Here is a 226,164-nt window from a genome sequence, read left to right as displayed (position 1 = left end):
GCCGCGAACGCCTAGATGTGCTCAAAAGCGCTGCATCCCCGGCATTTGGCGGATGCGGACGCTGTTCTGTTGCACGCAAGCGCCAGTGTGCTATAGCGCCATCTCGTTGCGAATACTGGCCTAATCGCCTTTGGGGTCCGGCATGGCAGATCTGAAGGACGCCCGCGTCCTCGTTACCGGCAGCGACGGCTTCATCGGTTCGCATGTCGTCGAGGAGCTGGTGAAAGCCGGGGCCCGCGTCAAGGCGGTCGTCTATTACAACTCCTTCAATTCCTGGGGCTGGCTGGATACGGTTCCCGCCGACATCATGACGTCTGTGGAGGTGGTGGCCGGCGATATCCGCGATCCGCATTTCATGATCGCGGCCGCCAGCGGCTGCACCGACGTGCTGCATCTGGCCGCGCTGATCGCGATTCCCTTCTCCTATGTCGCGCCTGACTCCTACGTCGAGACCAATGTGCGCGGCACGGTGAACGTCCTCCAGGCCGCTCGCATGGCTGGCGTCCGCCGCTTCGTGCAGACCTCGACCAGCGAAGTCTACGGCACCGCGCAGAGCGTGCCAATCAAGGAGAACCATCCGCTGGTCGGTCAGTCGCCCTACTCGGCCTCGAAGATCGCATCCGACCAGATGGCGCTGTCGTTCCAGGCCTCGTTCGACATGCCGGTGGTCGTCATCAGGCCGTTCAACACCTATGGCCCGCGGCAATCGGCACGCGCCGTCATCCCGACCATCATCAGCCAGATCGCGACCGGCAAGCGCAGGATCCGGCTCGGCGCGATCAGCCCGACGCGTGATTTCTCCTACGCCACCGACACCGCGCGCGGCCTGATCGCGGGGCTCACGGCGCCAAGCGAGCAGACCGTGGGCCAGACCATCAATCTCGGCAGCGGCTTCGAGATCTCGGTCGGTGCGACCGTCGAGATGATTGCCGACGTGATGGGCGTCGAGATCGACATCGAGACCGACGAGGCGCGCTTGCGTCCGGCCAACAGCGAGGTCGAGCGGCTCTGGGCCGACAATTCCAGGGCGCGCCAGCAACTCGGCTGGGCGCCGGAGTTCGGCGGCCTCGATGGCATGCGCCGCGGCATCGTGAAGACGGTGAACTGGTTCACCAATCCGGCCAATCTCAGCCGCTACAAGGCGGACGTCTACAATGTCTGAGGCAAAGCTGGCCGCCGCCATATCCGAATCCGCCGCCTTCGATCCCAAGGCCTTCGACCCCAAGGCCTTTGATCCAAAGGCCTTCGATCCAAAGGCCGTCGTCGATGCCGTCCGGCGCGCCGCGGGCACGCCTAACGGCGTGCTCGGCCTGCACGAGCCGGTCTTCGCCGGCAACGAGGTTTCCTACCTCGAAGAGTGCATCAAGAGCACCTTCGTCTCCTCAGTCGGCCCGTTCGTCGACCGCTTCGAGCGCATGCTGGAGGAAGTAACGGGCGCCAGGCGCGCCGTCGCCGTCGTCAACGGTACCGCGGCGCTGCACGCCTGCTTCCGCCTCGCCGGCGTCGAGCCCGGCGACGAGGTGATGTCGCCGGCGCTGACCTTCATCGCGACCACGAATGCGATCGCCTATTGCGGAGCGGTGCCGCATTTCGTCGACAGCTCGCTCGTCACGCTCGGCATGGACGCGCGTGCCCTCGCCGCGCGACTCGAGGCGATCGCCGAGCGCACTGCCAAAGGCACGATCAATCGCGAGACCGGACGCCGCATCGCTGCGATCACGCCGATGCACACATTCGGCCATCCCGTGGAGCTCGACGAGATCGCTGCGATCGCCCGCGACTGGGGCATTGCGCTGGTGGAGGACGCCGCGGAATCGCTGGGCTCGACCTACAAGGGTCACGCCGTCGGGTCCCAGGCGCGCCTTGCAGCGCTGAGCTTCAATGGCAACAAGATCGTCACCACCGGCGGCGGCGGCGCCATCCTCACCAATGACGAGGAACTGGGACGCCGCGCCAAGCATCTCACCACCACCGCGAAGCTGCCGCACAAATGGGCCTTCGTGCATGACGAGATCGGCTTCAACTATCGCCTGCCCAATCTGAACGCCGCGCTCGGCTGCGCGCAGCTCGAGCAGCTCGACGGCTTTCTTGCCAGCAAGCGCCGGCTCGCGGCAGCCTATGAGCGTGTCTTCGCGGATGTTCCCGGCGTGCGTTTCTCGCGCGAGCCGGAAAACACCACGAGCAATTACTGGCTGAACGCGATCCTGCTCGACGAGGCCCATGCGGAGCGGCGCGACGACGTGCTCACCGCGCTGAACGACGCCGGCTTCGGCGCGCGTCCGGCCTGGACGTTGATGCACCGGCTGCCGATGTTCGCGCAAAACCCGCGCGGCGATCTCGCGACCGCCGAATCGATCGAGCGCCGCCTGATCAATCTTCCTTCCAGCGCCAGCATCCAGGCCCGCGATGAGTAAACCAAACCGCAAAATCTGTTTCGTCACGGGCAGCCGCGCCGATTTCGGCCTCATCATCTGGCCGATGCGCGCGATCCGCGAAACGCCCGGCTTGACGCTCCAGCTCATCGCCACCGGCATGCACCTGTCGCCCGAGTTCGGCTACACCATCGACAACATCCGCGACGAAGGTTTTGAGGTCGACGAAAGCGTCGAGACGCTGCTTTCGAGCGATTCCGGGGTCGGCGTCTCCAAGTCGGTCGGCCTTGGCGTGATCGGATTTGCCGATGCCTTCGCCCGGCTCAAGCCGGACCTCGTCGTCGTACTCGGCGACCGCTACGAGACCTTTGCGGCGGCGCAGGCCGCCATGTTCATGCGGCTGCCGATGGCGCATCTGTTCGGCGGCGACGTCACCGAAGGCGCGATCGACGAAGCCATCCGTCACGCCATCACCAAGATGTCGCATCTGCATTTTGCCACCAACGCCGATTCGGCGCGGCGGCTGACCCGTCTCGGCGAGGATCCCGCACGCGTCTTCACCGTGGGCTCGCCCGGCATCGACTCGATCAAGCGCCTCAAACTGATGGATCGCGAAACCATCGGCCGCGAGGTCGGGATGAAGCTCGGCCAGCGCAACGTGCTGGTGACGTTCCACCCTGTCACGGTCGAGATGGACCGCTCGGTCGGCGCGCTGGATGAATTGTTCGCAGCGCTCGCCGCGCTCGATCCGGAGTTCAGCCTGTTCTTCACGCTCGCGAATGCCGATGCCGAAGGCCGCGCGCTCAACGAACGGATCAAGGCCTTCGTCGCCGGCAGGCCCAACGCCATCGCGGTCGCCTCGCTCGGACAGCTGCGCTACATCAGCCTGATGAACCAGGCCGACGTCGTCGTCGGCAATTCGTCGAGCGGCATCTATGAAGCGCCCTCGCTCAACGTCCCGACCGTCGACATCGGCGACCGACAGAAGGGACGCGAGCGCGCCGCCTCCGTGTTCCACGCCGCGCCCGATCGCGCGTCGATCTCGAAGGCGATCGCCGACGCGCTCGCGCGCGGACGGCAGCCGACGGTCAGCCCCTATGGCGACGGCGAGACCAGCCGCCGCGTCGCCGACAAGATCGCATCGATTCCGGATTTCAACACGCTGCTGAAGAAGGGCTTCTACGAGGCCGCGACATGACGCGCACGCTCATCATCGCCGAAGCCGGCGTCAATCATTCCGGTAGCCTGGACACCGCCCTCGCCCTCGTCGATGCGGCCGCCGATGCCGGCGCCGACATCGTCAAGTTCCAGACCTTCAACGCCAACTCGCTCGCCGGCAAGAGCGCGCGCAAGGCCGATTACCAGCAGCGCACCACGGATGCCGCCGAGAGCCAGCAGGCGATGCTGAAGCGGCTCGAATTGCCGCATGCGGCGCATCCGCCGCTGATCGCGCGCGCCAAGGAGCGCGGCATCGAGTTTCTGTCGACACCATTCGACCATCAATCGCTGAATTTCCTGCTCACGCTCGGCCTGCCCCGGGTCAAGATCGGCTCGGGCGATCTGACCAATGCGCCGCTGCTGCATGCGGTTGCGCGCGCGGACATACCGCTGATCCTGTCGACCGGCATGGCGACGCTGATCGAGGTCGAGGAGGCGCTGGGCGTGCTCGCGCACGGCTATGGCCGCAGCAATACGCCGCCGAGCGTTGCCGCCTTCCGCGCCGCATGGCGCGAGAGCGAATCCCGCACGCGCTTGGCCGAGCGCGTCAGCCTGCTTCACTGCACGACCGAATATCCCTGCCCGCCCGGCGACGTGAACCTCGCCGCAATGCAGACGATGCGGACCGCCTTCCAGCTCCCGGTCGGCTATTCCGACCACACCGACGGCATCGAGATCTCGCTCGCGGCCGTGGCGATGGGCGCCACCATCATCGAGAAGCATCTCACGCTCGACCGTAACGCCGAAGGGCCGGATCACGCGGCTTCGCTCGAGCCCGCCGATTTCAAGCGCATGGTCACCGCCATCCGCCAAATCGAGCAGGCGCGCGGCGACGGCATCAAGACGCCCAAGAATTCCGAGATCAAGAACATCGACATCGCCCGCAAGAGCATTGTCGCTGCGCGCGCGTTGAAGCCCGGCGACGTGCTGAGCCCTGAGGATCTCACCTGCAAGCGGCCGGGCTCCGGCCGTCCGCCGATCGAATATTGGTCGCTGATCGGCACCACGGTCACCCGTCCCTATGACGAGGAAGACCCATTATGAGGATCGGCTATTTCGGCGACGGCGTCTGGGCGCAACGCGCCTTCGCCCGGCTGATCGACGATCCCCGCTACACCATCGCCTTTGTCGCGGTGCGCTCATCCCGCCCCGATGCGACGCTGATGGCGCTGGCCGAAACGAAAAACATTCCGGTGCTGCGGCCAGCAGCCGTCAACGCGCCCGAGAGCCTTGCCGAGATCGCGACATTTGCGGCCGAGCTTCACGTCTCGATGTCCTACGACCAGATTCTGCGCGAGCAGATCCTGGCACTGCCGCCGCGCGGCACGCTCAATTGCCATGCCGGCGCGCTGCCGTTCTACCGCGGCCGCAATCCCTTGACCTGGGCGCTGATCAACGGCGAGACCGAATTCGGCATCACGGTCCACTGGGTCGATCTCGGCATCGACACCGGCGACATCGTACGGCAGATCAAGGTGCCGATCTCCGCGACCGATACTTATGCAACGCTGCTCAAGACGGCCGAGACACTGTGCGCCGACACGCTGGTCGACGCGATCTCCGACGTCTACCACGGCACCGACAAGCGCATCGTGCAGTCGACGATCGATCCGGTCGGCCTTTACTGCTGCCGGCGCCGGGAGGGCGACGAGGAAATCGACTGGAGCTCCGGCAGCGCCGCGCTGGAGCGCTTCGTCCGTGCGCTGGTGCCGCCCGGCCCGGGCGCGCGCACGATGTGGAAAGATAAATCCTGCGCCGTCCTTGCCGCCGAGCTGATTCCGGGCGCGAGATCCTATATCGGCGCCCCCGGCGAGGTGATCGGCAGAGACAGTGCCGGCATCCTGGTCAAGACCGGCGACACCTTCATCCGGATCACGCGCTGGGCAGCGGTCGGAACCGACGGCGCCCTCGGCGCAGCCCTCGTTCCGGACGCCACGCGCGGCAGCCGGCTCGGCCGAAATCTCCGGGCCGAACTGACAAAGGCCGAGGCGAAACTGGCGGCACTGGAGGCCAAACTGGAGCCCGGCCGCAGGGATTGACGTCCCCCTTCGCAGCCGCGATATAGCTGCTTTCTGATCGGGCGAGCGCCGGTACAGCGCGAACGTCCGCGAGGTCGATCACCATGAAGTCCTGGCAAAAAGCCATCGTTGGAACGGAAGCCACGGTGAGCGAGGCCATTGCCGCCATCGAAAGCGGCAGCATCCAGATCGCGCTGGTCCTCGACGACGGCAAGCTCGCCGGCATCGTCACCGACGGCGATATCCGGCGCGGACTGCTCCGCGGTATCGCGCTGAACGGCCGCGCGATCGACGTGATGAACTCGACCCCGGTGTCGGCTTCCGCCACCCTGCCGCGCGACGAGCGCCTCGGCCTGATGCGGCAGAAGTCGATCAAGCAGCTTCCGCTGCTCGATGCCAACGGCAAGGTGATCGGCGTCGAAACCTTCGACGAGCTGATCGAAGCACCGCAATACGAAAATCCGGTGCTGATCATGGCCGGCGGGCTCGGTGAGCGCCTGGGCGCGCTGACACGCGAGATGCCGAAGCCGATGCTTCACGTCGGCGGCCGCCCGCTGATCGAGACCATCGTGCGCAATTTCGTGCAGCAGGGCTTCCGCAACATCTTCATCTCGGTGAACTACAAGGCCGAGCTGATCCAGAATCATTTCGGCGACGGCACCGCGTTCGGCGCAGCGATTCGCTACATCCACGAAACCGAGCGCCTCGGCACCGCCGGCGCGCTCGGTCTGTTTCCGTCAAGGCCCGATCTGCCGCTCGTCGTGACCAATGGCGACATTCTCACGACCATCAATTACGGCGCGCTGGTCGATTTCCACAATGCATCGCCCGCGGAAGCGACGATGGCCGTGCGCGAGCACAAGGTTCACGTTCCCTACGGCGTCGTCACCGCGTCGGATGGATACCTCCAGGTCATCCGCGAGAAGCCGACCGAGAGCTGGTTCGTGAGCGCCGGTATCTACGTGATCGGTCCCAACGTGTTCGGGCTCGTCGAGCGCGGCGTCAGGGTCGACATGCCGGCGGTGCTGGAGCGCGTCGTGGCGAACGAAGGCCGCGTCGCAGTCTATCCGATCCGGGAGTATTGGCTCGACATCGGCCGGGTCGAAGATTTCGAGCAAGCGCATGCCGAGTTTCACGAGGTCTTCCAGTGAACGCTCGCACCGCTGTGGTCGCAGGCCTGGGGTCGATCGGAACCCGCCATGCCCGCATCCTCGCGGAGCTCGGCGTTGCGGTGACGACCGTCAGCCGCCGCGGCGGCGGTGATCACACCAGCCTTGGCGAAGCGCTGTCGCGCCGTCAGGTCGATTACGTCGTCATCGCGACCGAGACGGCGCAGCACATTGGCGCGTTGCGCGAGCTTGCAGAGGCAGGTTTTCGCGGCACCGTTCTGGTGGAAAAGCCGATGCTCGCAAGGTCCGAGCCGCTGCCGGCCTTTCCGTTTGCGCAGCTGCTCGTCGCCTATAATCTGCGCTTCCATCCCGTGATGGCCGCGCTCGCAGCGCGCCTCGACGGCCGCTCCGCGATCACGGTCTCGGCCTATGTCGGACAGGACATCAGGGATTGGCGGCCCGGCCGCGATCATCGCGCCACCGCTTCCTCGACCATTGCCGCTGGCGGCGGCGTGCTGCGCGACCTCAGCCACGAGCTCGACTATCTGCTCTGGCTGTTCGGCCCATGGCAGCGCGTCGCCGCGCTCGGCGGCGCCTCCGGCGCGCGCGATCTCGAGGTTGACGATCACCTCGCGCTGCTGATGCAGATGGCGCGGGCGCAGGTCGTGCAGGTTCATCTCGACTATCTCGACCGCGCGGGCCTGCGCCGCATCCGCATCAACCTCGCCGACGAGACGATCGAAGCCGACCTCGCCGGCGGCAATCTGATCATCAATGGCGTCGCCACACACTTTGCGAGCGAACGCGACACGAGCTATCGGGCGATGCATCAGGCGGCGCTGAGCGGCGATGGTCCGATCTGCTCGCTCACCGAGGGCCTTGCCGTGGTGGATTTGATCGAGGCCAGCGAACGCGCGCTGAATTCGAAGAGCTGGGTTTTCGCATGAGCCTGATCTGCACCATATGCGCCCGCGGCGGCTCCAAGGGCGTCGTCGGCAAGAACAGCCGCACCCTCCTCGGCCGGCCGCTGCTGGCCTGGACGATCGAGCAGGCCAGGCAGACCGGCCTGTTCACGGCGATCGCGTTCAGCAGCGACTCCGATGCGTTGCTCGAGGAAGCGCTGCGCTCCGGCGCCGACATCGCGGTCAAGCGCCCGGACGAGATGGCGACTGATGCTGCGCCGAAAATCCCCGCGATCCGCCACTGTCTCGAACAGGCGATGCTGCGCACCGGGCACACGCCCGAGATCTTCGTCGATCTCGACGTCACCTCGCCGCTGCGGCTTGCCTCCGACGTCACCGGCGCCGTCGCGCTGCTCCGCGACAGCGGCGCGCCGAACGTCATCACCGGCGCGCCCGCCCGCCGCTCGCCCTATTTCAATCTGGTCGAGGAGCGCAAGGACGGCAGCGTCGGCCTCTCCAAGATCGCCGATCCGCCGATCGTGCGGCGGCAGGACAGCCCGCGCTGCTTCGACATGAACGCCTCGATCTACGTCTGGCGCGTCGCTGCATTCCTCGACAAGCCGGCGGTGTTCTATCCGGACACTCGCCTGTTCGAGATGCCGGAGGAACGTTCGGTCGACATCGATTCCGAGGTCGACTTCGCACTGGTCGAGCTCCTCTTCCGTCAACGTCAGGAGCTCCGGGGGACATCATCATGACGAGCTTCAAGGCGCTGTTCGACCTCAAGGGGCGCACCGCCGTCGTCACCGGCGGCTGCGGCATTCTCGGCCGCCGCTTCGCCGACGGCCTTGCCGAATTCGGCGCCGATGTCGCCATCGTCGACCTCGATCAGGCGACCGCGGATGGCGTCGCGAGCGAGCTCGCCGCGCGCCATTCCGTGCGCGCGAACGGGTTTGGCTGCGACATCACCGATCCTGATGCTGTGCGTGCCACGGCCGAAGCGATCGAGGCCGGGCTCGGCGCCGTGTCGATCCTGCTCAACAATGCCGCCAGCAAGACCCGCGACATCGACGCCTTCTTCGCGCCAGTCGAGACATTCTCGCAGGACACCTGGCGCGAGATCATGTCGGTCAATCTCGACGGCATGTTCACCGTCGCGCAGGTGTTCGGCGGCCGGATGGCCGAGCGCGGCTATGGCAGCATCGTGCAGACCGCCTCGATCTATGGGCTGATGGCGCCCGACCAGCGCATCTATGAGGGCTCCGAATATCTCGGCCGCGCCATCAACACGCCGGCGGTCTACACCGCTTCCAAAGCGGGCGTGATCGGACTGACCAAGCACCTCGCCACCTACTGGGCCGGCCGCGGCGTGCGCGTCAACACGCTGACGCCGGGCGGCGTCGAGAGCGGGCAGAACGACACCTTCAAGCAGCGCTACGGCAATCGCGTTCCGCTCGGGCGGATGGCGCGCGCAGACGAGATGGTTGGCGCCATGCTGTTCCTGGTTTCGGATGCGGCCTCCTACGTCACGGGTCAGAACATCGCGGTCGATGGCGGCTTGAGCGCCTGGTGAGCCGCCCGCGATGCTGAAGCGCCTCCTTCACAACACCGTGGTCTCCGCGATCGTCTTCGGGCTGGTCGCGGTCCTCGGCGTGATCGTGATTCCGGTCATCATCCGGACCTGGGGCGTTGCCGAATTCGGACTGATCGTGCTCACGCGCCTGTTCCTGGCGTCGGGCCTGATCGGCGTCATCGACTTTGGTTTGTCCGAAGTCACGACGCAGGTCGTGGCGCGTGCGCGCGAGCATCGGGACCTCAGGCTCGGCGGCAGCCAGATACTGCTGTTGCTGCTGGTCTCGCTGCTCCTCGGCGGCGTGCTGAGCCTTGCGATATGGTTCACGGCACCCCTGATCGTCGCGCAGTTCAAGGTCGAACCTATTCACGTCACCGGCTTCACCAGCATGCTGCTCGCGACCGCGCTCTGCAATCTGGTGCTGTTCCCCGCTCTGGTCGCAGAAGGCGTCGTCAAGGGATTCGAACGCTACGGCTCGCTGCGGATCTGCGAATTCCTGACCACCGTGCTCTACGTCGCCGCCACGATCTACGCCGCGCATTCCGGCCAGCCTTACGAGAACGTCGCCTACTATTTCCTCGCAAGCAATCTGCTGCGCGCTCTCATCCTGTTCGGCGCCGCGATCGCTGCGCTCAGCCGCACCTCGGTCAAGCTGTCGCTGCCGGCCCGCGCGGTCAGCCGCGAGGTCATGACCCGCTGCCTCCTGGTGATGCAGGGCAAGCTCGTCGGCGGCATCATCGCGCCGATCCAGCCGTTCCTGATCGGCATGTATATCGGTCCGCAAAGCGTCGGTATTTACGACACGCTGGTCCGCATTCCCCGCCTCGCCAAGGTGGTCGCAAGCCTGCTCACCTCCGCGCTGCTGCCGGTCGTGAGCCGGCTAGATCAGCGCAACGACCCGAAGCAGTTCAACCGCTTCGGCGAGACTGGAATCATTCTACTCCCGATCGTGACCATGCCGCCTTTCGTCGCGGCCGCGGTGATGTCGCGCGAGATCATGCAGCTCTGGATCGGCGCGCAGGTCATGTCCTACGCGCATTGGATGGGCATCATGTTCATCGTGACGATGAGCGTCCAGTACCTGATCTTCGGCAACACGCTGTTCATGACACGGACCAAGACGCAGGCACGCCTCAACCTGCTGCTGATGATCCACATCGTGATCTGGGCTGCGGTGACGGCGGTGACGGCGCATCTGTTCGCCGAGCGCGCCTTCATTCTCGGCCAGGTGGTTGGAACCGTCGCAGTCCTGCCTTGGCAGATCTCGACATTCATCCGGGAACTTGGCGCCGACTCGAAGCGGTTCTGGCGCATCCTGTCGGTGCATTGGGCCGTGCTTCTCGTCGCAGCGCTACTGCTCGCCGCAATCCTGCACGTCATGCCCGGGCCCGGCCTCATCACCCTCGCGCTGTTGATGACGGTGTTTTGCGCCGCCACATGGGCGGCACAGTACGTCCTGGTCCTCACCCGGGAACAGCGCAGACAGATCAGCGGCTTGAAGCAATCGCTGTTCGGCCACAAGGGCGTCTCGCCCGCGGCACTTTAGGGTAGAAAAGCCCATGAGTTGGGGCTAAAGAGGCCTTGTTTTCCCGTTGTCGAGCGAGCCCTAATGACGACCATCGATGCCGGTGTCCAGACGCCCAAGAAGCGGAAGCAGAGCCAGTTCCGCCGCCTGCTCTGGCACGTCAATCGGACCGATCTCGGCTGGGTGACCAAGACCGCGATCGCGAGCATGCAGCCGGGCGCGCGCGCCAGGCGCCGCGCCGTTCTCAACAAGCTGCCGACCGCACCGGAATGGAGCGCGGCAAGCCGTCAGCTCGACCAGGACGGCTATGTCGACGTCACCTCGCTGGTCGATCGCTCGCTCGCCCAGGCGGTTCTCGATGTCGGCCAGTCCAAGGTCGCGCGGCTCGATGAGCTCAGCGGCAAGCAGCAGCAGGGCCACAAATCGTTCTGGGTCAGCCTGCTCGACGAGGATCTCGTCAACGGCGCGTTCGCGACCGACCATCCGTTCGTCCGCTACGCCTTGCAACCGGGCATGCTTCGCATCATCGGCGACTACATGCATGACCTGCCGCAATTGTCCGACGTGCTGCTGACCCTGTCGCGGCCGACCGAGAACAAGGCGCTGAGCTATTCGCAGCTCTGGCATCTCGATCACGACGACAAGCGCGTCTGCAAGCTTTTCATCTATCTCACCGACGTGCGCGACACCGCCGACGGTCCGTTCACCTTCATCCCGGCGCCGCCGTCGCGCTCGTTCCGCAACACCCTCAAGAGCCATATGAGCGACGACACGGTGTTTGCGAAGGTGGACCGCTCCGCCGTGAAGGAGCTGGTGGCCCCGCGGCTGACCTCGTTCATCGTCAACACGGCGCGCTGCCTGCACATGGGCAGCCGGATCCTGTCGGACCGCACGCGCCTGCTCTACACCGCGACCTATATCCAGCCGCCGCGCATGTATCCCGAGCCGGCGCCGCGCTTCCGCGCGAGCGGCCCCCTCTCGGACGTCGAGCGGGCGGTGATGCGCCTCTGATCCGCTAGGGGCAGGAAGCCGATCATGCGTGTCGGATTGGTGGTCGACCACCCCAAGCGCGACCTGCCTGGGGCCGTGCTGCTTGCCTATCAGCTCGCCTCGCGCGGGGTCTCGGTGGTGATCGTCCCAATGTATGAGCAGGCGGTAGACGTGCCGAGGCTCGGCCTCGACGCGCTGGTCGTGAACTACGCGCGCGACGCCAATCTCGATCTGATGCGCAGCTTCGCCAAGGCCGGCCTTTCGCTCTACGTGCTCGACACCGAAGGCGGTGTGCTCGCCGACCGTGGCGGCAATTCGCCGCCGGCGATGGCCGCCTATATCCGCAACAGCGGCTATGCCGACATCCTGTCCGGCTATTTCTTCTGGGGCAGCCGCCTGCACGACGCGTTCCGCGATGCGGGCGCCATGAAGCCGGAGCAACTGCATCTCACCGGCTGTCCGCGTTTCGATTTCGCCGCGCCGCGCTGGCGCGCGCTGCTCGATGGCGAGCCGCGCGGCTATCTGCTGGTCAACGCCAACTTTCCGCTGGTCAATTCACGCTTCACCAGCAAGCCGGGCGCCGAACGCGAGGCCATGGTGCGCGCGGGCTGGGACGGCGCCTATATCGATCGCTTCCTCGCCGACCTGAAGCAGGTCTTCGCCGGCTATCTCGAGGCGATCCGCAAGCTCGCGGCGGCGCGCCCCGACCGGGCCATCCTGATCCGGCCGCACCCCTTCGAGAGCGAGCAGGTCTATCGCGACGCGGTTGCCGGTCACGCCAACGTCGTGGTCGACGGCAGCGGCAGCGTGCTCGATCGTATCCGCAACGCCGCGGCCGTCATCCATCTCAACTGCGGCACGGCGGTTGAATCCGTCATGCTCGGCAAGCTGCCGGTTCAGCTCGAATATCTCAACACGCCGGTGACGGCCGGGCACGCCTCGCTGCCGGCCCGCGTGAGCCGCCCGGTCGAGTCCTTCGATGCCCTGCTCGCGGTGCTCGACAATGTCGAGGCGGAGACCAAGTCCTTCGACTTCGCCGGCGTGCATGCAGGCAATGTCGAGGCGTTCTTCCACCGCAATGACGGGCTCGCGGCTGAGCGCGTAGCCGAGGTGCTCGCCGGCCAAAGCGGACGCCGCGGCTATGTGTCGCTTGCCAGCGCGCTGACCGGCGCTCGCGCCAATCCAAGCCTCGGCCAGATCGCAAAGGGCGCCGCCAGCCTGGTGCTGGGATCGGCGGTGACGGAGAGCCTGCGCGCGCGCGTCAATCCGGCGCGCCGCGACAAGCGGATTGCGCTCGGCGCCGTCGCTGGTCTTTTGGGGCGCATCGCGCGGCACGATCAGGCCACTTCGTCCGGCTTCAAAACCGCGCGAGCCCGCTGCGCGAGCACCGGCCTGCCGCTCGCCAGCATCGCAATCGAGAAACTTCCGATACGCGCATGAACGCGCCCCTGGTCCAGCTCGGCGGCGCAGGCGGATCATCGCGGCATCCGCACCCGCTTCCCTCCGACTGGAAATATGCGGTGCTGCTGGTGCTCGCGGTGGTGGCTGCGTATGGGCCGCTCGCCCTGATCAACGACACGCTCTGGGACGATTGGGTCGTCCGTGCGCATGCGCAGGCCGGCACGCTATGGGAGCTGTCGAAGCAGGCCGGCAGCCGCGAGGTGTTTCCGCTGCTCAACTGGTTCGCGACCGCTCCGCCGCGCGCGACCGTCGCGCTGGAGCTGGTGCTGTTCTGCGTCATGGCTCCACTGATCTACACGATCATCCGCCGTGCCACGCAATGGTCGGCGCAGGAGGCGTTCTGGGCGGCGCTGCTGACGGCGCTGGTGCCGCTCAACCAGGCCCGTTTCGTCCTGGTCACGCTGACCTATGCGTGCTCGTCATTCTGCTTCGCACTCGCGCTGGTGCTGCTGCTCAGCGATCTCGAGGCGCCATCGTTCAAACGCCGCGCTCTGTCCGCGCTGCTGATGGCGATGGCCTTCACGACCAATTCGTTCCTCGTACTGGCATGGCTGCCGCCTGTCATCGTGGCGATCGATGCGTGGCGAAGGTCGGACCTCACGCTGTCGCAGCGGTTCGGTGCAATGATCCGTGCCGTGATACGCCGGGCAGAGCTGTTGCTGCTGCCGCCGGTCTATTGGGCCGCGAAGAAGATCCTTGAACCGACCTACGGCATCTATGCCAACTACAACAAGTTCGAGCTCGATCCGGTTTCGGCGCTGATCAAGACCTTCAGGGTCGTGTTCGAGCAGTTCGAGAACTTCGATTATTTGCTGCCCCCGCGCGCCGACCTGCCGCAGCTTTGCATCGAAGCCACGGCGGCCATTCTGCTGCTTGGCGGGCTGGCAATGCTGTGGCGCCTGCCGCTCCGCATGCCCCGTAACGAGGCTGGCGGCTCGCGCTGGTGGATCAAGGGGCTGATGCTCGTCATCGCGGTGGCGCTCGTCATCTCCGCATTGTTTCCCTATGTTCTCGTCGGCAAGCCGCCCCGCTTCAACGGTCTGTGGGAAACGCGCAACCAGACGACGCTGATTCTGGTGAGCGGCTTTGTCATTGTCGCCGCCTTGCGCCTGGTCGTGCCCCGCATCCTCCTGCCGGTTGCGGCAGGCGTGATCTGCGCGGGCTTCCTGGTGCTCGATATGTCGGTCACGCACCGCCTGCTGGCCGATGCGATCGAAGCGCGTGCGATATCCGCGCAGTTCAAACAGCAACCGTCGCCGCCGGGGACGATGATGTTCGTGCGCGAGAACGACCGCGACTATCGCACCATGGGACGGTTCCTGCCGTTCTACGAATTGTCCTATCTGGTCAATTCGCGCGACTTGGGCTTCTCGCGCATGGCCATCTCCAATCGCGAGATTCTAGAACCGTCCACCGGGACCTATCCGGTTGCGGTCACGCCGGCCGTGATCGAAGCCTTGGTCAAACTATGCGAGGCCCACCGGCAGCATCCGCAGTTCGGCTTCGCCGACTTCGTGCCGAACGGCAAGATCGAGACGGTCAACCTCGTTTCGGCACGGCCTCGCCCCGGCGCGCTCGAAATCCTCGGCGATGCCTTTCGGATCGCGGGCGGCCACGCCCCGATCCCGTCGGAACTGGTGCGGATCGAGCGCAGCACAGCTCCGGCCGGGGAATCGTGTCCCGCGCCGTGCTGTCGCGGCTGACGGAGAGCGGAACTTGCGCCTGGCCGGCCCCCTCGCATTTTCCGGAGCGGAATCGGCCCACCGCAAGTGTTGTGGTATGGCCCAAGTTGCGATATTGGCCCGCTTGTTCCGGGGCGCGATCCGCTGCACCGTCTGACGCCGACGCCCGCCACCTCGCAGAAGCATCCCCGCCCCCATGGCCGCCGACAAGACGATCCTGATCACGACGCTCGCGGAATATCAGACCCGGTTCTGGATTCCGGTGGCGCTGCGGCTGCGCGCGGCGGGATACGCCGTCGAGCTGCTTGCCTTCGATGACCGCAGCGCCGAGATGTCCGAGGCCGCGGGCGTGCCAGTCATGAACATGTACCGCGAGGGTCTCAAGGCCGGCGCTGCGCCCGACGACCGGCAGGCTTTCGACGCGCGCATCGCGAGTTACGGCCTTGACGGCAGCAATTTGCTGTTCAGTCACGAGCGGTTCACCTTCGGCATCCGCGACACGGCCGCGCTGCGCCGCCGCTTCATGATCTACACCAACGCCATGGAGGCGCAGCTCGACCGCCTGGAGAGCCAAGGCGAACGTGCCGAGCTGGTACAGGAGCTCGGCGGCTTCCTCTCCGTGATCGCGAGCTTCTATGCCGCGCGCCGCCGCGGCATCCGCAACTGGTTCATCGAACCGTCGTTCTTCCGCGGACGAATGTATTTCACGCCCGACAGTTTTGCCGCGCCGGAGATGATGGCCAAGCCGGCCGACATCGTGTCGTCGGAGGTGACATCCTATCTCGATGCCACGCTGAACCAGCGCGCGATCGTGATCCCGAAGAAGGACGCGCATCACTACTCCGCGGCCTTCAAGAAGGTGGTGAACCTGCGCAACTCGCGCCGCCTCGCCGAAAAGCTGTGGGACCAGTTCGCGCTCGGCAAGCATCAGGAGTTCGGACACAATCTGCGGCACGCCAGGGTGCACGCGATGATGGCCGTCAACGCCGCGCGCCTGCGCAAGCTCTACCGGCCGATCCCCGAGACGCCGTTCGTCTACTATCCCTTCCACGTCCCCGCGGATATGGCGCTCACGCTGCGCGCGCCTGACTATCTCGACCAGGTCGCGACCGTCGACTTCCTGCTGCGGACGATCCCGGATTCGCATCAGCTCGTCGTCAAGGAGCATCCGGCGCAGATCGGCGCGATCTCGGCGGATCGCCTGTTCGAGCTCGCGCGTCGCTTCGATAATCTCGTCCTGTTGCCGCCGCAGACCAACAACTACGCCGTCCTGAACCGGGCCGACGCCGTGATCTCGGTCAACAGCAAGTCGGGCGCCGAGGCCCTGCTGCTCGGCAAGCCGGTCGTGGTGATGGGCGATGCGTTCTATCGCACCTGCCCGCTGGTCTATTCGGCCGACCGGCTCGCCGACGTGCCGCAGCGCCTGCGCGAGGCAATGCGTGCGGGGCCGTTCGATCCCGCCAGAGGCGCGCCCTATTTCGAAGCCGCGTGGCGGCGCTCGTTTCCCGGCGAGCTCTACATCAGCGATCCCAAGCTGCTCGACACGTTCTCGGCCTCCTTGCAGGCCGCGCTCGCCGCGCCCGCGGCCGCTCACTAACGGATCACGCGATGCCTCTCGTCTCCATCATCACGCCGTCCTGGAACGTCGAACGCTTCATCGAGGAAACCATCGATTCGGTGCAGGCGCAGACGTTCGGCGACTGGGAGCTCCTGATCGCCGACGACTGCTCGACGGATCGCACGCCCGCGATCATCGCAGAGATCGGCGAGCGCGACCCCCGCGTCAAGCTGATCAGGCAGGCGAAGAACGGCGGCCCGGCGCTGGCGCGTCAGGCTGCGATCGACCAGGCGCAGGGCCGCTACCTCGCCTTCCTCGACAGCGACGATCTGTGGCTGCCCACCAAGCTCGAACACCAGCTCGCCTTTGCCCGCGAGAAGCGCGCCGCACTGAGCTACACCGCGTTCCGCCGCATCGATGAGGCCAACACCATGTCCGGCCGGCTGATCGAGGTGCCGGCATCGCTGAGCTACGATCAGCTGTTGAAGAACACGTCGATCGCGACGCTGACGGCGCTGGTCGACCGCGAGATTTCGGGGCCGGTCGCGATGACGAACGAGGGCTATGACGATTTCTGCCTGTGGCTGTCGATCCTGCGGCGCGGCCATGTCGCCCACGGCCTCAACGAGGATCTGGCGCGCTATCGCGTCAGGGGCTCCTCCGTCTCCAGCCGCCCGGCGCGCTCCGCCAAATGGGTCTGGAACATCTACCGCAATGTCGAGCAGCTGCCGCTGCTCAAATCGGCCTGGTGCTTCGGCCATTGGAGCGCGCGCGCCTGGCTGAAGCGCCGGGAGTTTTAGAGGCGAGCGCGGCGCGGCCGCCGGCAAGGGCCGGGAATGAACATTGCGACCTCGTTCAGTTGTCATTAGTCTGACCGGGTCGAAGGGGGCTTTGCGTGTACAATCAAGATGTTATGCCATTCGCGGCGCGCCCCCTCGCCGAGCGCAGAGCCAGCCTTGCCTGGACGCTGTGCAGCCTGTTTCCCGCAATCTTTCTGCTCGGCCTGTTTGCGCTGACATGGCTCGGCGCGCCCGAGCACGACGACTTCTGTTTCGCGGATCTGTATGCACGCCATGGCTTCATCGAGACCGTTTCGATCTTCTACCATTCACAGTCGGGCCGGATTCTGCCCCTGTTGCTGACCCAGATCCCACCGGCAATCACGAGCGCGACCGGGATCAACCTGCTGTCGGCCTATTCGCTGACGCTGGCGGTGAGTGCCGGCGTGTTCCTGCTCGGGTCGGCCGTCGCGACGGTTCGCGCATGGCCGCGCGCCGGCGCGCTGCAATTGACCCTCCTGACCCTCGCTTTTGCAAGCGCCGTGGTCGGCGCCGCGCCGAGCCTGCGCGAACTGCTCTACTGGCTGGCGGGCCTGACCTGCTACGTCCCGCCTGCGCTGCTCACCATTCTGATGCTTGGTGAGTGCACGCGGGCGCTCGACACCGAAACAGGATTTTCCTGGCCGCTTACTGCGGGCATGGCTCTCGGCGGACTCCTCGCGGCGTTGTGCAACGAGTTCACCGGCCTCTGGCTTCTGTTGATTCTCGCCGCATCCCTGCTTGCACGTCACGTGTTCAGTCAGCCGCGCCAGATCGCGCATCACGGCCTGATCGCCCTCGCCGTCGCCGTAGGCTTTGTCGTCGTGGTATCGGCCGGCGGCAACAGCGCACGCATGGAGCAGCTCCCGAATGCCGGTCACCTGTTGCCGTCGCTGTTGAACGGCTTCCGGGATTCGCTGATCGGGCTCGGCCGGTTCTTCCGCGAGCCCGCAATTATCGTCTCGCTTCTTGCCGCAGGCGCCGTCGCGCTGGTCGAGCCGGAGACCGCGCCGATATCCCGCCACGGCAAGATGCTGGCGCTCGGCATCATCGCCGCATGCCTTGCCTGCTGCTACTTCGAATATTTCGCGCATCAATATGCGACAGGATTCCGGCTAGTCGAACGCGCACAGAACGAGGCGCTGATTCTGCTGCTGTTCGGACTGATGCTGAGCGTCAGGCTGCTGGTCCGGGCTTACCGCGGGCAGCTGCGCGAGCGGCTTTCGGCAAGCGGACTGCTCGGCCCGGTTGCGCTGCCGACGGGCCTTGCGTTGCTCCTGATCGCCTCGCTCGCTTGCAGCTCGACGGCGTCGCTGCTCCGCGGACAGTGGCAGGATCTTTACCCATACTCCCAGGAAAGCGTCGCCCGGCACGTCCTCCTGACCACGAGCACCACACCGGTGGTCGCCGTGCCCAGGCACAGATGGACGCCGTCCCTGCTGATGACCTCCGACGTGACGGCAAATGCCGACAGATTGCCGAATGACTGCATCGCCAGATACTATCACAAATCCGCCATCCACGTCGCGGACGCGCGATGAACGAGGTGTCGGCCAGATGTCCGACATCGCTGCGCGATGTCCTCGCGAGTTCGACCAGGCGCAACTTCCGAAAGTTCCCGCTGTCGATCAGCTATCCCCGGCACGAAGCTATTGCCTTCATGCTAAGCGTGTGTGATATGGAAATTCGTTTTGAAAGTTGTTAGGGCAGGACATCCACGTGAGACCGACCGAAAGTGCTCTTTGCCGCGTTGTGCACGGAGAAATCGCAAGTCCTCCGTCCGTGCTGCCGAACTTCACTGATTTGTGCCGAAAGCGGTAGTGCGTGACGATTCCGAGAGAGGATGGGCATGGACCAGATAGTGTCCTCGCAGCCATCTGCACCGCCGGACGACGTTGCGGACGATCGGCAAACGCTGCGGACCTGCGCAGATTCGCCGGGATCTGTTCACCGCAAATATACCATCGTTCTCGTGCTTGCGGTTCTGATCGCGTATGGGCCGCTGCTCCTGACGGACCAAAGACTTTGGGACGACTGGACGCTGGTTTTGCTCGCCAGATCCGGCGACCTCTGGGAACTCTTCAAGCAATTGGGACGCCGCGATCAATTCCTGCTGGTGCAGCCGCTGGCGACCTACGGCACGGCGCGTGATTGCACGGCCGTCGTGTTGCTGCTCTCTGCGGCAATCGGGCCAGTGATTTATGCGATTGTTCGACGAGCCACCGCCTGGCCGCCTGTTGATGCCTTCTGGGCCGCGCTGCTCACGGTCCTGGTTCCTTTGAACCAGGCCCGTTTCTTCATATCGACAGCGCCATACGCGTTCTCGAGCCTGTTCTTCGTGCTCGCGCTCTTTCTGTTGTTGCTCGACCTCGACAAGCCCTCCTTCGGCCGGCGCGTGCTGATTCTGCTTCTGCTGTTTCTAGCGTTCTCGACCAATTCGTTTCTAGTGATGGGCTGGATCGCACCCGCGCTCGTTTTGCTTCACGAATGGCGCATGTCGAAGAACAGCACCTCGGTCCGAGACCGGATCAACGCGGCGACACGCTCGATCGCGGCGCGCAGCGAACTTCTGCTCGCGCCTCCGGCTTACTGGCTCGCCAAGAAGACATTTCAGCCGGCATATGGCCTCTTTGCGCAATACAATTCGTTCAAGATGGACCCTGTGACGGCGCTTGGACGCACGGTCACGACCCTGTTCGCGCAGGTCGGCATTGATACCACACTCCTGCTGCCAAACGGGTTCGATGCTGCCACACTCCTGCTGCCAAAGGGGTTCGATCTGTTGGAGATTGCCATTGCAGTGGCACTGATCGTCGCGCTGACGATCGCGATCGTTCGCATCTGGCACGTCCCGCTTGTCGCGAGTAGCGAGCAGCGTGGCGATCGCCCCGGGTTGGAGCGATGGATCGCCGTCATCGCGGCCTTCACCCTGTGCATCTCGGCACTCTTTCCATATGTGATGGTCGGCAACCCTCCGCGCTTCTCTGGATTGTGGGAGACACGCCATCAGACCACGCTGATGCTGGTGAGCGGCTTTACCATCGTTGCGATCTACCGCCTGCTGTTTCCGCGCCGTTTTTTTGCAAGGGCGGCAGTCGTCACCGCGATCGGGTTCCTGGTGCTGGATTTCTCGTTTATGCACCGGATGCTGGCGGATATTCTCGAGACCCGTCAGATTGCCGATCACTTCAGGCGAGAAGTACCGCCCAGCGGCACCATGATGTATGTGGTGGAGAATGACCGGACGTACCGGACGTTCGGTCGCTTCTTCCCGTTCTATGAATTGGCATGGCTCGTCAGAACCGGTCCAGGCAGCGGTCCGGTGTTGCCCCAATCCAATCAAGAGTTCATCAACCCTTCAGCCGGCGACTATGCCCAGGAACTCACTCCGAAAGTCGTCGCCACGCTGGTCGACCGCTGCAAGAAGTTGCGCGGCCATCCGGAGTACGGTTTCGGGGACTTCGTTTCCAACGGCCAGATTGAGACGGTCACCTTGACGGCAATCAGGCCCCGGCCAGGCCCGTTCGAAACGGCCTATCTCACCATTCGGGACCTCGGCCATGCGGAGCCGCGCCCGAGCGAACCGCAGATGGTCCGCGTTGACAGCAAGTCGGCCCCGATCGGGGGAGCCTGCCGATCTCCATGTTGTGGTGACGATTGACCTCGCAGCTGGGCGATCAACCGCAAGACCTAGCTCGCCAGGACCTTAGATGTTAACGAGGTCGTCTGCGCCACGCGTCCGCGCCGGGCTTCGGCCAGGCCAACTTGTGCCTTTCGTGAGACAAACGTGAAGACAATCAGCATCATCACGCCCTGCTACAACGAAGAGCTGAACGTGCGGGATTGCTATCAGGCGATCCGCCAGATCTTCGACAGTGAGCTCAAGGATTATCGGCGCGAGCACATCTTCTGCGACAATGCCTCCGACGACCGCACGATGGAGATCCTGCGCGAGATCGCAGCGCAGGATCCCGCGGTGAAGATCATCGTCAACGCGCGCAATTTCGGACCGCTGCGCAACACCTATAACGGCGTGATGGCGAGCAGCGGCGATGCTGTCCTCCTGTTCATGCCGGCCGATCTCCAGGACCCGCCCGAGCTGCTTCCGCAATTCGTCAGGCTGTGGGAGGCCGGCAACGAGATCGTCTACGGCATCCGCGCCGTCCGGGAAGAGAGCCGTCTGATGCGCGGGCTGCGCGACGCCTACTACCGCGTGCTGACCAGATTCTCCGAGCTCAAGGTGCCTCCGGGCGTCGGCGACTTCCAGCTCGTCGACAGGCGCGTCGTCGAAGCCATGCGCCATGTCCGTGACGCCTATCCGTTCATGCGGATGATGACATTCGAGTGCGGCGGCCGCATGGTCGGCGTGCCCTACACCTGGCGCGAGCGCAAGAAGGGGTTTTCGAAGAACCGCGCCGGCGCGCTGATCGACCAGGGCCTCAATGGGCTGGTATCCTTCACCACCGCTCCGGTCCGCTTCGGCCTGTTCGCGGGCTTCCTGATCTCGGCGCTGAGCATCGGCTATGCCCTCGTCAACTTCGTGATCGGCCTCGTCCTGTACCGGCAGCTCGCCGAGCCCGGCATCATCACCCTGATCGTCGCCATGTTCTTCTTCGGCGGCGTGCAGCTGTTCTTCATGGGCATGATCGGCGAATATGTGCTCGCGATCTACGGGCAGGTGCGCGAGAAGCCGGTGGTGTTCGAGCGCGAGCGCATAAATTTCGATCCGGCGGCGCCGCCCGGAACCTGACGCGCCTCAGCGCTTCGCCAGCGCCTGCTCGATCCGCGCGACGATCGCCCCGGCCGAGAGGCCGGCGGCATCGAGCAGCGCCTCGCGCGATCCTGCGCTCGAGGTCTTGCCGCCCTGCTCGGGAATGCCGATGCCGGTGACCGGCGGCCTTGTCGCATCGCCGGCAAAGGCGCCTGCGACCATGCTGAACAGGCCGCCGCGCAGGATGTGCTCCTCGAGCGTCACGATGAGCGATGCGTCGCGCACCGCGTCGCGGATCGCGGCCTCGTCGAGCGGCTTCAGGCAGGAGACGCCGACGACGCCGACGTCCCCGCCGCGCCCGGCCAGCGCCTCGGCTGCCTCCAGCGCGCGGGAGGCGATCGGGCCGGAGGCGAGGATGACGATGTCCCGTCCTTCCCGCAGAATCCGCGGCTTGCGTAAATCGGTTACCGCAGTGCCGAGATTCGGCTCGCCCTGCCGGCTGAGCCGCAGATAGGACGGTTTGCCGCTGCCTGCGATCAGATGCGTTGCGGCGCGCACCTCCTGGGGATCGCAGGGCACGAACACCTCGATACCGGGCAGCATCGACATGATCCCGGCGTCTTCCAGCGCGTGATGGGTGTAGCCCTGGCTGCCATAGGCATAGCCGGCGCCGACCGCCACGACCTTGACGTCGGCGCCGTGGTAGCAGACGTCGTTGCGGAGCTGCTCGAGGCAGCGCAGCGTCGGGAAGTTGCCGATCGAGTAGATGAAGACGGTCTTGCCCGACAGCGCGATCCCGGCGGCGATGCCCGCCATGTTCTGCTCGGCAACGCCGATGTTGAGATAGCGCTCGGGGAATTTCGCCGCGAACGGCTCCAGCACGGAATAACCGAGATCACCGCAGAGCAGCCAGATGTCGGGGTTTTCGCTTGCCGCCTGCGACAGGCTCTCGATGAACGTCGTCCTCATGCGCCGACCTCCGCCAGCGCCTGCGCCAGCAGTTCATCGGAGGGCGAGCGGTAGTGCCATTCGAGCTTGTTCTCCATGAAACTCACGCCCTTGCCCTTCACGGTGTGGGCGATCACCACGGTCGGCCGGCCCGATGGCGCCGGTACGCCGCCCAGCACGCGCTCGAGCGCAGCGACATCGTGGCCGTCGATCTCCTCGACCTGCCAGCCGAACGCCTTCCATTTCTCGGCGAACGGATCGAGGTTCAGCACCTCGGCGACCGACCCGAAACTCTGAATCTTGTTGAAGTCGACGATGACGCAGAGATTGTCGAGCTTGTGATGGGGCGCGAACAGGATGCCCTCCCAGTTCGAGCCCTCGTCGCATTCGCCGTCGCTGAGCAGGCAGAACACGCGGGCACCGCGACCTGCCGAGCGCGCCGCGAGCGCCATGCCGATCGCGATCGGCAGGCCATGGCCGAGCGAGCCGGTCGAGACCTCGACGCCGGGCACGGCGTGGCTGACGTGCCCGGTGAAGATCGACCCGTCGCGGCAATAGGTGTCGAGCTCGGCCAGCGAGAAGAAACCGCATTCGGCGAGCGTGGCGTACATGATCGCCGTGGCGTGGCCCTTGCTAAGTACGAAGCGATCGCGGTTCGCGGCTTGCGGCTCCGCGGGATCGAGACGCAGGATCCGCGTGTACAGCACCGCCAGGATGTCCGCCATCGAAAGGCAGCCGCCGATATGCGAGGCCTTGGCGGCATGCACCATCCGCAGCGCGTGGGCGCGGATGCGCCGCGCAAACTCCGTCGGCTCAGGAAGATTTGGTCGCGTCATGCCAGTCTACCGTCTCGCGTAGTCCCTGATCCAACGGCACTTCGGGCTTCCAGCCCAACGCGAGCATGCGCGAAACGTCCGCGGCCAGGATCATAACCTGATCGGGCCGGTACGCCAACTCACCGAAGCCGAGGCTTGCGCCGGGATCGACGAGATCGCGCAGCCGGCTCACCGTCTCGCGCAGCGGCGGCGCCTCCGGGCTGCCGACGTTGAAGATGCCGCTCGCAGCGTCGTGCATGAGCGTCAGCCGGAAGGCCGCGGCGGCATCGCGCGCGTGCAAAAATCCCCAGCGCTGCTCGCAAGCCGTCAGCGCCATGTGTTGTCCGGAACGCAGGTTCCGGATCATGCTTGGGATCAGCCAGTAGTCCGCATCCTTGGGACCATAGGTCGAGAAAATCCGCAGCCAGGCCGCGCGCACGCCCCGCTCCTCGCAAAGGCGCATCGCCATCGATCCGGCCGCGAGCTTGGCCATGCCGTAAAGGGTCGTCGGCCGCGGGACGTCGTCCTCGCGAATCGCGCGATCGTAAGGGCCGTATTCGGCCTGCGATCCGGCGCCGACGAAGGCTTTGGCGCCGGCCTCCGTGGCGAGCTCGGCAAGCTCGACCGTGTCGGTCACGTTGGCCGCCTGAAGGGGGCTGTTGCGGTCGCTGCCGGCGACGCCGCGCCAGGCCATGTGCACAACCGCCTGCGGCGCAAAGGCCTTGAGAGGCCCGCGCAGCCGGTCGAGATGCTCCAGAGCGCCCGGAATCACGTGCAGATGGTCATAGACGTCGGCAAGACGCCAGGAAGGGCTGTCCGGCCGCAGCAGGACGGCCACCTCGTGCCCCCGCGCCAGGAGGTCCGCAACGAGATAGGAGCCCAGAAAACCGCTCGCGCCGGTGACAAAAACCCGCATCGGCCCCGGGTAGATCAGCTACCCCGGCCCGTCAATGACCCGCTTCGCGCGCGCTACGGGTGCAGGCCGGTGTTTCCGTGCCGGTCGAGCCCGATCCGAACTTGATTATCCGGCCCATGCAGCTAAACGGGGGCTGGAATCGACGTTCGACGACACGAGGGGTAGACGCATGAGCGACTTCAGGCTGGCCATGGTTTCCGCGGGCTTCGAGCACGGCGGCAACGTCACCCATCGTCACTTCGACGGCCATCCCGACCTGCTGGTCTATCCCTTCGAGTCGCAGCTCGGCAACCGCAACTTCAACGACTTCCTCGCCTCGGTCGAGCGCGTGCAATACCGCTATCCCGAATTCCCGGAAGGGCTGACCGCGACCGAGCTCTACGAGCAGATGATCGACGAGGAGCTGAAGACGTTCCTGCGCAAGCGCAACGGCTCCAAGTTCCGCGATGCCGACTGCGTGCTGGACGAGAAAAAGCGTGTCGCCGAATTCGTCCGGCTGTGCGGCGAGGCGCCGATCCCGCGCCGCAAGGTGATCGAGGCCTTCTTCCGCTCGACCTTCACGGCTTGGGAGAACTACTACACGAGGCCGCGCCCCGGCATGGTGCATGTCGGCTACTCGCCCGCCATTGGCATCGACGCCGACCGCATGGTGCGCGACTTCCCCAATGTCCGCATCCTGCACATCGTGCGCAATCCGTTCTCGGCCTATCGCGACACCAAACGTCGTCCGTTCCCGCAGCCGCTGTCCAAGTACCTGATCACCTGGAACATCTATCACTCGACCGTCGAGATGTTCGCCAAGATGTATCCCGAGAACGTGCGCATCTTCCGCTACGAGGACCTCGTCGATGACAAGCGCAAGTTCATGACCGAGGCGGCCAGCTTCATCGGCGTGCCGTTTGCCGACAGCATGCTCTATCCGAGCTGGAACGGCGTCGAGATCAAGGACTCCATCGCGCCCTGGGGCACCGTGCTCAAGAGCACCAAGGACTACAACCAGGCCGTGATCCAGGAGCTCTCGGACGAGGAGCGCAAGCAGATCGCGCAGGGCACTGCCGCGCTGGCCCGCCATTTCGGCTACGACCAGATCGACTATCTGAGCCCGCTCTATCGTGCTGGGTAAGATCGCGTTCTTCGAAGCCGACGACCGTCCCGACATCGCCGCCGATCGCGCGCGCATCCTGCCCGCGCTACGACAGCAGCTGCCATCATCCGGCCGCAATGCCGTCGTGACGCCGGTCCTCGGCGGCACACTCGGCATCTGCTTCGATGCGGAGATCGCCGGCGAGAAGCGGTTTCTGAAGACGCATCTTCCCGATGCCGCCGCGCGCGCCAGCCTGGCCAGGGAAGCCGATATTCTCGAACGGCTCTACGGCAAGGCGATCGTGCTCGATCGTTTCGAGGTCGCGGTTGCGGACGGAATGAGCCGGCTGTGCCTGTTGATGCCGGCGCTCGCGCCGCTCACAGGCCCGATGCAATCGGCGGATGCCGCCGCGATGGCGCGCGAATGCAGCGAACGGCTCGGCGGCTGGCGGTCGGATGATCTCCCTTCGTTTGAGCACTATCTGGCCTCCGCCAAACGCGCCCTGAACATCCTTTCGGACCGCGGCCTGCTGGATCAAGCAAGTGCAGCCGAAGTGAGCCGTCTGATCAGACTACTCGGAGATCGCTTCGCGGATCTGCCCGCAACGCTCTGCCACGGCGACTTCGGACCGAAGAACATCATGCTCGAGGGCATGGCAGCGCGCGTCATCGACTGGGAGGACGCGTTTCTCGGCATCGCCGGCTACGACTATCTCTACTGGCTGACCTTCATGGAGAACCGGCCGTTTCTGCAAACGGCAGCCTTCGGCCGAACCGGCCTTGCGCCCGAGATCGAGCGCGCGATCCTCGCGCTCGTCGTCCTGCTCAAATCCTATCTGGCGGTCTGCTCGGGCGCGTATCTGAAGCACGCGGTGTCGGCGCAGGCGCGCATCACCGAGATTCTGGAGCTGCGCTGATCACCCGCCCCGCGCAGCGCCGACGACTTGGTCGAGCTGATCGAGCGAGAATGCGCGCAGGTCCCGCCCCTCGCGCAGCGCCTTGTACCAGTCGACGGTCAGGCGAAGGCCCTGCGCCAGACCAAGCCGCGGCGTCCAGCCGAGCTCGCTGCGGGCCTTGGCGCAGTCGAGGCGGAGATAGGCGGCTTCGTGCGGATGCGGACCGGCATCGGCGGTCCAGCGCGCACCGTCGCCCCACAGCTTGATCAGATGCTCGACCACGGTCCCGACCGGGACTTCGCTCGCAGCATCGGGACCGAAATTCCACCCGCCGATGAAGCGCTCCTCGCCCGCCAGCCGCTCGACCAGCGTGAGATAGCCGAGCACCGGATCGAGCGCGTGCTGCCAAGGCCGCACCGAATTGGGGTTACGGATGCGTAAGGGTTCGCCGGCGAGGAAGGCCTGCATCGCATCGGGCACCAGGCGGTCGCGCGCCCAGTCGCCGCCGCCGAACACATTGCCGGCCCGTGCGGTCGCGACGCGCGCCGCGCCCTTCGCTCTAAAGAAGCTGTGGCGATAGGAGTGCGTCACCAACTCGGCGCAGGCCTTGCTGTTGCTGTACGGATCGTCGCCGCCGAGGCGGTCGCCCTCGCGGAAGGCGGTGCCTGCGCCGTCGTTCTCGTAGCATTTGTCGCTGGTGACGTTCAGGATCACCTGCACGCGAGCCAGCTGCCGCGCCGCCTCCAGCACATGCACGGTGCCCATCACGTTGGTCGCAAACGTCTCGACCGGCTCCTCGTAGGACGGCCGCACCAGCGCCTGCGCCGCCATGTGGATGACGATGTCGGGCGCGGCCTCAGCCATTGCGGCGCGTAAGGTGGAGAGGTCGCGGATGTCGGCGATGCGGTGCTTGATGTCGTCGGCGATCCGCGCCGTCACGAACAGCGAGGATGGATGCGTCGGCTCGAGCGCATAGCCGTAGACGCTGGCCCCGAGGCGGTGCAGCAGCAGCGAAGCCCAGGCGCCCTTGAAGCCGGTGTGGCCGGTGAGAAAGACCTTCTTGCCGCGCCAGAATGCCGGATCGATCACCAGATTCTCCACTTGGCGCGGCCATTCGCCCACTCGCCCTCGAGGAAGTTGCGATCGCGCAGCGAGTCCATCGGGTGCCAGAAGCCGGGATGCACATAGGCGCGCAGATCGTCGCCGCGCACGAGCTGCTCCATCGGTTCGCGCTCCCAGATCGTCTTGTCGCCGGCGATCAGCTCGCCGACCGACGGCGACAGCAGGAAGAAGCCGCCATTGATCCAGCCGCCGTCGTCGTTCGGCTTCTCCTCGAAATTGACCACCCGGTCGCCCTCGATCGCGACCGCGCCGAATCGTTTTGCGGGCCGCACCACCGAGACGGTCGCCCGCCGCCCATGCGCCTTGTGGAAGGCGATCTCGGCGGTCAGATCGATGTCGGCGACGCCGTCGCCATAGGTCAGCGCAAACAACGGTTCGTTCGCGACGTAGGGCAGCACCCGCTTCAGCCGGCCGCCGGTCTGGGTATCTTCGCCGGTATCGACCAGCGTGACCCGCCAGGGCTCGGCGGTTTCGCGATGCACCTCCATCCGGTTCTCGGCGAGATGGAAGGTGACGTCGGACATGTGCAGGAAGTAGTTCGCGAAGTACTCCTTGATCATGTAGCCGCGGTAGCCGAGGCAGATCACGAAATCATTGAAGCCGTAATGGCTGTAGATCTTCATGATGTGCCAGAGGATGGGCCGGCCGCCGATCTCGACCATCGGCTTCGGCCGCGTGCTGGTCTCTTCGGCGATTCGGGTGCCCAGACCTCCGGCGAGAATTACAACCTTCATTCACCTGGCTCCAAACGGGGACGTGCGTCCCCTTGCATACCCGACGGCTTCTATACGAACCGGAAACAGCTGGAAAACTGTCCGGACACGTCCCTATTGAGGATTTTCGACAGTAGTATGTTACCAGCAAGTAACCCTATTGGCGTTTCCTCCCGTAGCCGATACCACTCTGCGGCCGCGGGCAAGCACCGGTCGCGCCGTCCAAGACCCACCTGGAACCGATAATGCCGTTTGAAAGCTACAAGAATAGCCGCATCCTCGTGACCGGGGGCGCCGGCTTCATCGGATCGCATATCTGCGAGCGGCTGCTCGAGGCGGGCGCCGAGGTGGTGTCCGCGGACAATTACTTCACCGGCAGCCGGCGCAACATCGCCCATCTGATCGCAAATCCGCTGTTCGAGGCCGTCAGGCATGACGTCACCTTCCCGCTCTACATCGAGGTCGACGCGATTTTCAACCTGGCCTGCCCGGCCTCGCCGATCCACTACCAGCGCGATCCCGTGCAGACCACCAAGACCTCGGTGCACGGCGCCATCAACATGCTGGGCCTTGCCAAGCGGCTGAAGGCCCGCATCTTCCAGGCCTCCACCAGCGAGGTCTATGGCGATCCGCTGATCCATCCGCAGACCGAGGATTATTGGGGCAACGTCAACCCGATCGGCATCCGCTCCTGCTACGACGAGGGCAAGCGCTGCGCCGAGACGCTGTTCTTCGACTATTGGCGCCAGCACGGCCTGCCGATCAAGGTCGCGCGCATCTTCAACACCTACGGCCCGCGCATGCAGCCCAATGACGGGCGCGTGGTATCGTCCTTCATCGTCCAGGCGCTCAAAGGCGAGCCGATCACCGTGTTCGGCGACGGCGGGCAGACACGCTCGTTCTGCTATGTCGACGACCTCGTCGAGGCGATTCTGCGGCTGATGCTCACCGGGGAAGACGTCACCGGCCCGATCAATCTCGGCAACAATTCCGAGTTCACCATCCGCGAGCTCGCGGAAAAGGTCATCAAGCTGACGGGCTCGCGCTCCAGGCTGGAGTTCAAGCCGCTGCCGCAGGACGATCCGCGGCAGCGCCAGCCCGACCTCGCCAAGGCCAAGGCGGTGCTGAACTGGGAGCCGAAGGTCGCGCTCGAGGACGGCCTCAAGGAGACGATCGCCTATTTCAAGCACTCGCTCGAAATCGCCTGATTCCGCTCGCAACTCACGTCATCCGCAAGCGAGCCCATCCGCCATGAGCGCACCGTCCGGCATCATCCAGAACCTGCGGCTGCGGCTGGATTCGAAAGCCGCGCTGACGGTCCTGGTGCTGCTGCACAGCGCCGTCGCGTGCCTGTCGCTGATCAAGGCTGCGGCCTTCGAGCCCTATATCCACTTCAGCGTCGAGCGCCTCTCGATCGCGGTTGCAGTCGCAGTTGCTTTCTCCGTGGTCTCGCTGCTGTTCGCCGCGGCGCGCTTCAGCTTCGGCTATTTTATCGGCTTCTACTTCTACACGATGATCCTGGGCTTTCTGTGGATCGACGTCTTCTCCGAATACAGCTACCCGCGATTGCTCGCCGGACTTTCGGCGGCGTTGTCGCTGGTGCTCTTCCTGCTGCCCGTGCTGTTCGTCCGAGCGCCGTTCCCGCAGCTCGTCACATTGTCGAATGCCCGCTTCGAGCATCTGCTCACGCTGATCCTGGTGGTCTCGATCGGCACCATCGCCGTGGCCGCCACCTACAATTTCCGCCTGGTCTCGATCGCGCACATCTACGACTACCGCGACACGCTCGAATTCCCGGGGGCAGTGCGGTATCTCACGGGCTGGGCTTCCAGCATCCTGCTGCCGTTCGCCTTTGCCTGCTACTGGCTGCTCGGCCAGCGCTGGCGCGCCGTACTGGTGCTGGTCCTGCTGCTGTTCTTCTACCCGATCACGCTGACGAAGTTCGCGTTCTTCACGCCGGCCTGGCTGATCGCGCTGGCCGTGCTGTCGCGCCTGCTGCAGGCGAGAGCCTCGGTGATCACATCGATCTTGGTGCCGATGCTGATCGGTCTCGTCATAATGGCCGTGACGGGCGCCGCCCTCAACAGCACCCTCGGCCGATATTTCGACATCGTGAACATCCGGATGATGGCGACGGCGTCGAGCGCGCTCGACATCTACAACCATTTCTTCGCAAGCCATCCGCTGACCTGGTTCTGCCAGATCTCCGCGCTCAAGCCGCTGATGCATTGCCCCTACGAGGAGCCGCTGGCGGTGGTGATGCAGAACACCTACGGCTTCGGCAACCTCAATGCGTCGCTGTTCGCGACTGAAGGCGTCGCCTCCGTCGGCCTCTATCTGGCGCCCCTGACCGCGCTCGCATCGGGCCTTGTGCTGGCGCTTGGCAACCGCGCGTCGGCCGGGCTTTCGCCTCGCTTTGTCCTGATGTCATCAGGCGTGCTGCCGCATGTTCTGCTCAACGTGCCGCTGTCGGTCGCCATGCTCACCCATGGCATCGCCATCCTGTTCCTGCTCTGGTACGTGACGCCGCGCAGCCTGTTCGAACCGAAGCCGTGACGCCGTGCGCATCCTGATCCTCAACGCCGACTATCCGCGCTTCCTGTCCTGGCTCTACCGGCGGCGGCCCGGGCTCGAGAATGAGCCTTATGCCGCGCAAATGGCGTCGCGGAATGCCAGCCTGTTCGGCGTGGCCGATTTCTACTCGCGCAATTTCGCCGGCCTCTCGCACGTCGCCGCCGACATCCACGTCAACAATCCCTGGATGCGGACGGCCTGGGCACGCGAGCACGGCGTTGCCGTCACGGAGCCGCCGCCATCAGGCGCCCCCGCTGCGCGCGACGCCGTTCCAGGCTGGCTGCAACGCGCGGTCGCGCCGTTCAAGCCGGTGCTGCGGCCGCTCGCGCGCAAGGTCGGGCTCAGCCCGCGGCTCGACGCGGAAGCTGAAAAGATCCTGCTGGCGCAGATCGAGGACTTCAAACCCGATCTCGTCCTCAACCAGGACCTGTTTCACGTCGACACGCGCCTGGCGCGGCGGATCAAGCAAATCGGCCGCCCGATCCTGGTCGGCCAGGTCGGCATCTCGCCCTCGCGCGGCGAGGACTGGTCGGTCTACGACCTCATGATCTCGCAGATGGGCGCTGTGGTGGAGTTTTTCCGTTCGCACGGGGTGCGCGCCGGAGTGGTCCATCTCGCCTTCGAGCCCGGGATCCTCGATGTGCTGCCGCCGCAGCCGTCGCAAAATTTCGACGTGACCTTCGTCGGCGCCGTCTCGGCGGATCACCAGCTCCGCGTCGCACAGCTCGAGGCGGTGGCGCGGCGCTACGATCTCAAACTGTTCGGCAGCGGGCTGCAAAGTCTTCCCGCCTCCTCGCCGCTCCACCGCTGCTATCAGGGCGAGGTGTGGGGCGTGGAGATGTACCAGGCGCTGCGCGCTTCGCGCGTCACGCTCAATTCGCATATCGACATGGCCGGCCGCGAGGCCGGCAATGCCCGCCTGTTCGAAGCGACCGGCGTCGGCGCATTCCTGCTCACCGACTTCAAGGACAATCTGCACACGCTGTTCGCGCCCGACCGCGAGGTTGCTGCGTGGCGCACCATCGAGGACTGCCTTGCCATGATCGATCGGTATCTCGCCGATGATACGGCGCGTCTGTCCATTGCAAGGGCGGGACAGGCCAGGACATTTGCCGCCCACACCTTCCGCCGGCGTGTCGAAGAGATCCTCAGCCACGTCAGCTAAATCCGCACTGGCGGCGCTACGATTGTCAAATTCCGTCCGCCCTTGACGGTCCTTGCCAAAATGGCCAAAGTGCACGGCGGGATAGCTATCTCACTCTAATCACAGCGGTTTTTGTCGAGGCTCAGGATGGAACACGTCGAACATGTTCGATTCGGCGACCAGCTCTACGCGATCATCGTGCGCGCCTCGTTCCGCGAGCCGGGTATCCATTTCTTTTCGACGCCGGAACTGTCGCAGCAACTCGCCTTCATGAGCCATCCGAAGGGCAAGAGCATCGAGCCGCATCGCCACAACAAGGTGACGCGGGAGGTGCACTACACCCAGGAAGTTCTCTTGATTCAGAAGGGCAAGCTCCAGGTCGATTTCTACACCGTCGAGGAAAAATATCTCGAAAGCCGCGTGCTCGGCGCGGGCGACCTGATCCTGTTGTGCAGCGGCGCCCACGGCTTCCAGGTGCTCGAGCCACTCGAGATGTTCGAGGTCAAGCAGGGTCCCTATTCCGGCGAGAACGACAAGACCCGCTTCCCCGAAGCCGCGCCGTCCGAAATCCGGATCAAGGGCCCAGGTCTGTGAGCACGTTGGTGAGCACGCCTGTGAGCGCCCCGTTCATTCCCGTCAACACGCCGCTGCTCGACGGCAACGAGGCCGACTATCTCGCCGAATGCGTTCGCACCGGATGGATCTCGTCGGAAGGACCGTTCATCAAGCGCTTCGAGCAGGCGATGGCCGAGGCAGCGGGGCGGCGCCACGGCATCGCCGTGACCAACGGCTCGGTCGCGCTCGACATCGCCGTTCATGCCCTCGGACTCGAGCAAGGCTCCGAGGTCATCATTCCGACCTTCACCATCATCAGCTGTGCCGCCGCGATCGTGCGCGCCGGCCTCGTGCCCGTCGGGGTCGACTGCGATGCCGCCACCTGGAACATGACCGCCGAGCGCGTGGAAGCCGCGATCACGCCGCGCACGCGCGCGATCATGCTGGTTCACATCTACGGCCTGCCGGTCGATCTCGATCCGATCATGGCGCTGGCGCGCAAGCACGATCTGAAAGTGATTGAGGATGCCGCCGAGATGCACGGCCAGACCTATCGCGGCAAACCCTGCGGCAGCTTCGGCGACCTCTCGACTTTCAGCTTCTATCCCAACAAGCACGTCACGACCGGTGAAGGCGGCATGATCCTCACCGACGACGACGCGCTCGCCGATCGCCTGCAAGGCTATCGCAACCTCTGCTTCCAGCCGCAGCAGCGTTTCGTCCACGAGGAACTCGGCTGGAACGCGCGCATGACCAACCTTCAGGCGGCGCTCGGCGTCGCCCAGGTCGAGCGCCTGCCGCGCATGGTCGAGCTCAAGCGCCGCATCGGCCGGCTCTATGACGAGCATCTCGGCGGCCTCAACAGCATCCGCCGCCCGGTGGCACGGACCAGCTACGCGGACAACATCTACTGGGTCTACGGCGTCGTGCTGAACGACGACGTGGCGTTCGACGCCAAGGAGGCGATGCGCCGCCTGGCTGCGAAGGGCATCGGGACGCGGCCGTTCTTCTGGTGCATGCACGAGCAGCCGGTGCTGCGCCGGATGGGCCTGATGCGCGGCGAAAGCCATCCGAACGCGGAATACATCGCCCGGCGCGGTTTTTACCTGCCGAGCGGCCTTGCCCTGACCGACGACGAGATCGCGCGCTCGGCGCAGGCGCTGCAGGAGATTTTGGCGTGACTGTCTTCGCCGACTACGCGCCCTGGTATGACCTCCTCTATCAGGACAAGGATTACGCGGCGGAGACGGCGTTCGTCGAAGCGCGCCTGCGCGATTGCGGCGTTGCCTCCGGCAAGCTGCTCGATCTCGGCTGCGGCACCGGCCTGCACGCGCTCGCTTTCGCCCGCAACGGGTGGAGCGTTGCGGGCATCGATCTCAGCCACGAGATGATCGCGAGCGCGAAGGCGCGCGCCGCAAAGGCCGGACTCTCGATTCCGTTCCGGCAGGGCGACGCGTGCGAGACCGGCCCCGAACGCGATTTCGATGCGGTGGTGTCGCTGTTCCACGTCGCGAGCTACCAGACCAGCCGCGATGCGCTGGTGGCGATGTTCCGCACCGCTTATGCCGCGCTGAAGCCTGATGGCGTGTTCTTGTTCGACTATTGGTATGGCGGCGCCGTGCTGGCACAGGGCGTCGAGACCCGCGTCAAAGTGATCGAGCAGGCGCCGCTCCGCCTGACCCGCATCGCGCAATCCGACCATGACGAGCGGGCTGCGGCCGTCACCGTGAACTACACACTGTTCTGCGAGGACACGAAGAACGCCACCATCCGCAGGGTCGATGAAGCGCACCATATGCGCTATTGGTTTCCATTCGAGATCGACGCGGCGCTTGCCGCGAGCGGCTTCCAGCCTGCCGCTCACGCCGCCTGGCTGACACAGGACGCGCCGAATTTGAAGAATTGGGCAGCCTACGCGGTGGCCCGAAAGAGCGTCGTGCCGTGAGACCGTTGCGGCTTGCCGTGATGCTGGAGCAGGCGCTCGAACTCGGCGGCGGGTTCCAACAGCCGCTCAACGACCTGCTCTGGCTGCGCGAATGGGCCGCGCAATCTGGCAACGAGATCGTGGTGTACTCGCCCTACCCGAAGACCCTGGCGATCCTGAAGGAGTTCGGCATCGAAGGTCGCCTGCGCAAGTTCGGGTTCTTCGACCACTTCTTCTTATTCCTGAAATATTGCGGCCCCTACGATCTCCTCCAGATCGCGCTGGAGCTGAAATCGCCGTTCGAGCGCGCGCTGATCCGCGACGGCATCGACGTCGTGCATTTCACCTCGACCTCGAAGCGGCATTTGCTGCTGTACGAGCTGCCCTTCATCATCACCATCTTCGACGGCTGCCATCGCGATGCGCCGGAGTTTCCGGAGGTCCGCACCTTCGGCGAATTCGAGCGCCGCGAGATCCTGTTTCGCCTTGCCAGCACCAAGGCGGTCGCGGTGATCGTCAATGCGCCCGAGTTGATCGACGATCTCTGCCGTCGCTATGCCATGGAACGGGAGCGCGCGATCTGCATCCCGTTCTCGCCTTCGACCTATGTCGCGAAATCCGCGCCCGATGCAGCGGCTGATGCGGCCGTGCTGGCGAAATACGAGCTCAACCCGGGCTACCTGTTCTATCCGGCGCAATTCTGGCCGCACAAGAACCACGTCACGCTGCTCGCCGCGCTGGCCCTGCTGCGCGAGCAGGGCATCACCGAACGGCTGGTGCTGTGCGGCTCCAATCGCAGCGGTCGCGACAAGATCGACGCGGCGATCCGGAGCTACGGATTGTCCGATCAGATCTCGATCATCGGCTTCGTCGAGTCGGCCGAGCTCGCCGCGCTCTACCGCGGCGCTTCCGCGCTGGTGATGCCGAGCTATTTCGGCCCGACCAATCTGCCGCCGCTGGAAGCCTGGGCGGTCGGCACGCCCGTGATCTACCCCGAAGCCTTCAAGGCCCAGGCCGGCGATGCCGCAATCCTGTTCGACTATGACGATCCGCGCTCGCTCGCGGATGCGATTGTCAGCCTCCGCACCGACGGCACGCGCGAGCGGCTGCGCGCGGCCGGTCAGGCGCGGCTCGAGCAGTTCGCAAAGGAGACCGAAGCCGGCCGCGAGCAATTCGCCCTTGACCTGGTACGGCTGAAGCACAGGCTGGCTCTGATACCGCGCTAGCTCGAGCCAGGCGCTTTCACCAAGCTGCCTACTCAAGACCTTCGAGAATCTCTCCGGCGCGCTTCATCGAAAAATCATATGCTGCCTGATCGAAGGACGGGCTTCCCCGCATCATGTATCCGTGGAGCACGCCGGGAAATATGTGCACTTCAACATTGTCCATCGACGCCGCTAAACCGCGATACGCGTCCAGCACCTCGACCGGCGCGCGATTGTCCGCGTCGCCCCAAATGAAGCAGACTTGCTGGCGAACGCCGACCAGCTCGTCAACGTAGTCCAGCATCTGAGATCCGTGGCAGCAGATGCCGGCGGCATAGCCTAGTCGCTTCGGCCCGAGGATCGCGTACGGACCGCCGTAGCAAAACCCCATGAGCGCCGCCAGACCATTGAACTGCGGGATCGTGCCGAGATGCCTCAAGGTATCGCTCATATCGTCTTCGCCGGCCTTGATGTGCTCAAGGCGCGGCTGCGCACGCTGAGCCGCGCGCGCGTCGTTCCGCGGCAGCGGGCCGGCGATCGAACGCCAGAACAAATCTGGCACCGCGGCGATGAAGCCGCAGGCAGCCAGCTCGTCGGCGATTGCGCGCATGTCGGTATCCACGCCATGAATGGCGGAAGCAATCACAACGGCAGCAATGGGCTTTTCAGACTCGGGCGTGACCAGATAGCAATCGAACGCGCCGCCGCTTTTCGCGCAAATCTTGCTGAACCTCCCCTGCATGTCCAATCCAACACTTGATCTGAGATAGAGGCCAACGTCGGGTTTTTGCTGGGATAGGCGGCATGGAGGCTGCGGCCGTCTGCAGCCTCGTCGCGCTACTCCAGTCGGATCTTCGCGAGGCCGATCACTTTTGCCCACTTCTGGGTTTCACTGGCCATGATCCCGCCGAAATCGGCAGGCGAGCCGGCCAGTCCCGTCGCATCGAGGCTACGGAGGTGCATCTTGAATGTAGAATCGGCCAATGCGGCGTTAGCCTCCTTGTTGAGCCGATCGATCGTCTCGGTTGGCGTGTGTTTGGGCGCGCCGAGGCCGAACACCGAACTCGCCTCGTAACCGGGCACGAATTCGCCGATGGTTGGCACATCTGGCAGCGCTTCGGATCGCGCCGTCGTCGTGATCCCGAGCGCGCGCAGCTTGCCGCTGCCGATGTACCCGATCGATGTCGCCACGTTCGCAAAGACGACCTGCACCTGTCCGCCGAGCAGATCCGTGATCGCGGGCGCCACGCCTCGATAGGGCACATGCTGAAGATCGAGCCCACCAGCCTCCTGCTTGAACAGTTCCGCGGCGATGTGGGTGATCCCGCCTACACCGCCCGAGCCATAGGAAAGTCTGCCGGGATTGGCTTTGGCATAGGCGATGAACTCTGGAATTGTATGCGCCGGAACCGATGGATGTATCGTCATCACCAGGGCGCCACGGGTCAGGCTGGCGACTGGCGCAATATCCCGCAGGAAATTGAAATCGAGATTTTCGTAAAGCGTCGCATTGATCGCGTTGGGTGAACCGACCAGCAGCAGAGTGTAGCCGTCCGGAGGCGCATGCACGACCGCATCAGTGGCGATATTGCTTCCCGCTCCGGGACGGTTTTCCACGACAAATGGCTGGCCAAGCCGCTCCGCGCACCACTGCCCGATCAGTCGCGCAAGGATGTCATTTGGGCCGCCCGCGGCGAAGCCGACCACGATCCGTACCGGGCGCGAAGGGTAAGTGTCCGCACAAGCGAGGCCCGACAGCAGAGCTGGGGCGGTCACTCCCATTGCAAGGCGCAGAAATCGGCGTCGGGAGTGGGGCATGGGCTTTGTTCCGTCGTACCTGCGCTTGCGCCGGCTCTCTTCACCCAGCGAGGATAGTTGATGCCATCATAAGCGCATAAGGCTATTATCTGATGAGATCATCTCAAAACAGACATGGGTGCTCGCATGCAGCTGAGCGATCGCATCGGCAAACGAATGAAGCTGCAGGACCTGCATGTGCTGATGGCGGTGGTGCAGGCCGGCAGCATGGGCAAGGCGGCGGTCATGCTCAACACCACCCAGCCGAATATTTCGCGATCGATCGCGGAGCTCGAGCTTGCATTCGGCGTCCGCTTGTTGGATCGCCACCGGCGCGGAATCGAGCCGACCGAGTGCGGGCGCGCCCTGCTCGACTGCGGCGCCGCCGTTTTCGACGAACTGCGCCGGGGCGTGAAGAGCATCGAATTTCTGGCCGATCCCACCGCCGGAGAAGTGCGGATTGGAAGCACGGCCTTTCTGGCCGCGAGCTTTGTTTCCGCTCTCGTGGATCGGCTCTCCCGGCGTCATCCACGGATCAGATTTCAGCTCGTGGCCGGCTACATGGAGACATTGTACCGCGACCTGAGCGAGCGCAAGGTCGACCTGCTGATCATGCGGAGCAGCGGCCCGATTGCTGACGAGCGGCTGCATTTCGAATTTCTCTATGAAGACCATTATGTCGTGGCGGTAGGTGCAAAAAATGCATGGGCACGGCGGCGCAACATCCAGCTCTCCGATCTGGCCGAGGAGCATTGGGTCCTTCCACCGCGCGAGAGCGTGATCGGATCGATCGTCACGCAAGCCTTTCGCGCGGGCGGAATCGAGTATCCACGCGCAACGGTGGTCACTGATTCCCCCCATATGCGGGTCAGCCTGCTGGAGACAGGGCGGTTCATCACGGTTTTCCCGGCTTCCGCCCTGAAATTTCTCACGAGGGGCTCGGCGCTAAAGGTCTTGTCCGTCAAACTACCGGCCGCACGTCGACCAAATGGGATCGTCACCGTTAAGGATCGCGCCGTCAGCCCGGTCGCACAGCTCGTCATTGACGGCGCCCGTGAGCTCGCAAACCCAACAGCGAAACGCAAGTGACATACGGTAAGTCTGCTTGTGCGTCTGACGACATCGCCGGTTGTGAGCGCGAGCCTTACGCAGGGATCATCGCCTTGAGGCGCAGGCGCAGCGCCCGGCTCAGCAGCGGGCTTGCCAGCACGCCGACCACCGCCAGCCAGATCGTGCATGCGAGCACGAAATGCACGAGCCCGCTCCCCGGCATGAGCGAGGTGATCGCGAGGCCGGTCAGCCAGCCCGCAGCCACGATGGCGACGGCGGCGAGCGCCAGGCATGCGAGATGCCGCAGCGGGTGACGTAAGGTCTGCTCCATGATGACGCGCGCCAGCAAGCCGAACTGGACCAAGACGTCGCTTGCGACGACGGCGAGCGCCGCGCCGAGCGGACCAAGCCGCGGGACCAATGCGAAGGACAGCGCCAGGAAGACGACGAGCTGCAGTCCCTTGGTGCGGATCAGGAGCTCGCCGCGATTGCTGTGATTGGCAAAGACGAGCGCGAGCAGCGACGGCGCGACCGCGGCGGAGCCGAGCAGCAGCGTCACCGTGAGCGGCCCGTCATAGGGAATGGTGCCGTGGGTCCACAGCGCGAAGAATTCGGGCCAGAACGGCAACAGGCCGCCGACGATCAGGCAGGCGAGCGCCGTCACGAACACCGAGCCCTGCGCGTAGAGCCGCCGCAGCCTCTCCTTGTCGCCGATGGCGTAGTCGTGACCGAGCTCGGGGGCTAGCGGCAAGGCCGCTTGGAGACAGAGCCCGCGCACGAGGCTCGCGATCACGCGCGTCAGGCCCCATTGCGCCACCGCGACGCGGTTCGTGACCAGCGCGGAAACCAGCAGGACCGGCACGTTGATGAGCGCAAGCTCGGTGATGTTGGCGACCGCGAACGGGAACGCGCGCAAAAGCTGCCCGATGCACCAGCGCCAGGACGGCAGGTTGAGCGGCGGCCTGCCGGCGCGGCGCAAAAAAGGAAACAGGCGTGGCGCATCGTACGCGACCATGAACACGGTGAACAGCAGTTGCATCGAGACGAACGCGATCGCAATTGACAGCAGGCTGCCGAACATCGCGAGCGCCATGACCTGCGCGATCTGGCCGAGCAGCAGCGCAGCATTCTGCTGCCAGACGGTGCGGCCGTAATGGCCGCGCACGCGATAGAGGCCGGAGGCGAGGTTGGCCGGCAACGTCAAGAGCATGCCGAGCGTCATCACCAGCATCGCCGCATCGAATGTCGGCATGGCGTGGAAGCCGAGCACATCCGATGGCGGGGCAAGATAGATCGCCGCGCAGAGGAGGATGCCGAGCACCGCGACAATGGCGAGATAGATCCGCAGCATGGAGCGGTAGAAACTGGCCGTGCGCCCGTCGCAGTCGGTAGAGGACTTGAAGGCGAGGAAACGGTTGATGGCGCGGAGCTGCAATCCGGCATCCGCCACGACAATCAAGCCGCCGGCCGCGTAGATCGCGAGCCACGCCGCAAGCATCTCGCCACTCCAAACGTGCAGGAAGGCCGGAATCAGCAAGAGCTGCTGGGTCAGGCCCAGCATCATCTGGACGAGGTTTGCGGACCAGCCCTGAAGCAGTCGGCGGGCGCGGCCGACGCCGCCGGATCCGCCCGATCCCTCGGTCTCACCTGGCGCGTCAATTTGCGTGTCGGTCAAGCCGCATCCTTCCCGGCAAGGCCCGGCGCGCCATCGCCGGTTGATTCCCGCACCGAAAGCCGCCAGTTTGACGCCATCGGATTGGACGTTGAAGGCGCGTCTTAAGGCGGTTAGACAGCTTAGGCAATGGCATCCGAATTCATCCCCTTCAACCGGCCCCATGTCACAGGCAAGGAGCAGGCCTATATCGGGCAGGCCCTGAACAGCCATATCTTGTCGGGCGACGGCGCCTTTACGCGGCGCTGCCACTAATGGCTGGAGCAACGCACCGGTTCTGCCAGGGCGCTGCTGACGCACTCCTGCACCTCCGCGCTCGACCTCGCCGCGATCCTGCTCGACCTCAGAAGCGGTGATGAGGTCATCATGCCCTCCTTCACTTTCGTCTCGACGGCCAACGCCTTCGTGCTGCGCGGCGCGATTCCCGTCTTCGTCGGCATCCGCGAGGACACGCTCAATCTCGACGAGCGCGAGGTCGAGGCGGCCGTCACCTCGCGCACCCGCGCGATCGCGCCGGTGCACTATGCCGGCATCGCCTGCGAGATGGATCCGATTCTGTCGATCGCGAGGCGCCATGATTTGCGCGTCGTCGAGGACGCGGCGCAGGGCATCATGGCGAGCTACAAGGGCACGCCGCTCGGCGCCATCGGCGACCTCGGCAGCTTCTCGTTCCACGAGACCAAGAACATCATGTCGGGCGAGGGTGGCGCGCTGCTGGTGAACGATCCCGCCCTCAGCCTTCGCGCCGAGATCATTCGCGAGAAGGGCACCGATCGCGGCCGCTTCTTCCGCGGCGAGGTCGACAAATACACCTGGCAGGACGTCGGCTCGTCGCTGCTGCCGAGCAATCTGACCGCCGCCTTCCTGTGGGCCCAGTTGGAGGACGCCGAGCGCATCACGCGCGAGCGGCTCGCGATCTGGGACAGGTACCACGCCATGCTGGCGCCGCTCGAGCAGCGCGGGCTGCTGCGCCGGCCCATCGTGCCCGGCCATTGCACGCACAACGGCCATCTCTATTACGTGCTGCTGCCGCAAGGGACGAAGCGCGACGACGTGCTTGGCAAGCTGCGGGCGGCGGAGATCCAGGCGGTGTTTCACTACGTGCCGCTGCATTCCGCGCCAGCCGGAATGCGGTTCGGCCGCACCCATAGCGATCTCGCCCGCACCACCGAACTCTCCGAGCGCCTGATCCGGCTGCCGTTCTGGATCGGACTCACAGAAGCGCAGCAGCAGCGGGTCTGCGACACACTCGGCGCGATCCTCGGGAGATAATTCTTACAGCCCGTCGGACTCGCCGTTCTTCGGCGTGGAGCGCGGCACGAAGGGCGCGAAGGACGTATCGGTTGTGGCCGGCATCGTCAGCGTGCCGCCGGCATCGGGCGGCATGGCACCGGCCACGGGCTTGTTGGCTCCGGGGGCAGCCGCCGGCGTTCCGTCCGGCTTCTGGAGCGCCAAAATCTCGCTGCGCTCGCCCTGCTTGAACGTCACCTCGCGCGGCTGCACCGAGGTCAGCGACCAGCCGCCCAGCGTGTCGCCCTGGCGCAGGCGCACCACCTTCTGGTCGGTGCGGTTGACGAGGATCGCGATCGCATCGCCCTCACCCACCACGGCCCCGACCAGCAACAGCGGCGGCGGCGCCTCGGCCGGCTTGGGCGGCGGCGGCGCCGTCACCTCCTCGACCGGAGAGGCGGCAACCGCGCGCGGCGGCGGCCGGCGCGAGGCCGAGAAGATCGGGCGCTCCTGGGTCACCGTCAGCGCCGAAAACGGCACCGCCCAAAGCGGATTGCCGCGGGGGACGGGTTTGCTGACCGGCTGCGCCGGGCGCGCGAGCGGCCGCACCGCGCCGACATCGACGCTTTCGGCGGGGCTGGCCGCGGCCTCGTCGGACAGGATATCCATGCGCGAGGAGGTCGCGGCCGAGGTCGCGGCAATGCCCAGCACCGCGCACAGCGCAGCCAATCCCATCGCTCGAAGCCAGGCGGACATCGACTTCCCTTGATTCGTTGCCGCCGGCGCGCGGCAGGCCATTCGCAGCAAACTAGGCTTGAAGCGCCCGACCATCAACCCGCCTCGACGGCGCTGAAGGCGCCATATCGCGATCCCTGCATATGTTGCGATGCATGAAAATGTTGCCCAATGGTCGCGATCGCCGAAATTGCTTAGGGAACAGGCAGGAAGAAGGAGCAATTCAATCGCCGTTCATTGCGAGACGCCGTGGCGCCATGAGATTGTGGCGTGGGCGCGCCGCCACGCGGCTCGCGCAGGTTGCATGGTTGCGACGATTTCTTTTTCCGATTTGAGACGACCGATGGCTGGATCGACAATGGCACGGAAGGATCAGCTACAGGTGGGCTCCCTGCTCCGTCACTCGGTGGCGACCCTGCTCGCGACCACCGCGCTCGGCGTTGTCGCCGCGCATGCCGTCGACGGCACCTGGACCGGCAGCACCTCCAGCGAGTGGACGGACGGCACGAACTGGACCTCGACCCCGGCCGTTCCTGACGGCACCGCAACCTTCACCAATTCCGGCCCGGCCACAGTCGACAGCAACGGTTTCGTCAATGTCGGCGCCGTGGTGTTCACGGCCGCACCCAATGCGCAGGCCTACACGTTCAACGTCAACGACATCTTCGTGATCAACGGCGCCGGCATCTCCAACAATTCGACCAACGTCCAGACATTCGTCGCCGGCTCCAGCATGGTGTTCCTGAATTCGAGCAGCGCCAGCGGCGGCAGCAATGTCGTGACGTACAGCGTCAGCGGCGGCGCCATGAGCTTCAACGACACCAGCACCGCCGGCTCGGCTAACATCACCAATGGCGCCATCGGCGGCGGCGACATCGAGTTCAACGGGAGCAGCAACGCGGGAACCGCCACGATCCTCAACAACGCCGTGATCAACTTCAACGACACGAGCTCGGCGAACGGGTCTGTCATCACCAACAGCGCGACCGGCTTCCTGACGTTCAACATCTCGTCCACCGCTGGCGCGGCGACGATCTCCAACAGCGGCGCGCTGGTCTTCTCCGGTTCGGCCAGCGCCGGCAGCTCCACCATCACCACGGAGAACGGCGGCACCACGAGCTTCACCGGCTCCGCGACCGCCGCCGGCGCGCGCTTCATCACCAATGCCGGCGGCGTCTTCGACATTTCGGGCCTATCCAGCACCGGCACGACGGCCGGCTCGATCGAGGGCGCCGGCAACTACGTGCTTGGCGCCAAGACGCTCACCACCGGCAGCCTCGACACCTCGACCCAGGTCGATGGCGTGATCTCCGGCGCCGGCGGCGGCCTGACCAAGGTCGGCACCGGCACGCTGACGCTGACCGGCACCAACAGCTACACCGGCGCGACGACGATCTCGGCCGGAACGCTTGCGCTGTCGGGAAGCGGCAGCATCTCGAGTTCCAGTGTCGTCACGGTGAATGCGACGTTCGACATTCCGGCTTGACCTCGCCGCCGCTCGATTCGTTCATCACCACACTGGCCGGCAGTTCGAGCGGCGTCGTACAGCTCGGCTCCCACAGGCTTAACATCACCAGCGGTTCGACCGAGTTCGCAGGTTCGATACAGGGCGCGGCGGGATCGAAATCAGTGGCGGAACCCAGACACTGTCTGGCATCAACACCTATCTCAATCCGACGGTGATCCAGGGCGGCGCCACGTTGGCGTTGAAGGGCAACGGCTCGATCGCAAATTCGCTGTCCGCTGTCCGTCACCTTTGCGCCCGGCTTCGGACGCGCCACGCTGGACATTTCGCAAACAAACGCGGGCGCGTCGGTCGGCGGGCTTTATGATCCCTTCGCATTTGGAGTGGTCGCACTCGGATCGAAAACGCTCACCATCACCCACGGCAGCGTGTTCTCGGGCGTGATCCAGGACGGCGGCATCGGCGGCGGCACCGGCGGCAATCTGCTGATCGCAAACGGCGCCACCCAGCAGCTCGCCGGCATCAACACCTATACCGGCACCACGACGATCGCGAGCGGCGGCGAGCTCGACCTGATCAATTTCGGCGGTAGCGACGGCAGCATCGCGACCTCGAGCAACGTCATCGCCAACGGCGTCTTCGACATCGCGGGCCTGAGTGCCGGCACCGCGATCAAATCGCTGTCCGGCTCGGGCAACGTCAATCTCGGCGCCAACACGCTGACCATCACCAACGGCAACGGCACCTTCGCCGGCGTCATCAGCGACGGCGACGCGGGCGGCGGACTCACCATGGCCGGCGGCACGGAGATCCTCTCCGGCGCCAACACCTACAGTGGCGCGACCACCGTGAACGGCGGCAGGCTGGAGGTGAACGGCTCGATCACCAGCGCGTCCACCGTCAATGCCGGCGGCACGCTGGCCGGCTCCGGCAGCGTCGGCAGTGTCACCGTGAGCGGCGGCACGCTCGCGCCGGGCAGCGCGGGTGCGATCGGAACGCTGGCAATCAATGGCCCCCTGAGCTTCACTGCGGCCTCGACCTATCTGGTGCAGGTCTCCTCCACCAGCGCCAGCCTCGCGAGCGTCGCGGGCGCAGCCACGCTCGGCGGCGCGACAGTGAGCGCGACCTTCAGCTCCGGCACGGTCAAGAAGCAGTACACGATCCTGACCGCGACCGGCGGCCTCGGCGGCACCACCTTCAATCCGGCCGTCGTCTCCAACGTGCCGGCGCTGAACGCGACGCTGAGCTACGATGCCAACGATGTCTTCCTCAACATCGGCGTCAACTTCACGCCGAGCGGCGGCGGCCTGAACACCAATCAGCAGAACGTTGCGAACACGCTGACCAATTTCTTCAACACCACCGGCGGCATTCCCGCGGCCTTCGCCGCGCTGACGCCGGCAGGGCTGACCACCGCCTCGGGCGAGCTCGGCACGGGCATCATCCAGTCCGCGATCAACGCCGACGGCCAGTTCCTCAATCTGATGCTCGATCCGACCATCATCGGCCGCTCGGGCGGTTTCGCCAAGGCGGGCAGCGTCGCGCAATTCGCTGAGGGCGATGATGCGGCCGGCTATGCCGCGATGCGGCCCGCCAATGCGCGCGAGCGCGAGGCCTATGCGATGGCGACCAAGGTGCCGCAGCTGCTGGCGTCGCAGCTGAGCAGCCGCTGGAGCGTCTGGGCGGCAGGCTATGGCGGCTCGGCCCAAGTCGGCGGCAATGCGGCGATCGGCTCGCAGGATTTGACTGCGCGGGTCTGGGGCGGCGCCGCCGGCGCCGACTACAGGCTTTCAGTGGACACGCTGGTCGGCTTCGCGCTCGGCGGCGGCGGGCTGAACTACTCGCTCGCCAATGCGATGGGCGCGGGTTCGGCCGACCTGTTCCAGGCCGGCGTCTATGGCCGGCACAATTTCGGGCCGGCCTACCTCTCGGCCGCACTCGCCTATGGCTGGCACGACGTCACCACGAACCGCACCGTGCCGGCCGGCGGCTTCGACCAGCTCCAGGGCCGCTTCAAGGCCGATACCTTCTCGGCCCGCTTCGAGGGCGGCTATCGCTTCGCGACACGCTGGATCGGCATCACACCTTATGCGGCTGCGCAGGCGACCAACTTCAACCTGCCGAACTATTCCGAACTCAGTCTCAATGGCGGCGGCCTGTTCGCGCTGAACTACGCCTCGCAGTCGCTCACCGACACCCGCTCCGAACTCGGCCTGCGCACCGACAAATCCTATGCGGTGCAGGACGGCGTGCTGACCTTGCGCGGCCGCGCCGCCTGGGCGCACGACTACAATCCGAGCCGCGCCGTGACCGCATTGTTCCAGACCCTGCCGGGCACCAGCTTCGTCGTGAACGGCGCCCAGGCCGATGCCGATTCCGCGCTTCTCAGCGCCAGTGCCGAGATGAAATGGCTGAGCGGCTTCTCGATCGCCGGCACCTTCGACGGCGAGTTCTCCGGCAACGTTACCAGCTATTCCGGCAAGGGCGTGTTGAAATACAGCTGGTGAGAAGATCTAAAGCATGATCCGGAAAAGTACGAAGCTGTTTTCCGAAAAGATCATGCTCAAACAACAACCTAAAGCGCGATGACGATTCATCTCGATCTCATCGCGCTTTAGAGGCGTTTTCGAGCGAAGTGGTTGCCGGTTCGCGTCAAGAAAACGCGTCTCAACAAAAGCCTTGAGCCCTATTTTCCGGCCTGCCACTGCCCGGACACGCCCAGGATCACCCTGACGCGGCCGGTGCCGGCCTCGTTCAGCGCAGTCGTCTGCGGCACCTGGACGTCGAGCTGATCGACATACAGGAACGGCATGCCGGCTTCGAGGTCGTAGAGCAGCTTCTGCAGCGCCGGCTGGTCGAGCTCGCAGCTCACGACGAGACCGACGAAGCCGTCCTTCGCCTGAGCGCCCGAGACGTCCACCTGCGAGGACTGCACCGAGCCGCCGACATTGGCGACGGCGGCCGCAACCCGCTGCAACAGATTGGCGCCCGCGACCGTCACGGTCGGCCCTTCCAGGAACGGCGTGCCGGGATGCTCGGCCAAGGCTGCCGCAGCATTCTTCGCGCCGCCCTTGCGGCCGCGCAGCTGGTCGAGCAGGTCGGAGGTCTGCGCCAGCGCCTGGCGGTGAGCGAAGACGTCGGCGATCGACAGCCCCGCCATCAGCAGCAGCCCGCCGGCAACCGCGACATAGAGCGTGACCGCGATCAACGGCGAGCTTCCGAGCGCCCGCGTCACCGCGTTTCCGCTCGCGACCTTGGCGCTGCTGATGGTGCTGCTCATGGCACGTTCCTCGGCTCGATCTGCGCCTCGATGTGGAAGCGCTCGCCGGGATCTGACGAACTGCGCGTCGTCGGGGCGTAGAAGGTGGCGCGGGTGAAATGCTGGGACTGCTCGATCAGCGGGATCAGCGAGGGCGCATCGCGGGTGATGCCGCCGATCTGGAGCTTGTTGCCGGCCAGATGCAGCTCGGTGACATAGGTGTGGTCCGGCAGCAGACGGCTCAGCGATTCCAGCACGATCACGCTCGCCGGCGTCTCGTATTTGCGGCGTTCGAGCAATGCGAGCGGCGAACGCTCGCCGCCGTCGGCGCCACGCAGCGCGGCGCGGCGCTGGGTGATCTGCCGCTCGAGCTTGCTCTCCTGCGCGCTGAGGCTGTCGGCGAGATAACCCGCGGTCACCGACCCGATCACCGCGGCGACGGCGGCGACGGCGAGCACCAGTTGCAGCGTCCGGCTCAGCCGGGCCGGATCGATCGCGCCGCGCGACCTCTGCTCGAACACCTTGATGCGGCCGCCCTCGGCGGTCTCAGTCGCGACCGCGATCGCGGCCGGATGGAAGGGGGAGACCGCCTCGACATAGCTCATCGCCAACTTGCGCGGTGCGGCGGCGATCTCGGTGGTGATGCTCTCGCTGCCATGCGGCACCGGGGCGCTGCACCCGAACACGGCATCGCTCGCGCTCCACGGTGTCAGCCGATCGATCTGCGCCCGCACGATACCCTCGAGGAAATCGGCGGCGCGCGCCGGCAGCTCCAGCGGACGGAACAGGAAGCGCGCCCTCCGCAGCACGATCTCGACCCGGCTGCCGCGGACGATCTGCGCCAGGTTGGGACTTGCGAACTTGCCGTCCTCGAACGCGATCTCCTTCGGAACGTTCTCCGGCTTTGCCGTCTCCAGCGCAAAGGTGCCGCTCTCGGTCTCGACCAGCCGCACCACGCGCGGCGACACCATCCGCTCGAGGCCGGCAACCGCCGTGCCGGCCACGGTGCCGGTCCAGGTATCGAGAATGGCGCGAACAGAATCGAGCGAACTCATCTCACAGAGGCTTTCCGGCAGAACCGTCGAAGGCGTTATGCCACGACAAGACACGATACGGCTCATCGCTGCCTTCGAGAAGCAGGATGACGATTTCGGCCGAGCTGCGCCGGTGCGACGGCGCCTCGGCGACGACGGTCAGCCGGTACGCCCGCGAGCCGTCGGTCGTCACATTGGCGCCGCCGGCGAGGCTGACCAGGGATCGCGGATCGACCTTGGGGTCAGTGCGGTCGCGCAGCAGCTGTTGCAGCGTCTCGGGCGTCATGCCCGGCAGTGCCGCCAGCACCTGCGGCGCGGCGTCCAGCAGATTCACCGTCCGCATGTTGCTGAACACGGTGACGAAGGGCATCGCACGCTCGACGACGGCGGCCGGAATGCCGCGCACGAGCCAGAGCTCGTCGCTGTGCGGGAACGGCGCATGGCGCGGCAGATAGGACGCGCCCAGCGTGCGGTAATAGGAATCCTCCGGATTGTCCTGGCCGGCTTCCGTCGCGGAGCGCCAGGCGAGGATCCGGTCCGCATAGGCCGGCGCGTCCGTCTCCGAGACGCCGAGCGCCGTCATCAGGCCCGCGAGCAACGCCTTCGGCGCCATGTTGAGATCGACCCGCGCCGCCTCCGAGCGGAAGGTCACGCTCACCCGGCCGGCGCCGACGCGGGCATTGAAGGTGCCGCTGGTCGGCCGCACCGCTTCGTTCTGCGCCGTCAGCCGGTAGGCGGTGAGCTCGATGCCGGCGTTGACGAGCGCATCGGTCTGCAACCGGTCGGCGTTGACCGCGACGGTGATCGCAGTGTTGGTGACATAGGTGAGGTAAATCAGCGCGAGCGCGGCCAGCGCCGCCAGGATCCAGAGCACGACGACGACGATGAAGCCGCGGGGATCGCCGATAGCCTCGCAATTCTGCGCCGTGCGGCTCACAATTGCTGCTCCTCTTTCTGCGCCTGTTGCGGCCCGGTGCGCGCCGCCACGCAGGTGGTCGGATTCTTGGCCCGCGCGCATTCGGCGGGCGCCGTGATGTGCGGGATCACCGCGCCTGAGACCGCGAGCACCTGCCCGTTGGCGCCGTTGCGCACGGTGATGCGGATGCGATCCGGCAGCTGGCTCTGGCCGCGCCAGGTCGGCTGCCATTGCCCGTCCGGTCCGGCATAGGAGAAGCTGACGCGGAACGGGGCGCGGATCAGCACGACCTGGTCGACGAAGCGGATTTGCCCGTCGGTCGGCATCGGCTGGAACGGCGCGCGCTCGCGCACCAGCGCCAACCCCTGCGAATCGGCCTTCTCGATCAGGCGGATGAATTCGAGACCCGGACGCGTGCTCGGACCGAGCGCGGTGCGCAGGAAGGTCACCGACAATTCGGCGCCGTCGAACAGCGGCACCTTGGCGTCGCCGTTCACGGTCATCTGCTCGGCGACCGACAAATCGGCGACGATGCGGTCGAGCCCGGTGGCGAGACGTTCGGCCCGCTGCACCCGCGCGATGCCGCGATTCCAGTTCGGCAGCCATTGCGCCGTCACCGTCGCCAGCGCCGCCAGGATGACCGTCATCAGCAGCGTCGCAAGCAACACTTCGAGCAGGGTGAAGCCCGCCTCATCGGCCAGCGTGCGGCGCAGGCGCCTCATTGTGTGGCCCTCGGCACCAGCTTCACCGTCGTGATCTGGATCGCAGCGCCGTCGCCGCGCTGGAGGCGCAGATTGACGGCCATCGGCACGAAGCGGTTGGCGGCGGGATCCTCGCCCGCGACGTTCATCGGCGCGATGTCGACGCGCCAGCGTGTGCCGGACAGCTCGCCACTCTGCCGGCCCGGCTTCAGCAAGGCCCGCGGCGGCAGGTCTGCCAGCAGCCGCTCGGCGGTGCCGGCCAGCGCCAGCCGCTGGTCGATCGAGCGCGTGCCCTTCGCCGTCGTGGCGATGACCGAGCCGATGGTTCCGAGCACGGCGACGATGATCGCAAGCGCCACCAGCGCCTCGATCAGGGTGAAGCCGGCGGCGCCGTCAGAGCAGCTTCTGCAGGACAATCTCGACCCCTCCGGTCAGCCAGTTGACGCGCACCTCATAGCCCATGCCGGGCCGCGCCAGCGCGATCGTCCCGCCGCACGACATGCCCGACGGAAAGAAATCGATCGACCGCCCCGCCGCCCGGTCGGCGCAGCGCGAGGCCAGCGTCGCCGCCATCACCACGTCGCGGGGCAGGCGGATGATTTGTCCGGTGACGCCCGAACGGATCGCGCGCGCCTCCGCATCCACCACGGTCGTCACCCTGGTCTGCCGGCGCAGCGCCGCGTTGCGGTCGGCCTTCAGGAGGGCTGCGGTCTCGACCGCATAGCTCTCCAGCTTGGCACGCGTCGTCGTGTGCGGGACAGCCGGCAGGATGATCGCCGCGAGCAGCCCGATGATGGCGAGCACGCACAGGATCTCGATCAGCGCGAAGCCGCGCGCATCAACGAGGTCCTCAGCGCGCGCCGCTGACAATGTCGGCTGCCGTTCCACTGCCGCCTTCCTGACCGTCCGATCCGAGCGAGATGATCTCGTAAGGCGCGCTCGCGCCCGGCGAGCGATAGACATAGATGTGGCCCCAGGGGTCATTCGGCACCATGCCGCCGCGCAAATAAGGCCCGTTCCAGCCGGCCTGGTTGTTGCTGCGGGTCAGCGCGGTGAGGCCCTCGTTCGAGGTCGGATAGCGGCCGAGATCGAGATAATAGAGATCAAGTGCGCTGGAGAAGCTCTCGATCTGGATCTTCGCCGCCTTCGCTTTGGACTCGCTGAGATAGTTCAGCACCCGCGGGCCGACCAGCGCCATGATCATCCCGATAATGGTGATGACGACCAGCATCTCGACGAGCGTGAAGCCGGCCTCACCTCGGGCCGCACGCCGCCGGCCGCGCCTTAACGATGGATGTTTGGTCACTTCAAGTCTCTCCCCTTACCTGCCCGCTACTCGCGCGTTGCCTGGCCTAACCGACAATCTGGCTCACCGACATCAGCGCCGTCATCACCGACGTGATCAGGCCGCCGACCACCAGCGAGATCGCGATGATCGCCGCCGGCCCCGCGACGCCGACCGCACGGTCGAGCGTTCGCTGCAATTTCGTTTCATAGAACTCGGCGACGCGTCCAGACAGCATCGGCAATTGCCCGGTCTCGTCGCCGAGCCGGAGCATGCGCACGGCCATCGCCGGCAATGCCTCGGTTTCGGCCAGCGCGTCGGAGAGCTTGGAGCCGTGGCGGACGCGATCGGCGGCATCGCTCCAGACCGCGGACGGTCCGGTCGTCGCCATCATGTCGATCAGGATGCGCAGCGTGGTGGTCAGATTGACGCCGCTGCCGAGCAGCAGGCCGAGATTGCGGCAGAACAGCGCCGTGCGGTACGCGCTCATGATGTTGCGGATCGCCGGCAGCCGCACGATCGCATTGGTGATGCCGTGGCGGATACGCTGCTGCCGCAACATGAGCCATGTCGCGGCGATGATGACGGCAAGGCCGGCCAGCACCGTGTCGGAATTGCTGCGCAGGAAGGTCGAGATGTTGAGGAATACGCCGACCACCGGATCGACCTTGGCGCCGAAATCCTGCAGCACGCTGGCAAACTGCGGCAGCACGAAGCTGAGGAAGAACAGCAGCACACAGCCGGCAGCGCCGAGCACGAACAGGGGATAGCGGATCGCATCCGACAGCCGGCGCCGCAGGGCTTCGCCGCGCGCGCGTTCGCCCGCCAGCACCTCCAGCACCTGATCCAGTGATCCCGAGGCCTCGCCGACTCGGACGAGCGCGATGTACATCGGCGGAAATAGCCCCTCGTGCCGCGCCAGCGCCTCGGCAAAGCTCTCGCCCGAGACGACGCGCGAACGGATGTCGGCCACGACCGAGCGCAGCCGGCCGAAATCGGGGTCGGCCGCGAGCAGCTCCAATCCGTCGTTGATGCGGGCGCCGGCACGCAGCAGCAGCGCGAGGTCGCGGGTGAAAATGGTGACGTCTTCCGGCTTCGGCTTGTTGAAGAGGTTGAAGAAACCGCCCGCCGCGCCGCCCTCATCCGGCGTGACGTTGTCGACCAGCACGAGGCCGAGCCGCTCGATCCGCGGCCCGACATCGCCCGGCGCAGGCGCGGCAATGGCGCCGGAGATCAGGTCGCCGTTGGCATTGAGCGCGCGGTAGCGATAGTTCGGCATGGGTCCTATAGCTGAATGAGCTTGGGTCGAATGCATTGGCCGCGCACTCGGTGCACCTCTCCCGCTTGCGGGAGAGGTCGGCGCGAAGCGCCGGGTGAGGGCTTTCTCCTCTGGGGGGTCCTCGCTTGAGGAGACCCCCTCTCCCCAACCCTCCCCTGCAAGCGGGGGAGGGAGCGCACCTCGCTCGTCGCAGCGAATGAATCAAATCGCATCATGTTCATCGCACCGTCGTGACGCGGAAGACCTCGGGCACGGTCGTCAATCCGGCCCGGCATTTGGCGACCGCATCCTCCAACATCGTCGTCATGCCGCCACGCATCGCGGCGGCATCGATGGAGTGGGAGTCGGTCTGCGGCCCGATCAGCCCGCGCACCTCGTCAGACATTTCGAGGATCTCGAACACACCGTTGCGGCCGCGATAGCCGGTGCCGCCGCAGCGTTCGCAGCCGCCGGCCTCGTGCACGACCTCGCCGCACTTGAAGCCGATCACCGCAAAGCGCGGGTCCTTGGCGAGATCGGCCTCGGTCAGCGCGTGCGGCACCTTGCAGCGGTCGCACAGCATGCGCACCAGCCGTTGCGCCACCACCGCACGCAGCGTCGACTTCAGCAGAAAACCCTCGATGCCGAGATCGATCAGGCGCGGCACCGCGGCCGCCGCCGTCTCGGTGTGCAGCGTCGTCAGCACGAGGTGGCCGGTCAGTGCGGCATGGATGGCGATATGCGCGGTCTCGGCGTCGCGGACCTCGCCGACCATGATCACGTCGGGGTCCTGGCGCACGAAGGCGCGCATGGCGGAGGCGAAGGTCAATCCGATCGACGGCTTGACCTGCGACTGGTTAATGCCGGGGATCTCGTACTCGACGGGATCCTCGATGGTGAGGATCTTGCGCGTCGGCTCGTTCAGGATCGACAGCATGGTCGCAAGCGTCGTGGTCTTGCCGCTGCCGGTCGGCCCGGTGATCACGATCATGCCGTGCGGCATTGCCAGCATCCGCGTCATTGCGCGTTCGTCGCGGGCGCTGAGGCCGAGCTTGCTCATTTCCAAGAGGCCGCGGTCGCGCGGCAACAGACGGATGACGGCGCTCTCGCCGTGCTGCGTCGGCATGGTGGCGACGCGAACGTCGATCTCGCTGCGCCCCACACGCACGCGGGCGGCGCCGTCCTGCGGCAGGCGCCGTTCGGCGATGTTGAGGCTGGCGAGAATCTTGATGCGCGAGATCAGCGCCTGCGGCGGGATGCCCTGCGGCGACGGCAGCGCGCGCAGCAGGCCATCGACGCGCATGCGCACCGTGAGCCCAGCGCGGAACGGCTCGACGTGGATGTCGCTCGCACGCAAGTCCACCGCGCGCTCCAAGAGATCGTTGAGCGCGCGCACCACAGGTGCGCCGCTGGCGAGATCGCGCAGGCTCTCGATATCGTCGTCGGACTGCTGCGCAACGCTTCTGCCGCTTCGATCGGCAGTCGCGTCGTCGGCATCGGCCCGTTGATCGAGAACGGTCGTAATATCCTCATATGACGCTACGACGACATCGACCGGTGTTCCGAACACGATTTCCGCGGCGCGCGTGGCGGCCGTGTCGGAGGGGTCGGCGACAGCGAGCCGAACACCGTCGTCCGGCGCAATGAAGGGAAAGATGGTGGATTCGCGCAGGAAACGGCGCGAAAACCCGTCGAGACGAGGTGTCGCCGCGAGCAATTGCGGAAGATTCAGCCGCGGCAGATCGAAATAATGCGATACTTCATCGGCGAATTCGGTGGCGGAAAGATCGGTGGCCTCCCACAATTCGCGTAAGGGGCGCGTCAGCGCGGGATTGGCCGACTTGTCCGCATGGGCATGCGCCCGCAGCGGCAGTGAATATTTTTCCAGGAGGTGCTGCCGGAAGCTCTCTGCGGAGCGGTCGCGCATCGCATTCACAGCGTTGACCTTGTTACTTGAATGCAACAACTTCGGCGGGGCGGGAGGCCCTTTACCCTTGACTTATTTCTTAGCAAAAACATAATCGTGGCGCAAACTTGTTGCGCGTCCGAACCGAGGGGGATCGGATGCAATTTCCAGTCACATCTAGCGTTGGCAGGCGTATTTTGTTTGAGGTGGTCCAGCCGCTCTTGCGCCTGCGTTCGGCGCTGCCTGCTGCGCTTGTCTTGTTGTCGTCCGCCTTCCTGCTCGGCGCCTGCATCGTCACCGCCGACCAGTCGATCGAATCCGATCCGAAGGATCCGCGCGCCCAGGACATTGCCGACAAGATCCGCTCGCTGGACCTTGAGCCGCGGCAACCCACCGATACCGGCGCGACCGGCATCGCCCAGTCGAAATCGTCCAAGCCGGCGATCTATCTGAGCGATGATGCGACGCCGCAAGGCGGCGCGCTGGCCGAGCGCGATGACGGCGGCGGCAGCGGCTATGATCTCAATTTCGAGAACGCACCGGTGGCCACCGTCGCAAAGGTCATTCTCGGTGACGTCTTGAACGTCGGCTACACGATCGACCCGCGCGTGCAGGGAACCGTGACGCTGGCCTCGGTGCGCCCAGTGCCCAAGGCGGACGCGCTCTACGTGCTGGAGAACGCGCTGCGCATGTCCGGCGTCGCATTGGTGCGCGACCGCACCGGCTATCGCCTGCTGCCGGCGCCGGAGGCCGGTCCCGGCGGCGTGGACCGCTCGAACGTCGCTGCCGGCCAGGGCATCTCGGTGGTGCCGCTGCGCTATGTCTCGGCGCAGAACATCTTCAAGCTGCTCGATGCCTTCGGCGTCAAGGCCGCGACCATGCGCCCGGACAATTCCCGCAACACGCTGATCGTCAGCGGCAGCGGCAGCGACCGGGCGACCGCCGTCGACACCATTCTCTCCTTCGACGCCGACTGGATGCGCGGACAATCCGTCGGCATCTTCCCGGTGCACAATTCCGCGCCGGAGCCCATCATCAGCGAGATCGAGAAGATCATGGATTCCGGCGACGGTGGGATGAGCCAGAACGTGATCAAGCTTCAGCCGATCGCGCGGCTCAACTCGATCCTCGTGGTGAGCCAGAAGCCGGAATATCTGAAACGCGCGCAGACATGGATCGCGCGGCTCGACCGCTCCGACACCGACGGGGTGAACCTGAAGTCCTATCCGCTGCGCTACGGCAATTCCAAGCTGGTCGTGGCGATGCTGAACGATATGCTGCTCAACCAGGGCTCGGCGAGCAGCTCGACGCTCGACAACGCCTCGAGCCAGATCTCGCCCGGCTCCGGGATGTCGACGACATTATCCTCCACCAATCCCGTAGCGTCGCTGAGCGCGCTGCCGACCGCCGCCGCCGGCGCCACGACGCCGGTCAGCGGACCGGCCGGCTCGGCGCTCGGCGCCCGTCCCGCTCCGGCCGCCTCGGCGACGCCGGCGCAGGACAACGGTCTCGGGGGACTGTCAAGCGGCGGTGCAAAGCCCGGCGCCAACGCCATCCTGCAGAACGTGCGGATCACGGCCGACGTCACTAACAATGCCGTGCTGGTCTATGCCAACCAAGACGCGCAGCGCATCGTCGAGCAGACCATCCGCCAGATCGACCGGCCGCAGCGCCAGATCGCGATCGAGGCGACCATCGCCGAGGTGACGCTGAACAATCAGTTGAACTACGGCGTGCAGTTCTTCCTGGCGAGCCAGAAAGGCTCGATCTCCAACACCGTCTCTGGCATCAGCAACGCCGCAACGGTCGGCAGCAACACCGAGGCGACGAGCAACGCGGTCAACGCCGCCGCCGGCGCCCTACTCGGCCGCGCCTTGCCCGGCTTCAATTTCCTGATCGGGTCGGAAAATTCGCCGCGCGTCGTGCTCGATGCGCTGCATAACGTCACCGACGTCAAGGTGCTGTCGAATCCCTCGCTGGTGGTGCTCGACAACCAGACCGCGACCTTGCAGGTCGGCGACCAGGTGCCGTTCTCGACCGGCACTGCGACCGTGCTGACCGCCAACAACACCGTGGTCAACACCATCGACTACAAGAACACCGGCATCATCCTGCGCGTGCTGCCGCGCGCCAATGCCAACGGCAACGTCGTGCTCGACATCGAGCAGGAGATTTCCAGCGTTGCGGCCGGCAGCGCCTCGCTGACGCCGACGATCTCGCAGCGCCGGGTCAAGAGCTCGATCGCGGTGATGAGCGGGCAGACGGTGCTGCTGGCCGGCCTGATCAGCGAGACCGAGAACAAGCAGCGCCAGGGCATACCGATCCTCGATTCGATCCCCGGCATGGGCGATGCCTTCTCGCACCAGACCAACGCGCGCGCCCGCACCGAGCTGATCCTGTTCATCCGCCCGACCGTGATCAAGGACGGCGTCGATGCTCATGTCATCGCCGAGGAGATGCGCACCAAGATGAACAGCCGTCTGGTCGGGACCAGCAATCCCGTGGTCACTGTGCCCAAGGCGGCACGCTAGGGCATGGTCCGGACCCGAAGGGCCACGTTGATGCAAGGCATGCAGCGGCTTTCCGGAAAGATCATGCGCCAACAACAACCGTGACGGATCAGGTGGCGGACGAAGAGACGGGCCCTTCGCTCGCAATCGGCATCGCCCTGCTACTGGGCGTGTTCGCAAGCCTCGTCACCGCGCCGGGCGCGGAGGGCCTTTACGGCGCCTTTTTGGCCGCGCTGATGCTGGCGATCGCGACGTACGATGCGCGCCACTATCTCATTCCGAACGAACTGACCGGCACGGCTTTCGCGCTCGCCCTGCTCCGCGCCGGCGCGTTCGTGCCTGATCTCGGCATCGAGGCCCTGCTGTGGCCGCTGGCCCGGGCCGCGGCGGTCGCGCTGCCGCTACTGCTGCTGATGCTGGCCTACCGCCACTGGCGCGGCCGCGACGGGCTTGGGTTCGGCGACGTCAAGCTCGCGGCGGTGTGCGGGGCCTGGCTCGATCTTGCCACCGTGCTGGCGGTGATCGAGCTTGCGGCGCTGCTGGCGATCGGCGCCTATGTCATCAATGCTGCCCTGCAAAGGAAACGGCTGCGCGCGACCGCGTTCCTGCCGTTCGGGCTGTTCCTGGCACCGGCCATCTGGATCGGTTGGCTGGGCGAGACCTGGTATCTCAACTGGCTCGGCGGCTGGCCGGGCTAAAGCACGACGATGTCAGGATTATTCGTCGTTCCGGCGCAGTCTCCCTGCCCCTCACGCTCTACTGTGCATGGGGTTGTTTTCGCGTTTTTTATTTTGCGACTGCCGAAAGCACCGGGCCGGCAGGGTCAGTGCTCCCGGCTCGGGGCCCATTCCAGGGCCCGCAGGCGGGCCTGGGCGATCTCCCCACGCGTCATCTTGGTGGTGACGGCATCGCGGATCCTGGCCCGCGACTCGCGCACCCGGGGCGGCGATGCTGCCGTCGACAGGTTGAGCCATTTGGAGGCCTCGACGATGTCCTGGGGCACGCCCTGGCCGCGGTCATAGAGCAGGCCCAGCGAATATTGGGCGCGGCTGTCGCCCTGCTCCGCCGCGCGGCGGTACCACATCGCAGCTTCCGTATAGTTCATCGGCACGCCGCGGCCGGTCTCGAACAGGAAGCCGAGATAGGTCTGCGCCGCGGCATTTCCGCGCTCGGCGAGCGGGATGAAGATGCGGGAGGCCGTCACATAGTCCTGGCGCTGGAACGCGGACACGCCCTGGCGCAATGACAGGGCGTACGCCGGCATCGCCGTCACGAGCAGAAGCACGGCGACGGCACAGGCCCGCCTGCCCCGCCGCACAGCACCTGCATGGCGCCGCAGAGCATCGCATTCATTGAGAGATTTCATGCCGTTCCTTCCCTGCCTGCCGACGAGACTAGTCCGCCGCTGGACCAGAATCCAGAGCACGGCCGCGCGGCCGATTTGACGGTTTGGATCTAATCCGTCAGTGCGACGAATACGTGATGTTCGACCGCGTCCAGCACGTCAAACGGCACTGGCACAATCAAGCGCCCAGCGCGCATCCCGGCGCAAGTTTCATGCACCGCGTTCCGCGCCGGTGCACAAGCCTCAGCTCAGGATGAAATGGCCGGCAGCGTCGATATGGAAGTGCTGGTCCAAGAACGACGTGTCGACATGACCGCTTGCCGACTGGGCAGCAAGCCAATTCGCGAACTGGCCGGAGTCGTTGGACACCCATCCGGCGGAGCTCGTTGTCTCCGTAGCCACTGTGACCGGCGGCGAGCTGCGGAACAGAAATGAATCGCCCGGCGTACTTGCCATGCCGCTTGCAGGGGAAGCGCCAATCACGCCGTCGCCGTTGAGATCCTGATGGAAGCTGCTCTCCACCGTCGCAATCGACGTCGGCGTCATGTCGCTGCCGCTGAGATAGTTGCCGTTGCTGTCGGTTTGCCAGACCGAATAGCTGCTGCCGCTGCCATACTTCCAGGCCACCTCATAGCCGCTGGACGTCGCCTCGGCCCCGATCGGGGTCCAGGCGCCGAGCTGTCCCTGAGTCATGGCGGCTCCGCCCAGCTTCAGTGTCGGTCCCGTGCCGCCCGCGACGGGGTTGAGGTAGTAGTTGCTCCCCGTCAGCACGAGACTGGTCGATCCCAAAGCCTCGATCGTGGTGCTCGACGTGCTCGTCGGCGTGATCACGCCGTCGCCGTTGAGATCCTGGTGGAAGCTGCTCTCCACCGTCGCGATCGACGTCGACGTCATATCGCTGCCGCTGACGTAATTGCCGTTGCTGTCGGTCTGCCAGACCGAATAGCTGCCGCTGCTGCCGTATTTCCAGGCCACCTCATAGCCGCTGGACGTCGCCTCGGCCCCGATCGGAGCCCAGGCGCCGAGCTGCCCCTGAGTCATGGCGGCGCCACCCAGCTTCAGTGTCGGTCCCGTGCCGCCCGAGACGGGATTGAGGAAGTAGTTGCTTCCCGTCAGCACGAGGCTGGTCGATCCCAAGGCCTCGATCGTGGTGCTGCTCGATGAGTTCGCGGCCGTGATCACGCCGTCGCCATTGAGATCCTGATGGAAGCTGCTCTCCACCGTCGCGATCGACGCCGACGTCATGTCGCTTCCGCTAACATAGTTGCCGCTGCTGTCGGTGTGCCAGACCGAATAGCTGCCGCTGCTGCCGTATTTCCAGGCCACCTCATAGCCGCTGGACGTCGCCTCGGCCCCGATCGGAGTCCAGGCGCCGAGCTGTCCCTGCGTCAGGGCGGCGCCGCCCAGCTTCAGTGTCGGCCCGGTGCCGCCCGAAACAGGATTGAGGTAATAGTTGTTTCCCGTCAGCACGAGGCTGGTCGATCCGAAGGCCTCGATCGTGGTGCTCGACGTGCTCGCCGGCGTGATCACGCCATCGCCGTTGAGATCCTGATGGAAGCTGCTCTCGACCGTCGCGATCGACGTCGACGTCATGTCGCTGCCGCTGATATAGTTGCCGTTGCTGTCGGTCTGCCAGACCGAATAGCTGCCGCTGCTGCCGTACTTCCAGGCCACTTCGTAACCGGTGGACGTCGCCTCGACCGCGATCGGCGTCCAGGCGCCGAGTTGTCCCTGCGTCACTGCGGCGCCGCTCAGCTTCAGTGTCGGCCCCGTGCCGCCCGCGACGGCATCGAGGAAATAGTTGCCGCCGGACTGGACGAGGCTGGTCGCGCCGAGCGCCTCGATCGTGACCGGACCGACCTGGCTGAGCAGCGTGGCGCTGGTGATCGTGCCGTCGGCAAACTGGAATGCCTCGATGCCGGTCGCGGTATCGACGCCGTCAGGCGAGCCGGAGCGCAAATCGGTGAGCGTGAACGTATCGGTGCTAGCGTTGTAGGTGACGCCGTAATTGGCCCTGTTACCCGAATACACCGCAGTGTCGGCGCCAGATCCGCCCACAATGGTGTCGTTGCCGCCGCCGCCGGTGATCGTGTCGTTGCCGGATCCGCCGTTGAGCACGTTGGCAATGGCATTGCCGAGGATGGTATCGTTGCCGGAGCCGCCTGTCGCATTGTCGATGTAGGAGCGCGCGTCGCCGTTGTAGAGATAGGCGTTGTAGACATTGCCCGACGCGTAATGGCCATCTCCGAGATAGGCCAATTGCGCGGTGGAGAACACCGACGATGCACCGGGATTGAGATTGATGCTCAGGTTCGTCGTGTAGTTCGACAGGTCGTAGGTGTCGACGCCGCCGCCGTCCCAGACGGTCTCGTAGATGCGGTTGGCCGACCCGCCGACGCCACCGCCCGGCGCGAGTTGCCCGACGCCGTTGATGAACTCCTGCCCCGTCGTCGGGCTCCAGGTGTAGACCGTGCTGCCGCTCTGGGTCGTGTAGTTCGCGCCATACATCGTCTGGAGCGCGAGGATATCGTTGGCCATATAGGTCTGCGGATATCCGTAGGCCTCATTGGTGTAGCCGGCCGTCGTCGAAGCACCGACATAGCTGCGATAGCTCATGACAGTGTATTCGCTGTCGTCATGGGCGCTTGGCACCGCGACGTTGGCGACGCCGCCCGTCTCTTGGCTGTGCTTGAGGCCGAAGGCATGGCCGAGCTCGTGCAGCGCCGTCGTGAAATAGTAATTGCCGAGCTTTGCCTGGGTGTAGTCGTAATCGGTGCCGAACCACACGTCGCCGCCGGCAGCATAGTTGCCGGGGTAATAGGCATAGGAGGTCGGGTTGGCCGACGGCGACTGCGCGATCATGATGTCGGCGCTGTTCGCGCCGTTATACGTGATGCTGGCGTTGGTGTAGCTCTGGATCAGTCCGATCGCGTAATTGATCGCCGCCTGCATCTGGCTCGGCGCCGAAGCGAAGCCCGAGGTGGTCGGCTCGCTGCTGCCGCCGCTGTAGGAGCTGGGGTAATCGCTGGGCGAGTCGGGGAAGCTGTAGGAGATCACGCCGGACCATTTGACGCCCGACAGCAGACCGTCGATATCCGCGTTATTGGTCTGAGTGACGGAAACAGAAGTGGCCAATGGAACTCTCCGGGAACGGCGCGCCTCGCGCGATTCGTGAGCAGGCGCTTGATTCTAGCTAGAGAACTATACGTTTGGTTTAAATTTGGCAGCGGCGCCCGCCCCCCTGCCATAATGCCTTGTTAGTCATGAAATCCCGTAGTCATACGGACCGCCGGCAGGATGCGGGTTCCGCCTCTTGCTATGATTTGTGAAGGAAATCATGAAATTAGCCCCATTGTCAGCCGGTCTGATTGGTCTCGTGGCGGTGCTCGCGGGACCGGATCGCTTGTCCATCGGAGAACAGCCAGCCATGGTCGCTACCGCCAACGCTGATGAAAGCGGCAAAGAAACCGGCAACGAGGCCGGCAAGGAAGTCGGCAGCGCAGGACGCGCGTCCACCATGCCAATGGCCCGTGATCCTTCCGCTGCGGTGGCGGAGGAGTACGAAGCCGCCCGCCGCAAGGGAACGCGAGAGGCGTTGGAGCTCTTCCTGGCGCGCCACGGCGATGATCCGCTGGCCGAGCAGGCGCGTGCCGAGCTGAAGCGCCTGTCGCGCTGATCTCGTCGCCGCGCCAAATTCGCACGAGGCATCGCATTTTGGCAGGTTGCATCGGCGCCGCGCCGGACTTGCCGCATGGCCTTTCGGCACTATGGTAGGCCCGCAATCCATCCCGGAGCCTTTCACGATGCCCTTTCCGCATGCCTCGGCAGCCCTGTCGCGCTTCACCGTGCTCGATCTGACCCGCGTCCGCTCCGGGCCCACCTGCGTGCGGCAGCTCGCAGATTGGGGCGCGAACGTAATCAAGATCGACGCCCTGACCGAGGATGCCGGCGGCGAGCAGCCGGGCGGACCACGGCACGGCGCCGACTTCCAGAATTTGCACCGCAACAAGCGGGCGATGACGCTGAACCTGAAGGACGCGCGCGGCCTTGCCGTGTTCAAGCGCCTCGCCGCCAAGGCCGACGTCGTGGTCGAGAATTTCCGGCCTGACGTGAAGAAGAAGCTCGGCATCGACTATGAGAGCCTCGCCGCGATCAATCCGCGCATCGTCTATGGCAGCATCTCCGGCTTCGGCCAGGACGGCCCCTATCACAAGCGGCCGGGCTTCGATCAGATCGCGCAAGGAATGGGCGGGCTGATGTCGATCACCGGCGCGCCGGGCCAGGGCCCGATGCGGGTCGGCATTCCCGTCGCCGACCTCACGGCGGGACTGTTCTGCGCCATCGGCATTCTCACCGCGCTGCTCGAGCGCGAGGTCTCGGGCAAGGGCCAGTGGGTGCAGACCTCACTGCTCCAGGCCCAGATCTTCATGCTCGACTTCCAGGCCGCGCGCTGGCTGATGGAGAAGGAGGTCGCCAAGCAGGCCGGCAACAACCACCCGACCAGCATCCCGACGGGCGTGTTCAAGACCTCCGACGGCTACATCAACATCGCCACGACAGGCGGGCGGATCTGGGAGCGCTGCGCTCAGGCGATCGGCGCACCGGAGCTCTATGCCCATCCCGACTATGCGACGGCCCCTGCCCGCTCCAGGAACCGCGACGCGCTCAACGCCGAGATCGAGAAGCGCACGGTGACGAAGTCGACCGAGACCTGGGTCCGCGAGCTCAACGAGGCCGGCGTGCCGTGCGGGCCGATCTACGCCATCGACCAGATGTTCGAGGATGCGCAGGTCAAGCATCTCGGCATCGCGCAGGACGTGCCGAACGACGAGGACCGCCACATCCGCCTGGTCGGCCAGCCCGTGACGCTGTCGCGCACGCCGAGCAGGATGGTGGCGCGGCCGCCGGAATTCGGCGAGCAGACCGATGAGGTGCTGAAGGAGTTCGGCCTCAGTGCGGACGAGATTGCGAAGCTCAAGGACGCCAAGGTGGTGTAGGCCGCCCGCGGCCGATGCGGACGAGCAAACCGTCAACGAGTGGCCAAAACAGCAGCACGATCGCCAGCGTCGCGATCGAGCCGACCAGACCGTTCGACCAGAACACTTTGAGGTCACCGCCGGAGCCGATCATCGACAGGCGGAAGGCATCCTCGGCGCGGTTGCCGAGCACCAGCGCCAGCGTGAACGGCGCCAAGGGAATGCCGATCTTTTTGAAGACGTAACCGACGACACCGAAGCCGAGCATCAGCCAGATGTCGAACATCGCGTTCTGGATCGCGTAGGCGCCGATCGCGCAGGACACCACGATCATCGGCGCCACCGCGGCGAAGGGCACGCGCAGGATCGAAGCGAAGACGGGCACCGTGGTCAGCACCAGCACGAGGCCGACGACGTTGCCGAGATACATCGAGGCGATCAGGCCCCAAACGAAATCCTTGTGCTCGACGAACAGCAGCGGCCCGGGATTGAGACCCCACACCATCAGGCCGCCGAGCAGGATCGCCGCAGTGCCGGAGCCGGGAATGCCGAGCGCCAGCATCGGCAACAGCGCCGATGTCCCGGACGCATGCGCCGCCGTTTCCGGGGCGAACACGCCCTCGATGCGGCCCTTGCCAAAGCTCTCGGGATCCTTGGCGAAGCGTTTTGCAAGATTGTAGCCCATGAAGGACGCCGCGATCGCACCGCCCGGGGTGATGCCGAGCCAGCAGCCGATGAAGGAGGAACGCAGCAGCGTCACCCAGTATTTCGGCAGGTCCTTCCACACGCCGAGCACGACGCGCAGCGAAATGCTCGCCGCGTGGCCGCGCAAAGCGAGGCGCTCCTCCATGGTCAGCAGGATCTCGCTGATGCCGAACAGGCCGATCACGGCGACCAGGAAGTTGATGCCGCGCAAGAGCTCGGCCGAGCCGAAGGTCATGCGCAGATTGCCCGACACCGTGTCCATGCCGATGCCGGCGAGCAGCAACCCCAGCGACATCGAGATCACCGTCTTGTGCTTGGCCTCGCGCCCGAGGCCGACGAAGGAGCAGAAGGTCAACAGATACACCGCGAAGAACTCGGGCGGCCCGAACTTGAGCGCAAAAGACGAGATCATCGGCGCAAGGAAGGTGATCAGCAGCACCGCGACCAGCGAGCCGATGAAGGACGACGTGAACGCCGCGGTCAGCGCTTCGGCCGCCTTGCCCTGCTGCGCCATCGGATAGCCGTCGAAGGTGGTCGCGACCGACCAGGCCTCACCTGGGATGTTGAACAGGATCGACGTGATCGCGCCGCCGAACAACGCGCCCCAGTAGATGCAGGACAGCATCACGATCGCCGAGGTCGGATCCATCGTGAAGGTGAGCGGCAGCAGGATCGCAACGCCGTTGGGGCCGCCAAGCCCCGGCAGCACGCCGACGAAGATGCCGAGCACGAGCCCGACCATCATCAGCACGAGCGTCTTCCACGTCAGCAGGACGGCGAAGCCGTGAAGCAGGAGACCGAAAGCTTCCATCGCGGGCCCGCCTAGTAGCCGAAGGCCGCTTCCAGCGGCCCCTTCGGCATGATGACGTCGAAGGCGATGTCGAAGGTGACGAACATGATCGCAGTGAACACAAGAGCGGTGAGCAGCGACTTCCACAGCGCGATCTTGCCGACGAGGCGCATGAAGCCGGCAATCAGCAGGAAGCTCGCGACATAGAGGCCGAGGAACTGCGTCACGACGCAGAACAGCAGCGTTGGCACGAACACTGCCATCACCCGGCGCGCCTGCGCGCGCGTGACGAAGCTCTCAGCCGCCTTGCGGTGCGCGACCAGCGCCACGATCAGTCCGTACAGGCTGCTGCCGCCGAGGATGACGGAGAGATAGAACGGGAAATAGCCGGGCTCGGGCCCGGTCGCATCCCAGGAGGCGCCGGTACGCCAATTGTCGTAGCCGAGCGTGACGGCGAGCGCGAGCAACAGCAGGCAGACGATGATCTCGATCGTGCCGGAGGAGACGACGGAGGGCGAGTCGTCCTCAGGCGCAGTCGGATCGTCGACGACGATTTCAAGATCGGTTTGGGACATGCTCTGTTAGGGACGGAGTGCGGTCAATTCTCCCTCTCCCCGCTTGCGGGGAGAGGGTCGGGGTGAGGGGGAGTCTCCGCGTAAACGGTGAGAGTTGGATTCGCGGAGAGTCCCCCTCACCCGCATCTTCGATGCGATGCGACCTCTCCCCGCAAGCGGGGAGAGGTGAAAGAATCACTTCGCGCTGAAACCGGCTTCCGTCATCAGCGACTTGTTGGTGGCATCGTCCTCTTCGAGGAACTGCACCATGTCCTTGCCGGTGAGGAAGATCGGCTTCAACGCCTGCCTCTCCATATAGTCCTTGTATTCCGCGGTCTGCGTCACTTTGTGGAGCAGCTCGACATAGAACGCCTGCTGCTCCGGCGTGACCTTGCCGGGCAGGAACATCGCGCGCAGCATCAGATACTGGACGTCGACGCCCTCTTCCTTGCAGGTCGGGATGTCGGCCCAGGACTGGGTGTCCGTCACCTTTGTGGTGTAAGAGATGCGCTCCTTGTCGAACACGCAGAGTGGACGCACCTGGCCGGCGCGCCAGACCTCGAGATTTTCACTGGGGTTATTGACGTTGGCTTCGGTGTGGTTGCCAACCAGCTGGGTCGCGGCCTCGCCGCCCGACTTGTAGGGCAGATAGGAGAACTTTGCGCCGGTCTTCTGCTCCAGGAAGACGGTCAGCACGTGGTCCTCGCGTTTGGAGCCGGTGCCGCCCATCTTGAACGGCGCGCTCGCCGCCTTCGCGGCCGCGACGAATTCCTTCACCGTCTTGGGGCCGGCACTGTTGTCCCACAGCACGAACTGGTCGAGCGCGATCACCGCGACGGGGGTCAGCTCACGCCAGTTGAACGGAATCTTCGCCGACAGCGGCAGCATGTAGATCAACGAATAGGCGATCAGCACCTTGTTCGGATCGCCCTCGCTCGATTTCATGTACATCAGCGCTTCCGCGCCCGACGCGCCGCCCTTGAGCGAGACCACGACTGGCTGCTTCATCAGATTGTTCTTCTGGATCGCGGCCTGCATCATCCGCGCCATCTGGTCGGAGGCGCCGCCCGCGCCCGCCGCGACCACGATCTCGACCGGTTTGGTCGGTTCCCAGCCGGCCAAGGCCGGCGCGCTGCAAAGCGTAGCCGCCAGCACGACCGCGGCCTTCATTCCATGTCCCACGCGCATCTTCCCTATGTTCTTGTTGGTATTGGCAATTCGCGGAAGCCAGCGAACGGCATTGTGCGGGCGAATACCGGTCAGTTCAAGCCTGGCTGGCATCGGCCCGCTTATGACTTTGGACTTAGACGGATTGCAAGCACGGGCGTCGCAAGAAAGCGCGGGCCCCTTGCGGAGCCCGCGCCAGTTCGTGAAACCAATGGGCCGGCCGACTAGACCAGCAGGATGTCGTGCGGATTGATCACCGCCCCGGGCTGGACCACGACCACCGCGACCGCCGATCCTTGCGTGCCATCCGCGCTGAAGTAGAGCGTCTGGTTGCCCGTGTCGAAGTGGAATTCGGCCGCGCCGGAGAACGTATTGTCGGCCGAGGTCTCGAAGATCGACGTCACGTCCATGCCCGCCGTCAGGCCACCGCCGAAGCTGCTGGCCGAGATCGCGATGCGATCGGTCTCGGTGGTGTTGTTGAAGTCCGTGACCTGGCCGGGCCCGGTCGGGGACTGAAGGAACGCGAACACATCGTTACCACCGCCGCCGCTCATGACATGACCGGACGCCGTCCCGATCAGGACATCGTTGCCACCTCCGCCGTTCAGGGCTTCGGTACCGTTGGTGGCGATGAGGATGTCGTCGCCGCTGGTCCCGTTCAGCACTGACGCGGTAGCCACGTCGTTGACGAGGGTGTCGGTCGCGGCGCCGGACGAACTGGTCATCCCGTCGGTGGCGGTGTAGTCGAACGAGCCGCCGGCCGTTGCGTCATCGGTGAAAAAGACAAAGCCGAAGGCTGCCCCTGCGCTGCCGCCGGAGCTTGCCGTGACGGCACCGGCCGAGAGGTGGTCCGAGCTGTCGGGATCGGTGTCGTTCAGCCCCAGCGCCCAGCCGGGAATGGCGACCGAGCCGCCGGAGCCGGCATCCGTGACCACGGTCTCGCTCACCGCGGTGGGCGCGTCATTGGTGCCGTTGATGGTGACGGTGACATCCTGGATGACAGTGCCGCCGTGACTGTCGTCGACCGTGACGAAATAGTCCTGGGTCAGCGCCTGCCCCTGCCCCAGGAACTGGATGTCGGCATTGTTGACGGTGAAATGCCAGCCGACCGAGCCGGCCCCGCCGGACTCGCTGACCGGATCGAGCGAGAACGTGCCGACATAGTCGCTGCTTGCTGGCACGAAGCTCGCGGTGTGAGTATCGCCACTCTCGACGTCGGAGAACGAAATCGACCCTGCGGTCGATTCCGTTGCCGGCCCCGTCGCGGGGCTGACATTCACGGAATCGAGGATCATGCCATCGGCATCATCGGCATAGGCGAATTGCAGCGTCGTGGCCGACAGCAGAGGATCGCGGGAGACCTCGAACGCATAGTGGTTGATGCCGGGCGCGACGTGGCTCAGCGACAGCAGCGTGACGCCGTCCCATGCCACCGAGAACGGCGTGTCCGTGCCTTCGGGATCGCCGATCAGATCGAAGCTGACTTTTCAGTGATCGCTGCGTGGTCAGTCGAAACACATCAAAAAACTGGCTGATCTGTCGGCTCGAATGCGGATCGACAGATGCAACCTCGGCAATCCTATTCCCGAGGTTGTCACGACGTCAAATGCAAACGCGAAAGTGCGCTTGTCTTCGGTTCCGGAGACCGGAACCGATTGAAGTTTTTATGACAAGCGCATGGCGCTGAACGGTTGAGGGATAGAGTCAACCGCCGTTCGCACTACGTGCGGCAATGCGAACGAATCGAGACGCTACTTGCCCTTCCAGATCGGCGCGCGCTTGTTGAGGAAGGCGTCCATGCCCTCACGGAAATCTTCGCTCATATAGGCCTTGAGGATCAGATCCTCGCCTTCCTCGCGCGACAACGTGCGGCGGATGCGGCGCACCGCTTCCTTGGTCGCCTCCAGCGTCAGCGGCGCGTGGCTGGCGACGAGCTTTGCGGTCTCGTCGGCGCGGCGCTGCAGCGTCTCGACATCGGGCACGACCTCGTTGAGCAGGCCAAGCGAGAGCGCTTCCTGCGCTTCGACGAGGCGCGCCTTGAAAATCAGGTCCTTGGTGCGGGCCGGTCCGACCAGCGACACGACGCGGCTGATGTTGGACATCGAGAGGCAGTTGCCGAGCGTGCGCGCGATCGGAAAGCCGATCCGTGTCGTTTCAGTCCCGATGCGAAGGTCGCAGCACGCCGCAATTCCGGCGCCGCCGCCGGTGCAGGCGCCCGCGATCGCCGCGATCACGGGCACGCGGCACTGCTCGAGCGTGCCGAGCACGCGGTCGATGCGCGCCTCGTAGTCGAGCGCATCCTGCGCGGTCTTGAAGGCGCGGAACTGGGAAATGTCGGTGCCGGAGGCGAAGGCCTTGTCGCCGGCGCCGGTCAGGATCAGCGCCTTGATCGAGCGGTCGGCGTTGATCTCCTGGCAGATCTCCGCCATGCGGTCATACATGGCGAAGGTCATGGCGTTGCGCGCCTGGGGGCGGTTGAAGGTGATCCGCGCGATGCCGTCCTGGACGGAGTAGAGCAGGTCTTCGTTGGTCGTCGTCGGTGCATTCATCGCGCGATCTCTTCAGTTCACTGGAGTTGCTTCAGGCCACCTGAGCTTTCGCCATCGGCACCATGTCGCGTCCCTTCAGGACGTCCATGGCCGCCAATACGCCGCCGCTCCGGTGCGGGATTTTTGCAAGATCAAGGCCCATCTCGACGCCGGCGAGCGTCCCCATCAGCATCAGATCGTTGAAATGACCGATATGGCCGATGCGAAACACCTTGCCCTTGACCTTGTTCAGGCCGGTGCCGAGCGACATGTCAAAATTTTCCAGCACCACCTTGCGGAAGGCGTCGGCGTCATGTCCTTCCGGCACGCGCACGCCGGTCAGCGCCGGCGAATGCGCGGCGGGATCGGCGCACTGTGTCTCGAGGCCCCAGACTTTGACCGCGGCGCGCGTCGCCGCGCTGTGGCGCTTGTGGCGGGACCAGACGTTCTCGAGGCCTTCCTCTTCCAGCATCTTCACCGCTTCGCGCAGGCCGTAGAGCAGGTTGGTCGCCGGCGTGTAGGGGAAGGTGCCGAGCTTGTTGAAGCTGATGACCTCCTGCCAGTCCCAATAAGAGCGCATGCCGGGATTGGCCTTGGCAACCGCGAGCGCCTTCTCCGAGACGGCGTTGAAGCCGAGGCCGGGCGGCAGCATCAGGCCTTTCTGGGAGCCCGCGACCGAGACGTCGATGCCCCAGGCGTCGTGCTCATATTCCATCGAGCCGAGGCCGGAGATGGTGTCGACCATCAGCAGCGCCGGATGTTGTGTGCGGTCGAGGATCTTGCGCACCTCCAGGGGCGGCGTCACGCAGCCGGTCGAGGTCTCGTTGTGGACGACGCAGACCGCCTTGATCGCGTGCTGCTTGTCGGCGGCAAGGCGCTGCTCGACCTCGGCGAGGTCGGCGCCATGGCGCCAATCGCCTGCGATGAAGTCGACGTCGAGCTTGAACTTCTCGGCGATACCGCGCCACAGCACGGCAAACTGGCCGGTCTCGCACATCAAGACCTTGTCGCCGGACGCGAGCACATTCACCATCGCCGCTTCCCAGGCGCCGGTGCCCGACGAGGGGAAGATGATCACGGGCTGCTTGGTGCGGAACACGCGCTGCATCGCGGCGAGCACGGCGAAGCCGAGCTCGGCGAACTCCGGGCCGCGATGGTCCAGCGTCGGCATGTCCATCGCCCGCAGCACGCGGTCGGGCACATTGGTTGGTCCTGGAATCTGGAGGAAATGCCTTCCAGTATGCACGGTCATCGGCGTCCTTCCCGGTCTAGCCTTCGTCTTGGTGGCCGCCGAATAGCACCATTTGACCGGCTTGTCCCCTCTCCTAAAGGCGTCTCCCATGCATAACCGGCGGACCTCCGCCGCCCCTACTCCGCGGCCACCATCTTCGCGGATGGCGCCCGTCCTTCGGCCTCCGCGAACGGGCGCTCGGGGTGCATCAGGAAGGCGGAAACGCCACCGAGCAACAGCAGGCCCATCGACATCAGGAACGGTAGATACCAGTTGCCGGTCGCATCGATCACGAACCCTGCGACCAGGGGAGAGACGATCGCGGCCAAGGCCGAGCCGGTGTTCATGAGTCCCGACGCGGTGCCTGAGTATTTCGGGGCGATGTCCATCGGGATCGACCACATCGGACCGATCACCAGCTCGGCGCAGAAGAAGCCGGCCGACAGGCATAGCGCAACGATGGTGATGTCGTGGACGAACAGGATCGGAAACAGCGAGAGCAGCGCCCCCGCAAATCCCGCAGCGGTGACGCTGAGCCGCGCCAGGCGGACATTGCCGGTGCGGTCGAGGATCTTGTCCGAGAGCACGCCGCCGACGCTGTCGCCGACCACGCCGGCGAAGAACACACCGGAGGCGAACAGCGCCGAGTTCTTGATGTCGAGGCTGTAGTTGTTCTTGAAGAACAGCGGCAGCCAGTTCAGGTACAGCCACAGGCACCAGCCGTAGCAGAAATAGGTCAGCGTCACCGGCCACATCCGGCCAAGCAGCGGCCCCCAGGGCACGCGCGGCCGTTCGCCGGTCGGGCGCGGCGGCAGCGCGGCAAGCTCGGCCTCGGTGATCGAGGCGTGATCCTTCGGCTCGTTGCGGAAGTACCAGACCCAGACGACGCCCCATACGAGGCTGACGAAGCCGAGCACGACGAAGGCGCCGCGCCAGGTCAGCCACAGGATCAGCAATGCCACCACCGGCGGCGTCACCGCGTTGCCCAGCCGGGCGAAGGAATGGGTCAGGCCTTGAGCAAAACCGCGGCGGTTCGCCGGCGTCCAATATTGCATCGCGCGCGTTGCGGTCGGAAACGTCGCGCCCTCGCCGAAGCCGAGCGCGAAGCGCGCGATGAACAACGCGGCGAGGCCGTGCACGAAGCCGGTCATGATGGTGGCGGCCGCCCAGATCATGCCGCACCAGAACAGCGTCTTGCGCGGCCCGAAGCGATCGCCGACCCAGCCGCCGATTACCTGGAACAACAGATAGGGGTAGGCAAAGGCGGAGAAGACGAGGCCGAGCTGGGTGTTCGACAGGCCCAGCTCCTTCTGGATCTCGCTCGCCGCCGTGCCGATGTTCACCCGGTCGACATAGGTGATGAAATACATCGCGCAGAGCATCGCCAGCACGACATGCGTGGCCTTGAACCTGATCCCCATCTCCACCCTCCTGATCGCTTCTTATGATTGCTGCTCGCGTGCCCTGCGCGAGCTTTAAGTGCCGACCACTTTCAGGTGCGGCGATGCATTGCCCTGCGGGCGCTGCTCCAGCAGCTTCATGGCGACGTCGACGCCGCCGGAGCGATGCGGCACGCCGGCCGCTGACAGGCCCATCTCCACGCCGGTGAGCGCGCCAAGCAGCGTCAGCGCGTTGCATTCACCGAGATGGCCGATGCGGAAGACCTTTCCGGCGACCTTGGACAAGCCCGAGCCGAGCGACATGTTGTAATTATCGAGCACAATCTTGCGGAACGCGTCCGCATCATGGTCCGGCGGCATCAGCACCGCGGTGAGCACGGGCGAGAACTCGGCCGGCTCCTGGCAGAGCACTTCGAGGCCCCAATGATTGACCGCGGCGCGAGTTGCGGCCGCGAGCCGCTGATGCCGCGCGAAGACGTTCTGGAGCCCTTCTTCGAGCAGCATCGCGATCGCCTCGCGCAGGCCGTAGAGCAGATTGGTCGCAGGCGTATAGGGAAAGAAGCCGTTGGCGTTGGGCTTGAGCATCTCGGCCCAGTCGAAATAGGAGCGCGGCATCCTGTTGGTCTTTGCAGCTGCGCGGGCCTTCTCGGAGATCGCGTTGAAACCGAGGCCCGGCGGCAGCATGAAACCCTTCTGCGAGCAGCTCACGCTGACGTCGACCTTCCACTCGTCGTGGCGGTAGTCGACCGAGCCGAGCGAGGAGATGGTGTCGACCATCAAGAGCGCCGGATGCGAGACGCGGTCGATCGCGGCGCGGATCTCGGCGATGCGGCTGGTGGCGCCGGTCGAGGTCTCGTTGTGCACGACCATCACGGCCTTGATCGCGTGTGCGCTGTCCTCGGTGAGCCTGGCTTCGATCACGGTCGGATCGGCACCGCGGCGCCAGTCGCCGGGCACGAAATCGACCTCGATGCCGAAGCGCCCGGCCATCTGCCGCCACAGGGTGGCGAAATGGCCGGTCTCGACCATCAGCACCTTGTCGCCTGGCGACAACGTGTTGACGATCGCGGCCTCCCACGCGCCCGTCCCCGACGACGGGAAGATCACGACCGGGCCTGAGGTCTGGAATATCTTCCGGCTACCTTCGAGCACGGTGCGGCCGAGCTCGCCGAATTCGGCGCTGCGGTGGTCGATCACCGGCATGTCCATGGCGCGCAGGACGCGCTCGGGGACCGGGCTCGGGCCCGGAATCTGAAGGAAATGGCGTCCCTGATGCATGAAAACCTCCCTGGCGGCGGATTCTGGCCAGCTCTGGCGGCCATTTTGCATTCATTTTTTGTCCTTTCAATCGAAATTTGGTATTCGATTGTGGACGTCGACGCGATCAAATGGGCAAACTACTGTGCTGCAAATGAAATCCACGATTCCCGACAGCGGGGTTCCGATCGCCCCGCCCGCTCAAAATGGCGGTGATCGCCAGGAAAACCGTCACGAGGCCTCGCTTCACGGCGAGATCCTGCTGCGGCTGCGCGACTACGTCGTCGAGGGCAACATCCCCGACGGCGCGCGCGTGCCGGAACGCCAGCTCTGCGAGATGCTCGGCATCTCCCGCACGCCGCTACGTGAGGCGCTGAAGGTGCTCGCCGCCGAGGGCCTGATCGAGCTTCTACCCAACCGCGGCGCGCGGGTCCGCCAGCTCAGCCAGCGCGATCTGGAAGAACTGTTCGACGTGATGGCGGGGCTGGAGAGCCTGGCAGGCCGCCTTGCCTGCGAGGCCATTACGGATGCGGAGATCACAGCGATCGAGCAACTGCACTACGAGATGTACGGCCATTACCTACGTCGCGACATGCACGGCTATTTCCAGACCAACCAGCGCATCCACGAGAGCATCGTCGCGGCCGCGCGCAACGAGACGCTGAAGACGGCCTACGCCAAGTTCGCAGGGAGAATCCGCCGGGTCCGCTACTCCGCCAATTTCGCCCGCAAGCGGCAGCGCTGGGCGGAGGCGATGCGCGAGCACGAGGCCATCCTCGACGCGCTGCGCCGCCGTGCCGGCAGCGAGCTCAGCGATATCCTGTTCCTGCATCTGCGCAACAAGCAGACGGCGGCGATCGAGCACCTGACCGAGCCCCAAGAGGACGCGCCGGCCTCGCCTTGAGGGCGGTCAGCTTGCTCGTTTTGAATTCATAATATAATCGGTCAGAACCAATAATGAATACTCCGGCCGGCCTCGGGCGCCTCGCCGGATCATCGGGATCAGGGATGACAAACGCCTCCTCGCTCGAACGGCGCCTGCGCGCGGACATCACCGGCGACGTCCTGTTCGACCGCTTCAGCCGCGGCCGCTACGCCACCGACGCCTCGTTCTACCAGATCATGCCGGCCGGCGTGGTGGTCCCAAAGACGATGGACGAGGCGTTGCGGGCGCTGGCGATCGCCCGCGACGAAGGCGTGAAGCTCACCCCCCGCGGCGGCGGCACCTCGCAATGCGGCCAAACGGTCAATGACGGCCTCGTGGTCGACCTCTCCAAGCACATCACCCGCATCCTGTCGCTCGATGTCGCGAACCGAACCTGCGTGGTCGAGCCCGGCATCGTGCTCGACGACCTCAACCGCCAGCTTAGAAAGCACGGCCTGTGGTTTCCGGTCGACGTCTCCACGGCCTCCCGCGCCACCATCGGCGGCATGGCCGGCAACAATTCCTGCGGCGGCCGCTCGCTTCGCTACGGCACCATGCGCGACAACACGCTGTCTCTGGAGGCCGCGCTCGCCGACGGCACGCTGAGCCGTTTTGGCGATGTCTCGCGCGATCTCTCCGATACCGACGCCGGCGACAATATGCGCGCACTATTCCGCGACATGCTCGATCTCGGCGCGCGCGAGGCGGATGAAATCGCCGCACGCTTTCCAAAAGTGCAGCGACGCGTCGGCGGCTACAATCTCGATGCGCTCACCCCGCGCAATGCGCGCAACAACATGGCGCATCTGCTGGTCGGCTCGGAAGGCACCCTCGCCTTCACCACCAAAGTCGAGCTGAAGCTGTGGCCTGTGATCCGCAACAAGGCGCTTGGCGTCTGCCATTTCGGCAGCTTCTACGAGGCGATGGATGCGGCCCAGCATCTGGTCAAGCTGAAGCCGATCGCGGTCGAACTGGTCGACCGCACCATGATCGCACTCGGCCGCGACATCGCGATGTTCAAGCCGATCATCTCCACGGCGATCACGGGCGATCCGGACGCCGTGCTGGTGGTGGAGTTCGCCGAGGAAGACCAGGCGGACAATCTGGCGCGCCTCAAGCAGCTGACCGAGTTGATGGATGATCTCGGCTTCGGCTGGACCAACGACAAGCGCAAATGGGGCGGCGTGGTCGAGATCACCGAGCCGGCGCTACAGAGCGGCATCGCCGATTTCCGCGCCGCCGGGCTCAACGTCATGATGTCGATGAAGCAGGAGGGCAAGCCGGTCTCCTTCGTCGAGGACTGCGCCGTGCCGCTACCGCATCTCGCCGACTACACCGCGCGGCTGAACGAGGTGTTTGCGAAGCACGGCACCAGCGGCACGATGTATGCGCATGCCTCCGAGGGCTGCCTGCATGTGCGCCCCGTGCTGAACTTGAAGCTGGAGAAGGACGTCAAGGCGATGCGCGCCATCGCCGAAGAAGCCTTTGCGCTGGTGCGCGAATACAAGGGCTCGCATTCCGGCGAGCATGGCGACGGCCTGGTGCGCTCGGAATTCCACGAAAGCATGTTCGGCGAGCGCCTCGTCGCGGACTTCCGGGAGGTCAAGCGGCGCTTCGATCCCACTGGCGTCCTCAATCCCGGCAAGATCGTCGACGCGCCGAAGATGGACGACCGCTCGCTATTCCGCTTCAAGCCCGACTATCGCGTTGGCGAGCTGAAGACGAAGCTCGACTGGTCGGCCTATCCCGGCGCCGGCGGTGGTTTTCAGGGCGCGGTCGAAATGTGCAACAACAACGGCGCCTGTCGCAAGCGCGAGGGCGGCGTGATGTGCCCGTCCTACCGCGCCACGCGCAACGAGAAGGATGTCACGCGGGGGCGCGCCAATACCTTACGTCTCGCCATCTCCGGCCAGCTCGGCCCCGATGCGCTCGCTTCTGACGAGATGATGGAGACGCTGAAACTCTGCGTCTCCTGCAAGGCTTGCCGCCACGAATGTCCGACCGGCGTCGACATGGCCAAGATGAAGATCGAGGTGCTGGCCGCGCGCGCCGCGTCGCACGGCCTGACGTTGCGCGACCGCCTCGTCGGCTATCTGCCGCGCTATGCCGGCCTTGCATCGCGTTTCGCGCCGCTGGCCAATTTGCGCAACCGCAGCCCGCTGCTCCGAAAGCTGTTCGAGCGCTTTGTCGGCATCAGCGCGCGCCGTGCCCTGCCCGCCTTCCGCCGCGACGTGTTCGTGCCGCCAGCCGAGAGCGTCGGACCTACGGCGGGCCGCGAAGTCGTGCTGTTCGCCGACACCTTTAACCGCATCTACGAACGCGAGAATCTCGAGGCAGCGCTGCGCGTGCTGACGGGCGGCGGCTATCGCGTGCATATGCCAAAACCTGCGAGCGGAAGCCGCCCGCTGTGCTGCGGCCGCACCTTCCTCTCCGCCGGTCTGGTTGATGAGGCGAAGTCCGAGCTCGACCGTCTCGTCGCCGCCTTCGCGCCCTTTGCCGCGCGCGGCGTGCCGATCGTCGGCCTCGAGCCGAGCTGCCTCCTGACGCTGCGCGACGAGCTCGCCTCGCTGCGCAAGGACAATGACGCCAAGGCGGTCGGCGCCCATGCCCTCACCTTCGAGGAGTTTCTGGTGCGCGAGGCAGAAGCCGGCCGGCTGCAACTGCCGCTCGGCATCGTCACTGAGAAGGCCGTGGTGCACGGCCATTGCCACCAAAAATCCTTCGGCGCGTTCAAGCCGGTCGAGCAGGTGCTGCGGCTCGTGCCCGGCCTCGAGGTCGAGACCATCGAATCGAGCTGCTGCGGCATGGCCGGCGCGTTCGGCTATGGCGCCGACACCTATGATGCCTCGATCGAGATGGCCGAGCTGTCGCTGCTGCCCGCGGTGCGGCGCGCGGACCGGAGCACGCTCGTTGTCGCCGACGGCACCTCGTGCCGGCACCAGATCCACGACGGCGCCCGGCGCGAGGCGCTTCACGTCGCGCGCGTGCTGGCGATGAGCCTCGACCGCGCCGAAACCAATTCCACTTCTCACGCCGAAAAGGAACCCACCGATGGCTGACCTCACGCTCGACACCGCCCGCAAAATCCTCGATGCGGCCTTCGCAAAGTCCACCGAGCTGAAGCTGAAGCCGCTGGTCGTCACCATCCTGGACGCGCGCGGCGTGCTCAAGATCGCTGCGGCGCAGGACGGCACCAGTCTGATGCGCGCCGAGATCGCGCACGGCAAGGCCTATGGCGCGCTTGCCATGGGCATGGGCTCGCGGGCGCTGTTCCAGCGCGCCCAGGAGCAGGCCTATTTCATCGACGCCGTGAACACCATCGCCAAGGGCGCGCTGGTGCCGGTCCCCGGCGGCGTGCTGATCATGGACGGCGCGACGCTGCTCGGCGCCGTCGGCGTCTCCGGCGACACCTCCGACAATGACGAGGCCTGCGCGGTGGCAGGAATCCAGGCGGCGGGGCTGAAGGCCAACGCGGGGTAGCTCGTCATTCCGGGGCGCGCGGAGCGCGAGCCCGGAATCCAACATGCGGCATGTCATGCGGAAAAATGGATTCCGGGCTCGCGCCAACTGGCGCGCCCCGGAATGACAACGAAGGAACCGCCGGCCTGCGCGCCTGTGTCGTTCCCGTGTCAAGCCTCCGCAATTGAAATATTCCACTTTACCGAATTTCGGATTTGTCGTATGCATCGCCATCCCGATCCGGGAAAGGGGCGGTCGTACGTCGTCACGAACCGTGGATCGGGCTGCGGTGGACGCGGGCGGCGTCGATGCGGAATGTGGCGTGCAGGGCGAGATGAACCTCGTGAGCATGGCGCGGACCGACACGACGGACGACGCCGGATGCGTACGGCGAAAACGTGTGGTCCTGGCCGTCGTTGCTACGGTAAGCCTTTGCGAAGGCGGCGTCGCTTCAACCGGGGCGGCGGCCGTGAATTTTGCGGAGGTGACGGAGGCAAAAAAGAACTCGTCTCCGGGGAGAGCGCGCATAAGCCGTCAAACCACTGCGCAGGGAAGGCCGGATGTTTCGGCTGCCCTGTATCGCTCCTGTGCCTTGCGTGTGCATCATTCTTGCACGGGAGTCTTGCGGGTGCCAGCCGGCACCCGGCCTTCCCTGCGCCCTTTCCTTGGAGAGGGTGCGAAGCGAAGAGTAAAGCTCGGGCGCAATGCGCCGCGAGAAGGCGAACGTACGTCCTCTATTTGAGAAACGAATTTGGGCTCGCTGAATGCACAGCCTCGTGTCCCGGACGCGCTGCAACGCGCGAGCGTTGCTGCGTAGAGCCGGGACCCGGAGAGCGGCACGGGACCACGCGGTGAGATGGGCCCCGGCTCTGCAGCGCACCGCCGCAGAGGCGCTGCGCTGCGTCCGGCGCACGAGAGCAGCGTCCCTCTACCTTCCAGTCCACACCGGCTTGCGCTTCTCGCTGAACGCCTTCAGCCCCTCCTTCGCGTCCTCGGTCATCGCAAGCAGCGCGATCTGGCTTTCGGTGTAGGCGATGCTCTCGTCGAACGACATCGAGGCGATGGCGCGCATGGCGTATTTGCCGCGGCGGATCGCGGTTGGAGACTTGTCGACGATCCGGCCGATCAGCCAGTCGACCTTGGCATCGAGCTCCGCCGTCGGCACGACGTGGTTCAAAAGCCCCGCATCCTTTGCCGCCTTCGCGTCGAACGGTTCACCCGTGAGCGCCCATTCATTGACGAGGCGTCGCGGTGCGATCTCCTGCAACAGGCTCAGCACCTGCATCGGAAACACGCCGACCTTCACCTCCGGCAGGCCGAAGACGACGTGATCGGCCGCAACCGACATATCGGTCATGCACAAGAGGCCCATGCCGCCGGCCATGCAGACACCATTGATGCGCGCAATCGCCGGCTTGGTCGCGTTCTGCGACAGGCGCAAGAGATCGGCATAGTCGACATTCGGTTTGGAGTGATCCATCGCAAAGGCCGCGCCGGAATTCTGCAAGTCCGCGCCGGCGCAGAACGCCTTGTCGCCTGCACCCGTCAGCACGATGACGCGGACGTCCTTGTCGTCATGCGCGTCGCGATAGCCGCGTCCGATACCGGCGATCACCTCACCATTGAGCGCGTTGCGCTTCTCCGGCCGGTTGATGGTGATCCAGAATGCCTGTCCGCGCTTCTCGGTGATGACGGCCGTGGTGTCGCTCATGACGTCGCTTCCTTGCTCCCGTTTGCAGCCATTTGCGGCAGCCCGGGCGCAAGGCGCAAGGGCAATCTGCGAAGAGGTGCGCCTTTAGCGCCTCGACACAAATTGTTGGCGACGGAGGCGCGCGGTCAACCCGCGACCGCTTTCCTGATCCAGACCTTGTTGTCGTGGAACGCGGCGCCGCCGATCGGCGCCACCGCCTCGGCGCCGGTCAGCATGTTGATGCCGCGGCCGCCGATATGGTTCTTGTTGGGATGAACGGACTCCGCGATCAGCACGCCGCGCCGCACGCCGTCGAACAGAGTTGCGATCAGCGTGGTCTCGCCGCGCGTGTTGCCGAGCGTCACCGCGTCAGCGTCGGCGATGCCGAACGCAGCCGCATCGAGCGGATGGATCATCACGCTCGCTCTGCCTTCGCGCGCCTGCGAGGACGGCGTCTCATTGAAGGTGGTGTTGAGAAAGCTGCGCGACGGGCTGGTCGCCAGCCGGAACGGATGGGCTTGATCAGCGTCTTCGATCGCCGCCCAATGGTCCGGCAGCGACGGCATCTTGTCGATATCGCCCATGGTCTGGCCGAACGGCGGATGCGCCCAATCCGCCTTAAAGTGGAATTTCTTGTCGGCATGAGCGAAGCCGTCGAGATAGTGCGAGGTGCGAAAATCCGGCTGCAGATCGCGCCAGATGTCGGCTTCGAGACCAGCGATGTCGCCGTGGCCGCTGAGCTTCAGCGTTGCGTCGATCAGCTCGCGCGGCGTCATCACGAAGCCCGGATGCTTGGCGCCAAGCCGCGGTGCCAGCGCCTGCAACACCTCATGATTGGAGCGGCATTCGCCGGGCGGATCGATCAGCTTCGGCCCGACCGAGATGTGCTGATGACCGCCGCCGTAATAGAGATCGTCATGCTCCATGAACATGGTTGCCGGCAGCACGATGTCGGCCATCGCAGCCGTCTCGGTCATGAACTGCTCGTGCACCGCAACGAACAGGTCCTCGCGCGCAAAGCCCTGCCGGACCAGCGCCTGCTCCGGCGCCACCGTCATCGGATTGGTGTTCTGGATCAGCATCGCCTTGACCGACCCCTTGCCGCGCAACGCCTCGGCATCGCCAGTGAGGATGCGGCCGATCTTGGACTGGTCGAGCGCGCGTACGCTCTGGTCGATTGCGTCGTGACCTTCGATGATGGATTCGTTGAAGCGCCACAGCGCGTAATTGTTGAAGAAGGCGCCGCCGCCTTCATACTGCCAGGCGCCGGTCACCGCGGCAATGCAGGTCGCCGCATGCATCTGCGTCGCGCCATTGCGCGACCGGGTGAAGCCGTAGCCGAGGCGGATAAAGGTCCGCTTGGTCTCGCCGACAGCCTTGGCAAAGGCCTCGATCTCCGCCACCGGCACGCCGGAGATGGCGGAGGCCCATTCCGGCGTGCGTGTCTTGAGATGCGCCTCGAGCTCATCAGGGCAGTCGGTGTATTTGTCCATGTAGGCGCGGTCGGCATAGCCGTCGCGGAACAGGACATGCATGACGCCGCAGGCAAAGGCGCCGTCGGTGCCCGGCCGCAGGATGATCTTGATGTCAGCCTGCTTCATGGTCTCGTTGTCGTAGATGTCGACCGCCGCGATCCTGGCGCCGCGTTCCTTGCGGGCACGGGAGGCATGCGTCATCACGTTGACCTGGGTGTTGACGGGATTGGTGCCCCAGATCACCACGAGATCGGACAGCGCCATCTCGCGCGGATCGACGCCGGCGATCTTGCCGGTGCCGATCGCAAAGCCGATGCGCGCGACATTGGCGCAAATGGTCTGATAGAAACGCGAATATTTCTTCACATGCGTGAGGCGGTTGAGGCCGTCGCGCATCACGATACCCATCGTGCCGGCGTAGAAATAGGGCCAGATCGATTCCGCGCCAAACTCGCGCTCGGCCCGATTGAAGCGCTCGGCGATCTCGTCGAGCGCCTCGTCCCAGGTGATCCGCGCGAACTGGCCCGAGCCTTTCGGCCCGATGCGGCGCATCGGATACATCAGCCGTTCGGGATGATGGATGCGCTCGGCATAACGGGCGACCTTGGCGCAGACCACGCCCGCTGTGTAGGTCTGCTTTTTCGAACCGCGCACGCGGCCGATGCTGCGGCCCTCGACCACCTCGATGTCGAGCGCGCAGGCCGACGGGCAATCGTGTGGACACGTCGAATGGCGGATCTCAAGCTTGGCGTGCTGGTTCATGTCCCAGTTCGTAACACCAAAATGTCAGCCAGCCGAGAGCGTTTTGCCGGCACTTCCCATGCGAATTGCTCAAGCCGCATGCGCCGCAGGTTCCTGCCGCAAGCGCGAAATGCGGCGCAGTCACACCGAAAATGGGCTGATATTCCCGGCTCGACCGCCTTTATGGGACGTCGACAGTCCGCATTCCTTGCCGCTACAGTGTCGGTCAACGAGAACGACATCAGGGAGGTGGCTATGACAGGCCGACGCTTGATGCCGGCGCTGGCCGCCGGCCTGCTCGCCGCATTCTCCGCGCCTCCCTCTTTTGCGCAGGATTATCCCAACCACGCCGTCCGGATCGTCGTGCCTTTCGGCGCCGGTGGCCCGGCCGATGTCGCGGCCCGGCTGATCGGTAACGTGCTGCAGGAGAGCTTTGGCCAGCCCTTCGTGATCGAGAACCGCACCGGCGCGGGCGGCCTCATCGGCACGCTCGAAGCGGCGAAATCGCCGGCCGACGGTTACACGCTGCTCATGATGTCCAACACCCAGACTGCGAACGAGTCGCTGCTGACACCTGCGCAGCGCAAATACGAGTTGATGCGCGATCTCGCGCCGATCGCGCCGGTGAACTACTCCGATCTCGTCATCGTGGTGAACCCGCAAGTCCCGGTGAACACGCTCACCGAGTTCATCGCACTCGCCAAGGCGCAGCCGGGCAAGCTGAACTACGCCTCCTCCGGCCAGGGCACGCCCTATCACATGGCCGGCAAGCTGTTCAAAGCGATGGCCGGCGTCGACCTCGTCCACGTTCCCTATCGCAACAGTGGCGAGGCCCGGAGCGGCGTGATTGGCGGACAGGTGCAGATGATGATCGACGCGGTGCCGGCGATGGCGCCGAATATCGCCGAAAACCAGGTCCGCGCGCTTGCGACAACAGGCAAGCGGCGCTCCGCGGTGCTGCCGAACGTGCCGACCGCCGGCGAGGCAGGTGTGACCGGCTATGAGGCGACGATCTGGCTCGGCCTGATGGCACCGACCGGCACACCAAAACCTGTCATCGACAAGCTCAATGCGGCTGTCAACGCAATGGTGAAGCGGCCCGACATCGTAAAACTCTGGACCGAGCAGGGGGCGGTGCCCATGTCGATGTCACCCGAGGAATTCGGCAAATTCCTGCGCGGCGATATCGAAAAGTGGGCTGATGTCGTCAAGAAATTCGACAAGTCCTGAGGCACGACTCGTCATGCCCACCATTCACTTTCAGCTCAACGGCGCCTCGACTGCCGTGGATAGCGATCCCGATCAGACGCTGCTCGATGTGCTCCGCGGCCAGCTGGGCGTCACCGGTCCGCATTTCGGCTGCGGGGCCGGTGAGTGCGGAGCCTGTCACGTCATGGTCGACGGCCGCGCAATGACCTCCTGCGACATGCCGATGTGGTCGGTCGCGGACAAGGACGTTGTCACAGTCGAAGGCCTCGGGACCGTCGAGCAGCCGCATCCGCTGCAACGTGCCTTCGTTGCCGAACAAGCGATGCAATGCGGCTACTGCGTCTCCGGGATATTGATCAGCGCGGCGGCGCTGCTCAAGCGCAAACCGTCGCCGACGGAGGCGGAGGTCAGAGGCGCGCTCGATCGCAATCTGTGCCGCTGTGGTTCGCATAACCGCATGGTCCGCGCCGTGCTCAGGGCCGCCTCGAAGATGGCTGCGCCATGACGCCCCCTGCTCCAAAACTGCCGGTCAGCCTCGCGGCCAATCCGAAGCTGTCGTCCTGGGTGAAGATCATCAGCGAGGGCCGTGTGGCGATCTCGCCCGGCAAGGTCGAGATCGGCCAGGGCATCATCACGGCGCTGGCGCAGATCGCGGCGGACGAGCTCGATGTCGATCTCGCCCGCATCGAGATGATCCGCGCTTCGACGGCAGCCAGCCCAAACGAGGGCGTCACCTCGGGCAGCCTGTCGATCCAGCAATCCGGCCGCGCGCTGCGGCACGCCTGTGCCGAGGTGCGCCGGCGCTTCCTCACTGCTGCCTCGGAACGTCTCGGCGTCGATGCAGCGTTGCTCGGTGTCGAGGACGGCACGATCTCCGGTCCGGGCAATGTCCAGACAAGCTATTGGGAGCTCGCAAGCGACGTCTCGCTCGACCAAGACGCCACGGCAGGCATGGTCGCCAAGAGCGCCGCCACGCGCGACCTCGCTGGACATTCAGTCCAGCGTGTCGACATTCCCGACAAAGTGTTCGCGCGGCCGCGCTTCATTCATGACTGTATGCTGCCCGGCCTGTTGCACGGCCGCGTGCTGCGGCCGGACGTCTCGGGCGCCAAGCTGGTCGGGCTTGAGGAGGAGGCTGCGCGCGCCATTGCAGGCCTCATCGCCATAGTCCGCGATGGAGGATTTGCGGGCGTGGTCGCCGATAGCGAGGCAGCCGCGGAAGCGGCGCTGACGGCTTTGCGCAAGGGCGCGACATGGTCGGCCGGCGAGGCACTGCCCGATGAAGATGCTCTCGCGGAGTTCCTGAAGAGTCAGCCGGTCGAAACGACCGTTATCGACACCAAAGCGGCGGCAACGACAGCGAAAGCTGCGCGTACGCTTCGGCGGCAGTATACCCGCCCCTACATCGCCCATGCCTCGATCGCGCCGTCCTGCGCCATGGCCCGATGGAACGGCGATCGTGTCCAGGTCTGGACGCACAGCCAGGGTGTCTATCTGCTGCGCGCCGATCTCGCGATCGTGCTCAAGCTGCCGGCCGAGAACATCGTCGTCGAGCATATGGAGGGCGCTGGCTGCTATGGACATAATGCGGCTGACGACGTCGCGCTCGACGCGGTGTTACTGGCGAAAGAGGCCCGAGGCCGTCCGGTGCGGGTGCAGTGGTCGCGCCACGACGAGATGTCCCACGCGCCGTTCGGCGCAGCGATGGCGATCGCGATCGAAGCAGATCTCGATGCCGGCAACGAGATCATCGGCTGGCGCCATGCGATCTGGAGCAACGGCCACGCGGCGCGGCCTGGCCGCGCGGCACAGCCGGCGCTGCTAGCGGCGACCGAGATCGCAAATCCCTATCCGCGCATGATCTCGACGAATCCGCCGGCCGCCAATGGCGGCGGCAGCGATCGCAACTCCGTTCCGCTTTATGACTTTCCGGCCTGGACGATCACGAGCCACCGGCTGCTGACCATGCCGGTGCGCACCTCCGCGCTGCGGACTCTGGGTGCGCAAGGCAATGTGTTCGCCATTGAATCCCTGCTTGACGAGATCGCCGCCCTGCGCGGCGAGGACCCGGTCGCGTTTCGCCTGCGGCATCTACGGGACGAACGCGCGAAAGATGTCATCCGCGCCGCTGCGCGACGTGCACGGTGGAAGCCGCTGAAGCAAGCCGGCATCGGTCACGGCATCGGCTTTGCCCGCTACAAGAACACCGGCGCCTATTGCGCCGCGATTGCAGAAATCGAAGGCGATGACGACATCCGTGTTAGACGCCTGACGCTCGCGGTCGATGTCGGCGAAGCGATCAATCCGGACGGCGTCATCAACCAGATCGAGGGCGGTGCGATCCAGGCGGCGAGCTGGGTGCTGAAAGAGCGCGTCCGCTTCGATCCTGTGCGCATCACCTCGACCTCCTGGACAGACTATCCGATCCTGACCTTCAGCGAGGTGCCGATCGTCGATGTCGAGATCATCCAGCGGCCGGAGATCGAGCCCGTCGGCGCCGGCGAAGCCGCGCATGGTCCGGTGACGGCAGCGATCGCGAACGCCGTCTACGATTGCCTCGGCGTGCGCGTCCACGACCTGCCGATCACGCGCGACAGCATCATTGCAGCCATGGAGCTTGCATCGTGACGAGTTTGAGAATTTTGAGCGGCGGCGCGGCGCAAGGCCTGGTGCGCGGCCTCACCGACGCCTTCAAGACAAAGACCGGCTTCGGCATCGACGGCGAGTTCGGCGCGGTCGGCATCATGGCCGACAAGCTGCGTGCGGGCACGCCGGCCGATATCGTGATCCTGACACAGGCGCTGCTCGCAAAGCTTGCCGAGGAGAAGCTCGTCACCCCCTCCTCGATCGCGGATGTCGGCCGGGTCGAGACCGCGCTCGCAGTCCGCAGCCGCGACCCGAAAGTTGCGGTGAAGACCGAGGCCGATTTGCGCGAGGTGCTGCGCTCCGCAGACGCGATCTACGTTCCGGACACAACGGCATCGACGGCGGGCCAGCACGTCGCAAAGGTGCTGGATCAGCTCGGCATTGCCTACGAGGTCGCCTCGCGCCTCAAGATATTTCCGAACGGTGCGACCGCGATGCGGGAGCTTGCGGCGTCCACCGCGACACGGCCGATCGGCTGCACGCAGGCTACCGAGATCATCGCGACCGACGGCATCGTGCTATCAGGATCGCTGCCAGCAGGCTGCGAACTCGTGACGATGTATACGGCCGGCGTAACCGGGCGGGCCGCACATCCGCAGGAGGCCGCGATGCTGGCCGCGCTGCTGACCGGTACGGATCAAAAGGAGCTGCGCCAGCGCGTCGGCTTTGCCGGCTAGATGCGAACGCTATTTGTGCAATTGGGTGAGGCCCGTCGGCGGACCATCGACCGCGGTCCAGCCGCCGTCCACGAACAGCGTGCTGCCGCTGACATAGCTTGCGGCATCCGAAGCGAGATAGGCCACGGCGGTCGCCACCTCGTCGGCGCTGCTCCAGCGATTGAACACAGTGTGGCCGGCATAGAGATTGTAAATATCAGGCCGCTGCTTGAACGGGCTGGTCAGCGCGGTCTCGGCGATGCTCGGCGCGATCGCGTTGACGCGTACGCCGGCGTGTCCAACCTCGGAGGCAAAGCCCTTGACCAAAAGGCCGATGGCGGCCTTGGTCGAGCCGTAGACGCCGAGGCCCGGCTCGATCGTCACCGCACGTACCGAGGAGCAGGCGATGATGCTGCCGCCCTTCTGTGCGACCATGATGCGGCCGAAGGCCTGGAAGAACCACACGGTGCCCTTGACGTTGAGGTTGAGGACGCGGTCGAGATCCTCCTCGGTGTAGTCGAGAATGGTCTTGCGGATGTTGAGCCCGGGCGTCGTCACGGCGATATCGAGCCGCGGGAGTTTCTGCATCACGATCTTGGCAAGCGCATTGACGTCCGCAGCGCTCGCTGCATCGCAGCTTGCGGCTTCGGCCCAGCCGCCCTTGTCGCGAATGCCGGCCGCGGTCGTCTCCGCCGCATCAAGCGCGCGGTCGGCGCAGACGACGCGGGCGCCGAGCCCGGCCAGCGCCTCGGCCGACGACTTGCCGATACCCGAGGCGGCGCCGAGCACCACGGCCGTCTTGCCGGTGAGATCGAACAGCTTGCGATAGTCGGTCACGGACGAATTCTCCCTGCGTTGCTGCTATCCCTTGTAGCCCATCAGCAGGCGGGGCAGCCACAACGAGAACGCGGGGACGTAGGTCACGAACATCAGGGCTGCGATCAGCGCGGCGTAGAACGGCAGGATGGTGCGCATCACCGCGCCCACCGAGATGCCGCCGATAGCACAGCCGACGAACTGCGTCGTGCCGACCGGCGGCGTGTTCAGCCCCAGAGCGCAGTTGATCAGCATCAGCATGCCGAACTGCACCGGATCCATGCCCGCCTTCATCGCGATCGGCAGGAAGATCGGGGTGCAGATCAGGATGGTCGCCGCCATGTCCATGAAGGTGCCGAGCACGAACAGGATGACGTTGATGAGCAGGAAGATCATCCAGGGCTCCGTGGAGACCTTGCTCATCATCTCGCCGGCGAGATCGGCCACCTCGTAGAGTCCCATCAGGTACTGGAACATGGTGGAGACGCCGATCAGCAGCAACACCACGCCGGTCGTTTTCACGGCCTTGGCAGCGGCCCGCAGGAAGTTCGGCAGGGTCATGGTGCGGTAGATGAAGAAAGTCAGCAGGATCGTGTAGGTGACCGCGACGGCGGCGGATTCGGTTGCCGTAAAGACACCGGAGAGGATGCCCGCGAGGATGATGCCGACGATCAGAAGGCCGGGAAGTGCGGCCGCAAACGAGCGGAACACCTCGGCCCAGCCGGGGAATTTACCGGCCGGATAGCCGCGTTTCACCGCGACCGCATAAGCGGCGACCAGCATGCACACCATCAGCACCAGCGCCGGCAGGAGGCCGGCGGCGATCAGCGCACCGATCGAGACCTTGCCGCCTGCGGCGAGTGCATAGATGATCATGTTGTGGCTGGTCGGCATCAAGGCTCCGACCAGCGAGGCGTGGGTGGTGACGTTGACGGCGTAGTCGGTGTCGAAGCCTTCCTTTTTCATCATCGGGATCATCACCGCGCCCATCGCCGACACGTCGGCCACGGGCGAGCCGGAGACGCCGCCGAACAGCGTGCAGGCGACCACGTTCGACATGCCGAGCCCGCCGCGGATGTGCCCGACGAGATTCTTGGCAAGCTGCACGATCTTGTCGGCGACGCCGCCATGCAGCATCAGCTCACCGCTGAAGACGAAGAACGGGATGGCGAGGAACGAGAAGATGTTCATCCCCGACATCATCTGCTGGAAGATGACGGCCACCGGCAGGCCCTCGTAGAGGATGGTGCAGATCGCCGAGAGACCGATCGCGAAGGCGACCGGCACGCCTAGGACCAGGAAGCCGAAGAAGCTGGCGCCGAGAATGATCAATTCCATGATGGGACGACCTCTTCGCCGCGCAGAAGAGCAATGATGTGCTCGATTGAGAAGGAGACGATCAGGACACCAGAGGCGATCAGCGGCACGTAGCGGATCACCTCGGGCAGGCCGAGATTGGGGATCTTCACGGTTCCGACCGATGCCCCGAGGATCCAGCCGTTGTAGGCCATCGCAATGCCGAACACTGCGACCAGAACGTGGATCACGAGCTCGATCTTCTCTCGCACATGGTCCGGCAGCATCACCAGCAGACTATCCATGCCGATATGGCCCGCATCGCGAACGCCAACCGCGGCGCCGATCAACGTGACATAGAGGATCAGGACCAGTGCGAGATTCTCCGTCCAGGTCGGGCTGGAATTGAGTACGTAGCGTCCGAACACCTGGTAGAATACGATGGTGACGATGACGAGCAGTCCGGTCACGGACAGATACATGCCGAGGCGAGCGATCGGCGCATTGATCCGCGACAGCAGGCCGGTCGATGGGCGTCCGGCGACCTCCTGCTCGTGGCTTGCGACATGTGGGTCTGTCATTCCCGCGTCTCCTTGCGCGCCTCGTTGCGAAGGGTCCGGTGTCACCTCGCGGCGACACCGGACCCGACGCCTATGGCCCTACTTCGTGTCCTGGATGCGCTTGACGAGGTCCTTCAGCTTCTCGTCGCCGGCGAACTTGTCGTACACCGGCTTCATCGCATCGACGAATTCCTGCTTGTTGGCGATCGTCACGACCTGGACGCCGGCGGCCTCGACGGTCTTGCGGGAGGCCTGCTCGCGCTCGTCCCAGAGCTTGCGCATGACGGGCACCGATTCCTTGGCCGCCTTGCGGATCATCGCCTGATCCTCCTTGCTCAACGTGTCCCAGATCTTTTTGGACATCACGAGAACTTCGGGCGCCAGCGAGTGCTCGGTGACGTTGTAGAACTTGGCGGCCTCGAAATGGCGCGAGGATTCGTAGGAAGGCCAGTTGTTCTCGGCAGCGTCGACGAGACCGGTCTTGAGCGCGGTGTAGACCTCGCCATACGGCATCGGCGTCGGGTTGGCGCCGAGGCTCTGGATCATGCCGACCCAGAGGTCGGATTGCTGGACCCGGATCTTCAGGCCCTTGAGGTCGGCGAGCGACTTGACCGGCGCCTTCACGGTGTAGATGGACCGGGCGCCGCTGTCGTAATAGGCAAGGCCGACGAGGCCCGCGGGCTCCATGGCCGCCAGGATCTCGTCGCCGATCGGCCCGTCGAGGACGGTGCGCATGTGCTGCGTGTCGCGGAAGACGAAGGGCAGGCACAACGCGATGGTCTCGGGCACGAAATTGTTGAGCGGCGATGCATTGATCCGCATCATGTCGAGCGCGCCGATCTTGAGCTGCTCGATGGTGTCCTTCTCGGAGCCCAGGGCGCCATTCGGGAACACCTTCACGCCGAGCTTGCCGCCACTCGCCGCCGCGAGCTGCTTGCCCATGAACTTGACGGCCTCGACGGTCGGATAGTCGGCGGGGTGGATGTCGGCGGAGCGGAAATCGCGTGCGGCCGCCAGCGGCGCCGAGACCGCCAGCACAGCGGCTGCGATGATACCGGTCAGTGTCTTCATCTGGGCTTTCCTCCTGGGTTGATTATGTCGTTATCGGGCAGGTTGCGGGCCGACCTTGGGTCGCTCTACTTCAGGTGCGAAGTCAAGCGCCATTGTCGTCCCTAGTGCCGGCGGCATTCTCTGTCCAAGCCAAATCCGGCATCGATCAATGCTGGAGTTGCATCGATCGATCGCGCGGTCCTCCGGGGAGACAGTCGGCGAACGATTTCGTTTTTCCGAAGTCAGCCGCACCGGCGCGTTACTTGACGCCGCGGCGGGAGCGCCCTCAAGATGGCGCGCAGAATGGACCAATTCGGGGATATGCCCATGCCGCGGAAGCTGATCGATATTTCCGTGCCGCTCAGAAACGACGTGACCTCAGATCCGCCGGGCAATCATCCGATCATCCAGTATATCGATCACCAGCAGGGCCTGCCCCGCATGCTGCAGTTTTTCGATGGCCTCAAGGCACAGGACCTGCCGGATGGCCAGGGCTGGGCTGTCGAGCAGGTTTCGCTGTCGACCCATAACGGCACCCATCTCGATGCGCCCTGGCACTTTCATCCGACCATGAATCGCGGCGAGCGGTCATGGACCATCGACGAGGTGCCGTTGGAATGGTGTCTTCAGCCCGGCGTGAAGCTCGACTTCCGGCACCTGCCGGATGGCTATGTCGTGACGGCCGCCGACGTCGAGAAGGAGCTGAAGCGTATCGGGCACACGCTGTCGCCGCTGGAGATCGTCGTCGTCAACACCAGCGCCGGCGCAAAATTCGGCCGGGCCGACTACGTCAATTCCGGCTGCGGCATGGGCTATGAAGCGACCATGTACCTGCTCGAGCACGGCGTGCGGCTGACCGGGACCGACGGCTGGAGCTGGGACGCGCCGTTCGTCTACACCGCAAAAAAATATGCAGAAACAAAGGATGCCGGCCTGATCTGGGAAGGCCACAAGGCGGGACGGCACATCGGCTATTGCCATCTCGAGAAGCTGCACAATCTGGACAAGCTTCCTTCGACCGGCTTCACTGTGTCATGCTTCCCGGTGAAAATCGAGCGGGCGTCCGCGGGCTGGACCCGCGCCATTGCGATCATCGACGATTAGGCTATCACTCGCCGTCGAGGCCGCTCTCGGCGAGCCCGCGCAGCGCATCAATGTCGAGTACGACGATGGCGCCGTGCTCGAGACGGACCCAGTTGCGGCCGGCCCAAGCGCGCAATTGCTTGTTGATGCTCTCGCGCGTCATCCCCACCATCTCGCTGATCTCCTGCTGGGTGATGGCGAGCGTGCCGCTGCCAGAGTCGAACTTGCGCTCCTCGGTAAGACCGAGCAGCGCGCTTGCAAGCCGTCCCGGAAGATTTTGCAGGATCACCTGCTCGACCTGTTGGCTGGTCCAGCGCAGCCGCGCGCAGAGCAGCTCGATGAATTTCATCGCCAGTGCCGGCTGGCTTTTCACGAACGGCAGGAAGTCCCGGCGGTCGATGATGTAGAGCTCGCAATTGGTGTTGGCGGTCGCATCCGCCGAGCGCGGCGCACCGTCGAGAACAGCGATCTCACCAAAGATTTCTCCGGGACCGATCAGGTTGAGAATGGCGTTCCGTCCATCCGGGGACGAGGAGGAAATCTTCACTGTCCCCGAGATCACCGCGAACAGGTTGTTGCCGGGATCGCCCTTGGCGGCGATGGTCGCACCGCGCTTCACTGTGGTGTGCTTGGCATAGCGGCAGAGCTGATCGAGCGCGTCCGGCTCCAGATCCGCGAAGATCGGATGCTTGCGCAGGACCGATAGTTTGTTGCCCGCCGACTGTCGGGGGTCGCCGGTCTTGTCCTGAGGCACGCCGCGGGGCTCCTAAGACTGCAAGGCAGGGGTTCCTGCGTAGTCAACGTTATCAGGCTTTTCAACCGGAAAGCATACGCATGGTTTGATGCAAATGCCGCGAAAATGCCGGAAGTCCGCATCCGAAGGGTGCTTCGATGCCTTGGAGCGATGCAGAGTTGCAAGCGCCGCTTGCCGTGTTTGCGTCGAGGCGCTGCCGTATGGGGCCAAGAGCCCGCCGGCCGGGCATTGGGCAGTCGGTCCATCAGCCCGGTCGATGATCTCAGGAGCAGATGACAGACGGTCGTTGATCGGGATCAAAAATCCGAGAGCGCCGCCGCCAAGCATCGACGCCTCGGCTTTAGAGCTTGAGCATGATGACGCAAATATCAGGCTCAGCCAGATCCGGCTTCACCTCAAAGCCGAGCTGGCGGCACATTTCGAGCATCACGGTGTTCACCTGGAGCACGTCGCCCGAGATGGTCTTCACTGGACCTGCCCACCGACATGACGGACGATTCAGCAACCCAGGAACGTGTCTTCCAAGCGCTCAGCGCGCGCCCTGGCGTGGAACGGATCGACACGCACGCAGCTTCAGTGTTCCTCGACGGGACGCGCGCGCTGAAGATCAAGCGCGGCGTGAAGCTTCCGTTTCTCGACTATTCAACGCTGGAAAGGCGCAAGGCGGCCTGCGAGGAGGAGATCAGGATCAACCGGCCCCTTGCACCGCAGATCTATCATGGCGTCGTGGCGATCACGGAAGAGGCGAACGGATTGGTGGACGTCGGCGGCAACGGCCGGCCGATCGAATATGCGGTCGACATGTCCCGCTTCGACGAAAGCCGCACCCTGGATCATCTGGCACAGGCGGGCCCGCTGGATGCGGAGCTGGCCCCTGCCATCGCGGATGCGATCGCGGCGTCGCATGCACAGGCGGCGATCGCGGACGGCGCTGTGTGGCTCGATTCCATTCCCGCCTTGATCGACGGCAACAGCACCGGCCTGCGCGCCGGCGGCCATCTCGAGGCGGCGGTCGAGCAGCTTGCCAATGCCTGCCACGAAGCCTTCCTGCGCCTCCGCATCACGCTCGAGCAACGCGCCCGCGGTGGCTTCGTGCGCCGTTGTCATGGCGACTTGCACCTTGCCAATATCGTGTTGATCGACGGCCGGCCCATCCTGTTCGACGCGATCGAGTTCGATGCGCAGATGGCAACCGTGGATGTGCTCTACGATCTCGCGTTCACGCTGATGGACCTGCTGCGCCACGACCAGACGGACGCGGCCAACGCCGTCCTGAACCAATATCTGGCGACGGCGCCTGTCGAGACCCTCGACGCGCTGGCCGCGCTGCCGCTGTTCATGTCCATCCGCGCGGCGATACGTGCTCAGGTGGCTTTGGCGCGCTTGAACCGACCAGATGCCGACCGGACCGGAATTCTCGACGAGACGCATCGTTATTTCGACCTCGCCCGGGCGGTGATTCATCCGCCCGCCCCTCGCCTGATCGCGGTTGGCGGACTGTCGGGCACCGGCAAGTCGGTCCTTGCCCGCGCACTGGCGCCTATCGTCGCGCCCGAACCGGGGGCGGTCGTGCTGCGCAGCGACGTCATTCGCAAGCAATTGTTTCAGATCGGGCATACCGACCGGCTGCCGCCGTCCGCGTACCAGCCAGAGGTCACTGCACGTGTCTACGAGGTGCTGATGCAGCGCGCCCGGCAGGTGCTGGCGCAAGGCCATTCGGCAGTTGCCGATGCCGTCTTTGCCCGCGAATCCGAACGGGACGACGTCGCCGCACTGGCCCGCGCCTGCGGCGTGCCGCTCGATGGATTATTCCTGGTCGCGGACCTCGCCACCCGCCAATCCCGAATCGGCGGCCGCCAGACCGATGCGTCCGACGCCACGCAAGAGGTTGCCGCGCTGCAAGAGCACTATAATATCGGCCATGTCGATTGGGAAACGATCGATGCATCCGGGACACAAGCGCAGACGCTGCAGCGCTGCCGGGACGCGATCGCTGTGGGGAAATAAGGCAATCTGATTGGCGCGGGCAAGGATGGCGCGACCCACCAGGAGTTCGGCGGCGACCGCTCGCGCCCAGCCTGCGGCGAGGCGTAATGCCCTGCCGGGCCGCTTGAGCCCCGGCATGGCCTGCGACACGGCCTTCCGGATCATCGCGCGCCGTCACCTCGATGCCGTCCTCGCCCAGCATGAGGGCACATGCCGCGGCGCCCCGGAGGCGCTGCATCAGATCCGGATCGCATTAACGCATCTGCGCACCACGATCCGCTTTTTCGCACCTATGGTCGATGACGCGCTACGGCCCAGCGTCTGGACCGAGCTGAAATGGCTCAACAACCAGCTCGGCATGGTGCGAGACCTCGACGTGGCGATCGAGCGCGTCGTCGCCGAAAGCGGCGAGGAGCTCGCCGTGATCGCCGAGCTCCAGCATTGGGACGAGAAGCGCGCCGAAAGCCACCGCCTGCTGGCGCGTGCGCTGCAATCGGCACGCTATCGCCGCCTGGTCGAGCAGACCTCGGTCTGGATCAAGAGCGGCCCGTGGTCGACCCGACGCAGTAAGGAAGCTATCAGGCTGCGCCGCTGCTCGCTCGCCGACCATGCCACGGCAAGACTGACGGAATGGGAGAAGACGCTGCTCAAGAAAGCGCGCAAGCTCCGCAAGCTCGACGTCGAGAAGCGGCACAAGCTGCGGCTTCTCAACAAGCGGCTGACCTATTCGATCGAGTCGCTGCAGGACCTGTTCGCCGACGAATCGCTGACGAAGCAGAGGTCGATCCTCAAGCAATTGCGCAAGGCGCAAAAATCGCTCGGCCAGCTGAATGACGATGCGCGGGGACAGACGCTGGCGGCGTCGTTGAACGAGGCCGTTCCCGAGGCGCATATTCGCTTCCTCAACCGCAAGCGGGAAAAGAAGCTGCTGCAAACCGCGTCGAAAGCCTACGGCAAGCTGAACAAAGCCAAGCCGTTCCGCTCCGCCGACCTCGCACCGAATGCGGATCCGGAGCATGAGGTGTGAACGTTAGCGGGGAATGACGGCGGTGGCCTCGATCTCGACGCGCGCCGCCTTCTCGACCAGCCGGACGACCTGAACCAGCGCCATCGCCGGATAATGCGCGCCGAAGACCGCCCGGTAGATCTTGCCGAGCTCCTTCAGGTTCATCAGGTACTCGTCCATGTCAACGACGTACCAGGTTAGACGCACCAGATGCTCGGGCCCGGCACCGGCCTCCGCCAGGATCGCCGCGATGTTGCTCAGGGTCTGAGCGACCTGCGCGACGAAACCGTCGGCGAGACGCTCCTCGGCATCCCAGCCGATCACCCCGCCGGTCACGACAATGCGCCCCTCGGCGGCCATGCCGTTGGCGTAACCCTTCGGCATCGGCCAGCCCGAGGGCTGGAGCACCTGCGCGCCTCGACGGGTGTCGCCCTCGGCTGCCGTCGGCAGCACCGCGAGCTCTGGGCCTTTCGGCGTCGTCACGGACAATTCCTGATCCTCATCTCATTGCGCGGCGACGCCCGAGGACGTCGCTGCGGTCTGCGCAAGCTGCCGCAAGGCGAAGCGTTTCAACTTGCCGGTCTCGGTCTTCGGCAGCTGCGTCACAAACTCGATCGCGCGCGGATATTTGTAGGGCGCGATCTCGCGCTTCACGTGCTCCTGCAACTCGGTTGCGAGCTGGGCGTCCGGCGTCACGCCGGGCGCGGCGACGACATAGGCCTTCACGATCATGCCTCGCGCCTCGTCCGGCGCACCGACGACGCCACACTCGACGACTGCCGGATGCGTGAGCAGCGCTGCCTCCACATCCGTGCCCGCGATGTTGTAACCGGCCGACACGATCATGTCGTCGGAGCGCGACTGGTACCAGAAATAGCCGTCGCTATCCATGAGATAGGTGTCACCGGTGATATTCCAGCCGTTCTGGACGTATTTGCGCTGCCGCTCATCGGCGAGATACCTGCAGCCGGTCGGCCCGCGCACCGCAAGATTCCCCATCATGCCCGGCGGCAAATCATTGCCGTCATCGTCGACGATCTTGGCCTCATAGCCGGGAACGGGCTTGCCGGTCGCACCGGGGCGGATCTCGTCTTCCGTCGCACTGATGAAGATGTGCAGCATCTCGGTCGAGCCGATGCCGTCCATCAATTTGATGCCGGTGGCCTTGAGCCAGGCGTCGAATGTCGGTTTTGGCAATGCCTCGCCTGCGGAAACGCATTTTCGCAGCGAGGAGATATCGCGGCCGGCAAGCTTGCCGATCATGGCGCGGTACGCGGTCGGTGCGGTGAAGCAGACCGTGGTCTTGTACTGCTCGATCGCCGACAGCATGTCGTCGGGCGTCGTCTTCTCCAGCACGACGAAGGACGCGCCGATATGCATCGGAAACAGCACGCCGCCGAAACCGAAGGTGAAGGCGAGCGGCGCCGAGCCGACAAAGCGATCCTTCTGCTCGGCGCGCAGAATGTTGCGCGCATAGCCGTCGCAGACCGCCAGCATGTCCCGATGGAAATGCATGGTGCCCTTGGGATCGCCTGTCGTGCCCGACGTGAACGCGATCAGGCAGATGTCGTCGGAGGCGGTATCGACAGCTTGGAACTCCGCGCTAGCATCGGCGATCAGCGCCTCGAGCGAATTGGCCGCGCCATTGCCCCAATAGACCACGTGCCTGAGGGCGGGCGCAGCCAGCCTTGCCTTCTCCATCCCGCCGGACAGCTTTCCGTCGCAGAGGGCCAGCGTGATTGCCGCCTTCTGAATCGGATAGGACAGCTCCTTGGCGCGCAGCAGTGGCATCGTTGCGACGCAAATGCCGCCCGCCTTGATCACCGCGAGATAGGTCGCAACCATCATCGGATTGTTGGCCGAGCGCAGCAGCACACGTTCACCGGTGACGAGACCCAGCTTGCCGACCAGCACATTGGCGATGCGGTTCACCAGCGCTTGCAGCTCGCGATAGCTGTAGCTGACGGCGGGGCTGATGACGCAGGGCGCGTCACCATGGCCCTGCTCGACCCAGCGATCGAGAAAATAGCTGACGCAGTTCAGCCGCTGTGGGTAGTGCAGCTCCGGCCGCGTGAAGATGAATTCGGGCCACAACTCTGGCGGCGGCAGATGCTGCCGCGCGAACGTATCGACATGGGCCGTGGCGGCGTTGCCGTCATGCGAGCCCGAGACTTGAACCTTGGCGGCGTTGGCCATCGCACGCTCCTTTGCGCATGGAAAGCACCCGGCAGCACGAACTGATAAACATTTTAGGCTTAAAACAATTTGGCGCAATAGCGGATTTTGAGCATCCCGTGCATTTTGCTGCGGCAAAGTGGAATTGGCGGCTGTCCGGCCGCGGACCTATGGCCGGCGGCGCGCAGCCGATTTCTGCGCCGACGCCTTGGTCTTGGCGAGCAGCCGCATCAGTTCGCGCACCTCTTTCGGCGTGAGGTCGGCGAAGAGATCGGCAATCCAGGTCTCGTGTTCTGTGGCCATCCTGCGGAACTCGGCGCGCCCGAGCTTCGTGAGGCGGATCACCTGGACCCGGCGGTCCGTGTCCGAGGTGCGGCGGTCGAGATGACCGGATTCGACGAGACGCTCGACAAGGCCGGTGACGTTGCCGTTGGACACCATCATGCGCTTGGACACGTCGGACAGCGTCATGCCGTCGGGCGCCTTGTCGAGTTGTGCCATCAAATCGAACCGGGGCAGCGTGACGTCGAAGCGCTGCCGCAGCCGGCCGCGGACTTCGCCCTCGATCAGGGTGGTGCAGGTGAGCAGACGCAGCCACAGCCGAAGCTCTTCGGCATGGTCCTCCGGTGTTTCGACGGCCTTGGTCTCGGAATCGAGCATCTCGGTGCAGTCAGTCACGCCCGGCATTGGGCCGCCAGGGATTCCCCAACGTTTTGAGCTTCAAATAAATTGAAGCCGGCCGCAAGTCCAAAGCTGCAGCAATCGACCGCACGTCGATTTCTTTAGGCTTCAAATAATTGGCGCGCCGCTTGCATGCGCTGCTGGCCGCAGGATGGCGGCGCCTTGAGCTTTGCTTGCCGCGAGCGCCGTCATCGGCATAAGCTTGGATTGGAGTACGCGGCTTGCTGCGCACGCCCCGGTGTCACGAGGGACAGATCATGAAGACGCAAATGACTTTGGCCGCGGCTACCTTACTGCTCGGCACCGCAACGAGCCCCGCCCTCGCCCAGGAGAAGATCAAGCTTGGTGTGATCGTGACCCTGTCGGGGCCCGCGGCCGCGCTCGGTCAGCAGGTGCGCGATGGCTTTGCGCTCGCGGTGAAGGACCTTGGCAGCAAGATGGGTGGCCGCGATGTCGAGGTCGTGGTGGTCGACGACGAGCTCAAGCCTGACGCGGCCGTGACCAAGGTCAAGGGACTTCTGGAGCGCGAAAAAGTCGACTTCGTGGTCGGCCCGATCTTCTCCAACATTCTCCAGGCGATTCATCGACCGGTGACGGAATCCAAGGTGTTCCTGATCAGCCCCAATGCCGGCCCATCGACGTTTGCCGGCAAGGACTGCAATCCGTTCTTCTATGTGACGTCGTATCAGAACGACCAGGTTCACGAGATCCTCGGCAAGGTGGCGCAGGATCGCGGCTACAAGCGCATGTACCTGATGGTGCCGAACTATCAGGCCGGCAAGGATTCGGTAGCCGGCTTCAAGCTCGACTACAAGGGGGAGATCGTCGAAGAATCCTACATGCCGCTCAATACGCTGGATTTCCAGCCGGAGCTGTCGAAGATCTCGTCGCAGAAGCCCGATGCGGTGTTCACGTTCATGCCGGGCGGCCTCGGCGTCAATCTGGTCAAGCAGTACAAGCAGGCCGGCCTTGCCGAGAGCATTCCGGTCCTCTCGGCTTTCACGGTGGATGAATCGACCCTGCCGGCGCAACAGGAGGCGGCGGTCGGCATGTTTGGCGGCGCGAACTGGGCGCCCAATCTGGACAATCCACAGAACAAGAAGTTCGTTTCGGCCTATGAAGCCACCTACAACAGCGTGCCCGGGACCTATGCCATGCAGGCGTACGACGCGGCGATGCTGATCGACAGCGCAGTCAAAGGCCTGAAGGGCGATCTCACCAACAAGGACGCCGTTGCGGCTGCCCTGAAGAAGGCGGACTTCACGTCGCTGCGCGGACGGTTCAAGTTCAACACCAACGGCTATCCGATCCAGGATTTTTACCTGACCAAGGTCGCCAAGCGTCCGGACGGCAAATTCCAGACCGAGATCGTGCAGAAGGTGTTCGAGAATTACGGCGACCGCTATGCCAAGGACTGCAAGGCGGCGAACTAAGCGTCGCGCTAAGGGAGGACTGCAATGAACAGCGAAATCACCGGTATCACGCGGGCCAACGAGGGGATCCAGGGCATTTGCTGGAACATCCTCGGCCAGACCTATGTGCCAAAGAGCAAGACTGAGCACAGCTTCTCCTGGCACGCGACACTGCCGCCCGGCACATTCGTGCCGCCGCACATCCATCCCGATCAGGATGAGTATCTCTACATGCTGGAAGGCAAGCTCGATTTCATGCTTGGCAACTCCGAGGCGCAGGCGACCCCGGGCGATCTGATCCGGCTTGGCATGGGCGTGCCGCACGGCATTTTCAACAAGTCGGAGCAGACCGCAAAAGTGCTGTTCTGGGTCTCGCCGACCAAGAAACTGTTCGACCTGTTCTGGGGCCTTCACAATATGAAGGAGCAGAAGCCGGAGGACGTGGTGGCGATGGCCGCCGAGTTCAACATCCACTTCCTGCCGCCGCCGCCCGGCGCCGGCTAGCAGCATGCCCCCGGAAAACTGCGAAGCGGTTTTCCGGAAGGGCATGCTCAATCAAAAGCGCCTTAAGCGCGCACCGCCGCAAGTCCGGGCACGGCCGCGAAGCCGGCCTTGGTGGCATAGCCGCGCACGATGGCCTCGCGCTGAGAATAGCTCAAGACGTTATCGACGTTGTCGAAGCCGTCGGGCGCGAGCTGCTCGACGGCATCGATGACGCCTTCGGGGCCGCCGCGCCGGTTGGAGCGGACGATGTCCGCGGTCATCGGCAGGCGCTTCTTCTCATACTCGACCAACGCCTGGCGCGGATGCTCGGCCCGCGCCAGCGCGTCGGCGAGACAGCGCGCATCGAGGATCGCCTGCGAAGCACCGTTGGAGCCGACCGGATACATGGGATGCGCGGCATCACCGAGCAGCGTGACGCGCCCGGACGACCAGTAAGGCAAGGGATCGCGATCGCAAGTGGGATATTCGTAGAATTCCGGCGTAGCTGAGATCAGGCTTCTCACGTCGATGTACGGCACGGAGAAGCGCGCCACATGCGGCATCAGTTCCTCGCGCCGGCCCGGGCGCGACCAGTCTTCTTTCCGCGGCGGCGGCGCATTGCCCTCGCCGACCTTCACCAGCACCGCCCAATTGGTGAGACGGCTCGCCGGGCTCGATCCCTCCGCAATGGGATAGATCACCACCTTGGCATCGAGGCCGCCGGCCACGATCATCGACTTACCGGTGAGGAACAGCGGCCAGTCGCGCGCGCCGCGCCACAGCATCAGGCCGTTCCAGCACGGCGGCCCTTCGTTCGGGAACAACGTTTCCCGGACGCGCGAATGGATGCCGTCGGCGCCGATCAGGATATCGCCCCGCGCGGTGTGGATGTGCACACCGGCGCGATCGAAGAAATAGGCGGTGACGCCGCCCTCGTCCTGCGTGAAGGCGCCGAGGCGGCAACCGGTGTGGATTGCTTCCGGCCCGAGCCGCTCCTCCACTGCGCGATGGATGACGCCCTGGAGGCGACCGCGATGGATCGAGAATTGCGGCACATCATGACCGGCATCGATGCCGCGCGCTTCGCGCCAGACCTCTTGGCCGTGGCGATTAAGATAATAGAGCTGGTCGGTGCGGATCGCGACGTCGTCGAGCTTCTGCAGCAGGCCGAGGCCGGCGAGCTCGCGCATCGCATGGGGCAGCGTGTTGATGCCGACGCCAAGCTCGCGGATGGTATCGGCCTGCTCGAAGATCTCGCAGTCCAGGCCACGTGAGCGCAGCATCAATGCCGTGGTGAGACCACCGATACCGCCACCGACGATAATCGCCTTCATCGCCCTCAACTCCAGTCAAAACACGTCAGGCAATGGGTCAACGTCGCATAGGCGGTCACTCCGCCGCAAGCGGCTTTGTCGCTTCCGCCTTGAGCTCGGCCCGGGTCTTGGGCTTAGCCTTAATTCGCAGCTCCTCGAGATCCTGCCTGTCGCGGACGCTGTTGCGGAAAATCTGGTCTTTGCCGGGCAGATATTGCGGCGGGCAGAACGCATCGTTCGCGCCGTACCAGGCCGCCGCCTTCATGGTGAAGAAGGGATCGACCAGATGCGGCCGCCCCAGCGCAACGAGGTCCGCCCGGCCAGCGGCCAAAATCGTGTTGGCCTGGTCCGCGGTCGTGATGTTGCCGACGCACATCGTGGCGACGCGCGCCTCGTTGCGGACCTGGTCGGAGAACGGCGTCTGGAACATGCGCCCATAGACCGGCTGCGCATCGCGCACGGTCTGCCCGGTCGAGACATCGACGAGATCGACACCGGCCTCGGCGAAGGCGCGCGCGATCGCCACCGCATCATCGCCGGTGATGCCTCCATCGGCCCAATCGGTCGCGGAGATACGCACAGATATCGGCTTGTGCGACGGCCAGACCGCGCGTAACGCCTCGAACACCTCCAGCGGGAAACGCAAGCGGTTTTCGAGCGAGCCGCCATATTCGTCCGTGCGGGTGTTGGTCAGCGGCGAGATGAAGCTCGCCAGCAGATAGCCGTGGGCGCAATGCAGCTCCAGCATGTCGAAGCCGCAGCGCTCGCCGCGCTCGGCCGCAGCGACGAAAGCATCCCTCACTGCACTCATGCCGGCGCGATCGAGCTCACGCGGCACCCGGCTATCCGGGAAATAGGGCAGCGGCGATGCCGAGATCACGTCCCAGCCGCCCTCCTCCAGCGGACGGTCCATGCCGTCCCACATCAGCCTGGTCGCACCCTTGCGGCCGGCATGCCCGAGTTGCAGGCAGATCTTTGCGGCCGAGTTGCCGTGGACGAAATCCACGATGCGCCGCCACGCGGCTTCCTGTTCATCATTCCACAAGCCGGCGCAGCCGGGCGTGATCCGAGCGTCGCGGCTGACGCAGGTCATTTCCGTGAAAATCAGGCCGGCGCCGCCGATGGCGCGCGAGCCGTAGTGGACCAGATGGAAATCGGTCGGCACACCTTCTCTGGCCGAGTACATGCACATCGGCGACATCACGGCGCGGTTGGCGATCTCCATCTTCCGCAAGCGGAAGGGCTGAAACAGCGGCACCATCGGCGTATCGGTGTCGACATTGAACCCGCGGTCGCGAACCTGCCTGGCAAACGACTTCTCGACCTCGGCCACGAAATCGGGCGCACGGAGCTTGAGATTATCATAGGTGATCGCCTTTGAGCGCGTCATGACGCCGAAGGCGAACTGCACGGGGTCGAAATCCCAGAAGCGGTCGACATGCTCGAACCAGACCAGCGAGACGTCGGCAGCGTGCTGGGTCTTCTCGACCTCTTCGCGGCGGCCATGCTCATAAACCTCCAGAGCGGCTTCGATGCTGGGCGCCTTCTCCATGGCATCGGCCAACGCGATCGCGTCTTCCATCGCAAGCTTGGTCCCGGAGCCGATCGAGAAATGCGCGCTCGCTTTGGCGTCGCCAAGCAGGACCATGTTATCCTTGACCCAGCGCCTGCTGCGGATCATCGGGAAATTGCGCCACATCGAGCGGTTCGTCAGTAGCTTGTGCCCATCGAGGAACCAGCCAAAGATGTCCGCCATCCGCGCGGCGGACTCCTGCTCGCTCAGCCCGATGAGCCCTGCCCGCGCGAACGTCTCCGGATCGGTCTCGAAGATCCAGGTCGAGTGTCCGGCCTCGTACTGGTAGGCGTGGGCGATGAACGGCCCCCACTCGGTCTCCTGGAAGATGAAGGTGAAGGCATCGAGCGGCCTGGTCGACCCCATCCAGGCAAACTTGTTGGTGCGGAGATCGACTTCCGGTTGGAAGTGCTCGGCATGTTTCTCGCGGAAACGGCTGTTGACGCCATCGGCAAGCAAGATCAGATCGGCATCGGCAAAGCGCGCCTCATCGTCGATGTCCACCTCGAAATGCAGGCTGACGCCAAGCTCGCGCGCCCGCTCCTGGAGGATCAGAAGCAGTCTTTGCCGCGAGCAGCCGCAGAAACCGTTGCCCCCGACGCGATGCACCGTACCGCGAAAATGCACAGCGATGTCGTCCCAATAGGCGAATTCCTGGGTGATGCGGCGATAGCTCGGAAGGTCCTGCTTCTCGAAATTGTCCAGCGTGGCGTCGGAGAACACCACGCCGAAGCCGAAGGTGTCGTCGGCGCGGTTGCGCTCATACACCGTGATCGCAGCGCCCGGACGTTGCTTCTTCAGCAGGATCGCTGCGTAGAGACCTGCAGGTCCGCCACCGATGATCGCGACTTTCATGGGAGCCTCGCCAATCTTCCCGGCCATGAAACTATTTTAAGCCTAAAATAATTTCTGGCAAGTCCCCGTTTCCCGAGATCGGAGGCGATCGAGAGCCGCTGCTCAGTCGCCCCTGAAAACCGGCTTGATCTTATTGGCGAAAGCCTCGAAAGCGCGCTCGAAGTCGGCCGTCGTCATGCATAGCGCCTGGGCAACGGCCTCCGCTTCGATCGCCTCCTCAACCGACATCGCCCATTCCATGGCCAGCATCCGCTTGGTCATGGTATTGGCGAAGGTCGGCCCTTCCGCGATCTGCCTGGCCAGCAGCTGCGCCTGGGGCAGCACCTGCTCCGGCGTGACGATGCGGCTGAAGAAGCCCCAGCGCTCGCCCTCCTCCGCGGTCATGAAGCGGCCGGTGTAGAGCAGCTCGGAGGCGCGGGACTGGCCGATGATCCGCGGCAGGATCGCACACGCGCCCATGTCACAGCCGGCAAGGCCGACCTTGTTGAATAGGAACGCTACCTTGGCGCCGCTCGCTGCGAGCCGTATGTCGGATGCCATGGCGATGATCGCGCCGGCGCCGGCGCAGATGCCCTCGACCGCGGCCACGATCGGCTGCGGGCAGGCCCGCATCGCCTTGACGAGATCGCCGGTCATCCGCGTGAACGCGGTGAGCCCCTTGGTATCCATCTTCACGAGCGGGCCGATGATCTCGAACACGTCGCCGCCGGATGAGAAATTGCCGCCGGCGCCGGTGACCACGATCGATTTGACCGCGTCGTCGAACGCACAAGCGCGGAAGAAGTCGGTCAGTTCCCGGTAGCTTTCGAACGTCAGCGGATTCTTCCGCTCGGGCCGATTGAGCGTCACCGAGGCAACGCCATCGACCACCGCCAGCAGGAAATGCTGCGGCGAGTAATCCGCCAGCGGCACGGTGACGGGATTGGCTGGTCTGCTCATGCGATCTCCTTACTTTCCTCGTTCCGTGCCTTTTTTCGTGCGTTAGATCTCGCCACCGGCCACGGCAATCGCCTGCCCCGTGATCGCGCCAGCGCCTTCGCCGCACAGCCAAAGCACGGCATCCGCCACCTCTTGCGGCGCGATCAGCCGTCCCTGCGGATTGTGCTTTGCGAGCTCGGCGATCGCCTGTTCGCGGCTTCGTCCCGTTTTCTTCATGATGTTCTCGATGCTGCCGGCGACCAGATCGGTGTCGGTGAAGCCGGGACAGACCGCGTTCACGGTCACGTTGCTGCCGGCCATCTCCAGGGCCAGCGAACGCACCAGACCGACCACAGCGTGCTTCGCCGCCGCATACGCGCTGACATAGGCATAACCTTTGAGCCCGGCCGTCGATGCAATCGCGATGATACGCCCATACGGGCGATCCTTCATCCCCGGCAATACGCTCTGAACGGCATGAACCACGCCCATGAAGTTGACATCCATCATGCGCGCGAACAGCGCACTGTCCGATTTCGCAAACGGCGCGGATTCGGCGCTGCCGGCGTTGGCGATCAGAATGTCGATCGGTTTTCGTGCATGCGCCTCAGTGACCGCAGCTTTCAGCGCAGCTTCGTCCGAGACGTCGACAACGGCTGCGAAATGCGCGGCGCCCGCGTTAACCGCTTCTTCGAGCGTGGCGGCATTCCGGCCCAGCACTGTCACGGTGGCGCCGGCCCCGACAAGCGACGTCGCGATCGCACGGCCGATGCCGCGGCCACCACCGGTCACCAGCGCGTGCGGCGAATGCGGCAATCCGGACATGCGCTTGCTCCCTGGGATCTGCTGATCGTACCTCCGATATATTTTAACCTTCAAATTTTTGCAACGAAAGCACCGATCAGTGCCGCGAACGCCTGCCGCGGGACCGGCCTGAAAATTGCTTTAAGCATAAAATTATCGCTTTCCATCCCCGACAGGCCTGTTAGCATCGCTGGGTCAAGCAAAAGGATGTCGCGTGTCGCAGCCTGCGCCAATGATAACAAGGGACGGGCGCTTCGCCTACGAAGCCGCGGGCGATCCTGGCGCAACACCCCTGATTTTCCTGCATGGCATCGGGGGCGCGGCACGGGCCTGGCGGCAGCAGCTCGCCACATTCGGCAGCCGCTTCCGTACGATCGCGTGGGACATGCCGGGCTATGGCGGATCAGTGCCTCTCGCCAGCGTCAGCATCGCTGCCCTGGCCGATGCGCTCCAGCAATTCATCGAACAGATCGGCGCGAGCAGGCCCGTCCTGGTCGGCCACTCGATCGGCGGCATGATCGTCCAGAAATGGCTGGTGCAATCGCCGAAGCTCGCGCGCGCGGTGGTGCTCGCGCAAACCAGCCCGGCGTTCGGCAAGGCCCACGGCGACTGGCAGAAATCTTTCATCGCGGCACGACTTGGGCCGCTCGATCGCGGCGAAACGATGAAATCGCTGGCGCCTTCGCTGGTGAAGGAGCTCGTCGGCGATGATCCAGACCCGAAGGGAATGGAGCTCGCACGCGAGTGCATGTCAAGCGTGCCCGAGGCAAGCTATCGCGCCATGATGCTGGCCCTGATCGGGTTCGATCAGCGCAGCACGCTGAAGGACATTTCCGTGCCGACCCTCTTGCTGTCCGGCTCCAGGGACAACAACGCGCCAGCGCCAATGATGGCCAAGACGGCGACTTACATTCCTTCGGCTGAATACGTCGAGCTCCCCGGCGTGGGACATCTCGCCAACCTTGAGCGTCCCGATGCCTTCGACAAGGTTCTCGGGGGCTTCCTCGACTCTATCGCTGTAAAACACGGGTGACTGCGCCATGACCATGCAAGTCAGCAAGACCATCGGCGTAACCGGCAAAGTCGCGCTGGATGCGCCGATCTTCGATCCCGTCGCATTCCGCCTGACGGACGAGCAGGTCGGCATCATCGCGCGCGCCCGCGAAATCGGCCAGAGCGTGTTCGCCGGCCGCGCCGCCATCTACGATCGCGAAGCGATCTTCCCGACCGAGAATTATCGCGACCTGCACCGCGTCGGCCTGCTCGGTATCGCGGTGCCCAAGAAACACGGCGGGCTCGGTGCGAACTATCAGACCTATGCCTTGGCAGCTGCCGAGATCGGCCGCTATTGCGGCGCGACCGCACTGACCTGGAACATGCATGTCTGTTCGACCCTGTGGTCGGGCCCGCTTGCCGACGATCTCGACATGGACGCGGCGACGCGGTCCGAGCATGAGCGGCGGCGTGCAGTCCACTACAAGCGCATCGTCGAGGATGGCGCGATCTACTCGCAGCCGTTCTCCGAGGGTGGCGCTGCGGCCGCAGGAGGCGTGGCATTCGGCACGGAGGCAAGACCCGTAAAAGGCGGCTGGGTCGTCAACGGCAAGAAGATCTTCGCATCGCTCTCCGGCCATGCCGATTATTACGGCGTGCTCTGTACAGAGATCGAAGAAGGCGAGAAGGCTTCGCGCCGCAACACGCTTTACCTCGCCATCTCCGCGAAATCGGAAGGCGTCTCGGTCGTTGGCGACTGGGATCCGCTCGGCATGCGTGGGACGGTCTCGCGCACGCTGCTGTTCAAGGACGTGTTCGTGCCGGACGACTCTGCGCTGATGCCGCGCGGCGTCTATTTCCAGGCGGCAATGCGCTGGCCGCACATGTTCCTGACACTGTCGCCGACCTATATGGGCCTCGCACAAGCCGCCTACGACTTCACCGTGCGCTACCTGCGCGGCGAAGTGCCGGGCATGCCGCCGGTCAAACGGCGGATGTACCCGACCAAGCAGATCGCGGTCGCGCAGATGCAGATCAAGCTCGAGCAGATCAAGGCGATCTGGTTCCAGGCGGTCACGGAGGCGCGTGCGAATCCGAGCAAGGAGCAGGTGCTGCGCGCCTATGCCGCGCAATATTCCGTCATGGAAGGCGCCAACGAGCTCGCGGCGCTCGCGATCCGCACCTGCGGCGGCCAGGCGATGCTCCGCTCGCTGCCGCTGGAACGCATCTATCGTGATAGCCGTTGCGGCTCACTGATGCTGCCCTGGACCGCCGAGCTCTGCCTCGACCGCATCGGGCGCGAGGCGCTGTACGAGGCCGGCGAGACGGACGACTGACGGTGGACCTCTGTAGCCTGATCGATCGCAACGCGGCGTTTTCGCCAGACAAGACCGCGATCGCCTTCGAAGGGGAGCGGCTGAGCTACGCTGCATTTGCTGCGCGCATCGAGCGGACAGCCACGACCCTGAAGCAGGAGCTTGGGGTCGGCCGAGGCGACCGCGTCGCAATCCTGAGTTTGAACCGGCCGGACTATCTGGTGCTGCTCTATGCCTGCGCGCGGCTCGGTGCGATGCTGGTGCCGCTGAACTGGCGGTTGGCCGTCGCCGAGCAGCTGTTCATTCTCGCTGATGCCGGCGCCAAGGTCCTGGTGCTCGAGCAGGCATTTGAAGGCGTGCTTCCCGAGCTTGCGGCGAGAACCGCCGTCGTCGGATTCGATTTCGCGCCGTCGCGCGGCACGACATTCGAGGGCCTGCTGGCTCGCAGCGAAGGCAAAAGCCGCAATCCGCATACCGATCTCTGCTGCCCGCTCCTGATCGTCTACACCTCCGGAACGACCGGACGGCCAAAGGGCGCTGTACTGCGCCAGGAGGCGCTGCTGTGGAATGGCGTCATGAGCCAGCACATGCACAACATGACGTCGGACGATCACGTCCTGACGGTGTTGCCATTCTTCCACGTCGGCGGGCTCAACATCCAGACCACCGCAGCGCTCCAGCTCGGCGCGACCGTCACGATCCATGCCCGCTTCACACCGGATACCGCGCTCGCCGCGATCGAACGCGAGCGGCCGACACTGACGGTGATGGTACCGACGATCATCCAGGCGGTGAGCGAGCATCCCGCCTGGGCGACGACCGATCTCTCCTCGCTCAAGGCCGTCGCCACCGGTTCGACTGTTGTGCCACCGCACTTGATCGACCGGTTCGTCGCGCGTGGCGTGCCAGTGCTCCAGGTTTACGGCTCGACGGAGACCTGCCCGATCGCCGTCTACACCCGGCTCGGCGGCGATCTCTCGCGCGCGGGGTCGACAGGACTTGCAGGCCTGTGCTGCGAGGCGAAGGTGATCGATCAGGCGGGCGGCGAGCTCCCCGCGGGCACGCCCGGCGAGATCGCAGTGCGCGGGCCCAACGTGTTCTTCGAATATTGGGGCGATGCGGACGCGACGCGCGATGCTCTGAACGAAGGCTGGTATCGCACCGGCGACATCGGCCTGTGCGACTCCGACGGCTATTTCTGGGTCCGCGACCGCAAGAAGAACCTGATCATTTCCGGCGGCGAGAACGTCTACCCGGCCGAGGTCGAGCGCGTCCTGCTTGAGCACCCCGATGTGAGCGAATGCGCCGTGATCGGCCGGCCGGACCCGCGCTGGGACGAAGTGCCCATTGCCTATGTCATCCCGCGCTCCGGATGCCGGCTCGAAGCGGATGAATTGCGAGCGCACCTTCAGACGCAGCTCGCGCGCTACAAGGTTCCGCGCGACATCGTCTTCGTCACCGACCTGCCGCGCACGGCACTGGGCAAGGTCCAGCATTTCCTGCTGAAGCAGCTTGATACACAGTCGCGCGCGCAAGGAGAAGCATCTTGAAGATTGCGGTTCTGGGTGGGGGAAACGGCTCTTTCGCGGCCGCAGGCGATTTTGCGCTGTCGGGACATGAGGTCCGGCTGTGGCGCCGCGACGCCGATCAGGTCGCTGCACATCGCGCCGCCGGCTCGCGCATTCTGGTGAAGGACCACAACGGGCGCCACGACATCAAGCTCGCGCTGGTGACGACCGATATCGCTGACGCCGTCAACGGCACCGAGCTGATCCTGTGTCCTGCCCCCGCGTTCGCACAGCCGGACATAGCCCGCCTGCTCGCCCCGCATCTGCGGGATGGCCAAGTCGTGTTTCTGCCGCCAGCGACGTTCGGGTCGATGATCTTCGCGCAGGCCGCACGTGATGCCGGCAACCGCGCCAAGGTAAGTTTTGCGGAAACCGGAACGCTGCCCTGGCTCACCCGCAAGCACGGAGCGTTCGAGGTCGCGATCACCATCCGCGCCAAGCGACTGCCGGTTGGCGTATTCCCGCTCGACCAGGCATCGCACGCACTCGAAATCATCGGCCGCGGTTTCCCCGATGCGATCGAACCCTGCGGAGACGCGCTCTCCGGCGCGCTCATGAATGCGGGTCCGATCATTCATCCGCCGCTGATCGTGATGAACGCTGGCCCGATCGAACATTTCGAAAAGTGGGACATCCACAAGGAGGGCACGCAGGCTGTGATCCGCCGGGTGACCGACGCGCTCGACGCGGAACGGATCGCCGTGCGTGAAGCGCTCGGATACGGCGCGCCACATTTCCCGCTTGCCCATCATTACGCGAGGGAGGGCGAAATCTGGATGTATGGCCGCGGCTCGCATGACCAGCTGACGGATTCCGGCGACTGGCGCGAGCGGCTCGTGCTGACGGAGCACCGCTACATGCGTGAAGATCTGCGGCTGGGGCTGTCGCTGCTGGTGTCCATCGCGGGCCTCGCCGGCGTGGCCACGCCGCTGGCCAAGGCCTTCCTCGCCATTGGCGGCGCCATCTGCGGCGAGGATTTTGTCCGAGGCGGACGAACGCTCGAGACGCTGGGGCTTGGCAAGCTCGGCAAGACCGAACTGCAGACGCTGCTTCGCAATGGATTCTGATCGATGACCCCTCGCGCCAACATCGCCTGTCTCGGGGCCGGCCGCATGGGGCGCGGCATCGCCGTCGCGTTCGCTTACGCGGGCCACATGGTCACGATGATCGACATCAAGGCCCGTTCCGCGGAGGATTTCGGCAGGCTGGAGACGGACGCGCTCGGCGAGGTCAGGAAGACTTTTGCAAGCCTCTCGAAACTGGGGCTGCTGACCGAGACGGATGTCGATCTGCTCATCGCGCGTGTGTCGGTGGTGCCAGCCAGTCAGAGCGGCGTGGCACTGGCCGAAGCCGGAATGGTCTTCGAGGGCGTCCCTGAGGTCGTCGAGCTCAAGTGCGAGGTGCTGGCCGCGGCTTCGAAGCAGGTCGGCGTCGATACGATCATCGCATCGACCACGTCGACGATCCTGGTCGACGATCTCTCCGGCGCGGTCGTGAATCCCCGCCGCTTCCTCAACGTGCACTGGCTCAATCCAGCCTATCTGATCCCGCTGGTCGAGGTCTCTCCCGGCCAGGCCACTGATCGAGCCATCGTCGACGGGGTCAAGGCGCTGCTCGAGGGCATCGGCAAGGTGCCGGTGGTTTGCGCGGCAACGCCCGGCTTCATCGTCCCGCGCATCCAGGCGCTGGCGATGAATGAAGCCGCGCGCATGGTCGAGGAAGGCGTCGCCAGCGCCGAAGAGATCGACAAGGCAATCCGCTACGGCTTTGGCTTCCGCTATGCCGTCCTCGGGCTGCTCGAATTCATCGACTGGGGCGGCGGCGATATCCTGTACTATGCCAGCCGCTATCTCGAAAGCGCACTCGGCAGTGATCGCTATCGCGCGCCGGACGTCATCTCGCGCAACATGCATGAGGGCCGGATCGGCTTGCGAACGGGTGCGGGTTTCCTCGATTATTCCGGCCTGGACGTCGACGCCTATCGCGCAAAACGGCTCCAGGCCATGGTGGACCTGCTCCGGCACTTCGACCTGGCTCGCCCACCCGTGCTCGACCGCAACTAGCCAAAGACGTCCTGGAGCACGCCCTCCCGCACGACTGCGACGCCATCGAGCTCGATCGTTGTTCCCATCATCGGCAGGTCAAAATGGCCCGCCGTATAGCGGCCGGCGAATTCGTTGGCGCCAGTCGAGAACAGGAAGTTGCCGGAGACGGCGCGAATTTCCGTACCGTTGGTGTCGCGCTGATCGTACATCGACAGCGCTTCGTAGCGCGCGCCCGGGTTCATGCCGAATCCGACATGCGAGACTGCATAGGCCTCGCGATCGCCCCAGGCGGCAAGATACGCGCGCATCATCGCGGCATCCGCGCCCTCGCCTTCCAGCTCGACGACATAATCATCCTTCAGTGTCATTTTCACCGGCGACGCCAGGTAACGCTTGAAGGTCAGATTGATGTCTCCGGGCGCCATTACCAGCGTGCCGTTGACCGTTCCGCTCTTGGGGAAGCTGACGACGATGCCGCCGGGCCAATGCGCCAGCGTGCCCGGCTTGTCGGTCCAGCCCCACACGCCGACCGTGGAGGCACCGACCATGTCGACGTCGAGCGCCGTGCCAGCCTTTGACGTGACCCGCATCCGCTTGGTTCCGCGCAGCATCTTCGCCGCTGCGCGAACGCGCTTCTCCAGCGCGGGATCCGGCACCATGCGCTCCAGCGCCTCGGGATGCTCGTTCGAGATCACCAAAATGCGCGCGCCGGCCTTGAGGATCTCCGGCGTCTCCACCGCATGCATCAGGCCCTCGATGGTGCAATCCACCACAAAGCCGGCCTGCTGAAGTGCCGTGATGACCGGACCAAGTTTTTGGATCGCTTCGCTCGCTCCCGTCGAGCGAACCGGCACGACATTCCGGTTGCGCGGAGTCGGCATCACCACATGAAACGGCCGCGCGCCCATGCGCAGCAGCGCGAGCTCGGCCAGATGAACGTTCAACGCACGCGACTGCGTCTCCGAGAGGATCGCCGCAGTATCGCCGGCCTTGACCGCGCATCGCTCAAAGATCTCGCAAAACGCGTCGATCCATTTTGCCTCGATCCGATCAGCCAGCATGGTTTACTCCCGGTCTTCTAGTTTCTTCCTGGCCAGCCTACGCTTCAGGGAAGCCGCGCAGCAGGTACGAGCGCACCGCCCCGAGCAGGCCATTCAGGATCAAGCCCAGCAGCGAGATCGTGATCAGCGGCACGAACATATCGACGGCCTGGAAGGTCCGGGCCGCCGTGACGAGCGCATGGCCAAGTCCGTCGGTCGACGTGATCATCTCGGCCAGAAACACCACGATGCAGGAAATCACAAGGCCGATCCGGCAGCCGGTCAGGATCGACGGCATCGCCGCCGGCAGCACCACCTTGAACAGGATTCCGTAGCGCGGCGTTCCCGCCGCCATGGCCGACCAGATCAGCTTCTGCTCGACGGTCGAGGCGCCATAATAGGTGGAGAGCAGGATGGGAAAGAGCGCATCCGCCGCCACCAGCGTAATCTTCGATCCGTGGCCGAAGCCGAGCAGGAGCAGCAGCGCCGGATAGAGCGCAACCTTGGGCAACGGCGCCAATACGCGCACGATCGGCCGAACCACGGCATTGATCGCGGGACTGGCGGCAGCGGCGATGCCGATGCTGACGCCGAGGACGACCGCAATCGCGAAGCCGGAGAACAGCCGGATCAGGGTCGCGGCGATCTCCTGCTGAAACGTCCACGTCACCAGTTGCTGCACCAACCGGCCGAAGACATATCCCGGCGGCGGGAGCAGGACGACTGGCGCAAAGCCGAATGACACCAGTCCCTGCCACAGGGCGATCACCAGCGCGATCGGCGCGAGCCCGAGAATGAAGCTTGTGGGGAAAAGGCGCGCTGTCATGAGAAGCTCAGGGGCATGTCGAACTGAGGTTCGGACCAGCGGACGAGCCGCGCGCGGATCCGCTCGAAGATCGCATCGAGGCAGATGCCCATCGCTCCCACGATGATGATCATCGCAAAGACGGTGTCATATTGTCCCATGTCGAGCGCGTTGAACAGGATGTTGCCGGCGCCGGACTGGCGCGCGATCATTTCGCTCGTGATCATCGTGATCAGCGCCAGCACCAAGCCCGTGCGGCACCCCGTCAGGATTTCCGGTAGCGCCGCCGGCAGCACGATCCGCACCAGGCGTTGCAGGGGCGAGAGCCCCATTGCGGCGCCTGACCACAGCATCTTTTCTTCGACCGCCTTGGCACCCTCAAAGCTGTGATAGATCACGGGCAGGCTGACGCCGAGGAAGATCACCAGCGTCTTTGTGACGTCGCCGACGCCGAGCCACAGCATGATGATCGGCATCAAGGCCGCTTTCGGCACGGGGTAGATCACCATCAGCAGCGGATTGAAGAAAGCGGTGACAGCGCGGCTGCGGCCCATCAACAGCCCGAGCGGAATCGAAAGCAGCACGGCTATGCCGAACCCGATCGCCATCCGGCGGAGCGAGGCCAGGATGTTGATCAACGATTCCCTGTCGCCAAGGATGTCCGGTATCGCACGGATCGCCTCGAGCGCCGTCGGAAAGCTGTCGTTCTTCAGCGCGAGCGAGGCGACCTGCCACACCGCCAGCAACCCGATGCATGCGAGCACCGGGGCAGCGCGTCTGACCAGGGCGGCCGGCGTCATCATGAGCATGACCCGGCCTCGTCGCTCTCGTCGAACATGCGTTCGATGTCGACGACGTATTTCTGGTAGCGCGGATCGAGCAACAGCTCATTGCGGCGGCGCGGCCGCGGCAGATCGATGTCGATCACCTGCCGGATGCGGCCGGGCGATCCCGACATCATCACGACCTTGTCCGACAGGAACACCGCCTCGTCGACCGAGTGAGTGACGAACAGCACCGTCTTGCGGTCGCGTTCCCAGATATTCAGGAGATCGTTCTGCAGGCGCGTCCTTGTGTGAGCATCCAGGGCGCCGAAGGGCTCGTCCATCAGCAGGACCTCGGGATGATAAGCAAGCGTTCGGGCCAGCGCGACGCGCTGCTTCATGCCGCCGGACAACTCCTTAGGGTAAAAATTCTCATAACCCTTGAGGCCGACCATCTCGATCAGGGCCCGGCTCTGTGCTTCTGCCTCGGTGGCGCGCACACCCTGTTGGCGAGGGCCGTACATCACATTGCCGAGCACGGTCTTCCAGGGAAACAGTGCGAACTCCTGGAACACCGGTCCACGATCCGGCCCAGGCCCGGTGATCGCCTGTCCCTTGATCTTCGCCGCGCCGCTGGTCGGGCTGACGAAACCGCCGACGATGTAAAGCAGTGTCGACTTGCCGCAGCCGGATGGGCCGAGGATGGAGACGAAGGCCCTCTCTTCGATCGTCAGCGAGATGTCCGATAGCGCCAGATGGTCCTTGCGCGCCGACGTCTGGAAGACCTGCGAGACGCGGTCGATCTCGATGATTGCAGAAGCCGGCTTTTGTGACGTCACCGGTCCCACCCATTCGCTCGATCTCGGAGCCACGACCGTCATCCCGTCTCCCGCTTCACTCGCGCGCGAACGTCGCGCGGCGGATCTGCTGAATGTGCTCCATCAGCGGCACGAGCTTAGCAAGAAACCTGCCAGACCGGCGGACGTTTTCGCAGGACAGCGGCGCCTCATTCGAACCAGGGCCATTCCGCCGGGCCTTCATGCGTGACAGCCCCGCCTGGCGCCTGCCCGACCAGTCGCGCATATTTTGCCAGCGCGCCTGCGCGATGGCGCGGCGGGCGTTGTTTCCAAGCCTCTCGGCGTAAAGCGAGTTCCTGCTCGTCGACCAACATATCCATGCGCCGATTTGCGGCATCGATCCGAATCCTGTCGCCGTCGCAAACAAGTGCCAGCGGACCGCCCACAAACGCTTCGGGCGAGACATAACCGATGCACATGCCGCGGGTCGCGCCGGAGAACCGGCCATCGGTGATCAGGGCCACCTTCTCGCCCATGCCCTGCCCATAGATCAGCGCCGTGACGCCGAGCATCTCGCGCATGCCCGGGCCGCCAACCGGCCCCTCATTGCGGATCACGAGAACCTCGCCGGCCTTGTAGCTGCGGTCGCGAACCGCGGCAACGCAAGCCTCCTCGTCTTCGAACACGCGTGCCACGCCCTCGAAGAACTGGCTCTTCAAACCAGCGACCTTGATGACCGCACCATCAGGACAGAGGTTCCCCTTCAGCACCGCCAGGCCGCCATCAGGCATGATCGGCGCACGAGACGCGTAGACGACCTCGCCATCGGGAGCGCTGGCGCCGCCATATTCTTCAGCGAGGGTGCGGCCTGTGATGGTGATGCAGCTGCCATCGATATGCCCGCTCTCGATCAGCTCGCGGATCACGACGGCAGCGCCGCCGATATCGTAGACGTCCTTTGCCGTGTATTTTCCGCCGGGGCGGAGGTTTCCGATCAGCGGCGTTCTGGCAAAGACCTCTCCGACGTCATCGATCGTGAACGCAATTCCCGCCTCGTTCGCAATCGCCGGCAGATGCAGGGCGGCATTGGTCGAACCGCCTGTGGCGGCGACGATCGCTGCGCCGTTCTCCAGGGATTTCCGCGTCACGATGTCGCGCGGTAGCGGGCCGCCGCGTTCCAGCATCTCCATGATCAGCCGCCCTGCGCGACGCGAGATTTGCGCGCGCTCGGCATAGACACCCGGCACCATGGACACGTTGGGAATGGTCAGGCCCATCGCTTCCGAGACCATCCCCATCGTGTTCGCAGTGAACTGGCCGGCGCACGCGCCGATGGTCGGCAGGCAGGCGCGCTCGATCCGTTCGAGTGTCGCGCCGTCGATCTCTCCGGTCATGAAGCTGCCTACGGCTTCATAGGAGTCGAGCACCGTCAGAGTTCGTCCGTCTACGCGCCCCGGCAGCGAGCTGCCGCCGTAGATGAAGATGGACGGCACATTGCAGCGGACCATGCCCATCATCACGCCCGGAAGCGTCTTGTCGCATCCACCGTAGCCGATCAGCGCGTCGTAGGCCAGACCATGGACGACGGCCTCGATCGAGTCGGCGATCAGCTCGCGCGAAAACAGGGAGAACTTCATTCCCTCGTGATTCATGCTGATACCGTCGGACACAGAGACGGTCGAGAATTCGCGCGGCGTACCGCCGGCCTCCTCAATTCCCGTCTTGGCCGCCGCCACCTGGAAATCATGAGTCATGTTGCAGGGCGTCTGCTCGCCCTTCATGCTGACGACGCCCACCATCGGCTTTGCGATCGCCGCATCATCGAGCCCCATGGCGCGCATGAACGCGCGGTGCGGCGCCCGGTCGAGGCCGTCTGTCGTGACTCGTGATCGCAGCTTCTTCATGCGTGCATCTTCTTCATGCAACGTCCCGGATCATTCGGGACGCTGCGATCTCCTTGCTTAGCATAATTTCGCGTTCGCCTATTCCAGCGGCGCGACGATCGTCGGGTGCTTGAACTGCGCGGCGTCGAGCTTCGGCAGCATTCCGGTCTCCGCATAGATGTCCAGCATCTTCTGGATCGCCGGGAAGTTCGGAGCAGCACCGGGATCACGGCCGAAATCATTGTCCTTGAGCAGATAGGTCTCCAGCACCGGAATGGGCGCCTTCAAGACTTCATTGACGACCTTCAGGGTCTCCTCCCGGTTCGCCAGCGCCTTCTTCATGCCCGACGTGATGTCGCGGACATAGGCCTTGACCGTCTCGGGGTTCTTGTCGACGAAATCGGCACGGCAGGCTTCCAGGATGTGCACGATGTTCGGCATTGCCTGCGACAACGAGAACAGCTTCCTTGTTCCGCCCTTCGCCTCTGCACGCGCGGCAAACGGCTGGTTCATGTTGACCGCGTCGACGCGACCCTGGCGCAGCGCATCTTCGGACACGGCAAAGCCGACCTCGACCAGCTTGATGTCCTTGGCCGGATCGACGCCATTCTGCCTCAGCAGCAGGTTGAACGGCCCTTGCGTGCCGCCGCCGATCACGGAGATGCCGACCGTCTTGCCCTTGAGGTCCGCGATCGTCTTGATCGGCGAGGCATCCATCACCGCCCAATAGACCGAGAAGCCGCCGGGTTTCTCGAACACGTGCTGGGCCACGATATAGGCCTTGAGATTGCCGCCGACCACGCCGTTGGCAAGCGATAGCGGCGCCTGCGTCGCGCAGTCCAGCGCGCCGGCTGCCAATGCCTGCGTCATCGGCGCAGTGCCCTGGAACTGGGTCCATTCGACGTTGTAGGCCTTGCCGAGGTTGGGAAATTCAACCGGACGGCGCATCATCCAGTATTTGGATTCCTCGGCCGGGATCGTCCAGCCGACGCGGATGGTCTGCTGCGCCCACGACGGGCTTGCGCCAGCGCTCACGGCTGCTGCCGCTCCCAGAGCCAGGATCCACTTCGAAACGCTCCACCTCGAAACGGTCCGCATCGTGCCCACTCCGCTGCTCCGGCGCCGACCGGCGCCATCCAACCCGACTGCCGCAAATGTTTCATGGTTCAAACAATCAAGCAAGCCATGCGGGCTGGACGGTTTCACTGCCCGGCGTGCAATGTATGGTAACGCGGCGTTTGCGCTGCGACAGAAAGAGGCAACCTATGGCTGATGCGAGCATGACGAACCCGCAAGGCGTCGAGAGGCTCGGCTATCTCGGCCTTGGACTGATGGGGGCACCGATGACCCGGCGTCTGCTCGAGGCAGGCTATCAGGTCAGCGTCTGGAATCGCTCAGAGGGCAAGATAGCTCCGCTCGTCGAAGCCGGCGCCAAGCGTGCAGCCACGCCTCGTGACGTGATGGCGAACTCGGACATCGCCTTCATGTGCGTCACGGATGCCGCTGCCGTCGAAGAGGTGATTTTCGGGCCCGAAGGCCTCTGTGCGGCGCCCGGCGCAGGAAAGCTCGTCGTCGATTTCTCGTCGATCCATCCTGACGCCGCGCGCGACCTTGCGACGCGACTGAAGGCCGCGAATGGCGCGGGCTGGATCGACGCGCCCGTGTCCGGCGGCACCAAGGGCGCCGAGGAAGGCACGCTCGCGATCATGGCCGGCGGCGAAGCCGCTGACATCGAGCGGGCGCGACCCTATGTGCTGGCCATGGCCCGCCGGTTCACCCACATGGGCCCGACCGGCGCCGGCCAGACCACAAAGCTCTGCAACCAGGTGATCGTCGGTTGCGCGATGGCCGTGCTTGCGGAAGCAACACGGCTTGCGGTGAATGCCGGCATCGACGCCAACCCGGTTGCCCGAAGCGCTCGCGGGCGGCTTTGCGGATTCCATTCCGCTTCAGCTGTTCGTGCCGCGGATGGTTCAGGGCATTCACTCACCACCACTGGGGCATATCGCAACGATGCTCAAGGACCTCGATACGGTCGCCGACGTCGCGCGGGCGACATCGACGCCGGTGCCGATGGCGTCGCTGGCCGGGCAGCTGTTCAGGCTGGCCAAGGCCGCGCGTGGCGCGGAAGCGGATGCCCTGGAGATTTACAAGCTTTCGGCGGCGGAGCGTTGAGCCGTCGCGCACCTTACAGCGCGCTGCGGCTACTTCTTGCGCTCGTCGTCCGCCAAAAACCGGCCGTACGTGCCCCGCGCAAACAACAGCGGCTCGCTGGCATTGTAGGCATAGGCCTCGACCGCGCCGAGAAAGATCACGTGGTCGCCGCCGTAATAGCGGTTGACAGACCGGCATTGAAAATTGGCAACGCTCTCGGCGAGCACCGGTGCGTTGCCGAGGCCTGGTGTCCAATCGACGCCGGCGAACTTGTCCTCGGAGGATTTTGCGAATTTGTTCGCGAGCTCCTGCTGCGAGGTGCCGAGCACATGGACGGTGAAATGGCTGGCGTTCTGAAATGCGGTCAGGCTCGACGAATAGGTCCCGAGGCTCCAGAGGACCAGAGGGGGATTCAAGGAGACCGACGCGAACGAATTGCAAGTAATGCCATAAGGCTTTCCGTCGGCGGCCGTGGCGGTGATGATCGTCACGCCCGTTCCGTATGTGCCGAGCGCGTTGCGAAAATCGCGGGGGTCGATCGGCGATCTGTCGCTCGCGAACTCGTTGGCTGAATCAAGAACAGCCGGCTGCTTCGGCAGGTCAGTCATCGGCCGGCCTCACAGCGTAAGATTCTCGGACGGCAAGCCAAGGGCCACGCGTCCATAATTTGTTCCGGCCGCATCGAAGTTGAATGCAAGATGCGAGTTGATGGCGTGGGCGTCGCGGAACTGCCGCTGCAACACGCCTGTGGTGAACAAGCCCCGCGCGCCGCTCGCTGCAAACAGCATCGAGACCGCTTCGGTGCAGAGATTGACCGAAAACGCTCCGTCGCGCCGGTATCTGGTCTTCGTCGTCATATCGGGAATACGACCGCGTCTCGCATTCTCCACAGCCTCGATACAGGCTGAACGCATGATCAGGCGCGCAGCATCAATCTTGGCCGAAGCCTCTGCGATCTTGATCTGCGTGCTTTGGAAGTCGCTGAGCTTGGCGCGGTTGTAGGTCGAGATGCGATGACGCGCGACCTCCGCATAATCATCGAGGCACGCTTGTGCATTCCCGAGCGCAACACCGGACAGGACATAGGGAAACAGTGAAAACACGGGCAGCGTATAAGACGGATTCGGATTGACTCCGCTTCCAGGCGTCGGGCCGCCGGCGAGATCGCCGACGGCAATGGTCATGTAGTCGGGCACAAAGGCATCTCTGACCTCGACGTCGGAGGACCCGGTGCCGCGCAGTCCCGCGACATTCCAGGTGTCCAGCACCGTGTAATCGCCTTTCGGCAGGAGAAAGATTCGATACTCGATGCCGTCTGCCTCGTCGTCTGAATAGACAACGCTCGCAAGCATGTTCCACTCGCAGGAGGCAACGCCCGAGGAGAACGGCCAGCTTCCGCGGAGCCGATATCCACCCTCGACCCGCGCGGCGCGGCCGGCCGGAAAAATGAATGAGGACGCAATCAGCGCGTCTGGATCGCGGCCCCAGACCAGATCCTGCGCCTTCTGCTCGAACATGGCGAGCATCCAGTGATGGCTCGCCAGATTGGCGAGATTCCACGCAACTGAGGCGTCTGCCCGTCCGAGCAGCTCAGCGCAGTCGACGAGCGCGACGTAGTCGAGCTCGGCACCGCCAACGCGCTTCGGCTGAAGCATCCGGAACAAACCGGCGTCATGGAGATCCTTTTCGGTTTCCGGCGGAAGATGCCGCAATTCCTCGGTCCGCGCCGCCCGCTCGCGCAGCTGCGGCAGGAGCGCACGGGCCTTCGCAATCATGGCCGCATAGGCGCTGGCTTCCGGCCCCGTTGGCTGGTTCATGCTCGGCTCCTGATCAGGCGCCATTCTTGCCTCTCGCTGTCGCATAGTTATGCGGCGGGAGCATTGCCAAATCAAGCGATTGCGGCGCCGGGCGCGTGAGCCTGATTGCTCTCGGACCGATCAAGCAGGTTCAAGGCAGGGCAGATGGCTTGCCTGATCCAAAAGCTCCCCTTTGTGCCAACTCCGATACCCGCCGTTCGTCGTATCCGAGCGTATCACGCAGGACGTCTTCAGTATGCTCACCCAGCAGGGGTGCAGCCACGGGATCAATGGCTCCGGTCAAGCTCATATTGATTGGAGGTTCGATGTTGGGGACCCATTCCGCCGTAGGGTGTGGAATCCGGCTCAAGCGATTGCGCTCCCGGGCCTCCGGCGCGTTGAAGCCCTCCTCAACGGTGCGGAGATAGCCAACCGGAATGTTGGCCAGCTTCATCTTCGCCATCCAGTTCTCGAGCGTATCGCTCGCAAACACCTCCGCGATCGCTGCACGCAGCAGCTCCTTGTTCTCGGAGCGTGCCTTGCGCGAGGCGAAGCGCGGATCGGTGATCAGATCGGGCCGGTTCAACACCTCGACCACAAGGCGGCGATAGAGCCGGTCGTTGGCGCAGGCCATGTAGAGCGGCCCATCGGCTGCCTCGTAAACGCCAACGGTGGGAGACCCGCTTGGCGAATTGCCGAACCGGCCAGGGTTCTCACCACTGATCAGATAAGCCATGCCGTAGAAACCCGTCATGCCCATCGCGACATCGAACAGGGCGACTTCGACATGCTGCCCGCGGCCGAGCCGATCCCGCGCCAACAGCGCCAGCAGGATCGCGTTGCAGGCGGACATTCCCGTCGCCATGTCCACGATCGGCGGGCCGGTGCGCACCGCCGGGCCGTCGGCAAACCCGTTGAGCGACATGAACCCGCTTTCGGCCTGCGTGATGGGATCGAAGCCGGGCCGCGAGGCGAACGGCCCGGTACGCCCGTAGGCGGAGATCGAGCAATAAACCAGCCGAGGGTTCAGCGGCGCCACGGACTCATAGTCGAGCCCGAATTTCCTCATGACGCCGCTGGAAAAGTTCTCCACCACCACATCGGCCTTGCGGATCAGATCGAGCGCGATCTCGCGCGCCTCCGGCACGGCGAGATCGAGCGCGATGCCGCGCTTGTTGCGGTTCAGGCTGAGATAGGCTGCACTTTCGCCGCCGATTTCGGCGTGCTCGTAGGCCCGCGTATCGTCGCCGCCGTCCGGATTCTCGATCTTGATGACGCGCGCGCCGAAATCGGCGAGCGTCTGCGTGCAGGCCGGCCCCGCCACGACGCGCGTGAAGTCGACGACCAGAAGACCATCGAGCGCGCTCGGCCCTCCCGCCGCCCGCGGCGAACGTTCCGGCAATTGAGGCTTGGTGGGCATCGACAGCACTCCCTTACATCGGCTTATGGTCGCCGAATTATCCTGCAGGGCCAACTTAAAGCCCGGCGCCGCCGACTTCGCAAGTGCTTCACCCACATCGCTTCAATACGCAAAAAGGGCCCGGCAGCCGTCAAGCTGCCGGGCCCTTATCTACGTTGAGGGGGTTACCTTCCGCATCACGGGAAACCCGCTCCTATCAGCGGAGCCATTTGCGCCAATAAAGGCTGTGCGACCAGGCCCAGGGCGCCTCGGGCTCGAAGAGCCGATAGCCCGCCCGGATGAAATTATTGGCAGAGACCGGGTTTTCTGTGGTGTCGGACACGATGCTATCCCACCCTATACGCCGCCCCCGCATTTCGATTGCACGCATCAACCTGCACTGAAGGCCGCGCCCCCAGTGCCGCTGCAACACGCCAACCCTGGAGAAGTAGCCGCCATGGCGAGCGTGCGTCGATGGCACGACGCCGGCAAACGCGACCGGCTCATGACCATGATAGGCCAGCCACCACGCTCCAAGCTCGAACTGCGGCATGGCCGCCGCATCGAAGAACGTCAGTTGATGCAGATCGGCCAGGGTGTCAGCAATGTCGTCATCGGACACATCGACGATACGAATTCTGTACATGAGACCGCCCGCTGGCGAGAAATGACGTGAATGAAAGCGCGGCGATGTCGCCGTAGTGGAGGCTTACTTGCCCAGTACGACCTTGACGCCGAGCCAGACGGCTCCCATCAGACCGGTAGCAATCACTGTGATCACGGCCTTGAATGTGTAGCTCTGCGCCTGCTCCACGCTCTTTCGCCATCTCCGCAGGTGCTGGAAGTCAGCCCTCAGCTCCTTGCGGTCGTCATCTTCGATTCCAAAGGAAGCCAGCACCGACGCAACCGCCTTCAACACGATCGCATCGACGCTCTCCTGCTGCATCCTGTGCTGCTCGGCCAGCGTTTCGGCGACGATCGCTCGAATCTCTTGGTCCTGAACCTTCACCGCTTGATGATCCTTGCAACATTCTCGAACCCGCGCTTGGCGAAATAGAAGGACACCACGAGGTTGGCCGTGGTAGCGGCGAATCCCGCCAATGCGTCCGTGGTGCCGAGGCCGAGAACCTTATCCCAGACAAGGAGCTTCGAGAAATAGATCGTCACGCAGTAACCGATCAACTTGTCCGGCTCGTACCAATAGCCGAGCTCCGCGATTCGATACTGCATCACGGCCTTGGTTTCGGCCGTCTGCGACGCGATCTCGCTCACGGCGAGATCCGCCGCAATCTTGCTGTCGACATTCTCGGCTTTCAGCTTCGCGCTGTAGGCATCGATCAGCGCCTTGACGACGGGGCCGCCGAGAAACGAAATGATCGTCATCCACATTGGTCTTTTCTCCTGAGCGTTCGCAGGCGCGCGATGATGGTGACGATGGAGATCACCAGCAGGATGCGTCCCGTCGTCTTGACGTCGCCGATGGCGGAGCTGATCTGATCCTTGACGCCGGGATCGCCGAGCGCATCGGCGAGGTCATCGATGGTCGAAGCCAGCGCACCGGCGAGCGCGATGCAATAGCTCCAGGCGATGGTCATGGAGTGCAGGCAGGCCGCCTTGATCTTTGCGAGCATCACGATTTGGCCCGCAAAGCTGCGAGCTTGACCTCGAGCGATTTGATCAGGGCCTCGGTCCCGGTTACGAACCGGATGACCGGATCCTTGCAAAACCAGCAGCCAGCAAATCCAGCAGCGAAGAGAATGATGTCGAAGATCGTCCACATGTTCATTTCCTTCCAAGAATTGCTCTGACCAGGTTGACCACGAACGCGCCGATCGAGCCTTTCGACGGGTTCGTCAGCGAAGGCCGCTTGGAATCGCCGGCCCCCGGGCTCTTTGCGATCTTTGCTCCCGCAAAGCTGATCTCGGGATCGAGCTCCATCAGCGCGACGATGAGCGCCGCGCATCCCAGCTGCGGATCGACCTTGCCTGGGTCGTAGACGCCGTCACGGACGTACTTGCCGGCGCGATATTGATTGGTGCCCGACCAGAGATAAGGCGACGGCACGCCGCGAGCCGCATCTCGGTCAGGGTGCGCGCGCTGGACGTCTTCTTTCGCGCAGGGACGCGGAGCGGCTCACTCACGAGCGTAATTTCCATTTCCTCGCTCATGCAAACGTCTCCCACAGCACGATGGCAACGAGGCCCGCGAGCGCGAGCGATATCAGGTAGGCGGTCATCGTCTCCCTCCACGAAAGAAAATGCGCGGCAGATCGCGCAATGAGGCGCGATCGTTTCGGGCGCGAACCCTATCTCCGGTCCCGGAGACCGCAGCGGCGCGGGCGAACAGCGCCCGGCGCCGCGAGGCCGGCACGTTCGCGCGTGCGCGGCCAGCAATGGTTCGGACGGCGGCACGCCGAGCGGCGCTCCATGAACGCGTATCAAGCGAGTGCGTGGCCGTGATGCGTGGGCCACCGTCCGATTGCGGAATCGAAACGAAAAAACCCGCGGCGGATGTCTCCGCGCGGGTCTGAACAAACTCGTTTCGATGATGCCATTATGCCGGTGTTTTGCCCGACGTGTCAAACCCTATTTCGATTTTGGCGAAGTCAGCTTTCGCGAAGCGGACATGAAAAAGCCCGCCGCGGACTGTCCGCGCGGGCTGAACCAAACTCTTTTCGATGATGCCAGTATGCCAGTGTTTTGCCCGACGTGTCAAACCCTATTTCGATTTCGGCGAAGTCAGCTTTGCGAAGCGGACATGAAAAAGCCCGCCGCGGATTGTCCGCGCGGGCTGAACCAAACTCTTTTCGATGATGCCAGTATGCCAGTGTTTTGCCCGACGTGTCAAACCGCATTTCGATTTCGGCGAAATCGGCTTTGCGAAGCGGACATGAAAAAGCCCGCCGCGGATTGTCCGCGCGGGCTGAACCAAACTCTTTCGACGATGCCAGTATGCCAGTGTTTTGCCCGACGTGTCAAACGAACGAATTGCCAGGGCCCGCGTTAGCCGATCAGGAGGACCGCCGATGATGGTCGACAGCTCGCGCAGGACAACCTCGCCGAAGACATCCTCACCGAAGACATCCTCACCGAAGACATCCTCACCGAAGACATCGCGAGATCTGCCGGGACCGAAGCCGCGCATCGAAAAGGAGCGCGACACACAAGAGGCGATCGTCGAGGACGCCGGCGAGAGCGAGGACAGGGGCCGCGATCTCGTTCACGGCGATGGCGGCACCATCGATGCTCCCGCCAAGCCCGGCGATGTGTCGAAGGACGACTAGTGGCCGCAACGCGGCGAGCGCTGACGCATAAGCCCCTCCTCCCAGGTTGATATGTGATGCGCAAGGGGCTTGCTTCAAGTCCCCGCTCCTGCCGTAGAACCCCCGGCCCAAGGAACATCCAAAGCAACAAGTCGAGGGGGTCACGACATGCCTGTACTGCTTCCGACGTCCCGGCCGCGCGGCCGAGCCAACGCAAATCGCGCGGCCGCAGGCGACCACGCGGTGATCATCGCCGGCGGCGGCCCGACCGGGCTGATGCTGGCCCCCGAGCTCGCGCTCGCGAATATCGATGTCGCCGTGGTCGAGCGGCGCGCGAACCAGGACCTCGTCGAGCCGCGCGCCGGCGGACTGCATGCCCGCACCATCGAAATCCTCGATCAGCGCGGTGTGGCCGATCGCTTCCTGCGCGAAGGACACATCACCCAGCTCGCCGGCTTTGCCTGGACCCGGCTCGACATCAGCGATCTCCCCACAAGGCACAATTACGGGCTCGCGCTATCGCAAAGCCACATCGAGCGCATTCTCGCCGAATGGGTCGAGGAGCTGGCGGTGCCGATCTATCGCAACGCGGACATCACTGGCTTCGTCCAGGACGAGACCGGCGTCGACGTTGCGCTCTCCGGCGGCAAGACGTTGCGCACGAACTATCTGGTCGGCTGCGACGGCGGCCGCAGCCTGGTGCGCAAAGCGGCCGGGATTGGCTTCACCGGCTCCGGCCCGACGCTCAGCAACCTCATGGCCGAGGTCGAGATGCGCGGCGAGCCGGCATGGGGCCTGCGTCACGACGCGCTCGGCTTTCACGGCCTCAGCAAATCCGAGAGCGGACGCGTGCGGGTGCTCGTGACGGAGCCAGATCTCGCGCGCAGCGGCGAACCCGGCTTGCGCGATCTCAGCGATGCGCTCATCGCCGTCTACGGCACGGACTTTGGGGTCCACAGCCCATCCTTCATCTCCCGCTTCACCGATGCGACGCGGCAGGCCGTGTCCTATCGCAAAGGACGCGTGCTGCTCGCCGGCGATGCCGCGCATGTCCATCACTCCGTGGGCGGCCACGGCCTCAACACCGGCGTGCAGGACGCCGTCAATCTCGGCTGGAAGCTGGCGCAGGTCGTTAAGGGCATCTCGCCCGCCGGCCTGCTCGACACGTACCACGCCGAGCGCCATCCCGTTGCCGCGCGCGTGCTGCGCAACACCATGGCGCAAATCGCCCTGCTCCGCCGCGCCGACGACGGCCTCAACGCCGCGCGCGAGATCGTCTCCGAGCTGCTCGCGATGGACGCGCCGCGACGACGCTTTGGCGCGATGATGAGCGGGCTCGACATCCGCTACGATCTCGGCGAAGGCCACGCGCTGGTCGGCCGTCGCATGCCCGATCTCGATCTGGTGGTCGATGGCCGCCCCACGCGATTGTTCACGCTGCTGCACGGCGCGCGAGGCGTCCTGATCAATTTTGGCGCGCCGCAGAGCCTCGGCGTCGCACCCTGGGCGGATCGCATCAAACGCGTCGATGCCAGTTACGACGGTTCGTGGGAGCTCCCGGCCGTTGGACGTGTCACAGCTCCGAAAACCGTGCTGGTGCGGCCCGACGGGCATGTGGCATGGGTAGGCGATGAGAGCCAACACAGACTTGCGGAGGCGCTCACGACCTGGTTCGGAGCAGCTGCTGCGTAGCGCACGTTCAACTCATGCGCGGTAGAAGACGATCAAGCCCGCAGCATCCCGCGGCTTGATCCAAAACTCGTCGCGATGATGCCGCCCTCCATTGCGCGACCCCCGAACGAACTCGTGCTGCGCGCGCAAGGCTTCAAAGCCTTCACTCCGGCCGAAGAAACGGTCTTATCCAGCGAGAGAACCACTCTTCGGCCTCGTTGCGCGCGTTGCCCGGATCATCCGCTCCGAAAATCGGCGGTGGAATGAGGTAGCTCGGCTCGTTCGCGAGCTCGCCGATCGGCCCGCCCGTCTGCGGTGGCCGACTGTCGGCGGTCGGCACGGTCCAGTTGCCAAACCGATCGGACGGCAGATATGGGACCGGCGCACTCCCGGACGTAAACACACTTGCCGCGTTCGATGCGTTCACGCGGGTGAGACGTCGAACCTCTTCGGGCTCGACAGCGTTGGCAGGATGAGTGGGCGGTGCTGCCGGCGCGTTCGACGCCGCGGTAGGCTTGGCGCCAACTGGCATGTCAGTCCAGTTCCCGAAGCGATCAGAAAAGGAACCACCGGACCCAGCGTCTTGACCAAGCGGCGCGCGCTGGCTCGGCGGCAATTCCGGCATCGGCGACATAGAAGCACTATTGCTCGTCGTGTTGCCTGCCATACTCTCGTTGATGAACGCGTTGTACGCGGGCGCGCCCGTCGAGAATACTCTTCCACTATCAGTTGCGATGTCCCTCGCGGCTCCGGAACTTGGCTCCTGCGCATTGGCAACCCGAGAGGTTACTGCAACGCCCGCTAGGATCGCGGCCAACCACGCCGGAATGAACGGGGCTGCGATACCGAGTGCAGCCGCGCCCGCCAACCAAGGAAGAATATCGTGCGCCAGAGACGAACCGTTGCCAGAGTCATCACGCATTAGCGGATTTTCGTAGAATGGCAGTGGCGCACCAGTCATCGGGTCAAATCTAAGAACCAATGGATCTGACGGCGCAGCGGTGGTCGGAGGCAGTTGGCCGAACTGTTGTTCATTCGGACCAAGCGCAGGAAAAGGTGGCACCACACCTGTGAAGCGCGGATCACTCTGCGTAAACCCTTCTTTTTCGTCGTGATCGGAGCGAGCGGGTGGCGAGAAGCCTCGCAGGCGAGTGTCGACAAGGGAGGGAATGAGTCCCTGAAGACCAGGAACAGGGCCGACAACGGTAGACTGCAGCGAGATTGGGGAGCCTTTCGGGAAGCGCTTTAAGATTTCGATCCTCTCTGCCATGCTGAGATCACTTGTCGGGGACAGAATCGGAAAATCCAAGGCCGCATTCCGCTGACCGGCATTGTAAAACTGATCGACCGTTTCCTGCATCTGCCGGATTTGCTCTGCATTGTCCGCGGCATATTTCCTCCAGTTTGAAAACCATCTGTCGTTCGTATCATTTGCCTGATCCGCGGTCATTCCCTTTGGCGTATTGGGAAACAGATGGCCGTTCGCTAGCGCGTACTTCGCAGCGGCTACAAGCGCGTTTACGTCGGAAGCGACCTCGTCCAGTGCACGTGCATCGCCTGCGCCAGCCGCATCGAAGCTCGGAGACGCTTTGAGCTCCTTCAGATGCTCGCAAAATCCCTTGTAGTACGTTTCGAGGTGTCCCCCAGTATGCGGACTCGAATTGAGCTCCGTGGCCAGCCGCTGCCTAGACGGCAACGTTATTAGATTTCGAATCGCATCAAGACTGAACCTTTCTCCCAAGAGACGGATGACCGGATGGGTTGCAAATTTCTGCGGCAAAATGTGATGTTCTTGGAACATGCAACTGCTACTTTCTGGCGCAGGCCGGCATCCGAGCTGCTGGTGATCGCAGCCGGCCGGTCTGATTTGAAATGCCTGACGGATGGCCGACAGCAAAAGCCGGCCTCTTTGCGTGCGCGCTAGATATCCATGCGGACGCTGCACCGGCACACAGCGCCTAAGAGGTTGTCGCCCTTAGGTCGGCGTAGCTACGGCAGCGCTCCGCATCACTGAAATTGAATCGGGACATCCGCCTGTCTGGCGGGAATCGTGCAAATGTCTTTGTCAAGAGAGCGATTTTGCGCCGGCTCGCGAACAGACAAAGCCAGATCTTTCACGATCTCAACGTGAAGAAACTAGGGACGAAGGCTCTTATAATTGCCGTAAGGATCTCCGAAGCTCAGGCCTCTAAGACCGGCAGCCTTACAAGCATCCTTCAAGGACTGGTCGCAAATAATCCTCGTCTCCAGAAAGCGTGGCCGGAAAATATGAGCCGAACCGATGGCCTCTTCTCTAAAGACAAAGCTGGAAATCGCCACGTTACTGTATCGCCTGAAATCTGTCCCATCATCCAGGATTTCAACGTTCGACTTTTCCTCGTCTATGACATCTAGCTGGCGCACGATATCGCAAAGCCAATAAACAGGCGCACCTCCACTCAGCGACCGCGTTTCGCACTTCAGGAACGCCACACCGTCTCTATCCACGGCCTCCAGAACGCTCTTCATCCGATCGGACACGAGCCAAAAGTCGTCAAATAGCTCCCAATCGACCGGCGGCCGCCCCAGAGATTTGTCGATCAGCAGCCGTGGCGTTTCGCAGAGTGGAGGAAAGCTTCGCTTGCCCCGTGGTGACATCAGCACGCGCCCGGCGCCAAGGGTGGCCATATTCTCCATTTCCAAACCAGGGGGCGTGTGAATTCTGAAATCCAGGCCGACACTGTAGAGTTTCCGCGCCTTTGGCTTTCTCCTTGAATTACGAGACATAGCCATACAATTATTGCTCCCGCCGAAGATACCCTCGGTTCATCGCGTGATAGCGGCGCTTTCGCGCTTCAGGCGTTTCGTAGCTGCCGTTTCTTTGCCCATGACCGCGCTCGATCGAACATTATGCCCGCAAGGGCGCGACGTAGAACGACTATCAACAGCCAACAAAAAAGCCCGCGGCATTGCCGCGGGCTCGATCCGAATTCATTTCGATGATGCCACTATGCCAGTGTTTTGCCCGACGTGTCAAATGATGAATTGTAAACGGGCTGCACACAAGTCTTTCGCGCATCGTCACACACGCCCTATTAGGCCGAGCTGTCGTTACAGAAAAGCACGGGCAAGCCGCCGAACTGATCGGAGTTCTTGTAACGCACGGAAAAGCGCTCGCGTGCGTCGCCGCCAAACGTATCGCCGTCCTTGACCACGGGTCCGTGCTCAACGAGATAGACGGCAAGTCCGTCCACCTTCGACATCAATGTTGCAAGCGGCAGCTTGTGGGTCTCGAACTGAATTTCACGTTCGGCAAATGCCGACAGCCCCATCGTCACTGCGCCGATGCCCGTCTCTGATCTGAATGGCAGGATATCGACCCACAGCGAGACGGGATAGTCGGGGAACGGCGCAAACGACCGGCTGGACATCTCGAGCCAGAGATCGGTGGGCCGCGCGACTTTGCCGTTCCAGACCACGCCGCAGCATTGCGGCATGGTCGCGATCAACGCCCCGATGACGGCAGTCGTCAGACGAGCGGTGGGTAGCGGCTGCTGGTTGTGGCCAAGCACCGAAACGATCAGATGTCCCCGGTGCCGCGCCGCAACCGCCTTGGCTTGCGGCCATATCGTGGAAGCGCGCGACCACAGTCCGGAATCTTCCGGAATCGGCGCCGGCATCGACATCACCGCAACGAGTTCGTTGCCACAGCGAATGAGCGGCGAATCCTGACGGGCGGCGTCCTCGCCGCGACCGTCTACTTCCATCGGGAGTTCAGGATGTCGCGCTCGGATCGCCTCGGCGAGCGCGGTCATGTCGGGGGTCGCAGGGGTCTCCAGCAATACCAGCGCAAGAAATGACTTACTCATTGACTGCCCCGTCGAGACACGGCCGCTAATTTGCGGCTCGCGCACAGGTTGAACTCTTTGCTATATAGAACAAACCAAGAACATTGTCAATGCATACCTCGCGCCTTCGTCTTCCGATATGCTGCAAGGCCATCCGGTAAGCCCGTGAATGTAAGCGGCCGACGCGAGGCCTTTGGCAGTGACCGGGCAAGCGCCTTCGCCCAGTTTCTGCACCTCGAGCATTCGGCCGGAGCCCGCACCCTTGCATGTCTCGGCGGCGCCGCCGCCGGTTTGATCAGCCAAGCAACGACGAACCGAGCAAGGCGAGCACGGCCAGCGCCATCAGCGCGGTGCCGAGCCAGCCCAGCGCCACCAGCCACGGGCGGGCCCTGAAGCGGCGCATGATCGCCTCGCTCGAGACGATCAGCATCATCATCGCCATGATCGGGACCGCGACGATGCCGTTGAGCACCGCGCTCCACACCAGCATGTGGATGGCGTCGATCCCGGTGAAGCCGAGGCCGAAGCCGATGATGGTCGCGGCCGCGATGATGGTGTAGAAGCCGGCCGCCTTCTCCGGCTTCGCCTCCAGCGTGGCGCGCCAGCCAAAGACCTCCGCAACACCGTAAGCCGCCGAGCCTGCCAGGACGGGAATAGCCAGCAGCCCCGTGCCGATGATGCCGAGCGCGAACAGCGCGAAGGTGAACTCGCCGGCGAGCGGCCGCAGCGCTTCGGCCGCTTCCGTCGCCGAGTTGATCCGGGTGACGCCGTTGGCGTTCAGCACCGACGCCGTCGTCAGGATGATGAAGAACGCGATGCAATTGGACAGCAGCATGCCGATGATGGTATCGGCCCGGATGCGCATGATCTCGGGATTGCCGCCGCTCGAAAGGTCGCGCAGCGGCTTGTCATGCTTGCCCTGGTTCATCTCCTCGACCTCCTGCGAGGCCTGCCAGAAGAACAGATACGGGCTGATGGTGGTGCCGAGCACGGCGACGACCATCAGGAAATAGTCGGCGCTGAGATTCGCCTTCGGCCACACCGTGGCGAGCAGCGCGGTGCTCCAAGGGATATTCACGGTGAAGGCGGTCGCGACATAGGCGAACAGCGTCAACGTCAGGAACTTCAGCACTGGCGAATAGCGGCGATAGGGCACGAACACCTGGAGCAGGGTCGAGCCGGCCGCGAAGATCAGCGCGTGCTCGTGATTGAGCCCGCCGATCACCAGCGACAGCGCCTCCGCCATCGCGGCGATGTCGGCGGCGATGTTGAAGGTGTTGGCGATGACGAGCAGCGAGACCAGTCCCAGCACGATCCAGCGCGGCGCGAGCTGCATGACGTTGGCGGCCAGCCCCTTGCCGGTGACCCGGCCGATCCGCGCGCTGACCAGCTGGATCGCGATCATGAACGGCAGGGTCAGGAAGACGGTCCAGAGCAGCCCGTAGCCGAATTGCGCGCCGGCCTGCGAATAGGTCGCAATGCCCGATGGATCGTCGTCGGCCGCACCGGTGATCAGGCCCGGGCCGAGCCGCTTCAGCAGCATCGGCCCCGACTTCGGTGGCGCGACGCTGCCGTCGTGCTTGGCGGGACGTTGTTTCGATCGGCTCGACAGGACTGACCTCCCGGAACTGGCGAATCCGTGTTCCAAGTGCGATCCTAGCCGCAAAGTTCCCGCACGCGCCGTGCTCTGTGTCGCCAGCAGCAGCTTGCGAGCGCTATGAGAGTAACGAGAAGTGAGCGGTCGAAACGCTCGCGTCTACTTGACGCTGACGAACATGCCCCAGGCGGCGGCCAGCGCCGCGCCGGAAAAGACGATCAGCGGGTTGTCGCAGAACGCGCTGCCATAGCTGCACATGTTCGCGCCGAACTGGCCGAGCTCGTGATGGCTCGCTGAGTAGAACAGTCCCGACAGCACCAGCAATGCAGCGGAGACGTAATACATCGGCAATCTCTCCAGCGCGCCCAAGGTCCAGGCGACCTCATGTCCGCCCGACATGTCTCAGCATGACGCGAACGGATTTCGTTTGGCCGAATCCGCTTTGCTGTATTTGAGTTAAAGTTTGACACGTCGGGCAAGATACCGGCAATCGAGCCTTTGCATCCCGCGCAGGTCTCAGCAAACGCCCGTGGTTTGTTTCATGACGTTCGCCAGGTCCTCGAACGAGAACGGCTTGCGGATCATCGGCAAGCCTCCGCGACGCGGCTCGCGGCCCGACAGCTGGAGCACTTTCAAGTTCGGACGGACGCGTGTTGCGAGCTCAGCCAGTTCATGTCCGTCCATGCCCGGCATGTTGATGTCGGTAATGAGGATCGAGATGCGTTCGTTCTGCCCGAGTTGAGCGAGAGCTTCCTCGCCGCTTCGTGCGCTCACCACGTCACAGCCGAGATCCTCCAGCATGTTCACGAGCATTTCGAGAACGCTGCTGTCGTCGTCAACAACCAGGACGGTGTGGGTCATCGCGAGGTCATCCCTCCTTGCGAATACGAACGCGCACCGTCTGGGCTGGTTCCGCTACGCCCATTTCAGGCGGACCCTCGCGCGGCCGGTGCCTCGCGAGGCAGGTTCAACCCGCGCGGCGCAATCCGCGCGGGTTTGCTTTCGGGGTATTCTGGATGTGAAGTGAGAATGGTGGGGATGCATTTCGGGCACCATGCAAAAGCGAGATGGCCGCGGGATGTTGCGCACCATTTCTTTCGGCTACTTCCCCTTCATCTTGGGATCGTTGATCGTCGCTCCGGGATTTGCCGAACGCGGGCTGCTCGATGCGCCCTGACCGGTGGCTGCCGCTGGAGAATTGCCGCCGCCGCCGCTGCCGCTGCCGGCCGATCCCGAACCTGCGCCGCCGGCTCCAGCCGACCCACCCGATCCGGCGCCCGCGCCGGCCCCGGCTCCGCCCGCGCCTCCACCTGCACCGCCTGCACCGCCTGCACCTCCACCCGCGCCGCCGCCCTGTGCCGAGGCGGCTGCGATCGATCCGAACACAAGCGCCGCGGCAAGAGCAATTCTGGTCATTTTCATGGTCATGTCCTCCTATTGAAGTTTGCTTGCAACCGGCCGCTGTAGGCTTCGTTCCTATGAGCGTGCCGAAGCAAACGCGGCGAGGTGCCACATGGGCAACGACACTCCGCTCAGGCAGCGCCGCCCCCTCGAAGCGGCTGGCGTTGAACGGACCCTGGCCGGCGAAACGCGCCTGAAACAGTCCTGAAACCTGATTGTCCTGAACGCCTTTCGAGCTCGCCCCGACCAACGGAGCGCAAAGGAGACAATCATGATCCAGGTCGGCTCGAAGGAAGAAGTCGCGTTTCTGCTGATGCTGTTCGGCACGCATGCTCAGGCAGTCAAGCGTCCGAAGCCGAAATCGCAGCAAGGGTGAGCGCGCATGCCCGGTTTGGCCGAATGCCAGAACCTCTTGCGCCTGTTGATCGCGAGGGGGGACCCGAAGGCCATCCCGCTCGCCAAAGGCGCCATCGACCAATATCTGAACACGGCGCCGCTCAGCGGGCGCGGCCTGCGCGTGCTCCAGCGCGATGCGCTCGACCAGCACAGTGCCGCGGTCGGCGTGCAGCGCTCATTCGCCGAAACGGTGGATGCGTATATCGAGCGCAAGCTCGCCGAGGAATGAGGCGAGCGCGGCACCTAACGCCGCGCAGGGGGCGCGGCGCTGCCCCGCTCGTCGGCACCGTCCGGAACCCAACGGATTCCCGGACAAATTTGCGCCGCGTTCGAAACCTTTGGCCGCCTCGAGCCTAACAAGGCAAAGGACCGCGGCGATGCCCAGATATTATTTTGACCTTCGCGACGAGACCGGAATAGCGCTCGACGAGGAAGGACTGGAACTGTCCGGTCCGCGCGCCGTCCAGGCCGAGGCTGCCAAGTCAGTTGCCGACATGGCGCGCGACGCCATCCTCTCCGCCTCGCCCGCGGGTGACAGGCAGACCATGGCGATCGACGTGCGCGACACCAGCGGCCCGGTGATGCAGGTAACGTTCTCGTTCGAGCTCGAGAATCTCAAGATGCGATCGCGCTCACGCGATCATTGACGTGTATGCAATGTCCGCGGCGACTGCTCGGGCTCCAGCACGGCGATCTTGCGGCCGAGCTGCCAGACCTCGACCTTGCCATGCCGGGTGAACTGCTGCGCGAAGGTCAGCGCGGACGTATCCGACGAGGCCTCGAACGCTTCGGCGGAGCGGAAGACGCCGTTCTCGCCGACGAGATAGGCACGGTATTGCTGGCTCATGTCGGCGCCCTCAGGCCGGGCGAATGCAGCCAGGCGTCGATCTGCATGGCCGCCTCGTTCTGCCGCGCCCGGCGCAGCAGCATCTCGCGTTGGCGCCCGGGCGTCAGAGCGTGCGCTTCCTCGCGGAGGCGGGCGGCTTCGTCGGCGAGCCGCTCCGTGAGTGTCCTCGTCTGTTTGACACGGCGGCGCTTCAGCATGGCGCTGCTCCCTTGTTGGAGTGGGCGGGAGCGCAACTGGCGTTCTCATCACCGATCGATGCCTCGGGCCTTGCGGTGACAGGTCAAGCCTATGCCTTGTGCTGGCGGCGAATCTCATCATTTGTTAGATTGAGAAGATTAATTTTGGCTGCGAAAGTTGAGCCGGTTGAGTAGTTTACTCAGTTGACGCAGCGCTTCCAATGTTTGCGTTCGAACAAGCGCGCCCAGAGATTGAGTGCGCCCAGAGATTGAGTAATGTGAGCCGAGATCGCGAATGGTTCATCTGGTCATTCCGGGCCGGCCGCAAGAGCTGACGGGAATTACGGCGTGACCGGATTGACGGTCGGGGATGTCTTCGGCCCGGGCCGTTCCGGCTCGACCGGCGATTTCGTTTCGGTGGGAAGCACCTTGGCGCCAACGGCGCGCGCGGCCTCGCCGGTCGTTGCATACATGGCAACATGAGCCGGCTGCGTCCTGGCGCGGTTCCACGGTCCGTGATCGACGATCAACATTGCAGCAATCGTCAAGCCGGCCACGATCAGCGCAATCACGCCGGGATGGCGAAGCGCCGAGGACATGGAGTTCGCGAAACGATCCGCTGTCATCGAAAGACCCCACTGTTTCCTCTCCCGGGTTAATTCAACTTGGTCCCGCAAGTTCCGGCAAGCGCTCGAGCAAGTTCCAGCCGGTGTGCGGAACTTGATGTTCCCATGGGTTATTTCTTCACATCCGGGCGCGCATCACCCACGAACTTGTCCCGGTTCGGCATTCTGATGGCCGCCAGCGATTTGGCGTCGAGGGTCGCATCCGCTCCCACCAGCCCGTTCAGGTTCAAGATATAGGCCGACACTGCGTAAACGTCGTCGTCGCTCAGCGATTGCGGCGCATTCTGCGGCATCGCGCGGCGGATGTAGTCGAACAGTGTCGGCGCATAAGGCCAGTAGCTGCCAACGGTTCGGACTGGCTTTGCCGTTCCGATCGTGCCCTGTCCGCCGGCGAGCCGGTCACCCACGCCGCCCTCGCCTTTGTCGCCGTGACACGAGGCGCATTGTTGAGCGTACACCTCACGCCCATGCCCGACCGAGCCGCTTCCCTTCGGCAGATTGCTGCCGTCGTGTCCGACATCGATATTCCAGCCTGCGATCTCGGCGGCCGTTGCCGGGCGGCCGATACCATAAGAGCCTTGTGCTCGCGCTCCGTTCGCACAGATGCCGGCAAGGATCGCGAAGACGACACCGCAAGTCTTACGCCAGTGCATTCGTCACCTCGCCGTCGTGAGCAATGCGCCAGGGCCAGATCGCATTGTTGTGGTAGAAATAATTCTCGCCGCGCACTGCGAGCAGCTCGGCTAGCGTCGGCTGCACATAGCCGGTCTCGTCGATCGCACGGCTCTGGATCACGGTAGGCTTGCCGTCCCAGTGCCATGGCAGACGGAAACGCGTCAGGGCACGCGTCAGCACCGGCTCCTGCAAGCGGGCTTCCTGCCAGCTCTTGCCGTCATCGACAGACACGTCCACGCGCACGATCTTGCCGTGCCCGCTCCAGGCGATGCCGGTGATCTCGTGGAAGCCGGCCGCGCTCAGGCGCTGGCCGCCCGACGGCCGCGTGATGATCGATTTTGCCTCCATGTAGAAGGAGAACTCGCGCGCGGTACCGTCCGGCAAGAGATCGGTGTATTTCGAAGTCTCCTCGCGCGAATAGACGGGCTCCGCGGCTACATGCAGGCGCCGCAGCCACTTCACGCTCATGTTGCCCTCGAAGCCCGGCAGCAACAGCCGCAGCGGATAGCCCTGTTGCGGGCGCAGCCGCTCGCCGTTCTGGCTGTAGACCAGCATGGCATCCTCCAGGCACTTCTCGATCGGGATGCTGCGCGTTAGCGCTGCGGCGTCGGCGCCCTCGGCGACCACCCACTTGGCCTCCGGCTTCAGCCCGGCCTCCTGCAGCACCAGCTTCAAGCTCACGCCGGTCCACTCGGCGCAGCTCACGAGACCCACAAGGTCCGACGCCGTCTTGCCATAGGGCTTGCTGTAGCCGGGATTGCCGGAGCATTCGAGGAAGTGGATGCGCGACTGCGATGGGAATCGCCTGAGATCGTCCATCGTGAAGATCAGCGGACGATCCACCAATCCATGCAGCATCAGCCGGTGCTGCGCCGGATCGATGGTGGGAACACCGCCATGATGCCGCTCGTAGAACAGCCCGTTCGGCGTGATGATGCCGTCGAGCTCCTGCAAGGGGGTTCGGCCGGACGCAGAGATGTACTGCTTGAGGGTCTTCGAGATGTTCTTGACGACTCCCTTCTCGAACGGCGAAGGCGCGCCGTAAGGCTGGCTTCCCATGGGTTCGCCCGGCGCCTTCATCCATTCGGGAATGTTGGGCGGAAGATTATCCGTCTCCGCGGCAGCAGAAGCGCCCGCGGCGAGAACGGCACCTCCAATGGCTGCCGAACCGGCGGCGAGAAGGCGGCGGCGCGTAGTCGTCACGGGATTGTCGTCGGGATGCGTGCTCATTGCGGGCCCTCGGCTGGCGCTGAGCCCGCATCAAACAGCCCGAGCGCGGCATTTGCAAATCGCAGCTGTTTCAAAGCCAGGCGATTTCGATAGGGACTGCTCTAAATCCAGCGGCCGCAGGAGGAGTTCCTTTCCTTGCAGCGCACAAGCGCCGGCAGCCCGGTTCACTCGCTAGGTTCACTTGCCAGGTTCATTCTCCCGGTGCGATCGCGTTGCTCGGCGTCGGCCGATCGGTGATCTGCTGGCCGAACAGACTGCCGATCAGTTCGACCGCGGTCCGCGCAGTGCGGCCGCGCTCGTCGAGGAAGGGATTGAGTTCGACGATGTCGACCGACCCGACCACGCCGGAATCGTGCAGCAGCTCCATGATCAGGTGAGCCTCGCGATAGGTCGCTCCGCCCGGCACGGTGGTGCCGACGCCCGGCGCCACGCAAGGATCGAGAAAATCGACGTCGAAGCTGACATGCAGCACACCATTGCGCGCCTTGACGCGCTCGATGACGCGGCGGATCAAGACAGCAACGCCGAACTCGTCGATCTGGCGCATGTCGACGATCCTGATCCGTCGCGCGCGCATCAGTTCCTTTTCGAGCTTGTCGATCGAACGTGCGCCGAACAGATCGATCCTGTCGGGATCGATCGAGGCGCGCGGATCATCGCCGAGCAGACCGTCGAGGCCGGGCTCGCCGCACAGGAACGCCGCCGACATGCCATGCATGTTGGCCGTGATCGTGGTCTCCGGCGTATTGTAGTCGGCATGCGCATCCAGCCAGAGTACGAACAAGTCCCGGCCGCGCTCCTGCCAGTGGCGCGCCATCGCGTTGACCGAGCCCATCGACAAGGCGTGATCGCCGCCGAGAAAGATCGGCAGCGCGCCGGTTTGCGCGATCTCGTGGCCTCTGCGGCTCAGCACGCGCGTCCAGCGCTGGATTTCGCGGTAGTGATTGGCGTTTTCCGGTGGTTTGTCGGCGAGGTCCCTGACCTCCGCCACGGAGAGATCACCGTAATCGACGACTTCGAAATCGAGGCTTTCGAGCAGCGTCGCAAGGCCGGCTGTGCGCAACGCCGCAGGGCCCATCAAGGTCCCGCGCTGCGAGGCCCCCATGTCGATCGGCGCGCCGAGCAGCGCGATACGCCGGGCGCGATCCGTCATGGTCCGGTCGGTCACGGCAATCTCCCGAGTTCAGCAAGGCTGCACCAGCCTAACAGAGATTCGCATCCGTCGTTTCCCGGGGAGTTCGCGGCGAAATGGATTCGGCCGGAACTAATTGCGCCATGGCGCATTTTCCCTGCAAGGCCGGCACCCGCCGTTCAAAACGGCGCCTGTCGCGGATAGCCAAAGGTCTTCGGGCCCGCTGTTCCAAAACGAGCGCTCGCGCGGATAGCCAAAGGTGCCGGTCTCGAGTTCTCTGTCAGGTTCGGAGGTCGCGCACTTGAGCACGGAAACACCGCAGCCCAATCCCCAGCCCGGCATGGCCGAACGCGCCATCGACGTCGCGACCGACGTGTCTCACACCGTCGGAGAGGTCGCGGGAGGTTTGCGCACCGCCGTCGACCGCCTCACCTATGCCATCGATGAAGCGCGAAAGCCCGGACGACCGCTCGCGACTGTTGCGGCGATCACGCGCGAAGCGCCGCTCGCCAGCCTGTTCGTCGCGTTCCTGTTTGGTGTGGCCATCGCCCGCCGGCGCTAGCGAGGCGGTTCAGGCGGCGCTGACGACGTCGAGCTCCTCCGTGAGAAATTGCTTCTCGAACGCCGCGGCGGGCATCGGGCGGCCGAAGAAATAGCCCTGCCCCTCCTCGCATCCCATGCTGACCAGGACATCGGCCGTGGCGCGGTCCTCGATGCCTTCAGCCACGGCCGTGAGACCAAGCTGTTTGCTGAGGCCGATGGTCGATCCGACGATCGCCGCGTCGTCGGAATCGGAGAGCAGGTCGAGCACGAAGGACCGGTCGATCTTGAGGCCGTCGAGCGGGAATTTCTTCAGGTAGCTCAGGCTTGCGTAGCCGGTGCCGAAGTCATCGAACAGGATGCGGACACCGAGCCGCTGGATCCGCTCGAACATGTCGAGCACGCGGGCCTCGTCATGGAGCAGGATGTCTTCGGTGACCTCGAGCTCGAGCAGCGAGGGTGAGAGTCCGGTCGTTTCAAGCAGTGCCGCAACCGAATGCGCGAGATCGCCGGAGTGCAGCTGCGACGGCGAGAGATTGATCGCAACGCGCACATTGTTGCCTGACAATTCCCAGGCGCGCGCCTGACGAGCGGCGGTCTCCATCACCCAGTTCGCGATCCGCTCGGACAGCGCCGAGGTGTTGACCACCGGCATGAACTCGCCGGGCGACACGTAGCCGCGCACGGGGTGCCGCCAGCGGATGAGCGCTTCGGCTCCGACCAGGCTGCCGTCGACCAGCCGAACCTGGGGCTGATAAAACAGCTCGAACTCGCCGCGATCGGCGGCAAGGGCCAGTTCGCCCTCCAGCATCAGCCGGTTCTCCAGCTCCTGCCGGATTGCATTCTCGAAGATCACATGGCTGCCGCGCCGCGTCAGCTTGGCCTTGGTCAGTGCGAGGTGACCGTTGCTGAGGAGATCATCGGCGGTGTGCCCGCCTTCGGGATACAGCGCGACCCCGATGCTGATCCGCACGCGATGCTGACGCGTGCCCGATGCGAGCGGCGCTTCGAACGCGCGCGCGATTCGCTCGGCCAACTCCGCGATCGGCTCGCCGCCGTCGGCGCTTTCGCGCGCGATGGTGAATTCATCTCCGCTGAGCCGGGCAACGATCGCTCCATCTCCGACCTGCTCCTTCAGGCGAACGGCGACCGCCTGTAGCACCAGATCGCCGGCGGAGTGCCCCAGCATGTCGTTGATGCGCTGGAAGCCGTCGAGTCCGATCACAAGCAGCGCGACCTCGCAAGAACGCCGCTCTGCGTCCGCAATCATGTCAGCGAGGCCTGCATGCAGCATGTTGCGGTTGGCAAGCCCCGTCAGCGCGTCATGTTCGGCGAGATATCTGACACGCTCGGCCTCTCGCTTGCGAACCGAGATGTCGCGCAGGATCGCTCCGCACTGGAATCCGTCCGTTCCCTGCCAGCCAGAGAAGCTCGCCTCGACGGGAAACGTCTCGCCATTCTTGCGCCGTCCTTCGAACTCGACGACGACGGCGCCACCTGGCACCAGCAGCGACTGGCGCGCAGCATCGCGAATGGCGAAAGCCTTTGCACCGCTGTCCGTGGGCACGGCGCAAAGTATTTCGAACGGACGTCCGATCACTTCGGTCGGCATGTAGCCGAAGATCGCGCTGGCGCCGGGATTCCACACGGTGATCCGGTGATCCTCGTCGGTGCAGACCAGGCCATCGCCGAGCGACATCGCGATACGATGAAAGCGGCTCTCGGCGATGCGCCCCAGAAGACTGCGGAAATCGATCTCGTCGAGCGCGATCGCCGCCAGATAGGCGATGATCGCGATGTGAAACAGCGAAGTGTCGATGATGAGCGGCCACTTTGCCTGCACCAGGGCAGCGGTCAGCTCGACGCCCGCCCCCGTCGCGACTAGAACCGCGACGCGGACGCCTGGTGAGAGACGGCGCCACGAATACATCATCAGGAGACAGATCAGGCCCAAGCCAAAGAACATGCCGACATCGGACGTCCAGCGCAGCATCCGGTGCTGGAGGATGGTTTCCGCCGCGAGCGCCTGGAGGGCCGGCCCCGAGATGATCTTGCCATTCGGAACACTGAACCGGTCGCCCAGCTCGAGCGCGGTGGCACCGACGATGATCTTCTTGTCTCTCAACTTGGCGAGCGTCGCAGCATCGCCGCGCAGCACGTCGGAATAGGAGACGGTCGGGATGGAGGCCACACGAATGCTGAAATCGATCAGGAAGGGCGGCCGCCGATTGGCGTCCTGTCCGGCCAGCACGACGGCCATCGACGGCAGCTGGGAGTCGCCGAGCCTCTCGCTGACCGGATAACGGCGGACGAGGCCGTCGGATTCGATCGCGACATTGACGACAGCCGGCCAGGACTGGTTGCTGAACGGCTTCAGGGGGCGATTGATGTGAGCCGCGCCGCCGTTTGGCGCCGGCTGCTTGAAGGATGGCAGGATCGTCGAACCACCGACCTCGCGAAGCGCGGTAAGGAAGGCCGCGTCCGAGGCCGGATCCGACGGCGTGCTGAAATCGATGTCGAAGGCGACGTCCTGCGCTCCCGCCGCCTCTAACCTATGCAGCAGTTCGGCGTGGAGCCGGCGTGGCCACGGCCAGATCCCAATCTGGTCAATCGAGGGCGCGTCGATGGCCACCACGACGACATCGCCGCTGGCCGCACGCGATTGCCAGGCGAAACGCAGGTCGGTGAGCACATTGCGAAGCGCGCCATGCCATCCCGTGGACAGCACGACCGCCAGCGCGATCACGACCAGAACATGCGGCCGATAGCGTTTCACCCGATCCTCCCGCGCCCCCGCTTTATCGGGTGCGTCCCCTCATCCCCCGGAATTCGCGTCAGTGCCGGCCGTTGCCGTGACCGTTGCTGCCGTTGCCGCCGCCATTTCCATTGCCGTTACCGTTGTTGCCCTTACCGTTACCGGTGGCACCGCTATTGCCGCTACCGTTGCCGCTTCCATTGCCGTTGCCGCTATTGCCGCTATTCCCGTTGCCGTTGTTGCCGTTCTTGCCCGACGCGTCGCTGGTCGATCCAGCGCTGGTCGCAACGGTCGCCGTCGCGCTTGACGACGAGGATGTCGCACTGGCCGCAGATGCGCTGCTGCTCATGGTGACAGCCGTGACGCTGGAGCTGTTGCTAGCCGTTGTCGTCGTGCTCGCCTTGGTATCGCTCCAGACCGTCTCGGTGCTGCTGCTGGTGTTCGCATTGCGCACCTGTCCGGGAGCAGCGGCGCCGCGGGCGAGGCCGTGCGTGACCTTGTGGAAGTTCAGCTTGACCTCGCCGAGCGAGCTCGAGATGCGCACGACGCCGGCCTTGGGCGCGTGCGCTCCGCTCGCCTGATGCGATTGCTTCGGCGCGCCGGCGGCCTTGGTCCCCCTGTCGATCGGGCCAAGCGCATGGATCGCATGGCCGCTCGCCGCATTGCGCGGCGCCGACAGGCCGGACTTCGGCACGGGAACGCGCTCGATCGTCGAAGCGCGCGGCTTGCCCTGCTCGATCGGATTAAAGGTCCCGGCACCGCTCAGGCTGAGGCCGGGCTTGCCGTGCTCGAAGGCGGTGGCGGATTGTCCGGGCATGACCTGGGCGATCTGTCCGGTCTTGAAGTCGGAGACTTCGACCTGGCCGCGGACGACGCCGACCTTGGTGCTGCCCGCGCCCACGGTTACGCTGAACTGCGTTCCCTTGACGACGGCCGCGAGATAGGGCGTCTCGACCTCGAAATGCTTGACGTTGCGTTTCTCGACCTCGAGCAGGATTGAACCCGCTTGCTGGATGATGGTGGTCGAGAGGCCCTCCTTCTTCTCGGCCGGCAAACCGACCACCGAATTCGGGGAGATCAGAATGCTTTCCTCGCCGCGGACGAGCAGGACGCGCCCGTTGCGGCCGGTGCGAATGGTGTCGCCGGGCTTGAGCGTCCCGTCCTGATTCAAGGACACAGGCTGCGCACCGGAGGTGGCAAGCCAGACCTCGCCTGAAGACTTGCTGACCGACCAGACGCCGTCATCGGCGGCGAATGCACCGGAAGCCGTTCCCAGGACCAGTGCTGCCGCGAAGGCGCACCGCATTCCAATTTTGCCCAGCATGACGATCCTCAGTCCGCGTTACAGCCAGTCCTGAGGGGTATCCGAAATCATTCAACATAGACTTAGCGGAAAGCGGCCAGTCGGAAGCTGCCGTTAACGATTCATTGACCATAAAAAACTATGAAAAATCATGCGGCTAACGAACCCTTACCGGCGCATGGGAGCTTCTCCGTCAAACTACGGAGAACGGCTCGTTGCGCGCACGGAGAAGCGGCATCTGCTTACCGCGCTGGTGCTGCTGGCACCGACTTTCACGGGAATTCCGCCGGCCTTCGCGCAGCAGGCGAACGCGCCTGGCTTTGATCCGCGCCAGCCCGAGAAATACTTTGAAAACCAAACCGAGCAGGAATCGCTGAGACGTCCTGCGGTCAGGCTGCCGACGGTCGGCCAGCCCAACGCCACCGGCGGTGACGCCAGGCCGCAGTTCGTGCTGCGCGGTGTCAACGTCAGCGGCGCCCATGCCATCTCCGGCGATCGGTTCGCCGCGGTCTATCAATCCTATCTCGGCAAGCAGGTCTCGCAGGCCGACCTCGCCGCGATCGCAGGCGCGATCAGCGATCTCTACCGCGCTGCGGGCTTCCATTTGAGCCGCGCGATCGTGCCGCCGCAGGACATCGCCGACGGCCGCGTCCGGATCCAGGTGATCGAAGGCGCCATCGTGGAGGCCGAGCTGAAAGGCGACGGCGCCGAGCAGTTCGGCGTGAGGCCGATGCTCGCCCCGGTCCTGGCCGAACAGCCATCGCGCCTCGCAACGCTCGAGCGCCAGCTCTTCCTCGTCAACGGCAGGCCGGGCGTCCGCATCACCGATACCGCGCTCGAGGAAATCGGCGGCGCGACCGGCCGCTTCCGTCTCACGGTCTATTTGAAAACCTGGCACGTCTTCTCCTCGTTCGGCGTGGACAATCTCGGCTCGTCCTCGGTCGGCCCCTGGCAGACCTACGCGACCGGCGCGTTCAACTCCTACCTCGCGCCCGGCGACACGCTGGCGGTCAACCTGTCGACGATTGCCAACGATCCGCGCGAACTCGGATTCGCGCGCCTGTCCTATGACGCGCCTGTCGGCATCGACGGTGTCAGGCTTGGCGCTTCGGTCCTGTACAGCGCGGTCCGGCCGGGCGACATGCGCCGCCTCGACAGCGATATCACCACGACCGAAGCGTTCGAGCTGCGTGCCGGCATCGTGCCGTTGCAGTCGCAATCCTCCACGCTGACGCTGACGGCGGCGACGACCTTCAGCAACGTCTCCGAGCACGATCTTTACGGCCCTTGGTACAACGACCACATCAGGACCGCGAGCCTGACCGCCGACTATCGGCTCCAGGATCGCTTCGGCGGCACCAATTTCGCGACGATGACCTACCGCCAGGGCCTCGACATCTTCGGCGCCTCGCATTTCGACGACGATCTGCTGTCGCGCGACGGCGCGTCCTCGAACTTCTCTGTGCTGAACTTCTGGTTCACGCGCTATCAGACGCTCAACGACGCCTGGTCGTTCAAGCTCTCCGCGGCGAGCCAGACGGCATCGCGGCCGCTGTTCACCTCGCAGCAATTCTATCTCGGCGGCGCGGCCTTCGGTCGGGGCTATGGCGCAGCCGAGATCAGCGGCGACAACGGTCTTGCCGGCTCGCTCGAACTACGCTTCGACCAGAAGCTGAACTTCCGCTATTGGACAGGCTATCAACTCTATGCCTTTGGCGACGCCGGCGCAGTCTGGAACGATGGCTACCGTCTGAGCGACGGCCTGGCGCTGACATCGGCCGGAGCGGGCGTGCGATTCTTCCTGCCGGACGATTTCCTGGCCGATTTCGGCGTGGCCGTCCCCTTGGGCTACCGGGCGCCGGACAATGAGCGCCGTAGCCCGCGCTTCCTGTTCACGCTGTCGAGCGCGTTCCGGCTGTGCCCCGAACGCGGCAAGGGCGGCTGCCTCTAGCCGCATGAACTGTCGCTGCCGCGCGCCTTGATGAGGCCCTTTTGCGGCGCTTCTCACAGACTTGCCTAAATTTAATCCCCTAACCTGCTCACGATCGCTCGATCCGGGGGATTCCCATAACCATCTTCAGCCGAAAGTGATTTGAGACCGGTCCATGAAAAGGGTGTTTGCAATCCTGGCGTTCCTGTGCGTCCTTGGCGTCGGCCAGTATGTCGTCGTCAGCCGGTTCGCGATCCGCCATGAGACGCTGTCCCTATTCGACGCCTCACGGCAGCGGCCGATCTCGGTCGAGCTCGCCGTGCGGCGCGATTACGAGACCAAGGCCAATCTCGGCCTCTGGAAGCTCCCGCTTGCCATCATCAGCAACGGCAACACCGTCAAGGCCACCGAGTATTCCTTCCTTGCCAACGTGCTTGCCGCGCGCGGCTATCTCGTGGCCAGCATCCAGCAGGACCTGCCGAGCGATCCGCCGCTCATAACCCATGTCGGCCAGAAATATGTCGGCCGGCGCGAGGTCTACATCCGCTGCGAGGCCAACATTCTTTTCACGTTGGCCGAGTTGAAAAAGCGGCAGGAGAACGTCGACTACGACCACATTACCCTCGTCGGGCATTCCAACGGCGGCGACGTCTCCATGTATGTCGCCCATCAGCATCCGGAACTGGTGTCGAAGGTGATCACGCTCGACAATTTGCGGGTGCCCTTCGTGCTCAGCGACCACCTGAAGATCCTGTCGTTCCGCTCCAAGGATCCACATTTCCAGACCGATCCCGGCGTGCTGCCGACGCCGGAAGAGGCGAAGGCGCGCGGCATCGACATCGTCCACACCGGCGCTCAGCACACCGAGATGAGCGATCGCGGTCCCGATGCGGTCAAGGAAAAGATCCAGGCGACGCTCGACCGCTTCCTGCGTGACAGCGCCAGCAGTGCGCTCGCGCCGGCCGATACGAAAAGCCCGATGATCATGAATCCGGGCGACTACTAGAGCATGATCCGGAAGAGTGTGCCGCGGTTTTCCGAAAAGATCATGCTCAAACAACAAACCTAAAGCGCGGTGACGATTCATCCCAATCTCATCGCGCTTTAGCCGGGAGCGCGTTGCCGCAGAGCAAGGCAGCTCCGCGACACTTGCCACAAATGCAAATCCCTGCCGGAGGACCGACAGGGATCAGCAGAAAGGATGACGGACGGCGAATGAGGTCGATTCGGTGGCCCGTCATGGACCTGCATCAACATCGAAATGCGGATCGCTGCACCAGGCAAGATCAATTTGTGGGCACGCCCCGCACGGACGCGGTGGATCAGGACTTGAGAATCAGGACTTGAGAACTACGACTTGCCCTTGCCCGGTTGCATGAAGCTTCCGGTCATCTGGCGCATGTGATCCCCGGCGCTGGTGAACTGGCTGCGCAGGAAGTCCGACTGGATTCGCATCGCTTCCTGAAGATCGGTGGCATGGACGAGCTTGCGTGCATGCTCGAACGCCGACTTCATGTTCTGCTCGGTGAAAGCGAGCGCCTGCTTCGACACTTCGGTACCTGCGCCGGGAACCGACGTCATCGACTTGGTGGCAGCGTCAAAAAACATGCCGAATGCCTTTTCGGCCTGGTCAATCGTCTTCTCGGCCAGGTCGCGCAGTTCGGCCGGAACTTCGAGCTTCGGTTCGATCATGGTCGCACTCCTCCCTTTTTTAGCTGATTACCACACTTGCCGGATCGCCTTCCAGCGGCCAGCCCCGGACAAACGCCGCACCGGCGGTCCCGCTCTGGTAGGAAAAACGAGGCAAGGCGTGAGGCCGGGGCGCGGCCTGGCTCAGCACAGGGGGTGTTCGGGGAGGGTTTCTTCGGTGGCGAGGTCTTCGACGAGCTTGATGACCTCGAAGCGCTGTCGAGGCGCGAGTTTCAGAAACGCGCGGAGGAGGCGCAGGCTTTCGACGGTGCCGCTTGCAGGCGCGCCGAGCTTGAGGTGCAATTCGGCCGCGAAATTGAGGTTCTTCATCTCGCACCTATGACAAGCATCGGCCTTCGTGATCCGATATCGAGGCCCCACTCCAGAACCGAACGCCAGAATCGGACGCGATGGCGACGATCAGTTCTCGGGCCGGGTGGCCCCGGCAGGGTAGCACGCCGAACGACATGTCGGGACGGACGGCCCCAACGGAGCAGGTTGCAACTATGCCAAGGAACAACCCCTCCGGCAAGTCCGACCATCGGCCTAGCGATGCTTCGTCCGCATCGCGCCACGGCAATTCCGGATAACAGGAATATCGACCGTCGTCACCCACCTGCGTCAAGAAGCAGCATCAATCACGCACACGGCCCTCTCCGTTCTCAACCGGCTCAGCGTTTCGCCTCATTTCCCGATGCGAACAAACATTGCTGGAGGCGATCTACCGCTTCTTGAGCTTACACACGTTATTGTTGAGTCTCCTCTCGGCGGTTGTATCGTTGAACCGCCGTTCAAGACCGAGCGACAAAGCGGTTGCGAAACGGCCACGCAGACACGGGCGCCATGGCTGACGGACTCAATCGATTCGGGCGCGCCTCAGCACCAAAGGACGACGGCATGCTTTCTCGCTGCGATCTCATCAAGGGCGCCGCGGTTGCGCTTCTCACCCTCTCGATAAAAGGCGCATGGGCGCAGGAGGCCAAGATGAACCTGTTCAAGATCATCACCGTCAAGGACGAGATCGTCGTCGGACTGTCGGCGGAGGAGTTGCAGGCGCTCGGCGGTACTGATGCGAGCGCGGTCGCGCATGCGCTGGCGCAGAAGGGCGATCTCACCGTCTGGCAATACAACGTGCATCGCGGCCCGAGCGGCGAATTGCAGCAGGCGCCGACCGCCAAGATCGGGCTTCTGGCCAACGCCTCGCTCCGTGTCGAGCCCTACGCGACGCCTTACCAGATCGTGCCGCACCCGTAAGCGGCGGACCGGCACGCCCGCGGCCGAGGCCGCAGGCGTGCCGTCATTCATTTGCAGCGGTCTGCACGCTGTGTCCCCGCTTCCGTCGCAAAGCCGTAGATCAGAGCCAGCCGGTCCAGGCATTCGCGAAAACGCCGCGCAAAATAGTCGTTCCAGCGCTGGGTGCGGACGGCGCGACGCTCTCCGATCTGGTCCATGGTCAGACCCAGCACCAGCACATCGTGCACCAGCGCGGCGCCGTCGGTGCCGAGTTCGCGCTCGATCCGGTTCAGCCGCAGCACCGCCTGACGCTGGCTTTCGGTGACGGGCTCGCGCGTGCTGGTGCCATCGACATATTCGCGCGTCGTATCCACCGCCTGCGGCCCCCGTTCTGCCCGCTCCCAGTCGTTCTGAAAGGCACGTCCACCGCGGTATTGCGCCTCGTCGATCTGGTGGTGCGCGTGCAGCCGGCCGAGGGGATCGCTCCGGATCGAGCGGATGGCCATGATCTTCTCGCCGGGGTCGAGCGCCAATGGATTGTCGACTTCCACTTCGGCGACGTCGGCATTGAACGGCATCTCGCGCGATCGCCGGTCGTAGATCCCGGTCAATTTGTAGGATTTGTTCCGTCGGGGGCGCGCCACTCGGATACTCCTTGCAAAGTTGACGATTGGACAGGTGATGGCTCCCGCCTCAGGCGGCGAAGACCAGTCTCAACATGACTGGACCGACGGCACGGGCCGACGCGGCTCCGGACCGGCGCGTCAGGCGTGCATGGGGCCCGCAATAGCTCGAGCCTTGCTGGCGCGGATGTCCGCAGAAGGCGATCTCCTCCCCGTCCTTGTCGCCGCCATAGGGGTAGCGGCAGTCGCCGTCTGCGAGTTCGGCGAGGGGGATCAGGCGCGGCTGGACACCGACGCAGCGCAACTTGACCGGTGCCGCCGGCTTCATTGCGGATTTCGGCGGCAGATTCAGGCCCGGCAACGCCGCGCGATGCGTCGAAGACGAACAGGGCTCTCCCGGCAAAGACGGCACGATCGACGGGCTGGTCTCCACTGCTGAGCCAATGAGCCCGAGCCGCTTGGCGCGGCCCGCCACCGCGCTGCGCGTGTAAGCCGTTCCAAACCTTGCATTAATCCTTCTACCGATCTCCGCATAAGACAATCCCTTGAGAAAATGGTCGCGAAGCGCGTCGGAGTGCTCCGACGGCCAATGGCCCGGTTCCATGCTGCTGTCCTGTGATGCGCGTTCCGCCGGTCGAACGACCGACAGGTGAAACACACATTCCGGTATTCCGAAGCGTTAGTCAAGCCGTTATTTCTGATATTCATAATTGCATCAATTCCGAATTTCGGATTATAAGAGGGCAGACCATGGGCAATCGAGGGAATCACCATGTTGGATGTTGCGATGATCGAGCGGGGCCTGGAAAAGACCGGCAAGAGCAAAGGCGGGCTCGCGGCGGCGATGGGCGTGCGGCCCGGCGCAGTGTCGGAGATCCTCGGCGGCGAGCGCCTGGTGAAGGCGTCCGAAATTATTCCGATTATGGAATACCTTGAGCTCAACCTCGCGCCGATCATGGGCAGGGTCGGCGCCGGCGCAGTAATCGAGCCGGATTATGAACAGGTTCCGCCGGAAGGACTTGGCGATATCGCGCTGCCCTTCCCGATCATGGAAGAGACGATCGCATTCGAGATCGTGGGCGACTCGATGCTGCCCAAATACGAGAGCGGCGACGTGATCGTGGTCTACAAGGACCAGCGCCATCCGCTGTCGAGCTTCTACGGCGAAGAGGCCGTGGTCCGGCTCAAGACCGGGGAGCGCTATCTGAAGACCATCGAACGGGGCAAATCACCATCCGTGGTCAATCTCAATAGCTTCAACGCCAAGCCGATCGTCGGCGTCAAGCTCGATTGGGTCGGGGAAATCTGCCTCTCCATGCCCAAGGGCCAACTCGAGCGGCTGCGCGCCAAGTCGGCCCGCCCCCGCAAGAAGGGCAAGTAGACGCCCGATTTCCGATTTACAGAAATCGCGCTTGACTTGATTTCGTTTTTCGGAAATACTCTGCCGCGCTCCCGACTCCGGGTGCGCGGCAGGACCGTTTCATGCAATATTTCGTCGTCATGATCGATTACGGGCGGCGTGGTCGCGAGGCCGTCGTCGATCCTGAAGTCACCAGGCGCGAGGTCGTCTCCCGCATCGCTTCCGGTGAATACCAGAACATCTCGTTCATCCACGAAATCGCGGAGAACTCGGTCGAGGACGTCACCGAGGCGATCCTGACCGAGGCCGCCCTTCCCCAGATTCCGCCCGAAGACGTCGATCTCCAGGCGATCCGCCTCGATCACGCCCGCGACGTGCGCAAGCACGAGAAAGCGTGACGCCGGCCTTGAGAGCCGTTCCGATGGAATCGGAACGGCTCTCAATCCGAGATCACACAGTAAGAACTGTCGATCCCGTGGTCTTGCGCGCGGCGAGATCGGCGTGCGCCTTGGCGGCGTCCTTCAGGGGATAGGTCTGGTGCACCTCGATCTTGACCGCGCCGGATTTGACGACGTCGAACAGCTCGTTCGCCATCGCGACCAGAGCCTCTCGCTTGGCGGCGTAGGTGAACAGTGTCGGCCGGGTGACGTACAGCGAGCCCTTCTGGGCGAGCAGGCCGAGATTGAGCGGCTCGACCGCACCTGAGGACGCACCGAACAGCGCGGCAACGCCGAGCGGCGCGAGGCAATCCAGCGACTTCAGGAACGTGTCCTTGCCGACGGAATCGTAGACCACCGGCACTTTCTTGCCGCCGGTGATCTCGTCGACGCGCTTCACGAAATCCTCACGCGTGTAGATGATGACGTGATCGCAGCCATGCGCCTTGGCGAGCTTTGCCTTCTCGTCGCTGCTGACGGTGCCGATCACGGTCGCGCCGAGATGCTTGGCCCACTGGCTCAGGATCAGGCCGACGCCGCCGGCCGCGGCATGGAGCAGGATGGTGTCGCCGGCCTTCACGCGATAGGTCTGCCGGATCAGATACTGCGTGGTGAGCCCCTTCAGCATCATAGCCGCCGCGGTCTTGTCGTCGACGCCGTCGGGCAGCTTCAGCAGCCTATCGGCCGGGATCAGCCGCGCCTCGGAATAGGCTCCGAGCGGCGAAGCACCATAGGCGACACGGTCGCCGGGCTTCAGATCGGTGACACCAGGCCCGACTTCTTCGACCACACCGGCTCCTTCGCTGCCGAGTCCGCTCGGCAATTGCACGGGATACACGCCGGAGCGATTGTAGATGTCGACGAAATTGAGACCGACGGCGGTGTGGCGGATGCGCGCTTCGCCTGGTCCGGGCTTACCGACATTGACCTCCTCCCAAACCAGGACTTCCGGACCGCCGGTTTTGTGAAAGCGAATGGCATGCGTCATGGGCGTTGCTCCCTTATTGTTGCAGTGAAGGTCAGAGAACCCGATCGGCCGAAGAAATAGGCATTTGAACCGCCCGTTACAGTACAGAGCCGTCGCAAGAATGTCACAGCGAACCACAAACGCCCGCCGTTCCGCGTCTGTTCGAAAGAGTTGATGATGGCTCTCGGGCCACCGGCAGTAGCCTTCGCGCGGGGATTGGTGGTCGCCTGCGAAGGAGAACCGAGATGCCGGCTTATGTACAGCATCATCAGGACGTCGAAATCGCGCCTGTGATTTGCCCGACCTGCATGGGGTTCCTGCCGATGTATGTCCGCCAGGTCGAACCGCATTGGAGCCTTGCCAAGATCGACTTCGTCTATGAATGCGCCGATTGCGGCGCCGAGGTCAGACAGACCATCCGCAAGGGCGAGCTGCTGCAGCACTGATCGCACCAACGGCGAGCCGCGCAAGTATTTGCGTTCTGCGGAAAAAAACGCCGCTCACGCGGGTCTGATGCCTCCCAAACGAGGCTTGTTCTTTGCCGGGAACGCAGGCAGAACAAGCCTCAAACAGGATCTTTGGGAGCGCCCTTCGTGGCTGATCAGAAGGCCTCGGCGTCGATCGAGGCAGTGGAGAGCGGCCTCGCCGCGCAGGGCTATATCGCGAGCCGGCAGATCGCGACCGCGGTCTATTTGTCGCAGCAGATCGAAAAGCCGATTCTGGTCGAGGGTCCCGCGGGCGTTGGCAAGACCGAGCTTGCCAAGGCGATTGCCGCTTGGCGCGGCATGAAGATGATCCGCCTGCAATGTTATGAGGGCCTCGACGAGGCCAAGGCGCTCTATGAGTGGAAATACGCCAAGCAGCTCCTCTATACGCAGATCCTGAAGGACAAGCTCGGCGAAGTGCTCGGCGGGGCGCAGACGCTGCATGCCGCGCTCGACCAGCTCCATGATTTCGGCGACGTGTTCTTCTCCAAGGAGTTCGTCGAACCGCGGCCACTGCTCCAGGCGCTGGAGCAGCCGGGCGGCTGCGTGCTGCTGATCGACGAGATCGACAAATCTGACGCCGAGTTCGAGTCCCTGCTGCTGGAGATCCTGTCCGATTTTCAGGTCACGATTCCCGAGCTCGGCACCGTCTCGGCGATCACGCCGCCGACGGTGATCCTCACCTCCAACAGCGAGCGCGACCTCGGCGACGCCCTGAAGCGGCGCTGCCTGCATCTGCATATCGGCTTCCCCGAGCAGCGGCTGGAGGAGCGCATCGTCGACAGCCGCGTGCCTGGCATCTCGCAGGCGCTGCGCCGGCAGATGGTCGGCTTCATCCACGAAATCCGCTCGCTCGATCTGAAGAAACTGCCCTCGGTCAGCGAGACCATCGACTGGGCGCGCGTGCTGGTGCTGCTCCAGGCAGCAGAGCTCGATACCGAGATCGTCAAGGACACGCTCAACGTGCTCCTGAAATATGAGGCCGACATCGAGGCCGCGTCGCCGCAAGTGACGACCTTCATTGCCAAGGCGGCACGGTCCAACGTCTTCGGTTGACGCCGATGCGCGAGAACCTCCATCGTTTCTTTCGGGCGGCGCGCGGCGCCGGCGTGCACGTCTCGCCCGCCGAAAGCATCGATGCGATGCGAGCGGTCAAACAGGTCGGCTTTTCCGATCGGGCCATCCTGCGCGATGCGCTGCTGCTGACGCTCGCCAAGTCACAGGACGAGAAGCTCGCGCTCGGCGATTGCTTTGATCTGTTCTTCAGCCAGCCCGAGCCGCGCCAGGATTCGCCTGAGGCCGACAATAACGACGACGCCTCACAGGACGCCGACCGGTCTCCCTCATCAGGCGCTGCCAGCGAGTCGGGTGAAGGCCCGCCGGAAGGACTGGGCCCGCTGGCGCAGATGTTGCTGTCGCAGGACCGCAACGCGATCGCCGCGGCAATTGCCAGCGCGTCCGGTGCCGCCTCGCTGTCCGACATCCGCTACTCCACCCAGCGCGGGATCTTCTCCAGCCGAATCCTCGACGCCATGGGCCTTCAACGCCTGCGCGACGATCTCGATGAGCTGACCGCTACCAATCCGTCGCTGGCCGAGCGCCTCCGCGCCGCGCTCGACGGCTTGCGCCAAGCGGTGCGCGACACGGTCTCGCAAGGCCTGGCACTCTATGCCCGCGAAGAAGCCGAAAACCTTCGCAACGAGATCCTGCGCAACGCGCCACTCGCCCGCATCGAGCGGCGCCAGGTCGCGGAGATGCGTGCCCTCATTCGCCAGATTGCGCGCCGTCTGCGCGAGCGCTATTCCAAGCCGCGCAAACGCCAGCGCCGCGGCCATCTCGACGTCCGCCGCACGCTGCGACGCAACGCCGCCTGGGGCGGCGTCCCCTTCCTCACCGCCTGGAAGCGCAAGCATCGCGACAGGCCGAAGATCGTCGCACTGTGCGACGTCTCCGGCTCGGTCGCGCAAGTCTCCGATTTCTTCCTGCTGCTGATCCACTCGCTGCACGAGGTGGTCGACGACGTCCGCTCTTTTGCCTTCTCCTCGCACCTGATCGAGGTCAGCGAGATCCTGGAAAAGAAGTCGCCGGAAGAGGCGATGGCCGAGATCATGTCCAAGGTCGGCTTCGGCTCGTCCGATTACGGTTCTTCGCTGGTCGATTTCGAGCACGATTTCATGAGCACGCTGACGCCGCAGACCACGGTGATCGTGCTGGGCGATGCCCGCAGTAACAATCTCGACCCGCGTGCCGACATCCTGCGCCGTGTCTCCGAACGCTCGAAGCGGCTGGTCTGGCTCAATCCCGAAGGACGGCTCGCCTGGGGTTTTGGCGATTCGGAGATGCCGCGCTATGCGACCTTTTGTACGGTCGTGCGTCAATGCGCCACCGCGCAACAGCTCGAGCGCGCGGTGTCCGATATCGTCGCCATCTATCAGTAAGTTGCGAGCTCGCGGCAGACGTCAGCTTCGCGCAAGCTCCACGTGGGAGACGTTGCACTCCCGGAAGTGATAGGCGATTTCGTCGAGCGCGCGCTGCTCCCATTCCTGGGCTTGCGCGAGCCAGAAAACGCGGCGTTCCGAATCGAGCGCGGCGCGTTCCCGGCACAGGGATTCCTGACTGCGAATTTCAACCAGCCTATTCATGCACTCCACTCCTGCCGTGTGAAGCCATTCCCCGCGAATTAGCGTAACAGAGTCCGGATCCCTTCGTCTCAGGATTTCTGGGCATATTGCGACGCAGAATGGGACAGCAGCGCTTCCGTGCAGCGCGGTAGCTCGCGGCGCAGCATCAAGCCCGGATCATCAATATGTGATCGAGTTGCGGGACGATGTTGCGTCCGGGCGATCTTAACTCTTGTGGCACAACGAGGTGCGGCAATTCGTGAAGAGACGTTCTAAACAGCTCACCGAATTCCCGACTCATTGTCGTCGCATGGTCTTCATGCAGCCTCGCTAACAGGGGCGCACGAACTGCACGACCGCTTGAGGCAATATGAACGACGATTTCGACTTCGATCTTTCACCGGACCAATGGGAAGCCCTGCGTACGCTTCGCAACCCGCCGTCGACCGGTCGCCTCTCCAAGGCCTATCTCGTCGAAAGCCTCGTCAAGCTCGGCCTCGTTGTCGTTGATGACGGCGTGCCTGCGATGACGCCCACCGGACGCAAGGTGCTCGTGCGCGGATCGTGCCGGCTGCTGGACCTCGTGGCGTGACGGGCTGGCGTTGTGCGCAACGCGCTCACGATGGCCTGAAGAATAAGTCGTTGCTCTCCGCACAAGATGCGTCGCCTCGATCTGTATTGGTGATGATGGGCTCTTTCAGGCGCGCGAATTCGTCCTCATTCGGGAACGTCAGATTATTGCCGCGGCTCACTCGTCCAATGCAGGAGCGGCGTTCCGTACGCCCTCCTCCACACCGACAGGAAGCGCGGAAACCAGGAGTGCGCCACGGCGCCCTTATAGGCCCAGGTGCGATACTTCAGCCCCTGCTCTGAGATCAGCTCCTGATATCCGCCGTGGACCTCGGTCGCGGTGCGAATGTCCTTCAATATCCCTTGCGCACAGGCGCGATAGGTATCGCTCCCGGAGAATTCATCGAAGTCCAGCATGCGATCGGCGAACTCGACGTTGAACGTCGGCCAGGAGGAACGCCCCTGGTAGGCGGGCGCCGCGATCTTGTGGATCATCTTGTTGCGCGGATTTTCCGCCGACACCAGGAAGTGGAACGTGCTGGGGATACGAAAGCGCGGCTCGGCGATGATCAGATCCGCCGTGGCCGCAAACAGCGCGCGTTCGCCCGCGTCGTTCAGATTCCAGAAGCCGCGATGCACGCTGACGAAATCCAGCGCAACCGATGACGCCGGCGAACCGGCCGGCCCGTCCAGGGAATGCCTGATGTAGCCGTTCTTGCCGAACAGACGGAGCAGGCCGCTCTTATACTCCGCGAGATCACGCCCGAGCAGCCGCTTCAGCTCGTTCTCCTCGACGATACCGAGCTGCACGCCCCACACGAACGTCGTGTAGACGCAGGCATTGGTGACGAAACGCCGGCGCTCGGCACGGGTGTCCGTCGCCGCAGAGCGCGGCCCGCTGGCGTCGCAGAGCAAGTATCTGGTGCCGTCGGCGTCGAACGGCTCCAGCTCGCTTGCGAGCTTAAGGATCGCGCGCTTCAGATCGCCGCCATACTCGGTCAGCAGCAAGCGGCCGGCATGGGCACATTGCGACATCGCAAGATAAGACGACGCCCTCTCCTCGCCCGAGATCATCTGCTGGACGCCAGCGAGGACGCCGAGCAGCGTATCGGAGGGGCGCGAGAAATAGTTCACACCGAGATAGCGGCCGCGTCCGGCGGGAACGATGGTCGTGGTGATGACGTCGGCGCGAACCGCCTCCAGAAGCAGGCGCACGCTCTTTTCGAGCAGGCGCGCCCGGCGCACCGCGTCCTGGGAATCCATGATGGTCTCGGGGTCGAGAACGTCAGGATAGAACCAGGCAAAGTCGCGCGGATAATAGGCGGATGCGTGCGGCGCGCCTGTGACGAGGAAAGACTCGGTCACGGAGAAGGCGCTGTCCATCGAGTGCCGGTAAAGGTCCTCGATGGCCGAGAATGAATGCTGCGACTGCCGCAAGAACCGGTCACCCAGAAAATTCACGGCCTGGAGTGCGTTGGCGATGAAGGTCGCAGCCGCGCCCTGATAAAACCGGTTTTCACGATGTGACGGAAAGGAAATGTCGCTGCTCATGTCTGTAAGTCGGCCAAAATCTCGGGAGGTTCGTTGCTGGCTTATTCTAAATGCTGTTGATTCGTCCCTCTACCCGGGAACTTGCGGGCTGCCGAGCAGCGTTAACCTGTTCGGATCTATCCTTGTTGCGGCCTGAAATTCTCTATCACCCGCAGCAACACCCGCGCGCCCGCATCGGCATCCGCAAGCTCGACATGCTCGTCCGGATGATGGCTGATGCCGCCGCGGCAGCGGACGAAGATCATGCCGACATCGGCGATGTCGATCATCGCCATGCCGTCGTGCCCCGCCCCGCTCGGCAGCTCAAACACGGAAAAACCCTCCGCTCCGATCGCCTGCGCGATCTGCTCCTTCAGCCATGGCGCGCAAGGCGCGGTGCGGTTCTCATGGGTGACATCGAGCTGAAGTGCCAGCTGCCGGCGCCTTGCGATCGCCTCGATCTGCCTGACGACGTCAGTCACCGCGCGCTGGCGATGCATGTCGGTCGGCGCACGCATGTCGATGGTGAAGGATACTTCGCCCGGAATGACATTGGTCGCACCGGGCCGCGCCTGGATATAGCCGACTGTGCCGACAAGACCGCCCTCGTCATTCCGGCAAAACTGTTCGATCGCGCTGATGCATTCGGCAGCACCTGCCAGTGCATCGCGCCGCAGCGCCATCGGCACGGTGCCGGCGTGACCGGCCATGCCGGTCAGCCGCGCGGCAAGGCGCGTGGCACCGGCAATCGCGGTGACGACGCCGACAGGCAGGCCTTGCGCTTCCAACACCGGCCCCTGCTCGATGTGCAATTCGACATAGGCCAGCAGCTCGCGCCGCGTTCGCGCCGCCGCGCCGATATGATCGGGATCGAGGCCGAACTGCACGAGCGCATCGCGCATCGAAATGCCGTCGCGGTCGCGCGCGTTCAAAACGCTCTCGTCGAACGAGCCAGCCACCGCACGGCTGCCGAGCAGCGTCGAGGCAAAGCGTACGCCCTCCTCATCGGCGAAGCCAACCACCTCGATCGCAAACGGCAGGCGCTTGCCGCGGCGGCTGAGGTCGGCGATGCAGGCGATCGCGGTGATGACGCCGAGCGGCCCGTCCCATCTGCCGGCATCGCGCACGGTGTCATAGTGCGAGCCGAGCATCAGGCAGGGCGCACCCGGCCGCTCGCCTTCATAGCGGCCGCAGACATTGCCGATCGCATCAAGGCGCGCGCTCATGCGGGCCTCACGCATCCAGCTCAGGATGAGGTCCGCGGACTTGCGCAACTCCTTGCTGAGATAGATGCGGGTGAGCTTGTCGCCGTCTTCCGAGATCGTGGCAAGCTCGTTGATGCGGCGCACGATCTCATGTCCGAGCGATGCGTCTTGAGCAGCGGTAGTGGCACCCATCTCGACGAGCTTCCATCTTCTCGGACCGCAGCAGCGGCGATCCCGGCGACAATTGATACAAGTTCGGTGGCAGTGAAAATCATCCGGCCGGCGCCGCCCAGCGCGTGGTTAGCACGATTGCGCCTTGCCGGAACGCCGCCCGACGCTGGTCATACACATGCGACCGCTGGTCAAGACTGCTTAACTCCACTGCATACAATCGGATAATTATGCCTATAAAATAGCCTGCCGATTTCCTCATCAAGTTTCCAGATATTACATACCGTATATCTTTCAGTTACTTATGCGTCCATGCACGATCCCTGGCCTCTGGCATGAAGATTGCGAATCTTCCTTTCGGCTCCGCCGGACCGGTGCAGCCGCGAAATTGGGGCGGATCATCCGCCAAGGGGAGCGAGCAATGGATTTTGGCAGGATTTCACGACGTCGTGTGTTGCAGGGCGGCGCGGCCCTCACCCTCGGCGCGCCAGCGGGCCTCCGCCCGGCCTTCGCGGCCGAGACCACCATCGGTTTCATCTATGTCGGCTCGCGCGACGACTACGGCTATAACCAGGCGCACGCACAGGGCGCCGCGGCGCTGAAGAAGATTCCCGGCCTCAAGGTCATCGAGGAAGAGAAGGTGCCGGAGACCGATGCGGTCGAGAAGACAATCGAGTCCATGATCAATCTCGATGGCGCCACCCTGCTCTTCCCGACCTCGTTCGGCTACTACAATCCGCACATGATCAAGATGGCCACAAAATACCCGAAGCTGCGCTTCGAGCACTGCGGCGGCCTCTGGAGCGACAAGGACCCGAAAAATGCCGGCAGCTATTTCGGCTATATCGACGAGGCCCAGTACGTCTCGGGCATCGTCGCCGGCCTGACGTCGAAGAGCGGCAAGCTCGGCTTCGTCGCGGCAAAGCCGATCCCGCAGGTGCTGCGCAACATCAACGCCTTCACACTTGGCGCTAGGTCCGTCAATCCGAAGGCCACCACGCAGGTGATCTTCACCGGCGACTGGTCGATGCCGGTCAAGGAAGCCGAAGCCACCAACAGCCTGATCGACCAGGGCGTGGACGTGCTCACCTGTCACGTCGATGGCCCCAAGACCATGGTCGAGAACGCCGCGCGGCGCGGCGCCTTCGTCTGCGGCTATCACACCAACCAGTCCGCACTGGCACCCAAGTCCTATCTCACCGGCGCCGAGTGGAATTGGGAAGCGCTCTATCCGAAGTTCGTCAAGATGATCGCCTCCGGTGAAGGCATCCCGAATTTCTACCGCGGGGGTCTGAAGGAAGAGATCGTGAAGGTCTCGCCCTACGGCGAGGCAGTCTCGGCGGAAGCGCGCAAGGCTGCGGAAGAGGCCAAGGCAAAATTCCTGTCCGCGGATGGGTTTGCCATCTTCAAGGGCGGCCTCGTCGACAACAAGGGCAAGACCGTCATCGCGGCCGGCACCGATCGCGGCCAAAAGGACCCTGAACTGGAGAAGATGGACTATCTGGTGGAGGGCGTGGTCGGAGCGACTTCGTGACGGCGGAAGCAGCGGATTCTGCCGAAGCGGTCGGGGCGATCGCCCCGGCCGCCGATCCAGGCTTTCTCCAGCGCTACGGCGCGAGCATCGAATACGTGCTGATCCCGGGCGCGGCGCTGGCCGGCGCACTCGTGGTCTTCGGCATCTTCGTTGCGATGTTCGGCAAGAACCCGCTCGATCTCTATTTCTACATGTACTACGGCGCGTTCGGCACCTGGTTCTCCTGGCAGAACACGCTGACGCGCGCTGCCCCCTTGATCCTCACCGCACTCTGCACGGCGCTGCCCGCGCAACTCGGCATGGTCATCATCGGCGGCGAAGGTGCGCTGCTGATCGGCGCGCTGTCGGCGACCAGCGCCGCACTCGCGCTCCAGGGCCTGCCGCCGCTCGTGGTGCAAATCGCCATGGTCATCGCCGGCGTGGTCGGCGGCGGCTTGTGGATCATGCTGGCGGGCGGCTTACGTCAGTATCGCGGCGTCAACGAGACCATCTCGAGCCTGCTGCTGGTCTACATCGCGCTCGCGATCCTCAATCATCTCGTCGAAGGCGCGATGCGCGATCCCGCCAGCCTCAACAAGCCGTCGACCCGCGAGATCGGCGCGGCCAACATGATCGGCTCCATTCCCGGCACCGACGTGCATTGGGGGCTCGTGTTCGGCCTGATCGCCGCGGTCGCCGCGTACATCCTGATCTATCACACCGTATTTGGCTTCGCCGCGCGCGTTGCCGGCGGCAACGTTCGCGCCGCAAAGATCGTCGGCCTCGGCGTCAGCAAGCTCATCCTGACCATCTGCTTCCTTGCCGGCGGTGCCGCGGGCCTTGCCGGCATGGTCGAGGTCGCCGCGGTGCAGGGGCGCACCAATGCCAATCTCGCGGCCGGCTACGGCTTCACCGGCATTCTCGTCGCTTTCCTTGCACGGCAAAATCCGCTCGCCATCATTCCCGTCGCGATCCTGCTCGGCGGCATCAGCGCCAGCGGCGGCCTGCTGCAGCGGCGCCTCGGGCTGCCCGACGCCTCCGTGCTGGTGCAGCAAGGCATCATCTTCGTCTTCGTGCTGGCCAGCGATGCGCTCTACGGCCGCATCGGATTCCTGAAAGGCAATTCCTGATGCCCGACGGATCGATTGGGCTCTGGACCGTCCCGCTCGCCGTGCTCGGCGGCGCCATTCGCGTCTCGACGCCGTTCCTGTTCGTGAGCCTGGGGGAATGCATCACGGAGCGCTCAGGGCGCATCAATCTCGGCCTCGAAGGCACGCTGGTGATGGGCGCGATGAGCGCCTACGGCATTTCCTACCTCTCCGGCTCGCCGTGGCTCGGCGTGCTCGCCGCCGGCATCACCGGTGCGCTGCTCGGCGCGCTTCATGCCGGCATCTGCTCACTGCCGCGCGTCAATGACGTCGCTGTCGGCATAGCCTTGATGCTGTTCGGCACGGGGCTCGCCTTCTATCTCGGCAAGCCGTTGATCGAACCCACCGCACCACGGCTTCCCGCCATCGATTTCGGCTGGTGGAGCGACGTCCCGCAGGTGCGCGCTGCACTTCGCGTCAACGTGCTGTTCCTGATCGGCGTCGCGCTTGCACCGCTTCTCTATTGGGCTTTCCGCACCACGCGCTGGGGCTTGCTCATCCGCACCGCCGGCGAGAGCTCTGACGCCGCGCGCGCGATGGGCCATTCCGTGCTGTTGATTCGCCTGCGCGCGACCATGGTCGGCGGCTTCCTCGCCGGCATCGGCGGCTCGTTCCTGTCGCTGTTCTATCCAGGAAGCTGGAACGAGGGTCTCTCATCAGGCCAGGGCATCACCGCGGTCGCGCTCGTGATCTTCGCGCGCTGGGATCCGCTGCTCTGCCTGTGGGCCTCGCTCGCCTTCGGCGGCGCCGCGGCGCTGGGACCGGCGCTGCAATCGGTCGGCGTCACGTCCGGCTATCACCTTTTCAACGCCGCGCCGTACATCCTGACGCTGGCGATCATGATCATCACCTGCTCGCCAAAACGCACGCTGACCGGAGCCCCGGCCGAATTGTCGATCACCCGCTAGAGAGCACGATCATGCCCGAGCGCTATATCAAGTCCGAGCCCTACGCCTGGCCCTACAATGGCGATCTCCGCCCGGAGAACACTGCGCTGATCATTATCGACATGCAGACCGATTTCTGCGGCGTTGGCGGCTATGTCGACAAGATGGGCTACGACCTCTCGCTGACACGGGCGCCGATCGAGCCGATCAAGAGGCTCCTCGCGGCGATGCGCACACAGGGCTTTCACATCATCCATACCCGCGAGGGTCACCGCCCCGATCTCTCCGACTTGCCCGCCAACAAGCGCTGGCGCTCGCGCCAGATCGGCGCCGGCATCGGCGATCCCGGCCCGTGCGGCCGCATCCTGGTGCGCGGCGAGCCCGGCTGGGACATCATCGAGGAACTGGCACCGCTGCCAGGCGAGCCCATCATCGACAAGCCCGGTAAGGGCTCGTTCTGCGCCACCGATCTCGAGCTGATCCTGCGCGTGCGCGGCATCGAGAACATTGTGCTGACAGGCATCACCACCGACGTCTGCGTCCACACCACCATGCGCGAAGCCAACGATCGCGGCTTCGAATGCGTGCTGCTGCACGATTGCTGTGGCGCCACCGACAAGAGCAACCACGACCATGCGCTGAAGATGATCAAGATGCAGGGCGGTGTGTTCGGCGCCGTCTCGACCTCGGACGCGTTCATCGGAGCGATTTCGTGATCATCGGCGAGCCGACTCCGCCCGCAGGCGCCTTCGGCGTCGACGCCATCGCCATGACCATGCGCTTCGGCGACTTCCTGGCGCTGGACAATGTCGAGCTGAAGGTGCGCCCCGGCTCGTTCCATGCGCTGCTGGGCGAGAACGGTGCCGGCAAGTCCACTCTCGTGAAATGCATCATGGGCTATTACCACGCAACCGAGGGCGACATCCTGGTCGGCGGCCGCGAGCAGGCGATCGCCAATCCAAAGGACGCCCACGCGCTCGGCCTCGGCATGGTCTACCAGCATTTTACGCTGGTGCCGGCGATGACGGTTGCCGAAAACCTCGTGCTTGCTCGCGACGACGTGCCGGCCGTGCTGAACTGGCCGAAGGAGATGAAGCAGCTCGAGGCGTTCCTGGCGCGGATGCCTTTCAAGGTGCCGCTCTCGGCAAGAGTCTCCGACATTTCGGCGGGCGAGCGGCAGAAATGCGAGATCCTCAAGCAGCTCTACCTGAAGCGCCGCTTCCTGATCCTGGACGAGCCGACCTCGGTGCTGACGCCCGCCGAAGCGGACGAGGTATTGGGCATGCTCCGCGACATGGTCGTCAGGGGCGAGCTGACGATCCTGATGATCACCCACAAATTCCGCGAGGTCATGGCCTTCGCTGACGAGGTCACCATCCTGCGCCGCGGCAAGCTCGCCGGAGCCGGCAAGGTTTCCGAGCTGACGCCGGATGCAATGGCCCGGACCATGATCGGCGCCGAGGAGCTGACCGTGCAGCCGCCGCGCACCGGCGACGCCGGTCACACCAGGCTGGAGCTGCAAAGGCTCCGCGCGATCGACGATGCCGGCGCCATCGCCGTGCACGACGTTTCGCTGACGGTGTGCGCCGGCGAAATCGTCGGGATCGCCGGGGTCTCCGGCAACGGCCAGCGACAGCTCGTTGAAGTCCTTGCCGGCCAGCGCGAAGCCGAGAGCGGCAAGATCCGCGTAGCTGGCGATGCCTATCATGCCAGCCGCGAAGAAATGCGGCGCCACAGGATGTCGCTGCTGCCCGAGGAGCCGCTGAAGAACGCCTGCGTCGGCGGCATGAGCGTCGCCGACAACATCGCGTTCCGCGAGTTCGACCGGGCACCCTTTGCCAGCGGCGGCTGGTGGCTCAACCGCGGTGCTTTCCGCGACGATGCGAAGAGGAAGATCGGCCAGTACAAGATCAAGACCCGCACGCCCGATACGCCGATCTCGGCGCTGTCAGGCGGCAACGTCCAGCGCGCCGTCCTCGCTCGCGAGCTGGCGGGCGACGTCGAGGTCCTGATTGCGGCCAATCCCTGTTTCGGCCTCGACTTCGCGGCTGTGGCGCAGATCCATGCCGAGATCATGGCCGCCCGCAACCGCGGCGCAGCGGTGCTGCTCGTCAGCGAAGACCTCGACGAACTGCTCGAACTCTCCGACCGGCTGGTGGTGATGTTCAACGGCGAATTCGTGTATGAAGCACGGACCAGCGAGGCCGACCTCACGGAGGTCGGCCGGCACATGGCGGGGCATTGACTGATCGTTTGAGCATGATCTTTTCGGAAAACCGCTGCACACTTTTCCGGATCATGCTCTAGGAGGATAGATGGACGGCGCATCAGAGCGCGACGAGCACTTCCTGCGTCTGTCGTTCGCGGTCGCCCGCCGCTCGCTCAGCCATGGCAACCATCCATTCGGCTGCATCGTCATCGATGCGGACGGCAAGGTGCTGATCGAGACCGAGAACGGCTACATGCCGGACCGCGACGGCACCGCGCATGCCGAGCGCCTCGCGGCGACGCAGGCCTGCCGCACGCTCGGACGCGAGGTGCTGATGACTGCCACGCTCTATTCCTCGGCCGAGCCGTGTGCGATGTGCGCCGGCGCGATCTACTGGGCCGGAATCGGGCGCGTGGTCTATGGCCTCAGCGAACACCGCCTGCGCGGCGTCACGGGCAACCATCCGGAGAACCCGACACTCGACCTGCCATGCCGCGAGGTCTTTGCCCGCGGCCAGCGCCCCACGGTGGTTGTAGGGCCGCTGCTGGAAGACGAAGCCGAAGGGCTGCACGATGGCGCGTGGACGAAGTAAGCAGCGCTGCAAATTCGAAACCGTAGTGCCGTAGGGTGGGCAAAGGCGCTCTTGCGCCGTGCCCACCATCGCAACGCGATGGAAGCAGAAGTTGGCGGGCACGCTTCGCTTTGCCCACCCTACGATTCCGCGGGAGTACGTAGGATGACGCCACGCATTCCTGCCCGGCGCCATTCGAGACCTGGAGACCCCAACGATCAGAACTTCACCGTCACGCCACCGTAAACCGTCGACTCCGTGCAGCTGTTGGTGCTCTGGCCGGTCGCGGCCACCGTGCAGACGCCGGGCATGGCGTTGTGGTCGAGACCGAACTTGTTCTGCCAGTAGCGGTAGGCCACCCAGAGGTCGACGAAGTGCGAGTACTTGTCGCCCCAAGCCGCCTTCGAGGCGTCGAAGGTCAGGCGGATCGGCTCGCTGTTGAGCTCGGTCTTGGACGCCGTGGAGAACCGGCCGACGCCCGACAGCGCAGGAAGGCCGTTCGAATCGCCCTTCGGCCCGTACCAGCCGGCGCGGCCGCTGATCGAGAAGTACTGCAGGCTCGGCGGCAGGAAGCCGAGGTCCATGTAGTAGTTGATCTCGACGGCCCAGGTCGGCCGATAGCTGACGTTGCCGTCCGAGTTACAGGTCACGCCCGCGATGCCGGCACCGAACAGGCCGCACTGGGTGAAGGCGTTGTGATTCAGGAACTCGTAATACATCAAGGGCGCGACGTTGATGTAGCCCTTGTAGGGAAGGTCGAAGGCGAACTGCAGACCAGCGACGACGTCGCGCTTGGCGGGCGCGAGGAAATTGTTCTCGGTGTTGCCGTCCATGCCGACTTCGAACGAGATGTTGTGCAGCGGCCCCATGGTGAAGGTTTTGGTGTTGAACAGCTCGTTCCAGCCGAAGGTCGAGCGGAACAGGCCGTAGATTTCGGTGGCGCCGGCGCAATCGCCAACGCCGCCGGTGATGGTTACCCCCGGCGCGACGCAAGGGCTGGCGGGATCGTTGTGACCCGACTTGAACATCGAGATCGTGAAGAAGTTGGTGCCGTAGGCCCACAGGTCGAAATGCGTGAACGAGTAGACCTGCTTGGCGGTGGTGCCGTTGATGCTGCCGTCGGGACGGACGCTCCACATGCCGGGATCGGTGCCCTTCGGCATCCAGGAGAACGACACGCGATTGTCGATCACCAGGAAGAACGGCAGGTCGGGCGCCTTCTTCGCTGCCTTGACCGGCAGATCCGCCGCGAGAGCCCGGCCACCATTGGCTAGCACAGCAAGTGACAGCGCCGCTGGTGCAATTGCCTTGAAACGAAACGACATCCTGAATACCCCCAAGTTTGGACGCGCAAAAAAATCAACGCCCTGGGTGCAACACTTGCTGCGATCTCCCGGAGTGAGAAGCCTCAACTTTTTACAGGGCATGCCGCTTGTTTCGGCAGCGGACAGCAATTCCCTGCGGTGTCCCGGGGCTTTCTTGTGCTCCGCCGCTACCTGCGTGCGGCAGCGCGACGCTCGCGCCAAGCCGAACATTCCTGCCTGATTTTGTTTGGCTTTTACGAATTTCTGGAAAACTGAATATGATCGTCCGTCACCGCCGCCGAGCCGATCGCAGATTGCGTAGCCGCGCTGGCGCAAATTTGCGCAACGTCACCTCGCCCCTGCACAGCGGGTTCCGATTTGGCGTAGACCGTCACAAATTTGCAACAGGCCGCTTGCGGGTGCCGACAGTCAGGAGGTCGATCGGAAATGCGAGGCCGGCGCCTCGGGAGGCCGGATCGCGTGCCGAAGCGTTGAGCAAGGGATGACGCTTTTTCGCATCTTACGCAGCGGCGCAAACTAGCCCACAATTGAGGCACTTCATCCCCATGCAAGCACATCAGCGAATGTTCGATCCAACGCCCAACGGCCCGCATTCCGGCGAGTCCCCGCTGCTCCAGACGATCGGGCTCACCAAGCGCTACGGCGATTTCCTCGCCAATGACTCGATCGACGTCGACATCTGGCCGAAGCAGATCCACGCGCTGCTCGGCGAGAACGGTGCCGGCAAGTCGACGCTGGTCAAGGCGATCTACGGATTGATCCAGCCCAGCGCCGGCGAGATTCGGTGGCAGGGTGAACGCATCGCGCTGTCCGGTCCCTCGCAAGCCCGCAGCCGCGGTATGGGCATGGTGTTCCAGCACTTCTCGCTGTTCGACAATCTCACCGTCGCCGAGAACGTCGCGCTTGGCCTCGACGGAAGAGAGGCCTTCAAGGACATGTCGGCGCGGCTGGAGCAGGTGTCGAAGACCTATGGACTGCCGCTCGATCCCAAGCGCGAGGTCTGGCAATTGTCGGTGGGCGAGCGGCAGCGCATCGAGATCGTGCGCGCGCTGATGCAGGACCCGAAATTTTTGATCCTGGACGAACCCACCGCGGTCCTGACGCCGCAGGAGGCCGACCAGCTCTTCATCGTGCTGGAGCGGCTCAAGGCCGAAGGCCGCGCCATCCTCTACATCAGCCACAAGCTCGAGGAGGTGAAGCGTCTCTGCGATACCGCGACGATTCTGCGCGGCGGCAGGAAGGTCGAGACCTCTAATCCCAGGCTCGAGACCGCGGCCTCGCTCGCGCGGATGATGGTCGGCAGCGAGATTAAGCAGGTGAAGGCGGCATCCGGCCGGAAGACCACGGTGCCGCGGCTCGTCGTCAACGATCTCTCGCTCGCCCCAGCCGAGGCGCATGGCGTGCGGCTCGAGCACATTTCGTTCGAGCTGAAGGGCGGTGAGATCCTCGGCATTGCCGGCGTTGCCGGCAACGGCCAGGATGAACTGTTCGCCGCACTGTCCGGCGAGCGCCTGTCCAGGGATCCCGGCACCGTGGTGATCGACGGCATCGCCGCAGGGCATCTGTCGATCACCCAGCGCCGCAAGCTGGGCGCAGCCTTCGTGCCCGAGGAGCGGCTCGGCCACGGCACGGCGCCGCGCATGAAGCTGTCGGAGAACGCGCTGCTCACCGGGCATGCGGCCAGCGGCATGGTTCATCACGGCTTCATCGACACCGCGGCCACGCTGAACACCGTCGACCGCGCGACCGAGACGTTCGACGTCCGCAAGGCCAAGCGCGATCCGGAAGCAGCATCCCTCTCCGGCGGCAACCTGCAAAAATTCATCGTGGGACGCGAGATCTTGCGCAACCCGGCGGTGCTGGTGGTGAGCCAGCCGACCTGGGGGGTCGATGCCGGCGCCGCCGCCGTGATCCGCCAGGCGCTGCTCGATCTCGCAACATCAGGCGCCGCCGTACTGGTCACGAGCCAGGATCTCGACGAGCTCGCAGAGATCGCAGACCGCATCGCCGTGATGTTCCACGGCCGGCTATCCGCGCCGCTCGCCACCGGTGATGCGAGCCGCGAGAAGCTCGGCCTTCTCATGGGCGGCAGCAGCTTTGAGCCGAACGAGGCCGCGCATGCAGTTGGTGCTTGAGAAGCGCGCCGAGCGCTCCAACACGATCGCGCTCATCTCGCCGCTGATCGCGATCGGCCTGACGATCGCCACCATGGTCATCCTGTTCGCGATTCTCGGCAAGAATCCGCTGCTGGCCCTGCACGCCTATTTCATCGCGCCGCTCACCGACGGCTACTCGCTCCAGGAGATCGCGGTGAAGGCGACGCCGCTGGTGATGATCGCGATCGGGCTGTCGCTCTGCTATCTCGCCAATGCCTGGAACGTCGGCGCCGAAGGCCAGTTCCTGATCGGCGCGGTCGCCGGAAGCTGGATCGCGGTGAAGACGCAAGGCACCGACGCCGGCGCCTGGGTACTGCCGGCGATGCTCGTGCTCGCGGCTGCCGCGGGCGCGCTGTACGCGCTGATCCCGGCGATCTGCAAAGTGAAGTTCGACGCCAGTGAAATCCTGACCAGCCTGATGCTGGTCTATGTCGCCGATCTTTTCCTCGATTATCTCGTTCGCGGCCCCTGGCGCGATCCGCACGGTTTCAATTTTCCGACCACGGCCGAGTTCGATCCGGTCGCAACCGTGCCCCTGCTGATCGAAGGCGGCCGCCTGCATCTCGGCTCGATCATCGCCCTGCTCGTCGTCGCGGCGGCGGCAGTGCTGCTTCGGCGAACGATCAAGGGCTTCGAGATCCGCGTGGTCGGCGCTGCGCCCCGCGCTGCACGATTCGGCGGCTTCAATGCCAACCAGCTGGTCATCCTCACCTTCGCGGTCTCGGGCGCGCTGGCGGGTCTCGCCGGCATCATCGAGGTCGCCGGCCCGGTCGGGCATCTCCAGCCCGGCATCTCGCCCGGCTACGGCTTCACCGCGATCATCGTCGCCTTCCTCGGTCGGCTGAACCCGCTTGGAATATTAATTGCAGGACTTTTCCTCGCGCTGACCTTTATCGGCGGCGAGCAGGCACAGATCGCGATGAAGATCCCGTTGGATGTCACCAAGGTTTTCCAGGGCATTTTGCTGTTCTACGTGCTCGCCTGCGATTCCCTCATCCTCTACCGCTTCAAGCTGGTCTTGCCGAACCGACAGGTGGCCCGTGGAGCTGGTTGAAGCCATCATCCTCTCGGTGCTTGCCGCATCCACCCCGCTGCTGATCGCGGCGACCGGCGAGCTCGTGGCCGAGCGCTCCGGCGTGCTCAATCTCGGGGTCGAGGGCATGATGATCGTCGGCGCGGCCTGCGGCTTTGCCGACGCGTGGCTGACCGGCTCGATTCTGGTTGGCGCGCTGTTCGGCATCGTCGCGGGGACGCTGATGTCGCTGGTCTTCGCAGTGATGGCGCTCGGGCTCGCCGTCAACCAGGTGGCAACGGGACTGGCGCTGACCATCCTTGGCATCGGACTCTCGGGCCTGATCGGGGCCGGCTTCGTCGGCGAGCGCATCACGCCGGCGGCGCACCTCATCATTCCCGGCCTCACCGACGTTCCGCTGATCGGCCGCGTGCTGTTCGGCCAGGACGCCTTCGTCTATTTTTCCATCGCGCTCATCATCGGCGTCTGGTGGTTTCTGTACCGCACGAGGGCGGGACTGATCCTGCGCGCCTGCGGCGACAACCATGTCTCCGCTCATGCGCTCGGCTATCCCGTGCTGCGCATCCGTACCCTCGCCGTGATGTTCGGCGGCGCCTGCGCCGGGCTTGCTGGCGCCTACCTGCCGCTCGCTTATACTCCGTTCTTCATTCCCGGCATGACCGCGGGCCGCGGCTGGATCGCGCTGGCGCTCGTCGTGTTCTCGTCGTGGCGGCCGGGCCGGCTTGTGGTCGGCGCTTATCTGTTCGGCGCGGCGACGATCCTGCAACTGCATGCGCAGGGCTGGGGTGTCGGCATTCCCTCGCAATTCATGTCGGCGCTGCCTTATCTCGCAACCGTCATCGTGCTGGTGCTGTTGTCCCGCGCGCGCACCGGCGGCTCGACCGCGCCGGCCGCGCTCGGCACCGTGTTCGTGCCTGACCGCTGAAGTTTTTCCGCGAGATGCGCGATGGGGCGCGCACCTGGCGGATCGTGGCTTTCCCCTGATGTTTGGAGATTGACGATGAGGAAATCACTTCTTGCGCTGGCTGCCGGCCTTCTGCTTGCCGGAAGCGTCGGCGCAGCCTCGGCCGCCGACAAGCTGAAAGTCGGCTTCATCTACCTCGGTCCGATCGGAGACTTGGGGTGGACCTACCAACATGAGCTTGCCCGACAGGCGCTGGTGAAGGAGCTCGGCGACAAGATCGAGACCACTTATCTGGAGAACGTCCCTGAAGGCCCCGACGCCGAGCGCGCCATCGAGCAGCTCGTCCGCGCCGGCAACAAGCTGATCTTCACGACGTCGTTTGGCTACATGGACCCGACGCTGAAGGTCGCCAAGAAATATCCGAACGTGCATTTCGAACACGCCACCGGCTACAAGCGCAACACGAACATGTCGACCTATTCGGCCAAATGGTATCAGGGCCGCTACATTCAAGGCCTGATCGCGGCCAAGATGTCGAAGTCAGGCGTGCTCGGCTACATCGGCTCGTTCCCGATTCCCGAGGTCGTCTCCGGCATCAATGCGACGATCCTAGCGGCGCAGACCATCAACCCGAACATCAAGGTCAAGATCATCTGGGCCAACACCTGGTTCGATCCGGGCAAGGAGGCCGATGCCGCCAAGGCGCTGATCGACCAGGGTGCGGACGTGATCATGCAGCACACGGATTCGCCAGCGGCGATGCAGATTGCCAGCGAACGCGGCAAGCTCGCCTTCGGCCAGGATTCGGAAATGATCAAGTTCGGGCCGAAGACCCAGCTGACCTCGATCCTCGACACCTGGGGCCCGTACTACATCGAGCGCGTCAAGGCCGAGCTCGCCGGCACCTGGAAGTCCGAGGACACCTGGGGCGGCCTCGACAGCCACATGTTCGCGATGGCGCCCTACACCAACATGCCTGACGACGTGAAAAAGATCGCCGAGGATGCCCAGGCCGCGATCACCGCGGGCAAGCTGCATCCGTTCAAATGCCCGGTCACTGGGCAGGACGGCAAGCCAGTCGAATGCAAGGGCGGCGATCACCTCGACGACGGCCAGATCCTCGGCATGAATTTCTATGTGAAGGGCATCGAAGACAAGCTGCCGGGCAAGTAGCACGGTTCTTGCACCGACTAAATCACCTGCTCCTCCCGGAGGAGGTCCGGAGGGGGTGGCCAGAAGCACCCGGCACTTGTGGTCGCCCCCTCTTTCAATTTTCGGCTTGATTATCCCGCATGCATGGCCCGCGCCGCGGCGCTGTGGCGGCGGATGAGATCGGGGACATCAAGGCCCGGGATGGCTCCGTCGACCACGGCCCATTTCCCCGCGACCATCACCCGATCGGCCCGATGCGCCCCGCATAGCACCAGTGCGGCCAAGGGATCGCCGTGGCCGGAGAAGCGCAGCTCGTCCAGCTTGAACAGCGCGAGATCGGCGGCCTTCCCGACGGCAATCTCGCCGAGCTCCGGCCGGCCGACGCAGGCCGCCGAGCCCTTGGTGGCCCAGCGCAGCGCGTCCTTGTGGCTGACTTTGCTCACGCCATAGCGGGCGCGTTGCAGCAGGAACGCCGCGCGCACCTCCTGCATCAGATTCGATCCGTCGTTCGAGGCCGAGCCGTCGACGCCCAGCCCGATGCCAACGCCCGCCGCCTCCATATCGCAAACCGGGCAGCAGCCGGACGCCAGAATCTGATTGCTGCAGGCGCAATGGCTGATGCTGGTCCTAGCCTTGCCGAGCCGCTTCATTTCGTCGGCGTTGAAAAATATGCCATGCGCAAGCCAGGTCCGTGCGTTGAGCCAACCGCATTGATCGAGATAATCGAGCGGGCGGCAGCCATACATCTCCCCGCAAAATCTGTTCTCGTCCTCGGTCTCGGCAAGATGCGTGTGCAGGCGCACGTCGAGCTTGTCGGCGAGCTCGGCGGTGGCGCGCATCAGCGACGTCGTCACCGAGAACGGCGAGCAAGGCGCCAGCGCGATCTGCACCATCGCATCCGCGCCGCGCTGGTGATGATTTGCGACCACACGGGCGCTGTCGGCGAGGATCGTATCCTCGTCCTGCACGACGCTGTCAGGCGGCAGCCCGCCGTCGCGCTGTGACAGGTTCATCGAACCGCGCGTCAGCAGCACGCGCATGCGGAGACGCTTTGCCACGGCCACCTCGATATCGACGGCGTCCTCCAGTCCCGCCGGGAAGACATAATGATGGTCCGTCGTCGTGGTGCAGCCCGACAGCAGCAATTCGGACATTGCCACCGTGACGCCGAGCTCAAGCGCTTCCGGCGTCAGCTTCGTCCACACCGGATAGAGCGCCTGGAGCCAGGGAAACAGCTCGCGGTCCATCGCCGCCGGCAGCGCTCGCGTCAGGGTCTGGTAGAAATGATGATGGGTGTTGATCAGGCCCGGCAGCACGACGTGCTCACCCGCCTCGAACAGCGCGACATCCGCCATTGCCGGCATGCCGCCGGTAGGCACCAGCTCGACGATGCGGCCATCCTTGACCACGATACCGCGCTCGGCGCCGTCCCCGAGGATGGCGAGAGGATCCTTGATCCAGACCGGCTTTGCGTCGTTCATGATCCCGCTTCTCCTCATATTCGCGCGAGCGGCACCAATGCGGCCAACTGCCCGAACGCCGTTCTGCTACGAGTTGTTTGTTGCGACTTGGCTCCGGTCTTGCAAGACTCATCCGCACGATTCACCGGGCGGAAGCGCTGGCGCAGCCATGGATTTGAATACCATCACGACGGTCGCCCATCCGCAAACGCGCGCGGAGCTGCCCGCCTGGACGGCAGGCGATGCCTGGCTTGCGGGCGGCACTTGGCTGTTCTCGGAGCCACAAGCCCATTTGAGGCGGCTGATCGACCTCACCGACCTGAAATGGCCGGCGCTGACGATCACGGACAGCCATCTCTCCATCGCTGCCACCTGCACCGTTGCACAGCTCGATGGTTTCGCCTGCCCGCCCGATTGGCTTGCTACGCCGCTGATCGGCCAGTGCTGCCGTGCCTTCCTTGCCTCGTTCAAAATCTGGAAAACGGCGACAATCGGCGGCAATCTCTGCATGTCGCTGCCGGCCGGTCCCATGATCTCGCTCACCGCGGCGCTCGACGGCGTCTGCACGATCTGGAAGGCCGGCGGCGGCGAGCAGAAGATTCCGGTCGTCGACTTCGTCACCGGCAACCAGCGCAACCGCCTGACGCCGGGCGATCTGATGCGACAGATTGATATCCCGATCGCCGCGCTGAAGCGTCGCACTTCGTTTCGCCAGATCTCCTTGGCGCCGGTCGGCCGCTCCGCGGCGCTCCTGATCGGCAGCCTCGATACCGACGGCACATTGGCCCTGACGGTGACCGCATCGACGGTGCGACCGATCCAGCTATCCTTCTCCAAGGCCCCGGACGCGAGCGCGCTTCGCGACGCCATCATGCAGCAGATCACGGATGAGCTGTACCACACCGACATCCACGGCAAGCCGCTCTGGCGCAGGCATATGACGCTACGGCTCGCCGAGGAGATCCGCAGCGAATTGCCGGGGGCTACGCCGTCATGAGTTTTGAGGTCAACGGCACCACGTTTCCGCAGGAACCGCGCGCCGGCCAGTGCCTGCGCACGTTCCTGCGCGAGCTCGGCCATTTCGGCGTGAAAAAGGGCTGCGATGCCGGTGATTGCGGCGCCTGTACCGTGCTGCTCGACGGCGAGCCGGTACATAGCTGCCTGATCCCGGCGTTCCGCGCCGAGGGCCACGTCGTCACCACGATCGAAGGGCTGGGCGGGGAGAGCGGCGCGCATCCGATGCAGCAGGCCTTCCTCGATGCGCAGGGCTTTCAATGCGGCTTCTGCACCGCCGGCATGATCCTGACCTGCGCCTCGCTCAACCAGGCGCAGCGCACCGATCTGGGCTCCGCGCTGAAGGGCAATATCTGCCGCTGCACCGGCTATCGTGCGATCGAGGACGCGTTGCTCGGCAGGACCAATGTCGAGGCGAGCGTGGCGCCCGGCGCCGCGTTCGGCCGCAGTCTGCCGGCGCCGGCCGGCCCCGATGTCGTGCGTGGCAAGGCGCGCTACACGTTCGACACGCAGATCGACGGACTGCTGCACATCAAGCTGCTGCGCTCGCCGCATGCGCATGCCAAGATCGTCGCGATCGACAAGGCGGACGCCCTTCGCGTCCCCGGTGTGCACGCGGTGCTGACGCATGAGGATGCACCCTCGGTCCTGATGTCGACCGCCCGGCACGAGAAAGACTGGATGGATCCCGAGGACACCCGCATTCTCGACGAGGTCGTCCGCTTCATCGGCCAGAGGGTTGCCGCGGTCGTCGCCGAGAGCGAGGCCGCCGCCGAGGAGGCGTGCCGGCGGATCAAGGTCGATTACGAGATCCTGCCTGCGCTGATTGATCCCGAGCAGGCGATGGCGCCGGGCGCACCAATCATTCATCCCGACCGCACCACCGCGAACCGTATCGCCGATCCCCAGCGTAACCTCGCGGCGGAGCTTCATGGCGAATATGGCGACGTCGCAGCGGCGATCGCCAGCTCCGCCGTCACCTATGAGGCCACCTTCCACAGTCACCGCGTGCAGCACGCCGCGCTGGAGACCCATGGCGGCCTCGCCTGGCTCGATGATGCGGGCGTGCTCAATGTCCGCACCTCGACGCAGGTGCCGTTCCTGACCCGGCGCGCGCTGTCGGACATCTTCCAGCTTCCGATGGAAAAGGTCCGCGTGTTCTGCGAGCGCGTCGGCGGCGGCTTTGGCGGCAAGCAGGAGATGTTCGTCGAGGACATTCTGGCGCTCGCCGCGCTCCAGACCGGACGTCCGGTGAAGCTGGAGCTCACCCGCGAGGAGCAGTTCATCGCGACCTCGACGCGGCATCCGATGCGGGTCCACATCAAGGCCGGCGCCGACGCCGGCGGCAAGCTCACCGCGCTTCAGCTCGACGTGCTCTCCAACACCGGCGCCTACGGCAATCACGCCGGCCCGGTGATGTTCCACGCGCTGTCGGAGTCCATCGCCGTCTACAATTGTCCGAACAAGCGGGTCGAGGGCTACGCCGTCTACACCAACACGGTGCCGGCGGGTGCGTTTCGCGGCTATGGCCTGCCGCAGACGCAGCTCGCGATCGAGGCCGCGATCGACGAACTGGCAAGGCAACTCGGCATCAGCCCCTACGAGATACGCCGGCGCAATATCGTCAGGGAGGGCGATCCCATGCTGTCGCCGCCGCCGTCCGAATTCCACGACGTGCTCTACGGCTCCTACGGCCTCGACCAGTGCCTCGACCTCGTCGAGCGCGCGATGCAGGCCGATGGTCCACAGCCGGAGCTGTCGCCGGATTGGCTGATCGGCGACGGCGTCGCGCTGACCATGATCGATACGGTGCCGCCGGCCGGCCACATCGCCGATGCCATGATCACGCTCAACGACGACGGCGGCTTCGACCTCACCGTCGGCACCGCCGAATTCGGCAACGGCACCAGCACCGTGCATCGGCAGATCGCAGCGACCACGCTCGCGACCACCGTCGACCGCATCCATCTGCGTCAGTCCGACACCGCCCATGGCGGCCACGACACCGGCGCCTATGGCAGCGCCGGCACTTTCGTTGCCGGCAAGGCGACGCATGCAGCCGCGATGCAACTCGCCACCGAGCTGAAGGCGGCCGCCGCCGGCGCGTGGCTTTGCGATGTCGGGAGCTGCGCGCTGGAGGGTGAGTCGGTCGTCAGCGGCGTGCGGCGCATGTCCTTTGTGGAGTTGGCGAAGCGCGCGCGAGAGCGCGGACGCCCGTTCACAGCGCACGGCAGCTCCGGCGGCACGCCGCGCTCGGTCGGCTTCAACGTCCAGGGCTTTCGCGTCGCCGTGAACAAGGGCACCGGCGAGCTCAAGATTCTCCGCAGCGTGCACGCGGCGGATGCCGGCGTCGTCGCCAATCCCATGCAGTGCCGCGGCCAGGTCGAGGGCGGCGTGGCCCAGGCGCTTGGGGCTGCGCTCTACGAGGAGATGGTGATCGACGCCGAGGGGCGCGTCACCAACCCGAAATTCCGCGACTATCACCTGCCGTCTTTTGCCGACGTGCCGCGCACTGAGGTGTTCTTCGCCGAGACCTCAGACACGATCGGGCCGTTGGGTGCGAAGTCGATGAGCGAGAGCCCGTACAATCCGGTCGCCGCCGCGCTGGGCAATGCGATCGCGGACGCCACCGGCATCCGCTTCACCGCGCCGCCGTTCAAACCGGACCGGCTGTTTCCGGCCCTGCTCGAGAAGTTTGGCGGCTAGCTGCCGCGATATGTCGCATAGCTCCAGGGCGTGACCAGCAGCGGCACGTGGTAGTGGCCTTCCGGCTCGCTGATCGCAAAGCGCAGCGGGATTTCGTCGAGGAACGGCGGATCTGGCGTCTGCACGCCTCGCTCGGCGTAGTATTTTCCGATGCTGAATTTGAGCTCGTAGCGGCCGATCGGCAGCGGACGACCGCCGATCAGCGGCTGGTCGGTGCGGCCGTCGGCATTGGTCGCCGCTCGCGCGATCACGCGATCCTCGCCGAGCTTTGCGAGTTCGACAAGCTCGAGCGCAATACCGGGCGCGGGTTTGCCCGCGTGATTGTCCAGCACGTGAGTCGAGAGCCGGCCATGTACCTTCAGCCTGTCTTCGGCGATGACCAGCTGATCGAGCCGCAACGCCGAGATGCGGCCAATCTCCTCGATCGCGCGCCGCGTCTCGGTCTTCGCAATGTTGCGCAAGCGCGTCTCGAAATCGTGGAGGATGGAGTCCCTGGTGTGACGACGCACGCAGACGATGTAAGGGAAACCAAATTTCTCGCGATAGGCGTTGTTGACGCGCTCGAACGCGGCGTATTCGGCATCGGACAAGCGGTCGAGGCCGGCGCTGTTCTGCTCGTCGGCCGATTCCGCGGTGAGACCCGCGGCACGCTGGGTCTTGTTGGCGAGATCGGGATGCGCGCGGATCAGCGCGAGCTGGACGTCGGGTTCGGCGCTCTGGATCGCCGCCATCAGCGCGGTGTGCAACTGGACGATGCCAGCGAACGGCCGCTGCTCGGCAAGCTTCTCCGCAGTCCACGGCGAATGTTCGACGACATTGGCGAGCGCGGCGACGAAATCGGCCTTGCCTGCGGCATTGAGATCGGCGAGCGAAATTTGCGGCATCGCCGTCATCCGATCTCGAACGCGTCGGCCGCAAGATGCGCGTGCTTGTCGTGCCAGTGCTGCGCGATCTGCAGCCGCGTCGGCACCCAGACGCGCTCGTGCTTGCCGATGTAATCCAGGAAGCGGATCAGCCCTGCGGCGCGGCCGGGACGTCCGGCGAGACGGCAGTGCAGCCCGACCGACATCATCTTCGGTGCGGTCTCGCCTTCCGCATAGAGCACGTCGAAGGCGTCCTTGAGATAAGTGTAGAACTGTTCGCCCTCGGCAAAGCCTTGCGGATTGATGAACCGCATGTCGTTGGCGTCTAACGTGTAGGGAACGATGAGCTGCTTGCCTTTCGCGCCCTTGACCCAATAGGGCAGATCGTCGGCGTAGGAGTCGCAGAGATACAGGAAGCCGCCCTCCTCCATGACTAGACGGTTGGTGTTGATCGAGGAGCGCCCGGTATACCAGCCGAGCGGCCGCGAACCGGTCGCCTCGGTATGGACCCGGATCGCTTCGGCGATCTCGGCGCGCTCCTGCGCTTCGGTCATGTCCTTGTGCTCGATCCATTTCAGGCTGTGGCTGGCGATGTCCCAGCCCGCCTCCTTCATGGCCGCGACGATTTCCGGATTGCGCTTCAGCGCGGTGGCGACGCCGAACACGGTGGTCGGCCATTTGCGTTCGCTGAACATCCGCCACAGCCGCCAGAAGCCGGCGCGCGAGCCGTATTCGAACATGGATTCGATATTGGAATGGCGCTGGCCCGGCCAGGGCTGGGCGCCGAGCACGTCCGACAGGAACGCTTCCGAGGCGCGGTCGCCGTGCAAAATGTTGTTCTCGCCGCCTTCCTCGAAATTGACGACGAACTGCACCGCGACCCGCGCGTCGCCGGGCCATTGCGGGTGTGGCGGGTTGCGGCCGTAACCGTGGAGATCGCGCGGGTAGCGGGGTTCAGTCACTCAGACTTCCTCGAAGCGGATCGGCAGCGCGCCCTTCCACAGCACGCTCTTGCCGAGGGTTGCGAGGTTTTCGAGACCTGATGTCAGCGTGATGAAGTGATTGCCGGCGAGCTGGCCCATCTTGCTGGCGAAATGCACGCCGCCATAGGCGAGCAGGATCTCGGTCTCGCTGATGCCGCCGGGATAGAGGATGATCTGGCCGGGCGCCGGATAGCTGGTGTGGTTCTCGTAGCCGACGCCGAAATCGAGATCGCCGAGCGGCATCCACACGCCCTCGCCGCTCCAGCGCACATGGATGATGTGGCTTTCGAACGGCAGCGCCTTACGGAAGGCGGCGACGGTCTTGGGCGCCAGTTGCTCTTCGAAGCGAGCATCGAAGGTGAAATCACCGGCGCGGATAACGAGTTTGCTCATCTCATCTCTCTGGATCGGGGCCCTGGCCCCTCGGGGAACTTTCAGGCAAAGAGCATTCCATGGGCCGTTGCGCAAGTGGCGCGGGGCCGTCACCGGCGGTCGTAGGACCAGCCGAAAATGCCGCTCCGCCGCACTTCCTGCTCCGCCTCGGCGGCTGCTGCCGGCGGCGTCTCCTTCAGCTCGGCCTGCAGCGGTGGCGCGGGCAGAGCCGGCAGGTTCTCGCATTTCATGGAGTAAACCAGCTTGCCGTCCGCAGTGCGCCCGATCGGGGCGCAGGGGTCCGGATGCGCCGCCGCGGTCTTCGGTTTGACTTGCGCGGTCGCCGGCGAGGCGATCAGGAGAAGGACCAGCAGACATCTCGACATCGTTGTCGCCCGAAAACGCGATTGTCGCCCATTCAACCGGATTGCGCCGGTCGAGTCCACCGGAGCGGTAGGGCGATTGCCGAATATTTAGCCGAGCCCAACAAATGTGCTCGCCCCATCGTGATGGCGCGGCTGCTGATATCCGGCAGAAGGCATCGCCATGTCAGCCGCGACGACGAGCACATGTTTCACAGCCGGACGTCATCATGGGAGAAACAACGATGCGAAAGACGTTTGCCGTTCTCGCCGTCACACTGATTGCCGCCGCCACGATCCAGACCGCCGCGGCGAGCCACCGCCACCACAAAGCCAAGGCCCAACCAGCTCCCATCACCCAGTCGGTCCGCGGCTCCAATGCAGCGGTCTGGCCATCGCAGCCGGCCACACCCGACTGGTCGCGCTATGCCAACGGCGCGGTGTCGGCCCCGGCGGGCCGCTAACGCCCGGAGGTCCAGGGCGATCGAGCGCAACTGCTTCAACAGCGTCATTGCGAGAAGTCCTTGCGACGAAGCAATCCAGACTGCCGCCATGGAGAGATTCTGGATTGCTCCGCTGCGCTCGCAATGACGAAGCAAGTTGAACGGTCGCCATCATCAAACTCACATCTCGACTCGCAGACACGCCTTCGCATCCTCGCGGCCTGCTTCGCCCGAGCTTTGCCTGGTCATTCCACCCTCTTGAGCCAAGAGGGCGCAGGGAAGGCCGGGTGCCGGCTGGCACCCGCGGTCCGCTGCGCGAAAGGCACACGCAGGAAGAACCGCACAGCAGCATACAGGTGAAGCCCAACACACGGCCTTCCCTGCGCGATGGTCGGACGGCTTATGCCGTGCTCTCCCGGGAGCCGAGTTCGTTCTGGCCTCCCTCACCCTCGCAGAAGTCACCGGCCATCGCGCCGGTTGGCGCGACCGCCGCATCCGCCAGGGCTTGACCGTAGCAACGACGGCCAGGACCACACGGTTTTGCCGTACGCGCGGCTCGTTGGCGCCACAGCGGCCGACGGCGTTGTGCACGTTGCCATCGACATGTTGGCGCGACGAACCTGACAGCGCCGTCCGTCCGCGCGAAGCCTTACGGGCTCACGGAGAGCAATCCGCCCTGCCCCAGACCTCTCGCGCCCGACGCTGCCGCGTCCACCGCAAGCCCGGCTCGCGAACATAACGACCACACGATCGCCCCTCAAGGATGAGCCGGGATGGGCGATACATACGACAAATCCGAATTTCGGTAAAGTAGAATATTTTTGCAACGACGGATTGACAAGTGTGCGACACAGGGTCAATCGCGGGCTCCCCGGGCCGGAAGCAACGAAAAGGGGCGGCGCAAGGCGCCGCCCCTTCTGGCGAACCCAATCGCCTAGTAGGGATAGTAGCGCGGACCGTAATAGGGACCGCCGCCGTAATAGCCCGGGCCGCCGTAGTAAGGACGCGCGCCATAATAATAGTTGTCGTAGTACTCCTGGCGCCGGCTCTCGGCGATCGCGCCTCCGATCAGACCTGCCGCGGCGCCCATGAACGCGAGGCCTGCGGCGCTCGGCCCGCGTCGATAATGTCGATAGTAATGACGGCGTCGGGCGCTGAAATCGGTGGCGTCGGATGAAGCCGGACTTGCCGCGGCGGTGGGCGAGGTCTTGGCGATCACGGGAGACGCCGCAGCCGACGGCGACACTGAAGCTGCAGCCAAGGCGAGGCCCGCGAACGCGGCCAGCGCGGTAGCGCGGCCAAACCTGGAATTGCCGGGTCTATTGCTCATCTTGACGTCCTCTGTTCTCGCCCAAGTTCTGTTCTCGCCCAAGTTCTGTTCTCGCCCAAGTAAGGACCTATGCAACATGACCTAACGCACAAACGGCCGAAATGGTTTCATGGTCGCGGCAATCTGCCACGCTTTGAACGATTGTAAACCGAACCATCCGATCCAGCTTGCGCCACTCAACCTGAGCGGTTAATGAACAGCCGCGCCGTTTTCCGGTCGCCGTAAGCGTTCACGTGAACCAACGCATCAACCGACGCCGTCGGGATCGATGCCATTTGACAGAGTTCTACGTGACTGACGCGTCCTTTTCCTCAAGAGAAGTCAGATGATTGCGGTTCGCAAACTGCCGGCGCGCTATGCGTCGATCGTGATGCCATTCGTGCTGTCCATCCTCATGACGGCCGTGGTGTCGGTCATTTCGACGCTGCGGAGCCTCGGTGCGACGCCGGCCTTTCTGGCAACCTGGCCGGGCGCCTGGGCGCTGTCATGGCTCGTCGCCTTTCCAACATTGCTGCTGGTGCTGCCGCTGGTCCGCCGGATCGTGGCCTGCCTGGTCGCTTCCCCTCCTCAACCAGGCCGCTAGCCGGCGCGGGCGGCGCGATGCCCGCCATCCCGCTTCGAGATTGCTCACAGCCTTGGACCAAGCTTCTACACTTCCCACCTCTCCGGTCGCGCTGTCGCGACATCCGCCGCTGCTGCTCTACATCGCCTCGCGAAGCCTGTCGGAATTCTCCTACCAGGTCGCCACCGTGGCGGTGGGCTGGCAGATCTACGCGCTGACCGGCAGCGCCTTCTATCTGGGTCTTGCAGGCCTCGTGCAGTTCGTTCCGAGCGCCCTGCTCGTCTTCGTCGCCGGACACGCGGCCGACCGCTACGACCGCCGGCGCATCGTCCAGCTGTGCGAGCTGGCGCAGGGCCTCGCCGCCGGCTATCTCGCCATGCGCCTGCTCATGGGAACGCTGACCGCGCCCGAGATATTCATCGTGCTCGGCATGTTTGGCCTCGCCGGCGCCTTCGAGAGCCCAGCTTCGTCCGCCCTGCTGCCGGCCGTGGCACCGGACGGCATGCTGCAACGGGCGACGGCGCTTTCGACCGGCGCCTGGCAGGCCGCGACCATCGGCGGCCCTGCCATCGGCGGGCTCGCTTATGCGCTGTCACCGAGCGCGCCATTCATGCTGATGGCAGTGCTGTCGCTGGTCGCGAGCGGCCTCAGCGGCCTGATCCGGGTCGAGCGGACTGCGGCCACCGAGCACGAGGGTGTCGACGGTCTCTTCGCCGGCCTGCATTTCGTCCGCAGCAATCCTGCGATCCTCGGCACGATCTCGCTCGATCTGTTCGCGGTCCTGCTCGGCGGCGCCACCGCACTGCTGCCGATCTATGCCAAGGACATTTTGCAGGCCGGGCCGTGGGCTCTGGGCGTGATGCGCGCCGCACCGGCGGTCGGCGCGCTGCTCATGACCGCATTGATCGCGCGCCATCCGATCACGCAGCGTGCGGGCCTGCGAATGTTCCAGGCCGTGATTGCCTTCGGGCTCGCGACCGTCGTGTTCGCGCTGTCGCGCAACGTCTGGCTCTCGATCCTCGCGCTCGCCGCGATGGGCGCCGCGGACACGATCAGCGTCGTGGTACGCGTCGCGCTGGTGCAGCTCGCAACGCCGGACGCCATGCGTGGCCGCGTCGGCGCCGTCAATTTCCTGTTCATCAACGCCTCGAACCAGCTCGGCGAATTCGAGAGCGACATGGCGGCGGCCCTGCTCGGCGCAGTGCCGGCGGCAGCGCTCGGCGGCATCGGCACCATCGCAATCGCGCTGCTGTGGATGAAGCTGTTCCCGGTGCTGCGGGAGGTCGATCGGCTGGAGTGAGGCTTCAATCCTCCCCTGGAGGGAAGGGCAAGCGCATATGGCTGCGTACGATGCGGCGGCATCGGTGCTGGACTCCCTCTCCCGCTTGCGGGGGAGGGCTGGGGTGGGGGTCTCTCCGCGTCGGGATTCCAAGGGATTGCGGAAGACGTCCCTACGTGGCGAGAGCCCTCACCCGCCGCGCTCTGCGAGCGCGTCGGCCTCTCCCGCAAGCGGGAGAGGCGGAGCAAGCCCGCGGACAGTCCTCGTGAAATCCATATGCGATTGCCCTGCCCTCCAGGAGAGGGTGGCACCGAAATCGCCGCTCGATTGCTTACGACAGCGCCCCCAGCACGCCGCGCGTGGCCTTGTCGATCTCCTCAACATAGCGGCGGCGGGCGAAGTTCTCGGTGAGAAAGCCCACCACCTTACGGCTGTCGGTGGAATCGACCACCGCCAGCATCTCGGCTTCCGCCTCGTCGAACACCGCCATCGCCGACTTCACATTCATCTCCGGGATCAGCACGATCTCGGTCAGGCGCGCAAGCTCGATCACCTGGATGTCGTCGGCAATGGTGTCGAGATCGCTGGAGAACAGATCGGGCAGCAGGACGAGGCCGACATATTCGTCGGCATTGTTGACGACGACGATTCCGGGCCGCGAGCCCAGTGCGAATTCGCGGCGCGCGGCGGCGATCGTCGTGGTCGACGGCACCTTGCCGACGTCCGAGCGCATCAGCCGCTCGACCGTGAGGTTGCGCAGCCAGCCGACGTCGTTGGCGCTGCGGATGGTCTCGCCGCGCAGATGCAGGCGCCAGGTCGAGAAGGAGTGGCCGAACATGAAGCGGACGCAGATCGAGGTGACGATGCAGCCGGCCAGCACCACGGCGGTGACGTCGACATTGCGGGTCATCTCGAGCACGAGAAACGACATGGTCAGAGGACCGCCGACGATGGCGACGCCGAGCGTCGCCATGCCGGTCAGCATCGCGACCAGCGGATCGATCACGAAATTCGGACTGATCAAGAGCAGCACCGCCGAGAAGAACTTTCCGATCAGGCTGCCGACGAACAGCGAGGCGAAGAACAGGCCCCCACGGAAGCCCGAGGCGAGCGAGATCAGGCAGGCCGTCACCTTCAAGGCGATGATCAGCGCGATCAGACCGATCGCCATGTCGTGAAACAGATCGAGCACCATGGCGCCGTGGCCGGCCGCCAGCACCTGTGGCGTGAGGATCGCAAAGCCGCCGACAATGAGGCCGCCGATTACCGGGCGCAGCCAGACCGGCAGCCAGGAGAACAGGCGCTCGAACATCGGCGAAGAGCGCATCACGGCGATGCCGACGCCGCTGGTGACGAGGGCGAGCCCGATCAATGCCAGATACTGCTCGACACCGACGGCGCTGACTTTCGGGATCTCCAGCGAGTATGGCGCGCCGCCGAGCCATTGCGCGGTCAGCGCACCCGCGAGCGAGGCCGCCAGGATCGGCGCGGCGCTGCCGACGGAATAGACCCCGACGATCAGCTCGCAGGCGTAGAAGGCGCCGGTGATCGGCGCCCCGAACGCCGCCGCGATCGCCGCGGCGGCGCCGCAGCCGACCATCAGGCGCAGATCGTTGCGGCGGAGATTGAAGAACTTGCCGAGCAGCGAGGCGATGCCCGAGCCGATCTGGGTATAGCCGGCCTCGAGGCCGACCGAGGCGCCGCAGCCGTTCGAGATCAGCGTCTGGCTCGACACCACCACGCTGTCGCGCATCGAGAGATTGCCGCCGCGCAGCGCGTTGGCCTCGATCGGGTCGACCGCGTTCGAGATCTTCATGCGCCTGCGCGACCATTCCATGATGCCGAGCGCCAGTCCGCCGAGCGCCGGCGCGAGCAGCGCGGCCCAGGCGCTTACGCGCGTATTCGCGGACAGGCGGACATCGATTGGAATACCGTAGATCACGACATGGGCGATCTGCGCGATCTCCGCCATCAGCGTCACGATCGCGCCGGCCAGCGTGCCGATCACGAGCGCCAGCGGGATCAGGTAGAACTCGTTGCTGCGCAGCAGCGCGCGGAGCCGAACCATGGTGCGGTTCGTCCCCTTGCGATCGACGAGATGTCTGATCCGCACGAACACCTTTTGTCCGCCCTACCCTTCCGACAGGCCGTAGCCGGCCATGCGCTGGCGGACCCGCTCGATCTCGTCGCTGGAGAGCAGCGGCGGTTGTCCGATCTGGAGGCAGCCGTGATATTGCCGTGCCAACGTCTCGACCTCGACGGCGAGCCACATGGCCTTGTCCAGCGTCTTGCCGATCGCGATCATGCCGTGATGGTCGAGCAGGCAGGCGAGCCGGCCCTCGAGCGCCCGCACCGCATGTTCGGACAGCTCCGCCGTGCCGAAGGTGGCATAGGGCGCGCAGCGGATGCTGTCGCCACCGGCGGCCGCGATCATGTAGTGCACCGGCGGGATCGCCATGCCCATGATCGCCAGGATGGTGCAATAGGTGGGATGGGCATGGACGACGGCGTTGACGTCGGGCCGCGATTTCAGGATGTCGCGATGGAAGCGCCATTCGCTGGACGGCTTCTGATCGGGCGGATGCGCGCCGTCCATCGCCATCAGCACGATCTGATCCGGCGTCATGGCCTCATAGGGCACGCTGGTCGGCGTGACGAGGAGCCCGCCCGCATGCCGGACGCTGATATTGCCTGATGTGCCCTGGTTGATGCCGAGCGCATTCATGCGGCGGCAGGCGTCGATGATGGCCTGTCTCTTGGCGAGTTCGTCCGCTGTCATCGACATCTCGACTTCATCTCGACCTCTTGCGATGGGCGCTTGTGAGAGGGGAAGTACGTCAAAGCAATATGGCAGTGCAAGAAAAAGCGGCCGGCATCGGCCACCGTCGTGCCGCTGGGCCTGATAACTTAATAAATATGCTGCAAAATCAATAAATTAGCAGATTGCCGCAGCCTTACGACGGGCTCGCCCGGACCGCTGCAATCCCGTTGATCACGAACTGCACCGAATAGGCCGCGAGCAGCATGCCGAGCACGCACGAGAGCACGGCATTTCCGGTCCGCCCAAGGGTTCGCGCGAGGGTTCGCGCGATCAGGTGAGCCGAGACAAAGCACAGCATGCAGAGCAGGCACACGCAGACCACGACCGCCATGATGATCGCGAACCTCGCCCCATGGACGGCGAAGTCGAGCATGTTCCGGTGGGCTCCTGGACGCTGGAACGATGGCGGGCGGACCGACTTAGCCCGGCAGAACGGGTTTTGGAAATCACTGGAGACGATCAATGAGCGACAGCGGAATCGGAATGCTGCTCGGCCAGCTCTCGGCCAATCTGCTCTGGCTCTGGTTCATCGGAGCCTTCCTGCTTGGTGCCGTCCTCGTCTATGGCGTGATGAAGGCCGGCCATCTGCGGCGCAGCGAGCGCGCGCAGCTCGATCGCAACACCGAGGCGCAGCAACGGCAGGAAGATCCTTACAAGCGTCCGACCTGAGCGATTGCCGCGAGCGCCGGTTGCAGTTTGGAACTTTCGTTCTTCGAGGGGTTTTGATCGCCTGAGGATTGAGGAAGGCAACGCCTTCCCGTGTCACCTCAAGAGGAGGACGTATGGCTAAACGAGCGAAGAAACGCACAACAAAGAAGACCGCGGCGCGCCGACCGCGTCAGGCGCCGAAATTGCTGAGCGACCTGTTTCTGGAGACGCTGAAGGACATCTATTTCGCCGAGAACAAGATCATCAAGACGCTGCCCAAGATGGCCAAGGCCGCGAATTCGAAGGATTTGGCGGCGGCCTTCAACAAGCATCTGCGCGAGACGCAGGGTCAGGTCAAACGGCTCGACCAGATCTTCAAGATGCTCGGCAAGCCCGCGCGGGGCAAGCCGTGCGAAGCGATCAACGGGATCACCGACGAGGGCGCCGAGATCATGAAGGAGTTCAAGAACGCCCCTGCCCTTGACGCTGGCCTGCTCTCCGCGGCACAGGCCGTCGAGCATTACGAAATCTCCCGCTATGGCACGCTGCGCACCTGGGCCGAGGAGCTCGGCATGCAGGATGCGGCAAGGCTGCTCCAGGCGACGCTCGAGGAGGAAGAGGCGACCGATCACACGCTGACCGAGCTCGCCACCTCCGTGATCAACCTCGAAGCGGAAGAAGAGTATCGCGACGCGGCCTGATGCCGCGCCGCGCTGCACGGAACGCCGCGGCCCAAGCCGCGGCGTTTGCTTTTGGGATCGCACGATGGCGCATGGCACGCCAGCGCCGCCGCACTGGATTTCCCGGGAACCAGCCCCATATGCTGGCTTTCCCACCACCGAGTCCGCATCATGCAACCCAAAAATCCCCTCGACTGGATGCTGTCCGAAGCGCTGGACCAGCTGACGCGCGCCGACCGGCTGCGCCAGCAGTTCGGCCGCCAGGAAGCCTGCTGGGAGCCGCCGATCGACGTGCTCGAGACCGAGCATGAGCTGTTGATCCTGGTGGCGCTTCCCGGCGTCAATCCGGACAATGTCGAGACGGTGATCCATGACGGCGTGCTCATCATCTCCGGCCAGCGCACACTGCCGCCGGAGCTTCGCAACGCCCGCATCCACCGGCTCGAGCTGCCGCAGGGGCGTTTTGAGCGCCGCATTGCATTGCCCATCGGCCGCTACGCCATCAGCCGCTTCGTGATGGACGGCTGCGTCGCACTGCGCCTCGCCAAATCCTGAGGTCGATCATGGCCACCGAACAGATGAATACCGCACAGACCAATTCCCAGAACGGTCCAGACGTGAAGATCCCCGAAGACGCACTGATCATCATCCCCGTCCGCGAGATGGTGCTGTTCCCCGGCGCCATCGCGCCGATCTCGATCGGCCGGGCGAAGTCCATCGCCGCCGCACAGCAGGCTCTGCGCGAGCAGCGGCCGGTCGGCATCGTCCTGCAGCGCAGCCCCGAGACCGAGGAGCCGGGGCCGGACGACCTCTACCGCGTCGCGACCATCGCCAACATCGTGCGCTACATCACCGCGCCTGACGGCACCCATCACATCGTCTGCCAGGGCGTGCAGCGCGCGCGCATCCTCGACTTCCTGCCGGGGACGCCGTTCCCGGCGGCGCGCATCCAGCAGATCCCCGAGCCGACCATGACTTCGCCCGAGATCGAGGCGCGGGCGCTGAACCTGCAGCGCCAGGCGATCGAGGCGATCGAGCTGCTGCCGCAGGCGCCGCCCGAGCTGGCCGCGATGTTCCAGGGCACCAGCGCGCCCGGCGCGCTGGCGGATCTCGCGACCTCGTTCATGGATATCAAGCCGCAGGACAAGCAGGAGGTGCTGGAGACCGTCGACCTCGCCTTGCGCGTCGAGAAGGTGTCGAAGCACCTGGCCGAACGGCTGGAGGTGCTGCGCATCTCCAACGAGATCGGCCAGAAGACCCGCGCCAGCTTCGACGAGCGGCAGCGCGAGGCGATCCTGCGCGAGCAGATGGCAACCATCCAGCGCCAGCTCGGCGAAGGCGACGGCAAGGCGGCCGAAGTCACCGAACTGACGGCGGCCATCGCCAAGGCCAACATGCCTCCGGAGGCCGAAGCGCATGCCAAGAAGGAGCTGCGCCGCTACGAGCGCATGCCGGAAGCCGCCGGCGAAGCCGGCATGGTCCGCACCTATCTGGACTGGTTGATCGAGCTGCCTTGGGCGCTGCCCGAGGAGAAGACGATCGACATCAAGGAGGCGCGAGCCATCCTCGATGCGGATCATTTTGGCCTGGAGAAGATCAAGAGCCGGATCATCGAATATCTGGCGGTGCGCAAGCTCGCGCCCCAAGGCAAGGCGCCGATCCTGTGCTTCGTCGGGCCGCCCGGGGTCGGCAAGACCTCGCTCGGCCAGTCCATCGCGCGTGCGATGGACCGCCCCTTCGTGCGCGTCAGCCTGGGCGGCGTACATGACGAGGCCGAGATCCGCGGTCACCGGCGCACCTATATCGGCGCGCTGCCCGGCAACATTATCCAGGGCATCAAGAAGGCCGGCGCCCGCAACTGCGTCATGATGCTGGACGAGATCGACAAGATGGGCCGTGGCGTGCAGGGCGATCCCTCGGCCGCCATGCTGGAGGTGCTCGACCCCGAGCAGAACGGGACGTTCCGGGACAATTACCTCGGCGTGCCCTTCGACCTGTCGCGCGTGGTGTTCATTGCGACCGCCAACATGCTGGACCAGATTCCCGGTCCGCTCTTGGACCGCATGGAGCTGATCAGCCTTGCCGGCTACACCGAGGACGAGAAGCTGGAGATCGCACGGCGCTATCTGGTGCGGCGGCAGCTCGAGGCCAACGGCCTCTCGGCCGAGCAGGCCGAGATCGAGCCGGAGGCGCTGAAGCTGATCGTCAAGGGCTATACCCGCGAAGCCGGCGTGCGTAATCTCGAGCGCGAGATCGGCAAAGTCTTCCGCCATGCCGCAGTGCAGGTCGCCGAAGGCTCGGCTGCGAAGATCGTGGTGAGCCCGAAGGACATCGGCACCGTGCTGGGACAGCCGCGCTTCGAGGGCGAGATCGCACAGCGCACCAGCGTTCCCGGCGTCGCGACCGGTCTTGCCTGGACGCCTGTTGGCGGCGACATCCTGTTCATCGAGGCCTCGCGCGTGCCGGGCAAAGGCGGGATGATCCTGACCGGCCAGCTCGGCGAGGTCATGCGCGAGAGCGTGCAGGCCGCGCTGACGCTGGTGAAGAGCCGAGCCACCCAGCTCGGCATCGATCAGTCGATGTTCGAGAAGAGCGACATCCACGTTCACGTCCCCGCGGGTGCGACCCCGAAGGACGGGCCGAGCGCGGGCGTTGCGATGTTCACGGCGCTGACCTCGCTGCTCACCAACCGCACGGTGCGCAGCGACACCGCGATGACCGGCGAGATCTCGCTGCGCGGCCTGGTGCTCCCCGTGGGCGGCATCAAGGAGAAGGTGGTGGCTGCGGCCGCCGCGGGCCTGAAGCGGGTGATGCTGCCGGCGCGCAACAAGCGCGATTACGACGACATCCCGAAGAGCGCGCGGGACAACCTCGAATTCATCTGGCTGGAGCGCGTCGACGAGGCTATCGCCGCAGCGCTCGAGCCTGATCAAGCCAAGGTCGCAGCGGCGGAGTGATGCGAATGAAGAAACTGCTGGAAAAAGCGAGGCGATCGCGGAAGACGCAGCGGCTGCGCCGGCTGCTCGATCGCGCCATCGACCGGGTGCGCGATGCGCTCGCGGGACCCGAGCCGCGGCTTCAGCCGATCCCGGTCCGGATCAAACGTCGCAAGGGCTGAGCCCCTCCGCCTCAGCCCTCACGATCGTCGAATACAAAAGGCCCCCTCTCATCGAGGGGGCCTTTGCGTCATCAGCCCACGGCGTCCTTGGCGGCCTTGACCGGGCGGGCACGAACGATCTTGCGGGCCGGCTTGGCCTTGAACATCATCTCTTCACCCGTGAACGGGTTGGTGCCCTTGCGCGCCTTGGTCGCGGGCTTCTTGATGACCACGAACTTGGCGAAGCCCGGCACCAGGAACAGGCCGTTCTTCTTGAGCTCCTTGTGACCGACGTCGGTCAGCGTCTCCATGACGTTCTTGACGTCGCGCTTGGAAAGCTCGGTGGCGGTCGCAATCTTTTCGATCAACTGCGATTTCGACATTTGGGTTGGCATCGTGTCTCCTCTGATTCGTTGCCGGTTGCATATTAGACCAACCGGCGAAGGCCTAGAGCCTTCTGCACAGTTTTGTCGCGGTTTTACGGGCTTTTTTGGCCCTCTGTGGCAAAAAACCCTGCTTTTTAGCTGCTTCCTGAGCGGGAGAAGCCTCGGGCAGCGGTTTTTGCCTTGTTTCAAAGGCCCGCAAGCCATCTTGCTAAAGCTGATTCGATGCTTTCGACAAGCGACGACCGGCGTCTTTGCGGGAGGAGGAGCGCGATTCACCCTGAAAAATAAGGCCGGATCGTCGCACTGCGGCGGCCGCGCAGTCTTGCGTCACCTCGGGAAGGGACGAGCTACGCTCCCGCCGCGTTGTTCGCGATGACATTGCGATAGAAGCTCGCGCTGAGCTTCGGCGTACGCACCTGGGTATCGAAATTGACGTGATAGAGCCCAAACCGCTTGTTCAGCCCGAACACCCATTCGAAATTGTCCATCAGGCTCCAGAGGAAATAGCCGCGCACCGGCACGCCCTCCGCCGTGGCGCGCTGGAGCTGCGCGAGGTAGTTGCGCAGATACATGATGCGGTCGGTGTCGTAGATCTTGCCATCGGGCGCGACCACGTCATCGCCAGAGGTGCCGTTCTCGCTGATATAGATCGCATCCGTCTTCCAGATCTTTGCCGCGAGCTTCGGCACCCAGTAGATCGTCTCGGGGCCGACGCGCAGCCAGTCCGAATTCATGTGCGGGAACGATTTCGGGATCGGCAGCGGCATGAAGCCCGCACCCTGGTCGGAGGCGACCACATAATTCTGCGGCGCATAGATGTTGAGGCCGAGGAAATCGACCGGCGAGGAGATGATCTTCAGCTCCGCGTCGGTATATTTCGGCGCATTGGCGCCGGCGAATTTCAGGAAAGCGTCGGTGTACTGGCCCGTCATGATGACGTTGAGGTAGCCCGCATTCATCTCGCGCAGCGCGATCTCGGCGGCGCGGACGTTCTCCGGCGTGTCGATCGCGGGCGCGCAGGCGTCGATGTTCTCGGCCGGCCCCACCCTGGTGCCGCGGCGGCCGCGCGCACGCACCGCCTGCACCGCGATCCCGTGCGCGAGCGCGCTGTGGTGCCTGATCTGGTTGACCTCCGCCTGCGGCAGCGTCACCCCCGGCGCGTCGATGCCGATGCCATAGCCGAAAAACACGAAGCGGCCGCTCTCGTTCAGCGTGAACACGTTCTTGACGCGATCGGTCAGCCGCTCGGCGACATAGCCCGCATAATCGCCAAAAATCTTGCAGGTCTCGGTCGAGCGCCAGCCGCCGAAACGGTTCTGGAGCGACTGCGGCAGGTCCCAGTGATAGAGCGTCGCCCACGGCTCGATGCCGTTCTTCAGCAGCTCGTCGATGAGGCGGTTGTAGAAGTCGAGCCCCTTCGGGTTCGGCTTGCCGTCACCGTCCGGGAACACCCGCGGCCAGGCGATCGAGAAGCGATAGGCCTTGCAGCCGAGCTCCCGGATCCGCGCGATGTCCTCCTTGTAGCGGTGATAGTGCTCATTGGCGCGGTCGCCGGTAGTGCCGTCCTCGATCTTGCCGGGAATGCGGACGAACGTGTCCCAGATCGAGGCTCCTCGCCCGTCCTCGTTGACCGCGCCCTCGACCTGATAGGACGAGGTCGCCGTGCCCCAGACAAAGCCGGCCGGAAAGCCGTCCATGCCCCCCGGCGCCGGAGCCGGCTTGGCCTCGGCGAGCTCGACGGGACCCGCGATTCCGGCTGCGGACAATCCCGCCAGCTTGGCAAACTGGCGACGAGAGACCTTGTCCGACATGTGATGCTGCCCCTGCGATGATTGATGCGGGCGCACAATGACGGGTCACGGTCGATTTGAGAAGCGAGGCCGCACGGGCTGAATACGCAGAAATGCGGATCACCGTCTCGCTGCTGCGCGGCACCCCACCCTCTCCTGCGAGGGATGCGGGCAAGGATCAGCGCGAGCGCTTCGGCAGTTTTGGAAGCTTGTCGGGATTGAAAGCGGAGACTTGCATATCTCGTTCACGTACCGGCGGCGGCTGTTCCGTCAGAATGAGCGTTCCCTCGAGAACGACTCCCGGTGCCTGTCCCGCCGTCGCGGTATAAGTCGCGATCTTGCCGGGGCACGTCCCCACGATGTTCAGCGTGAGTTCATCATAGACGCCGAAGACCGTGTCGCGTCCTTCGCTATGACGCTTCGTCGACACGGTCGCGGTGAAGCGATCGCCGTCGACCTGACACGAACCATGATACGTCATCAGGCTGTCGCGGCCCCAGATCTGGCCGTCTGCGATATGGACGATGCCGGTGCCCTGATCGAGCGGCGTCTTGTACCACGCCGCGTACGTACCGTCGCTTAGCATGGGAGCAGTCTCCGCCGGTGTTCCCACGCAAATCATCCGCATGACGCACGCTAAGAAGCCGTTAATTGTGCGGACCGTAGCAATCCGGTCTGTGTCTGCGCAGCTCGGCTTCAAGCTCCTCGATGATGTCATGAAGCAGACATGCAGCGAGCGGGTCGGTGACTTCCCGCTCCAAACGCCTGTAACGTGCGATCCGGAATTCCTGCTCTTTCAGCTGGTGTTCTGTCATCGGACGGACCCTCCGATATATCGACGCGGAGGACCGCCGCGCAGTTTCGTTAAAATTTTCGGATCATTTGCTATGGTATCCAATCCGTTAACGCCGACCAGCAGGCGCACGCGATGTTGTCGGAAACACGCATCGAGCCGCCCGCGCTCGATGAGTTCTTTTCAGAAGCGCCGTTGAGCGCGCCCCAATTTGCCGATCTGGGCTGGACGAAACCGTTTGGGGATCGCTGTGCACTTTCCAGATCATGCTAGGCGGACAGCCGAAGCCAGATATCCTTGCTCGCCAGCGTACCGTTCGGCGTCGCGATCTCCATGTCGGTGACATGAAAGGAGCCGGGCTGGTCTCCATAGATGTACTTGAGGTGCCACATCAGACCGAGGTCCGGAGAGATGACGAAATCGTCCAGTCCGTCAGTGATCGCCCTGACAGCCTCGCGGTGCGGCAAGGGCGCGGAAAACATCGCATCGATCAGGTCGGCGAGGCTCATGCCTTCGACGAGCATGATCCGCGCGACCTCGTCACCGTGAACGTGCCGAAGCGCGGCAACGATGGCCGCGACGGCGCCCGGATTTTTCAATGACACGGAAAAGCGAACCTCCGGGCCCATCATGCCGGAGGGGGGATATTCTGTGCAAGCCGTCCGCGCGCGGCGGTGGGGAGCAAGGAGCTCCGCTTCCACCCTGCCTCAGTGCCGGTGCCTCCAATTGCCACGGCCGCGATACCAGCCGTAATGGTGCCCGCGATTGCCGTGCCAACCATGGCCATGACCATGCCCATGCCCGCCCCGGACCTGGATGATCGCGTCATCAGTCGTCGCGGTGGGGGCAAGGCCGATCCGCGCTGAAGCCGGATTGGCAAGGACGAAGAGCGACAGGAAAACAGCCGGAATGATCAGGGCGAAACGCATCATCATCCTCTCTCACTTTTGCTCGCGACTGCGGCCGTAAAACTCCAGCGAGCGGCAGACCGCCAACGCGGCGAATCGCCTTCGCGTTCCAACATCGGGAAAAATAAGCAACGCGCGGATTGGGGCGCGTGCTCCGTCATCAGCGACGACTCGGCGCTCCGCATCGGGCATTTGCGAAAGCGCGCACCCGCCCGGAGCAGGATCAGGCAAGGCACGAGCGTTTCAGACTAGACGTTTGGCCGTTGCAGCGCCTAGAACGCGCCCGACCCGTACAAACACGGATACCCGATCTGAGCTCGGAGCGATCGGGAGGAGCCACGCAGTGACCGGGAGCACCACACTCATGCGCAATCCCTCGCACAAGGGCTTGCCGCCCATTCCAGACTCACGGTCGGACGACGGCGCGACAGCCGAGCGGCGCGCCGCCGACGCGGAGATGGCGCGCGTGCTCAGGACCGAACCGACGCGCATGGCATTGGATTCCTCCGGCGCCGGGATTGCCCACTGGAAACACGATCCGTTGCACGACGTCGTCGAGCCCATGAGCCACCACGTAATCATGGCGTACAACGGCGTGATGCAGCGCATGGAGCGGCGCACGGGAAAATCGGTTGCGATCGGTACGTTTCGTCGCGGGGTCCTGATCATTATTCCGGAAGGATCGAGCTCCCGATGGGATATTCCGAAACCTGTCGATGTGGTTCAACTGTATCTTCCCGATGCAACACTGAAGCGCGTTGCTCACGAGGCGGGGACCGCCGGGCCGGCCGATCTGCTGGAGCGAACGGCGCATCCCGACCCCATTACGTCCCGACTGCTCTTGAGCGCAGCCGATGCGCTGGGCGGCAATGAGGCCCTGGATACGCTGTTCCGGCATCAACTGACAGATCTGCTGGCCACGCGCCTGCTGGCTGCGCACGCGGGTACACAAACCACGTTCCAGCCGACCTTGGGCGGGCTGTCGCCGAAGGTCCTGCTCCGTGCGATCGAACGGCTGCGCTCGGACAGCGATGCGGACGTCTCCCTCGATGCGCTGGCGTCCGACGCCGGCCTGTCGCGCTTCCACTTCTGCCGTGCCTTCAAGGAGAGCACCGGGCTGTCCCCGCATGCCTGGCTGCGCCAGCACCGCCTCGAGCAGGCCACGAACATGCTGCGCGACAACGACGAATCGATCGTCTCGATCGCCGCGGCGCTCGGCTATGCCTCGCAGACCGCTTTCGCCGCGGCCTTCAAGAAGCTGACGGGCGAAACCCCGAGCGATTGGCGCAGGCGCGTGCGTTAGCAGCAATCTCTCGATAGGGACGGCAATCGCTCTGGGGCAATCGAATATCCGGTTCGCTAAACATCGCAATGTCACACCATGCGGACGGAGACATACGATGGACTGGAAACATTTTGCAATTGCACCACGACGGAAAGCCGTCGCAACGGCGCTCATGTACGGGCTCTCGCTGACCGTGCGCTTCACCTCGCCGACAGCCGATCAAGCGCAGGCCCAAACCGCGCAAAGCGCCAATCCCGCGCCTTCAATCCTGCTCGATCATGGCTGGCCCGCGAAACCCGCGGTGCCGGTCGCCCTGCGCGGCTGGCCATTCGGCCCGAGAAGCTGCCACGCAGCGTGTGAAGGTCCCGCGCTGCTGTCCTCGCTGCCGAACTGCGCCGCCCCTTAAGGGTCGGCGGCCCCCGTTTCACCTCTTCGCGTCATCACTGGTCGCAACAGGCTCTGCCCGCATCGGGCGGCGGCGATGGCGCGCATGCATTCCGAACCAACCAACCCAGGAGTCAATCACATGCGACTGCTCATCATCGGCGCCGGCTTCGCCGGCATGTACGCCGCCCTCTCCGCCGCCCGCCTGCGCGACATTCAGGGCGTTTCGCCCGACGATCTCGAGATCGCGCTGATCGCGCCGCAGCCGACGCTGGTGATCCGCCCGCGGCTCTACGAGCCGAAGCCGGAAACCCTGACGGCGCCGCTGCTCGACGTCCTCGAGGCGATCGACGTCGCCTACATCCAGGGCAGCGCCGAGACGATCGACACCAAGGCGCAGACGGTGCAGATCACGATACCCAAGGGCGCTCGAAAGACACTGTCCTACGACCGTCTCGTGGTCGCCACCGGCAGCCGGCTGTTTCGCCCCAACATTCCCGGCCTTGCCGAGCACGGCTTCAGCGTCGATTCGCTCGATGACGCCATCGCGCTCGACAAGCATCTACACAGCCTTTCCAACCGGCCGGCCGTGAACGGGCGCGACACGGTCGTCGTCGCCGGCGGCGGCTTCACCGGCATCGAAGCGGCAACCGAGCTACCCGCGCGCCTGCGCAAGATCTTCGGCCAGGACGCCAAAGCGCGCGTGATCATCGTCGAGCGCAACGACGCGATCGCTCCCGATATGGGCGAAGGCCCCCGCCCCCTCATCGAGGACGCGCTGCGCAAGCTCGGCGTCGAGACCCGGCTCGGCGCCGGCGTCGCCTCGCTCGACAAGTCCGGCGTGACGCTGTCGACCGGCGAACACATCGAAACCGAGACAGTGGTGTGGGCGGCCGGCATTCGCGCCGCGCCGCTGACGGTGCAGATTCCCGCCGAGCGCGACAATTTCGGTCGGCTTCTGGTGGACCGCCACCTGCGGGTGCCGGGTGTCGCCGGCGTCTTTGCCACCGGCGATGCCGCGCGGGCCGCATGCGATGACGAGGGCAATTACGCGCTGATGTCGTGCCAGCACGCCACGCGCATGGGCGCCTTTGCCGGCAACAATGCCGCCGCCGAACTGCTCGGCGTTCCGACCAGGCCGTATCACCAGAAGGCTTACGTCACCTGCCTCGATCTCGGCGAAGCCGGCGCGCTGTTCACGCGCGGCTGGGAGCGCAACGTCGAGATGGTCGGCGATGTCGCCAAGAAGACCAAGCAGGAGATCAACACCGTCTGGATCTACCCGCCTCGCGCCGAGCGCGCCGCGGCGCTCGCGTCAGCCGATCCGGAACGTGTGACGAGCCTTTGGACGCACGACGCGACGACGGCCGCGCTCTCCTGGCCGTGCGGCCTTCTCAACCACGACCAGCCAGAACCAGAACTGAAACAGGAGACAGACATGAACCTGCACAACACCTCATATCCCGCGACTGCGAAACCCGAAGAGCTCGTCCCGTCCCGCTACGCGGTGAAGGTCGGCGAGATCGACGTGCTCGTGATCAGCGACGGCGTGCTGCCGCTGCCATCCGCGATGCTGGCCCACAACGCCGACCCGTCCGTCCGGGCAGCCTGGCTGGACGACATGTTCCTGCCGCCGGATGCGTTCGACTGGGCGCTGAACGTGGTCGTGGTGCGCAGCGGCGCGCAGACCATCCTGATCGACGCGGGTCTCGGGCTGGACCCGGACCTGCACCTGCCGCGGGCCGGGCAGCTGGTCAAGCGGCTGGAGGCCGCCGGCATCGACCTGGCATCCGTCACCGACGTGGTGCTGACCCACATGCACATGGACCATGTCGGCGGCTTGCTGGTCGAGGGCGTGAAAGAGCGGCTGCGTCCGGACCTGCGAATCCACGTGGCGGCCGCCGAGGTCAAGTTCTGGGAGGCGCCCGATTTCTCCCGCGTCTCCATGCCGCCAGGATTTCCGGACGCGCTTCGGGCCACCGCCAAGCGGTTCGCGAACGAGTACCATAACCAGCTGCGGACGTTCGACGATGAGCACGAGGTTGCGCCGGGCGTCGTCGTCCGCCGCACCGGTGGCCACACTCCCGGACACAGCGTGGTCCGCGTGGCCTCCGGCGGCGACCGGCTGACATTCGCCGGCGACCTCGTGTTCACCGTCGGGTTCGAGCACCCGGATTGGCACAACGGCTTCGAGCACGATCCCGAAGAGGCGGCCCGCGTCCGGATCGACCTTTTGCGGGAGCTGGCGGCGAACCGCGAGCTGCTGGTGGCCACGCACATGCCGTTCCCGTCGGTCGGCCATGTCGCGGTCGCCGGCGACGCCTTTCGCTGGGTGCCGGCGTTCTGGGACTACTGAGCGCTTCTCGGCCCGAAACGAACCAGGGCGCGCGTTTGCGCGCCCTGGTTCGGCACGTGGTTAGAACGTCACCCGCATGCCCGCATAGAACGCGCGCGGCCTTGCCGGACTCAGCGAGCGCGGATCGGTGAAGTCGGCGCCGCCATTGGTGAAGTTGGGCACGGCTTGGCGATCGAAGAACTGGCCGTAGGTCGCGTAGCGCTTGTCGAAGATATTGTCGATCTTGCCGTAGAGCTGGATGTTCTTCGTCACCTGGTAGGAGGTGTGGAGGTTGAACACAGTGTAGGACGGCAGCTTGGCATACTGGTTGGACTCGTCGCCGACCAGATATTGGCTGGAGACGAACAGCGCGTTGCCGCCCACCCTCCAGACATCGGTCACCGCATAGTCGACACCGACCTTGACGCGGTGGCGCGGGATCGCGGGGAGCTGATTGCCGGGCGAGACCTGGATGTTGCCGCTGGCGTCGGCGAACGGGCTGTGGGAGCCGATCGTCAACGCATCGAGGAAGCGTGCGTCGATAAAGGCGTAGCTCGCCTGGAATTGCAGCGTCGGCGACTTGATATTGACCTCGGCCTCGAGGCCCTGCCGCCGGGTGCGGCCGACATTGGAGAAATAGCCGAACCCGGTGCGGCCGGGAACGGGAATGGCGACGATATCGTCATCATTGGTGGCGCGAAAGCTGCCGATCTTCCAGCCAAGCGAGCCGATGTTCAGCTCCTTGGTGCCGCGGAAGCCCGCCTCGACTGTCTTGGCGACGACCTGCTTCAGAGCCGGGTCGGAGACGAGGAACGCCGCGAGCAGGCACGGCCTCACGGGATCGGCGCAGCCGAGCTCGAGCGGCGTCGGCACGCGGTTGGCCTCGGAATAGCCGGCATAGGCGGTCAGCTCCGGATTGATCTTATAGGTGCCGCCGATCACCGGATTGAAGCGCATGAACGTGTGATCGCCATTGAGGTTGGTGCCGAGCTGGTCCTCCAGCGAGATGCGCGCGACGTTGAAGCGGCCGCCGCCGGTGACGGCGAAGGCATCGGTGACGTTGAACGTGTCCATCGCGTAGAGGCCGTTATATTGGTTGACGGTCCGCAGTGAGACCGGACCTGCGACGATGTCAGGCACGCCGGTCGGGCCCAGGAACAGGCCGCTGCCGCCGAGGACGTAGTTCTCTCCGATCGTACCGATCTCGGCGGTGGCGTTGTAGCGCGTGACGCTGGCGTCATAGCTTGCGCCCATCACGAGGCGGTTGTCGTGCCCGAGCAGCTGGTCGGTGTTGGTGGCCTGGCCCGACACGCCGAAGGTGGTCGAGCGGATCGAGCTGCGGTCGATCTCGCCGAGGATGGTCCCGGGAGCAAAGGGGTTGGCAAGCTGCACGCCATTCGTGCCGTTCGCCGGCGTCGTACCGTCGCCGAAGCACAACAGCCCGGCAACAGCGCATTCCTGCACGTCGGTCGGATTGCCGTCGACGAGCTTCTGCTCGTACCTTCGCACATGCGCGGTGCCTTCGAGCGTCCAAGCCGGCGTCGCATCGACCTTGCCGGTCAGGTTGAGATAGCCGACGCGGTTGCTCGTGGTCTGCGGTGTCGTGTAGGTCGCGCCCCAATATTTGTCGAGCAGCTCGGCGGGAGTGGTGGCGCTGGCGCCGAAATCGTTCTTGGCGACGCCCATATTGGCGTGGAATTCGCTGTCGCCGGCCTTGTAGCCGACGTCGCCATAGAAGCGGCGCACATCCGATTGCGAGAAGTTGCGGAAGCCGTTGTCGTGCAGGCCTTCGAGCGCAGCATAGACGCCGTAGGTCTTGTCGACGGTCTTGCCCCATTGCGCCGAGCCCTGGATGCGGCCGAACGAGCCGCCCATCACATCGAGCTCGGCGCCCTGATAGGTGAAGCCGTCCTTCATTTGCAAGTTGACGGCGCCGCCGAGCGCATTAAGGCCGAAGGCGGGATTGTTGGTCACCAGCGCCGCCGACCGGATCGCGGCGGTCGGAATCAGGTCCCAATTGACCGCGTCAGAGAAGGCTTCGTTGATGCGGACGCCGTTCTGGTAGACCGCGAGGCCCTGCGGGGTGCCGGTTATGGGCGAAGCAACGAAGCCGCGGAATTCGACGTTGGGCTGGAACGGATTGCCGGTGACCTCGCTGATGTTGACGCCGGCGATGTTGTCGCGCAGCGCGTCGGTGACGTTGAGCGAACCGGTGCGCTTGATCTGGCTGGCATCGATGGCGTTGACGGCCGACGGGACCTTGTCCACGTCGAGACCGCGGCCGGTGCCCGGCGCGGTCGGGTAGACGTAGATGCGCGCCTTGGGGCGGGACGACGGCGTCCCCGCCACGCGCGTGACCGGCCGCGTCGGCGCGGGACGCCGCGCGGCCGGCGGCGGCGCCGACACCTCGACCGGCGGCAGGTTCTGAACGTTGGTCTCCTCGTCCTGCGCCGCCATCGCAGCGCTCGCGCAGACCAGCCCCGCCGACACTGAGGTCACCAACCAACGACGCTTGAACCCAAGACGCTTGAACTCAAGACGCTTGAACCCAAGACGCTCGAACCAAAGATGATTGCCCATCCCGCCTTCCATTCCCGACCATCGGCTGTTTTGATCTCGCCGGTTGGTTGGGACGAGTGTAATCGGCGGCTGCTCACGCAGCAGCCACAAAAGTTCGGGCAATATCCGCACCGGTTTTCCCGACCAGATCGGGAATTTTTCCCGAGTTGATCAGGATGCCGCCGTCGGAACCAGCGCCTCGACGGTCAGACCGCCGTCGCCGGAGACGACGTTGAGCGTGCCGCCCAGCGCCAGAATCCGCTCGCGCATGCCGACGAGACCGAAGCCGAGCTTCTGGCCCGGCTCCATGCCGCGGCCATTGTCGCTGACGCGAACCCGCGCGCAGCAGCGGCCGCCGGTCTGCTCGACCGGCTCGATGACGACATTGACCGCGGTCGCGCCGGCATGGCGAAACACGTTGGTGAGCGCCTCCTGCACGATGCGGTAGATGGTGAGATCGGCGGTCTCGCCGGTCGGGCCTAGCGCCGGCGAGATCGTGGTCTCGATTCTGACGTCGGGATGCGATTCCCGCCACAGCCGCGACAGCGATTCCAGCGCCTGGCGCAGGCCGAGCTCGGCAAGGCCGACGGGCCGCAGCCGCTCCAGGACGCGGCGGTTGAACTGCTGGAGCGCGTTGATCTGCTCCATCATGGCGCTGCCGTGTTTTCGCACGGCCTCCGCACTCGGCTCGCGCCCGTCCGCCTGTTTCGCCAGTGCGCTGGCATGCGCGCGCAGCGAGAACAGATACGGCCCGAACTCGTCGTGCAGCTCGCGCGCGATCTCCTTGCGCTCGATGTCCTGGAGCGACACCGCGCGTTCAGCCAGGCGCCGCTTGTCCTCGACCGCTTCGCCAAGCGTTGCGGCCAGGTGGTTGAGCTTGGTGCAGATCGCTGCCAGCTCGGGCGCACCGCCGGGCGCGACGCGCGCCTCGTAGCGTCCGCCTTCGAGCTCGGCCATCACGTCCGCAAGGGATTGCAGCGGGGTGAGCGCGCGGCCGACCACATTCATCATCAAGAAAAACAGCGCGAGCGCGAGCGCCGAGCCGACCTCGAGCTGGGTCACGATGCCGTCCCAGATCTCGGCGATCTCGTCGTCGGGATGCGAGGTGATCAGGAGCGAACCCGGCTTGCCATGGATCGAGACCGGCACGCTGACCGCGGTCTGCTCGGGATGAACCAGGCTGACGAACCAGGCGGGCGGCCCGCGCGTATCCTCGGTCTCCACCCGCGGCGGCGTCAGCGGGTTCCCGCCGGAGTCCTTGAGGGCGATGCTGACGTGCCGCAGCCGGCTGAGATCGCGGGCGATCTGGTCCAGCCTCGCATCCGGATCGGGCGCCTCGCTGAGATCCGCGACGATCATCTCGATGAACTCGCGCGCAAGGCGGATTACGCTCTGATCCTCGGCCTGCACGCGGGGGCCTGCCTCCGCGACCTGCCGGCCGATATTGACCGCGAGCCCCAGCGCCAGCAAAAGTGCCAGCAACAGGTTGATGCGCGCGCGCAAGGATAGATTTTGCCACATTGGTGCCGCCCGTGCCTCGCGAAGATTGGCCGCGCCTGTCCGATGACGTTGACAGAGACGAAGCGCCCGATATCTAATCGAAAGCGTACAGCAATCCCGGCCGGGTTGCATGATCTGACATGAGACACGCCTCTCTTGCTCGGCATCGCGCGGCGCAAACAGGCAAGGTCTTTCACGGGCACGCGCTGTCACGAGGAAAACGCCCATGCGGATTCTGATCGTCGATGATCATCCCATCGTCGCCTCCGGCTGCCGTGCCGTGCTGGCCGACGAAGGCGAGATCGAAATCCTGGAGGCTGCCGACGCCGAGGACGGCGAATCCGTCTTCATCGTCGAGCGCCCCGACCTCTCGATCATCGACATCAACCTGCCGACCGTCTCCGGCTTCGAGCTGGCACGTCGCATCCTCGAACGTGCGCCCGAGGCGCGCATTGTCATGTTCAGCATGAATGACGATCCGGCCTTCGCCGCGCGCGCGATCGAATGCGGCGCCAAGGGCTACGTTTCCAAGACCGGCGACCCCAACGACCTCATCGAGGCGATCCGCGCCGTCGGAAGCGGCGGCACTTATTTGCCGACAGCGATCGCGCGTAGCATCGCTTTCGCAGGACCGACGCTGGCGCAGAGCCCGCTGTCGAAGCTGAACGCGCGCGAGATGGAGATTTTGCGGCTGCTCAGCGCAGGAAAGAGCCTGTCCGAGATCGCCTGGCTGGTGCAGTCGTCCTACAAGACGGTCGCCAACACCTCGTCCATCATGCGCCAGAAGCTCGGGGTGAAGACCTCTGTCGAGCTTGTCAGGCTGGCGATCGACAGCGGCGTCGCCTGACGGCACGCGCCGCCGCAAATCCGGTCACACAAGCGTTGCAATGTTGATGTGGTTTGATGCCACGGAGTTTTCAGGCATGACGATCCAGACTGTCTCGACCAACAAATCCTACGGCGGCGTGCAGGGCGTGTATCGCCATGCGAGCCAGGCGACCGGAACCGACATGGTGTTCTCGGTCTATGTTCCCCCGCATGTCGACGGCGCCAAGCTTCCCGTGGTCTGGTATCTCTCCGGCCTCACCTGCACACATGCCAACGTCACGGAGAAGGGCGAATTCCGCAAGGCCTGCGCCGAGCTCGGCCTGATCTTCGTTGCCCCCGACACCTCACCGCGCGGGCCCGACGTGCCGGGCGATGCCAACAACGCCTATGATTTCGGCTTGGGAGCCGGTTTCTATGTCGATGCGACGCAAGAGCCGTTTTCGCGCAACTATCGCATGTGGAGCTACGTCACCGACGAGCTGCCAAAACTGGTCGCCGAGAATTTTCCCGTCGATCCCAAGCGGCAATCGGTGATGGGCCACTCCATGGGCGGCCACGGCGCGCTGACGGTGGCGCTGCGCAACCCGCACCGTTTTCGTGCCGCGAGCGCATTCGCGCCGATCGTGGCGCCCTCGCAGGTGCCCTGGGGCATCAAGGCACTGACTGGCTATCTCGGGCCAAACAAGGACAATTGGCGCAGTCACGACACGGTGGCGCTGATCGCGGACGGCGCAAAATTTTCCGGCTTCCTGGTTGATGTCGGCGAGGCCGATAATTTCCTGAACGAGCAGCTCAAGCCGGAGTTGCTGGAGGCGGCCTGCGCCAAGGCCAGCATCCCGCTGACGCTGCGGCGGCAGGCGGGCTATGACCACAGCTATTATTTCATCTCGACCTTCATGGGCGACCATCTGCACTGGCATGCGGAGAGACTGAAGGGGTGAGGAGCGGTCTCTCCTCTCCCTCTCCCCGATCTTACGGGGAAAGGACTGGGGTGAGGGGCTGCTTCGGCAAAGGCAGTAAGAGTTGGACTCGCGGAGACTCCCCCTCACCCGAAATTTGCTCGTGCAAATTCCGGCCTCTCCCCGCACGCGGGGAGAGGCGAAGACCTCACGGCTTGCCGAAATTCGGCGCCAACAGGCGGTTGCGGATCAGGTAGCTCATCGTGCGCGACCAGGATTCATCCGTGTTGCCGCGCATGTCGGCGCTGGCGGCGGCGATCATGTTGCCGGTCTTCACGTCGCGCAGATAGATGTTCAGATTGATGATAAGGTTCGAGACCTTCTGCACCATGCCGGTGATCTCGATATCGGCGCCGAGCTCCCCCGCAAGCTTGAGGTCGCAGCCGCCGCAGGCTTGCAAGTTGGCGTGACGGGCGGCATCCCTGACCGGCGCGATATCGAGCAGCTGGAACTTGCCTGACTCAGCCAGTTCCTTGCGCAGCTGCTCGCTGATGCGCAGCAGCCGCGCCTCCTCGGGTTTGGAGCCGTAGAACTCGCCGGGCAGGCTGGTGTCGATCAACTCGAAATCGAACACGGCGAGCTTCGGCGGATCGGCGAACGCGCCTGAGGTCGTCAACAGCAAAGATGCGAAACATATCAGCGCTCGCATGATCGTGATTCCAGTCCGCGCACGGACGAAATGCGGGGTTGCATGGCCTGACAAATCGGTCATGCTTCAGCAGAAACAATTCTCCACCGGCGGTCAAGCCGGGGAGAACGTCCGGAGGAAACATGATCCGATGGTTGGTCGGCCTGATCGGCTGGAGTCTTGCCGCGACGAGCGTGCTCGCGGCCGAGCCTGCCCAGATCGGCGTCGGCTATCTCGGCGTCGCTGTTACCCGATCGACGCTGTCGCTGGTCGAGCAGCCCGCCGAGAATGACGGCGTCGCCGGGGCGCGTCTCGCCATCGAGGACAACAACACCACCGGGAAATTCCTCAACCAGCGATTTACGCTGGAAGAGCGGCGTATCAGGGAAGGCGATGACGTGGTACAGGCCGCGACCGACCTCGCCGCGCGCAATGGTTTTATCATTGCCGATCTTCCGGCCGATGCGCTGCTGAAGGTTTCGGACGCTTTGCGCGATCGCGGCACGCTGCTGTTCAATGCGGGGGCGATCGACGAGCGGCTGCGCGAGGCCGATTGCCGCGCCAATGTCATCCACACCGCGCCGACGCGCGCGATGCTGGCGGACGCCCTCGGCCAGTACCTGGTCTGGAAGCAGTGGAAACGCTGGCTGCTGGTGACAGGCTCGCATGACGAGGACAAGCTGTTCGCCGATGCGCTCCGCCGCGCCGCCACGCGGTTCGGCGCCAAGATCGTGCAGGAGCGCACCTTCGAAGACAAGGGCGGCGCGCGGCGCACCGATAGCGGCGTGACGCTGATCCAGCGCCAGATGCCGGTGTTCACACAGCAGGCGCCCGCGTACGACGTGCTGGTCGCCGCCGACGAGAGCGAGGTGTTCGGCGCCTATTTGCCCTATCGCACCTGGGATCCCCGCCCCGTCGCAGGCTCGGCGGGCCTCGTGCCGCGCAGCTGGGACGCAGCGCAGGACCAGTGGGGCGCGATCCAGATGCAGAACCGGTTCATGAAGCTGAATTCGCGGCGCATGACCGCGCTCGACATGCAGGCCTGGACCGCGGTGCGCATGATTGGGGAGGCCACCTCGCGCACCAATTCGAGCGACGTCAAGAAGGTCACGGACTTCATCAAGGGACCGGATTTCTCGGTCGCCGCCTTCAAAGGCACGAAGCTGACGCTGCGCGACTGGAACCTGCAGCTCCGCCAGCCGATCCTGCTGGTCGACGGCCGCATGGTGGTGTCGGTGTCGCCGCAGGAAGGTTTCCTGCACCAGGTCTCCGAGCTCGACACGCTCGGCTATGATCGCCCGGAGAGCAAATGCAAGCTGAAATGAGCAATGTGATGCGATGGAGCCGCCGCGCAGATGGTGCGCTCCCTCCCCCGCAAGCGGGAGAGGTGAAGCCAACTCGCAGCGGAATATTGCGGTTATGGCGTGTGGGGCTCTTGTCCGCCTTCGCGCTCGTCGCAACGCCCGCACACGCCTTCATCGCCTACGTGTCGAACGAAAAGAGCAACACGGTGTCGGTGATCGACACCGACAGCTGGACGGTGACCAAGACCATCAAGGTCGGCCAGCGGCCGCGCGGCATCGAGTTCACGCGCGACGGCAAGTTCGTGATGGTCGCGGTCGGCGACGACGACACCATCCAGGTGATAGACGCCAAGACGCAAGCCGTGGTCGACACCCTGCCCTCCGGGCCCGATCCGGAATTGTTCGCCCAGGATGCCGCCGGAAAGATCCTCTATGTCGCCAACGAGAACGACAACACGGTGACCGTGATCGACCTCGAGAAGCGCGCGCGCCTCGGCGACATCCAGGTCGGCGTGGAGCCCGAGGGCATGACCATCAGCCCCGACGGCAAGATTCTGATCAACACGTCGGAAACGACCAACATGGCGCATTTCATCGACACGTCGTCGCGCCAGATCGTCGCGAACGTGCTGGTCGACGCGCGGCCGCGCTTTGCCGAGTTCAAGCACAACTCATCCGAATTGTGGGTGTCCTCGGAGATCGGCGGCACGGTCTCGGTGATCGATCCCGGAAAGCATGAGCTGATCGGCAAGATCACGTTTGAGATCCCGGGCTTGCGGAAAGAGGCGATCCAGCCGGTCGGCATCGGCATGACCAGGGACGACAAGACCGCCTTCGTCGCGCTCGGCCCCGCCAACCGGGTCGCCGTGGTCGATACCGCCACGCGCAAGGTGACGAAATATCTTCTGGTCGGACAACGCGTCTGGCACATGGCGTTCACACCTGATGAAAAATACCTGCTCACCACCAACGGCGTGTCCAACGACGTTTCCGTCATCGACGTCGCCGCGCAAAAGGTGATCAAGACCATTCAGGTGGGCGAGCTGCCCTGGGGCATCACGATCGCACCATGACCAGCCCAGCTCCAATCGCCGATCCGCGCGAGACGCCGAAGCCAGATCCGGCGGCGGAGCCGGCGCTATCGATCGGCGGTATCAATCATTCTTACGGTCCGCGCCGGGCGCTGATCGATGTGTCCTTCAACGTGCAGCCCGCGAGTTTTATGGCGCTGCTCGGGCTCAACGGCGCCGGCAAGAGCACGCTGTTCTCGCTCATCACGCGCCTGTTCGGGATCCAGACCGGCCGCGTCGGCATCTTCGGGCACGACATCAGCAAGAGTCCGGGCGAGGCGCTGCGGCTGCTCGGCGTCGTGTTCCAGCCGCGTACGCTCGATCTCGACCTGTCGCTGACGCAGAACCTGCTCTATCACGCCGCCCTGCACGGCATCAGCCGGCGCGAGGCCGCCGCGCGCAGCGCCGAGCTGCTCGGCCGCATCGGACTTTCCGATCGCGCAGCAAGCAAGGTGCGCGATCTCTCCGGCGGACAGATGCGGCGGCTGGAGATCGCGCGGGCGCTGCTGCACCGGCCGCGGCTTCTGCTGCTCGACGAGCCGACCGTCGGCTTGGACGTCAAGGCGCGCGCCGACATCATCAACCATGTCCGCCAGCTCGTCACCGAGCAAGGCATCGGCGTGCTCTGGGCGACGCACCTGTTCGACGAAATCATGCTAGGTGACGACCTCGTGGTGCTGCACCAGGGCAAGGTGCTGGCGCAGGGGCCGATGAGCCGCGTCATCGCGGAGGCCGGCGCGCAGGACGTCAACAGCGCCTTCATGCGCCTGACTGGTGGGCAGACCATGCCTGGAGGCGGCACATGAGCAGCATCACGACACGCGATGCGCGCGGCTTCTCGGTCGCCGAGTACATGACCTGCCTCACCGGCATCGTCTGGCGCGAGGGCCTGCGCTTCCTGCACCAGCGCGAGCGCTTCGTTTCGGCATTGGTGCGGCCGCTGGTGTGGCTGTTCATCTTTGCCGCCGGTTTCCGCCAGGTGCTCGGCATCTCCATCATCCCGCCCTACGAGACCTACATCCTCTACGAGGTCTATATCGCGCCCGGGCTGATCGCGATGATCCAGCTGTTCAACGGCATGCAATCTTCGCTGTCGATGGTCTACGACCGCGAGATGGGCAATATGCGCACGCTGCTGGTGAGCCCGCTGCCGCGGGGCTTCCTGTTGTTCTGCAAGCTGCTCGCGGGTACCGCGGTGTCGCTGCTCCAGGTCTATGCATTCTTGCTGATCGCCTGGTTCTGGGACATCACCCCGCCGCCGTCGGGCTATCTCACCGTGCTGCCGGCGCTCATTCTGTCCGGCTTGATGCTGGGCTCGCTCGGCATGCTGATCTCGTCCGGCATCAAGCAGCTGGAGAACTTTGCCGGCGTGATGAATTTTGTCATTTTCCCGATGTTCTTCGCCTCCTCCGCGCTCTACCCGTTGTGGCGCGTGCAGGAGGGAAGCCCTTATCTCTACTATGTCTGTGAGGCCAATCCGTTCACCCATGCGGTCGAGCTGATACGTTTTGCACTCTACGGGCAAATCAACTGGATCTCGCTGGCGGTGGTCGCCGGCTGCACAATCGTCTTCATGATCGGCGCGATTGTGGCCTATGATCCCTCGCGCGGGCTGGCGCGGCGCGGGCCGGCAGGAGGCGAAGGATGACAGTTCGAACACTCGCCATTGCGGCCCTCGCGTTCGCGGTCTCGCTCGCCGCCGCACGCGCGGCCGATCCACGCTATCCCGACTGGCCCTGCGCGCAGGCCAAGGTGCCGGAGATCTCGCTCGCCGCCGTCTGGGCCGGTCCTGCGCTCGACGACGCCGAGAGCAAGTGGAAAGACAACAGCAAAGTGAGCGCGCTGGTCACGAAGCTGGCGGCACGCAAGACGCCGCTGGATGAGGCGGAAAAGTCGGTGAAGGAGTTTCTGGCCAGTTCTGCCGCCGACAAGACCGCCAACGCCAAGCTGCTGTTCGCCGGCCTGTTCGACACCCTCAACGCCCAGCGCTCCCAGGTCATGAGCGGGCTTGAACGCGTCAGCCGCAAGCAGCGCGAGGCCGCCGACAAAATCCGCGAGGACACCATCCAGCTCCAGGCGCTCCAGGACGCGACGCCGCGCGACGACGTGAAGGTCGATGCCATGAGCAACCAGCTGATCTGGGAGACCCGCATCTTCGAAGACCGCCGCAAGGTGGTGCGCTTTGTCTGCGAGGTTCCGACCACGATCGACCAGCGCCTGTTCGCGCTCGGCCGCATCATCCAGCAGGAAATGGAATAGCGTCAGCCTTGCTGACAGCTTTCGTAAAAGTTCCCGCGATATCAACGCGATCATTAATGTTTGCTGCGCTATCTGCCGGAACCAAATCGATCTAGGATGGCTTGTCGATGTGAATCTCCAATGCCGGGAGGCCTCGATGGGACCAGCAAAATTCATCCTCGCAAGCGCTGCAGCCATCACCATGCTCGCGTCCACCGCCTTTGCTGACGATATGACCGGAATGGTCACGCGGATCGACCGGCTCAACAACACGATCTCGATCCAGCAGACGCAGAAAGGCACTGTCGGCGGCAGCGCAGGCGGCGCCGGCGCGCTCCAGGAGTACAAGGCCAAGGACGCCGCGATGCTGGATGCCGTTCATGCCGGCGACCGGGTGAGCTACGCCGCGACTGATACCAACGGCACCGGCACACTGACCAAGCTGCAGAAGCAGTAGGGCGTTTTCACCTCTCCCCGCTTGCGGGGAGAGGTCGGATTGCATCGAAAATGCAAGCCGGACGGGGACCTCTACGAGTCCAACTCTCGCCGTCCCCAAGGAGAGTCCCCCTCACCCCAACCGTCTCCCCGCAAGCGGGCGAGGGAGCACACGATCGCTTGCTGATGCAGATCACTACTGCTCAGGCCGCAGCTCAGGCTGCGCCTCCTCGGTCGGCAGCTTGGCGCGCTCCCAGCCGTCGGTGCCATCAGGATACCAGGCGACGTTGGTGTAGCCGTAGGCCAATGCGCGCTTGGCGGCATTCCACGACATCCAGCAATCGGCGAGGCAATAGATCACCAGCAGCGTAGCCTTGTCGCCATGCGATGCGCGCGCGAGGCCGCGCTGGAAATAATCGTCCATGGCCGGCGGCAGTGCGCCGTAGCCGGTATCCGGCAGCCAGAGACTGCCCGGAATGTTTTTCCGCGGCACATCGCGCCACACCGTGCCTGCGGGCAGGTTCTTCGGCTTCGGGGCACGCGGCAGCACGTCGATGAATGCACCGCTCTTGGCGCGCCAGATCGCCTCGGTCTCCGCAGTCGTGAGCACGCGGGCGCCTTCCAACGTCGCCGGCACCGGAGCGCGGTAATTGTCGGTGCGATAGCCTTCTGGCTCGAACGGCTCCTGTTGCTGCGCGCACGCCGGCGTGATCAGCACGGCGACGAGAAACGCAGCGGCGAGCTGCCGCCTCATGGCGCCTTCTTGGCCGTCTCCGCGCCGAGCGGCTTGTCGCTCTCGTCGAGCAGCGGCACGCCGAAGTCGAGCAGGATCTTGTTGATCTCGCCCTGGTTCTCCTGGATCAGCTTGTTGAGCTGCCGTTTCCAGTTCTGGTCACCCGGACGCACGCCCATGCCGATGCGATAGACCAGCTTCGGTCCGGTGGTCTCCTTCACCAGTGGCGTGACGTGCAGCGAGCCGGCCTTCTTCGCATAGTAACCCGCCATCGGCCCCCATAGCACGCCGGCGTCGATCTTGCCCGAGGTGAGATCGTCGATCATGGCTTGCGCCGAATTGTCGTAGCGCGTGTCGATCATCAGCGGATAGGGCTTCGCATCGCCCATCAGGCCGGCCAGCGCCATGTTGGTCGCCGGCGGCGTGCCGGCGACGATCCCGACATGCTTGCCCTTCAACCGGGGATCCTCGAGCGTATCGACGTCCTCGAGCCCGCTGCCGGTCTTCGCGACCAGCGCATAGCTCGTGCGGTAATAGGGATTGGTGCCCTGGACCAGATCGTCACCTTGCGGAAAACCCATGATGACGTCGCAGCGATGTGCGCCCAGTGTCATCCGCACGAAGCCGGTGGCCTGCGGGAAGAAGACGTAGTCGAGCTTCTTCTGGAGCTTGTCGGCAAAAAACTCGGCGAGCTTGTTTTCAAATCCCTCGCCCTTCTCGTCGGAGAACGGCAGATTGCGCGGGTCGGCACAGACGCGCAGCACCTTCGGGTCGACCAGTTCGAACGAGAGGTCGCCGCTCTCGTTCGTCTGCGCGAGGGCAACATCGCCGAGCGCGCAAGACCCAACCAGGATCCACAGTGAAAACAACCAGCGACGACGTCGTCCGGCCTCCGTCATGCCGCTTCCTCCTCGTCTTGTTTGAATGCTAGCCATGCAACGCACGACGCGCCATGTTTTGCCAAGCTTTGTGTTGGCTTTGCTTTGTTGCAGTGCAATGCGGCAGACCCTTTGAACTGAGGCGGAAAAGTGGCCCACGTTGCTTCAACGATCGCAGCCCTGTCCCTGCTGGGGTTCGCGACGCTACCACGCACCTTCGCGGCCGAATTGCCTGTAAGCGAAGTCGCAGCGGGAATCTTCGTGCACTCCGGGAACATTGCGCTGATGACCCGTGAGAACGAGGGTGACATCGCCAATGTCGGCTTCGTCGTCGGCGCGGATGCGGTGGCCGTGATCGATACCGGCGGCAGCCTGCGCGAGGGCGAGGCGCTGCTGGCAGCGGTGCGGGCCCGCACGTCCAAGCCGATCCGCTATGTCATCAACACCCATGGCCATCCCGATCATGTCTTCGGCAATGCTGCCTTCGTCGCGGCCGGGACCAGCTTCGTCGGCCACAGCAGGCTGCCACAGGCACTGGCTAGCCGCGGGCCGTATTACCTCGACAATTTCAGACGGATCATGGGCAGCGAGCTGATCGATCCCGTGAAGATCGTGCCGCCGACCATACTCGTGTCAGATACGCTGACTCTCGATCTCGGCGCGCGCCGCCTGATCTTGCGGGCTTGGCCGGCCGGGCACAGCGACAACGATCTGACGGTGTTCGACGAGACCAGCAAGACGCTGTTCGCCGGCGATCTCGTCTTTCTCCGCCATATTCCGGTGATGGACGGCAGCATCCGCGGCTGGCTCGGCACAATCGGGGAACTGGAAAAGATTCCAGCACGGCGCGTCGTTCCCGGTCACGGGCCCGTGAGCGAATGGCCAGCGGCGCTCGCCGATGAACGGCGTTATCTCACGACGCTACTGGCGGATGTCCGGGCGTCGAACAGCAAGGGCGAGCCGATCCGAACCGCTGCCGATAAGGCCGCCGCCTCGGAACGGCCCAATTGGCAACTGTTCGACGACTACAACGCACGCAACGCAACCGCAGCATTTTCGGAAATTGAATGGGAGTAGCGGGCGCGCTACGATGGGCAGGAGATCAGCTTCGCTGACTCCGGGGACCATGACCATGACGGGATGCACACGCCGCCTGCCCCTGATCGCCGCATTGCTCGGCATCGCCTTCGCCGTGCCGGTGCAAGCCGAGGAAGCCTACGATCCCTGGCCGGGCCTGGTGCAGGATATCTTCAACAACCGTCCGATGAACGAGGGCGCCGATGTCATCGGCATCGAGATGCCCTATCGCGCCGAGGACGCGGCCATCGTGCCGGTGACCCTGCGCAGCAAGCTGTCGCCGGCTGACAACCGCCGCATCCGCTCGATCACGCTGGTGATTGATCGCAACCCGGCGCCGATGGCGGCCAAGTTCGAGCTCGGCGCGGATGCCAACGTCACCGAGATCTCGACGCGCGTGCGCATCAACAACTACACCGACGTTCACGCGGTCGCCGAGCTCAGCGACGGCCAGCTCTACGTCTCCAAGACCTATGTCAAGGCCTCGGGCGGCTGCTCGGCGCCGGCGGGAAAGAACGCCGAGGAAGCCCAAAACCGGCTCGGCCAGATGCGCTACCGGCAATTCGCGCGCGAGGAGGCGCCGCCGGCGAGCCGCATCCGCGAGGCGCAGATCATGATCGGCCATCCCAACAATTCCGGCCTGCAGATGGACCAGGTCACGCAGCTCTACATTCCCGCCTTCTTCATCAACCAGCTGAAGCTGACGCAGGACGACAGCCCCGTGCTGTCGATGGAAGGCGGCATCTCGATCTCGGAAGATCCCAACCTGCGCTTCACCTACGTCTCCAACGGCGCCAAGCGTTTCCGCGCGGAGGCGAAGGACACGGATGGGCACGTGTTCCGCAATGAGTGGGACGTGGAAAAGCCGGGGACGTGAGGCGCGGAGCACCCTCCCCTGGCGGAGGAGGGTCGGCTCACATTGAGCGTCGCGAAATGTGGGACGGGGTGGGGTGACGGTCTCTCCCCATCCAACACTGCCCGAGTTGAGGGATCACCCCACCCCGCTCGCGCTGCGCGCGATCGAGCCTCCTCCAGGGGAGGGTGAGACACTGCGATGCCAAATCAGAAACACCTCACCTCGGCCTCCGCCTGCGCACGGCGCAAATCATTCACAGCCGAATTCGCCTGTTCTGATGTCCGGAACTGGGTGCCGAGATTGCCGCGGACCTGCGACATGCTGAGCGCGGTCTCGGCGGTGACGTAGCGTTCATAGGGGACGATCGAGGCGACGACGTCGATCGAGCAGGAACATTGTTCGATCGCAGCCCGCGTCTCGCCATTGGCCTTCATGCAGCCATAGACGTATTCGGCGCGCGCCGAGGTGGGATAATCATTGGCCTCTTCGGCACGCGTGGCGTGCAGGGCCGACGCCATCACCGCCAATGCGGCGACAATCGGTCGTAGCTGTCTCGCCAGATTCATGCGCGTCCTCCCGCTGGTTGCGACCAAAGCTATGCTATGCGTATTGTCCTGAAAAGCACTCTGTCAGAGGAAACGGCGCACAACGTGATGAGAGCACTCGGTCGAACTCTTGCGCTCGCGGCGACGCTGGTGCTGACGCTAGCCGCGCCCGGACGGGCCGCGCAGACGATCCGCCTTGCGGTGCAGAAGACCGGAACATTCTCCTGGGAGCTGGCCGCGATCCGCGCCAGCGGCCTCGACAAGGAGGCCGATCTGTCGCTCGACGTCACCGAGCTTGCCAGCCCCGAAGCCGGCAAGATCGCGCTGCGCGCCGGCAATGCCGACATCATCCTGTCCGACTGGCTCTGGGTGTCGCGCGAGCGCGCGCTCGGCGCTAGGCTCACCTTCTATCCCTATTCCAGCGCGCTTGGCGCGCTGATGGTGCCGGCGTCCTCGCCGCTCAAGACGCTGGCCGATTTGAAGGGCCGCAAGCTCGGCGTTGGCGGCGGCCCGATCGACAAGAGTTGGCTGCTGCTGCAGGCGCGGATGAAGCAGGACGGCATCGAGCTCAAGTCCGCTGCGACCATCGTCTATGGTGCCCCGCCATTGATCGCCGCCAAGGCGCTCGACGGCGAGATGGATGCAAGCCTCAATTTCTGGAATTTCTGCGCCCAGCTTGAGGCCAAGGGTTTTCGGCGCCTCGCCGGGATCGAAGAGATTTTGCCGAAGCTGGGCGCCAAGGGCGCGGTCTCTGCGGTCGGCTACGTCTTCGACGAGAGCTGGGCGGCGAGCCATCGCGATGCGGTGGCGCGCTTCATCGCGATGACCCGCAAGGCGAAGCAGCTGCTCGTGACCTCGGACGAGGCCTGGGACAAGATCGCGCCGCTCACCGGCGCGACCGATGCTGCCATGCTGAGGACATATCGCGATCGCTACCGCGAGGGCATCCCGCGCCGGACCATCGCAGAGGAGGAGGCCGATGCGCGCGTGCTCTACCGCGTGCTCGCCGAGATCGGCGGCCGCGACCTGGTCGGCTCCGCGGCCGAGCTCGATCCCGGCACGTTCTATCACGCCGTCCTCGGAGACTGAGGTGCTACGTCTGGTCTCGTTTGCGTTGTTTCTGGCGATCTGGTGGACGGCGGCGCTGTTCGTCGGGGGCGCAAAGCTGCCCTCTCCGCCCGCCGTGCTTCAGGTGATGATCGCGGAAGCATCGAGCGGCGCATTGTTCCTGCATCTCGGCGCGACGCTGGCCCGCGTCGCGCTCTCTTTCGTGCTGGCGATGTCGCTCGGCAGCGCCGTCGGATATCTCATGGGGCGGGTTAAGCTCGCTGACCGGCTTGGCGATCCCTGGCTGATCCTGCTGCTCAATCTGCCTGCGCTGGTCGTGATCGTGCTGGCCTATATCTGGGCCGGCCTGACTGAAGCGGCCGCGATCGCGGCGATCGCCATTAACAAGCTGCCGACCGCCATCGTCACCCTGCGCGAGGGCACGCGCGCGCTCGACCGCTCGCTCGACGAGATGGCGGGCGTGTTCGCGATGCCGCGCTGGCGCGCCTTCCGCCACGTCGTGCTGCCGCAGCTTGCGCCCTATATCGCCGCGTCCGCCCGCTCCGGATTATCACTGGTATGGAAGATTGTGCTGGTCGCCGAGCTGCTGGGACGTCCGAACGGCGTCGGCTTCGAGATTGGCGTCGCCTTCCAGCTGTTCGACACGCCGCGGCTGCTGGCCTATTCGCTGACCTTCGCCGTCGTCGTGCTCGTCATCGAGACCTTGCTGGTGCAGCCGTTCGAAGCCCGCGCAACACGGTGGCGGCCCCGTGCGGCTTGAAGTCGAGATCACGAGCAAGACTTTCAAGAGCGCTGCGGGCGGGACGCAGGAGGTGCTGGCGCCGGTCAAGTTTGCGCTTCAATCCGGCGAGGTCGGCGTGCTGATCGGCCCGTCGGGCTGCGGTAAGAGCACGATGCTGCGCATCATCCTCGGGCTCGACCGCGACTTTCAGGGGCGCATTGCACGGCCGCCGGAGGCGCGCATTGGCATGGTGTTCCAGGAGCCGCGGCTGCTGCCGTGGCGCTCGGTCGAGCAGAATGTGCGGCTCGCCGCCCCCGATGTCACCGACGCAAAATTGTCGGAGTTGTTCAGGATCCTGGAGCTGGACGCGCACCGCAGCCACTTTCCCGGCGAATTGTCGCTGGGCCTTGCCCGCCGCGTCGCGCTGGCCCGCGCCTTCGCGGTCGAACCTGATCTGCTCGTGCTCGACGAGCCCCTCGCCTCGCTCGACGAAGCGCTCGCCGGCCGCCTGCGCGACGAGATCGCAATGCTGGTGGCGAGCCGCCCGGTGATGACGTTGCTCGTCACCCACAACCTGGACGATGCGATCCGTCTCGGCGACCGCCTGTTCTTCCTGTCGCCGCGCCCGGCGCGCATTGTGCAGGAGGTGCCGATCGCCGTTCCGCGCGCCGAGCGCAACGAGGCTGAGCTTGCCAGGATCAGGGCCGAGCTCGCGGCGCTCCCGCTTGAATCGAAATGAGAACTCGTGGTCAACTGAGCCAAATGAGCTGCGAGGGAGGTTCAGCATGCGGCGTCAGTTGATTGCGATCGGCATCCTCTTGGGTGCGATGCCGGGCGCGGCGCTCGCGCAAGCGAAGGGCAAGGGCATAAGGCTCTGGAATCTGACGACCGAGACGATCTCGGGCTTCCAGCTCTCGCCCGCCGGCAAGACCGACTGGGGCCCGAACCAATGCCTGAACGACAAGGACAAGGAGGTCGACCACGACGAGCGGTTGCGCATCACCGGCGTCGAGCCGGGCCGCTACGACGCCAAGGTCAGCTATCCCAATGCACGCCAGTGCATCGTTCGCGACATCGAGATCAGGGCGGACGCGGTGTTCTCGATCGCCGACAAGGACCTGAAGGATTGTACGAAGTAGCGTCTCACGCCTTGTCATTCGGGTGCGGATATTCGCAGCGCCAGCGCACCGCCTGCCATTTCGGGTGATCACCGATCCATTGCGCGATATAGGGCGGCGCGGCCATGGCGCATTGCGCCGGCGAGCCGCCATAGTTGAACATCAGATGCTGCTCCTCGCAAGTCGCAGGCGAGAGCACCGCACACACAGTCACCACAAGCTCGATCGGGTTCATGCCGGGAATCCTTCAGGGATCGCCAAGAAACTACCATAAAAACCTACGCCTGAGGCAGCCGGAGGTTTCAAACGGGCGTGAGCCATGCGGGAATGGTCACGGCTTCGCGCCCAAGCGCAACGACCATTGCAGAAGTGACGGACGTGCAACCGGCGCCTTGCCGCCCACCAATTTCGTCAATAAGCTGGTTCCCGACAACTGCTAACGGGCTTGATGGCTCTTACGGAAACCTCCCGGCGCGGCGTGGCCGCAGTCTGCGTGCTGGTGCTCGTCGCCAGCACTTGGGTTGTCACGGCTTGCGGCGGGCGAGCTGCGGCGGCGGAGACGCAGCCGGACAAGTCGAATGCGGGCCGCACTGAGCCTTCCCGCACCGCAGACAGCGACCAGCCGGTGGTCAAGTTGACGCCGAGTCAGCAGGCGCAGGTCGGGCTCGAAACCGCGGCGCTGGAAGCAGCTCCGCATACCGAGCAATTCCGCGCCTATGGCGCCGTGCTCGATATCTCCCGCATTACGGAGCTCACAAACAGCTACGCTAATGCGCAAGCCCAACTCCAGACGGCCCAGGCCAAACTCGAAGTCGCGAAGAGCGCATACGACCGGACCAAGAATCTCGTCGACTCCGCGGCCCTCCCGAAGAAGGAAGCCGAGACGGCGGAGGGAACGTTACGGGTCGACAAGGCCGCGCTGACCGCAGCGGAATCACAGCTCAGGACTCTCGCCGCAACAGCAAAGCAGGAATGGGGGCCGGTCATCGGCCGGGGAATCGTCGAGCGCTCGCCTGCCATTGTCAGGCTGATCGAACGCGATCAGCTTCTGGTTCAGGTGACGCTGCCGGCCGGCGTCACTGTCGCCGGCACTCCGGGAACGGCGCTGGCGCAGGCGCCGACGCGGAATGCGAATATCGATCTGCAATACATCTCTCCGGCAACGCGCACCGACCCTCGCATTCAGGGATTGAGCTATTTCTTCTCCGTGCCGGGCGATAGCGGCCTGCTGCCCGGCATGAACACCACAGTCTATGTGCCATCGGGCAACACCTACGAGGGGGTGTTCATCGAGGACACGGCGATCGTGCGATGGCAGGGTCGATCGTGGGTCTACCTGCGTGTAAGCCCCGACAGCTTTCGACGGCATCCGATCAGCATGGATCAGCCGGTCTCCGATGACGACTACGTCGTCCGGGACATCCCATCGGGATCCGAAATCGTCATGCGGGGCGCGCAGGTCCTGTTGTCCGAGGAAGCCAAGAGCGAGCTTCGGGGCGGCGATGACGACTGATGACACCGGCTCCGGCAGGTCAGGGCCGCAAGCCGCTCTCGTCGCGTTCGCCATCCGCTTCCGCGGCATCGTGTTCGCGCTTTCGTTTGCCCTCCTGGGCTACGGCCTGTTCGCACTTGGCGACGCCAAATACGGGGTCTTCCCGGAATTCGCACCGCCGCAGGTCACGATCCAGACGGAAGCCCCCGGCCTCAGCCCGGAGCATGTCGAGATCCTGGTCACGCAACCGATCGAAACGTCGATCAACGGCCTGGCCGGCGTCGAGAGTCTGCGTTCGTCATCGATCCAGGGCCTCTCGGTCGTAACCGTCGTCTTCCAGCCCCGCAGCGATATCTATCGGGCGCGCCAATTGGTAACCGAACGTCTAGCCGTCGTGGCCGCGCGGCTGCCGCAAGGCGTTCAGCCGCCGTCGATGACGCCATTGACCCCGCTGGCGGGCACGGTGCTGGTCATTGGCCTCACGTCCGACCAGCGTTCGCTGATGGATTTGCGCACCATTGCGGACTGGACCGTGGCAAGACGGCTTCTCGCCGTGCAGGGCGTGGCACAAGTCTCGACTTACGGCAAGGATGTCAGGTCTCTGCAAGTGCAGGTCCGCCCGGACGATCTGATCCGCTTCCGGGTCGGCTTGAATGATGTGCTGGCCGCCGCGCGCAAGGCCACCGGCGTGCGCGGCGCCGGCTTCATCGACACCGCCAATCAGCGCATCACGCTGCAAACCCAGGGACAGTCGCTAACGCCTGACCAGCTGGCCCGCACCGTGCTTCTGCACGAAGGCGGCGCAAGCGTGGTTCTCGGCGACGTCGCCACGGTCGCGGCCGCCCCCGAGCCGCCGATCGGGGCTGCTCTCATCGACGGCGTGCCTGGCATCATGCTCATGGTCAGCCAGCAGTATGGCGCGAATACGCGAGAGGTCACCACTCGCGCGGAAGCCGCACTGGAAGAGCTGCGACCTGGCCTCGAGGCGGCCGGAGTCAAGCTCCATGCCGATATATTTCGTCCGGCCAATTTCATCGATGCGGCGACCGACAACGTCCTCAAAGCCCTGTTGATTGGCGGAGCGCTCGTGGTCGTCGTTCTCTTTCTATTTCTGTTCGACTGGCGCACCTCGATCATCAGTTGCACGGCAATCCCCCTTTCGTTGATATCGGCCGTGCTCGCGCTGCAATGGATGGGCGAAACTCTCAACACGATGACTCTGGGAGGCCTCGCAATCGCAATCGGCGAAGTCGTCGATGACGCCGTGATCGGCGTCGAGAACGTCGTACGCCGGTTGCGCGAAAATCGCCGAACGACGGTGCCGAAAGCCGAAGCTCTCGTCGTGCTGGACGCTTTCCTCGAGGTGCGTACCGCAGTTGCCTATGCGACGTTTGCGGTGCTGCTGGTGTTCTTTCCAGTCCTCGCGCTTTCGGGCATTGCCGGCCGTCTGTTCGGTCCCTTGGGCGTCGCCTACATCTTGGCCGTAATCGCATCGCTTGCGGTCGCTCTGACGGTGACGCCGGCGCTTTCCATGCTGCTCCTCGTCGGGAGAACCGGCGAACAACGCCTGCATGATCCGCTGGCAGCGCGTTGGTCCCGCCGCCACTATCAGGCCTTGCTGCGTCGTATCGGCCGCTTCCCGAAGCTGGTGATGACGGTGGCCGCAGCCGTCACGATTGCCGGCGCGGCGATGCTGCCTTTCTTTGGCGGAACTTTCCTGCCAGATCTGCGGGAAGGCCATTTGATTCTGCACGTCTCGGCAATCCCCGGCACCTCGCTCGACGAATCTCTTCGTATCGGCAAGCTGATGACAGAGGCGCTCCGGCACATCCCGGGTGTCCGCAGGGTGGCGCAGCATGCAGGCCGAGCCGAGGCCGGCATCGACACGGTCGGCCCGCATTCCAGCGAGTTCGAGGTCGATTTGGAGCCAAGGCTCTCGGGTCAGGCTCAATCCGAAGCAGAAACGCGCATCAGGGAAGCCCTCGCCGACTTCGCCGGAATTTCCTTCTCCAGCAAGACCTATCTGACGGAGCGCGTAGAGGAAACCGTATCCGGCTTCACCGCGGCGGTGGTCATCAACATCTACGGGCCTGATCTCGATTCACTCGACCGCGCTGCACGCGATGTCGCGCGAGAGCTCGATGAAGTCGGGGGCGCCGCCGACGTGCAGCGACGCACGCCCCCCGGTATGCCGCAGGTCAACGTGACGCTTCGGCCGACCGATCTGCAGCGTTGGGGACTCGATGCGGTCGAAGTGCTTGAGCTGGTGCGCACCGCCTATCAGGGCGACGTCGTCGGCCAGGGATATGAAGGGAACGCCGTCTTCAATATCATCGTGATCCTCGATGCACCTGCCCGCGCCCGGCTCACCCAGATCGGCGACCTGCCGGTGCGCACACCGAGCGGCGCCTACATTCTGCTCAAGCAGATCGCAGACGTCTATGAAACGTCGGGCCGCTATCAGATCCAGCATCAGAATGCGCAGCGCGTTCAGACCGTAACGGCGAACGTCAGTGGACGCGATCTCGAATCCTTCGTGGCCGCCGCCAAGCGTAAGCTTGCCCGCGAAGTCAAACTTCCACCCGGCGCGCACATTGAATTTGCAGGAGCGGCCGAGGCTCAAGCCCGCTCGCGGCGCGATCTCATCGTCAATGCTTTGCTGGCAGGGACGGGCATCGTCGTTCTGCTCTCGATGGCTACGGGCCATTGGCGAAATCTGTTGCTGGTGATGATCAATCTACCGTTTGCATTGGTCGGTGGCGTGCTCGCACTCGCATTGACGGGCGGTCTGCTTTCGCTCGGATCGATGGTCGGCTTCGTCACGCTGTTCGGAATCACGCTGCGGAACTCGATTCTTATGGTTTCCCACTACGAGCACCTCGTCCTCATCGATGGTCGTCTATGGGGACCCGAAACTGCGATCGAGGGTGCGGCGGATCGTCTTGTTCCGATCCTGATGACGTCTCTCGTGACCGGCTTAGGATTGCTGCCGCTCGCCATCGGCGCAGGTGAGCCAGGTCGTGAAATCGAGGGCCCGATGGCGATCGTCATCCTTGGAGGCCTCATGACCTCGATGGCACTTAGTCTGCTTGTCCTGCCCACCCTTGCGCTTCGCTACGCGCATTTCAAGGTCCGTGCTGAGTGAACGCACATCCGCACTACGGCCTCAACCAGGTTGCTAAGAAAACGGCAGCACCGCTGGGCAGGCGGCGCACGACAACGTACAAACGGTTGAGTTTTCGGGTGTTGCTCGATTCGCCACGTGGCACGACGTTCGGAAGCCCAATGAACGGCGCTGATGCCAAACACTGCCACGGCTTCGACGGCGTGTGCCATCGAAGCCGCGGCAGGTCGTCAGTGTTACTTGCGCGCAGCGCAGGCGTACATGTTGATTTCCATGCCGACCGGCACTTCCACGATCTTCGGAGCTTTCCAGGCCATTCGGGTCTCCCCAAGATATTGAGCGCGACATCGCGCGGGCAAAACCTAGGGCTGCCTCAAGCACGGCGCAAGTCTGGAGTTGAACCGCAAGCACAACGAACTGTCGCATTGTGCTCGCGAATTTCCCTCTCGGGCAAATCGCCTTCGCTCCCAGTCAAGCGCCGCCATCCTCATCGCAACAATCGCAGCAGCGCGCGGCCGGCACGCGAGTTCAGCTCCTTCGCATCCAACGTTCCGTCCTTATCGGGATTCGCAGCGTTGAAGCGCTGCTCTACCACGGCGAGATATTCGTCCAGCGTGAGCGTGCCGTCGCGATCGGGATCCACGGCGGCGAGTTCTTTCGCCGTCAGCCGTCCGCGCAATTCGCGCGCGTCCAGCGTGCCATCGTGATCGGGATCGAGCCTGGCGAACAGCGCAGTCGCCGCCTTCTTCGCCTCGGCGAGATCGAGCGTGCCATCATTGTCGGTGTCGAACATTTTGATGGCGCTGCCGGATGCCGACCAGGCGGGACCGGACAGCACGGCAAGCGTGAGCGCAAGCGCAACAGAACGACGGGATATCATTCAAACCTCCCTCAGCAAGAGTCCCGATTCGCGCGGGATCGAGACAACATAAGTCCGTAAGCGGGTTGAGGTTCAAGCCGAAATGCAACCTGCGCACCGCACAATCCGCAGCATCCGGCTGCCCAAAACCGGCGCCCGTCGCCCGGCACCGCTTCATGCCGCGGAATTTTTTAGCGTCTGCGCACAAGCGAAAGTCGATTGTCAGGTTTCGGTAAGATACTGGCATCTGGCGTTCAAACATATCGCCGACGCGTTTTCGACTTTCGTATTGACGGCTTTTGCATTCCGACGGAGTGTTGCGCTCGCAGCGTCAGAAGGCGCGCATATTGGGAGGAACGGATGAAACGCTTTGCGATGGCCGCGAGCCTCGTCATGCTTGCATCGACATGTGCAAGCGCCCAGACCACCGAGCAGCTGGTGAAGGGCGCGACCGATACATCGAACGTTCTCAACTACGGGATGGGCTACAATCTCCAGCGCTTCTCGACGCTGAACCAGATCAACAAGGACACCATCAAGAACCTCGTCCCGGTCTGGAACTACTCCTTCAATGACGATCGCAGCGAGGAATCGCAGCCGCTGGTGTACCAGGGCGTGATCTACGTGACCTCGCATAACGCGACCATGGCGGTGGACGCCAAGACCGGCAAGCAGATCTGGAAGAGCAAGCTCGAATATCCCGCCGAGACGCCGCGCATCGTCTGCTGCGGCATCATCAATCGCGGTGCCGCACTGTACGACGGCAAGGTGTTTCGCACCACGCTCGACGCCAACGTGATCGCGCTCGACGCCAAGGACGGCAAGGAGCTGTGGCGGCAGAAGGCGGCCGACATCAAGGAAGGCTATTCGATGACGGTGGCCCCGCTGGTCGCGGACGGCGTCGTCATCACCGGCATCTCCGGCGCCGAGTTCGGCACCCGCGGCTTCATCGACGGCTGGGATTCCGCCACCGGCAAGCATCTCTGGCGCACCCATTCGATCCCCTCGCCGGATGAGCCCGGCGGCGACACCTGGAAGGGCGATACCTGGAAGCTCGGCGGCGGCTCGACCTGGATCACGGGCTCCTACGATCCCGAGCTGAACACGGTCTATTGGGGCATCGGCAATCCCGGGCCGTTCAACTCGGCGGTGCGGCCCGGCGACAACCTCTACACCTGCTCCGTGCTGGCGATGGATCCCAAGACCGGCAAGATCAAGTGGCACTATCAGTTCTCGCCGAACAATCCGTTCGACTATGACAGCGTGGCCGAGATGGTCCTCGCCGACATGAATGTCGAGGGCAAGCCGACCAAGGTGCTGATGGACGCCAACCGCAACGGCTTCTTCTACGTGCTCGATCGCACCAACGGCAAGCTGCTGGCGGCCAATCCTTACGTGAAGGTGAACTGGGCGACCGGCATCGACATGAAGACGGGCCGCCCGATCGAGACCGACGTCAGCAAAGACGCGCGCGAGGGCAAGAAGGTCACCGTCTATCCGTCGATCCTCGGCGGCAAGAACTGGGAGCCGATGTCGTTCAATCCGCAGACCGGCCTCGCCTACGCCAACACGCTCGCGTTCGGCGGTCATTACAAGGCCGAGCCCGTCACCTTCAAGCAGGGCGAATGGTATCTCGGCATGGACCTCACCGACCCCTGGGAGTGGGGCGACGGGCCGCGCGGCCATCTCAAGGCGATCGATCCGATGACCGGCAAGGCGAAATGGGAGGCGCCGAGCGCCATTCCGCGCTTCTCCGGCGTGCTGTCGACCGCGGGCGGCGTCGTGTTCACGGGCGCACTGACCGGAGAGTTCGAAGCGTTCGACGCCGACAGCGGCAAGAAGCTCTGGCAGTTCCAGACCGGCTCGGGCATCGAGGGACAACCGATCACATGGCAGCAGGACGGCGTGCAATATGTCGCCGTGACCAGCGGCTATGGCGGCGTCTACTCGATCTTCTCCGGTGACGAACGGCTTGCGAGCGTGCCGGCCGGCGGCTCGCTGTGGGTCTTTGCGGTCAAGCAGTAGCTCCGGCGCGATGCTGAAAGACATATCTCACAAGACGGTGGCGGTCCTCGCCACCGTCGTGGTGCTGACGGTTGCGCTTGCGGTGACCGTCAGTTTCGCGGACGAGGCAACCGGCAATCCCGTGCAGGCACAGATCGACCAAGGCAAGTCGACCTATGCTTCGAAATGCTCGCACTGCCACGGCCCCAATCTGATGAACTCCGGCACCATCACGCCGGACCTGCGCGCCTTTCCCGACGACAAGACGCGCTTCGTCACCACCGTGAAGAACGGCAAGAACAACAAGATGCCGCCCTGGGGAGACATCCTCAGCGACGACGAGATCGGCGATCTCTGGGCCTTCATCTCCAGCCGGAGGAAGCCATGAGACGCTGGCTTGCCGCGCCGGCCGCGGCCGCGATCCTCGCAGCGACCGCAACAGTTGCACGCGCGGCGGACGACCCGCTCAAAATCTGTCTCGACGAGGATCGGCCGCCGCTCTCGATGCATCACAAGGGCAAGCCGGACTCCGGCTTCGACGTGCTGCTGGCGCACGCGATCGCGGAACGGATGGGACGGCCGCTGAAAATCCAGTGGTTCGAGAGCAAGCTGGATGAGGATTCCAGCCCGCAGCTCGAGGCCAACGCACTGCTCTCCGACGGACGCTGCGCGCTGGTCGGCGGCTACGCGTTGACGACGGATTCGCTCGTCAAGCCCGGCATGAAGACGGCGCGCCTGCCGGACTTTGCCGGGGCCACGCGCGACGACCGGCGCCGCCGTGTCGCGCTCGGTGTGCTGGCGCCGAGCCAGCCTTATGTCTATTCGCCGATGACAGTGGTGCTGGGGCCGAAGGCGCGAGAGCGCAAGATCGGCGATATCGGCGACCTCGCGGGCCTTCGCCTCGCAATCGAGAGCGGCTCGCTCGGCGATGCGATCCTGATGACGTTCGAGAAGGGGCGCCTGATCGACAACATCACGCATCTCGTCCCCGGCCGCGACGATCTGCTGGGTGCACTGGATCGCGGCGACTACGACGCGACGCTGATCGATCTCGCCCGCTTCGACGCCCACCGCGCCGCGCATCCCGACACTACGGTCACCGCCTCCGGCTACTATTATCCGATCGGCGCCAATCGCGGCTATGTCGGGCTCGCTGCCGACGGCGGGCTCATCGACGCGGTCGACAAGGCGCTGACGGGCCTTGCCGCGGAAGGCAAGATCGCCGAGTTCGGCAAGCAGGCCGGCCTCACCTATCTGCCGCCGCGCGAACCCGCGATCCTGGGCGACGTCTGGACGACGATCATTCAGCGGTGACGGGAAACGCGTGTCCCGGAGGGGGTGCGGGCCTAGAGCCATTTCCGTTCCGATGGAATCGGAACGGGGCTCTAGATTCTTGTTTTGACGCGTTTTCTCGACGCGAACCGGTGTCCACTTCGCTCGAAAACGCTCTAGTGCTCGCCCGAACTCGCCGTGCCGTGCTGCGCCTTGTGGATCGAGGACGGCACCACGCCAAAGTACTTCCGGAACACGCGGCTGAAATGGGATGAGCTGGAGAAGCCCCAGGAGAACGCGACGTCGGTGATGGTCTTGCCGGCGTGCGCCTCGAGCTCCTGGCGGCAGTTCTGCAGGCGCGCCTGCCAGATGTAGTCGCTCACGGTGGTGCCGCGCTCCGAGAACAGCATGTGCAGATAGCGCTTGGAGCAGCCAAGCTCGGCCGAGATCTGGTCGATGCACAGATCCGGATCGCGTAGATGCTCGCGGATGAAGAACTGCGCGCGCACATACATCGCCTCGGGCCCGACGCGGTCGAACATCGTGTCGGCTTCGCGCAGCGGCAGCAGCAACAGGTCGATCAGCGAATCTGCGACGCCGACCGCACTGTTCGCCGACAGCTTCGCCGCCTCGTCGAAGGTGGCATGGACGAAATCATGGGCGATCCGTCCCGTGCCAGTCTTCGCCGACAGTTTGCAGGCCGGCATCCGCTGCGACGGGAAGCCGCGGTCGCGCAGCAGCGCCTTCGGCACGATCACCACGTCGTGGCGGGTGAAGGCGGGGCTGATGATCGAATGCGGGCAGGAGACGTCATAGGCGATGATGTCGCCCGGATTGATTTCGATGTGGCGGCCTTCCTGCTCGAAATAGGACACGCCGTAGGTCTGGAAGTGGATCTTGATGTACGGGTGTTCGTTGGCCTTGGCGCGCGCCAGCGTGTGCGCGATGCGATGCTGGCTCACCTCGATCTGGCAGAGCTTCAGACGCGAGACGGAGGTGTAGTCGATGCGGCCCTCGAGCGAGGACGCCTCGAGCGGATCGACGTCGAAATGCCCGCACAGACTCGTGAGCCCGTCGATCCAACTCTGGATCTGACGCTTCGGCGTCATTCCGGTCGTCGAGAGCGTGTGAATGGTGTCGGACATTAATCCAGCCCCACTGGTTTGATCCGGAGCTTCTACTCGAATCACGACCAACGCTGCCGGAGCCCTCAGTCGTGATTGCGTGACGTTTACCTCGAATTTGAGCGGTCTCTTGCAACGAGCGCCATCGTTTCATTGCCACCCTTGTAAGTTAATCCTCCGCCTTAGTTGCACTGCCGTCAAGGGGAACCTGCGCGTTGACGGCGCTCCAGGAGCGGCGCGGAAGCCGCTGAATTCGCTACCGCAAAATCAAAATCTTCGCGTCCGTGCGCTGTCAAGCAAACCAGCTTCTCTCTTGGGCAAGTTTCCCGATGACGAAGCCGTTAGGGATTGCAGCAGGAACAACAAGAACGGGCCGCTCCTGCACGTGGACCCGTGGCTCTCATCAGGAGGAGGAAACAGCACAGCATCGTTTCTGGTCCCCATCGTGACCGCCCTGCACGAGCAGACGCCGGACGAGAAGCCCGGTGATTAAGCAATGCTTCGGAAATAATAAAACGAGACCAACGGAGGAATGACTATGCGCAAGGTGCTACTGGCGACCTTTCTTGGCTCCGCGGCGGCTCTCGCCGTCGGTGGCGCTTCAGCCAATGACGAGCTGAACAAGATGGCGCAGAACCCGAAAGACTGGGTGATGCCCACCGGCGATTACGCCAATACCCGCTATTCCAAGCTGAACCAGATCAACGCACAAAACGTCGGCAAGCTCCAGGTCGCCTGGACCTTCTCGACCGGCGTGCTGCGCGGCCACGAAGGCGGCCCGCTGATCATCGGCAACATGATGTACGTCCATACGCCGTTCCCGAACAAGGTCTACGCCATTGACCTTTCTCAGGAGAACAAGATCGTCTGGAAGTACGAGCCGAAGCAGGATCCAAACGTCATCCCGGTGATGTGCTGCGACACGGTGAACCGCGGCCTCGCTTACGGCGACGGCAAGATCTTCCTGCATCAGGCCGACACGACCCTGGTCGCGCTCGATGCCAAGACCGGTCAGGTCGCCTGGACCGCCAAGAACGGCGATCCCGGCAAGGGCGAGACCGGCACTTCGGCGCCGATGGTCGTCAAGGACAAGGTGCTGATCGGCATCTCCGGCGGCGAGTTCGGCGTGCAGGCCCACATGTCGGCCTACGACATTAAGACCGGCAAGCTGGCCTGGCGCGGCTATTCGGAAGGGCCGGATAACCAGATCCTGGTCGACGACAAGACCACCGCGCTCGGCAAGCCGATCGGCAAGGACTCCAGCCTGAAGACCTGGCAGGGCGATCAGTGGAAGATCGGCGGCGGCGCCACCTGGGGCTGGATCTCCTACGATCCCGAACTGAACCTGATCTATTACGGATCGGGCAATCCCTCGACCTGGAATC

At 64.5% G+C, this 226,164-nt stretch carries 219 protein-coding genes and 3 pseudogenes (2 of these 222 cut by a window edge); 114 read left to right on the top strand and 108 right to left on the bottom strand.

Annotated features, from left to right (window positions below; all coding sequences use genetic code 11):
• From JJB99_RS13830 to JJB99_RS13740, 19 genes are all read left to right on the top strand, one after another.
• A protein-coding gene (locus JJB99_RS13830; protein ID WP_200499266.1) for an HAD family hydrolase crosses the window boundary here: on the top strand, positions 1-15 show its final stretch. Its footprint begins 540 nt before the window's first position; 15 of the gene's 555 nt are visible here — the last part of the coding sequence; its start codon lies beyond the left edge, outside the window; the stop codon is at positions 13-15.
• Between the two features lie 127 nt (positions 16-142).
• On the top strand, positions 143-1,162 hold the full coding sequence (locus JJB99_RS13825) for an NAD-dependent 4,6-dehydratase LegB (RefSeq protein WP_200499265.1): 1,020 nt from the start codon (positions 143-145) through the stop codon (positions 1,160-1,162).
• Entirely contained in the window at positions 1,155-2,414 is a 1,260-nt protein-coding gene (locus tag JJB99_RS13820; RefSeq protein WP_200499264.1) for a LegC family aminotransferase, read from the top strand. Before JJB99_RS13825 ends, JJB99_RS13820 begins: the two co-directional genes overlap by 8 nt.
• Positions 2,407-3,570, top strand: a complete 1,164-nt coding sequence (gene neuC, locus JJB99_RS13815) for a UDP-N-acetylglucosamine 2-epimerase (protein WP_200499263.1) — start codon at positions 2,407-2,409, stop codon at positions 3,568-3,570. The genes JJB99_RS13820 and neuC overlap by 8 nt, the downstream gene beginning before the upstream one ends.
• On the top strand, positions 3,567-4,634 hold the full coding sequence (gene neuB / locus JJB99_RS13810; RefSeq protein ID WP_200499262.1) for an N-acetylneuraminate synthase: 1,068 nt from the start codon (positions 3,567-3,569) through the stop codon (positions 4,632-4,634). The genes neuC and neuB overlap by 4 nt, the downstream gene beginning before the upstream one ends.
• Entirely contained in the window at positions 4,631-5,629 is a 999-nt protein-coding gene (locus JJB99_RS13805) for a methionyl-tRNA formyltransferase (RefSeq protein WP_200499261.1), read from the top strand. The genes neuB and JJB99_RS13805 overlap by 4 nt, the downstream gene beginning before the upstream one ends.
• 83 nt (positions 5,630-5,712) lie before the next feature.
• Positions 5,713-6,759 carry a nucleotidyltransferase family protein gene (locus tag JJB99_RS13800; protein WP_200499260.1) on the top strand — a complete coding sequence of 349 codons (1,047 nt, stop codon included), beginning with the start codon at positions 5,713-5,715 and terminating at the stop codon, positions 6,757-6,759.
• Complete coding sequence (locus JJB99_RS13795; RefSeq protein ID WP_200499259.1) at positions 6,756-7,664, top strand: Gfo/Idh/MocA family protein; 909 nt, start codon at positions 6,756-6,758, stop codon at positions 7,662-7,664. Before JJB99_RS13800 ends, JJB99_RS13795 begins: the two co-directional genes overlap by 4 nt.
• Positions 7,661-8,377, top strand: a complete 717-nt coding sequence (locus JJB99_RS13790; RefSeq protein WP_200499258.1) for an acylneuraminate cytidylyltransferase family protein — start codon at positions 7,661-7,663, stop codon at positions 8,375-8,377. The genes JJB99_RS13795 and JJB99_RS13790 overlap by 4 nt, the downstream gene beginning before the upstream one ends.
• Positions 8,374-9,192, top strand: a complete 819-nt coding sequence (locus JJB99_RS13785) for an SDR family oxidoreductase (RefSeq protein ID WP_246775245.1) — start codon at positions 8,374-8,376, stop codon at positions 9,190-9,192. Before JJB99_RS13790 ends, JJB99_RS13785 begins: the two co-directional genes overlap by 4 nt.
• 10 nt (positions 9,193-9,202) lie before the next feature.
• The gene (locus JJB99_RS13780; RefSeq protein ID WP_200499257.1) at positions 9,203-10,738 is read left to right on the top strand and encodes an oligosaccharide flippase family protein; all 1,536 of its coding nucleotides are present in this window, start codon (positions 9,203-9,205) and stop codon (positions 10,736-10,738) included.
• A gap of 63 nt (positions 10,739-10,801) precedes the next feature.
• A complete protein-coding gene (locus JJB99_RS13775) occupies positions 10,802-11,728 on the top strand; it encodes a hypothetical protein (protein ID WP_200499256.1) in 927 nt (308 codons plus the stop codon).
• Between the two features lie 24 nt (positions 11,729-11,752).
• Positions 11,753-13,147 carry a surface carbohydrate biosynthesis protein gene (locus JJB99_RS13770; RefSeq protein WP_200499255.1) on the top strand — a complete coding sequence of 465 codons (1,395 nt, stop codon included), beginning with the start codon at positions 11,753-11,755 and terminating at the stop codon, positions 13,145-13,147.
• On the top strand, positions 13,144-14,871 hold the full coding sequence (locus JJB99_RS13765; RefSeq protein ID WP_200499254.1) for a hypothetical protein: 1,728 nt from the start codon (positions 13,144-13,146) through the stop codon (positions 14,869-14,871). Before JJB99_RS13770 ends, JJB99_RS13765 begins: the two co-directional genes overlap by 4 nt.
• Positions 14,872-15,046: 175 nt before the next feature.
• Entirely contained in the window at positions 15,047-16,447 is a 1,401-nt protein-coding gene (locus JJB99_RS13760) for a capsule biosynthesis protein (RefSeq protein WP_200499253.1), read from the top strand.
• Positions 16,448-16,458: 11 nt separating this feature from the next.
• Positions 16,459-17,208 carry a glycosyltransferase family 2 protein gene (locus JJB99_RS13755; RefSeq protein ID WP_200499252.1) on the top strand — a complete coding sequence of 250 codons (750 nt, stop codon included), beginning with the start codon at positions 16,459-16,461 and terminating at the stop codon, positions 17,206-17,208.
• 95 nt (positions 17,209-17,303) lie between these two features.
• Positions 17,304-18,767, top strand: coding sequence for a DUF6056 family protein (locus tag JJB99_RS13750; RefSeq protein ID WP_246775244.1), 1,464 nt, complete (start codon positions 17,304-17,306; stop codon positions 18,765-18,767).
• 308 nt (positions 18,768-19,075) lie between these two features.
• Positions 19,076-20,887, top strand: a complete 1,812-nt coding sequence (locus JJB99_RS13745; protein WP_200499251.1) for a hypothetical protein — start codon at positions 19,076-19,078, stop codon at positions 20,885-20,887.
• Between the two features lie 126 nt (positions 20,888-21,013).
• Positions 21,014-21,976: a glycosyltransferase family 2 protein gene (locus tag JJB99_RS13740; protein ID WP_200499250.1), complete on the top strand. Its 963-nt coding sequence runs from the start codon at positions 21,014-21,016 to the stop codon at positions 21,974-21,976.
• A gap of 6 nt (positions 21,977-21,982) precedes the next feature.
• Here JJB99_RS13740 and JJB99_RS13735 read toward each other — a convergent pair whose 3' ends face one another.
• The 3 genes from JJB99_RS13735 to JJB99_RS13725 are packed head-to-tail and all read right to left on the bottom strand — an operon-like array spanning position 21,983 to position 24,616.
• Positions 21,983-22,906, bottom strand: coding sequence for a transketolase family protein (locus JJB99_RS13735; protein ID WP_200499249.1), 924 nt, complete (start codon positions 22,904-22,906; stop codon positions 21,983-21,985).
• The gene (locus tag JJB99_RS13730) at positions 22,903-23,721 is read right to left on the bottom strand and encodes a transketolase (RefSeq protein WP_200499248.1); all 819 of its coding nucleotides are present in this window, start codon (positions 23,719-23,721) and stop codon (positions 22,903-22,905) included. The genes JJB99_RS13735 and JJB99_RS13730 overlap by 4 nt, the downstream gene beginning before the upstream one ends.
• Positions 23,699-24,616, bottom strand: a complete 918-nt coding sequence (locus tag JJB99_RS13725) for an NAD-dependent epimerase/dehydratase family protein (protein WP_200499247.1) — start codon at positions 24,614-24,616, stop codon at positions 23,699-23,701. The genes JJB99_RS13730 and JJB99_RS13725 overlap by 23 nt, the downstream gene beginning before the upstream one ends.
• Before the next feature lie 169 nt (positions 24,617-24,785).
• Here JJB99_RS13725 and JJB99_RS13720 point away from each other — a divergent pair, with 169 nt between their 5' ends.
• The gene (locus JJB99_RS13720; protein WP_200499246.1) at positions 24,786-25,739 is read left to right on the top strand and encodes a sulfotransferase family protein; all 954 of its coding nucleotides are present in this window, start codon (positions 24,786-24,788) and stop codon (positions 25,737-25,739) included.
• The gene (locus tag JJB99_RS13715) at positions 25,729-26,616 is read left to right on the top strand and encodes a phosphotransferase family protein (protein WP_200499245.1); all 888 of its coding nucleotides are present in this window, start codon (positions 25,729-25,731) and stop codon (positions 26,614-26,616) included. Before JJB99_RS13720 ends, JJB99_RS13715 begins: the two co-directional genes overlap by 11 nt.
• Here the strand turns inward: JJB99_RS13715 and rfbG are convergent, their stop codons facing one another.
• On the bottom strand, positions 26,617-27,684 hold the full coding sequence (gene rfbG, locus JJB99_RS13710) for a CDP-glucose 4,6-dehydratase (protein ID WP_200499244.1): 1,068 nt from the start codon (positions 27,682-27,684) through the stop codon (positions 26,617-26,619).
• Complete coding sequence (gene rfbF, locus JJB99_RS13705; RefSeq protein ID WP_200499243.1) at positions 27,681-28,451, bottom strand: glucose-1-phosphate cytidylyltransferase; 771 nt, start codon at positions 28,449-28,451, stop codon at positions 27,681-27,683. The genes rfbG and rfbF overlap by 4 nt, the downstream gene beginning before the upstream one ends.
• Before the next feature lie 224 nt (positions 28,452-28,675).
• Between rfbF and JJB99_RS13700 the strand changes: the two genes are divergently transcribed.
• The 7 genes from JJB99_RS13700 to JJB99_RS13670 all read left to right on the top strand — a co-directional run bounded on the left by JJB99_RS13700 (position 28,676) and on the right by JJB99_RS13670 (position 35,853).
• A complete protein-coding gene (locus JJB99_RS13700) occupies positions 28,676-29,638 on the top strand; it encodes a UDP-glucuronic acid decarboxylase family protein (RefSeq protein WP_200499242.1) in 963 nt (320 codons plus the stop codon).
• Positions 29,639-29,681: 43 nt separating this feature from the next.
• Positions 29,682-30,986 carry a hypothetical protein gene (locus JJB99_RS13695; RefSeq protein WP_200499241.1) on the top strand — a complete coding sequence of 435 codons (1,305 nt, stop codon included), beginning with the start codon at positions 29,682-29,684 and terminating at the stop codon, positions 30,984-30,986.
• A gap of 4 nt (positions 30,987-30,990) precedes the next feature.
• A complete protein-coding gene (locus tag JJB99_RS13690) occupies positions 30,991-32,169 on the top strand; it encodes a CgeB family protein (RefSeq protein WP_200499240.1) in 1,179 nt (392 codons plus the stop codon).
• A gap of 126 nt (positions 32,170-32,295) precedes the next feature.
• Complete coding sequence (locus JJB99_RS13685) at positions 32,296-32,742, top strand: cupin domain-containing protein (protein ID WP_200499239.1); 447 nt, start codon at positions 32,296-32,298, stop codon at positions 32,740-32,742.
• Between the two features lie 8 nt (positions 32,743-32,750).
• Entirely contained in the window at positions 32,751-33,884 is a 1,134-nt protein-coding gene (locus tag JJB99_RS13680; RefSeq protein WP_246775243.1) for a DegT/DnrJ/EryC1/StrS family aminotransferase, read from the top strand.
• Positions 33,881-34,648, top strand: a complete 768-nt coding sequence (locus tag JJB99_RS13675; protein WP_200499238.1) for a class I SAM-dependent DNA methyltransferase — start codon at positions 33,881-33,883, stop codon at positions 34,646-34,648. The genes JJB99_RS13680 and JJB99_RS13675 overlap by 4 nt, the downstream gene beginning before the upstream one ends.
• The gene (locus tag JJB99_RS13670) at positions 34,645-35,853 is read left to right on the top strand and encodes a glycosyltransferase (RefSeq protein WP_200499237.1); all 1,209 of its coding nucleotides are present in this window, start codon (positions 34,645-34,647) and stop codon (positions 35,851-35,853) included. Before JJB99_RS13675 ends, JJB99_RS13670 begins: the two co-directional genes overlap by 4 nt.
• Before the next feature lie 28 nt (positions 35,854-35,881).
• Here JJB99_RS13670 and JJB99_RS13665 read toward each other — a convergent pair whose 3' ends face one another.
• Positions 35,882-36,574, bottom strand: coding sequence for a dienelactone hydrolase family protein (locus tag JJB99_RS13665; protein ID WP_200499236.1), 693 nt, complete (start codon positions 36,572-36,574; stop codon positions 35,882-35,884).
• A 95-nt stretch (positions 36,575-36,669) separates the two neighbouring features.
• On the bottom strand, positions 36,670-37,650 hold the full coding sequence (locus JJB99_RS13660; protein WP_200499235.1) for a Bug family tripartite tricarboxylate transporter substrate binding protein: 981 nt from the start codon (positions 37,648-37,650) through the stop codon (positions 36,670-36,672).
• A 126-nt stretch (positions 37,651-37,776) separates the two neighbouring features.
• Between JJB99_RS13660 and JJB99_RS13655 the strand changes: the two genes are divergently transcribed.
• Positions 37,777-38,718, top strand: a complete 942-nt coding sequence (locus tag JJB99_RS13655) for a LysR family transcriptional regulator (protein WP_200499234.1) — start codon at positions 37,777-37,779, stop codon at positions 38,716-38,718.
• Positions 38,719-38,773: 55 nt separating this feature from the next.
• On the opposite strand, the gene JJB99_RS13650 is transcribed toward JJB99_RS13655, so the two are convergent.
• Positions 38,774-40,354 carry a lipopolysaccharide biosynthesis protein gene (locus JJB99_RS13650; RefSeq protein ID WP_200499233.1) on the bottom strand — a complete coding sequence of 527 codons (1,581 nt, stop codon included), beginning with the start codon at positions 40,352-40,354 and terminating at the stop codon, positions 38,774-38,776.
• A gap of 126 nt (positions 40,355-40,480) precedes the next feature.
• On the opposite strand from JJB99_RS13650, the gene JJB99_RS36945 reads away from it, so the two are divergent.
• Together JJB99_RS36945 and rffA are read left to right on the top strand one after the other, a co-directional pair.
• Positions 40,481-40,606, top strand: a complete 126-nt coding sequence (locus JJB99_RS36945; RefSeq protein WP_433995769.1) for a hypothetical protein — start codon at positions 40,481-40,483, stop codon at positions 40,604-40,606.
• A gap of 3 nt (positions 40,607-40,609) precedes the next feature.
• Positions 40,610-41,623, top strand: a complete 1,014-nt coding sequence (rffA, locus tag JJB99_RS13645) for a dTDP-4-amino-4,6-dideoxygalactose transaminase (protein ID WP_433995787.1) — start codon at positions 40,610-40,612, stop codon at positions 41,621-41,623.
• A 3-nt stretch (positions 41,624-41,626) separates the two neighbouring features.
• On the opposite strand, the gene JJB99_RS13640 is transcribed toward rffA, so the two are convergent.
• Positions 41,627-42,337 (bottom strand): hypothetical protein, encoded by a 711-nt coding sequence (locus JJB99_RS13640; RefSeq protein ID WP_200499232.1) that lies wholly within the window; start codon positions 42,335-42,337, stop codon positions 41,627-41,629.
• A 337-nt stretch (positions 42,338-42,674) separates the two neighbouring features.
• Between JJB99_RS13640 and JJB99_RS36255 the strand changes: the two genes are divergently transcribed.
• Positions 42,675-43,802 carry an autotransporter-associated beta strand repeat-containing protein gene (locus JJB99_RS36255; RefSeq protein ID WP_246775241.1) on the top strand — a complete coding sequence of 376 codons (1,128 nt, stop codon included), beginning with the start codon at positions 42,675-42,677 and terminating at the stop codon, positions 43,800-43,802.
• On the opposite strand, the gene JJB99_RS36250 is transcribed toward JJB99_RS36255, so the two are convergent.
• Positions 43,768-44,097, bottom strand: a complete 330-nt coding sequence (locus tag JJB99_RS36250) for a hypothetical protein (RefSeq protein WP_246775240.1) — start codon at positions 44,095-44,097, stop codon at positions 43,768-43,770. The genes JJB99_RS36255 and JJB99_RS36250 overlap by 35 nt on opposite strands.
• A 67-nt stretch (positions 44,098-44,164) precedes the next feature.
• Between JJB99_RS36250 and JJB99_RS36245 the strand changes: the two genes are divergently transcribed.
• Positions 44,165-46,288: an autotransporter outer membrane beta-barrel domain-containing protein gene (locus tag JJB99_RS36245; RefSeq protein ID WP_246775239.1), complete on the top strand. Its 2,124-nt coding sequence runs from the start codon at positions 44,165-44,167 to the stop codon at positions 46,286-46,288.
• Between the two features lie 179 nt (positions 46,289-46,467).
• Here the strand turns inward: JJB99_RS36245 and gspM are convergent, their stop codons facing one another.
• From gspM to JJB99_RS13590, 9 genes are all read right to left on the bottom strand, one after another.
• Positions 46,468-47,061 carry a type II secretion system protein GspM gene (gene gspM / locus JJB99_RS13630; RefSeq protein ID WP_200499231.1) on the bottom strand — a complete coding sequence of 198 codons (594 nt, stop codon included), beginning with the start codon at positions 47,059-47,061 and terminating at the stop codon, positions 46,468-46,470.
• Complete coding sequence (locus tag JJB99_RS13625; RefSeq protein ID WP_200499230.1) at positions 47,058-48,095, bottom strand: PilN domain-containing protein; 1,038 nt, start codon at positions 48,093-48,095, stop codon at positions 47,058-47,060. Before JJB99_RS13625 ends, gspM begins: the two co-directional genes overlap by 4 nt.
• A 1-nt stretch (position 48,096) precedes the next feature.
• On the bottom strand, positions 48,097-49,011 hold the full coding sequence (locus JJB99_RS13620; protein ID WP_246775238.1) for a general secretion pathway protein GspK: 915 nt from the start codon (positions 49,009-49,011) through the stop codon (positions 48,097-48,099).
• Positions 49,008-49,712, bottom strand: a complete 705-nt coding sequence (locus tag JJB99_RS13615) for a general secretion pathway protein GspJ (RefSeq protein ID WP_200499228.1) — start codon at positions 49,710-49,712, stop codon at positions 49,008-49,010. Before JJB99_RS13615 ends, JJB99_RS13620 begins: the two co-directional genes overlap by 4 nt.
• Positions 49,709-50,107: a type IV pilus modification PilV family protein gene (locus tag JJB99_RS13610; RefSeq protein WP_200499227.1), complete on the bottom strand. Its 399-nt coding sequence runs from the start codon at positions 50,105-50,107 to the stop codon at positions 49,709-49,711. Before JJB99_RS13610 ends, JJB99_RS13615 begins: the two co-directional genes overlap by 4 nt.
• A complete protein-coding gene (locus tag JJB99_RS13605; RefSeq protein WP_200499226.1) occupies positions 50,085-50,579 on the bottom strand; it encodes a prepilin-type N-terminal cleavage/methylation domain-containing protein in 495 nt (164 codons plus the stop codon). The genes JJB99_RS13610 and JJB99_RS13605 overlap by 23 nt, the downstream gene beginning before the upstream one ends.
• Entirely contained in the window at positions 50,542-50,997 is a 456-nt protein-coding gene (gene gspG / locus JJB99_RS13600) for a type II secretion system major pseudopilin GspG (protein ID WP_200499225.1), read from the bottom strand. Before gspG ends, JJB99_RS13605 begins: the two co-directional genes overlap by 38 nt.
• 46 nt (positions 50,998-51,043) lie before the next feature.
• Entirely contained in the window at positions 51,044-52,255 is a 1,212-nt protein-coding gene (locus JJB99_RS13595; RefSeq protein WP_200499224.1) for a type II secretion system F family protein, read from the bottom strand.
• A 217-nt stretch (positions 52,256-52,472) separates the two neighbouring features.
• Positions 52,473-54,161: a GspE/PulE family protein gene (locus tag JJB99_RS13590; RefSeq protein ID WP_433995768.1), complete on the bottom strand. Its 1,689-nt coding sequence runs from the start codon at positions 54,159-54,161 to the stop codon at positions 52,473-52,475.
• A gap of 137 nt (positions 54,162-54,298) precedes the next feature.
• Between JJB99_RS13590 and gspD the strand changes: the two genes are divergently transcribed.
• Together gspD and JJB99_RS13580 are read left to right on the top strand one after the other, a co-directional pair.
• A complete protein-coding gene (gspD, locus tag JJB99_RS13585; protein ID WP_200499223.1) occupies positions 54,299-56,671 on the top strand; it encodes a type II secretion system secretin GspD in 2,373 nt (790 codons plus the stop codon).
• Between the two features lie 80 nt (positions 56,672-56,751).
• Positions 56,752-57,348, top strand: a complete 597-nt coding sequence (locus JJB99_RS13580) for a prepilin peptidase (RefSeq protein ID WP_200499222.1) — start codon at positions 56,752-56,754, stop codon at positions 57,346-57,348.
• Between the two features lie 125 nt (positions 57,349-57,473).
• Here the strand turns inward: JJB99_RS13580 and JJB99_RS13575 are convergent, their stop codons facing one another.
• Positions 57,474-58,016 carry a tetratricopeptide repeat protein gene (locus tag JJB99_RS13575; RefSeq protein WP_246775237.1) on the bottom strand — a complete coding sequence of 181 codons (543 nt, stop codon included), beginning with the start codon at positions 58,014-58,016 and terminating at the stop codon, positions 57,474-57,476.
• 222 nt (positions 58,017-58,238) lie between these two features.
• The gene (locus tag JJB99_RS13570; protein WP_246775236.1) at positions 58,239-61,130 is read right to left on the bottom strand and encodes a M10 family metallopeptidase C-terminal domain-containing protein; all 2,892 of its coding nucleotides are present in this window, start codon (positions 61,128-61,130) and stop codon (positions 58,239-58,241) included.
• A 202-nt stretch (positions 61,131-61,332) separates the two neighbouring features.
• Between JJB99_RS13570 and JJB99_RS13565 the strand changes: the two genes are divergently transcribed.
• On the top strand, positions 61,333-61,671 hold the full coding sequence (locus JJB99_RS13565; protein WP_200500149.1) for a hypothetical protein: 339 nt from the start codon (positions 61,333-61,335) through the stop codon (positions 61,669-61,671).
• A gap of 127 nt (positions 61,672-61,798) precedes the next feature.
• Positions 61,799-62,992, top strand: coding sequence for a CaiB/BaiF CoA transferase family protein (locus tag JJB99_RS13560; RefSeq protein WP_200499221.1), 1,194 nt, complete (start codon positions 61,799-61,801; stop codon positions 62,990-62,992).
• On the opposite strand, the gene JJB99_RS13555 is transcribed toward JJB99_RS13560, so the two are convergent.
• The 8 genes from JJB99_RS13555 to JJB99_RS13520 form a co-directional block, all read right to left on the bottom strand.
• Positions 62,970-64,487, bottom strand: coding sequence for a tripartite tricarboxylate transporter permease (locus JJB99_RS13555; RefSeq protein ID WP_200499220.1), 1,518 nt, complete (start codon positions 64,485-64,487; stop codon positions 62,970-62,972). The genes JJB99_RS13560 and JJB99_RS13555 overlap by 23 nt on opposite strands.
• Before the next feature lie 11 nt (positions 64,488-64,498).
• Positions 64,499-65,041, bottom strand: coding sequence for a tripartite tricarboxylate transporter TctB family protein (locus JJB99_RS13550; RefSeq protein ID WP_200499219.1), 543 nt, complete (start codon positions 65,039-65,041; stop codon positions 64,499-64,501).
• A 174-nt stretch (positions 65,042-65,215) separates the two neighbouring features.
• Positions 65,216-66,190 (bottom strand): Bug family tripartite tricarboxylate transporter substrate binding protein, encoded by a 975-nt coding sequence (locus JJB99_RS13545; RefSeq protein ID WP_200499218.1) that lies wholly within the window; start codon positions 66,188-66,190, stop codon positions 65,216-65,218.
• Between the two features lie 221 nt (positions 66,191-66,411).
• Positions 66,412-67,620 (bottom strand): VCBS domain-containing protein, encoded by a 1,209-nt coding sequence (locus JJB99_RS13540; protein ID WP_246775235.1) that lies wholly within the window; start codon positions 67,618-67,620, stop codon positions 66,412-66,414.
• Between the two features lie 318 nt (positions 67,621-67,938).
• Positions 67,939-68,736 carry an enoyl-CoA hydratase/isomerase family protein gene (locus JJB99_RS13535; protein ID WP_200499217.1) on the bottom strand — a complete coding sequence of 266 codons (798 nt, stop codon included), beginning with the start codon at positions 68,734-68,736 and terminating at the stop codon, positions 67,939-67,941.
• A 31-nt stretch (positions 68,737-68,767) separates the two neighbouring features.
• The gene (locus JJB99_RS13530; protein WP_200499216.1) at positions 68,768-69,967 is read right to left on the bottom strand and encodes a pyridoxal-phosphate-dependent aminotransferase family protein; all 1,200 of its coding nucleotides are present in this window, start codon (positions 69,965-69,967) and stop codon (positions 68,768-68,770) included.
• 116 nt (positions 69,968-70,083) lie between these two features.
• Positions 70,084-71,367 (bottom strand): MFS transporter, encoded by a 1,284-nt coding sequence (locus tag JJB99_RS13525; protein ID WP_200499215.1) that lies wholly within the window; start codon positions 71,365-71,367, stop codon positions 70,084-70,086.
• 54 nt (positions 71,368-71,421) lie between these two features.
• On the bottom strand, positions 71,422-72,624 hold the full coding sequence (locus JJB99_RS13520; RefSeq protein ID WP_433995767.1) for a pyridoxal-phosphate-dependent aminotransferase family protein: 1,203 nt from the start codon (positions 72,622-72,624) through the stop codon (positions 71,422-71,424).
• A gap of 133 nt (positions 72,625-72,757) precedes the next feature.
• Between JJB99_RS13520 and JJB99_RS13515 the strand changes: the two genes are divergently transcribed.
• From JJB99_RS13515 to JJB99_RS13505, 3 genes are all read left to right on the top strand, one after another.
• The gene (locus JJB99_RS13515; protein WP_200499213.1) at positions 72,758-73,507 is read left to right on the top strand and encodes a GntR family transcriptional regulator; all 750 of its coding nucleotides are present in this window, start codon (positions 72,758-72,760) and stop codon (positions 73,505-73,507) included.
• A gap of 104 nt (positions 73,508-73,611) precedes the next feature.
• Positions 73,612-76,587 carry an FAD-binding and (Fe-S)-binding domain-containing protein gene (locus JJB99_RS13510; RefSeq protein WP_200499212.1) on the top strand — a complete coding sequence of 992 codons (2,976 nt, stop codon included), beginning with the start codon at positions 73,612-73,614 and terminating at the stop codon, positions 76,585-76,587.
• Positions 76,580-77,008: a GlcG/HbpS family heme-binding protein gene (locus JJB99_RS13505; protein ID WP_063688197.1), complete on the top strand. Its 429-nt coding sequence runs from the start codon at positions 76,580-76,582 to the stop codon at positions 77,006-77,008. Before JJB99_RS13510 ends, JJB99_RS13505 begins: the two co-directional genes overlap by 8 nt.
• Positions 77,009-77,915: 907 nt before the next feature.
• Here JJB99_RS13505 and JJB99_RS13500 read toward each other — a convergent pair.
• Positions 77,916-78,698 carry an enoyl-CoA hydratase/isomerase family protein gene (locus tag JJB99_RS13500; RefSeq protein ID WP_200499211.1) on the bottom strand — a complete coding sequence of 261 codons (783 nt, stop codon included), beginning with the start codon at positions 78,696-78,698 and terminating at the stop codon, positions 77,916-77,918.
• Positions 78,699-78,823: 125 nt separating this feature from the next.
• A complete protein-coding gene (locus JJB99_RS13495) occupies positions 78,824-80,914 on the bottom strand; it encodes a molybdopterin oxidoreductase family protein (RefSeq protein WP_200499210.1) in 2,091 nt (696 codons plus the stop codon).
• 234 nt (positions 80,915-81,148) lie between these two features.
• Between JJB99_RS13495 and JJB99_RS13490 the strand changes: the two genes are divergently transcribed.
• The 4 genes from JJB99_RS13490 to JJB99_RS13475 are packed head-to-tail and all read left to right on the top strand — an operon-like array spanning position 81,149 to position 85,425.
• Positions 81,149-82,123, top strand: coding sequence for a Bug family tripartite tricarboxylate transporter substrate binding protein (locus JJB99_RS13490; protein WP_200499209.1), 975 nt, complete (start codon positions 81,149-81,151; stop codon positions 82,121-82,123).
• A gap of 13 nt (positions 82,124-82,136) precedes the next feature.
• Positions 82,137-82,607, top strand: a complete 471-nt coding sequence (locus JJB99_RS13485) for a (2Fe-2S)-binding protein (RefSeq protein ID WP_200499208.1) — start codon at positions 82,137-82,139, stop codon at positions 82,605-82,607.
• Entirely contained in the window at positions 82,604-84,730 is a 2,127-nt protein-coding gene (locus JJB99_RS13480) for a xanthine dehydrogenase family protein molybdopterin-binding subunit (RefSeq protein WP_200499207.1), read from the top strand. The genes JJB99_RS13485 and JJB99_RS13480 overlap by 4 nt, the downstream gene beginning before the upstream one ends.
• Positions 84,727-85,425, top strand: a complete 699-nt coding sequence (locus JJB99_RS13475) for a molybdate ABC transporter substrate-binding protein (RefSeq protein WP_200499206.1) — start codon at positions 84,727-84,729, stop codon at positions 85,423-85,425. Before JJB99_RS13480 ends, JJB99_RS13475 begins: the two co-directional genes overlap by 4 nt.
• Before the next feature lie 9 nt (positions 85,426-85,434).
• Here JJB99_RS13475 and JJB99_RS13470 read toward each other — a convergent pair whose 3' ends face one another.
• From JJB99_RS13470 to JJB99_RS13455, 4 genes are all read right to left on the bottom strand, one after another.
• Positions 85,435-86,241, bottom strand: a complete 807-nt coding sequence (locus tag JJB99_RS13470; RefSeq protein WP_200499205.1) for an SDR family NAD(P)-dependent oxidoreductase — start codon at positions 86,239-86,241, stop codon at positions 85,435-85,437.
• Positions 86,242-86,265: 24 nt separating this feature from the next.
• Positions 86,266-87,558 (bottom strand): TRAP transporter large permease, encoded by a 1,293-nt coding sequence (locus JJB99_RS13465; protein WP_200499204.1) that lies wholly within the window; start codon positions 87,556-87,558, stop codon positions 86,266-86,268.
• Positions 87,549-88,097: a TRAP transporter small permease gene (locus JJB99_RS13460; RefSeq protein ID WP_200499203.1), complete on the bottom strand. Its 549-nt coding sequence runs from the start codon at positions 88,095-88,097 to the stop codon at positions 87,549-87,551. The genes JJB99_RS13465 and JJB99_RS13460 overlap by 10 nt, the downstream gene beginning before the upstream one ends.
• A 78-nt stretch (positions 88,098-88,175) precedes the next feature.
• Positions 88,176-89,147, bottom strand: coding sequence for a TRAP transporter substrate-binding protein (locus JJB99_RS13455; protein WP_200499202.1), 972 nt, complete (start codon positions 89,145-89,147; stop codon positions 88,176-88,178).
• A 306-nt stretch (positions 89,148-89,453) separates the two neighbouring features.
• Here JJB99_RS13455 and JJB99_RS13450 point away from each other — a divergent pair, with 306 nt between their 5' ends.
• Positions 89,454-90,230: a cyclase family protein gene (locus tag JJB99_RS13450; RefSeq protein WP_200499201.1), complete on the top strand. Its 777-nt coding sequence runs from the start codon at positions 89,454-89,456 to the stop codon at positions 90,228-90,230.
• Between the two features lie 4 nt (positions 90,231-90,234).
• Here JJB99_RS13450 and JJB99_RS13445 read toward each other — a convergent pair whose 3' ends face one another.
• Both JJB99_RS13445 and JJB99_RS36670 read right to left on the bottom strand, forming a co-directional pair.
• Positions 90,235-90,963 carry a Crp/Fnr family transcriptional regulator gene (locus tag JJB99_RS13445; protein WP_200499200.1) on the bottom strand — a complete coding sequence of 243 codons (729 nt, stop codon included), beginning with the start codon at positions 90,961-90,963 and terminating at the stop codon, positions 90,235-90,237.
• Between the two features lie 340 nt (positions 90,964-91,303).
• Positions 91,304-91,432 (bottom strand): hypothetical protein, encoded by a 129-nt coding sequence (locus JJB99_RS36670; protein ID WP_283816039.1) that lies wholly within the window; start codon positions 91,430-91,432, stop codon positions 91,304-91,306.
• A 17-nt stretch (positions 91,433-91,449) separates the two neighbouring features.
• Between JJB99_RS36670 and JJB99_RS13440 the strand changes: the two genes are divergently transcribed.
• Together JJB99_RS13440 and JJB99_RS13435 are read left to right on the top strand one after the other, a co-directional pair.
• A complete protein-coding gene (locus tag JJB99_RS13440) occupies positions 91,450-92,970 on the top strand; it encodes an AAA family ATPase (RefSeq protein WP_200499199.1) in 1,521 nt (506 codons plus the stop codon).
• A 25-nt stretch (positions 92,971-92,995) separates the two neighbouring features.
• Positions 92,996-93,976 (top strand): CHAD domain-containing protein, encoded by a 981-nt coding sequence (locus JJB99_RS13435; protein WP_200499198.1) that lies wholly within the window; start codon positions 92,996-92,998, stop codon positions 93,974-93,976.
• Between the two features lie 3 nt (positions 93,977-93,979).
• Here JJB99_RS13435 and JJB99_RS13430 read toward each other — a convergent pair whose 3' ends face one another.
• From JJB99_RS13430 to JJB99_RS13420, 3 genes are all read right to left on the bottom strand, one after another.
• Complete coding sequence (locus JJB99_RS13430) at positions 93,980-94,438, bottom strand: RidA family protein (RefSeq protein ID WP_433995766.1); 459 nt, start codon at positions 94,436-94,438, stop codon at positions 93,980-93,982.
• Positions 94,439-94,459: 21 nt separating this feature from the next.
• Positions 94,460-96,151, bottom strand: coding sequence for a benzoate-CoA ligase family protein (locus JJB99_RS13425; RefSeq protein ID WP_200499196.1), 1,692 nt, complete (start codon positions 96,149-96,151; stop codon positions 94,460-94,462).
• Between the two features lie 147 nt (positions 96,152-96,298).
• Positions 96,299-96,817: a MarR family winged helix-turn-helix transcriptional regulator gene (locus JJB99_RS13420; protein WP_200499195.1), complete on the bottom strand. Its 519-nt coding sequence runs from the start codon at positions 96,815-96,817 to the stop codon at positions 96,299-96,301.
• Positions 96,818-97,068: 251 nt separating this feature from the next.
• On the opposite strand from JJB99_RS13420, the gene JJB99_RS13415 reads away from it, so the two are divergent.
• Together JJB99_RS13415 and JJB99_RS13410 are read left to right on the top strand one after the other, a co-directional pair.
• On the top strand, positions 97,069-98,244 hold the full coding sequence (locus JJB99_RS13415; RefSeq protein WP_200499194.1) for an ABC transporter substrate-binding protein: 1,176 nt from the start codon (positions 97,069-97,071) through the stop codon (positions 98,242-98,244).
• Between the two features lie 24 nt (positions 98,245-98,268).
• A complete protein-coding gene (locus JJB99_RS13410) occupies positions 98,269-98,727 on the top strand; it encodes a cupin domain-containing protein (protein WP_200499193.1) in 459 nt (152 codons plus the stop codon).
• A gap of 62 nt (positions 98,728-98,789) precedes the next feature.
• Here JJB99_RS13410 and JJB99_RS13405 read toward each other — a convergent pair whose 3' ends face one another.
• The 4 genes from JJB99_RS13405 to JJB99_RS13390 form a co-directional block, all read right to left on the bottom strand.
• Entirely contained in the window at positions 98,790-100,040 is a 1,251-nt protein-coding gene (locus JJB99_RS13405; RefSeq protein ID WP_200499192.1) for a flavin-dependent oxidoreductase, read from the bottom strand.
• Positions 100,041-100,095: 55 nt separating this feature from the next.
• Entirely contained in the window at positions 100,096-102,447 is a 2,352-nt protein-coding gene (locus JJB99_RS13400) for a bifunctional salicylyl-CoA 5-hydroxylase/oxidoreductase (protein WP_200499191.1), read from the bottom strand.
• A 102-nt stretch (positions 102,448-102,549) separates the two neighbouring features.
• Positions 102,550-103,386: an enoyl-CoA hydratase family protein gene (locus tag JJB99_RS13395; RefSeq protein ID WP_200499190.1), complete on the bottom strand. Its 837-nt coding sequence runs from the start codon at positions 103,384-103,386 to the stop codon at positions 102,550-102,552.
• A gap of 42 nt (positions 103,387-103,428) precedes the next feature.
• Positions 103,429-104,190 (bottom strand): SDR family NAD(P)-dependent oxidoreductase, encoded by a 762-nt coding sequence (locus tag JJB99_RS13390; RefSeq protein WP_200499189.1) that lies wholly within the window; start codon positions 104,188-104,190, stop codon positions 103,429-103,431.
• Between the two features lie 193 nt (positions 104,191-104,383).
• Between JJB99_RS13390 and JJB99_RS13385 the strand changes: the two genes are divergently transcribed.
• From JJB99_RS13385 to JJB99_RS13365, 5 genes are read left to right on the top strand one after another with little or no spacing between them, the layout of a single operon-like run.
• The gene (locus tag JJB99_RS13385; RefSeq protein WP_200499188.1) at positions 104,384-105,202 is read left to right on the top strand and encodes an alpha/beta fold hydrolase; all 819 of its coding nucleotides are present in this window, start codon (positions 104,384-104,386) and stop codon (positions 105,200-105,202) included.
• 7 nt (positions 105,203-105,209) lie between these two features.
• On the top strand, positions 105,210-106,499 hold the full coding sequence (locus JJB99_RS13380; RefSeq protein WP_200499187.1) for an acyl-CoA dehydrogenase family protein: 1,290 nt from the start codon (positions 105,210-105,212) through the stop codon (positions 106,497-106,499).
• 2 nt (positions 106,500-106,501) lie between these two features.
• Positions 106,502-108,028 carry a class I adenylate-forming enzyme family protein gene (locus tag JJB99_RS13375; RefSeq protein WP_200499186.1) on the top strand — a complete coding sequence of 509 codons (1,527 nt, stop codon included), beginning with the start codon at positions 106,502-106,504 and terminating at the stop codon, positions 108,026-108,028.
• The gene (locus JJB99_RS13370) at positions 108,025-109,113 is read left to right on the top strand and encodes an NAD/NADP-dependent octopine/nopaline dehydrogenase family protein (RefSeq protein ID WP_200499185.1); all 1,089 of its coding nucleotides are present in this window, start codon (positions 108,025-108,027) and stop codon (positions 109,111-109,113) included. The genes JJB99_RS13375 and JJB99_RS13370 overlap by 4 nt, the downstream gene beginning before the upstream one ends.
• A 3-nt stretch (positions 109,114-109,116) precedes the next feature.
• Positions 109,117-110,109, top strand: coding sequence for a 3-hydroxybutyryl-CoA dehydrogenase (locus JJB99_RS13365; protein WP_200499184.1), 993 nt, complete (start codon positions 109,117-109,119; stop codon positions 110,107-110,109).
• Here JJB99_RS13365 and JJB99_RS13360 read toward each other — a convergent pair.
• From JJB99_RS13360 to JJB99_RS13335, 6 genes are all read right to left on the bottom strand, one after another.
• Positions 110,106-111,152 (bottom strand): peptidase M29, encoded by a 1,047-nt coding sequence (locus tag JJB99_RS13360; RefSeq protein WP_200499183.1) that lies wholly within the window; start codon positions 111,150-111,152, stop codon positions 110,106-110,108. The genes JJB99_RS13365 and JJB99_RS13360 overlap by 4 nt on opposite strands.
• 37 nt (positions 111,153-111,189) lie before the next feature.
• Positions 111,190-111,957, bottom strand: coding sequence for an ABC transporter permease (locus tag JJB99_RS13355; RefSeq protein ID WP_200499182.1), 768 nt, complete (start codon positions 111,955-111,957; stop codon positions 111,190-111,192).
• Positions 111,954-112,739: an ABC transporter permease gene (locus tag JJB99_RS13350; protein ID WP_200500148.1), complete on the bottom strand. Its 786-nt coding sequence runs from the start codon at positions 112,737-112,739 to the stop codon at positions 111,954-111,956. Before JJB99_RS13350 ends, JJB99_RS13355 begins: the two co-directional genes overlap by 4 nt.
• The gene (locus tag JJB99_RS13345; RefSeq protein WP_200499181.1) at positions 112,736-113,581 is read right to left on the bottom strand and encodes an ABC transporter ATP-binding protein; all 846 of its coding nucleotides are present in this window, start codon (positions 113,579-113,581) and stop codon (positions 112,736-112,738) included. The genes JJB99_RS13350 and JJB99_RS13345 overlap by 4 nt, the downstream gene beginning before the upstream one ends.
• A 125-nt stretch (positions 113,582-113,706) precedes the next feature.
• Entirely contained in the window at positions 113,707-115,401 is a 1,695-nt protein-coding gene (gene ilvD, locus JJB99_RS13340) for a dihydroxy-acid dehydratase (protein ID WP_200499180.1), read from the bottom strand.
• Between the two features lie 78 nt (positions 115,402-115,479).
• Positions 115,480-116,478, bottom strand: a complete 999-nt coding sequence (locus JJB99_RS13335; RefSeq protein WP_200499179.1) for an ABC transporter substrate-binding protein — start codon at positions 116,476-116,478, stop codon at positions 115,480-115,482.
• A 56-nt stretch (positions 116,479-116,534) separates the two neighbouring features.
• On the opposite strand from JJB99_RS13335, the pseudogene JJB99_RS36775 reads away from it, so the two are divergent.
• Both JJB99_RS36775 and JJB99_RS36235 read left to right on the top strand, forming a co-directional pair.
• Positions 116,535-117,236: pseudogene (locus JJB99_RS36775) on the top strand (NAD(P)-dependent oxidoreductase); the annotation flags it as partial.
• A gap of 25 nt (positions 117,237-117,261) precedes the next feature.
• Positions 117,262-117,555 (top strand): NAD-binding protein, encoded by a 294-nt coding sequence (locus JJB99_RS36235; RefSeq protein WP_246775234.1) that lies wholly within the window; start codon positions 117,262-117,264, stop codon positions 117,553-117,555.
• 29 nt (positions 117,556-117,584) lie between these two features.
• On the opposite strand, the gene JJB99_RS13325 is transcribed toward JJB99_RS36235, so the two are convergent.
• The 9 genes from JJB99_RS13325 to JJB99_RS13285 all read right to left on the bottom strand — a co-directional run bounded on the left by JJB99_RS13325 (position 117,585) and on the right by JJB99_RS13285 (position 122,793).
• Entirely contained in the window at positions 117,585-118,142 is a 558-nt protein-coding gene (locus JJB99_RS13325) for a flavin reductase family protein (RefSeq protein WP_200499178.1), read from the bottom strand.
• 9 nt (positions 118,143-118,151) lie between these two features.
• Positions 118,152-119,351, bottom strand: a complete 1,200-nt coding sequence (locus JJB99_RS13320) for an acyl-CoA dehydrogenase family protein (protein ID WP_246775233.1) — start codon at positions 119,349-119,351, stop codon at positions 118,152-118,154.
• A 130-nt stretch (positions 119,352-119,481) separates the two neighbouring features.
• Complete coding sequence (locus tag JJB99_RS13315; RefSeq protein WP_200499176.1) at positions 119,482-120,750, bottom strand: CaiB/BaiF CoA transferase family protein; 1,269 nt, start codon at positions 120,748-120,750, stop codon at positions 119,482-119,484.
• A gap of 196 nt (positions 120,751-120,946) precedes the next feature.
• Complete coding sequence (locus JJB99_RS13310) at positions 120,947-121,375, bottom strand: GNAT family N-acetyltransferase (protein ID WP_200499175.1); 429 nt, start codon at positions 121,373-121,375, stop codon at positions 120,947-120,949.
• A gap of 63 nt (positions 121,376-121,438) precedes the next feature.
• Complete coding sequence (locus tag JJB99_RS13305) at positions 121,439-121,738, bottom strand: hypothetical protein (RefSeq protein ID WP_200499174.1); 300 nt, start codon at positions 121,736-121,738, stop codon at positions 121,439-121,441.
• The gene (locus JJB99_RS13300) at positions 121,735-122,118 is read right to left on the bottom strand and encodes a hypothetical protein (protein WP_200499173.1); all 384 of its coding nucleotides are present in this window, start codon (positions 122,116-122,118) and stop codon (positions 121,735-121,737) included. Before JJB99_RS13300 ends, JJB99_RS13305 begins: the two co-directional genes overlap by 4 nt.
• Complete coding sequence (locus JJB99_RS13295) at positions 122,109-122,360, bottom strand: hypothetical protein (RefSeq protein WP_200500147.1); 252 nt, start codon at positions 122,358-122,360, stop codon at positions 122,109-122,111. The genes JJB99_RS13300 and JJB99_RS13295 overlap by 10 nt, the downstream gene beginning before the upstream one ends.
• Positions 122,360-122,509: a hypothetical protein gene (locus JJB99_RS13290; protein WP_200499172.1), complete on the bottom strand. Its 150-nt coding sequence runs from the start codon at positions 122,507-122,509 to the stop codon at positions 122,360-122,362. Before JJB99_RS13290 ends, JJB99_RS13295 begins: the two co-directional genes overlap by 1 nt.
• Positions 122,510-122,511: 2 nt before the next feature.
• Positions 122,512-122,793, bottom strand: a complete 282-nt coding sequence (locus tag JJB99_RS13285) for a hypothetical protein (protein ID WP_246775232.1) — start codon at positions 122,791-122,793, stop codon at positions 122,512-122,514.
• Positions 122,794-123,754: 961 nt separating this feature from the next.
• Here JJB99_RS13285 and JJB99_RS13280 point away from each other — a divergent pair.
• Positions 123,755-124,012, top strand: coding sequence for a hypothetical protein (locus JJB99_RS13280; protein ID WP_200500474.1), 258 nt, complete (start codon positions 123,755-123,757; stop codon positions 124,010-124,012).
• Between the two features lie 147 nt (positions 124,013-124,159).
• Positions 124,160-125,683, top strand: a complete 1,524-nt coding sequence (locus JJB99_RS13275; RefSeq protein ID WP_200499171.1) for an FAD-dependent monooxygenase — start codon at positions 124,160-124,162, stop codon at positions 125,681-125,683.
• A gap of 142 nt (positions 125,684-125,825) precedes the next feature.
• Here JJB99_RS13275 and JJB99_RS13270 read toward each other — a convergent pair whose 3' ends face one another.
• The 7 genes from JJB99_RS13270 to JJB99_RS13240 all read right to left on the bottom strand — a co-directional run bounded on the left by JJB99_RS13270 (position 125,826) and on the right by JJB99_RS13240 (position 132,508).
• Positions 125,826-127,559: an AHH domain-containing protein gene (locus tag JJB99_RS13270; protein ID WP_200499170.1), complete on the bottom strand. Its 1,734-nt coding sequence runs from the start codon at positions 127,557-127,559 to the stop codon at positions 125,826-125,828.
• Between the two features lie 239 nt (positions 127,560-127,798).
• On the bottom strand, positions 127,799-128,329 hold the full coding sequence (locus tag JJB99_RS13265; RefSeq protein WP_246775231.1) for an imm11 family protein: 531 nt from the start codon (positions 128,327-128,329) through the stop codon (positions 127,799-127,801).
• A 407-nt stretch (positions 128,330-128,736) separates the two neighbouring features.
• Positions 128,737-129,456 carry a DUF4261 domain-containing protein gene (locus JJB99_RS13260; protein ID WP_246775230.1) on the bottom strand — a complete coding sequence of 240 codons (720 nt, stop codon included), beginning with the start codon at positions 129,454-129,456 and terminating at the stop codon, positions 128,737-128,739.
• Positions 129,457-129,784: 328 nt separating this feature from the next.
• A complete protein-coding gene (locus JJB99_RS13255; protein WP_200500145.1) occupies positions 129,785-131,032 on the bottom strand; it encodes an NRAMP family divalent metal transporter in 1,248 nt (415 codons plus the stop codon).
• A gap of 213 nt (positions 131,033-131,245) precedes the next feature.
• Positions 131,246-131,431, bottom strand: a complete 186-nt coding sequence (locus tag JJB99_RS13250; RefSeq protein WP_200500144.1) for a hypothetical protein — start codon at positions 131,429-131,431, stop codon at positions 131,246-131,248.
• A gap of 171 nt (positions 131,432-131,602) precedes the next feature.
• On the bottom strand, positions 131,603-131,947 hold the full coding sequence (locus tag JJB99_RS13245) for a response regulator (RefSeq protein WP_200499168.1): 345 nt from the start codon (positions 131,945-131,947) through the stop codon (positions 131,603-131,605).
• 240 nt (positions 131,948-132,187) lie between these two features.
• Positions 132,188-132,508 carry a hypothetical protein gene (locus JJB99_RS13240; protein ID WP_200499167.1) on the bottom strand — a complete coding sequence of 107 codons (321 nt, stop codon included), beginning with the start codon at positions 132,506-132,508 and terminating at the stop codon, positions 132,188-132,190.
• Between the two features lie 361 nt (positions 132,509-132,869).
• On the opposite strand from JJB99_RS13240, the gene JJB99_RS13235 reads away from it, so the two are divergent.
• Together JJB99_RS13235 and JJB99_RS13230 are read left to right on the top strand one after the other, a co-directional pair.
• Positions 132,870-133,112 carry a hypothetical protein gene (locus tag JJB99_RS13235; protein WP_200499166.1) on the top strand — a complete coding sequence of 81 codons (243 nt, stop codon included), beginning with the start codon at positions 132,870-132,872 and terminating at the stop codon, positions 133,110-133,112.
• A gap of 148 nt (positions 133,113-133,260) precedes the next feature.
• The gene (locus tag JJB99_RS13230) at positions 133,261-133,530 is read left to right on the top strand and encodes a DUF6894 family protein (protein ID WP_200499165.1); all 270 of its coding nucleotides are present in this window, start codon (positions 133,261-133,263) and stop codon (positions 133,528-133,530) included.
• Here JJB99_RS13230 and JJB99_RS13225 read toward each other — a convergent pair.
• From JJB99_RS13225 to rocF, 6 genes are all read right to left on the bottom strand, one after another.
• Positions 133,524-133,730 carry a hypothetical protein gene (locus JJB99_RS13225; RefSeq protein WP_200499164.1) on the bottom strand — a complete coding sequence of 69 codons (207 nt, stop codon included), beginning with the start codon at positions 133,728-133,730 and terminating at the stop codon, positions 133,524-133,526. The two genes, JJB99_RS13230 and JJB99_RS13225, sit on opposite strands and share 7 nt — an antisense overlap.
• Positions 133,727-133,927, bottom strand: coding sequence for a hypothetical protein (locus JJB99_RS13220; RefSeq protein WP_200499163.1), 201 nt, complete (start codon positions 133,925-133,927; stop codon positions 133,727-133,729). Before JJB99_RS13220 ends, JJB99_RS13225 begins: the two co-directional genes overlap by 4 nt.
• A gap of 320 nt (positions 133,928-134,247) precedes the next feature.
• Positions 134,248-134,532, bottom strand: coding sequence for a hypothetical protein (locus JJB99_RS13215; RefSeq protein ID WP_200499162.1), 285 nt, complete (start codon positions 134,530-134,532; stop codon positions 134,248-134,250).
• Between the two features lie 110 nt (positions 134,533-134,642).
• Positions 134,643-135,185 (bottom strand): c-type cytochrome, encoded by a 543-nt coding sequence (locus JJB99_RS13210; protein WP_200499161.1) that lies wholly within the window; start codon positions 135,183-135,185, stop codon positions 134,643-134,645.
• On the bottom strand, positions 135,172-136,437 hold the full coding sequence (gene soxC, locus JJB99_RS13205; protein WP_200499160.1) for a sulfite dehydrogenase: 1,266 nt from the start codon (positions 136,435-136,437) through the stop codon (positions 135,172-135,174). The genes JJB99_RS13210 and soxC overlap by 14 nt, the downstream gene beginning before the upstream one ends.
• Before the next feature lie 190 nt (positions 136,438-136,627).
• Positions 136,628-137,605, bottom strand: coding sequence for an arginase (gene rocF / locus JJB99_RS13200; protein ID WP_200499159.1), 978 nt, complete (start codon positions 137,603-137,605; stop codon positions 136,628-136,630).
• A gap of 265 nt (positions 137,606-137,870) precedes the next feature.
• Between rocF and JJB99_RS13195 the strand changes: the two genes are divergently transcribed.
• A complete protein-coding gene (locus tag JJB99_RS13195) occupies positions 137,871-138,131 on the top strand; it encodes a hypothetical protein (RefSeq protein ID WP_200499158.1) in 261 nt (86 codons plus the stop codon).
• A gap of 9 nt (positions 138,132-138,140) precedes the next feature.
• On the opposite strand, the gene JJB99_RS13190 is transcribed toward JJB99_RS13195, so the two are convergent.
• The gene (locus JJB99_RS13190; RefSeq protein WP_200499157.1) at positions 138,141-140,885 is read right to left on the bottom strand and encodes an EAL domain-containing protein; all 2,745 of its coding nucleotides are present in this window, start codon (positions 140,883-140,885) and stop codon (positions 138,141-138,143) included.
• 58 nt (positions 140,886-140,943) lie between these two features.
• A complete protein-coding gene (locus JJB99_RS13185; RefSeq protein WP_200499156.1) occupies positions 140,944-142,188 on the bottom strand; it encodes a FecR family protein in 1,245 nt (414 codons plus the stop codon).
• Between the two features lie 130 nt (positions 142,189-142,318).
• Between JJB99_RS13185 and JJB99_RS13180 the strand changes: the two genes are divergently transcribed.
• Both JJB99_RS13180 and JJB99_RS36230 read left to right on the top strand, forming a co-directional pair.
• Positions 142,319-144,118 carry a ShlB/FhaC/HecB family hemolysin secretion/activation protein gene (locus JJB99_RS13180; protein WP_200499155.1) on the top strand — a complete coding sequence of 600 codons (1,800 nt, stop codon included), beginning with the start codon at positions 142,319-142,321 and terminating at the stop codon, positions 144,116-144,118.
• 154 nt (positions 144,119-144,272) lie between these two features.
• Positions 144,273-145,103, top strand: a complete 831-nt coding sequence (locus JJB99_RS36230; RefSeq protein WP_246775229.1) for an alpha/beta hydrolase — start codon at positions 144,273-144,275, stop codon at positions 145,101-145,103.
• A gap of 344 nt (positions 145,104-145,447) precedes the next feature.
• Here JJB99_RS36230 and JJB99_RS13165 read toward each other — a convergent pair whose 3' ends face one another.
• On the bottom strand, positions 145,448-145,789 hold the full coding sequence (locus tag JJB99_RS13165; protein ID WP_027562452.1) for a phasin: 342 nt from the start codon (positions 145,787-145,789) through the stop codon (positions 145,448-145,450).
• Between the two features lie 141 nt (positions 145,790-145,930).
• On the bottom strand, positions 145,931-146,116 hold the full coding sequence (locus JJB99_RS13160; RefSeq protein ID WP_200499152.1) for a hypothetical protein: 186 nt from the start codon (positions 146,114-146,116) through the stop codon (positions 145,931-145,933).
• A 567-nt stretch (positions 146,117-146,683) separates the two neighbouring features.
• Here JJB99_RS13160 and JJB99_RS13155 point away from each other — a divergent pair.
• Entirely contained in the window at positions 146,684-147,040 is a 357-nt protein-coding gene (locus tag JJB99_RS13155) for a hypothetical protein (protein WP_200499151.1), read from the top strand.
• A 47-nt stretch (positions 147,041-147,087) separates the two neighbouring features.
• Here the strand turns inward: JJB99_RS13155 and JJB99_RS13150 are convergent, their stop codons facing one another.
• Positions 147,088-147,663, bottom strand: a complete 576-nt coding sequence (locus JJB99_RS13150; RefSeq protein WP_200499150.1) for a hypothetical protein — start codon at positions 147,661-147,663, stop codon at positions 147,088-147,090.
• Between the two features lie 49 nt (positions 147,664-147,712).
• Positions 147,713-148,246: a GcrA family cell cycle regulator gene (locus JJB99_RS13145; protein ID WP_200499149.1), complete on the bottom strand. Its 534-nt coding sequence runs from the start codon at positions 148,244-148,246 to the stop codon at positions 147,713-147,715.
• Between the two features lie 168 nt (positions 148,247-148,414).
• Between JJB99_RS13145 and JJB99_RS13140 the strand changes: the two genes are divergently transcribed.
• Entirely contained in the window at positions 148,415-149,023 is a 609-nt protein-coding gene (locus JJB99_RS13140) for a S24 family peptidase (protein WP_011088876.1), read from the top strand.
• Positions 149,024-149,124: 101 nt separating this feature from the next.
• A complete protein-coding gene (locus JJB99_RS13135) occupies positions 149,125-149,400 on the top strand; it encodes a hypothetical protein (RefSeq protein ID WP_200499148.1) in 276 nt (91 codons plus the stop codon).
• A gap of 52 nt (positions 149,401-149,452) precedes the next feature.
• On the opposite strand, the gene JJB99_RS13130 is transcribed toward JJB99_RS13135, so the two are convergent.
• Positions 149,453-150,427 (bottom strand): quinone oxidoreductase family protein, encoded by a 975-nt coding sequence (locus JJB99_RS13130; RefSeq protein WP_200499147.1) that lies wholly within the window; start codon positions 150,425-150,427, stop codon positions 149,453-149,455.
• A 224-nt stretch (positions 150,428-150,651) separates the two neighbouring features.
• On the opposite strand from JJB99_RS13130, the gene JJB99_RS13125 reads away from it, so the two are divergent.
• The 3 genes from JJB99_RS13125 (at position 150,652) to JJB99_RS13115 (ending at position 153,329) form a co-directional block, all read left to right on the top strand.
• The gene (locus tag JJB99_RS13125) at positions 150,652-150,852 is read left to right on the top strand and encodes a hypothetical protein (RefSeq protein WP_200499146.1); all 201 of its coding nucleotides are present in this window, start codon (positions 150,652-150,654) and stop codon (positions 150,850-150,852) included.
• Between the two features lie 147 nt (positions 150,853-150,999).
• Positions 151,000-151,947, top strand: a complete 948-nt coding sequence (locus JJB99_RS13120) for an AAA family ATPase (RefSeq protein ID WP_200499145.1) — start codon at positions 151,000-151,002, stop codon at positions 151,945-151,947.
• A 5-nt stretch (positions 151,948-151,952) separates the two neighbouring features.
• Positions 151,953-153,329, top strand: coding sequence for a vWA domain-containing protein (locus tag JJB99_RS13115; RefSeq protein ID WP_200499144.1), 1,377 nt, complete (start codon positions 151,953-151,955; stop codon positions 153,327-153,329).
• A 21-nt stretch (positions 153,330-153,350) separates the two neighbouring features.
• On the opposite strand, the gene JJB99_RS13110 is transcribed toward JJB99_RS13115, so the two are convergent.
• The gene (locus tag JJB99_RS13110; protein ID WP_200499143.1) at positions 153,351-153,533 is read right to left on the bottom strand and encodes a hypothetical protein; all 183 of its coding nucleotides are present in this window, start codon (positions 153,531-153,533) and stop codon (positions 153,351-153,353) included.
• 349 nt (positions 153,534-153,882) lie between these two features.
• On the opposite strand from JJB99_RS13110, the gene JJB99_RS13105 reads away from it, so the two are divergent.
• Positions 153,883-154,104, top strand: a complete 222-nt coding sequence (locus JJB99_RS13105) for a hypothetical protein (protein ID WP_200499142.1) — start codon at positions 153,883-153,885, stop codon at positions 154,102-154,104.
• Between the two features lie 143 nt (positions 154,105-154,247).
• On the opposite strand, the gene JJB99_RS13100 is transcribed toward JJB99_RS13105, so the two are convergent.
• Together JJB99_RS13100 and JJB99_RS13095 are read right to left on the bottom strand one after the other, a co-directional pair.
• Positions 154,248-155,633: a hypothetical protein gene (locus tag JJB99_RS13100; RefSeq protein WP_200499141.1), complete on the bottom strand. Its 1,386-nt coding sequence runs from the start codon at positions 155,631-155,633 to the stop codon at positions 154,248-154,250.
• A gap of 116 nt (positions 155,634-155,749) precedes the next feature.
• A complete protein-coding gene (locus JJB99_RS13095; RefSeq protein ID WP_200499140.1) occupies positions 155,750-157,009 on the bottom strand; it encodes an allantoate amidohydrolase in 1,260 nt (419 codons plus the stop codon).
• 400 nt (positions 157,010-157,409) lie between these two features.
• Here JJB99_RS13095 and JJB99_RS13090 point away from each other — a divergent pair, with 400 nt between their 5' ends.
• The 6 genes from JJB99_RS13090 to JJB99_RS13065 all read left to right on the top strand — a co-directional run bounded on the left by JJB99_RS13090 (position 157,410) and on the right by JJB99_RS13065 (position 163,337).
• Complete coding sequence (locus tag JJB99_RS13090; RefSeq protein ID WP_200499139.1) at positions 157,410-158,522, top strand: BMP family ABC transporter substrate-binding protein; 1,113 nt, start codon at positions 157,410-157,412, stop codon at positions 158,520-158,522.
• Complete coding sequence (locus tag JJB99_RS13085; protein ID WP_200499138.1) at positions 158,519-159,631, top strand: ABC transporter permease; 1,113 nt, start codon at positions 158,519-158,521, stop codon at positions 159,629-159,631. The genes JJB99_RS13090 and JJB99_RS13085 overlap by 4 nt, the downstream gene beginning before the upstream one ends.
• Positions 159,631-160,557 carry an ABC transporter permease gene (locus tag JJB99_RS13080; protein ID WP_200499137.1) on the top strand — a complete coding sequence of 309 codons (927 nt, stop codon included), beginning with the start codon at positions 159,631-159,633 and terminating at the stop codon, positions 160,555-160,557. The genes JJB99_RS13085 and JJB99_RS13080 overlap by 1 nt, the downstream gene beginning before the upstream one ends.
• Before the next feature lie 11 nt (positions 160,558-160,568).
• Positions 160,569-161,252 (top strand): biuret amidohydrolase, encoded by a 684-nt coding sequence (gene biuH, locus JJB99_RS13075; RefSeq protein ID WP_200499136.1) that lies wholly within the window; start codon positions 160,569-160,571, stop codon positions 161,250-161,252.
• The gene (locus JJB99_RS13070) at positions 161,249-162,781 is read left to right on the top strand and encodes an ABC transporter ATP-binding protein (RefSeq protein ID WP_200499135.1); all 1,533 of its coding nucleotides are present in this window, start codon (positions 161,249-161,251) and stop codon (positions 162,779-162,781) included. Before biuH ends, JJB99_RS13070 begins: the two co-directional genes overlap by 4 nt.
• Before the next feature lie 70 nt (positions 162,782-162,851).
• Positions 162,852-163,337 (top strand): nucleoside deaminase, encoded by a 486-nt coding sequence (locus JJB99_RS13065; RefSeq protein ID WP_200499134.1) that lies wholly within the window; start codon positions 162,852-162,854, stop codon positions 163,335-163,337.
• Positions 163,338-163,534: 197 nt separating this feature from the next.
• Here the strand turns inward: JJB99_RS13065 and JJB99_RS13060 are convergent, their stop codons facing one another.
• Positions 163,535-164,641: a hypothetical protein gene (locus JJB99_RS13060; RefSeq protein WP_200499133.1), complete on the bottom strand. Its 1,107-nt coding sequence runs from the start codon at positions 164,639-164,641 to the stop codon at positions 163,535-163,537.
• A gap of 563 nt (positions 164,642-165,204) precedes the next feature.
• On the opposite strand from JJB99_RS13060, the gene JJB99_RS13055 reads away from it, so the two are divergent.
• The 4 genes from JJB99_RS13055 to JJB99_RS13040 all read left to right on the top strand — a co-directional run bounded on the left by JJB99_RS13055 (position 165,205) and on the right by JJB99_RS13040 (position 169,907).
• The gene (locus tag JJB99_RS13055) at positions 165,205-166,776 is read left to right on the top strand and encodes an ABC transporter ATP-binding protein (RefSeq protein ID WP_433995765.1); all 1,572 of its coding nucleotides are present in this window, start codon (positions 165,205-165,207) and stop codon (positions 166,774-166,776) included.
• Entirely contained in the window at positions 166,760-167,851 is a 1,092-nt protein-coding gene (locus JJB99_RS13050; protein ID WP_200499131.1) for an ABC transporter permease, read from the top strand. Before JJB99_RS13055 ends, JJB99_RS13050 begins: the two co-directional genes overlap by 17 nt.
• Positions 167,838-168,755 (top strand): ABC transporter permease, encoded by a 918-nt coding sequence (locus tag JJB99_RS13045; RefSeq protein WP_200499130.1) that lies wholly within the window; start codon positions 167,838-167,840, stop codon positions 168,753-168,755. The genes JJB99_RS13050 and JJB99_RS13045 overlap by 14 nt, the downstream gene beginning before the upstream one ends.
• A gap of 75 nt (positions 168,756-168,830) precedes the next feature.
• Positions 168,831-169,907 carry a BMP family ABC transporter substrate-binding protein gene (locus tag JJB99_RS13040; RefSeq protein WP_200499129.1) on the top strand — a complete coding sequence of 359 codons (1,077 nt, stop codon included), beginning with the start codon at positions 168,831-168,833 and terminating at the stop codon, positions 169,905-169,907.
• 110 nt (positions 169,908-170,017) lie between these two features.
• Here JJB99_RS13040 and JJB99_RS13035 read toward each other — a convergent pair whose 3' ends face one another.
• Positions 170,018-171,367: an 8-oxoguanine deaminase gene (locus tag JJB99_RS13035; protein WP_200499128.1), complete on the bottom strand. Its 1,350-nt coding sequence runs from the start codon at positions 171,365-171,367 to the stop codon at positions 170,018-170,020.
• A gap of 148 nt (positions 171,368-171,515) precedes the next feature.
• On the opposite strand from JJB99_RS13035, the gene JJB99_RS13030 reads away from it, so the two are divergent.
• Complete coding sequence (locus JJB99_RS13030; protein WP_200499127.1) at positions 171,516-172,343, top strand: FAD binding domain-containing protein; 828 nt, start codon at positions 171,516-171,518, stop codon at positions 172,341-172,343.
• Positions 172,340-175,066 carry a molybdopterin-dependent oxidoreductase gene (locus JJB99_RS13025; RefSeq protein WP_200499126.1) on the top strand — a complete coding sequence of 909 codons (2,727 nt, stop codon included), beginning with the start codon at positions 172,340-172,342 and terminating at the stop codon, positions 175,064-175,066. The genes JJB99_RS13030 and JJB99_RS13025 overlap by 4 nt, the downstream gene beginning before the upstream one ends.
• Here JJB99_RS13025 and uraD read toward each other — a convergent pair.
• The 4 genes from uraD to JJB99_RS13005 form a co-directional block, all read right to left on the bottom strand.
• The gene (uraD, locus tag JJB99_RS13020; protein WP_200499125.1) at positions 175,063-175,950 is read right to left on the bottom strand and encodes a 2-oxo-4-hydroxy-4-carboxy-5-ureidoimidazoline decarboxylase; all 888 of its coding nucleotides are present in this window, start codon (positions 175,948-175,950) and stop codon (positions 175,063-175,065) included. The two genes, JJB99_RS13025 and uraD, sit on opposite strands and share 4 nt — an antisense overlap.
• A 5-nt stretch (positions 175,951-175,955) precedes the next feature.
• Positions 175,956-176,891, bottom strand: a complete 936-nt coding sequence (gene puuE / locus JJB99_RS13015; RefSeq protein WP_200499124.1) for an allantoinase PuuE — start codon at positions 176,889-176,891, stop codon at positions 175,956-175,958.
• Positions 176,892-177,305 (bottom strand): DUF3830 family protein, encoded by a 414-nt coding sequence (locus tag JJB99_RS13010; RefSeq protein ID WP_014493672.1) that lies wholly within the window; start codon positions 177,303-177,305, stop codon positions 176,892-176,894.
• A gap of 89 nt (positions 177,306-177,394) precedes the next feature.
• Complete coding sequence (locus JJB99_RS13005; RefSeq protein ID WP_200499123.1) at positions 177,395-177,670, bottom strand: hypothetical protein; 276 nt, start codon at positions 177,668-177,670, stop codon at positions 177,395-177,397.
• A 221-nt stretch (positions 177,671-177,891) separates the two neighbouring features.
• Between JJB99_RS13005 and JJB99_RS13000 the strand changes: the two genes are divergently transcribed.
• The gene (locus tag JJB99_RS13000) at positions 177,892-178,110 is read left to right on the top strand and encodes a hypothetical protein (protein ID WP_200499122.1); all 219 of its coding nucleotides are present in this window, start codon (positions 177,892-177,894) and stop codon (positions 178,108-178,110) included.
• A 913-nt stretch (positions 178,111-179,023) separates the two neighbouring features.
• Here the strand turns inward: JJB99_RS13000 and JJB99_RS12995 are convergent.
• Positions 179,024-179,419 (bottom strand): hypothetical protein, encoded by a 396-nt coding sequence (locus tag JJB99_RS12995; protein ID WP_200499121.1) that lies wholly within the window; start codon positions 179,417-179,419, stop codon positions 179,024-179,026.
• A gap of 325 nt (positions 179,420-179,744) precedes the next feature.
• Here JJB99_RS12995 and JJB99_RS12990 point away from each other — a divergent pair, with 325 nt between their 5' ends.
• Positions 179,745-180,002 carry a DUF2798 domain-containing protein gene (locus JJB99_RS12990; RefSeq protein WP_200499120.1) on the top strand — a complete coding sequence of 86 codons (258 nt, stop codon included), beginning with the start codon at positions 179,745-179,747 and terminating at the stop codon, positions 180,000-180,002.
• Positions 180,003-180,054: 52 nt separating this feature from the next.
• A complete protein-coding gene (locus JJB99_RS12985) occupies positions 180,055-181,281 on the top strand; it encodes an MFS transporter (protein WP_433995764.1) in 1,227 nt (408 codons plus the stop codon).
• 310 nt (positions 181,282-181,591) lie between these two features.
• On the opposite strand, the gene JJB99_RS12980 is transcribed toward JJB99_RS12985, so the two are convergent.
• The 3 genes and pseudogenes from JJB99_RS12980 to JJB99_RS12970 all read right to left on the bottom strand — a co-directional run.
• Entirely contained in the window at positions 181,592-183,379 is a 1,788-nt protein-coding gene (locus JJB99_RS12980) for a chloride channel protein (protein WP_200499119.1), read from the bottom strand.
• A 12-nt stretch (positions 183,380-183,391) separates the two neighbouring features.
• Positions 183,392-184,045, bottom strand: a complete 654-nt coding sequence (locus tag JJB99_RS12975; RefSeq protein ID WP_200499118.1) for an L-fuculose-phosphate aldolase — start codon at positions 184,043-184,045, stop codon at positions 183,392-183,394.
• A 169-nt stretch (positions 184,046-184,214) separates the two neighbouring features.
• Positions 184,215-184,487: pseudogene (locus tag JJB99_RS12970) on the bottom strand (MarC family protein); the annotation flags it as partial.
• A gap of 56 nt (positions 184,488-184,543) precedes the next feature.
• Here JJB99_RS12970 and JJB99_RS12965 point away from each other — a divergent pair.
• The 5 genes from JJB99_RS12965 (at position 184,544) to JJB99_RS12945 (ending at position 188,527) form a co-directional block, all read left to right on the top strand.
• Entirely contained in the window at positions 184,544-184,750 is a 207-nt protein-coding gene (locus JJB99_RS12965; RefSeq protein WP_200499117.1) for a hypothetical protein, read from the top strand.
• A gap of 113 nt (positions 184,751-184,863) precedes the next feature.
• The gene (locus tag JJB99_RS12960) at positions 184,864-185,430 is read left to right on the top strand and encodes a ferritin-like domain-containing protein (protein ID WP_200499116.1); all 567 of its coding nucleotides are present in this window, start codon (positions 184,864-184,866) and stop codon (positions 185,428-185,430) included.
• Positions 185,431-185,580: 150 nt separating this feature from the next.
• Complete coding sequence (locus tag JJB99_RS12955) at positions 185,581-185,964, top strand: Hsp20/alpha crystallin family protein (protein WP_200499115.1); 384 nt, start codon at positions 185,581-185,583, stop codon at positions 185,962-185,964.
• A gap of 8 nt (positions 185,965-185,972) precedes the next feature.
• Positions 185,973-188,366 (top strand): endopeptidase La, encoded by a 2,394-nt coding sequence (lon, locus tag JJB99_RS12950; protein ID WP_200499114.1) that lies wholly within the window; start codon positions 185,973-185,975, stop codon positions 188,364-188,366.
• Between the two features lie 5 nt (positions 188,367-188,371).
• Positions 188,372-188,527, top strand: a complete 156-nt coding sequence (locus JJB99_RS12945) for a hypothetical protein (protein WP_200499113.1) — start codon at positions 188,372-188,374, stop codon at positions 188,525-188,527.
• Between the two features lie 71 nt (positions 188,528-188,598).
• Here JJB99_RS12945 and JJB99_RS12940 read toward each other — a convergent pair whose 3' ends face one another.
• From JJB99_RS12940 to JJB99_RS12915, 6 genes are all read right to left on the bottom strand, one after another.
• Positions 188,599-188,901 (bottom strand): HU family DNA-binding protein, encoded by a 303-nt coding sequence (locus tag JJB99_RS12940; protein WP_018320691.1) that lies wholly within the window; start codon positions 188,899-188,901, stop codon positions 188,599-188,601.
• Between the two features lie 338 nt (positions 188,902-189,239).
• Complete coding sequence (locus JJB99_RS12935; protein ID WP_200499112.1) at positions 189,240-190,703, bottom strand: GH1 family beta-glucosidase; 1,464 nt, start codon at positions 190,701-190,703, stop codon at positions 189,240-189,242.
• Between the two features lie 157 nt (positions 190,704-190,860).
• A complete protein-coding gene (locus JJB99_RS12930) occupies positions 190,861-191,268 on the bottom strand; it encodes a hypothetical protein (RefSeq protein WP_200499111.1) in 408 nt (135 codons plus the stop codon).
• Between the two features lie 61 nt (positions 191,269-191,329).
• Positions 191,330-191,497: a hypothetical protein gene (locus JJB99_RS12925; protein WP_200499110.1), complete on the bottom strand. Its 168-nt coding sequence runs from the start codon at positions 191,495-191,497 to the stop codon at positions 191,330-191,332.
• Between the two features lie 247 nt (positions 191,498-191,744).
• Entirely contained in the window at positions 191,745-192,080 is a 336-nt protein-coding gene (locus tag JJB99_RS12920) for a hypothetical protein (RefSeq protein ID WP_433995763.1), read from the bottom strand.
• A gap of 102 nt (positions 192,081-192,182) precedes the next feature.
• Positions 192,183-192,407: a hypothetical protein gene (locus JJB99_RS12915; RefSeq protein WP_200499108.1), complete on the bottom strand. Its 225-nt coding sequence runs from the start codon at positions 192,405-192,407 to the stop codon at positions 192,183-192,185.
• Positions 192,408-192,747: 340 nt separating this feature from the next.
• On the opposite strand from JJB99_RS12915, the gene JJB99_RS12910 reads away from it, so the two are divergent.
• The 4 genes and pseudogenes from JJB99_RS12910 (at position 192,748) to JJB99_RS12895 (ending at position 196,408) form a co-directional block, all read left to right on the top strand.
• Positions 192,748-193,686 carry a helix-turn-helix domain-containing protein gene (locus JJB99_RS12910; protein WP_200499107.1) on the top strand — a complete coding sequence of 313 codons (939 nt, stop codon included), beginning with the start codon at positions 192,748-192,750 and terminating at the stop codon, positions 193,684-193,686.
• 97 nt (positions 193,687-193,783) lie between these two features.
• Positions 193,784-194,074 (top strand): hypothetical protein, encoded by a 291-nt coding sequence (locus JJB99_RS12905; protein ID WP_200499106.1) that lies wholly within the window; start codon positions 193,784-193,786, stop codon positions 194,072-194,074.
• Positions 194,075-194,194: 120 nt separating this feature from the next.
• Positions 194,195-195,397: pseudogene (locus JJB99_RS12900) on the top strand (NAD(P)/FAD-dependent oxidoreductase); the annotation flags it as partial.
• 75 nt (positions 195,398-195,472) lie between these two features.
• The gene (locus JJB99_RS12895) at positions 195,473-196,408 is read left to right on the top strand and encodes an MBL fold metallo-hydrolase (RefSeq protein ID WP_246775306.1); all 936 of its coding nucleotides are present in this window, start codon (positions 195,473-195,475) and stop codon (positions 196,406-196,408) included.
• Between the two features lie 60 nt (positions 196,409-196,468).
• Here the strand turns inward: JJB99_RS12895 and JJB99_RS12890 are convergent, their stop codons facing one another.
• Together JJB99_RS12890 and JJB99_RS12885 are read right to left on the bottom strand one after the other, a co-directional pair.
• Positions 196,469-198,967, bottom strand: a complete 2,499-nt coding sequence (locus JJB99_RS12890) for a TonB-dependent receptor (RefSeq protein ID WP_200499105.1) — start codon at positions 198,965-198,967, stop codon at positions 196,469-196,471.
• Between the two features lie 150 nt (positions 198,968-199,117).
• A complete protein-coding gene (locus JJB99_RS12885; protein ID WP_200499104.1) occupies positions 199,118-200,467 on the bottom strand; it encodes a histidine kinase in 1,350 nt (449 codons plus the stop codon).
• 205 nt (positions 200,468-200,672) lie between these two features.
• On the opposite strand from JJB99_RS12885, the gene JJB99_RS12880 reads away from it, so the two are divergent.
• Both JJB99_RS12880 and fghA read left to right on the top strand, forming a co-directional pair.
• A complete protein-coding gene (locus JJB99_RS12880; protein ID WP_200499103.1) occupies positions 200,673-201,293 on the top strand; it encodes a response regulator in 621 nt (206 codons plus the stop codon).
• A 76-nt stretch (positions 201,294-201,369) separates the two neighbouring features.
• Positions 201,370-202,215 (top strand): S-formylglutathione hydrolase, encoded by an 846-nt coding sequence (gene fghA / locus JJB99_RS12875; protein ID WP_200499102.1) that lies wholly within the window; start codon positions 201,370-201,372, stop codon positions 202,213-202,215.
• A gap of 166 nt (positions 202,216-202,381) precedes the next feature.
• Here the strand turns inward: fghA and JJB99_RS12870 are convergent, their stop codons facing one another.
• Positions 202,382-202,945: a DUF3280 domain-containing protein gene (locus JJB99_RS12870; protein WP_200499101.1), complete on the bottom strand. Its 564-nt coding sequence runs from the start codon at positions 202,943-202,945 to the stop codon at positions 202,382-202,384.
• 59 nt (positions 202,946-203,004) lie between these two features.
• Between JJB99_RS12870 and JJB99_RS12865 the strand changes: the two genes are divergently transcribed.
• The 6 genes from JJB99_RS12865 (at position 203,005) to JJB99_RS12840 (ending at position 207,930) form a co-directional block, all read left to right on the top strand.
• Positions 203,005-204,186: an ABC transporter substrate-binding protein gene (locus JJB99_RS12865; RefSeq protein WP_200499100.1), complete on the top strand. Its 1,182-nt coding sequence runs from the start codon at positions 203,005-203,007 to the stop codon at positions 204,184-204,186.
• 83 nt (positions 204,187-204,269) lie between these two features.
• Positions 204,270-205,238, top strand: a complete 969-nt coding sequence (locus JJB99_RS12860) for a YVTN family beta-propeller repeat protein (RefSeq protein ID WP_200500141.1) — start codon at positions 204,270-204,272, stop codon at positions 205,236-205,238.
• Positions 205,235-206,041 carry an ABC transporter ATP-binding protein gene (locus tag JJB99_RS12855; RefSeq protein WP_200499099.1) on the top strand — a complete coding sequence of 269 codons (807 nt, stop codon included), beginning with the start codon at positions 205,235-205,237 and terminating at the stop codon, positions 206,039-206,041. The genes JJB99_RS12860 and JJB99_RS12855 overlap by 4 nt, the downstream gene beginning before the upstream one ends.
• Complete coding sequence (locus tag JJB99_RS12850) at positions 206,038-206,883, top strand: ABC transporter permease (protein WP_200499098.1); 846 nt, start codon at positions 206,038-206,040, stop codon at positions 206,881-206,883. The genes JJB99_RS12855 and JJB99_RS12850 overlap by 4 nt, the downstream gene beginning before the upstream one ends.
• Positions 206,880-207,494: a hypothetical protein gene (locus JJB99_RS12845; RefSeq protein ID WP_200499097.1), complete on the top strand. Its 615-nt coding sequence runs from the start codon at positions 206,880-206,882 to the stop codon at positions 207,492-207,494. Before JJB99_RS12850 ends, JJB99_RS12845 begins: the two co-directional genes overlap by 4 nt.
• A 136-nt stretch (positions 207,495-207,630) precedes the next feature.
• The gene (locus tag JJB99_RS12840) at positions 207,631-207,930 is read left to right on the top strand and encodes a copper-binding protein (protein ID WP_200499096.1); all 300 of its coding nucleotides are present in this window, start codon (positions 207,631-207,633) and stop codon (positions 207,928-207,930) included.
• A gap of 174 nt (positions 207,931-208,104) precedes the next feature.
• Here JJB99_RS12840 and JJB99_RS12835 read toward each other — a convergent pair whose 3' ends face one another.
• Together JJB99_RS12835 and JJB99_RS12830 are read right to left on the bottom strand one after the other, a co-directional pair.
• A complete protein-coding gene (locus JJB99_RS12835) occupies positions 208,105-208,662 on the bottom strand; it encodes a PQQ-dependent catabolism-associated CXXCW motif protein (protein ID WP_200499095.1) in 558 nt (185 codons plus the stop codon).
• On the bottom strand, positions 208,659-209,540 hold the full coding sequence (locus JJB99_RS12830; RefSeq protein WP_200499094.1) for a substrate-binding domain-containing protein: 882 nt from the start codon (positions 209,538-209,540) through the stop codon (positions 208,659-208,661). Before JJB99_RS12830 ends, JJB99_RS12835 begins: the two co-directional genes overlap by 4 nt.
• Positions 209,541-209,804: 264 nt before the next feature.
• On the opposite strand from JJB99_RS12830, the gene JJB99_RS12825 reads away from it, so the two are divergent.
• On the top strand, positions 209,805-210,596 hold the full coding sequence (locus tag JJB99_RS12825) for a quinoprotein relay system zinc metallohydrolase 2 (RefSeq protein ID WP_433995762.1): 792 nt from the start codon (positions 209,805-209,807) through the stop codon (positions 210,594-210,596).
• Between the two features lie 55 nt (positions 210,597-210,651).
• Positions 210,652-211,473 (top strand): quinoprotein dehydrogenase-associated SoxYZ-like carrier, encoded by an 822-nt coding sequence (locus JJB99_RS12820; RefSeq protein WP_200499092.1) that lies wholly within the window; start codon positions 210,652-210,654, stop codon positions 211,471-211,473.
• 185 nt (positions 211,474-211,658) lie between these two features.
• Here JJB99_RS12820 and JJB99_RS12815 read toward each other — a convergent pair whose 3' ends face one another.
• Positions 211,659-212,018 (bottom strand): hypothetical protein, encoded by a 360-nt coding sequence (locus tag JJB99_RS12815; protein WP_200499091.1) that lies wholly within the window; start codon positions 212,016-212,018, stop codon positions 211,659-211,661.
• Positions 212,019-212,105: 87 nt separating this feature from the next.
• Here JJB99_RS12815 and JJB99_RS12810 point away from each other — a divergent pair, with 87 nt between their 5' ends.
• From JJB99_RS12810 to JJB99_RS12795, 4 genes are read left to right on the top strand one after another with little or no spacing between them, the layout of a single operon-like run.
• On the top strand, positions 212,106-213,086 hold the full coding sequence (locus tag JJB99_RS12810) for an ABC transporter substrate-binding protein (RefSeq protein WP_200499090.1): 981 nt from the start codon (positions 212,106-212,108) through the stop codon (positions 213,084-213,086).
• Between the two features lies 1 nt (position 213,087).
• Entirely contained in the window at positions 213,088-213,825 is a 738-nt protein-coding gene (locus tag JJB99_RS12805; RefSeq protein WP_200499089.1) for an ABC transporter permease, read from the top strand.
• The gene (locus JJB99_RS12800; RefSeq protein ID WP_200499088.1) at positions 213,815-214,525 is read left to right on the top strand and encodes an ABC transporter ATP-binding protein; all 711 of its coding nucleotides are present in this window, start codon (positions 213,815-213,817) and stop codon (positions 214,523-214,525) included. The genes JJB99_RS12805 and JJB99_RS12800 overlap by 11 nt, the downstream gene beginning before the upstream one ends.
• A gap of 46 nt (positions 214,526-214,571) precedes the next feature.
• Positions 214,572-214,925: a hypothetical protein gene (locus JJB99_RS12795; protein ID WP_200499087.1), complete on the top strand. Its 354-nt coding sequence runs from the start codon at positions 214,572-214,574 to the stop codon at positions 214,923-214,925.
• Positions 214,926-214,929: 4 nt separating this feature from the next.
• Here the strand turns inward: JJB99_RS12795 and JJB99_RS12790 are convergent, their stop codons facing one another.
• Positions 214,930-215,139 carry a hypothetical protein gene (locus JJB99_RS12790; RefSeq protein ID WP_200499086.1) on the bottom strand — a complete coding sequence of 70 codons (210 nt, stop codon included), beginning with the start codon at positions 215,137-215,139 and terminating at the stop codon, positions 214,930-214,932.
• Between the two features lie 258 nt (positions 215,140-215,397).
• Between JJB99_RS12790 and JJB99_RS12785 the strand changes: the two genes are divergently transcribed.
• A complete protein-coding gene (locus JJB99_RS12785; protein ID WP_246775228.1) occupies positions 215,398-216,417 on the top strand; it encodes an efflux RND transporter periplasmic adaptor subunit in 1,020 nt (339 codons plus the stop codon).
• Positions 216,407-219,541 (top strand): efflux RND transporter permease subunit, encoded by a 3,135-nt coding sequence (locus tag JJB99_RS12780; RefSeq protein WP_200499085.1) that lies wholly within the window; start codon positions 216,407-216,409, stop codon positions 219,539-219,541. The genes JJB99_RS12785 and JJB99_RS12780 overlap by 11 nt, the downstream gene beginning before the upstream one ends.
• A gap of 215 nt (positions 219,542-219,756) precedes the next feature.
• Here the strand turns inward: JJB99_RS12780 and pqqA are convergent, their stop codons facing one another.
• The gene (pqqA, locus tag JJB99_RS12775; protein ID WP_012029362.1) at positions 219,757-219,837 is read right to left on the bottom strand and encodes a pyrroloquinoline quinone precursor peptide PqqA; all 81 of its coding nucleotides are present in this window, start codon (positions 219,835-219,837) and stop codon (positions 219,757-219,759) included.
• A 170-nt stretch (positions 219,838-220,007) separates the two neighbouring features.
• Entirely contained in the window at positions 220,008-220,400 is a 393-nt protein-coding gene (locus JJB99_RS12770; protein WP_200499084.1) for a calcium-binding protein, read from the bottom strand.
• 339 nt (positions 220,401-220,739) lie between these two features.
• Here JJB99_RS12770 and JJB99_RS12765 point away from each other — a divergent pair, with 339 nt between their 5' ends.
• Genes JJB99_RS12765 through JJB99_RS12755 form a run of 3 tightly spaced genes read left to right on the top strand, consistent with a single transcriptional unit; the run spans position 220,740 to position 223,697 of the window.
• A complete protein-coding gene (locus tag JJB99_RS12765) occupies positions 220,740-222,404 on the top strand; it encodes a methanol/ethanol family PQQ-dependent dehydrogenase (protein WP_200499083.1) in 1,665 nt (554 codons plus the stop codon).
• 10 nt (positions 222,405-222,414) lie between these two features.
• Entirely contained in the window at positions 222,415-222,771 is a 357-nt protein-coding gene (locus tag JJB99_RS12760) for a c-type cytochrome (protein WP_200499082.1), read from the top strand.
• On the top strand, positions 222,768-223,697 hold the full coding sequence (locus tag JJB99_RS12755; protein ID WP_200499081.1) for a substrate-binding periplasmic protein: 930 nt from the start codon (positions 222,768-222,770) through the stop codon (positions 223,695-223,697). The genes JJB99_RS12760 and JJB99_RS12755 overlap by 4 nt, the downstream gene beginning before the upstream one ends.
• Before the next feature lie 134 nt (positions 223,698-223,831).
• On the opposite strand, the gene JJB99_RS12750 is transcribed toward JJB99_RS12755, so the two are convergent.
• Entirely contained in the window at positions 223,832-224,800 is a 969-nt protein-coding gene (locus JJB99_RS12750) for a helix-turn-helix domain-containing protein (protein WP_200499080.1), read from the bottom strand.
• A gap of 517 nt (positions 224,801-225,317) precedes the next feature.
• Between JJB99_RS12750 and xoxF5 the strand changes: the two genes are divergently transcribed.
• Positions 225,318-226,164: the 5' end (the start) of a lanthanide-dependent methanol dehydrogenase XoxF5 gene (gene xoxF5, locus JJB99_RS12745; protein WP_200499079.1), read on the top strand. 956 nt of this gene lie beyond the right edge of the window; only the first 847 of its 1,803 coding nucleotides appear in the window; the start codon lies at positions 225,318-225,320; its stop codon lies beyond the right edge, outside the window.

It is taken from the genome of Bradyrhizobium diazoefficiens (assembly GCF_016616235.1).
Lineage (GTDB): Bacteria > Pseudomonadota > Alphaproteobacteria > Rhizobiales > Xanthobacteraceae > Bradyrhizobium > Bradyrhizobium diazoefficiens_H.
This window is presented reverse-complemented; position numbering and strand designations above follow the sequence as displayed.

What these genes read in the sequence shown, in the direction of transcription:
- JJB99_RS13125 (WP_200499146.1), top strand. Translation starts at nt 150,652, where the DNA reads ATGCCGGCTTATGTACAGCATCATCAGGACGTCGAAATCGCGCCTGTG.
- JJB99_RS13160 (WP_200499152.1), bottom strand. Translation starts at nt 146,116, where the DNA reads ATGAAGAACCTCAATTTCGCGGCCGAATTGCACCTCAAGCTCGGCGCG.
- JJB99_RS13595 (WP_200499224.1), bottom strand. Translation starts at nt 52,255, where the DNA reads ATGCCGAACTATCGCTACCGCGCGCTCAATGCCAACGGCGACCTGATC.
- JJB99_RS13415 (WP_200499194.1), top strand. Translation starts at nt 97,069, where the DNA reads ATGAAGACGCAAATGACTTTGGCCGCGGCTACCTTACTGCTCGGCACC.
- biuH (WP_200499136.1), top strand. Translation starts at nt 160,569, where the DNA reads ATGCCCGAGCGCTATATCAAGTCCGAGCCCTACGCCTGGCCCTACAAT.
- JJB99_RS13765 (WP_200499254.1), top strand. Translation starts at nt 13,144, where the DNA reads ATGAACGCGCCCCTGGTCCAGCTCGGCGGCGCAGGCGGATCATCGCGG.
- JJB99_RS13455 (WP_200499202.1), bottom strand. Translation starts at nt 89,147, where the DNA reads ATGAAGACACTGACCGGTATCATCGCAGCCGCTGTGCTGGCGGTCTCG.
- JJB99_RS13010 (WP_014493672.1), bottom strand. Translation starts at nt 177,305, where the DNA reads ATGAGCAAACTCGTTATCCGCGCCGGTGATTTCACCTTCGATGCTCGC.
- JJB99_RS13775 (WP_200499256.1), top strand. Translation starts at nt 10,802, where the DNA reads ATGACGACCATCGATGCCGGTGTCCAGACGCCCAAGAAGCGGAAGCAG.
- JJB99_RS13720 (WP_200499246.1), top strand. Translation starts at nt 24,786, where the DNA reads ATGAGCGACTTCAGGCTGGCCATGGTTTCCGCGGGCTTCGAGCACGGC.
- JJB99_RS13725 (WP_200499247.1), bottom strand. Translation starts at nt 24,616, where the DNA reads ATGCGGGTTTTTGTCACCGGCGCGAGCGGTTTTCTGGGCTCCTATCTC.
- JJB99_RS13665 (WP_200499236.1), bottom strand. Translation starts at nt 36,574, where the DNA reads ATGCAGGGGAGGTTCAGCAAGATTTGCGCGAAAAGCGGCGGCGCGTTC.
- JJB99_RS13420 (WP_200499195.1), bottom strand. Translation starts at nt 96,817, where the DNA reads ATGCCGGGCGTGACTGACTGCACCGAGATGCTCGATTCCGAGACCAAG.
- JJB99_RS13520 (WP_433995767.1), bottom strand. Translation starts at nt 72,624, where the DNA reads ATGCATCAGGGACGCCATTTCCTTCAGATTCCGGGCCCGAGCCCGGTC.
- JJB99_RS13625 (WP_200499230.1), bottom strand. Translation starts at nt 48,095, where the DNA reads ATGAGTTCGCTCGATTCTGTTCGCGCCATTCTCGATACCTGGACCGGC.
- JJB99_RS13450 (WP_200499201.1), top strand. Translation starts at nt 89,454, where the DNA reads ATGCCGCGGAAGCTGATCGATATTTCCGTGCCGCTCAGAAACGACGTG.
- JJB99_RS13785 (WP_246775245.1), top strand. Translation starts at nt 8,374, where the DNA reads ATGACGAGCTTCAAGGCGCTGTTCGACCTCAAGGGGCGCACCGCCGTC.
- JJB99_RS13215 (WP_200499162.1), bottom strand. Translation starts at nt 134,532, where the DNA reads ATGACAGCGGATCGTTTCGCGAACTCCATGTCCTCGGCGCTTCGCCAT.
- JJB99_RS12770 (WP_200499084.1), bottom strand. Translation starts at nt 220,400, where the DNA reads ATGATATCCCGTCGTTCTGTTGCGCTTGCGCTCACGCTTGCCGTGCTG.
- JJB99_RS13500 (WP_200499211.1), bottom strand. Translation starts at nt 78,698, where the DNA reads ATGAGCGACACCACGGCCGTCATCACCGAGAAGCGCGGACAGGCATTC.
- JJB99_RS13035 (WP_200499128.1), bottom strand. Translation starts at nt 171,367, where the DNA reads ATGAACGACGCAAAGCCGGTCTGGATCAAGGATCCTCTCGCCATCCTC.
- JJB99_RS13065 (WP_200499134.1), top strand. Translation starts at nt 162,852, where the DNA reads ATGGACGGCGCATCAGAGCGCGACGAGCACTTCCTGCGTCTGTCGTTC.
- JJB99_RS13535 (WP_200499217.1), bottom strand. Translation starts at nt 68,736, where the DNA reads ATGAATGCACCGACGACGACCAACGAAGACCTGCTCTACTCCGTCCAG.
- JJB99_RS12940 (WP_018320691.1), bottom strand. Translation starts at nt 188,901, where the DNA reads ATGCCAACCCAAATGTCGAAATCGCAGTTGATCGAAAAGATTGCGACC.
- JJB99_RS12975 (WP_200499118.1), bottom strand. Translation starts at nt 184,045, where the DNA reads ATGTCGATGACAGCGGACGAACTCGCCAAGAGACAGGCCATCATCGAC.
- JJB99_RS13210 (WP_200499161.1), bottom strand. Translation starts at nt 135,185, where the DNA reads ATGCACTGGCGTAAGACTTGCGGTGTCGTCTTCGCGATCCTTGCCGGC.
- JJB99_RS13695 (WP_200499241.1), top strand. Translation starts at nt 29,682, where the DNA reads ATGAGCGCACCGTCCGGCATCATCCAGAACCTGCGGCTGCGGCTGGAT.
- JJB99_RS13460 (WP_200499203.1), bottom strand. Translation starts at nt 88,097, where the DNA reads ATGACAGACCCACATGTCGCAAGCCACGAGCAGGAGGTCGCCGGACGC.
- JJB99_RS13505 (WP_063688197.1), top strand. Translation starts at nt 76,580, where the DNA reads ATGGCTGACCTCACGCTCGACACCGCCCGCAAAATCCTCGATGCGGCC.
- JJB99_RS12865 (WP_200499100.1), top strand. Translation starts at nt 203,005, where the DNA reads ATGATCCGATGGTTGGTCGGCCTGATCGGCTGGAGTCTTGCCGCGACG.
- JJB99_RS13095 (WP_200499140.1), bottom strand. Translation starts at nt 157,009, where the DNA reads ATGGGTGCCACTACCGCTGCTCAAGACGCATCGCTCGGACATGAGATC.
- JJB99_RS13000 (WP_200499122.1), top strand. Translation starts at nt 177,892, where the DNA reads ATGCGAAAGACGTTTGCCGTTCTCGCCGTCACACTGATTGCCGCCGCC.
- pqqA (WP_012029362.1), bottom strand. Translation starts at nt 219,837, where the DNA reads ATGGCCTGGAAAGCTCCGAAGATCGTGGAAGTGCCGGTCGGCATGGAA.
- JJB99_RS13490 (WP_200499209.1), top strand. Translation starts at nt 81,149, where the DNA reads ATGACAGGCCGACGCTTGATGCCGGCGCTGGCCGCCGGCCTGCTCGCC.
- soxC (WP_200499160.1), bottom strand. Translation starts at nt 136,437, where the DNA reads ATGAGCACGCATCCCGACGACAATCCCGTGACGACTACGCGCCGCCGC.
- JJB99_RS13225 (WP_200499164.1), bottom strand. Translation starts at nt 133,730, where the DNA reads ATGAGCCAGCAATACCGTGCCTATCTCGTCGGCGAGAACGGCGTCTTC.
- JJB99_RS13275 (WP_200499171.1), top strand. Translation starts at nt 124,160, where the DNA reads ATGCCTGTACTGCTTCCGACGTCCCGGCCGCGCGGCCGAGCCAACGCA.
- JJB99_RS13660 (WP_200499235.1), bottom strand. Translation starts at nt 37,650, where the DNA reads ATGCCCCACTCCCGACGCCGATTTCTGCGCCTTGCAATGGGAGTGACC.
- JJB99_RS36945 (WP_433995769.1), top strand. Translation starts at nt 40,481, where the DNA reads ATGGCATCCGAATTCATCCCCTTCAACCGGCCCCATGTCACAGGCAAG.
- rfbF (WP_200499243.1), bottom strand. Translation starts at nt 28,451, where the DNA reads ATGAAGGTTGTAATTCTCGCCGGAGGTCTGGGCACCCGAATCGCCGAA.
- JJB99_RS13265 (WP_246775231.1), bottom strand. Translation starts at nt 128,329, where the DNA reads ATGGCCACCCTTGGCGCCGGGCGCGTGCTGATGTCACCACGGGGCAAG.
- gspD (WP_200499223.1), top strand. Translation starts at nt 54,299, where the DNA reads ATGCAATTTCCAGTCACATCTAGCGTTGGCAGGCGTATTTTGTTTGAG.
- JJB99_RS13655 (WP_200499234.1), top strand. Translation starts at nt 37,777, where the DNA reads ATGCAGCTGAGCGATCGCATCGGCAAACGAATGAAGCTGCAGGACCTG.
- JJB99_RS13515 (WP_200499213.1), top strand. Translation starts at nt 72,758, where the DNA reads ATGAAATCCACGATTCCCGACAGCGGGGTTCCGATCGCCCCGCCCGCT.
- JJB99_RS12795 (WP_200499087.1), top strand. Translation starts at nt 214,572, where the DNA reads ATGCGGCGTCAGTTGATTGCGATCGGCATCCTCTTGGGTGCGATGCCG.
- JJB99_RS13145 (WP_200499149.1), bottom strand. Translation starts at nt 148,246, where the DNA reads ATGGAACCGGGCCATTGGCCGTCGGAGCACTCCGACGCGCTTCGCGAC.
- JJB99_RS12755 (WP_200499081.1), top strand. Translation starts at nt 222,768, where the DNA reads ATGAGACGCTGGCTTGCCGCGCCGGCCGCGGCCGCGATCCTCGCAGCG.
- JJB99_RS12845 (WP_200499097.1), top strand. Translation starts at nt 206,880, where the DNA reads ATGACAGTTCGAACACTCGCCATTGCGGCCCTCGCGTTCGCGGTCTCG.
- JJB99_RS13730 (WP_200499248.1), bottom strand. Translation starts at nt 23,721, where the DNA reads ATGACGCGACCAAATCTTCCTGAGCCGACGGAGTTTGCGCGGCGCATC.
- JJB99_RS13135 (WP_200499148.1), top strand. Translation starts at nt 149,125, where the DNA reads ATGCAATATTTCGTCGTCATGATCGATTACGGGCGGCGTGGTCGCGAG.
- JJB99_RS12790 (WP_200499086.1), bottom strand. Translation starts at nt 215,139, where the DNA reads ATGAACCCGATCGAGCTTGTGGTGACTGTGTGTGCGGTGCTCTCGCCT.
- JJB99_RS13755 (WP_200499252.1), top strand. Translation starts at nt 16,459, where the DNA reads ATGCCTCTCGTCTCCATCATCACGCCGTCCTGGAACGTCGAACGCTTC.
- JJB99_RS13115 (WP_200499144.1), top strand. Translation starts at nt 151,953, where the DNA reads ATGCGCGAGAACCTCCATCGTTTCTTTCGGGCGGCGCGCGGCGCCGGC.
- gspM (WP_200499231.1), bottom strand. Translation starts at nt 47,061, where the DNA reads ATGAGCAGCACCATCAGCAGCGCCAAGGTCGCGAGCGGAAACGCGGTG.
- JJB99_RS13380 (WP_200499187.1), top strand. Translation starts at nt 105,210, where the DNA reads ATGACCATGCAAGTCAGCAAGACCATCGGCGTAACCGGCAAAGTCGCG.
- JJB99_RS13525 (WP_200499215.1), bottom strand. Translation starts at nt 71,367, where the DNA reads ATGGGGATCAGGTTCAAGGCCACGCATGTCGTGCTGGCGATGCTCTGC.
- JJB99_RS12960 (WP_200499116.1), top strand. Translation starts at nt 184,864, where the DNA reads ATGGCTAAACGAGCGAAGAAACGCACAACAAAGAAGACCGCGGCGCGC.
- JJB99_RS13025 (WP_200499126.1), top strand. Translation starts at nt 172,340, where the DNA reads ATGAGTTTTGAGGTCAACGGCACCACGTTTCCGCAGGAACCGCGCGCC.
- JJB99_RS13235 (WP_200499166.1), top strand. Translation starts at nt 132,870, where the DNA reads ATGCCCGGTTTGGCCGAATGCCAGAACCTCTTGCGCCTGTTGATCGCG.
- JJB99_RS13250 (WP_200500144.1), bottom strand. Translation starts at nt 131,431, where the DNA reads ATGTATTACGTCTCCGCTGCATTGCTGGTGCTGTCGGGACTGTTCTAC.
- JJB99_RS13820 (WP_200499264.1), top strand. Translation starts at nt 1,155, where the DNA reads ATGTCTGAGGCAAAGCTGGCCGCCGCCATATCCGAATCCGCCGCCTTC.
- JJB99_RS12855 (WP_200499099.1), top strand. Translation starts at nt 205,235, where the DNA reads ATGACCAGCCCAGCTCCAATCGCCGATCCGCGCGAGACGCCGAAGCCA.
- JJB99_RS13185 (WP_200499156.1), bottom strand. Translation starts at nt 142,188, where the DNA reads ATGCTGGGCAAAATTGGAATGCGGTGCGCCTTCGCGGCAGCACTGGTC.
- JJB99_RS13030 (WP_200499127.1), top strand. Translation starts at nt 171,516, where the DNA reads ATGGATTTGAATACCATCACGACGGTCGCCCATCCGCAAACGCGCGCG.
- JJB99_RS13295 (WP_200500147.1), bottom strand. Translation starts at nt 122,360, where the DNA reads ATGCTCGCAAAGATCAAGGCGGCCTGCCTGCACTCCATGACCATCGCC.
- uraD (WP_200499125.1), bottom strand. Translation starts at nt 175,950, where the DNA reads ATGCCGCAAATTTCGCTCGCCGATCTCAATGCCGCAGGCAAGGCCGAT.
- JJB99_RS12925 (WP_200499110.1), bottom strand. Translation starts at nt 191,497, where the DNA reads ATGACAGAACACCAGCTGAAAGAGCAGGAATTCCGGATCGCACGTTAC.
- JJB99_RS13230 (WP_200499165.1), top strand. Translation starts at nt 133,261, where the DNA reads ATGCCCAGATATTATTTTGACCTTCGCGACGAGACCGGAATAGCGCTC.
- JJB99_RS13790 (WP_200499258.1), top strand. Translation starts at nt 7,661, where the DNA reads ATGAGCCTGATCTGCACCATATGCGCCCGCGGCGGCTCCAAGGGCGTC.
- JJB99_RS12835 (WP_200499095.1), bottom strand. Translation starts at nt 208,662, where the DNA reads ATGAGGCGGCAGCTCGCCGCTGCGTTTCTCGTCGCCGTGCTGATCACG.
- JJB99_RS13255 (WP_200500145.1), bottom strand. Translation starts at nt 131,032, where the DNA reads ATGCTGCTGAAGCGGCTCGGCCCGGGCCTGATCACCGGTGCGGCCGAC.
- JJB99_RS13220 (WP_200499163.1), bottom strand. Translation starts at nt 133,927, where the DNA reads ATGCTGAAGCGCCGCCGTGTCAAACAGACGAGGACACTCACGGAGCGG.
- JJB99_RS13110 (WP_200499143.1), bottom strand. Translation starts at nt 153,533, where the DNA reads ATGAATAGGCTGGTTGAAATTCGCAGTCAGGAATCCCTGTGCCGGGAA.
- JJB99_RS13685 (WP_200499239.1), top strand. Translation starts at nt 32,296, where the DNA reads ATGGAACACGTCGAACATGTTCGATTCGGCGACCAGCTCTACGCGATC.
- JJB99_RS12965 (WP_200499117.1), top strand. Translation starts at nt 184,544, where the DNA reads ATGAGCGACAGCGGAATCGGAATGCTGCTCGGCCAGCTCTCGGCCAAT.
- JJB99_RS13440 (WP_200499199.1), top strand. Translation starts at nt 91,450, where the DNA reads ATGACGGACGATTCAGCAACCCAGGAACGTGTCTTCCAAGCGCTCAGC.
- JJB99_RS13140 (WP_011088876.1), top strand. Translation starts at nt 148,415, where the DNA reads ATGTTGGATGTTGCGATGATCGAGCGGGGCCTGGAAAAGACCGGCAAG.
- neuC (WP_200499263.1), top strand. Translation starts at nt 2,407, where the DNA reads ATGAGTAAACCAAACCGCAAAATCTGTTTCGTCACGGGCAGCCGCGCC.
- JJB99_RS13745 (WP_200499251.1), top strand. Translation starts at nt 19,076, where the DNA reads ATGGACCAGATAGTGTCCTCGCAGCCATCTGCACCGCCGGACGACGTT.
- JJB99_RS12905 (WP_200499106.1), top strand. Translation starts at nt 193,784, where the DNA reads ATGGACTGGAAACATTTTGCAATTGCACCACGACGGAAAGCCGTCGCA.
- JJB99_RS36230 (WP_246775229.1), top strand. Translation starts at nt 144,273, where the DNA reads ATGAAAAGGGTGTTTGCAATCCTGGCGTTCCTGTGCGTCCTTGGCGTC.
- JJB99_RS13315 (WP_200499176.1), bottom strand. Translation starts at nt 120,750, where the DNA reads ATGCCCACCAAGCCTCAATTGCCGGAACGTTCGCCGCGGGCGGCGGGA.
- JJB99_RS13510 (WP_200499212.1), top strand. Translation starts at nt 73,612, where the DNA reads ATGACAAACGCCTCCTCGCTCGAACGGCGCCTGCGCGCGGACATCACC.
- JJB99_RS13290 (WP_200499172.1), bottom strand. Translation starts at nt 122,509, where the DNA reads ATGTGGACGATCTTCGACATCATTCTCTTCGCTGCTGGATTTGCTGGC.
- JJB99_RS12810 (WP_200499090.1), top strand. Translation starts at nt 212,106, where the DNA reads ATGAGAGCACTCGGTCGAACTCTTGCGCTCGCGGCGACGCTGGTGCTG.
- JJB99_RS12815 (WP_200499091.1), bottom strand. Translation starts at nt 212,018, where the DNA reads ATGAATCTGGCGAGACAGCTACGACCGATTGTCGCCGCATTGGCGGTG.
- JJB99_RS13805 (WP_200499261.1), top strand. Translation starts at nt 4,631, where the DNA reads ATGAGGATCGGCTATTTCGGCGACGGCGTCTGGGCGCAACGCGCCTTC.
- JJB99_RS13800 (WP_200499260.1), top strand. Translation starts at nt 5,713, where the DNA reads ATGAAGTCCTGGCAAAAAGCCATCGTTGGAACGGAAGCCACGGTGAGC.
- JJB99_RS13395 (WP_200499190.1), bottom strand. Translation starts at nt 103,386, where the DNA reads ATGAGCAGACCAGCCAATCCCGTCACCGTGCCGCTGGCGGATTACTCG.
- JJB99_RS13530 (WP_200499216.1), bottom strand. Translation starts at nt 69,967, where the DNA reads ATGACCGTGCATACTGGAAGGCATTTCCTCCAGATTCCAGGACCAACC.
- JJB99_RS13360 (WP_200499183.1), bottom strand. Translation starts at nt 111,152, where the DNA reads ATGCTGGCTGATCGGATCGAGGCAAAATGGATCGACGCGTTTTGCGAG.
- JJB99_RS12840 (WP_200499096.1), top strand. Translation starts at nt 207,631, where the DNA reads ATGGGACCAGCAAAATTCATCCTCGCAAGCGCTGCAGCCATCACCATG.
- JJB99_RS13700 (WP_200499242.1), top strand. Translation starts at nt 28,676, where the DNA reads ATGCCGTTTGAAAGCTACAAGAATAGCCGCATCCTCGTGACCGGGGGC.
- JJB99_RS13485 (WP_200499208.1), top strand. Translation starts at nt 82,137, where the DNA reads ATGCCCACCATTCACTTTCAGCTCAACGGCGCCTCGACTGCCGTGGAT.
- JJB99_RS13575 (WP_246775237.1), bottom strand. Translation starts at nt 58,016, where the DNA reads ATGAAATCTCTCAATGAATGCGATGCTCTGCGGCGCCATGCAGGTGCT.
- JJB99_RS12760 (WP_200499082.1), top strand. Translation starts at nt 222,415, where the DNA reads ATGCTGAAAGACATATCTCACAAGACGGTGGCGGTCCTCGCCACCGTC.
- ilvD (WP_200499180.1), bottom strand. Translation starts at nt 115,401, where the DNA reads ATGAAGAAGCTGCGATCACGAGTCACGACAGACGGCCTCGACCGGGCG.
- JJB99_RS13180 (WP_200499155.1), top strand. Translation starts at nt 142,319, where the DNA reads ATGCGGCTAACGAACCCTTACCGGCGCATGGGAGCTTCTCCGTCAAAC.
- JJB99_RS13240 (WP_200499167.1), bottom strand. Translation starts at nt 132,508, where the DNA reads ATGAAAATGACCAGAATTGCTCTTGCCGCGGCGCTTGTGTTCGGATCG.
- JJB99_RS13405 (WP_200499192.1), bottom strand. Translation starts at nt 100,040, where the DNA reads ATGAAGGCGATTATCGTCGGTGGCGGTATCGGTGGTCTCACCACGGCA.
- JJB99_RS13640 (WP_200499232.1), bottom strand. Translation starts at nt 42,337, where the DNA reads ATGTCCGCCTGGCTTCGAGCGATGGGATTGGCTGCGCTGTGCGCGGTG.
- JJB99_RS13335 (WP_200499179.1), bottom strand. Translation starts at nt 116,478, where the DNA reads ATGCGGACCGTTTCGAGGTGGAGCGTTTCGAAGTGGATCCTGGCTCTG.
- JJB99_RS12825 (WP_433995762.1), top strand. Translation starts at nt 209,805, where the DNA reads ATGACCCGTGAGAACGAGGGTGACATCGCCAATGTCGGCTTCGTCGTC.
- JJB99_RS13435 (WP_200499198.1), top strand. Translation starts at nt 92,996, where the DNA reads ATGGCGCGACCCACCAGGAGTTCGGCGGCGACCGCTCGCGCCCAGCCT.
- JJB99_RS36235 (WP_246775234.1), top strand. Translation starts at nt 117,262, where the DNA reads ATGCCGGCATCGACGCCAACCCGGTTGCCCGAAGCGCTCGCGGGCGGC.
- JJB99_RS13735 (WP_200499249.1), bottom strand. Translation starts at nt 22,906, where the DNA reads ATGAGGACGACGTTCATCGAGAGCCTGTCGCAGGCGGCAAGCGAAAAC.
- JJB99_RS12780 (WP_200499085.1), top strand. Translation starts at nt 216,407, where the DNA reads ATGACGACTGATGACACCGGCTCCGGCAGGTCAGGGCCGCAAGCCGCT.
- JJB99_RS13320 (WP_246775233.1), bottom strand. Translation starts at nt 119,351, where the DNA reads ATGAACCAGCCAACGGGGCCGGAAGCCAGCGCCTATGCGGCCATGATT.
- JJB99_RS12890 (WP_200499105.1), bottom strand. Translation starts at nt 198,967, where the DNA reads ATGGGCAATCATCTTTGGTTCGAGCGTCTTGGGTTCAAGCGTCTTGAG.
- JJB99_RS12750 (WP_200499080.1), bottom strand. Translation starts at nt 224,800, where the DNA reads ATGTCCGACACCATTCACACGCTCTCGACGACCGGAATGACGCCGAAG.
- JJB99_RS12990 (WP_200499120.1), top strand. Translation starts at nt 179,745, where the DNA reads ATGATTGCGGTTCGCAAACTGCCGGCGCGCTATGCGTCGATCGTGATG.
- JJB99_RS13560 (WP_200499221.1), top strand. Translation starts at nt 61,799, where the DNA reads ATGCCCTTTCCGCATGCCTCGGCAGCCCTGTCGCGCTTCACCGTGCTC.
- JJB99_RS13545 (WP_200499218.1), bottom strand. Translation starts at nt 66,190, where the DNA reads ATGAAGGCCGCGGTCGTGCTGGCGGCTACGCTTTGCAGCGCGCCGGCC.
- JJB99_RS12830 (WP_200499094.1), bottom strand. Translation starts at nt 209,540, where the DNA reads ATGACGGAGGCCGGACGACGTCGTCGCTGGTTGTTTTCACTGTGGATC.
- JJB99_RS13465 (WP_200499204.1), bottom strand. Translation starts at nt 87,558, where the DNA reads ATGGAATTGATCATTCTCGGCGCCAGCTTCTTCGGCTTCCTGGTCCTA.
- neuB (WP_200499262.1), top strand. Translation starts at nt 3,567, where the DNA reads ATGACGCGCACGCTCATCATCGCCGAAGCCGGCGTCAATCATTCCGGT.
- JJB99_RS13060 (WP_200499133.1), bottom strand. Translation starts at nt 164,641, where the DNA reads ATGTCGTTTCGTTTCAAGGCAATTGCACCAGCGGCGCTGTCACTTGCT.
- JJB99_RS13355 (WP_200499182.1), bottom strand. Translation starts at nt 111,957, where the DNA reads ATGACAGCGCGCCTTTTCCCCACAAGCTTCATTCTCGGGCTCGCGCCG.
- JJB99_RS13345 (WP_200499181.1), bottom strand. Translation starts at nt 113,581, where the DNA reads ATGACGGTCGTGGCTCCGAGATCGAGCGAATGGGTGGGACCGGTGACG.
- JJB99_RS13310 (WP_200499175.1), bottom strand. Translation starts at nt 121,375, where the DNA reads ATGTACAGAATTCGTATCGTCGATGTGTCCGATGACGACATTGCTGAC.
- JJB99_RS13080 (WP_200499137.1), top strand. Translation starts at nt 159,631, where the DNA reads ATGCCCGACGGATCGATTGGGCTCTGGACCGTCCCGCTCGCCGTGCTC.
- JJB99_RS13760 (WP_200499253.1), top strand. Translation starts at nt 15,047, where the DNA reads ATGGCCGCCGACAAGACGATCCTGATCACGACGCTCGCGGAATATCAG.
- JJB99_RS13100 (WP_200499141.1), bottom strand. Translation starts at nt 155,633, where the DNA reads ATGAGCAGCGACATTTCCTTTCCGTCACATCGTGAAAACCGGTTTTAT.
- JJB99_RS13005 (WP_200499123.1), bottom strand. Translation starts at nt 177,670, where the DNA reads ATGTCGAGATGTCTGCTGGTCCTTCTCCTGATCGCCTCGCCGGCGACC.
- JJB99_RS12935 (WP_200499112.1), bottom strand. Translation starts at nt 190,703, where the DNA reads ATGTCGGACAAGGTCTCTCGTCGCCAGTTTGCCAAGCTGGCGGGATTG.
- JJB99_RS12880 (WP_200499103.1), top strand. Translation starts at nt 200,673, where the DNA reads ATGCGGATTCTGATCGTCGATGATCATCCCATCGTCGCCTCCGGCTGC.
- JJB99_RS12995 (WP_200499121.1), bottom strand. Translation starts at nt 179,419, where the DNA reads ATGAGCAATAGACCCGGCAATTCCAGGTTTGGCCGCGCTACCGCGCTG.
- JJB99_RS12820 (WP_200499092.1), top strand. Translation starts at nt 210,652, where the DNA reads ATGACGGGATGCACACGCCGCCTGCCCCTGATCGCCGCATTGCTCGGC.
- JJB99_RS13105 (WP_200499142.1), top strand. Translation starts at nt 153,883, where the DNA reads ATGAACGACGATTTCGACTTCGATCTTTCACCGGACCAATGGGAAGCC.
- JJB99_RS13055 (WP_433995765.1), top strand. Translation starts at nt 165,205, where the DNA reads ATGTTCGATCCAACGCCCAACGGCCCGCATTCCGGCGAGTCCCCGCTG.
- JJB99_RS13565 (WP_200500149.1), top strand. Translation starts at nt 61,333, where the DNA reads ATGAAATTAGCCCCATTGTCAGCCGGTCTGATTGGTCTCGTGGCGGTG.
- JJB99_RS12870 (WP_200499101.1), bottom strand. Translation starts at nt 202,945, where the DNA reads ATGACCGATTTGTCAGGCCATGCAACCCCGCATTTCGTCCGTGCGCGG.
- JJB99_RS13040 (WP_200499129.1), top strand. Translation starts at nt 168,831, where the DNA reads ATGAGGAAATCACTTCTTGCGCTGGCTGCCGGCCTTCTGCTTGCCGGA.
- JJB99_RS13130 (WP_200499147.1), bottom strand. Translation starts at nt 150,427, where the DNA reads ATGACGCATGCCATTCGCTTTCACAAAACCGGCGGTCCGGAAGTCCTG.
- JJB99_RS13400 (WP_200499191.1), bottom strand. Translation starts at nt 102,447, where the DNA reads ATGAAAGTCGCGATCATCGGTGGCGGACCTGCAGGTCTCTACGCAGCG.
- JJB99_RS13825 (WP_200499265.1), top strand. Translation starts at nt 143, where the DNA reads ATGGCAGATCTGAAGGACGCCCGCGTCCTCGTTACCGGCAGCGACGGC.
- JJB99_RS13590 (WP_433995768.1), bottom strand. Translation starts at nt 54,161, where the DNA reads ATGCGCGACCGCTCCGCAGAGAGCTTCCGGCAGCACCTCCTGGAAAAA.
- JJB99_RS13770 (WP_200499255.1), top strand. Translation starts at nt 11,753, where the DNA reads ATGCGTGTCGGATTGGTGGTCGACCACCCCAAGCGCGACCTGCCTGGG.
- JJB99_RS13615 (WP_200499228.1), bottom strand. Translation starts at nt 49,712, where the DNA reads ATGAGGCGCCTGCGCCGCACGCTGGCCGATGAGGCGGGCTTCACCCTG.
- JJB99_RS13280 (WP_200500474.1), top strand. Translation starts at nt 123,755, where the DNA reads ATGATGGTCGACAGCTCGCGCAGGACAACCTCGCCGAAGACATCCTCA.
- fghA (WP_200499102.1), top strand. Translation starts at nt 201,370, where the DNA reads ATGACGATCCAGACTGTCTCGACCAACAAATCCTACGGCGGCGTGCAG.
- JJB99_RS13365 (WP_200499184.1), top strand. Translation starts at nt 109,117, where the DNA reads ATGACCCCTCGCGCCAACATCGCCTGTCTCGGGGCCGGCCGCATGGGG.
- JJB99_RS13350 (WP_200500148.1), bottom strand. Translation starts at nt 112,739, where the DNA reads ATGATGACGCCGGCCGCCCTGGTCAGACGCGCTGCCCCGGTGCTCGCA.
- JJB99_RS13155 (WP_200499151.1), top strand. Translation starts at nt 146,684, where the DNA reads ATGCTTTCTCGCTGCGATCTCATCAAGGGCGCCGCGGTTGCGCTTCTC.
- JJB99_RS13050 (WP_200499131.1), top strand. Translation starts at nt 166,760, where the DNA reads ATGCAGTTGGTGCTTGAGAAGCGCGCCGAGCGCTCCAACACGATCGCG.
- lon (WP_200499114.1), top strand. Translation starts at nt 185,973, where the DNA reads ATGGCCACCGAACAGATGAATACCGCACAGACCAATTCCCAGAACGGT.
- JJB99_RS13325 (WP_200499178.1), bottom strand. Translation starts at nt 118,142, where the DNA reads ATGACTGACCTGCCGAAGCAGCCGGCTGTTCTTGATTCAGCCAACGAG.
- JJB99_RS12930 (WP_200499111.1), bottom strand. Translation starts at nt 191,268, where the DNA reads ATGCTAAGCGACGGTACGTACGCGGCGTGGTACAAGACGCCGCTCGAT.
- JJB99_RS13165 (WP_027562452.1), bottom strand. Translation starts at nt 145,789, where the DNA reads ATGATCGAACCGAAGCTCGAAGTTCCGGCCGAACTGCGCGACCTGGCC.
- JJB99_RS13425 (WP_200499196.1), bottom strand. Translation starts at nt 96,151, where the DNA reads ATGGCCAACGCCGCCAAGGTTCAAGTCTCGGGCTCGCATGACGGCAAC.
- JJB99_RS12765 (WP_200499083.1), top strand. Translation starts at nt 220,740, where the DNA reads ATGAAACGCTTTGCGATGGCCGCGAGCCTCGTCATGCTTGCATCGACA.
- JJB99_RS12915 (WP_200499108.1), bottom strand. Translation starts at nt 192,407, where the DNA reads ATGATGCGTTTCGCCCTGATCATTCCGGCTGTTTTCCTGTCGCTCTTC.
- JJB99_RS13090 (WP_200499139.1), top strand. Translation starts at nt 157,410, where the DNA reads ATGGATTTTGGCAGGATTTCACGACGTCGTGTGTTGCAGGGCGGCGCG.
- JJB99_RS12910 (WP_200499107.1), top strand. Translation starts at nt 192,748, where the DNA reads ATGCGCAATCCCTCGCACAAGGGCTTGCCGCCCATTCCAGACTCACGG.
- JJB99_RS13390 (WP_200499189.1), bottom strand. Translation starts at nt 104,190, where the DNA reads ATGTCCGGATTGCCGCATTCGCCGCACGCGCTGGTGACCGGTGGTGGC.
- JJB99_RS13410 (WP_200499193.1), top strand. Translation starts at nt 98,269, where the DNA reads ATGAACAGCGAAATCACCGGTATCACGCGGGCCAACGAGGGGATCCAG.
- JJB99_RS13780 (WP_200499257.1), top strand. Translation starts at nt 9,203, where the DNA reads ATGCTGAAGCGCCTCCTTCACAACACCGTGGTCTCCGCGATCGTCTTC.
- JJB99_RS13555 (WP_200499220.1), bottom strand. Translation starts at nt 64,487, where the DNA reads ATGGAAGCTTTCGGTCTCCTGCTTCACGGCTTCGCCGTCCTGCTGACG.
- JJB99_RS12885 (WP_200499104.1), bottom strand. Translation starts at nt 200,467, where the DNA reads ATGTGGCAAAATCTATCCTTGCGCGCGCGCATCAACCTGTTGCTGGCA.
- JJB99_RS12850 (WP_200499098.1), top strand. Translation starts at nt 206,038, where the DNA reads ATGAGCAGCATCACGACACGCGATGCGCGCGGCTTCTCGGTCGCCGAG.
- JJB99_RS13260 (WP_246775230.1), bottom strand. Translation starts at nt 129,456, where the DNA reads ATGACCGCGCTCGCCGAGGCGATCCGAGCGCGACATCCTGAACTCCCG.
- JJB99_RS12945 (WP_200499113.1), top strand. Translation starts at nt 188,372, where the DNA reads ATGAAGAAACTGCTGGAAAAAGCGAGGCGATCGCGGAAGACGCAGCGG.
- JJB99_RS13550 (WP_200499219.1), bottom strand. Translation starts at nt 65,041, where the DNA reads ATGTCCCAAACCGATCTTGAAATCGTCGTCGACGATCCGACTGCGCCT.
- JJB99_RS36255 (WP_246775241.1), top strand. Translation starts at nt 42,675, where the DNA reads ATGGCACGGAAGGATCAGCTACAGGTGGGCTCCCTGCTCCGTCACTCG.
- JJB99_RS12955 (WP_200499115.1), top strand. Translation starts at nt 185,581, where the DNA reads ATGCAACCCAAAAATCCCCTCGACTGGATGCTGTCCGAAGCGCTGGAC.
- JJB99_RS13480 (WP_200499207.1), top strand. Translation starts at nt 82,604, where the DNA reads ATGACGCCCCCTGCTCCAAAACTGCCGGTCAGCCTCGCGGCCAATCCG.
- JJB99_RS13245 (WP_200499168.1), bottom strand. Translation starts at nt 131,947, where the DNA reads ATGACCCACACCGTCCTGGTTGTTGACGACGACAGCAGCGTTCTCGAA.
- JJB99_RS13300 (WP_200499173.1), bottom strand. Translation starts at nt 122,118, where the DNA reads ATGTGGATGACGATCATTTCGTTTCTCGGCGGCCCCGTCGTCAAGGCG.
- JJB99_RS13495 (WP_200499210.1), bottom strand. Translation starts at nt 80,914, where the DNA reads ATGAACCAGCACGCCAAGCTTGAGATCCGCCATTCGACGTGTCCACAC.